The sequence below is a fragment of the Portibacter lacus genome (genome assembly GCF_021533215.1).
Taxonomy (GTDB): Bacteria; Bacteroidota; Bacteroidia; order Chitinophagales; family Saprospiraceae; genus Portibacter; species Portibacter lacus.
Genome location: NZ_JAJNKA010000005.1, coordinates 1 through 230,686, shown reverse-complemented (window position 1 = coordinate 230,686; position 230,686 = coordinate 1). Strand labels below are relative to the sequence as shown.

General features: G+C 36.6%; 173 protein-coding genes and 1 pseudogene (1 of these 174 cut by a window edge). 41 read left to right on the top strand and 133 right to left on the bottom strand.

The genetic code is table 11. The features are described from left to right. The 60 genes and pseudogenes from L2586_RS10385 to L2586_RS10090 all read right to left on the bottom strand — a co-directional run. Positions 1 to 190 carry the beginning of a D-hexose-6-phosphate mutarotase gene (locus tag L2586_RS10385; RefSeq protein ID WP_235292823.1) on the bottom strand. The gene continues 566 nt to the left of window position 1, outside the view, so the window shows 190 of its 756 coding nt (coding positions 1–190); the start codon lies at positions 188 to 190; its stop codon lies off the left edge, out of view. Beyond that, a complete protein-coding gene (locus L2586_RS10380) occupies positions 187 to 810 on the bottom strand; it encodes a class I SAM-dependent methyltransferase (RefSeq protein ID WP_235292822.1) in 624 nt (207 codons plus the stop codon). The genes L2586_RS10385 and L2586_RS10380 overlap by 4 nt, the downstream gene beginning before the upstream one ends. Before the next feature lie 75 nt (positions 811 to 885). After that, entirely contained in the window at positions 886 to 1,980 is a 1,095-nt protein-coding gene (gene wecB, locus L2586_RS10375) for a non-hydrolyzing UDP-N-acetylglucosamine 2-epimerase (RefSeq protein WP_235292821.1), read from the bottom strand. A 207-nt stretch (positions 1,981 to 2,187) separates the two neighbouring features. Beyond that, the gene (gene fcl, locus L2586_RS10370) at positions 2,188 to 3,120 is read right to left on the bottom strand and encodes a GDP-L-fucose synthase (protein WP_235292968.1); all 933 of its coding nucleotides are present in this window, start codon (positions 3,118 to 3,120) and stop codon (positions 2,188 to 2,190) included. Positions 3,121 to 3,357: 237 nt separating this feature from the next. Beyond that, a complete protein-coding gene (gene gmd / locus L2586_RS10365) occupies positions 3,358 to 4,470 on the bottom strand; it encodes a GDP-mannose 4,6-dehydratase (protein WP_235292820.1) in 1,113 nt (370 codons plus the stop codon). A 1-nt stretch (position 4,471) separates the two neighbouring features. Beyond that, complete coding sequence (locus L2586_RS10360) at positions 4,472 to 5,143, bottom strand: sugar transferase (RefSeq protein WP_235292819.1); 672 nt, start codon at positions 5,141 to 5,143, stop codon at positions 4,472 to 4,474. Then, on the bottom strand, positions 5,143 to 6,351 hold the full coding sequence (locus L2586_RS10355; RefSeq protein WP_235292818.1) for a polysaccharide biosynthesis protein: 1,209 nt from the start codon (positions 6,349 to 6,351) through the stop codon (positions 5,143 to 5,145). The genes L2586_RS10360 and L2586_RS10355 overlap by 1 nt, the downstream gene beginning before the upstream one ends. 57 nt (positions 6,352 to 6,408) lie before the next feature. After that, complete coding sequence (locus L2586_RS10350; protein ID WP_235292817.1) at positions 6,409 to 7,503, bottom strand: LegC family aminotransferase; 1,095 nt, start codon at positions 7,501 to 7,503, stop codon at positions 6,409 to 6,411. Beyond that, positions 7,500 to 8,120 (bottom strand): acetyltransferase, encoded by a 621-nt coding sequence (locus L2586_RS10345; RefSeq protein ID WP_235292816.1) that lies wholly within the window; start codon positions 8,118 to 8,120, stop codon positions 7,500 to 7,502. Before L2586_RS10345 ends, L2586_RS10350 begins: the two co-directional genes overlap by 4 nt. Then, entirely contained in the window at positions 8,113 to 9,354 is a 1,242-nt protein-coding gene (locus L2586_RS10340; RefSeq protein ID WP_235292815.1) for a glycosyltransferase family 4 protein, read from the bottom strand. The genes L2586_RS10345 and L2586_RS10340 overlap by 8 nt, the downstream gene beginning before the upstream one ends. Next, positions 9,351 to 11,168: an alginate lyase family protein gene (locus L2586_RS10335; RefSeq protein ID WP_235292814.1), complete on the bottom strand. Its 1,818-nt coding sequence runs from the start codon at positions 11,166 to 11,168 to the stop codon at positions 9,351 to 9,353. Before L2586_RS10335 ends, L2586_RS10340 begins: the two co-directional genes overlap by 4 nt. A 62-nt stretch (positions 11,169 to 11,230) precedes the next feature. Next, positions 11,231 to 13,336, bottom strand: a complete 2,106-nt coding sequence (locus L2586_RS10330; protein WP_235292813.1) for a bi-domain-containing oxidoreductase — start codon at positions 13,334 to 13,336, stop codon at positions 11,231 to 11,233. 174 nt (positions 13,337 to 13,510) lie between these two features. After that, on the bottom strand, positions 13,511 to 14,671 hold the full coding sequence (locus L2586_RS10325; protein ID WP_235292812.1) for a glycoside hydrolase family 55 protein: 1,161 nt from the start codon (positions 14,669 to 14,671) through the stop codon (positions 13,511 to 13,513). A 21-nt stretch (positions 14,672 to 14,692) separates the two neighbouring features. Continuing rightward, entirely contained in the window at positions 14,693 to 15,205 is a 513-nt protein-coding gene (locus L2586_RS24830; RefSeq protein ID WP_394804404.1) for an acyltransferase, read from the bottom strand. Positions 15,206 to 15,218: 13 nt separating this feature from the next. Next, on the bottom strand, positions 15,219 to 16,370 hold the full coding sequence (locus L2586_RS10315) for a glycosyltransferase (protein WP_235292811.1): 1,152 nt from the start codon (positions 16,368 to 16,370) through the stop codon (positions 15,219 to 15,221). Further along, entirely contained in the window at positions 16,367 to 17,071 is a 705-nt protein-coding gene (locus L2586_RS10310; protein WP_235292810.1) for a glycosyltransferase, read from the bottom strand. Before L2586_RS10310 ends, L2586_RS10315 begins: the two co-directional genes overlap by 4 nt. Further along, the gene (locus tag L2586_RS10305) at positions 17,064 to 18,284 is read right to left on the bottom strand and encodes a hypothetical protein (RefSeq protein ID WP_235292809.1); all 1,221 of its coding nucleotides are present in this window, start codon (positions 18,282 to 18,284) and stop codon (positions 17,064 to 17,066) included. Before L2586_RS10305 ends, L2586_RS10310 begins: the two co-directional genes overlap by 8 nt. 50 nt (positions 18,285 to 18,334) lie before the next feature. Then, positions 18,335 to 19,801, bottom strand: a complete 1,467-nt coding sequence (locus L2586_RS10300; RefSeq protein ID WP_235292808.1) for a capsular polysaccharide export protein, LipB/KpsS family — start codon at positions 19,799 to 19,801, stop codon at positions 18,335 to 18,337. 2 nt (positions 19,802 to 19,803) lie between these two features. Further along, positions 19,804 to 20,529 (bottom strand): sulfotransferase domain-containing protein, encoded by a 726-nt coding sequence (locus tag L2586_RS10295; protein WP_235292807.1) that lies wholly within the window; start codon positions 20,527 to 20,529, stop codon positions 19,804 to 19,806. Positions 20,530 to 20,544: 15 nt separating this feature from the next. Then, positions 20,545 to 21,837 (bottom strand): lipopolysaccharide biosynthesis protein, encoded by a 1,293-nt coding sequence (locus tag L2586_RS10290; RefSeq protein ID WP_235292806.1) that lies wholly within the window; start codon positions 21,835 to 21,837, stop codon positions 20,545 to 20,547. Beyond that, positions 21,821 to 22,876 carry a pseudaminic acid synthase gene (gene pseI / locus L2586_RS10285; protein ID WP_235292805.1) on the bottom strand — a complete coding sequence of 352 codons (1,056 nt, stop codon included), beginning with the start codon at positions 22,874 to 22,876 and terminating at the stop codon, positions 21,821 to 21,823. The genes L2586_RS10290 and pseI (L2586_RS10285) overlap by 17 nt, the downstream gene beginning before the upstream one ends. Next, entirely contained in the window at positions 22,873 to 24,408 is a 1,536-nt protein-coding gene (pseG, locus tag L2586_RS10280) for a UDP-2,4-diacetamido-2,4,6-trideoxy-beta-L-altropyranose hydrolase (protein ID WP_235292804.1), read from the bottom strand. The genes pseI (L2586_RS10285) and pseG (L2586_RS10280) overlap by 4 nt, the downstream gene beginning before the upstream one ends. Next, entirely contained in the window at positions 24,405 to 25,094 is a 690-nt protein-coding gene (gene pseF, locus L2586_RS10275; protein WP_235292803.1) for a pseudaminic acid cytidylyltransferase, read from the bottom strand. The genes pseG (L2586_RS10280) and pseF (L2586_RS10275) overlap by 4 nt, the downstream gene beginning before the upstream one ends. Next, positions 25,095 to 25,739, bottom strand: a complete 645-nt coding sequence (locus L2586_RS10270; protein WP_235292802.1) for a pseudaminic acid biosynthesis-associated methylase — start codon at positions 25,737 to 25,739, stop codon at positions 25,095 to 25,097. Positions 25,740 to 25,741: 2 nt separating this feature from the next. Next, entirely contained in the window at positions 25,742 to 26,899 is a 1,158-nt protein-coding gene (gene pseC / locus L2586_RS10265) for a UDP-4-amino-4,6-dideoxy-N-acetyl-beta-L-altrosamine transaminase (protein WP_235292801.1), read from the bottom strand. Between the two features lie 15 nt (positions 26,900 to 26,914). Next, positions 26,915 to 27,922 carry a UDP-N-acetylglucosamine 4,6-dehydratase (inverting) gene (gene pseB, locus L2586_RS10260; RefSeq protein WP_235292800.1) on the bottom strand — a complete coding sequence of 336 codons (1,008 nt, stop codon included), beginning with the start codon at positions 27,920 to 27,922 and terminating at the stop codon, positions 26,915 to 26,917. A gap of 7 nt (positions 27,923 to 27,929) precedes the next feature. Then, on the bottom strand, positions 27,930 to 28,895 hold the full coding sequence (locus L2586_RS10255) for a Gfo/Idh/MocA family protein (RefSeq protein ID WP_235292799.1): 966 nt from the start codon (positions 28,893 to 28,895) through the stop codon (positions 27,930 to 27,932). Continuing rightward, positions 28,892 to 30,163 (bottom strand): glycosyltransferase, encoded by a 1,272-nt coding sequence (locus tag L2586_RS10250; protein WP_235292798.1) that lies wholly within the window; start codon positions 30,161 to 30,163, stop codon positions 28,892 to 28,894. The genes L2586_RS10255 and L2586_RS10250 overlap by 4 nt, the downstream gene beginning before the upstream one ends. Positions 30,164 to 30,183: 20 nt before the next feature. Continuing rightward, a complete protein-coding gene (gene pseI / locus L2586_RS10245) occupies positions 30,184 to 31,233 on the bottom strand; it encodes a pseudaminic acid synthase (RefSeq protein WP_235292797.1) in 1,050 nt (349 codons plus the stop codon). Next, entirely contained in the window at positions 31,223 to 32,650 is a 1,428-nt protein-coding gene (pseG, locus tag L2586_RS24660) for a UDP-2,4-diacetamido-2,4,6-trideoxy-beta-L-altropyranose hydrolase (RefSeq protein WP_235292796.1), read from the bottom strand. Before pseG (L2586_RS24660) ends, pseI (L2586_RS10245) begins: the two co-directional genes overlap by 11 nt. After that, on the bottom strand, positions 32,640 to 33,332 hold the full coding sequence (gene pseF / locus L2586_RS10235) for a pseudaminic acid cytidylyltransferase (RefSeq protein ID WP_235292795.1): 693 nt from the start codon (positions 33,330 to 33,332) through the stop codon (positions 32,640 to 32,642). The genes pseG (L2586_RS24660) and pseF (L2586_RS10235) overlap by 11 nt, the downstream gene beginning before the upstream one ends. Next, the gene (locus tag L2586_RS10230; protein WP_235292794.1) at positions 33,332 to 33,976 is read right to left on the bottom strand and encodes a pseudaminic acid biosynthesis-associated methylase; all 645 of its coding nucleotides are present in this window, start codon (positions 33,974 to 33,976) and stop codon (positions 33,332 to 33,334) included. The genes pseF (L2586_RS10235) and L2586_RS10230 overlap by 1 nt, the downstream gene beginning before the upstream one ends. 11 nt (positions 33,977 to 33,987) lie before the next feature. Continuing rightward, a complete protein-coding gene (gene pseC / locus L2586_RS10225; RefSeq protein WP_235292793.1) occupies positions 33,988 to 35,139 on the bottom strand; it encodes a UDP-4-amino-4,6-dideoxy-N-acetyl-beta-L-altrosamine transaminase in 1,152 nt (383 codons plus the stop codon). A 9-nt stretch (positions 35,140 to 35,148) separates the two neighbouring features. After that, complete coding sequence (pseB, locus tag L2586_RS10220; RefSeq protein WP_235292792.1) at positions 35,149 to 36,159, bottom strand: UDP-N-acetylglucosamine 4,6-dehydratase (inverting); 1,011 nt, start codon at positions 36,157 to 36,159, stop codon at positions 35,149 to 35,151. A 32-nt stretch (positions 36,160 to 36,191) separates the two neighbouring features. Further along, positions 36,192 to 37,706 (bottom strand): lipopolysaccharide biosynthesis protein, encoded by a 1,515-nt coding sequence (locus L2586_RS10215; protein WP_235292791.1) that lies wholly within the window; start codon positions 37,704 to 37,706, stop codon positions 36,192 to 36,194. 6 nt (positions 37,707 to 37,712) lie between these two features. After that, complete coding sequence (locus tag L2586_RS10210; RefSeq protein WP_235292790.1) at positions 37,713 to 38,498, bottom strand: FkbM family methyltransferase; 786 nt, start codon at positions 38,496 to 38,498, stop codon at positions 37,713 to 37,715. Beyond that, positions 38,485 to 39,864, bottom strand: coding sequence for a BFO_1060 family glycosyltransferase (locus tag L2586_RS10205; protein WP_235292789.1), 1,380 nt, complete (start codon positions 39,862 to 39,864; stop codon positions 38,485 to 38,487). Before L2586_RS10205 ends, L2586_RS10210 begins: the two co-directional genes overlap by 14 nt. Beyond that, the gene (locus L2586_RS24825; RefSeq protein WP_235292967.1) at positions 39,857 to 40,432 is read right to left on the bottom strand and encodes an acyltransferase; all 576 of its coding nucleotides are present in this window, start codon (positions 40,430 to 40,432) and stop codon (positions 39,857 to 39,859) included. Before L2586_RS24825 ends, L2586_RS10205 begins: the two co-directional genes overlap by 8 nt. 135 nt (positions 40,433 to 40,567) lie before the next feature. After that, positions 40,568 to 40,915: pseudogene (locus L2586_RS24820) on the bottom strand (four helix bundle protein); the annotation flags it as partial. Between the two features lie 239 nt (positions 40,916 to 41,154). Then, on the bottom strand, positions 41,155 to 42,303 hold the full coding sequence (locus tag L2586_RS10190; RefSeq protein WP_235292788.1) for a type III PLP-dependent enzyme domain-containing protein: 1,149 nt from the start codon (positions 42,301 to 42,303) through the stop codon (positions 41,155 to 41,157). Positions 42,304 to 42,314: 11 nt separating this feature from the next. Then, positions 42,315 to 43,409 carry a hypothetical protein gene (locus L2586_RS10185; protein ID WP_235292787.1) on the bottom strand — a complete coding sequence of 365 codons (1,095 nt, stop codon included), beginning with the start codon at positions 43,407 to 43,409 and terminating at the stop codon, positions 42,315 to 42,317. A gap of 385 nt (positions 43,410 to 43,794) precedes the next feature. Beyond that, the gene (locus tag L2586_RS10180) at positions 43,795 to 44,886 is read right to left on the bottom strand and encodes a DegT/DnrJ/EryC1/StrS family aminotransferase (RefSeq protein WP_235292786.1); all 1,092 of its coding nucleotides are present in this window, start codon (positions 44,884 to 44,886) and stop codon (positions 43,795 to 43,797) included. Between the two features lie 41 nt (positions 44,887 to 44,927). Then, on the bottom strand, positions 44,928 to 45,188 hold the full coding sequence (locus L2586_RS10175) for a DUF2061 domain-containing protein (protein ID WP_235292785.1): 261 nt from the start codon (positions 45,186 to 45,188) through the stop codon (positions 44,928 to 44,930). Then, positions 45,185 to 46,498 carry a UDP-glucose dehydrogenase family protein gene (locus L2586_RS10170; protein WP_235292784.1) on the bottom strand — a complete coding sequence of 438 codons (1,314 nt, stop codon included), beginning with the start codon at positions 46,496 to 46,498 and terminating at the stop codon, positions 45,185 to 45,187. The genes L2586_RS10175 and L2586_RS10170 overlap by 4 nt, the downstream gene beginning before the upstream one ends. Positions 46,499 to 46,562: 64 nt before the next feature. Further along, entirely contained in the window at positions 46,563 to 46,919 is a 357-nt protein-coding gene (locus L2586_RS10165; RefSeq protein WP_235292783.1) for a four helix bundle protein, read from the bottom strand. Positions 46,920 to 47,033: 114 nt separating this feature from the next. Beyond that, positions 47,034 to 47,582 carry a UpxY family transcription antiterminator gene (locus L2586_RS10160; RefSeq protein WP_235292782.1) on the bottom strand — a complete coding sequence of 183 codons (549 nt, stop codon included), beginning with the start codon at positions 47,580 to 47,582 and terminating at the stop codon, positions 47,034 to 47,036. Continuing rightward, positions 47,579 to 48,115, bottom strand: a complete 537-nt coding sequence (locus L2586_RS10155) for a winged helix-turn-helix domain-containing protein (RefSeq protein ID WP_235292781.1) — start codon at positions 48,113 to 48,115, stop codon at positions 47,579 to 47,581. The genes L2586_RS10160 and L2586_RS10155 overlap by 4 nt, the downstream gene beginning before the upstream one ends. A gap of 56 nt (positions 48,116 to 48,171) precedes the next feature. After that, positions 48,172 to 49,266 (bottom strand): hypothetical protein, encoded by a 1,095-nt coding sequence (locus tag L2586_RS10150; RefSeq protein WP_235292780.1) that lies wholly within the window; start codon positions 49,264 to 49,266, stop codon positions 48,172 to 48,174. 5 nt (positions 49,267 to 49,271) lie between these two features. Next, complete coding sequence (gene metH, locus L2586_RS10145) at positions 49,272 to 52,916, bottom strand: methionine synthase (RefSeq protein ID WP_235292779.1); 3,645 nt, start codon at positions 52,914 to 52,916, stop codon at positions 49,272 to 49,274. A gap of 75 nt (positions 52,917 to 52,991) precedes the next feature. Then, a complete protein-coding gene (locus L2586_RS10140; protein WP_235292778.1) occupies positions 52,992 to 54,734 on the bottom strand; it encodes a hypothetical protein in 1,743 nt (580 codons plus the stop codon). A 47-nt stretch (positions 54,735 to 54,781) separates the two neighbouring features. Beyond that, complete coding sequence (locus tag L2586_RS10135; protein WP_235292777.1) at positions 54,782 to 55,360, bottom strand: D-sedoheptulose-7-phosphate isomerase; 579 nt, start codon at positions 55,358 to 55,360, stop codon at positions 54,782 to 54,784. Next, positions 55,354 to 56,214 (bottom strand): glucose-1-phosphate thymidylyltransferase RfbA, encoded by an 861-nt coding sequence (gene rfbA / locus L2586_RS10130; RefSeq protein ID WP_235292776.1) that lies wholly within the window; start codon positions 56,212 to 56,214, stop codon positions 55,354 to 55,356. The genes L2586_RS10135 and rfbA overlap by 7 nt, the downstream gene beginning before the upstream one ends. 80 nt (positions 56,215 to 56,294) lie before the next feature. Then, a complete protein-coding gene (rfbB, locus tag L2586_RS10125) occupies positions 56,295 to 57,347 on the bottom strand; it encodes a dTDP-glucose 4,6-dehydratase (protein ID WP_235292775.1) in 1,053 nt (350 codons plus the stop codon). A 3-nt stretch (positions 57,348 to 57,350) separates the two neighbouring features. Further along, the gene (locus L2586_RS10120; protein ID WP_235292774.1) at positions 57,351 to 58,610 is read right to left on the bottom strand and encodes a sulfate adenylyltransferase subunit 1; all 1,260 of its coding nucleotides are present in this window, start codon (positions 58,608 to 58,610) and stop codon (positions 57,351 to 57,353) included. 20 nt (positions 58,611 to 58,630) lie between these two features. Further along, positions 58,631 to 59,536, bottom strand: coding sequence for a sulfate adenylyltransferase subunit CysD (gene cysD, locus L2586_RS10115; protein WP_348535576.1), 906 nt, complete (start codon positions 59,534 to 59,536; stop codon positions 58,631 to 58,633). A 21-nt stretch (positions 59,537 to 59,557) separates the two neighbouring features. Continuing rightward, on the bottom strand, positions 59,558 to 60,853 hold the full coding sequence (locus L2586_RS10110) for a nucleotide sugar dehydrogenase (protein WP_348535575.1): 1,296 nt from the start codon (positions 60,851 to 60,853) through the stop codon (positions 59,558 to 59,560). A gap of 2 nt (positions 60,854 to 60,855) precedes the next feature. After that, complete coding sequence (gene cysC, locus L2586_RS10105; RefSeq protein WP_235292771.1) at positions 60,856 to 61,452, bottom strand: adenylyl-sulfate kinase; 597 nt, start codon at positions 61,450 to 61,452, stop codon at positions 60,856 to 60,858. A gap of 3 nt (positions 61,453 to 61,455) precedes the next feature. Continuing rightward, positions 61,456 to 62,523, bottom strand: a complete 1,068-nt coding sequence (gene lpxK / locus L2586_RS10100; protein ID WP_262914138.1) for a tetraacyldisaccharide 4'-kinase — start codon at positions 62,521 to 62,523, stop codon at positions 61,456 to 61,458. Positions 62,524 to 62,635: 112 nt separating this feature from the next. Beyond that, positions 62,636 to 63,277 carry an outer membrane beta-barrel protein gene (locus L2586_RS10095; protein ID WP_235292769.1) on the bottom strand — a complete coding sequence of 214 codons (642 nt, stop codon included), beginning with the start codon at positions 63,275 to 63,277 and terminating at the stop codon, positions 62,636 to 62,638. 16 nt (positions 63,278 to 63,293) lie between these two features. Next, complete coding sequence (locus L2586_RS10090; protein ID WP_235292768.1) at positions 63,294 to 64,742, bottom strand: right-handed parallel beta-helix repeat-containing protein; 1,449 nt, start codon at positions 64,740 to 64,742, stop codon at positions 63,294 to 63,296. Between the two features lie 176 nt (positions 64,743 to 64,918). On the opposite strand from L2586_RS10090, the gene pgi reads away from it, so the two are divergent. The 4 genes from pgi to L2586_RS10070 all read left to right on the top strand — a co-directional run bounded on the left by pgi (position 64,919) and on the right by L2586_RS10070 (position 79,487). Next, positions 64,919 to 66,571 (top strand): glucose-6-phosphate isomerase, encoded by a 1,653-nt coding sequence (gene pgi / locus L2586_RS10085; RefSeq protein WP_235292767.1) that lies wholly within the window; start codon positions 64,919 to 64,921, stop codon positions 66,569 to 66,571. Positions 66,572 to 67,100: 529 nt separating this feature from the next. Next, positions 67,101 to 78,035 carry a right-handed parallel beta-helix repeat-containing protein gene (locus L2586_RS10080; protein ID WP_235292766.1) on the top strand — a complete coding sequence of 3,645 codons (10,935 nt, stop codon included), beginning with the start codon at positions 67,101 to 67,103 and terminating at the stop codon, positions 78,033 to 78,035. Between the two features lie 63 nt (positions 78,036 to 78,098). Beyond that, positions 78,099 to 78,506 (top strand): LytR/AlgR family response regulator transcription factor, encoded by a 408-nt coding sequence (locus L2586_RS10075; RefSeq protein WP_235292765.1) that lies wholly within the window; start codon positions 78,099 to 78,101, stop codon positions 78,504 to 78,506. Positions 78,507 to 78,587: 81 nt separating this feature from the next. After that, a complete protein-coding gene (locus tag L2586_RS10070) occupies positions 78,588 to 79,487 on the top strand; it encodes a metallophosphoesterase (RefSeq protein ID WP_235292764.1) in 900 nt (299 codons plus the stop codon). Between the two features lie 9 nt (positions 79,488 to 79,496). Here the strand turns inward: L2586_RS10070 and L2586_RS10065 are convergent, their stop codons facing one another. The 3 genes from L2586_RS10065 to L2586_RS10055 form a co-directional block, all read right to left on the bottom strand. After that, positions 79,497 to 81,458, bottom strand: a complete 1,962-nt coding sequence (locus tag L2586_RS10065; RefSeq protein ID WP_235292763.1) for an ATP-binding protein — start codon at positions 81,456 to 81,458, stop codon at positions 79,497 to 79,499. Positions 81,459 to 81,735: 277 nt separating this feature from the next. After that, entirely contained in the window at positions 81,736 to 83,388 is a 1,653-nt protein-coding gene (locus tag L2586_RS10060) for a tail fiber domain-containing protein (protein ID WP_235292762.1), read from the bottom strand. Positions 83,389 to 83,452: 64 nt separating this feature from the next. Then, complete coding sequence (locus L2586_RS10055; RefSeq protein ID WP_235292761.1) at positions 83,453 to 86,161, bottom strand: autotransporter outer membrane beta-barrel domain-containing protein; 2,709 nt, start codon at positions 86,159 to 86,161, stop codon at positions 83,453 to 83,455. A gap of 383 nt (positions 86,162 to 86,544) precedes the next feature. On the opposite strand from L2586_RS10055, the gene L2586_RS10050 reads away from it, so the two are divergent. From L2586_RS10050 to L2586_RS10040, 3 genes are all read left to right on the top strand, one after another. After that, positions 86,545 to 87,042, top strand: coding sequence for a hypothetical protein (locus L2586_RS10050; RefSeq protein WP_235292760.1), 498 nt, complete (start codon positions 86,545 to 86,547; stop codon positions 87,040 to 87,042). A gap of 27 nt (positions 87,043 to 87,069) precedes the next feature. After that, positions 87,070 to 87,396 (top strand): DUF1566 domain-containing protein, encoded by a 327-nt coding sequence (locus L2586_RS10045; RefSeq protein WP_235292759.1) that lies wholly within the window; start codon positions 87,070 to 87,072, stop codon positions 87,394 to 87,396. Positions 87,397 to 87,947: 551 nt separating this feature from the next. Beyond that, positions 87,948 to 90,038, top strand: coding sequence for a T9SS type A sorting domain-containing protein (locus tag L2586_RS10040; protein ID WP_235292758.1), 2,091 nt, complete (start codon positions 87,948 to 87,950; stop codon positions 90,036 to 90,038). Between the two features lie 189 nt (positions 90,039 to 90,227). Here L2586_RS10040 and L2586_RS10035 read toward each other — a convergent pair whose 3' ends face one another. From L2586_RS10035 to L2586_RS10025, 3 genes are all read right to left on the bottom strand, one after another. After that, complete coding sequence (locus L2586_RS10035; RefSeq protein ID WP_235292757.1) at positions 90,228 to 92,099, bottom strand: FG-GAP repeat protein; 1,872 nt, start codon at positions 92,097 to 92,099, stop codon at positions 90,228 to 90,230. Between the two features lie 158 nt (positions 92,100 to 92,257). Further along, a complete protein-coding gene (locus L2586_RS10030; protein WP_235292756.1) occupies positions 92,258 to 93,028 on the bottom strand; it encodes a hypothetical protein in 771 nt (256 codons plus the stop codon). A 233-nt stretch (positions 93,029 to 93,261) separates the two neighbouring features. Beyond that, complete coding sequence (locus L2586_RS10025; RefSeq protein ID WP_235292755.1) at positions 93,262 to 95,238, bottom strand: tetratricopeptide repeat-containing sensor histidine kinase; 1,977 nt, start codon at positions 95,236 to 95,238, stop codon at positions 93,262 to 93,264. 370 nt (positions 95,239 to 95,608) lie between these two features. Between L2586_RS10025 and L2586_RS10020 the strand changes: the two genes are divergently transcribed. Beyond that, a complete protein-coding gene (locus L2586_RS10020; protein ID WP_235292754.1) occupies positions 95,609 to 97,435 on the top strand; it encodes a hypothetical protein in 1,827 nt (608 codons plus the stop codon). 230 nt (positions 97,436 to 97,665) lie between these two features. Here L2586_RS10020 and L2586_RS10015 read toward each other — a convergent pair whose 3' ends face one another. Then, complete coding sequence (locus L2586_RS10015; RefSeq protein ID WP_235292753.1) at positions 97,666 to 97,824, bottom strand: hypothetical protein; 159 nt, start codon at positions 97,822 to 97,824, stop codon at positions 97,666 to 97,668. Positions 97,825 to 98,204: 380 nt separating this feature from the next. Here L2586_RS10015 and L2586_RS10010 point away from each other — a divergent pair, with 380 nt between their 5' ends. Then, the gene (locus L2586_RS10010; protein ID WP_235292752.1) at positions 98,205 to 98,888 is read left to right on the top strand and encodes a glycoside hydrolase N-terminal domain-containing protein; all 684 of its coding nucleotides are present in this window, start codon (positions 98,205 to 98,207) and stop codon (positions 98,886 to 98,888) included. A 128-nt stretch (positions 98,889 to 99,016) separates the two neighbouring features. Here the strand turns inward: L2586_RS10010 and L2586_RS24815 are convergent, their stop codons facing one another. The 12 genes from L2586_RS24815 to rho form a co-directional block, all read right to left on the bottom strand. Then, positions 99,017 to 99,136 (bottom strand): IS66 family transposase, encoded by a 120-nt coding sequence (locus L2586_RS24815; RefSeq protein WP_394804403.1) that lies wholly within the window; start codon positions 99,134 to 99,136, stop codon positions 99,017 to 99,019. A gap of 185 nt (positions 99,137 to 99,321) precedes the next feature. Further along, positions 99,322 to 102,435: a M60 family metallopeptidase gene (locus L2586_RS10005; RefSeq protein WP_235292751.1), complete on the bottom strand. Its 3,114-nt coding sequence runs from the start codon at positions 102,433 to 102,435 to the stop codon at positions 99,322 to 99,324. A gap of 395 nt (positions 102,436 to 102,830) precedes the next feature. Next, positions 102,831 to 105,215 (bottom strand): hypothetical protein, encoded by a 2,385-nt coding sequence (locus L2586_RS10000; protein WP_235292750.1) that lies wholly within the window; start codon positions 105,213 to 105,215, stop codon positions 102,831 to 102,833. Positions 105,216 to 105,470: 255 nt separating this feature from the next. Next, positions 105,471 to 107,762, bottom strand: coding sequence for a hypothetical protein (locus L2586_RS09995; RefSeq protein WP_235292749.1), 2,292 nt, complete (start codon positions 107,760 to 107,762; stop codon positions 105,471 to 105,473). A gap of 212 nt (positions 107,763 to 107,974) precedes the next feature. Then, entirely contained in the window at positions 107,975 to 108,391 is a 417-nt protein-coding gene (locus L2586_RS09990) for a LytR/AlgR family response regulator transcription factor (protein WP_235292748.1), read from the bottom strand. Between the two features lie 127 nt (positions 108,392 to 108,518). Continuing rightward, a complete protein-coding gene (locus L2586_RS09985) occupies positions 108,519 to 109,844 on the bottom strand; it encodes a TolC family protein (protein WP_235292747.1) in 1,326 nt (441 codons plus the stop codon). Positions 109,845 to 109,854: 10 nt separating this feature from the next. Beyond that, complete coding sequence (locus L2586_RS09980) at positions 109,855 to 113,085, bottom strand: efflux RND transporter permease subunit (protein ID WP_235292746.1); 3,231 nt, start codon at positions 113,083 to 113,085, stop codon at positions 109,855 to 109,857. Further along, positions 113,082 to 114,203: an efflux RND transporter periplasmic adaptor subunit gene (locus L2586_RS09975; protein WP_235292745.1), complete on the bottom strand. Its 1,122-nt coding sequence runs from the start codon at positions 114,201 to 114,203 to the stop codon at positions 113,082 to 113,084. Before L2586_RS09975 ends, L2586_RS09980 begins: the two co-directional genes overlap by 4 nt. Before the next feature lie 2 nt (positions 114,204 to 114,205). Then, positions 114,206 to 114,664, bottom strand: a complete 459-nt coding sequence (locus L2586_RS09970) for a MarR family winged helix-turn-helix transcriptional regulator (protein WP_235292744.1) — start codon at positions 114,662 to 114,664, stop codon at positions 114,206 to 114,208. 71 nt (positions 114,665 to 114,735) lie between these two features. After that, the gene (gene rnpA / locus L2586_RS09965) at positions 114,736 to 115,125 is read right to left on the bottom strand and encodes a ribonuclease P protein component (RefSeq protein WP_235292743.1); all 390 of its coding nucleotides are present in this window, start codon (positions 115,123 to 115,125) and stop codon (positions 114,736 to 114,738) included. 68 nt (positions 115,126 to 115,193) lie between these two features. Further along, positions 115,194 to 115,349 carry a 50S ribosomal protein L34 gene (rpmH, locus tag L2586_RS09960; protein ID WP_235292742.1) on the bottom strand — a complete coding sequence of 52 codons (156 nt, stop codon included), beginning with the start codon at positions 115,347 to 115,349 and terminating at the stop codon, positions 115,194 to 115,196. Positions 115,350 to 115,474: 125 nt separating this feature from the next. Beyond that, positions 115,475 to 117,184, bottom strand: a complete 1,710-nt coding sequence (gene rho, locus L2586_RS09955; protein ID WP_262914137.1) for a transcription termination factor Rho — start codon at positions 117,182 to 117,184, stop codon at positions 115,475 to 115,477. A gap of 255 nt (positions 117,185 to 117,439) precedes the next feature. Here rho and serS point away from each other — a divergent pair, with 255 nt between their 5' ends. Both serS and frr read left to right on the top strand, forming a co-directional pair. Beyond that, positions 117,440 to 118,717: a serine--tRNA ligase gene (gene serS / locus L2586_RS09950; protein ID WP_235292741.1), complete on the top strand. Its 1,278-nt coding sequence runs from the start codon at positions 117,440 to 117,442 to the stop codon at positions 118,715 to 118,717. Between the two features lie 37 nt (positions 118,718 to 118,754). Next, positions 118,755 to 119,324 carry a ribosome recycling factor gene (gene frr, locus L2586_RS09945; RefSeq protein ID WP_235292740.1) on the top strand — a complete coding sequence of 190 codons (570 nt, stop codon included), beginning with the start codon at positions 118,755 to 118,757 and terminating at the stop codon, positions 119,322 to 119,324. Here the strand turns inward: frr and L2586_RS09940 are convergent. Both L2586_RS09940 and L2586_RS09935 read right to left on the bottom strand, forming a co-directional pair. Continuing rightward, positions 119,321 to 120,118 (bottom strand): hypothetical protein, encoded by a 798-nt coding sequence (locus L2586_RS09940; RefSeq protein WP_235292739.1) that lies wholly within the window; start codon positions 120,116 to 120,118, stop codon positions 119,321 to 119,323. The two genes, frr and L2586_RS09940, sit on opposite strands and share 4 nt — an antisense overlap. Further along, positions 120,099 to 120,875, bottom strand: coding sequence for a UDP-2,3-diacylglucosamine diphosphatase (locus L2586_RS09935; protein WP_235292738.1), 777 nt, complete (start codon positions 120,873 to 120,875; stop codon positions 120,099 to 120,101). The genes L2586_RS09940 and L2586_RS09935 overlap by 20 nt, the downstream gene beginning before the upstream one ends. A gap of 38 nt (positions 120,876 to 120,913) precedes the next feature. Between L2586_RS09935 and L2586_RS09930 the strand changes: the two genes are divergently transcribed. Together L2586_RS09930 and L2586_RS09925 are read left to right on the top strand one after the other, a co-directional pair. Beyond that, positions 120,914 to 121,585: a GDSL-type esterase/lipase family protein gene (locus L2586_RS09930; RefSeq protein WP_235292737.1), complete on the top strand. Its 672-nt coding sequence runs from the start codon at positions 120,914 to 120,916 to the stop codon at positions 121,583 to 121,585. A 1-nt stretch (position 121,586) separates the two neighbouring features. Beyond that, positions 121,587 to 122,225, top strand: coding sequence for a cyclase family protein (locus L2586_RS09925; protein ID WP_235292736.1), 639 nt, complete (start codon positions 121,587 to 121,589; stop codon positions 122,223 to 122,225). A gap of 11 nt (positions 122,226 to 122,236) precedes the next feature. On the opposite strand, the gene L2586_RS09920 is transcribed toward L2586_RS09925, so the two are convergent. From L2586_RS09920 to L2586_RS09890, 7 genes are all read right to left on the bottom strand, one after another. Further along, on the bottom strand, positions 122,237 to 123,373 hold the full coding sequence (locus L2586_RS09920) for a DmpA family aminopeptidase (RefSeq protein WP_235292735.1): 1,137 nt from the start codon (positions 123,371 to 123,373) through the stop codon (positions 122,237 to 122,239). Then, positions 123,370 to 123,705, bottom strand: coding sequence for a hypothetical protein (locus L2586_RS09915; protein WP_235292734.1), 336 nt, complete (start codon positions 123,703 to 123,705; stop codon positions 123,370 to 123,372). Before L2586_RS09915 ends, L2586_RS09920 begins: the two co-directional genes overlap by 4 nt. Next, complete coding sequence (locus tag L2586_RS09910) at positions 123,702 to 123,971, bottom strand: hypothetical protein (protein WP_235292733.1); 270 nt, start codon at positions 123,969 to 123,971, stop codon at positions 123,702 to 123,704. The genes L2586_RS09915 and L2586_RS09910 overlap by 4 nt, the downstream gene beginning before the upstream one ends. Then, positions 123,952 to 124,710 carry an LPS export ABC transporter ATP-binding protein gene (gene lptB, locus L2586_RS09905; protein ID WP_235292732.1) on the bottom strand — a complete coding sequence of 253 codons (759 nt, stop codon included), beginning with the start codon at positions 124,708 to 124,710 and terminating at the stop codon, positions 123,952 to 123,954. The genes L2586_RS09910 and lptB overlap by 20 nt, the downstream gene beginning before the upstream one ends. A 13-nt stretch (positions 124,711 to 124,723) precedes the next feature. Then, positions 124,724 to 126,298 (bottom strand): Ig-like domain-containing protein, encoded by a 1,575-nt coding sequence (locus L2586_RS09900; RefSeq protein WP_235292731.1) that lies wholly within the window; start codon positions 126,296 to 126,298, stop codon positions 124,724 to 124,726. 81 nt (positions 126,299 to 126,379) lie between these two features. Further along, the gene (gene xerD, locus L2586_RS09895) at positions 126,380 to 127,291 is read right to left on the bottom strand and encodes a site-specific tyrosine recombinase XerD (RefSeq protein ID WP_235292730.1); all 912 of its coding nucleotides are present in this window, start codon (positions 127,289 to 127,291) and stop codon (positions 126,380 to 126,382) included. An 85-nt stretch (positions 127,292 to 127,376) separates the two neighbouring features. Next, positions 127,377 to 128,966 (bottom strand): M61 family metallopeptidase, encoded by a 1,590-nt coding sequence (locus L2586_RS09890; RefSeq protein WP_235292729.1) that lies wholly within the window; start codon positions 128,964 to 128,966, stop codon positions 127,377 to 127,379. Between the two features lie 178 nt (positions 128,967 to 129,144). Between L2586_RS09890 and L2586_RS09885 the strand changes: the two genes are divergently transcribed. Beyond that, positions 129,145 to 130,728, top strand: coding sequence for a peptide chain release factor 3 (locus L2586_RS09885; RefSeq protein ID WP_235292728.1), 1,584 nt, complete (start codon positions 129,145 to 129,147; stop codon positions 130,726 to 130,728). A 78-nt stretch (positions 130,729 to 130,806) separates the two neighbouring features. Beyond that, entirely contained in the window at positions 130,807 to 131,619 is an 813-nt protein-coding gene (gene proC, locus L2586_RS09880) for a pyrroline-5-carboxylate reductase (protein WP_235292727.1), read from the top strand. A gap of 13 nt (positions 131,620 to 131,632) precedes the next feature. Here the strand turns inward: proC and L2586_RS09875 are convergent, their stop codons facing one another. From L2586_RS09875 to L2586_RS09850, 6 genes are all read right to left on the bottom strand, one after another. Beyond that, positions 131,633 to 132,505: a hypothetical protein gene (locus L2586_RS09875; RefSeq protein ID WP_235292726.1), complete on the bottom strand. Its 873-nt coding sequence runs from the start codon at positions 132,503 to 132,505 to the stop codon at positions 131,633 to 131,635. A 9-nt stretch (positions 132,506 to 132,514) separates the two neighbouring features. Beyond that, positions 132,515 to 133,396 (bottom strand): DUF6175 family protein, encoded by an 882-nt coding sequence (locus L2586_RS09870; RefSeq protein ID WP_235292725.1) that lies wholly within the window; start codon positions 133,394 to 133,396, stop codon positions 132,515 to 132,517. After that, the gene (locus L2586_RS09865) at positions 133,393 to 133,845 is read right to left on the bottom strand and encodes a hypothetical protein (protein WP_235292724.1); all 453 of its coding nucleotides are present in this window, start codon (positions 133,843 to 133,845) and stop codon (positions 133,393 to 133,395) included. Before L2586_RS09865 ends, L2586_RS09870 begins: the two co-directional genes overlap by 4 nt. Before the next feature lie 5 nt (positions 133,846 to 133,850). Next, a complete protein-coding gene (locus tag L2586_RS09860; protein ID WP_235292723.1) occupies positions 133,851 to 135,413 on the bottom strand; it encodes a hypothetical protein in 1,563 nt (520 codons plus the stop codon). A gap of 6 nt (positions 135,414 to 135,419) precedes the next feature. Next, positions 135,420 to 136,199: a hypothetical protein gene (locus L2586_RS09855; RefSeq protein WP_235292722.1), complete on the bottom strand. Its 780-nt coding sequence runs from the start codon at positions 136,197 to 136,199 to the stop codon at positions 135,420 to 135,422. 111 nt (positions 136,200 to 136,310) lie between these two features. Continuing rightward, on the bottom strand, positions 136,311 to 137,894 hold the full coding sequence (locus tag L2586_RS09850; protein ID WP_235292721.1) for a hypothetical protein: 1,584 nt from the start codon (positions 137,892 to 137,894) through the stop codon (positions 136,311 to 136,313). Positions 137,895 to 138,224: 330 nt separating this feature from the next. Here L2586_RS09850 and L2586_RS09845 point away from each other — a divergent pair, with 330 nt between their 5' ends. Continuing rightward, complete coding sequence (locus L2586_RS09845) at positions 138,225 to 139,865, top strand: hypothetical protein (protein WP_235292720.1); 1,641 nt, start codon at positions 138,225 to 138,227, stop codon at positions 139,863 to 139,865. A 123-nt stretch (positions 139,866 to 139,988) separates the two neighbouring features. Here the strand turns inward: L2586_RS09845 and L2586_RS09840 are convergent, their stop codons facing one another. The 4 genes from L2586_RS09840 to L2586_RS09825 form a co-directional block, all read right to left on the bottom strand. Further along, positions 139,989 to 141,272, bottom strand: coding sequence for a glucose-1-phosphate adenylyltransferase (locus tag L2586_RS09840; protein WP_235292719.1), 1,284 nt, complete (start codon positions 141,270 to 141,272; stop codon positions 139,989 to 139,991). Beyond that, the gene (locus L2586_RS09835; protein WP_235292718.1) at positions 141,265 to 142,689 is read right to left on the bottom strand and encodes a glycogen synthase; all 1,425 of its coding nucleotides are present in this window, start codon (positions 142,687 to 142,689) and stop codon (positions 141,265 to 141,267) included. The genes L2586_RS09840 and L2586_RS09835 overlap by 8 nt, the downstream gene beginning before the upstream one ends. Beyond that, positions 142,686 to 144,593, bottom strand: coding sequence for a 1,4-alpha-glucan branching protein GlgB (glgB, locus tag L2586_RS09830; protein ID WP_235292717.1), 1,908 nt, complete (start codon positions 144,591 to 144,593; stop codon positions 142,686 to 142,688). The genes L2586_RS09835 and glgB overlap by 4 nt, the downstream gene beginning before the upstream one ends. A gap of 73 nt (positions 144,594 to 144,666) precedes the next feature. Next, positions 144,667 to 145,344, bottom strand: coding sequence for a rhomboid family intramembrane serine protease (locus L2586_RS09825; protein ID WP_235292716.1), 678 nt, complete (start codon positions 145,342 to 145,344; stop codon positions 144,667 to 144,669). Positions 145,345 to 145,365: 21 nt separating this feature from the next. On the opposite strand from L2586_RS09825, the gene L2586_RS09820 reads away from it, so the two are divergent. The 5 genes from L2586_RS09820 (at position 145,366) to L2586_RS09800 (ending at position 153,043) form a co-directional block, all read left to right on the top strand. Further along, the gene (locus tag L2586_RS09820) at positions 145,366 to 146,043 is read left to right on the top strand and encodes a hypothetical protein (protein ID WP_235292715.1); all 678 of its coding nucleotides are present in this window, start codon (positions 145,366 to 145,368) and stop codon (positions 146,041 to 146,043) included. A gap of 3 nt (positions 146,044 to 146,046) precedes the next feature. After that, entirely contained in the window at positions 146,047 to 146,622 is a 576-nt protein-coding gene (locus L2586_RS09815) for a hypothetical protein (RefSeq protein WP_235292714.1), read from the top strand. A 59-nt stretch (positions 146,623 to 146,681) separates the two neighbouring features. Beyond that, positions 146,682 to 147,860: a cytochrome-c peroxidase gene (locus L2586_RS09810; protein WP_235292713.1), complete on the top strand. Its 1,179-nt coding sequence runs from the start codon at positions 146,682 to 146,684 to the stop codon at positions 147,858 to 147,860. A 332-nt stretch (positions 147,861 to 148,192) separates the two neighbouring features. Beyond that, positions 148,193 to 151,219 (top strand): TonB-dependent receptor, encoded by a 3,027-nt coding sequence (locus tag L2586_RS09805; RefSeq protein WP_235292712.1) that lies wholly within the window; start codon positions 148,193 to 148,195, stop codon positions 151,217 to 151,219. 33 nt (positions 151,220 to 151,252) lie between these two features. Further along, the gene (locus L2586_RS09800; RefSeq protein WP_235292711.1) at positions 151,253 to 153,043 is read left to right on the top strand and encodes a T9SS type A sorting domain-containing protein; all 1,791 of its coding nucleotides are present in this window, start codon (positions 151,253 to 151,255) and stop codon (positions 153,041 to 153,043) included. A 399-nt stretch (positions 153,044 to 153,442) separates the two neighbouring features. On the opposite strand, the gene L2586_RS09795 is transcribed toward L2586_RS09800, so the two are convergent. Both L2586_RS09795 and L2586_RS24650 read right to left on the bottom strand, forming a co-directional pair. Beyond that, the gene (locus tag L2586_RS09795) at positions 153,443 to 154,843 is read right to left on the bottom strand and encodes a tetratricopeptide repeat protein (protein WP_235292710.1); all 1,401 of its coding nucleotides are present in this window, start codon (positions 154,841 to 154,843) and stop codon (positions 153,443 to 153,445) included. A 220-nt stretch (positions 154,844 to 155,063) separates the two neighbouring features. Beyond that, positions 155,064 to 155,984 (bottom strand): DMT family transporter, encoded by a 921-nt coding sequence (locus L2586_RS24650; protein ID WP_235292709.1) that lies wholly within the window; start codon positions 155,982 to 155,984, stop codon positions 155,064 to 155,066. A 43-nt stretch (positions 155,985 to 156,027) separates the two neighbouring features. Here L2586_RS24650 and L2586_RS09785 point away from each other — a divergent pair, with 43 nt between their 5' ends. Beyond that, positions 156,028 to 157,695 carry a glycerol-3-phosphate dehydrogenase/oxidase gene (locus L2586_RS09785; protein ID WP_235292708.1) on the top strand — a complete coding sequence of 556 codons (1,668 nt, stop codon included), beginning with the start codon at positions 156,028 to 156,030 and terminating at the stop codon, positions 157,693 to 157,695. Positions 157,696 to 158,190: 495 nt separating this feature from the next. On the opposite strand, the gene L2586_RS09780 is transcribed toward L2586_RS09785, so the two are convergent. Continuing rightward, the gene (locus tag L2586_RS09780) at positions 158,191 to 159,183 is read right to left on the bottom strand and encodes an NADP-dependent oxidoreductase (RefSeq protein ID WP_235292707.1); all 993 of its coding nucleotides are present in this window, start codon (positions 159,181 to 159,183) and stop codon (positions 158,191 to 158,193) included. 348 nt (positions 159,184 to 159,531) lie between these two features. Here L2586_RS09780 and L2586_RS09775 point away from each other — a divergent pair, with 348 nt between their 5' ends. Further along, positions 159,532 to 160,146 carry a MarC family protein gene (locus L2586_RS09775; protein ID WP_235292706.1) on the top strand — a complete coding sequence of 205 codons (615 nt, stop codon included), beginning with the start codon at positions 159,532 to 159,534 and terminating at the stop codon, positions 160,144 to 160,146. A 580-nt stretch (positions 160,147 to 160,726) separates the two neighbouring features. On the opposite strand, the gene L2586_RS09770 is transcribed toward L2586_RS09775, so the two are convergent. The 6 genes from L2586_RS09770 to L2586_RS09745 all read right to left on the bottom strand — a co-directional run bounded on the left by L2586_RS09770 (position 160,727) and on the right by L2586_RS09745 (position 167,438). Next, a complete protein-coding gene (locus tag L2586_RS09770) occupies positions 160,727 to 161,473 on the bottom strand; it encodes an SDR family NAD(P)-dependent oxidoreductase (protein ID WP_235292705.1) in 747 nt (248 codons plus the stop codon). A 9-nt stretch (positions 161,474 to 161,482) separates the two neighbouring features. Beyond that, complete coding sequence (locus tag L2586_RS09765) at positions 161,483 to 162,535, bottom strand: phosphotransferase family protein (RefSeq protein ID WP_235292704.1); 1,053 nt, start codon at positions 162,533 to 162,535, stop codon at positions 161,483 to 161,485. Continuing rightward, complete coding sequence (locus L2586_RS09760; protein WP_235292703.1) at positions 162,523 to 163,737, bottom strand: acyl-CoA dehydrogenase family protein; 1,215 nt, start codon at positions 163,735 to 163,737, stop codon at positions 162,523 to 162,525. Before L2586_RS09760 ends, L2586_RS09765 begins: the two co-directional genes overlap by 13 nt. A gap of 72 nt (positions 163,738 to 163,809) precedes the next feature. Beyond that, positions 163,810 to 164,565, bottom strand: coding sequence for an SDR family NAD(P)-dependent oxidoreductase (locus L2586_RS09755; RefSeq protein ID WP_235292702.1), 756 nt, complete (start codon positions 164,563 to 164,565; stop codon positions 163,810 to 163,812). After that, positions 164,562 to 166,355: an acyl-CoA dehydrogenase gene (locus tag L2586_RS09750; protein ID WP_235292701.1), complete on the bottom strand. Its 1,794-nt coding sequence runs from the start codon at positions 166,353 to 166,355 to the stop codon at positions 164,562 to 164,564. The genes L2586_RS09755 and L2586_RS09750 overlap by 4 nt, the downstream gene beginning before the upstream one ends. 105 nt (positions 166,356 to 166,460) lie before the next feature. Further along, positions 166,461 to 167,438 carry an NADPH:quinone oxidoreductase family protein gene (locus L2586_RS09745; RefSeq protein ID WP_235292700.1) on the bottom strand — a complete coding sequence of 326 codons (978 nt, stop codon included), beginning with the start codon at positions 167,436 to 167,438 and terminating at the stop codon, positions 166,461 to 166,463. Positions 167,439 to 167,758: 320 nt separating this feature from the next. Between L2586_RS09745 and L2586_RS09740 the strand changes: the two genes are divergently transcribed. Then, positions 167,759 to 170,158 (top strand): outer membrane beta-barrel family protein, encoded by a 2,400-nt coding sequence (locus L2586_RS09740; RefSeq protein ID WP_235292699.1) that lies wholly within the window; start codon positions 167,759 to 167,761, stop codon positions 170,156 to 170,158. Positions 170,159 to 170,222: 64 nt separating this feature from the next. Here the strand turns inward: L2586_RS09740 and L2586_RS09735 are convergent, their stop codons facing one another. Together L2586_RS09735 and L2586_RS09730 are read right to left on the bottom strand one after the other, a co-directional pair. After that, complete coding sequence (locus L2586_RS09735) at positions 170,223 to 171,314, bottom strand: T9SS type B sorting domain-containing protein (RefSeq protein WP_235292698.1); 1,092 nt, start codon at positions 171,312 to 171,314, stop codon at positions 170,223 to 170,225. 22 nt (positions 171,315 to 171,336) lie between these two features. Then, positions 171,337 to 172,257 carry an endonuclease/exonuclease/phosphatase family protein gene (locus tag L2586_RS09730; RefSeq protein WP_235292697.1) on the bottom strand — a complete coding sequence of 307 codons (921 nt, stop codon included), beginning with the start codon at positions 172,255 to 172,257 and terminating at the stop codon, positions 171,337 to 171,339. Between the two features lie 126 nt (positions 172,258 to 172,383). Here L2586_RS09730 and L2586_RS09725 point away from each other — a divergent pair, with 126 nt between their 5' ends. After that, complete coding sequence (locus tag L2586_RS09725; protein WP_235292696.1) at positions 172,384 to 173,574, top strand: hypothetical protein; 1,191 nt, start codon at positions 172,384 to 172,386, stop codon at positions 173,572 to 173,574. Between the two features lie 36 nt (positions 173,575 to 173,610). Beyond that, entirely contained in the window at positions 173,611 to 173,988 is a 378-nt protein-coding gene (locus L2586_RS09720; protein WP_235292695.1) for a DoxX family protein, read from the top strand. A 109-nt stretch (positions 173,989 to 174,097) separates the two neighbouring features. On the opposite strand, the gene L2586_RS09715 is transcribed toward L2586_RS09720, so the two are convergent. Further along, on the bottom strand, positions 174,098 to 175,276 hold the full coding sequence (locus tag L2586_RS09715) for a hypothetical protein (RefSeq protein WP_235292694.1): 1,179 nt from the start codon (positions 175,274 to 175,276) through the stop codon (positions 174,098 to 174,100). A gap of 348 nt (positions 175,277 to 175,624) precedes the next feature. Here L2586_RS09715 and L2586_RS09710 point away from each other — a divergent pair, with 348 nt between their 5' ends. Beyond that, complete coding sequence (locus L2586_RS09710; protein ID WP_235292693.1) at positions 175,625 to 176,080, top strand: hypothetical protein; 456 nt, start codon at positions 175,625 to 175,627, stop codon at positions 176,078 to 176,080. A gap of 111 nt (positions 176,081 to 176,191) precedes the next feature. Here the strand turns inward: L2586_RS09710 and L2586_RS09705 are convergent, their stop codons facing one another. From L2586_RS09705 to L2586_RS09650, 12 genes are all read right to left on the bottom strand, one after another. After that, positions 176,192 to 176,761, bottom strand: a complete 570-nt coding sequence (locus L2586_RS09705) for a hypothetical protein (protein WP_235292692.1) — start codon at positions 176,759 to 176,761, stop codon at positions 176,192 to 176,194. A 293-nt stretch (positions 176,762 to 177,054) separates the two neighbouring features. Next, positions 177,055 to 177,864, bottom strand: a complete 810-nt coding sequence (locus L2586_RS09700; RefSeq protein ID WP_235292691.1) for a lipocalin family protein — start codon at positions 177,862 to 177,864, stop codon at positions 177,055 to 177,057. Positions 177,865 to 177,911: 47 nt separating this feature from the next. Continuing rightward, the gene (locus L2586_RS09695) at positions 177,912 to 180,269 is read right to left on the bottom strand and encodes a GH92 family glycosyl hydrolase (RefSeq protein ID WP_235292690.1); all 2,358 of its coding nucleotides are present in this window, start codon (positions 180,267 to 180,269) and stop codon (positions 177,912 to 177,914) included. Further along, a complete protein-coding gene (locus tag L2586_RS09690) occupies positions 180,263 to 181,609 on the bottom strand; it encodes a sugar porter family MFS transporter (protein WP_235292689.1) in 1,347 nt (448 codons plus the stop codon). The genes L2586_RS09695 and L2586_RS09690 overlap by 7 nt, the downstream gene beginning before the upstream one ends. After that, positions 181,606 to 183,354 carry a class I mannose-6-phosphate isomerase gene (locus tag L2586_RS09685; RefSeq protein ID WP_348535574.1) on the bottom strand — a complete coding sequence of 583 codons (1,749 nt, stop codon included), beginning with the start codon at positions 183,352 to 183,354 and terminating at the stop codon, positions 181,606 to 181,608. Before L2586_RS09685 ends, L2586_RS09690 begins: the two co-directional genes overlap by 4 nt. Before the next feature lie 4 nt (positions 183,355 to 183,358). Next, positions 183,359 to 184,300, bottom strand: coding sequence for an ROK family protein (locus tag L2586_RS09680; RefSeq protein ID WP_235292687.1), 942 nt, complete (start codon positions 184,298 to 184,300; stop codon positions 183,359 to 183,361). A 1-nt stretch (position 184,301) separates the two neighbouring features. Further along, on the bottom strand, positions 184,302 to 185,795 hold the full coding sequence (locus tag L2586_RS09675) for a RagB/SusD family nutrient uptake outer membrane protein (RefSeq protein WP_235292686.1): 1,494 nt from the start codon (positions 185,793 to 185,795) through the stop codon (positions 184,302 to 184,304). 5 nt (positions 185,796 to 185,800) lie between these two features. After that, positions 185,801 to 188,971, bottom strand: a complete 3,171-nt coding sequence (locus L2586_RS09670; protein WP_235292685.1) for a SusC/RagA family TonB-linked outer membrane protein — start codon at positions 188,969 to 188,971, stop codon at positions 185,801 to 185,803. Beyond that, entirely contained in the window at positions 188,968 to 189,717 is a 750-nt protein-coding gene (locus L2586_RS09665; RefSeq protein WP_235292684.1) for a GntR family transcriptional regulator, read from the bottom strand. Before L2586_RS09665 ends, L2586_RS09670 begins: the two co-directional genes overlap by 4 nt. Before the next feature lie 314 nt (positions 189,718 to 190,031). After that, positions 190,032 to 190,970 (bottom strand): hypothetical protein, encoded by a 939-nt coding sequence (locus L2586_RS09660; protein ID WP_235292683.1) that lies wholly within the window; start codon positions 190,968 to 190,970, stop codon positions 190,032 to 190,034. Further along, a complete protein-coding gene (locus L2586_RS09655) occupies positions 190,970 to 194,305 on the bottom strand; it encodes a glycoside hydrolase family 38 N-terminal domain-containing protein (protein ID WP_235292682.1) in 3,336 nt (1,111 codons plus the stop codon). The genes L2586_RS09660 and L2586_RS09655 overlap by 1 nt, the downstream gene beginning before the upstream one ends. A 33-nt stretch (positions 194,306 to 194,338) precedes the next feature. Next, positions 194,339 to 195,532: a DUF4185 domain-containing protein gene (locus L2586_RS09650; RefSeq protein ID WP_235292681.1), complete on the bottom strand. Its 1,194-nt coding sequence runs from the start codon at positions 195,530 to 195,532 to the stop codon at positions 194,339 to 194,341. A gap of 197 nt (positions 195,533 to 195,729) precedes the next feature. Between L2586_RS09650 and L2586_RS09645 the strand changes: the two genes are divergently transcribed. Both L2586_RS09645 and L2586_RS09640 read left to right on the top strand, forming a co-directional pair. Then, the gene (locus L2586_RS09645; RefSeq protein WP_235292680.1) at positions 195,730 to 197,715 is read left to right on the top strand and encodes a sialate O-acetylesterase; all 1,986 of its coding nucleotides are present in this window, start codon (positions 195,730 to 195,732) and stop codon (positions 197,713 to 197,715) included. Positions 197,716 to 198,679: 964 nt separating this feature from the next. Next, entirely contained in the window at positions 198,680 to 200,278 is a 1,599-nt protein-coding gene (locus L2586_RS09640) for a tail fiber domain-containing protein (RefSeq protein WP_235292679.1), read from the top strand. Positions 200,279 to 200,292: 14 nt separating this feature from the next. Here the strand turns inward: L2586_RS09640 and L2586_RS09635 are convergent, their stop codons facing one another. The 4 genes from L2586_RS09635 to L2586_RS09620 are packed head-to-tail and all read right to left on the bottom strand — an operon-like array spanning position 200,293 to position 204,003. Next, entirely contained in the window at positions 200,293 to 201,042 is a 750-nt protein-coding gene (locus L2586_RS09635) for an SDR family oxidoreductase (RefSeq protein WP_235292678.1), read from the bottom strand. Between the two features lie 6 nt (positions 201,043 to 201,048). Further along, positions 201,049 to 201,918: an SMP-30/gluconolactonase/LRE family protein gene (locus L2586_RS09630; protein ID WP_235292677.1), complete on the bottom strand. Its 870-nt coding sequence runs from the start codon at positions 201,916 to 201,918 to the stop codon at positions 201,049 to 201,051. Between the two features lie 7 nt (positions 201,919 to 201,925). Next, the gene (locus L2586_RS09625; RefSeq protein ID WP_235292676.1) at positions 201,926 to 202,936 is read right to left on the bottom strand and encodes a DUF4432 family protein; all 1,011 of its coding nucleotides are present in this window, start codon (positions 202,934 to 202,936) and stop codon (positions 201,926 to 201,928) included. Further along, positions 202,936 to 204,003 carry a mannonate dehydratase gene (locus L2586_RS09620; protein WP_235292675.1) on the bottom strand — a complete coding sequence of 356 codons (1,068 nt, stop codon included), beginning with the start codon at positions 204,001 to 204,003 and terminating at the stop codon, positions 202,936 to 202,938. The genes L2586_RS09625 and L2586_RS09620 overlap by 1 nt, the downstream gene beginning before the upstream one ends. A 55-nt stretch (positions 204,004 to 204,058) precedes the next feature. Here L2586_RS09620 and L2586_RS09615 point away from each other — a divergent pair, with 55 nt between their 5' ends. From L2586_RS09615 to L2586_RS09605, 3 genes are all read left to right on the top strand, one after another. Beyond that, positions 204,059 to 205,201: a DUF5005 domain-containing protein gene (locus L2586_RS09615; protein WP_235292674.1), complete on the top strand. Its 1,143-nt coding sequence runs from the start codon at positions 204,059 to 204,061 to the stop codon at positions 205,199 to 205,201. Next, positions 205,192 to 206,403, top strand: a complete 1,212-nt coding sequence (locus L2586_RS09610) for a DUF4185 domain-containing protein (RefSeq protein ID WP_235292673.1) — start codon at positions 205,192 to 205,194, stop codon at positions 206,401 to 206,403. Before L2586_RS09615 ends, L2586_RS09610 begins: the two co-directional genes overlap by 10 nt. Before the next feature lie 256 nt (positions 206,404 to 206,659). After that, positions 206,660 to 207,268, top strand: coding sequence for a CAP domain-containing protein (locus L2586_RS09605; RefSeq protein ID WP_235292672.1), 609 nt, complete (start codon positions 206,660 to 206,662; stop codon positions 207,266 to 207,268). 166 nt (positions 207,269 to 207,434) lie between these two features. Here L2586_RS09605 and L2586_RS09600 read toward each other — a convergent pair whose 3' ends face one another. Next, the gene (locus L2586_RS09600; protein WP_235292671.1) at positions 207,435 to 207,860 is read right to left on the bottom strand and encodes a (4Fe-4S)-binding protein; all 426 of its coding nucleotides are present in this window, start codon (positions 207,858 to 207,860) and stop codon (positions 207,435 to 207,437) included. A 258-nt stretch (positions 207,861 to 208,118) separates the two neighbouring features. Here L2586_RS09600 and L2586_RS09595 point away from each other — a divergent pair, with 258 nt between their 5' ends. Continuing rightward, complete coding sequence (locus tag L2586_RS09595; RefSeq protein ID WP_235292670.1) at positions 208,119 to 209,411, top strand: Nramp family divalent metal transporter; 1,293 nt, start codon at positions 208,119 to 208,121, stop codon at positions 209,409 to 209,411. A 7-nt stretch (positions 209,412 to 209,418) separates the two neighbouring features. Here the strand turns inward: L2586_RS09595 and L2586_RS09590 are convergent, their stop codons facing one another. Next, positions 209,419 to 211,053: a tail fiber domain-containing protein gene (locus L2586_RS09590; protein ID WP_235292669.1), complete on the bottom strand. Its 1,635-nt coding sequence runs from the start codon at positions 211,051 to 211,053 to the stop codon at positions 209,419 to 209,421. Between the two features lie 148 nt (positions 211,054 to 211,201). Here L2586_RS09590 and L2586_RS09585 point away from each other — a divergent pair, with 148 nt between their 5' ends. Together L2586_RS09585 and L2586_RS09580 are read left to right on the top strand one after the other, a co-directional pair. Continuing rightward, the gene (locus L2586_RS09585) at positions 211,202 to 212,077 is read left to right on the top strand and encodes an ABC transporter ATP-binding protein (RefSeq protein ID WP_235292668.1); all 876 of its coding nucleotides are present in this window, start codon (positions 211,202 to 211,204) and stop codon (positions 212,075 to 212,077) included. Between the two features lie 3 nt (positions 212,078 to 212,080). Beyond that, the gene (locus L2586_RS09580; protein WP_235292667.1) at positions 212,081 to 212,887 is read left to right on the top strand and encodes an ABC transporter permease subunit; all 807 of its coding nucleotides are present in this window, start codon (positions 212,081 to 212,083) and stop codon (positions 212,885 to 212,887) included. 303 nt (positions 212,888 to 213,190) lie between these two features. Here the strand turns inward: L2586_RS09580 and L2586_RS09575 are convergent, their stop codons facing one another. Next, on the bottom strand, positions 213,191 to 213,853 hold the full coding sequence (locus L2586_RS09575) for a hypothetical protein (protein WP_235292666.1): 663 nt from the start codon (positions 213,851 to 213,853) through the stop codon (positions 213,191 to 213,193). A gap of 287 nt (positions 213,854 to 214,140) precedes the next feature. Here L2586_RS09575 and L2586_RS09570 point away from each other — a divergent pair, with 287 nt between their 5' ends. The 3 genes from L2586_RS09570 (at position 214,141) to L2586_RS09560 (ending at position 221,123) form a co-directional block, all read left to right on the top strand. After that, positions 214,141 to 216,918: an ATP-dependent Clp protease ATP-binding subunit gene (locus L2586_RS09570; protein WP_235292665.1), complete on the top strand. Its 2,778-nt coding sequence runs from the start codon at positions 214,141 to 214,143 to the stop codon at positions 216,916 to 216,918. A gap of 259 nt (positions 216,919 to 217,177) precedes the next feature. Continuing rightward, the gene (locus tag L2586_RS09565) at positions 217,178 to 217,954 is read left to right on the top strand and encodes a T9SS type A sorting domain-containing protein (RefSeq protein ID WP_235292664.1); all 777 of its coding nucleotides are present in this window, start codon (positions 217,178 to 217,180) and stop codon (positions 217,952 to 217,954) included. Positions 217,955 to 218,048: 94 nt separating this feature from the next. Continuing rightward, on the top strand, positions 218,049 to 221,123 hold the full coding sequence (locus L2586_RS09560) for a PQQ-dependent sugar dehydrogenase (protein WP_235292663.1): 3,075 nt from the start codon (positions 218,049 to 218,051) through the stop codon (positions 221,121 to 221,123). Positions 221,124 to 221,288: 165 nt separating this feature from the next. On the opposite strand, the gene L2586_RS09555 is transcribed toward L2586_RS09560, so the two are convergent. The 4 genes from L2586_RS09555 to L2586_RS09540 form a co-directional block, all read right to left on the bottom strand. Continuing rightward, positions 221,289 to 222,881, bottom strand: a complete 1,593-nt coding sequence (locus L2586_RS09555; protein WP_235292662.1) for a sulfatase-like hydrolase/transferase — start codon at positions 222,879 to 222,881, stop codon at positions 221,289 to 221,291. Between the two features lie 210 nt (positions 222,882 to 223,091). Further along, positions 223,092 to 223,847: an LVIVD repeat-containing protein gene (locus L2586_RS09550; protein ID WP_235292661.1), complete on the bottom strand. Its 756-nt coding sequence runs from the start codon at positions 223,845 to 223,847 to the stop codon at positions 223,092 to 223,094. 3 nt (positions 223,848 to 223,850) lie between these two features. Continuing rightward, positions 223,851 to 224,345 (bottom strand): LVIVD repeat-containing protein, encoded by a 495-nt coding sequence (locus tag L2586_RS09545; protein ID WP_235292660.1) that lies wholly within the window; start codon positions 224,343 to 224,345, stop codon positions 223,851 to 223,853. Positions 224,346 to 224,365: 20 nt separating this feature from the next. Beyond that, a complete protein-coding gene (locus L2586_RS09540; RefSeq protein WP_235292659.1) occupies positions 224,366 to 224,995 on the bottom strand; it encodes a hypothetical protein in 630 nt (209 codons plus the stop codon). A gap of 203 nt (positions 224,996 to 225,198) precedes the next feature. Between L2586_RS09540 and L2586_RS09535 the strand changes: the two genes are divergently transcribed. From L2586_RS09535 to L2586_RS09525, 3 genes are all read left to right on the top strand, one after another. Next, on the top strand, positions 225,199 to 228,237 hold the full coding sequence (locus tag L2586_RS09535; protein WP_235292658.1) for a glycosyltransferase family 117 protein: 3,039 nt from the start codon (positions 225,199 to 225,201) through the stop codon (positions 228,235 to 228,237). Between the two features lie 216 nt (positions 228,238 to 228,453). Then, complete coding sequence (rpiB, locus tag L2586_RS09530) at positions 228,454 to 228,885, top strand: ribose 5-phosphate isomerase B (RefSeq protein ID WP_235292657.1); 432 nt, start codon at positions 228,454 to 228,456, stop codon at positions 228,883 to 228,885. Between the two features lie 18 nt (positions 228,886 to 228,903). Further along, positions 228,904 to 230,517 carry a M28 family peptidase gene (locus L2586_RS09525; RefSeq protein WP_235292656.1) on the top strand — a complete coding sequence of 538 codons (1,614 nt, stop codon included), beginning with the start codon at positions 228,904 to 228,906 and terminating at the stop codon, positions 230,515 to 230,517. Positions 230,518 to 230,686: the final 169 nt, after the last annotated feature.

Here is a 230,686-nt window from a genome sequence, read left to right as displayed (position 1 = left end):
AATTAATTCTAGCAAATCCATGAGCAGGCTTATTCTCAAGAGACCCAAACCAAGGCCAACAGATAGGAACTCCGCCTCTAATAGGCTTTCCAGCTTCCATAAATGCTTGAGTGCTAAGATACATGACCTCATCATGTCCTTCAGGAATCCAAGAAATAAGGTGTGCGGTGTGTTTTGCGAATGATATCATTGTTTCTTTTTAAGAACTAAAATTGCGTTTGAAGTAAGATATGGAGAATTTAGCTTAAGAAGTAACCTAGAAAAGCTTCTTTCTAAAGCTCCTAAAACTTTGATTCTACCCAGATACCCGTGTCCTATATATCCATTATAATCTAGAACCTCGTATCCTAACTTTTCAAACCAAGTTTTCGTTTTTTTTATTGGTCCAGTACATTTTATATAGTATGCTTTAAACTTGCCTGCAGATTCTGGATCTCTTTTTTGCAAATTATATACAATGTAATCGGTTAGATTGCTAGGTAGAATTCTATTAAGAAAACTTGGAAGACCATATTTTGTAGCAAAAAAATGGCAAATTGTTGCTTCATTAGTTGCCATTTCTAATACATTTTTATGAAATTCAAGTGGATGTTCCAAGTGTTCTAAAACCATCTGCGAAAATATTAGATCATATTTTTCATGATACTTTGTAAACGTTAAGTCCAAGCAAATTTTTTTTACTTGCTGACTGATAATTTTATCTAATTCTTTTTGACTGATATCTATAATTGTATAATCAATGTTATGTTTTGATATGAGTTCGTCGTTAAAAAAAGGCTGAGCACCACCACCTATTTCTAAAACCTTCACTACCCCATTTTGCACTACCCGATTGGTAATTTTAACTTTGAAATCATCCCACGAAGAGTGAATTAGGTGTAACATTTAATCTAATCCGGAAATAATTTTAACAATACGATCAGCTGTTTTGCCATCCCAAAGTTCGGGAATACTACCTTTTTTCCATTGACCTAAAAGAAGCTTTTCTAGGAAAGGAAGAATATTATCTGGATTGGTTCCTACAATTTCATTGGTGCCTTGAGTTACGGTTTCTGGTCTTTCTGTACTATTTCTCAATGTCATACATGGAACCCCTAAAACAGTTGTTTCTTCAGTGATACCTCCGGAGTCTGTAATGACGCCCAAAGCATTTTTGATCATATAGATGAATTCAAGATAGGACATAGGTCCGGTTATGAGCAAATTCTCAAAGTTCATCCCCAATTGATCGTACATTTTCTTAGTACGTGGGTGCATTGGGAAAACCACCTTTTTACCATCAACGTTATTATTGATCAGTGATAAAAGATGTTCAAGGCTTTGCATGGCATCTACATTAGAAGGACGATGCAAGGTCATCACTAGGTAATCTTTATTTTTTAATTGATTTTCATCAAATAGAGATGGTTTGATAAGTCTTTCAAGATTGGCGTAAAGAGAATCTATCATTGTATTGCCAGCAAAGAAGACTTTATCATTATGATGACCAAGGTTTTTTAAATTTTCATTAGCGACTGACGAAGTAGTAAAAAAGTAATCAGTGATGCTATCTGTAACCATCCTATTAATTTCTTCGGGCATACTTTCGTCCCCAGAACGAATTCCTCCTTCTACATGTGCTACTTTTACACCTTCTTTTTTGGCGGTAATAGAGCAAGCCATTGTAGAAGTTACATCACCAACCACAATGCATAATTGTGGCTTCCATGCTTTGATTGCTTCCTCATATCGAAGCATAATTTTTCCTGTTTGTTCCGCTTGGGTTCCAGAACCTACACCAAGGTTTAGGTTAGGTTTTGGGATATTCAATTGATCGAAAAAGTCTTCAGACATTTTCTTATCGTAGTGTTGGCCAGTATGGATAAGACGGTACTCTATTTTCTCGTTGGCGCTTTCGTTGTGCTTATGGATGGCGTGGGTTATGGGGCCTATTTTCATAAAGTTAGGTCTTGCACCAGCTATAATGTCTAATTTTTTCATATTAAAATTGTTGATGTATTAGTTGAGGTATCCCGCGATTCTCGGAATATATAATCTCTGCGTCCTTTGCGCCTATACGTGACAGTTTTTCTTTCCTTGCGACCCACTTTTTATTATCTCGCAGAATCGCAAAGAATAAATCAAGAAACAATTGATATTTTTTTCTCGTAAAGGCGCAGAGATCGTAGAGTATAACCGAGAGATCTTTTAAAACCAATCCTTTGTCTCCAGATTTATATAAACACTTTCTATGCCTTCTTTTAAGGATATTTTATGCTTCCAACCTAAATTATGAAGTTTACTAGCGTCCATCAATTTCCTTGGTGTTCCATCAGGTTTTGTGAGATCTTTAGTAATATTTCCTTGGTAACCAACAACTTGCTTAATTGTGGTAGCAAGATCAAAAATAGAAACTTCTTCTCCTGTTCCAATATTTACAAAACCGGAATCGCTATATTCTTCCATGAGAAACACACAAGCATCAGCCAAATCATCAGCATGCATAAATTCTCTTAACGGAGAACCAGTGCCCCACATAATAACTTCTGGATCATTTTGTTTTTTAGCCGTATGGAATTTTCGAATTAATGCTGGAAGAACGTGTGAATTATTTAAATTATAATTGTCGTTGGGCCCATAGAGGTTTGTAGGCATAACAGATATAAAGTCGCTACCATATTGAGACCGATATGCATCACACATTTTGATTCCTGCTATTTTTGCAATCGCGTATGGTTCATTGGTTGGCTCTAATTTTCCAGTGAGAAGAGCATCCTCATTCATAGGTTGAGGAGCCATCTTAGGATAGATGCAAGATGAACCTAAGAACATCAGTTTTTTCACCCCAGTTACATGACTTTGGTGAATCACATTGTTTTGAATCATGAGGTTGTCATAGAGAAATTCTGCTCTATAAGTATTATTAGCTTGAATTCCTCCAACTTTTGCAGCAGCCAAAAACACAAAATCGGGTTTTTCATTAGCAAAAAATTCTTTAACATTAGCTTGATTTCTGAGATCTAGTTCGTTAGAAGTTCTTTCTACGAAGTTCGAAAAGCCTTTTGCTTCGAGGTTTCGCTTGATTGCGGATCCTACCATTCCACGGTGACCAGCTATGTATATTTTATCAGACTTCCGCATACCGTTATCCGTTTTCCGATGTTCAATGATCGTTTTTCCTGATCTTGTTTTTGATTCCATCTAATCGTTTTTAGTGCATGTATTATTTTGTTATCCGTTATCCGCTGTCCGTATTCAGCGATCCGCATTCAGTTTTAAAAATGTTACTTTCTGTTAAAGCGGAAAACGGCAAACGGAAAGCTGCCAGCTGCCCGCGGCTCACGGAATACGGCCCACGGAAAGCGGCCATAGGCCTCCCTACTCAAACTCATTCTTTATCTCAAACCCCGCATCCTTCAAAATCTGATCCTTAGCAAAAAGTTCTAAATCTGCCTGGACCATCTCTGCACATAACGATTCCACATTATAGACAGGTTGCCAGTCTAACAGATTTCTAGCTTTTGAAGCATCTCCTATTAAAAGATCTACTTCAGTTGGTCTGAAATATTTTGGATCTACAGAAACTATTTCTGTTCCTTCTGCAATTTGATATTTAGGGTTTGTACATTGACCTACATGTCCCTTCTCATTTACCCCTTCTCCAGTGAAAATAATTTCAATGCCTACCTCTTTGAACGAGAGCCTAACAAAATCTCTAACGCTTGTTGTTACACCCGTAGCGATGACCCAGTCTTCGGCTTTATCATATTGAAGGATTTTCCACATGAGCTCGACATAATCTTTAGCATGACCCCAATCTCTCTTAGCATTAAGATTACCGAGGTATAACTTATCTTGTAAGCCTAATGCAATTTTAGCAGTAGCTCTAGTAATTTTTCTAGTAACAAAAGTTTCCCCTCTTAGAGGACTTTCATGGTTAAATAAAATACCGTTGCATGCGAATATATCATAGGCTTCTCTATAATTAACCGTTATCCAAAAAGCATACATCTTTGCGACAGCATATGGAGAACGAGGATAAAATGGAGTGGTTTCAGACTGTGGCACCTCTTGTACTTTACCATAAAGTTCAGAAGTGGAAGCTTGATAAACTTTAGTTTTCTTTTCTAACCCTAAAATTCTTATTGCTTCCAAAATTCTTAAAGTTCCTACACCATCTACATCTGCAGAGTATTCTGGCACTTCGAAACTAACAGCTACATGAGACATAGCTCCTAAATTATAGATCTCATCTGGCTGAACTTGTTGAATAATCCTAATAATATTTGTGGAATCACTGAGATCACCATAATGAAGAATAAAATTTCTATTGTCTACATGCGGATCTTGATAGAGGTGATCTATTCTTGCAGTGTTAAAAAGAGATGTTCTTCTTTTTATTCCATGAACTTCATATCCTTTTTTTAAAAGGAGTTCTGAAAGATAGGCTCCATCCTGCCCCGTTATACCTGTGATTAATGCTTTTTTCATATTAAAAATTACGTTTAGGAAGTTTAGGAAACCATCTATATACCAAGTCACTTTTAGGAAACAGTATGACCCAAGCCGTTAGAATGATAATCTTCAAATCAGTAAAGAATGAGATATTATCTTGATACCATTTCTCTAATTGTCCTTTATGTGGATAGATTTGGTTTTTATAAAAATCCCATGTATCTCCACCTTTTTCTTTTACTTCAGTTATTAAGGTTTCTTCATCTCGAAATACTATCGAGCCTATTCCTGTTAGGCCTGGCTTCACATTATAAATAACTTTCTGAACATCATCAGGATAAGCATCGAAGCTCTTCTGCATGACAGGTCTCGGTCCGACAACACTCATATGCCCAAAGAGAATATTTAGTAATTGTGGCAGCTCGTTAATCTTGGTAGTTCTTAAGAAGCCTCCCATCGGCGTAAGTCTAGGATCTCGCTTAGTTGTGATAAGGCCACCCTTCATGTTAGGACTATCTTTTAACATCGTGGCAAATTTAAAAATCTTAAAGATTCGGTTCTTAAAGCCGACACGTTCTTGCAAGTAAAAAACATGGCCTTCTCCCGTCAACTTTAACCCGATAACGATCGGAATTAGAAGTGGAGACAACACAATTAGTGCAAGCAATGAGCTGAATATATCGAAGTATCTTTTTATAAATAAATACATTACATTTTTTGATCTAAAGATTTTCCTGTTTCAATATGTTTAAAATCAGGCAAATAAGTTGAAAGTAAATTTACGACCTTAGCCTTATTCACTTCATCATTATTAAATAATTCTTGGAAAGCTTTTAATGTCAGGTCAATATCAGATTTATTAGGAACGTTACTTCCTTTAATAACTCCTAAGGCTTCAAAGGTAGTCATATCAACATCATCCTTCTCCGTATAAAATTCCTCGAATGATTTTTCTCCAGAGGTGTCCGTTGAAAAGAAATACACAGGATAGGTAGTATCTCCTATTTTCCAATTTGCTGCTTTCAACTTAGCCTCTTCTTCCGAAGAACATTGATCTGCTTCTAAGTTCATCGATTTTAGAAAATCGATAGCGATGGTGGAAAAGGTCAACATTTGATCTTCTTCTAGTTTTGGAAAGAAAATATCACTCGTTTCTCCTAATAGGCAAGCAAGCATACACAATTGACCACTTTCTTCTGGGCTTACAAAGTACCTTTTCACATCGTTAGGAGCTGATAGCGGTTGACGCTTCATTATTCGATCTATGAAACCTGCCAATAGACTTCCATTACTGAATGCAACATTGGCAAAACGAGCTGTCGATATTTTCAATTCATCGGTGTAAGACATCAGCACATTTTCCATTAATTTTTTGCTTGCCCCCATTACATTTACAGGATTTGCAGCTTTGTCGGTGGATACAGAGAAAAAATGGCTGGGTTTAGATTTTAGCGCAAGGTCTATTAATTTTTTAGTATTAAAAACATTGTTGTTAATCATCGCTTCGATAGCCAAATGATCTTTTTCACTTCTTACATGCTTATGCGCTGCAAAACAGGCTATAATATCAAATTTTTTAGCGGAGACCATTTTTTCGAATACCGCACTACCAAAATCAAATGGATAGGTTATGTATTCTTTTGGAATAAAGATGTTTTGAGAACGAAGATCACGGGTCAGTTCTGTTAGGCCATTCTCACTATAATCAACGACTACGAGACTAGCCGGCTCGAAAGGAAGAATAGCTTTGATGAACGAAGACCCAATTGTTCCAGCTCCACCAAGTACAAGTACTTTTTTACCCTTAATTTCAGAGGACAATTTTTCTTTATTGGCTTCAATGTCTGAGCTAAAAAAAGAGGTTGGCCTATTCGTTATGCTTTCCTTTATAAATGAAGGTATGTCAATGTTTAACATTTTAAATAATTTGTAAGTCTTGTCAAAAAGATAGGAACGAGTTGTGCAATGATGAGTTTAGAAACAGTTTTTAATAACCTCAACCACCTTAGTTAATTCACTTTCTCCAAGGTTCACACTACTTGGAATACTTAAGCAATTAGCATGTATCCTTCTCGAGTAGTCTGAATGATGATGGTAAATGTTTTCTTTAAACATAGGAAGTTGATTCATCGGATACCAGAAAGGTCTTGCGATAATTTCATTTTCCTTTAATGCTTTTAGAATTTCAACTTGTTGAGAAGATTGAAAAGTAAATAACCAACAATTAGGATCTACATTGTCTTCAACTTTTTGAAATCGGATATCGCCTACGTCTTTGAGATTTGTGCGATAGAAAGCATCTATCTCTTTTTTCTTCAGGATAAATGATGGAAGTTGTTCCATTTGCGCTACTCCTATTGCTGCTAGAACATTGACCAATCTATAGTTAAAGCCAATTTCGTCATGGAAATAAGTTTCAGGATCCACCTTGCTTTGAGTAGATAAATGTTTCGCTCTTTTAGCATGTGCTTCATCGTTGGTTACAATCACTCCTCCACCACCAGTTGTAATAATTTTATTTCCGTTAAAGGAGAATACATTCATTTCACCAAAGGAACCAGCAGACTTGCCTTTATAGTAGGATCCTAAAGCTTCGGTACTATCTTCTATCACGCGTAGTCCATGTCGGTAAGCAATGTCAAGTAACTTCTCCATATCACACATGTTTCCAAGTACATGAACGGGCATCACTGCTTTTACAGAAGGACTATTATTTTCATCAAGCCATTCCTCTAGTAAGTCCAAGTCCATCTGCCAAGTTTCAGGATCGATATCAATGAAAACAGGCGTTGCATTTGTATAAGCTACGGCATTGGCAGAAGCAATGAAGGTAATGTTAGGAACAAGAACGATGTCACCATGTTCTATTCCTAGCATGTGCATCGCTAGATGTAGACCAGAGGTACCACTACTGGCTGCTATTCCGTACTTACAGCCAGCCCATTTAGCGACCATTTCTTCAAATTTGGTAACATAAGAACCTGCTGAGGAAACCCAACCGGTTTCAATACATTCGGTAACATACTTGAGTTCATTACCTGAAAGATGTGGGATAGAGAGAGGAATCATTTTGTTTGTTTTATTATTTTTCCAGGATTGCCAACAACGGTACATTTGTCGGGAATATCATTAATAATTACAGCACCAGCACCAACAACCACATCATTTCCAATATTGATACCTTGGATAACTGTGGCATTTGCACCGATAAAAGATCGTTTGCCAATACTAACATTTCCAGCAAGTACAGCTCCAGGAGCAATATGAGCAAAATCACCAATGTGGCATTCGTGTTCTATAATTGTTCCAGTGTTAATTATACAGCCTAATCCTATATTTGCTAGAGCGTTTATTGTCGAATTACCTGATACAAAACTGCCTTTTCCTATCATTGCTTTATCGGAAACAATAGAGGTTTTGTGTATTATAGTAAGCAGATTTTGATGGTCGAATTTTGATATTATTTTTTCTCTAATTAGGTTATTTCCAATTCCAACAAACCAATTATATTTTCCAATAATCTCCTTGGATTCTTCCCCGAGATAATTTAATTGATATGGGTTGTGAATTTTTTCTTCAGCATCACAATAACTTGTGAAGATATTCTTTCCATCAGACGAATAAAGTGCGTCAATTATAACATAAGCATGTCCTGAATAACCGATGATGACTGAACTTTTATTCATCTATGGCTCTTTCAATATCTTCAATATATTTGTCAGCAAGTTTTTCACGATCAAAATGTTTCTTAGCATATAGAAAACCATTTAAGCCCAGTTGTATATTATCCAATTTTTGAATTTCTGCTATTTTTATTGCCCAATCTTGTGGGTTTTCAGGTTCAACATACACACCACACTCTGCTGATTCTATTAATTCTTTTGATACACCATCTATGGCTAAAAAAACTGGTTTTTTACAAGACATGTAGTCAAAAGTTTTATTACTATAAATGGTCTTAAATGTATCAACTTTTTTCAAAATGGATGCCCCATAATCAGAAGCTAGTATATATTTAAAAACTTCAGATTTTTGTACGGAGTCTAAAAATAGAATGTTGGAACAGTTCTCTTCTTTAGCTCTACTTATTAATTCTTTTTTTTGCATTCCATCGCCTATTAGCACAAATAGAACATTGGGTTGGGTATCCTTAATTATTTTAGCAGTATCAATAACTTGACTTAAGTGATTCGCAACACCGTGAGCTCCTACATAGGTTATGACAAATTTATCCTGCCAGCCTAGTTCTTTTCTAAAATTCTCCGGATCAAAATCACTTTCACTAATTTTTTCTGCAAGTGAGAAATCAGCTGCGTTTGGAACAAAAATAATCTTTTCAGGAGGCACCTTTTTTTTATCTTTTAAAGTTTCTCTAAATGCTGGAGTTAGAACATTAATCAATCGTGATTTTTTATATATGAACTTTTCAAACCACAGTGAAAACTTGATTAGGAACTTATTTGTTAATACACCGGTATCTATGGCTGATTCAGGCCAAAGGTCTCTAACTTCAAAAATAAATGGCAGTCTTTTAAAAAGTGAAATGATATAAGCAGTTATTCCAACAAAAAGAGGTGGAGAAGTAACCAATATTACATCATATTTACCTTTGGCTTTAAACAAGCCTGCCCAAATACTAGAAAAAACAAAAGAAAAATATCCCCAGAGTCTTCCCACAAAACCTTTATTATAGGATTCAGATACATGACATCTTATTACAGAGACTTTTTCATGTTGCTTATTAAAGAATAATTTTCCTTTATATTCTGGACGTTTTTCACTTCCATTAGCATGCATCATTCCGGCTAATACCGTAACATGGTGCCCATTTTTTGACCATTGTTTTGTCATTTCATTAAAGCGAGAACCACCACCATCGTTTTCTTCTAGAAAGTATTGATGAATTAAAAGAATGTTCATAATTGAATAATAATTGTAGTTTGAATCTTTCTAGTCTTTGTTTCGAAAAACCATAATGGAACTTCTTCTTTCGTCCCATAGTAAGAAGACCATTGTCCTTTATCTTGAATTAATTTTAGTGAAATGCCATATTCATCAACTGCAGTGATTTTAATTTCATCTAATAATTCTGGATTAGGATGCCAGTACTGTTTAATACTATGATCCCCCATAAGATTTAAAACATCATCAGTCACCTCCCATTTAAATGCTGACTTTTGCTTTCTGACTTTTCTTGTATGTGTAATTCCTTTTGATATTTCTTGAAACATTACTGCTTTAGAATTGATCATTACAGAATTATCTAATTCTGTAATTTCGGCTTCAGCGTTTTTCGTCCAGTTGTACCAGATAAAACGGTCTCCTTTTTGCATCTGGCTTAATCCATCAACCGTAATGGTATTATGACCTATACTTCCTGTAAAATAATCAATCCACTTACTTTCTGTATTGTACTTGTAAGTACCACTGTCTCGAAAGTAGTTTTTACCTTTTACCCAGATATCGAGATGCATATTATCTGCATGAGCAGGCCGATCCCTATATTTAGCGCATTTAAAAAAAGTAAAACTTAGCTCATCTTTTATAGTGTAAATACCACCTTGATTAAATGAATTTGTTTCTTTAGAAGAACTTTTATTTTCTAATGGAAGGCTTGCACACCCGAACCAAGATGCATCTTCTTGTAATTCACTTTCCCGATAAATATGTTTTTTATTTAAGACAGCGTTCAAAGCATTAATTTGAGGTCTGAAATCAGTATAAGCTCGATCATTCAAATTAAAGAACAGAGCACCATCATTTGAGCCATAATTTGGAAGTTCACCTTCTGCACCAATACAACAAGTATGAAGATAATCCAATGTTTTTTGGGCACGCTTAACTGTGGTATCTGACAATGTGACATTATGCAATTTAGACAGCGTTATGATCCAAGTGAGTAATTGAATCAATACCCGATGATAATTGTGAGAAAATTGCAGGAAGGTTCCATCCTCATAGATCTGGTATGCAACTTCTTGTTCAAGCCATTTCAGACCATGGTTTCTCCATTTTCTTTCTGGATCTAGAAATGGAAAAAGAAGACTGATCATGTATAAAGTAGAAGTTTCGCTTATAGCATGATTGTTACGAACGCAGATCCTGGAGAAATTTATATTTTCATAGACATGCCGCATTTGATAGTCAATCGAATGCATAATTTCTTGCCACAACTCTTCAGTAAGTACTGCACTGTTTTTGTAAAAATGCAGTACAAACGCCCAATTGAGGCATCTCAGAGAAATTTCTTGACTACACTTGTAGTTTGGTCCTTGGTTAATAGGATTGTTTTGTATCCAATCTTTAATTTTTGAAAAAACAAAATCTGATGAATCGTGATCAAAATGATAGTCATAACGGATAATGGTATTTAGGAATGAAAACCTAGATTTTTCCCAGACGTATTTAATATCTCCAGCTTCTGATGAAATATCTTCTACTTCTGTCCAATGTTTTGTGGTGTCATAAACGAAGCCAGTATCAGGGTTTGTGTTCCATGCCTTTACTTCATTCCAGGCATTATTAAAAAATGCTATCTTTCCTGAAAGGAGATTATTATATGCACGTTCTAATTTTCCATTCAGATTTTTTGGGAAAGTCAGTGTATCTCTAGATTGAAAGAAGAAAGGAATATTTAGTCTCTTCCATTCATTTAAGGAGAGGTAAGATTCGACCTTAGGAATAACTGGAAACTTTGTTTTAAGTAGACCAGATTTTCTCTTTAGCTCATACATTGACCTATAAATAAAGTATTTAGGTCCTTGATTTTTAAAAACTTGAATAAGATTCTTTACGTTCAAACGGAAACCCAGGCGTTATTTTTCAGGCTTTCGATTGCTGCAAAGCTAGCCTTGGTTGTGTTAACAATATCTTCAAATGGAATAAGCAGCTCACCTTCCAAGTTTGGATTTTTACTTAGTAATTCAAATTGTTTCTTGTGCCCTTTATCCAGTTTACTTTTGAACTTAGAAAAACCTTTAATGCCATAAGCTCTAGTAACTCTATAGTTATCCATTATGATTGTTTTCTCGTCAAAATATACTTCTAGACGCTCTTTTGAATAGGCCTTGCTTCCATTCGAAAAGTAATTTATTACACCAGTGTCTCCATTTTTAAATTTCAGTAGAATACTTGCATTATCGGTTGTTGTTTCTGGATTTGTTCCTAGAGCATTCATACAAATAGAGGATACTTCTGAACCAGAAATAAAAGCCAATAAATCAATGAAATGACATGCTTCTCCTATAATCCTTCCGCCTCCAACCTTTAGGTCATGAATCCATACATTTTCTGGAATAAAACCAGCATTCATGGTCGCAATCATGTTTTTACGAGCAGAGGTTGGCGTAAATTGCTTAATTTTTTCAACGTGAGGAGAAAATCTTCGGTTAAACCCAACAGTTACATTCACTCCAAATTTTTCTTTGGCCTCGATAATCTGATTTAATTCATTTTGATTTAATGCAAGGGGTTTTTCAACAAAAACGTTTTTACCTGATTCTATAGCTTTAATAGCCATGTCTGCATGCAGGTTATGTCTTGTGGTTATAATGATAGTAGACACTTCTTTATCTAATAGAAGATCATTGTAATCAGAAGAGCTAAATTCTATTTTATACTTATCTGCAAGTGATTTAGCTGAAAGCCCTCCTTTACTAACAATATATTTTATATCCGCATTTTTAAGCACAGGCAGCATAGTCATCTTTGTGAAATTGCCAGCACCGACGATAGCTAGAGCCTTTTCTTTTCTTTCCTTTTCTTTTTTTGTAACCTGCACTTTAGAAGTAGGAGTACTAGATTCGCTAAAGATTAAAAGGCTAGCAACACTATTAGATTTGCCTATTTGACCATATATTTCTAAGTAATTATCAAGCGGAATTTTTTCTGTTATTAAGGCGTCTACAATAATATTTTTTGAAGCAATTGCATTCAGTAGCGCTTCAAAATTTCTTTTTTCTGTCCACCTTACGAATGGAAGGGGATAGTCTTTGCCCTTTTGTTCGTAGTCGTCATCATATCGTCCTGGACCATATGAACACGAAACTTGAAAGGTTAACTCTTTTTCATAGAACTCTGCACGACTTAAGTTAAGACCGATTACACCGACAAGGATAATTCGACCTCTTTTTCTAGACATTTGAGCAGCTTGTGAAATAATGTCATCGGATTTTGAAGAAGCGGATATAATAACACCATCTGCTCCGATGCCATTTGTAAGCGACATGACTGCTTTAATGGGGTCTGCTTTAAGTGGATTAAAAGTTTTGATACCGAATGACTCTGCAAGTTTTAGTTTTGAGTCATCCACATCAAGTCCTATAACATTGCAACCATTTGCTTTTAGTAGTTGAGCAGTTATTAAACCAATAAGTCCAAGACCAGTAACGACAATAGTTTCACCGAAGGTAGGTTTAAGAAGTCGGATGCCTTGTAGGCCAATTGAACCAATTACAGTAAATGCAGCTTCGTCATCAGTCACTTGGTCGGGAATTATAGCACATAAATTTTGCGGGATAGATACAAATTCTGCATGTGGTCCATTACTCGCAACTCGATCTCCAATAGAAAATCCAGTCACTTCCTCTCCGATTCCGATGACTGTACCAACATTACAATATCCAAGAGGTAGAGGTTGTCCTAATTTATTAAATACAGTTTCAAGGGTTGGCATTAAGCCATCCGCCTTGATTTTATCCAGCACCATTTTTACCTTATCAGGTTGCTTTCTCGCTTTTTGAATAAGGTTAGCTTTACCAAATTCCACCAGCATTCTTTCGGTTCCAAGCGAAACAAGGGAACGTGTTGTTTTTATGAGAAGCTGTCCAGGAGATACTTGTGGTGCAGGAACTTCCTCGAGGATGGTATCTCCGGATTTAAAGGATTGGATTATTTGTTTCATTAATTAATTCTTTTTGCTAAGAATAGACCAATACCAGTCCACATCTTGTATAAGATTAGAAATTAAAAGTCAGATATATATTTCAAAATATAACCGCTCTTTGTTAGATAAAGTTGATATGTAGGCACTATTTTGTACTTTCCCTATTAGAGTAGGAGTTTTTTTAATCTATTTTTAATTAAACTTATTTATCACAGATTGGATTTCAATATTACTGTTGCCTCGATGACTTAGATTTACGGTTCCATCCATCGAATTAAGAACATTATTTAGCACAACTTTAGCATTTCCATTAACTTCAAAACGATCCTTCGTGTTTAAGCCATGCAGTCTTATACCATCAATATTTAAGCTAAGAGCATCTGCATTAATTTGAAATTTTCTAGCTTGGATATCTTTTATTTCTATGAAGGAAACACCTTCATTTATTTCAAAAGAAAAGGCTGGTTTATTTTTGGATGAAAATTCTTCCCAGTAGCCTAGAATGATAACATTACCCAATCCTATGTAGTTAGACCCTTTGGAAGTATAACCTCCGCCCAATCTAACACTCGCCTTAATATTTGCACCGGGTTTTATAGATCCTTCGATTAGAAGATTTGTGATATTGACCATACGCCAACCTCGCATATCAAAAATGTATTGTTGAGGAGACTGTAAGTTAATACTATGACCACTGTAAGCATCTAGATGGATGTTTTCGAATATGACAAGATTAGTCCACCAGTTATTTATTCCTCGGTCATTGTTTTGTCCGATCATTCCACCCATTCTATAAAAGCTTAAATCTCGGAACGCTAAATTTTGTCCATAGGTGTCTTTTCCCGTTAGATACAAACCGTACCCAGTAAAACCAAAAAATTCGAGATTTGAAAATGTCCAACGAGCAATTCGTGAGTTTTTAACAATGAAACAGTGAATATCATTTTTCCCTACTCCAAACCCTCTTAAACCAAATTTTATATTAGATATATTTAGGCCTTCGCTTTCTCTATTAGCATCTATAATCCACAACGACTCTTTACCCGCTGGATCATACCAAATATAAGATCCATCCCTAGACTCTCCCTCCAGAACAAGTTTTCCAGAAATTATCAATGATTTGGTTGTTCGATACGTGCCTGTGGGGATGTAGAGTTTCTTTTTATTAACAATACAAAAATCAACTGCTTTTTGTAAAGCTCCTCCATCATCATTCTTACCATCCCCTATTGCCCCAAACTGCTGAGGAGTTACTAGATAACTTTTAAAAGTATCTGAAGAGACTTGATACACCTTTGGATGACAAGCAGAAACAAGAAATATATAACTCAAGTACATTACCAGATTCCTCATATGGCTTTTTTGATAGAAATTCTAAATTCGTTCTTTTATAAGTTTAGCAGGATTTCCACCTACAATTGTAAAGGGAGCAACATTTTTTGTTACAACGCTTCCCCCAGCAATAACAGCTCCTTCTCCGATAGTAACACCTGGTAGAATTATTGAACCTGCTCCGATCCAGACATCCTGGCCAATATCTACAGGTTTTAATATATGTCCTGAGCCAAATATTCTTCCTCTTTTTGAAGGGATGATATGATTTGCAGAGAATATTTGAGTGTTATAACCCACTAATGTTCTATTTCCAATTTTAACCTTTCCTCCTGTCGTGATCAATACACCCCACGCTAAATCTACATGATCACCTATTTCTATGTTGAAAGCAGGATTAATCTTTATTCCAGGATAAAACACTACAGCCTTACCAACAGTTGCTCCTTGTAGTCGTAAATAATTCGACTTTATAAAGCCAAAGAGTCGATGTCTTGGTAAAGCAAAAATAAACCCCGAGATAAATTCATAGGTGGAAACTAAAGAGTATTTAATATACGCCTTCAACTTATTTTTTATTTTTTAAAACCTTTTTTAGGTAATCGAGTTGAAGCCATACTTTATCTTCAGGGGATGGATACTTCTGTAATTCAACACAACCAGCTTCAATTAATTTCTTTTGTTGAAATTTAGATTTAGATAAATTTAAAATTTTTAAAGCAATATCATTTTCATTTTCGCGATCCACATACAAGGCAGCATCGTTACAAATACTTCTAGACCAATCAGCATCTGTAATTAGTAGAGGTCGTTCGTAACTCCAAGCCTCTATTATATTATTGCTAAAACTTTCTAAAAGACTTATAAGAAGATAGGCATCAATATTCTTTGACAATGTACTTACATCTTCTGGGTTTACAGCACCCAGAAATTTAATGTTATTTTCAAGGTTATAATTCTTTGCTTGTTCCATTAATTTAATTGCAAACGAATGACTAGGTGAAATACTTATTGCAAAATCAATCCCTTGCTCATTCAAGTCTTTCAAATGTTTCAAAATTGGAATGACGGCCTCTATTTTTTTATTTGGGTGAACTCCTGTAAGCATTATGACTGTATATTTTTTTTTGTCTAAGTGCTTTATCTGATCAATAACCACGGCGGAAGGCGTTTTTTTTTGAATTGATATAGAAGGATGAATGAAGATGGATTCACTCATCCCGTGAAGCTCTTTCCCTCTAATCCTCATATCATTATTCTCAAAAATTAAAGCATTTGCTTTTTTGAATGTTGCCAATCTATATTTATCGATGATTAACTTTCTTAACAAGTAGAAAATATTTCCATGCCAAAATTTTATTTCTGGATAAAAAATATTGGAAACTGCAACGCCTGAAACAGAAATTGTGTCTTGGGCAAAAATAGGAGGGCCGAAAAGGGAATAGATTAAATCGATCTTATATGTTTTAACTATTTTTCTGATTAAATAAAGATCGAATATTGCTCGTTTGAAAACATGGTTCTCAATAAGAATATACTTATAAGTATTTTGTGTGATAAGTTTTTTTGCGAGTATTGTACCTTTGGTTGCAATAATGAAAAAACTTAAATCTATTATTTTATTTTCTAGAATTACATTAAGAAAACTTACAGCAACTTGTTGACCACCACCTTTTTTTATAGCAACTAAATTTAGCAATATTATTGTCTTTTTATTCATCTTGTTAATTTGAAAAGAGCTTTCACCCAAAGTTTATCTCCTTTATAATACTTTAGAAACTGTAGTTCTTTTTTTCCGGCATCTCTGAATTTATGTGCTAATGAATCTTCTCTCATCATGAAGACAGCAGATTTTTGCGGTACATATGAAACTTTTTTAGAATGCTGAGTTATTCGCTGAAACAAATCTAAGTCACCAAAAAGTTTGAATTTGTCAAATCTTAATCCTCCTACCTTATTGTATATATTTTTACTATAAATAGATGAAGGTTGGACAAAAGGCATAATTCCTTTTCGTAAGAAGAAAATGGCAAACCGATGTCCTTTTATGTATTTGTATTTGTTTGTTTCGATGAAATGAAATTCCGCATCCGAGTAAACTAGATCATTGCCTAAGGATGTAATTTCCTTGTACATGGCTTGAAAACCATTTTTTTCAATTGTGTCATCTGCATTAACATAGCTTAAGAAATCACCTTTTGTTTCTAAGATACCTTCGTGAATTGCACCGTACATACCACTTTTTTCTTTTTGCTTTAAAAGAATTAGATGTGGAAATTTATCTACTATGTCCAGAGTACCGTCATCCGATCCACCATCAACAATAATATGCTCGTGTGGAATATCAAGAGATTGTATGCTCGATATATTTTTTTCAATAAATTTTGCACCGTTTAAAACAGGTGTAATAATGCTAAGCATGTGATGTCTTAAATTTAAATGATTTGTGAATGTCGTAGAAAAATAATGAAATAGGTAGGTAAATTATATTAGGGAACCATCCCCACAATGCGAGATAAGTACAAAGAGATAGAAGACAGAAAGACTGAATCCATAAGCCTATTTTAATACCTTTTAAGAAGAACATTCTAATTGAATAGAGAATATTTAATACTAGTAGCCCGAGAACTGATAAAACCATGGGGACACCACCCTTTAATAATAAATTTCCAACACCAAGATGTAAATTGTTACCCCCTTCAGCACCAGGTACGAAAGAGGTAAGTCCTCTGCCAATGAGGTAATAGTAACTTTGATACTGATCTAAATAGAATTGTGTTTCTGCAAACCTCTCATAACTGCTATAATTTCCTTGTCTTTGGTAATTGCCGCTATTTGAAAATCGATCTAGCACTAAATTTACCCCACTTCTAAAAATATCTTGATTCAAGTAGAGGGCAACCAAAGAAGCAAAGACAAGAATGCCAATAATTTTAAAATTTCGTCCGGATTTAGTAAATTTCAAACTTGGTAATATGATCAAGAAAAAACTAAATATAGCTACCTCAATGAAGACATTTCTTTTCTGGTAAAACAACCCTAGAAAAACCAATGCAACTACGCTTAAAGATGAAAAGATGATCCATTTTTTCTCCTTAATATATTCTAAAGTCAAAGCAAACATAAGCAATGCTAAAGAACTAAGTATCACGTGCAATTGATAAGCCTTATGAGCATGACCTAGAGCGCCAGATATTTGTCGAAATGCATCTCTTCGATCAGTTGCGGTGAAAGCTATAGTCGGGTCTAAATATCTACCAGTAATTATAAGATCAATGATAAAAAAAACAACATAAAAGCCAACGAGAAACTTTAAATCTTTTTTTTGTAATCCAATAAAAGAAAGACAACCTATACCGAGGAAGAAAAAGCCAGAATCCCATAATAAATTGGGAAAATACTTCTCATGTATGCCATCTGCAAATAAATTAATAAATAAGCAATAGAAGTAAAAGGTAATATAAAATAGTACTGCAGCCTTGCCTAAGAAGGTTATTTGTTTTACTTTCTGTTCGTAAAAGATAGCCCATAATCCAGCAAATAAGTAAAGAAAAAGCCCTATTGTGATTAAACCTAATCTGATAGTATTTAGGTTCCAAACCCATAAAAGCATTCCAAAGAATGTACAAAACATACCTAGTATAAAGATCTTTAAAGAGAAGTTATCTGACCTTCTTATGCCCACTAACTAATGTATTTTTTCATTTCCTCCATAAAACCATCTTTTAACAATTGAATATTTTTTGGATCTCTATGTAATTCTGGATTAAAGCCATTATACATTTGTCCTGGATACGTTGCGTCGTGAAAGGACTGCAACACCCTTTTACCAAATAATTCTTGAGTTTCTTTATTTGAAAATCCATCAAACCCGTTTTCTAGGATGTTTTTTATATTAATTAGTATATCATCAATCTTAGAAGCGAAGATAATTCGATCAAAAAATCTATAAAATATATTTCCTACAACAATGACGGGCTTACCTAATAGCAACGCTTCTAAACCCACGGTACCTGTTAATGTTAATACCAGAGCTGATTTTTCTATTAATTCGTGTGCATCTATAGAGTGGTGCAGAAAAACAATATTGGGGTGTCTTAATAATTCAGTATAATATTCAGGATTTCGATTTTTTGCACCTATCATTCTTGGGTTTTCTTTCACAACTATCGAAACATCAGCAGGTAACTTTTTGGCAATACTTGCAATAAACTCCACTTGATTATAGAAATCATAAGCTATACCATCGACTGTATATTCTGGCTGCATATGGAATAAAAAGAGAATAAATTTGCCTTCAGGAATTGTTGATGAAGTGACTTGATTATAATATTTTATATTTCTTTTTTTTGTAATTCTATTTACAACCTTGCTTTTAATTCCCGTCTTAAAATCTCCAAATAGATATTCTGAATATATATTATCAAAAATTCTTTTTTTACTTCGAGCAATTAATTTAGAAAAATAGGTAGTTTTTCTGATCTTTGAAGCTCTATTGTCAGAGAATATTTTCTTGTACTTTTCCTTCACAATTTTGTTATAAACTGATGTTACCTCATCGTTAAAGGACTTTTGTTCAGAACTAAAGATAATCTCATATTTCTCTCTTATTTTAATCCAATGCCAATCGTTAAGACCATCTTCAAAATAGAATCTCTTAAAAAAACGATCACCAATAGGAAGGATATGTTTCTTTCCTTTTTTTGCTAGTATATAATGAGTAACTCTTTGTGGGAGAAATAATTTTTCACTCATTGCACCAACAACATTATCTTTTTGTATAATTTCTCGGATACTATCTATGACCTGATGCGTAAACACTATAGATTCTGATAATCCTCTATGAATATTTTGAAAAGCCCGGTCTATTGACCAATCGATTGCGATCAGACATTCAGTATGTTCTTGTTCAAATTTTTTGACTTGTTTTGTAGATTCCGGAAGACTCGTATATAACAACTTGCTTATATGACCTTGTAAACTAATTACTTTTTTAAAGGAGTGATTTATAGGCATTCTGTCGTATAAATCATCTGTTATTAGGAGCACACATGTTAGAAGGTTAGTTTTTTCATTGAGCATTTCTGCCCAGTGATTAAAAACTTCGAATTGCAGTGGGCTATGTGGTATAAATAAGTAAGAGGATGTCAAGGTTATTCGTATTTAAAGAAATTCATCCATTCTGAATAGGTATTCTTTACAATTTCAGACTGTTCTTTCGTAAATATATTTTTCCATTCTTCAATACTTCCAGATTGAATATGATTGAAGTGTAGTAAAGAGTTTTCGTCTTTGGGTAAAGGAGCTAACCTTAATTTGTGAAGTAAAATCCGAAGTATAAACTTCGGTGATCGTTTATAAGATTTGATGCGTTTTTTCTGCCTTTCTATAGAGAATTTCTCTGTGATAAGCTTTGTGTTTATGTTTTTTATTTGCAAAAAGGATGCAATCTGTTTTACCGCTTTTTCACTTTCTCCTTTTATATCTTTGTAATCAATATAGGTAATATGATCATATGACTGCCAGTTGCTTAAGGACAACACAGCTTCTTCAAAGAATGACATTTTATAAACTTTATCAAAAGGCTTGCCCGTTTTCTTTGTCAAGGACAAAATACAGGCTCGTAAATCACGATGTGAGTAAACCAATTTTACTTGATGTCCTGATAATAATGATTTCAAACCATTAGGGTGATTGTGCATTTTTGCAAGAATTATTTCACCATTTTCCTTTATGGCTTCTTTTAGCAATACAAAATCACTATCAACAAAACCTAAATCTATTATTTTTTCGTCAAGATAGAGTTCTTGCATCACTTGATAAACCCAAGTGGAACCAGACCGATTGATGCCACAGCAAATTATAATTTCTTTGGACATTAAATTTTTATTCTATTAAATTCTAAAATCATGTAGAGTTGTTAGATAGTAACTAAACCCAAGGGTAAAAATTGCTAAGGTCAGTGAGAACCAAAAACGTAGATACGCAATATCTTCTATTGAGCTATCTCCTTGTGTAATATATAGGCCTACTAACCAAAATAGTCCTAAAATTATTCCTGTAAAAATGACATATGGTGTATTTCGGCGTACAACACCTATAATTATACTTGGGCCATAGCAAACAAATGTCATACAGGTTAACAGATTAATCCTTGCAGCTTCTATTCCTGCCTCATACTTAGGTAAAAAAGTATGCACTATAACTGGTGTTAGAAAATAAAGCACAATGCATAGGGGTATGACTACAATAACATTAAAAAGCAAAGCCTTATAGAAGAAAGGTCTTAGTCCTTTGTTATTTTTTGTTTTCCCATATTGTGCAGCAGCCCGAGGGTAGAGCAAAACACCCAAAGTTGTTGGTATTACAGGAACCGCCAATAGAATTAGCTTGGAAATAGTATAAAAACCAAGGTCTTCCGTCCCTAATCTCAATGCGATGATTGATTGATCAGCAACTTTGAAAAGACTTAGAAAATAACCTCCCAATAGTAGGGGAAACCCAACGTGGGCTAATTCTACTATATCTTGTTTGCTACCTGCGGCATTTGGTTTGATAGGTTGTGATCGGTACCTTAGAATAAATCCGCTGATAGAATTAACCACATCAGCAAGAATTTTACCAATGTATCCTAAGAAATAACTCAACCCACTAACAGATGCAAAGAGAGTACTTTGCTTAATTAGTATTTGACCCAATTTTTGAAAATCTTGACCACTACGATATGTTGTATCATAGTGCAAATTACGAGGTGTAAAAAATAAAACAATTGTTAGTGATAATGCTGATAATATATAAATTAAATCTCGGCCTGACCATAAAAAATAGAATGTTACGCTAATGCCTGTTACTAAGCCAAGATAGGAAACCCATTTGGATACTTGAAAAGATGCATTGACCATATGCTGTACTTTCTCATTTTGACCTTGGGCTTTGTAAAAAGCCAAATTTCGATTTAACCCATTAAAAACTCCAAAATGTAAAAATGCAATATAGGATCCAATAAGCGCCACAGCCTGAATAATTCCAAACATCTCAGGAAGTACAAAAGCGGCAACTATGAAACTAGAAACTAATCTTACTACTGGTTGATAAAAGCCAGCAGAAGTATAAATTAATTCACCTTTGTATTTTTTAAAGGAACTTTGTAATTTATTAAGCAAAAATGCTTTATATAAGAGTTTCAAGAGTTAAAGGTGTCCCAAATTTCACATCTATTTTAACTTTCTTACCCAAAATTTCATCATAATATTTCGGCTCCAAACCATCTCCAGGACGGACCACTCGAATATTATCCACTGTAAGTGTTTCTCCTGCTTTAATATCTTTAGAAACATAAATAGATCGCTTAAATTGACGACTTTTCTCTTCTGATTTTTGAGTATCTAATTGCACACGACCCAAAGCTAAAAATGCCGTTTCCGTTTCATTTACGAGAGCCTTCAATTCTTCAGGTTCTAGCGAAAATGCACTGTCAACACCTCCGTCAGAACGACGTAATGTAAAATGTTTTTCAATTACTCGAGCACCCAAGGCAACTGCAGCAACTGATGCTCCAATACCCATTGTGTGGTCTGAAAGACCAATAACACAGTCCTCAAAAATAGATTGAAACACAGGTATTGTATTCAGATTAGTGTTTTCTGGAGTTGCTGGATATGTGCTAGTGCATTTAAAGATGACGATTTCTCTCGCGCCATTGTCCTTTAAGTATTTTACAGACTCATAGAGTTCATTCAATTTACTTGTTCCAGATGAAATCAAAATCGGTTTACCTGTTTGAGCAACTTTTTTCAACAAAGGAAAGTGATTGCTTTCAAAAGAAGCAATTTTGAAGGCCGGGACATCTAGATTCATTAAGAAATCAACAGCAGATTCATCAAAAGGTGACGAAAATGCGATCATTCCTAAGGAATTTGCATAGTCAAATATTTCCTTGTGCCAATCCCAAGGTGTGTGTGCTTCTTGATATAACTGATGTAAATTTTTCCTGTACCAAAGTGAATGAATGTCAGTAATATCAAATAAACCTCCTGTATGATTAAGTGTAATTGTATCTGCAGTATAAGTCTGTAATTTTAGGGCATGAGCACCTGCATCTGAAGCCGCTTTTACTAATTCTAATGCTCTTCTAATATCACCATTGTGATTGCCTGACATCTCAGCTATTATGAATGGGACATGATTATCTCCTATCATTCGTTCGCCAATTCTAATCTCCCTCATACAGTTTTTGTTGATTCAAAATTATCTAAGAAGTAAGAATAGTATTTTTCTCCTCCTATTTCTTGATCTGCGGATCTTTTAAATCCACAGTTATCAAAAATTTTAGAAGAAGAGATGTTATTGTTTTTAACTAGTCCTACTATCTGTTCAAGTTCTATATTTTCTATTAACAAGGTGTTCACAGCAATTTGTAAAATTTTCTGACCAAATCCTTTACCTCGGCTGTCAGAATCTACAGAGAAATTAATAGTGGCCTTTTTTTTATCAATTTCAAATCGTAATTGTCCAACAGGCTTTTTTTCTGATTCAAAAATATACAATATACTATCAGGAGACTTTAATCTATCTTCAAACCATACCCGATGGACGTTTAGAGATATTTTTTCACTATTAATTGAATTGGTTCTAACGTTAATGTCATTTGCCCATTCAGAATAAGTCATTAAGTCTTCTTTAGTAGCCTTTCTAATAGTCAAATTCTTGCTATCCATATTTTCAAAGTCAGATTGTAATTCTAGATTATTGAAAGCTTTTAGCAAGTTAGTTTTTGATTGAGAAATTCCTAACTCTTGCTGTAACTGCAAAATCGCACTTATTTTCTCTTGATTGAATTCTTCTAAAATCATCTCATACTTATCATAAGTATTGAAATTTCCAATTCCTCGTATAATATCAGTGTCGTTAAGACCATGATAGATATTTATCTGATTCTCCACAAAATACCCTCCTATAACAGGCATTTTAACTGCCAGTACTTCGTACATTATACTACTTGCAGGTACAATAGCACAATCACTTTGCTGCATTATTTCTACCATTTTCTCTGCACTTAAATTTTCGTAGAGGTCTACCTTGAATTCTGTAATAGTTTTTGCAAATGCCTTGACTTGCTCTTTAAAGTGATTAGCGCCGCCAAGAACCATTTTGATATTGTACTTTCTTCTTTTGAAAGCAGAAAACAATCTCAAAATTTTCAGAGAAAGATTATTAAAGTCAGCACCTCCAAAACAGACAAATACGGTATCTATCACTTCAATTGATCGTTTCTGTGTTGCTGCTTTTAAAAAGGGCGGTCTCAATAAGGCATATTCTGAACCAAGTAGTAAAATTGTGTGTGGAGAAGTTGAGAAGTCCTTTCTGTTAAGTCCTGGAGCGTGATTAATCACTACATCGGCAATAAATTCAGTATGCTGAATATCATCAATAAAAGCTATTTTACAGCCTACCGATTGGATTGCTTTTTGATATTGTAAACCAAAGTGGTAACCATCTAGAACGACGATGTCAGACGGCAGAAGAAACTTTTCAGCTATTAACTCGGCTTCTTCATTGCTATCATTTGTTTCTGGCAAGGAATGAATGCTTTGACAAACGTGTAAAATTTGATCTTTTAATGTTTGAAGAGGTGAGCGAATGATAAAATAACAGTCAAAATCTTCTTTAAGCATATCTGCCAATGCTAAAGATCTAATGACGTGTCCTAAACCTATCTTGTTATTACCATCTGCACGAAATAAAACTCTTTTTCTCAAGACTCTTTTCTAAACTCAAATTTTAATTCTGCCATTTTCCAATCAGAAGGGGTGTCAATGTCATGCGCATCAAAGTGAGATAGGATGATTGCTCCTGCATTCTTCATCCAAAGTGTATTTTGAGCTAAGAAATTTGCAACCTTAAAAAAGTAGAACTGACCGCTATCATGATAACGTTGTGGTAAATCCTGTGAACGGATAGTTGCATTTTCTGGATTTACCATTTCTAATTTACCATTTACTATAGATAAGGCTCGTTGTATGGGGTGTTCATATGATAAAACAGGAATAACAACATCTTTCTCTTGTTCTTTCAATATTTTAAATGCCTCTCTGAGGTTTGCGCCTGTAACAAAAGGTGCTGTTGGGTAAATACAGCAAGCATATTCAAAGTGTTGATCAATATTTTGATACTGATTAAGCACTTCTAATAAAACATCAGCAGTGGTAGAAAAATCATCAGCATTCTCAATACTCCTCTTAAAGGGAACTTTTGCACCAGACTTAATTGCGACGGAAGTAATTTCAGTGTCTTCTGATGAGACCATAATTTCTGAAAAAACTTCACTCTCAATTGCTGCAGATATTGCGTAAGATATAATAGGTTTACCAAGAAAGGGTTTTATGTTTTTTCGAGGAATTCGTTTACTTCCACCTCGAGCAGGAATGACACACAGAATATTCATTTAAGATTTCTCCAAAAGGTACATACAATCAACATTTCCCTTCTCAGCTTCGGATACATATGGGTACATTTTTTTCTTAACTAATTTCAAATCAGGAAATTGCTCCATAAAAATCTTAGCATAATCTGCTTTCCACAAATATCCAGTATTGCCTCGGTAATTTATATCAGTTATTTGTTCTTCGAAATATTCAAAACCCCAGATGTATTTTTTAGATGTGCGATACATTTCGCCCATTATTTTCGGCAAATCTTTGGGTGCAATATGTATCAAAACCCCATTTGTGCAAGTGACGTCAAAAAACTCATCTTTAAATGGAAGATCGAAACCGCTACCTTGAATCAAATTAATATTTTTTGTAAAATCTTTGGAGCGCTCTACGGCATACCGCTGTAACTCGACTCCATACAATTCGGTAAATCCATTTCTTTGTAAGCCGTTTAATTGCATTCCTGTATTACTTCCAACCTCCAATATTTTAATATCTTTGGAAAGATGACCTAAAAACTCTTCATTCATTAGAGGCTTTGTAGTGCCCCAGTTTTTTCGATAGAATTCATCCCAGCCTTTGTCATCATATGAATTTCTTTCAGTATATTTTTCCCCAAATTCTCCTGCCCAAAAATCTATTTGTTCTGTCTTCATGTTTAAATATTTTTTTCATTAAAGGTAAGTACTTTATCGATTACATAGTTTTGCTCTTCATCTGTTAAAGTTGGATACATTGGAAGACTTATACATTTACTGTAGTAGCCTTCTGAATTGGCTAAATCTGCTTCCCCATAGCCTATATCCTGGTAATAGGGTAAAGTATGAACTGGTATGTAGTGAATTTGAGCAAATATTTCGGAAGCTCTTAAAAAATCATAGAGCCCCTTCCTGTTATCAATTTCTATGACAAATAGATGGTGTGCATTGTATGTTTTTTCTGGAAGAGATTGAAACCTAATCTTTCCCTCAAATGCATTTTCATAACGTTTTGCAATTAGGTTTCTTCGTTCAAGACCTTTGTCGTTTTTAGCCAGTTGGGAAATTCCAAGAGCACATTGTATATCTGTCAATCTATAGTTAAAACCTAGTGCCTGCATCTCATAAAACCATCCACCATGATTTTCAGACATATTGTTTTTAGTAATTCCGTGTGAACGCAAAAGCATCAGTGTATCATAAATCTCTTTAGAATTTGTGGTTAACATCCCTCCTTCCCCGCATGCGATATGCTTTACAGGATGAAACGAAAAAACACAAATATCACTATAGTTAGCACTACCGCACTTTTGTTGCTCTCCATTAGAATCAACAAAATATCCACCAGGTGCATGACATGCATCTTCTATTATCCAAAGACCATGTTCGTTTGCAAGAGCACGAAATTCTTCTGTGTTTACTGGCAGACCTGCAAAATCAACAGGAATAATCCCTGCAAAGAAACCTTTAGGTTTACTTTCTATCAATGCTCTTGTACTTTCTAGGGATAGTAAATAACTTTCTCTGTCTATATCAGCGAACCAAACTTCACCACCACAATATCGAATGCAATTTGCTGAAGCTACAAATGTGATGGGAGTTGTTATGACTCGCTGTCCTTTTTTGAAATTTAGTGCGAGTACAGAAAGGTGTAGACCTGCTGTTGCATTATTTACAGCAACTGCATATTGTGCACCAACATATTTGGCGAAAAGCTCCTCAAACTCTTTAATTTTAGGCCCTTGAGTCAGAAAATCGGTTTTTAGTGTTTCAACAACGGCATCAATATCAGTTTGATCTATACTTTGTCTTCCATAAGGAATGGGATCGTGTATCATGTTATTCTTAAATTCTTATTCAAAAGTTGTATCGACATGTTCTTTTATAAATCTTCGCAGCTCAGAAGCCTTTATCCATTGATTATTATCACCAGAATTGTAACTAAACCCCTGTTTAACTTTTTTTGCGTTAAAATGAGAAATGTATTGGTCTAAGTCCCATTTAACGACCGATGGAAGAATAGTATAATATTTACCTAAATCATAAGTATTGAAAGAGTCTGAAGAAGTAATCATTTCCTCATGAATTTTTTCTCCAGGACGTATACCTATTTCCCTGTGCTCTATATTAGGAGCGATAGCCATTGCGACTTCTGTGATCTTGTAAGATGGGATCTTTGGAATAAAAATCTCTCCACCCCATGAATGTTCTAAAGCATGAAATACCATGTCTACACCACCGTCTAAGGATATGTTAAATCTCGTCATATTTTTATCCGTAATTGGTAGGAACCCTTCACTTCTTTTTTTAATAAAGAAAGGAATCACAGAGCCATTTGAGCCCATTACATTTCCATAACGGACCACAGAGAACTTTATTGGATTTGGGCCGCTTATATTATTTGCAGCTACAAAGAGTTTGTCACTTGTTAATTTTGTAGCACCATAAAGATTGATAGGTGCACATGCCTTATCAGTTGATAGGGCTACAACTCTTTGAACACAAGTTTCCAAAGCTGCATAAATAACGTTTTCAGCACCTCCCACATTAGTTTTAATGCATTCAGATGGATTATATTCTGCTAAGTGAACATGCTTCATTGCAGCTGCATGGATAACATAGTCAATACCTTGCATTGCCCTTATTAACCTTTCTTTGTCTCTTACGTCACCAATAAAAAATCTGATTGCGGGATAATCTTTTACAGGATATTCTTGCGCCATCACAAACTGCTTTTGTTCATCCCTTGAGAATATCACAAGTCTTTTTATATTAGGATTTTCTTTAAATATTCTTTTGGTTAAAGCCTTACCTAGTGATCCTGTTCCACCAGTAATTAGAATTGATTTATTGTTAAACATTTTTCTATTATCTATTAAAAGGATGTTTACTTAATTTTTTTTCGCAATATAGGTGATAGTCACCTTTTAAACCTACTGGTTCTTCTTGTCTTATATTATATACTGCCTCAATGGCATCTTTACTAGCAGCCAATCCATAACCTCCTCCACCTATAATATCCTCATAACTCCGAGTATGCAATTCCGTAAATCCATCACTGAATTCTATTTCCTCTCCATCAATTTTAATGGATCGATAGGTTCGCATTCCTTTAGCTTTAATATTATCTGGTAAAGTGCCAAAATTAATACTTAAAAACCAGCGAACCCTTGCTTTTTCAAATATTAACAAACCAGCTGCTCTATCATGGGTATGCAAATGAACAATATTTTCTTCTAAATTGCCAAAAACCCAGCCCAGCATATCGAAAAAATGAACTCCGATATTTGTGGCGATACCTCCTGACTTCTCTATATCGCCTTTCCATGAAGTATAATACCATAGTCCACGAGAAGTAATGTAAGTTAGATCTAGATCAAAGATTGCTCCCTTGGGTGCTTGATCTACTTTGGTTTTTAAAGCAATAATATTCTTGTGCAACCTTAGCTGTAGAATTGTGAATATTTGTTTTCCTGTTTCCTTCTGAATTTCCTCAAGTGCGTCCAGATTCCAAGGATTTAGTACTACAGGCTTTTCGCAAATTACATCTGCACCGTATCTTAAACCAAAACGTATATGTGCATCATGCAAGTAATTCGGAGAGCAAACAACTACATAATCCACTTTCTTTCCTAATCTCTTTAGCTTTTCCAAGTGCCGATCAAATCGTTCAAACTCTGTAAAGAAAGCAGCATTGGGAAAATAGGAATCGATAATACCTACCGAATCATTCGGATCATAGGCAGCAACAAGCTCGCCGCCAGTTTCCTTTATAGCCTTCATATGCCTAGGAGCTATATATCCTGCAGCACCGATAATTACATAATTTTTCAAACGAGCTCGTGTATGATTTTAGAAAGATTGCTAGCTTGGTTCTCTCTGCTGTATGTTTTCACTTGATCTAAATCTGTGAACGAGTCTTTATTGTTTACTAATGATTGCACGGCTTCTAAAATCTGTTCGTAATTATTATAATTTACACTTCTTGTATTTGTAAATTTTTGAGTGATCTTTGAGGCATCTCCTTCTTGATTTTCTAGTATTAATATTTTAGAACCGCTTCTTAGATATTCAAATATTTTAGCAGGAATTCTACCCTTCGAGTTTTTTTCATCTTGATTAACCAATAAGAGTAATAAATCACTTGAAACCATAGCTTTCAATGCTTCCTGATGTGAAACTTGACCTTTATAAGTGGTAAAGTTCGTTAAGTTGTTGTTCTCTATACTCGATCGGACATCTTGTGAAACTTCTCCATAAAGATTCAATTCAAAAGCAATGGAGTCTTTTAAACTATGCAATGCCTTCCACAAGTTTTCTGGATTTCTATCAGCTCTTAATGTCCCTAAATGAGCAATTTGGATTTTTTCATTTTTACTAAGTGCCTTAATATCAAAAACAGACTCTTCGTATCCATTATAAACAACGTCTACCTTTTCAGCGCCTAAGTTTTGAAATTCTTCAGCCCAACTTGGACTAACGGTTATGACTCGATCAGCTACTTTCATAACTTTGCCCTCTAATTGCTGATGTTTGTTTCTAGCAAAAGCAGTCATGGGCATCTTATCATGGTATTCGATCGTCGTCCAAGGATCTCTAAAATCAGCAATCCACTTCACGTCAGTTTTTTTCTTAGCATATAGACCATTCAAGTGGATGGAATGAGGTGGACCGGTGGTTATGAGCACATCGATTTCATGCTTTTTTATATAATTTTTCACAAATCCTCTGATCTGAAAATACCAAGGAACCCTCGCATCTGGAATAAATATATTGCCACGAACCCAAAGACTAAATTTTTCTTTTAGACTCAAGTTCTTTTTATCCTTGAAAAATATCCCATCTGTTTCTGCTTCTTTGGTTTTGGTAGATTTATTGAAGATTCTTCGAACTTCCCAAATGTTCTCTCTCAATAATGTTACATTTTCCACTTCTTCTTGCACATTCGGGTTAGTGCTTGGATAATCGGCGTTTTTGGGAGCAAGAACATGTACATCAAGTCCAGACTGAGCTAGATATTTAGACATAAAATACCAACGATGCATTGCTACAGATGCTGATGGTGGCCAATAATAAGTGATCAATAGCACTTTAATGGGCAACTGTTCTTTTTTTCATTTGATTATAGATCACTAATCCTAATGGGATCACCTTTTTTTAGGTTTCTTTTTGATTTGGTCCCTATGATGTTATCATAAAACCTCGGATGAAGCCCATCTCCTGGCCTAATTACCTTAATATTCTCAGCTGAAAAGATGTCACCCTCTTTAATTTCATCTTGTGCGTATATAGATCGTTTGAATTGTAAACTCTTTTCTTCAGATTTTTGGGTATTAAGCTGTATTTTTCCTAATGAAAGAAAAGCTTGCTCTGACTCATGTGTTAGTAATTTTAATTCTTGAGGTTCAAGAGAAAAAGCGCTATCAACTCCGCCTTCAGATCTTAATATTGTAAAGTGTTTTTCAATTACTCTCGCTCCCATAGCAATAGCAGCAATGGATGCACCTATTCCCATAGTATGATCTGATAAACCAATTACACAATCTGGAAATATCTTTTGTAGTACAGGAATAGTGTTTACATTAGTGTCTGCAGCGCTCGCTGGATATGTAGAAGTACATTTAAAAATTATAATATCACTTGCACCATTGTCCTTTAAATACTGAACGGATTCGTACAGCTCATTAATTTTGCTTGTTCCAGAAGATATTAAAATTAGCTTACCTGTCTGGGCTACTTTCTTTAGAAGTGGAAAATGATTACTCTCAAATGAAGCAATTTTATATGCGGGCACATTTAGTTCTTCGAGAAAATCAACTGCAGTTTCATCAAAAGGTGATGAAAAAGCTTGCATACCTAGTGAATTAGCTAAATCAAAAATTTCTTTATGCCATTCCCAAGGAGTGTGTGCTTCTTTGTATAAGTCATATAAGTTATAACCCTTCCACAGAGAATTAGAATCATTTATATCAAATAATCCGCCTCTAACATTCATTGTAATTGTGTCGGCAGTATAAGTCTGTAATTTTATAGCATGGGCGCCAGAAGCAGCAGCTAATCGTACTAATTCAAGTGCTCTTTCTAAAGATTGATTATGATTTCCCGATAGTTCAGCGATAATAAAGGGTTTTTCATTATTCCCAATGATTGTACTTCCTATCTTAAATGACATTTTTTGTAAATTTTAATGATTTGGGGTATAGATCAGTTTGTTGTTCTTTAAAATTAAGTCTTTTGAATACTTTACACGAAGCGATGTTAGAAATTTTAACAAAGCCATAGACTTCTTTAATATCTTTTTTTACTTCTTTAATTTTATTGATTCCTAATTGCAGGACAAATTTTGAATATCCTTTCCCTCTGTATTGTGCAGCGATAGAATAACTTATTAAAGCGTTGTTATCTATAATTTCGAGCCGTATCTGACCTATCGGCTCTAGATTTTGATGAACTACGAATAAATAGGTATCTGCAGAAGTCAATTTATTATCAAACCAAGTTTGATGATCTTTAAGCTTAATTTCTTCACTACTAAAAGAATGTATCCTAACACTAGGGTCATTAGCCCAGTTAAAATACAGCAGGGAGTCCATTTTCTGAGCAGGTCTTAAATTTAGAGATAACCCTTCAAATAATTGTTGATATTTTTCTTTCTGTTGCCCATCAAAAATGGTAGACTTCTCATAACATTGAACTGTTATATCTTCTTTTCTAGGCAGTTTTTCTAAAGGTTTAGCTAAAGAATTTTCAAGCATATACTTGTAAATTCTTTTTTGATTATCAGCAATCACCTTAAGAAATAAACGAGCATTGACTGATAAAAACTCATAAGATACAGTAGATGGTGAAGTAATGCCTATTTCACATTTCTTCATGATTATTACCATTTCTTCAGCACTCACATTAACATACAATGAAGCGTTTATACCTTTTTGCTTTATTTTATCTAAAAGCTGAGCCTTATGGTTATAAGCAGCTCCGATTACAATGTGCAATTCTTCATACCCTTGCTCAATACAGAACTCTAATGTTCTTAGGGTTTCGTTATTGGGATCTGCTCCCCCAAAACAGATAAAAATGCTATCGGTCATGTTCAATGAGGATTTCTTTTCCTTAGCAGCACTTATAAAAGCAGGCCTCAGTAATGCATATTTCGGACCTAAAAAGTAAATAGAATTTCCAAGATCTTGATAATCTGATGCTGAAAATCCTCCACCATGATTTATGATCACCTGAGTATTAAATGTGGTATTACTAATATCATCAATAGAAGCAATTTTGAATCCATGATTGAAGAGACTCGTTTGGTATTCATAATTAAATTGATAGCCATCTAAAACAATAATATCTCCTTCTTTGTAGGATTTTTTAATTTTGGAGATCTCTTCATCTTCTGAATCTAAAGTTATTAATTCATCGCATACACGAGTGACATTCTCGGCTATGGAAGTGTTTAAATTTCGTGAGAGAAAGATCTTATAATAATCATCACCCAGCATTTCTGCAAGGGCCAAGCTTCTAATAACATGACCAAGTCCAATTTTTCCACTAGCATCCGCTCTAAAAAAGATTCTTTGTTTATTGCCCACTTTGGATTAGTGTATATTTCATTTCTGCAATTTTCCAGTCTTCAGGTGAATCAATATCGTGGGCTAATAAATGAGATAATGTAATAGCTCCAGTATCTTTCATCCAAAGTGTTTTTTGAGCCAAGAAAGATGACACTTTAAAAAAGTAAAATTGACCACTATCATGGTAACGTCTTGGTAAATCCTGTGAACGGATTGATGTATTTTCCGGATGAAGCATTGATAGTCGACCTTTTTCAATAAATAGTGCACGTTGAATTGGGTGCTCATACGGTAATACTGGAATAACTACATCTTTGCATTGACTTTTTAAAACAGAAAATGCCTCTTTTAATTTTTCACTAGTTACAAAAGGTGCAGTGGGATAAATGCAACATGCGAATTCAAATTCTTGACCTAAATCTTGATATTTTTTTAGTACTTCAAGCAACACATCTGCTGTTGTGGCAAAGTCATCCGCATTTTTTATACTTCTGAGAAATGGTACTTCTGCACCAGATATATTTGCAATTTCAGCGATTTCATCATCATCAGTGGAAACCATTATTTCTGAGAAAATACCGCTTTTTTTTGCTGCTGAAATAGGATAAGATAAAATAGGTTTTCCTAAAAAAGGTTTTATATTTTTTCTAGGAATTCGTTTACTCCCACCACGAGCAGGGATAATACATAGTATTTTCATCAAGACTTTTCTAGAAGATACATGCAATCAATATTTCCTTTCTCCGTAGCTGACACATAAGGAAACATCTTTTTTTTGACTAATATTAAATCAGGAAACTGCTCCATAAAGATTTTTGCATAATCTGCTTTCCATAAATAACCTATATTACCACGATAGTTTATTTCAGTTATTTCTTTATCAAAATATTCAAAACCCCAAATGTGCTTTTTGGACGTTCTATACATCTCTCCCATTATTTTTGGTAAATCTTTGGGTGCAATATGTATCAAAACACCATTCGTACAAGTGACATCAAAAAACTCATCTTTAAAAGGTAAATCAAAACCACTTCCTTGAATAAGATTTACATTTTTAGTAAAGTCTTTGGAACGTTCGACAGCATATCGTTGCAATTCTACTCCATATAATTGTTTAAATCCATTACGCTGTAATCCATTTAATTGCATTCCTGTATTACTTCCAACTTCTAAAATTTTAGAGCTTTTAGGTAAATGACCTAAAAACTCATCATTCATTTCAGGTTTGGTCGATCCCCAATTGTTACGATAGAATTCATCCCAGCCCTCGGAATCATATGAATTTCTTTCAGTGTATTTCTCCCCAAACTCTCCTGTCCAAAAGCTAATTTGTTCTGTATTCATATTGATTTTTTTTATATGAAGGCGAGCACTTTATTAATTACATAATCCTGTTCTTCATCCGTTAATGAAGGAAACATAGGAATACTAATGCATTTTTTATAATAGTCTTCAGCGTTTTTTAGTGCTGCACCATCGTAGCCTATTTGTTTGTAATAAGGTAATGTGTGAACAGGGATGTAATGTATCTGTGCAAAAATATTATGTGTTCTTAAGAAGTCGTATAATTCTTTTCTTTTTTCGACTTCAATAACAAATAAATGATGCGCATTATAATGACCTTCTGGAAGATCTTGGAAACTCAATTTTCCACGAAATGCTTCTTTATATTTTGATGCTATTTCGTTTCTTCTCTTTACTCCTTCATCGTTCTTTAAAAGTTGAGTAATTCCGAGGGCGGACTGTATATCGGTTAATCGATAATTAAATCCTAATTCTTGCATTTCATAAAACCAACCACCATGATTAACTGTCATATTTTCTTTGGTGATGCCATGTGATCTCAGTAATCGAAGTTTTTTAGCATGTTGATCGGAATTAGTAGTGATCATTCCTCCTTCGCCACAAGCAATATGTTTTACTGGATGAAAAGAAAATATAGACATATCAGAATAAGCACAGTTACCGCATTTTTGAATAACTCCTTTAGAATCTTGGAAGGATCCTCCAGGTGCATGACAAGCATCTTCTATTATCCATAAGTTGTGTTCATTAGCTAGATTTCGAAACTCTTCGGTGTTAACTGGTAGACCTGCAAAATCAACCGGAATAATCCCAGTAAAGAAACCCTTAGGTTTAGATTCAATAAGCTTTTTTGTTGCTACTAATGATAAGTTATATGTCTTTTTATCTATATCTGCGAACCAAACCTCTCCTCCTGCATATCTTACACAATTAGCAGATGCAGCAAAAGTTATGGGTGTTGTAATAACTTTTTGTCCTTTTTGTAATCCTAGGGCGAGAACGGCTAAGTGAAGCCCAGCAGTAGCATTATTAACCGCTACAGCATGTTTGGCTCCTACATAGGAAGCAAATTTCTGCTCGAACTCACTAATTTTAGGACCTTGAGTAAGAAAATCAGAATTAAGTGTTTCAATAACAGCACGGACATCTTTTTCATCAATGTGCTGTCTTCCGTATGGGATTATATTTTCTTCTTGTTTCATAAAGTTCGACTAAATCGAAAAAGTAGGATCAACTTTTTCTTGTATAAGTTTTCTTATCTCTTCAGCATTCACCCATTCAGTATTGGTTCCTGAATTATAACTAAAGCCCTTAGGGACAAGTTTTGCATCATGTTTTGCAATATATTCTTCTAGGTTCCAGTTAGGAATCGTAGGAAGAATGGTGTAATAATCACCTAGATCATAAGTGTTAAATGCATCTGAAGACGTAATCATTTCTTCGTGAATCTTTTCACCAGGTCTAATTCCAATAACTCTATGTTCTATATTAGGTGCAATGGCTTTCGCAACCTCGGTGATTTTATAAGAGGGAATTTTAGGAATGAAAATTTCACCACCCCAAGCATTATCAAGGGCATGGAAAACCATATCGACTCCTTCATCTAATGATATATTAAACCTAGTCATACTGGTGTCAGTTATAGGCAGGAAGCCTTGGTCCCTTTTTTTAATAAAAAACGGTATTACTGATCCATTAGAACCCATTACGTTTCCGTATCTGACTACAGAAAACTTAATAGGATTTGTGCCTCTAATATTATTTGCGGCAATGAAAAGTTTATCACTAGTAAGTTTCGTGGCTCCATATAAATTTATAGGAGCACAAGCTTTATCTGTGGAAAGAGCTACAACGTTAGTAACAGCAGACATAAGTGCAGCATTAATTACATTTTCTGCTCCACCAATATTAGTCTTTATACATTCTCCAGGATTGTATTCCGCTAAGTGAACATGTTTCATTGCTGCTGCATGAATAACATAATCAATACCATTAAAAGCCCTTAGAAGTCTTTCTTTATCTCTTACATCACCTATAAAAAATCTTATTTGTGGATATTTATGATTTGGGTATTCTTGAGCCATAACAAATTGTTTTTGTTCATCTCTTGAATAAATCACAAGTCTTTTTACATCAGGGAACTCAGAAAAAATTCTTTTGGTGAGTGCTTTTCCTAGGGATCCTGTTCCTCCTGTTATTAGGATAGATTTATTATTTAGCATGATGTATATTTTCCATTATTAAAACGCAATATTTAGCCTAAATTTATATTGATATTTAGCATTTTCAGATACTTCGTAGCTATTTCATTGATATCTTTTGAAACCTTTAAGAACACACCTGGTAAGAAAAATAGCACTGCCACTAGCCCATTTATTATAAATAAGTTAATCCATGGATAAACTGTGAAGTTTAAGAAGTTTATTAGGAAATAGGCGATAATGCCCAAACCTATCGTAATTACCATTTTCTTTTGGAAAGGATGTGTTTTATAGTGTTTATAAACGAAGACTGTCTTAGCTAGATTGACCAAAATGATCGAAAATGATGTACTTATTGCTGCACCGACAGCTTGATAAGGTGGGGCGAATACATAAACGATAAAATAGTAAGTGAGAATAAGGTTCATGATTCCTAAGAATACGGTGAACACAAGATTCCAGCGGTACTTATCAGATTGAACTATAATATGGGTATTAACAGAAGTAATACTGTCTATGATTATGCTAGCACTAATAGATAGTATAATGTAATTAGCAAGAAGCGTAAATTCTGACTTACCCATTATTAAAAGTATATCGTCTAAAGAGAGAATAATCATTAAGAAAATTCCAGTTGTAAGTAAGAATAACCCATTTCCTGTTCTCTTATAATAATCACTAATTTTATCGAAATCTTTATCTTTCCAAAATGATCCAATAATAGGAAGCAGCATTGTAGATATAGAGTCTAATGGAATTCTTATCGTATTAGCCAAGAATAAAAAAACTGCATACAAACCCGCAGCTTCTTCACTGATGAGTATTCCTACTAAAAGTATATCAATACTAAATGCTAATAAGGAAGTAAAGCTATTGAATATTCCGAACGTTCCATAGTTTAATAGCTCTGTTCTATTCAATTTTGGAATGTCAATAAGTGGTTTTAACTTTTCAGTAATTTTAACTTTTGAACCTATCAAAATGGTTAAGATAAAAGTGATAAAACAGGATAGAATAAATCCAATAAGGTATTCTTCTTTTGACCAATTAAATATGGCGCCAATTATCAACAAACCAGGAATAGCAATTTTTGGTAAAAGGGTTTTATAGTAAAAAGTAGATAAAGCAACATACTTCTTAATGATCTGATAGACGTACGCTAATCTAAGTAAGCTAAAGCAAAAAACGAATAGCCATATCAGTTTAAAATTTGAGGTGATTAAACTCAAGTTCTTTATTTCTCCAATGTTGAAGTTCTCAATTATAAAAATGGTGATAAAATAAAGAACTGAAAATATAGAGAATGCGATAGCAAACCAATTTATGATAAGCGAGTGAAATCTTTTAGATTCTGAATCCTTAAAATAAGCGTGGTATTTATTCATTACAGAATCAAGGCCCCAAATAGATATAGGTGATATCAATCTAACAAAGCTTAATATGGTTTGTAAAAACCCATATATGATGATATATTTAGGATATACAAATAGGTTATTAATAATGCCTAAAATAATAGAGAACCCATATACAAAAACATTTCTAGATGCTTGTCGTTGAATTACACCCATTAGAAATTAATTAGCATGTAGTTTGTGCATGTTTGTATTTAAGAACGACATATCTATGGTCCTAACAATCCCATTTTTATTTACACCTTCAATATCAAAATTTATTGGGTGGAAATTTAGCTCTTTCATATATTCAATTGTGTCATAGAATGTCCATTCAACATTTTCATACATTGCTTTAACTGGAATTTCAATTTTTATGATGGAAGCTTTCTTAATGTAGTTTTTACAACCTTCCAATACTTGTTTTTCGTAACCTTGAGTATCAATTTTGAGCAAGAAGTTATCTGATTCAGATGTAAGTATAGAAGGTAGTAAATCATCAAGCCTTGCAACCTTAACTTTTCTTACAACAACGTCTTTTAAATAATCCTTATCTTTGCGAAAATCTTCTTTTACTTTTAAAAAAGAATTAAAAACGCTATCAGTATATTCGTGAAACTCTAATTCGGAATCCTTTTCGCCTATTGCTAGAGGTTCATGGACAGTCCAGTTTGCATATTTTTCTGCTCGTTTAGAAAGTGCATCATGAGCATTTTGAGATGGTTCGAAAGAAACGATTTTTCCTTTATATCCTAGAATAAGTTGCTGTTCAGAAAATTGTCCTTTATTGGCTCCTATATCAATAATTACTTTGATATTATAGAAATCTGAAATTAGTTTTGTTCGTAAGGATTCAGATGTGGAAGGAAGAAATCTTTTTAATTTGAAAAAGATATTAGAATTCTTAAAAAACTTAAGTTTTAATCGATTAAAATTATCAGATGAACTAATCGTTCTAAATAGTTTCATAACTCATTAAATTTTCAATTTCCTGTTTTTCTTGGTTATAAAAACTATCAATTAATTCGTAGTACTTTGTTAAGTTCTTATTTAATCGATCTATATCAAAAGTATGAAAAAGGAAATAGTGTTTTTTTACAATTGCAAATTTTAAAAAGAACTTGCTTTTTGTAAGTGTTTTCATTGATGTCATCAAGAATTTGTGGTAAAAATTCATTTTTGAAAGACTGTATTTTGGATGACGTTTCTTTTCGAAACTTTTCATTAACTCCTTCACTATCCGTAAATGATTAAGCCCATCACTAAACCCAATAGAATCTTTAATGATTTTTTCTCGATAATTCAATAATGCGTCCTCTTTAAATAATTCTTCCAATTCAGAATTACTAAGTTTGTTAATTAATTCGTTAAAGGATAAGGCATCAATTGCTTTAAGTGAGCCATTTGCAATAGTAGTTTCATATTTGTTTTCGTTATTGGGTTTTATATTTATTGTTGGTATACCCATTAACCACGCCTCGAGGATTGTAGTTGATTCGAAACAAGTCCAAACATCACAGCTTCCTATTATTTCATAAAGTGCATAAGTTTCATCTTTCAAATAAATTACATTAGGGTAAGATTCAAGACTACTCATTTCATTTTGTAGATCTGTAAGATCGTTCACAGAGTTTTCTTTAGGGTGTTTTTTTAAGATAAAAAGATATTCCGGATTTTGCTCTATTGCACTTCTAAGAATGCTTTCCATCTCTTTTTCTTTCTTTTTTCTCCAAGCTAATTCTTTTTCAAAATCGTCTTTAAATTGTGCTTTTATTATTTTGATGTTATGCTGAGAATTAGTTTTGCCAAATGCCCACCCTGCATATCCTATAGTCTTTTTATAACTTCCAACATTAAATAAATTTTTATTGGTTTTAGACTGTGATGCAATTTTGTAAATATCAAAGCCAGAACCACCAGCGACCGCAATTCTTTTAAAGTCTGATTTTGGCCAATATTTTTTATACATTTCTAGGCTTTTATTGGACCACAAACAAAGTGTATCTTGAAATATTATTTGATCTTTATTCCAGCCCCAATTTATTCCTGACTTATAAAATTCTTCTTTAATATTTCCTTCAGCAGTTAATCCAAAGGCAGGAATATCCCTTTTACTGCAATCTTTAAGGATTTGATTGTACTCTCTGGCACCTACGCAATTTGGCAAGAAGACCATATCAGGTTTGATCCTAGCAATAAGATAAGTTTCAAAGAAGTATTTGATTACTATATTAAATTCTTGAATTTTTTCAAGGTAGAAGAGTATAGGTGCCATGGCTTGAACATCCCTTCCAGAATCTGTATCAAAAAAACATAAAATTGTTTTATTATTCACCTACCTTATGTACGTTTTTATCCTTTAAAATATAGGCATCTCCACTCTTTATACATGTTGCTTCACCTTTATCATCAAATTTTAAGCGATGACCATATTCACTCATCCAACCCATTTGTTTCGCTGGATTTCCGACGGCTAATGCATAATCAGGAATATGCTTTGTTACTACTGCCCCAGCACCGATGAAGGCAAACTTGCCAATATCATGACCACAGACGATGGTTGCATTAGCCCCGATACTTGCTCCTTGCCCAACATGTGTCTTTGAATATTGTCCTCGTCGATTTACTGCACTTCTTGGATTAACTACATTTGTGAATACACAAGATGGCCCTAAGAAAACATCATCATCGCAGGTAACACCCGTATATATAGAGACGTTATTCTGAACTTTTACATTATTTCCAAGAATGACTTCTGGAGAAACGACTACATTTTGTCCGATGTTACAGTTCTTTCCTATTTTACAATGAGGCATAATATGTGAGAAATGCCAGATTTTAGTACCCTCTCCAATTTCACTATCGTTGTCGATTAAAGCTGTGTAGTGGAAAGTGTAGCCAATGGTCTGGATAAGTTCCGGGTTTTCTTTTGCTAGGTTTATAGGGCTTATAGGGTTTATAGGGTTGAGGGAGGTTGATTTTGGTTTATATTCTTCGCTTGGTTCTGAAACGGTTAGTTTTGAATCAAGTGATGACTTGAGTTTGTTTAAACTATAGGTTATTCTAGATATATTTTCTCTAAATGTTAATAAAGCATGGTTTTCTATGTAGCCTAAATCATTAGAGATAATTAGTTGATTGAGACATTCCGTTGCGTTGCTAAAAGCTATTTCGTAGTACCTTTTTTGCTCTTTCACACTAATTCTGGAGGAACCTTCAGCGATATTTGATGCTACTGAAATTGCTGATCTACGAATTTGTGCAGTGATTTCATAAATTTCTTCTTGTGGAAATGCTTTGGTTACATTGTAGATTAATGACACAAATGCTCTTGCATCCTGCCATACTTTTAATTTTTCAAATGAAAAAGTATATTCCTTTTTGATATCTAATTATTTATCAACCTAATTAACCTGCAAACCCCATTGATAGCCTCAGCTTGAAGTGAGACCATCAGTGGTTTCCCATAAACCTTTTTCCTAAACTCCAACTTTTCTCGGGCTAAAGCCCAAGCTTCTTTAGACATTCTGAAAATCGAGGTTCGTAATTTTAAGTGACCTCCTACTTTATTAACCCAATCAACTATTTATATCAACCCGATCAACTCTCTATCAACCTCATTTTATCAACAAACCCTCACCTCCACCACCTCCCTACTACAATGTCTACTCCACATACTTAAACTATTCGCTCCAGTATCTGTAATACAAACAAAATCGCCTGCTTCTATATGTGGCAAATCGGTTCCTTTAGTAAGGAAGTCTCCTGAAAAACACAAGGGTCCACCGATGTCGTAACGCTCTTTGATTCCCTTTTTCTGATTTCCTGCTGAGTTAAGTATTATAAAATCATGATGTGGTGGCGATGAACTATATATTTCCCGTGGAAACAAGTCAGCACCAACATGGATTAGAGCAATTTTAGGTTCACAATGATCCAATATGTATTCGACTTTACTCAAGACAAATGCACAATGAGACTGAACAAAACGGCCGTATTCTGTAATGATTTGATAGTCTTGTATTTCAGGACATTCTTGAATTAAACCAGTATAAAAACCGTCTAAGCTTTCTTCACTCGGTGGTATTCCTCCGCCAATGTCTATAAAGTCAAGTTTCTTTCCTTTGCTTCGTATTTCTTCTGCTACATTGACAATTAGACCAATGGCCTTAAGGTGATTTTCTCGACTTCCTATCTCTGAACCCGCATGAATATGTAGTCCTCGAACATTTTCCATCTTCAAAGCATATTCAACAATCTTCGCTCTATCTGTAACTGGAATTCCAAATTTAGAATTTACACCACTAACATTAAATATTCCAGGAGAACCGATGTCCACTAGCGGATTGATTCGTATGCCAATTTTTAATTGATCTACTTCCTTAAGCCTCTCTAGTTCCGCAAAACAATTTGCATTTAAGATCATTCCAGGAAATCTATCGGTACAATTCTTAATTTCATTCACTGTTTTCACTGGAGAATCGAAAACTATTTTTTCAGCAGGGCAACCTGCATGATGTGCTAATAAAACTTCTTCAAAAGAAGCAGCTTCAAGACCACAACCTTGCTTTACGATTTCACCTAAGACTTCAGGATGAGAATTGGCTTTTATAGCAACAGCATGATTCGTTGTAGAAGGAAAAATTGACTTTATATGATCTAGTCTGATTTTCAATATTTCACGAGCATAGACATACAATGACTTCTCAATAGGTCCTTTCAGAAGGATCTCCTTTGCAATCTGACTAATTTCTTTATCTGTATATTTTCGCAATGGTTGCGCTACTAGATATTTTTTTCACTCATAAACTCTACCACCTTTCGATCTAATAAATCGACCAGGATTTTATCATTATCAAAGCGAGTTTCTGGACTTCGCTTGAGTAAATTGAATATATTATTACTACCTACAGCAAGTCTAATGAATGCTCCGTGTCCATACCTTACTGGTTGGCCGAAAAACACCCTATCAAAGCGGTCGAAACAATCATGTTTCTGATCAACGACATATTTGAAATAACTTCTCAATTCGTCATATTCTAGAAAGCCACCTTTAGGATTTTTCACTTTAAATGAAATGATGGTGAAATTTGTTTTGTCTTGATGCGGCATCAATTCAAAATGCTTGCTTTCTTCGATGCATTTATTGACCAGTGTATTCCATTTATTTAGCAATGAATTCACCGTGACAGTTGAAATACTGCTGAACCTTTCCATTTCATCTAGGGCGATTTCCCAACGAAGAGTTAATCCTTTATTTACTTTCTTAGGAAGGAATTTACGAAGGTTCTCATAAGAACTTGGAAAATCATAATATGAAAAGATTCGGTCATAGCCCTTAATATATGCAGGTTCAACTTTAGATTTTTTGATTTTATCTCCGACTTTCTTTGGTATCAGCATGATTCCGCAAAACGGAGGAGCCATATAGAACTTAGAACCGGTAATCATAACCATACAATTCATCGAAAGTAGTTGATTTACTAACTTTTTAGAATTCCTAAATTGACATAAATCCACGACCCACATCACATTTTCATCAATCTTAGGAATTAAGCTAATATCATCTTCGATTCCGGATTTACTACCAATTACTAACGCTCCTATTTTAGAAACATCGGGATGGTTGTTGATTTCTTCTTTGATATTAGAAGCATGGTCAATAATCAGCCCTTTATTATTTCTGGCAGAAAACCTGCTTAGGCTTATATCATATGTTGGGTTGATGTCTTCTCCCTTTTCTACATTATCACCAAATTGGTTTCTATCACCAAAATACTTTCCTAAAAATGCCATTTGAGACCCAGAGCCTAATTCTTCTGGGCAAGTTAACAAGACAAGTTTCTTTTTCCCCGGATTCAATATTTCTGAGAAGATCATTGGCAAGTATGCAAGATCACTTCCAGAAGGAGCAAAGATGACATCAAAAGCATCTTTTCCTTTATAGTTAAAAAGATCTTTAAGTCTTTTAGATTGTCGACCTCTTACTTTCGAAAAATCTTCTGAATCTATATAAGTTCCAAAACCGTTTAGCTTAGAACCAGATTGTGGATTAAGGCACGAGCAAGTGCATGATCCCCTGGTAAATAGTCCATTATAATCATTTGGAGCTAGGTGATATTTATGTTTACCAGTTTCTAGCAGATCTATTCTTTCATCTCCTCCAGAACTAAGAAGTTCTTCGTAATGAAGGTTTTTTAATTCTTCTTTCAGGTTTATATTTATTTGATGACTAATGGCTTATGTAATTTATTGTGGCGCAAATTTAAGATAAAAGTTGATTAACTATAAATTCTTGTTGATCGTTAGTTAATTCGGTATGCATTGGTAACGAGAAAACTGTTTTGCAAAGTTGCTCTGTATTTGGCAAATAAAGGTCTTCGTTTCCTCTTTTAAAAGCTTCTTGTCTATACAAAGGAATCGGGTAGTAAATATTGTTAGGTATATTTTTCTCCTTCAATTTTTTAATATATGCTTCGCGTTGATCACTCTGTAAAGTATATTGGTGAAATACGTGATCGCTATTTTTATTTCTTTTAGGTGTTTTAATGTTTTCTGATGTTGTAATTAAGTGGTCATATCGATCAGCTGCAGTTCTTCGAGCAGTAGCATAATCATCTAGATATTTTAGTTTGACATCAAGAATCGCTGCTTGAAGGGCGTCTAGTCTTGAGTTAACACCAATAACAGAATGGTGATACTTTTTGATTTGACCATGACTGGCAATCATTCTAATTTTAGCAGCTAAATCATCATTGTTGGTAAAGAGTGCGCCACCATCGCCCATGCATCCTAGGTTCTTTGTTGGGAAAAAGGAAGTACAGCCTATGTCACCGATTGTTCCAGATTTCTTGTTTTGGTATGTTGAACCTAAGGATTGTGCTGCATCTTCTATAACGTAAAGATTGTGCTTTTCTGCTAATCTTAATATAGATTCCATATCAGCATTTTGTCCGAAAAGATGGACAGGAACAATTGCTTTGGTTTTGTTTGTAATTTTTTCTTCAATTTCATCAATTTTGATGTTGAAATCATCTAAGTTAACATCAACCATAATGGGAACTAGGCCTAAAAGTGCAATAACCTCTGCTGTAGCAACATATGTAAAAGCAGGTACAATAACTTCGTCACCAGGCTTGAGTTCGAGAGCCATCATTGCTATTTGGAGAGCGTCGGTGCCATTTCCACATCCGATAACATGTTTTACTCCTAGGTATGCTGCTAGTTTCTCTTCGAAACTTTTCACAACAGGACCTTTTATAAATTGCGTGGATTCGATGACACTTAATACAGCATCATCTATTTCTTTTTTAATTTTGTGGTATTGACCTTTTAGGTCAACCATTTGTAGGTTCACTTCCTAGTCATTTTCGGAATTCAATAACTGGCTTTAGTAATTTAAGCATCTTTCTCTTTTTTAATACCCAAAAGCTTTCTTAAAGTACCGCGAGGTAGCATAATCCATGCTCTTTCATGAAGATAATAAAGAAGTAATTTTACAAAGAATTCAATAGACGCAATCGTTATTGCAGTATCCATTTCACCAGTAGTCATATAAGTTATAATGAGTATTGTTGTGGAAGCAATTATTCTCCAAGTAATTCCTTTAACGATACTTCTCAAGTGAGATTCCTCCACGTATTCGTGCTTTCTTGTCATAGATTTATTATAGATCTACCGATGCTTTCATAATGAAACCCTTCTTCTTTCATGGCATCTAATTCATATAAATTCCTGCCATCAAAAATGACAGGTTTTCTCATTACTTTTTTCATGGTTTTAAAGCTAGGAGTTCGGAATACACTCCACTCGGTCATTATTGCCAATGCATCTACATCGAGAATAGCTTCATATTGATCTGATACTAGCTCTATTTTATCACCATATATCTTCGCAATATTTTCCATTGCTTCAGGATCAAAGGCTTTAAGCTTTGCTCCTTTTTCTAAAAGTTTATCAATGGTATAAAGTGCTGGTGCTTCACGGATATCATCCGTATTTGGCTTAAATGCTAATCCCCAAAGACCTATCGTCTTCCCTTTCAAATCAGGGAAATGATTGCAAATTTTGTCGGCTATTCTTTCACGTTGTATAGCATTTACATCAAGAACAGCATTCAATATCTTAAAATCATATTTGTGGTCTGAGGCTGTTTTACTAAGAGCAAGGACATCTTTCGGAAAGCAAGAACCACCAAACCCAACACCAGGAAATAAGAAACGCTTTCCTATTCTAGAATCACTACCCATTCCTCTTCTTACACTATTCACATCTGCGCCAACTTCTTCACATAAGTTAGCTATCTCATTCATAAAACTGATTCTCGTAGCGAGGTATGAATTTGCTGCATACTTAGTCATTTCGGCAGACCGTTCGTCCATAAAGTAGATTGGGTTTCCCGTTCTTAAAAAAGGAGCATATAATCTTTCCATGACCTTTTGTGCTTTCGCAGAAGAAGTTCCTATAACTACTCTATCAGGTTTAAGAAAATCATTTACAGCAACTCCTTCTCTTAAGAACTCTGGATTAGAAACAACGTCGAATAAGGACTCATCTAAGTTAGAGGCTAGTACCTCATGTACTTTTTCAGATGTTCCTACGGGTACAGTGCTCTTGTCTACAATTACTTTATAATCCGTGATCATTTTACTTAGATCCTCTGCAACTCCTAGAATATATTTTAAGTCTGCGCTACCATTCTCACCGGGAGGAGTAGGAAGTGCTAAAAATATAACTTCAGCATCTTTAATACCATCCTCTAAAGAGGTAGTAAAGGTTAGTCTCCCTTGTTTAGTATTTCGCTCGAAAAGTAGATCAAGGCCAGGTTCATATATAGGGATTTTACCATTTTTAAGACTTTCGATTTTGTTTTGATCTATATCCACACAGGTTACTTCATTACCTGTATCAGCGAAACAAGTCCCTGAAACAAGTCCCACATATCCAGTTCCGACAACGGTAATTTTCATAAAAGTTTAAAGTTTAAAGATCAATGTTTTAAGGAATAAACATGATTTAGGAAGATTATAATTATTAGTCATATGATTTTAGTAGACCACTTAGAATTTTTGATAATTCAACTGAAGAAGCTTTGAATTTTGACATGTTTTCTGAATTAACATATTGATAGATTTCATTAGAAATTAGAATCTGACTACTAAGTTCTATTAAGCTGCCATATGCAATATTAATATATCGTTTCTTTTCTTTAGAATGGGTTTTAGCACTACCTTCTGCAATATTTGATGAGATAGATTGCACAGATCTCCTTATTTGACTAGTAAAATTATAAGTTTCTTCTTTTGGCAATTCTTCTGTAAGTTGATATATATAAAGACATAAATCTTTTGATTTCTGCCAAGCTATTAGTTTTTCGAAGTTAAATGTCATTTTTATTCTTGTTCTTTAAACTTTAAACTCTTAACTCTTTAACTAAATGCAAAGCTTCGCCTTTGATAAGTCGCAACAACTCTCTCCAAAAAAACATATTTTATCTTTCTACCTCTAATTCAGTCCCCGTAAATGCTGAATATCAACTACCATTCTAAATTGATAACCAATACTTTCCAATTCAATTAAGAATTCATTTTTACCTTGTTTTTCGACTAATTTTCCCTTCAAACCAGTTAAGTTTCCGGAAATTATTTCGACTTTTTTACCTGCCTCAAAGCTAATTGCTTCTCCTATAACATCATCCTCTTCTCCGACTATTCTTTTCAATATTTCAATTTCCTCCTCCCTTACTTCATTCAAGTTTCCTCGATTTTTTAAGAAACCGGATACGTATTCGGTTTCTAAAACTTTCACGTATTCATCTTTAATAATTTTGACAAACACATAACAGTTAATTAATGGAACCTCATAATGCTTAATTTTTCTTGTATAGCGACGTGTATACTTTAGAAGGGGAACATAAGCAGTGATGCCTTTCTTCGTTAATTTGTCTACTACATATTTCTCGGTCTTGTACTTTGTATACACCACAAACCATCTAGATATATTTACATCTAGGCGATTTTCCTTTAGATTATATGTTTGCGAAACTTGACTCATGATTCATCCGCCCAAAGTAGAAGGGGTTGCGTTTTAAAACTCTCCCAATCTATATTTAAAGCTTCATCTCTTGAATAAGTAATGTATCTTATTTTCTTAGAAATAAATTCTTCTGCTTTTTCAATTAAGTCAATCAAATAGCTCTTGTTTATATTTCCAATGATTAAAAGATCGATAATATCACTATTAAGACCTCGCGATAGATCGCCGGTCACAAAAACTTGATCGACATCACCTAATCTATTTATAACTCTTTCAATAACTTGGTCAAAACCAATGTGCTTCATGAGAATATTGTGCACCTCACCAAATAAGGGGTGTTTGGTATTTGCAGTGAAATATTTTTTATTACCTTCTGAACTGGATTCAAGCATTCCTGCTTCTTCTAATCGATTCAATTCGACTCTGATGGCATTAGAAGATTCACCAAACTCAGTCGCAAGACCTCTTAGATAGGCCTTGGTATTGCTGTTCAAAAAAAACTTGAGCAACAACTTAATGCGGGTTTTAGAAGATATTAATGTTTCTATCATAGAAAACGAGCAATATTTTTACTCAATAACGATTCAAATGTAAGATTATTTTAGATTTATGCCATAGTATCTTTATAAATTTTTCGTGCTACTACAAACAATGCTCCTACAAAGACACCTAGGAAACCACCAACTATAAGAGATCTTAAGAGTGAAGTCGAATTGGGCTTAATTGGACTTATTGGCGCATCAATAAGTGTAACAAAAGGTGTTTTTGTTTTAAGAGTAAAATCTGCAATCTCAAGATTTTTTGCCGTTTCTGCATACATTAAGGAAAGCTTTTGAATTTCTCTATTAAGTCGCTGCTTTTTTAATTGTTCAGTTTCTAAATATATTCCTCTGCTGGTCTCTATCAGTTTAGCGAGTTGATACTCAGAGGTTGATAGTTCTGAAAAGATAGAATCGCTTTTGATTTTAATTAAGTCATAGGTTATTTTTTGACCACCAATTGTTTTGTCAGTATAAAATTTGGATAGTTTCTCAAAATAATTATTTGTCAAGACGATAGAAAGGTATTCATGTTGTGTTTCACATTTGATATTTAGAATGCCACTTTCTTCATTATACCCACTACTGAGAAACCCAGCATTATTCTCCGAACCTATGATTCGACCTTGTAGCCTTTTAACAGCTGCGTTTTCAAGATTTGAAAAAATTTCAATTGAATCATGGGTAAACCTAAAATCTTTTAATGGATCCGGTTTACCGCCTAGAATTCCTGGTTTAGAAGACCATTTATCTAGCGTATCTAGATTATTTATCACATGATTTGCTAAAAAGTCAGAATTACCTTCTATTGCTTCAGCAGTAAAAAGAACATGTTCTGTAATTCTTCTAGATTTAAGAAGTTGAAGCATCTTATCCAAGTTATACTCTCCTTTTCCTCCGCCACCCAAACCGAAAGTTCCTAATATGCCAGATAGACCTGAAAGCCCACCTCCTTCGTCTTTATTGACCATAAAAGTAAGTTGAGCTGGATATGTAACTTCTGCATTTACAGCTTTGTATACCATGTACCCGAGGAAAGGCAAAGTTATAATAGCAATAAGCCACCAGTATTTCCATAGCTCACGCCAAAACTCCTTTATTTTCAGGATTAGTTCCTTTAAGGTTATTTCGTCATCCTGTATATATTCCTGCTGATCTGCCATACATTCTATTTATAATTCAAATTCGGTGCCAGCCATCGCTCTATTTCTTTTTTTGACATCCTTTTTCTTTCGACATAATTATCGATCTGATCTTCGCTTATATCTCCTACACCAAAATAGGTTGACTCAGGGTGGCTAAATATCCATCCACTTACTGCTGCAGCTGGATACATTGCAAATGATTCGGTCAATTCTATTCCTGTATTCTTACTTGCATTGAGCAATTCAAAAAGCATTGTTTTTTCGGTATGGTCTGGACATGCGGGATAACCAGGAGCTGGTCTTATTCCTTGATACTTTTCAGAAATAAGATCATCATTGCCCAACTTTTCATCAGCTGCATATCCCCAAAGTTCTCTTCTCACTTTAGCATGCACATATTCAGCAAATGCTTCTGCTAATCTATCTGCTAATGCTTTTAAAATAATCGCATTATAGTCATCGTGGTTCTGTTCAAACTCCTTTACCTTTTCTTCAATCCGCCCCCCTGCGGTAACCGCAAAAGCTCCAATGTAATCTTCATTTGGAGATATAAAATCGGCCAAACTATAATTTGGTTTCCCTTTAGCTTTCTTTCTTTGTTGGCGAAGGTGATGAGCTATATAAGTTTTGTCCGCTTGAATTTCTATATCATCTCCTATAGATTTAGCAGGGAAAATACCTACTACACCACTAGCTGTCAACCACTTTTCAGAAACAATCTGATCTAACATTTCCTTCGCATCATGGTATACCTTAGTCGCTTCCACTCCTACAACTGGATCTTCTAAAATTGCTGGAAACTTCCCATGTAATTGCCAACTGATAAAGAATGGCGTCCAATCGATGAAAGGAAGCAATTCATTTAGATCAATATCTTTAAAGACTGTAATTCCTGGTTTACTGGGCTTGTGTGGAGTATAATTCTCCCAATCAATTTGAACTTTATTAATTAAAGCATCTTCATAGCTTATATACTTCTTTAAGTCCTTTTTTGCCAATCTCTTTTCTCTTAGAACTTCATATTCTTTTTTTGAATCGAGGATGAAATTACTTCTATCACTTTCATTTTCTGATAGTAATTTGCTTGCTACCCCTACACTTCTGGAAGCGTCTAATACATGTATTACTGGACCTGAATATTGTGGTTCAACCTTTACAGCAGTATGAATTTTAGAAGTTGTCGCACCACCAATTAATAGTGGTTTAGTGAATCCCCTTCTTTCCATTTCTGAAGCGACATACACCATTTCATCTAAAGAAGGTGTAATCAGACCACTTAATCCAATAATATCAACGTTATGCTTTTCAGCTTCTTCTAATATTTTATTCGCAGACACCATGACACCTAAGTCGATGATATCATAGTTATTACAACCCAGCACAACTCCAACGATGTTTTTTCCAATGTCATGAACATCGCCCTTCACAGTCGCCATAAGTATTTTTCCTTTAGAAGACTTGGCTGTAGATTGTTTAGCTGCTTCGATATAGGGTGTAAGAATGGCCACAGCTTTTTTCATCACTCGAGCACTTTTCACAACTTGAGGTAAGAACATTTTCCCAGCACCAAAAAGGTCTCCAACTCTATTCATTCCATCCATTAATGGGCCTTCAATTACACTTAACGGTTGCTCGTAAGCTTGTCTTGCTTCTTCTACATCTACATCTATAAAATCGGTAATTCCTTTAACAAGGGAATAGGACAACCTTTCTTGCACTGTATTTTCTCGCCACTCTAGATTTACCTCTCTAACTTTCCCTTTTCCTCGAACTTCTTCTGCATAAGTTGTTAATGCATCTGTCGCGTCAGGATTTCGATTAAATATTACATCTTCTACCTTTTCTAAAAGTATAGGTGGAACTGCGGAATAAACTTCCATCATTCCTGCATTAACGATTCCCATATCCATACCCGCTTGAATAGCATGATATAAAAAGGCTGAATGCATAGCTTCTCGTACTACGTTATTTCCTCTGTAAGAGAAGGAAATATTACTAACACCTCCAGAAATCAGTGCTCCCGGACATTGTTTTTTTATTTGCCGACACGCTTCGATGTAATAAATCGCATAATTATTATGCTCCTCGATTCCTGTTGCAATTGCAAAAATATTAGGGTCGAAAATAATATCTTCTGCAGGAAACCCAACTTCCTTAGTTAAGATATCGTACGCTCTTTTACAAATAGAGACTTTACGTTCTATGGTATCTGCTTGGCCTTCTTCATCAAAAGCCATTACAACTGCTGCGGCGCCATAGCGCTTAACAATTTTAGCTTGTTCGATAAACTGATCTATACCCTCTTTCATAGAAATCGAGTTAACGATGCATTTACCTTGAACACATTTTAATCCTTCTTCAATGACTGAAAACTTCGATGAGTCAATCATAATAGGAAGCTTTGCAATATCTGGTTCTGACATAACCAGTAAAAGAAATTTTTTCATTGCATCTATGGAATCCAGCATCCCCTCATCCATGTTGATATCTATAATCTGAGCTCCACCTTCTACCTGATGTCTTGCAACAGATAAAGCTTCTTCGTAGTCTTCACTTTTTATAAGTCTTGCAAATTTCTTAGATCCAGTTACGTTGGTCCTTTCACCTATATTGATAAAATTTAATTCTGGTCTTACAATGAGTGGCTCTAACCCAGAATACATTGGAAAGTGATCCACTTCTGGAATTTTTCTAGGTGGGACGCTTTTGACAGCCTCTGCCATAGCACCGATATGATCAGGAGTAGTTCCGCAACATCCACCTATAATATTGACAAATCCACTTGCAGCAAAATCTCTGATGTATTCTTGCATCTCTTCGGCAGTCTGGTCGTATTCACCAAACTCATTGGGCAATCCAGCATTAGGATAGGCAGAAACATAGCAGTCTGAAATCTTACTCAATGTCTCCACATATGGTCGTAATTCCTTGGCACCTAATGCACAATTAAGACCGATACTGAATAAATTAATATGTTTTATTGATATCCAGAACGCTTCTATTGTCTGTCCAGAAAGCGTTCTTCCACTTGAATCGGTAATGGTCCCAGAAACCATGATCGGAAGATCTATATTTCTTTCTTCTTGTAATTGATCAATTGCGAAAAGTGCAGCTTTGGCATTCAATGTATCGAATGCTGTTTCAACAAGAAATATATCGACTCCTCCATCTACTAATCCTCTAGCTTGTTCATAGTATGCTGAAACGAGTGTATCAAAATCTACACCTCTCATACCAGGATTGTTCACATCCGGTGAAATAGAGGCTGACCTTGTTGTTGGTCCTAATGCTCCAGCAACATATCTAGGTTTATCAGAATATTCGCTTGTAGCTGATTTCGCTATTTTAGCTGCTTCAAGATTTATTTCATAAACCAAGTCCTGCATATCATAGTCAGCCATCGAAATGGCATTCGCATTAAAGGTGTTGGTTTCGATGATATCTGAACCAACATCTAAGTATTCTTTATGAATATCTTTGATGATATGAGGTTGAGTCAGTACCAGAAGGTCATTGTTGCCTTTGATATCTTTGTGAAAGTTGCTAAACCTGTCTCCTCGAAAATCTTCCTCGGTCAATTTATAACGTTGGATCATTGTACCCATAGCTCCATCGAGTACGAGGATTCGGTCCTTTATTACGTCACGTATGGATTGCAATTTTTTCATAAGAATGCAAAGCTAATGAATAGGTCTGTTATAAAAGAAAAGTAGGTCTTTTTTAATACTTCCAGTCCTTATAAATTATATGTGAATTTTGGGTTCCCAAAAATTAATTCGGATACCACCAGAAAAGATTAGGTTAGTAAAATTTAGAGTTGCTACATCAGAAATTTGATTTCTGTATATTAAGTTCGCGTCTATAAAGTAATTTGGGAAAAACTCATAACTAATTTTATTTGTAGATAGGAAAGTTTTAGAATCAATCCCTTGATATAAAAAATTACCATATTCAGCGGGTTTATCTGCCGAATTTCTCAACACATCAGCCCCATAATAAATACTATCTGTATCTATGCCTTGATGTATAAAATAGTTGGTTGAACTAAGTTTTAGTTTAGGTGTTATATAGTAATTCGCAGAAAAATTGACCTCGGAAAAATTTGCTCCTAAAGGATGTGCTAAAGGCTGATTCGCGTGGGAATAACTAGCACCTCTCCGGTGACCATATGTAAATGGACGAACTCTATTATATTCTAAATGAAAATCTAAACCATCGATTCCGAAAGCATTAATATATTTACCACCAACCTGTATTCCATATTTATTTGCCCACCACCCCTGTTTTTCGGGATCGTTGGTAATTAATTCATTTAATTTAAATTCATCTAGAATAATCTGTCCATAGAGCTGAACCTTATTTGCAATATTCCATTTGGCATTGGCACCCACAAGGACGTTGTCTGAGCTGGCTAGATTGTATTCTACCAATCTATAGAGAATCACGGGATTTAAATATTGTAAATCAAATTTTCCATCACGCTGAAAAATGACAGATTCAAAGATTCCAAGTTCTATGTTTTTATGCTTATAACTTAGGTAATGCGTTGTCATGTATTTCCGAGGAATGACATTTCCAGAAGGAAAAGCCTTGGTGGAAATAGGAATTAACTCTGCATATATATTTTGATAATGGAGTTTCCATATTTTTGTGTTGAACTTAAGATAGAGATAGTTATTTGTGAAATCTGAAAGCAATAGAGATCGATTCCCATTACCCAGAATTTGCTTACTATTCCCAAATTCAACCCCGATGTTTTTAGTGATTCTAGCATTTACGTATGCTGTAGCATTCAAAAAATCATATCCATTAATCTGATCACTTAGAGAAGATCTATAAAGTTTATAGAATCCATATCCAGGAATGGCAACAAACTTATTAACAAAATTATCCACATAAGTTGGAAATGAAGCTTGAGATTCTACAATATCTGAATAAAAATACACACGATCATTAATGTGGCCACTAAGTGCTATTCCTCTTCGATTTTCGAAAACATAAGACTCATTAGAAAGGTCTCTACCAATACCAAAAAAGACAATTGGATTAATCTTTAGCAGAAAGCCTTTTGCTTTAATTTGTGAGAAATAATTTCGGTTTTGATAGAAATATTTTAAAAGCGGTTTTGAAGGCTCGATGATCTGAGCGAACTTAGATTCTTGCAAAGTTTCAGTGAAAAAAACTTTATTACTATCAATGTATTGCTTTTCTAATTGTTGATCTTCATCGATAAGGTCCCAATATTCAGGATAATTTCTAATGAGCTTTGAAGCAAGATATTGGTCAATTTTAGAAAGGGAGTTAAATGTGTCTATGGTCTCTATGAAAACACTTCTTGACGAGAACTCATTAATAGCTGTATGTAAATCCGACTTGCCAGCAATTTCTAACCTTTCAGCAAAATTGTGAAGATCAGAATGCAGTGGAATAGAGGTGTATTGACCAAATGCAAAAAAAGGAAACAGAAGAAAAATGACGTACTTCATAGGATGACAAATATACAGTTACCTACGATAATGAAATAAGAATTGGTTTAATTAACAAACATTTCTTTTTCAATAATTTCACAAATGATATGACCACAAAGAATATGCATCTCTTGGATTCTAGCCGTATCAACTGAAGGAATGGTAATATGTTGTTCACATTCAGAGGCAAGGATGGTACCCTTTAATCCAGTCATTAGTACTCGAGAAACTCCAATTTCTTTTGCTTTAGCACTTAACTTTACAATATTCGGAGAACTACCAGAGGTACTCAGAAGAAAGAGTAAGTCTCCCCTCTTCCCATGAGCTTGTAATGCTCTTTCGAATGCTACTTCGTAACTGTAATCATTAGAAACTGCAGTTAAAAACGAGATATTATCTGAAAGACAAATAGCATCCAAAGGATCTCGATCCAGTAAAAAACGACCGGAAAGTTCAGCTGCCAGATGTTGTGCTTGCGAAGTAGAACCTCCATTTCCAGCAAAAAATATTCTATTACCAGCCTTTAAAGTTTCTACAGCATGAAGTGCAATATCTAACAAGTTATTACAAAACCCTTCATCGCTTAATAAGCCTGAACTTAGTAAACTGTTTTCAAAAATTCTTTCTTTTATCTGATCTAACATACGCGCATTAAATATTCTCCATAACCACTTTTAATCAATGGTTCGGCTAAATTTTTCAGTTGTTCACATGTGATGTACTTCATTCTGTATGCCACTTCTTCTATACATCCAATTTTATAGTCTTGTCTCTGTTCAATAACGCGGACAAACTCTGAAGCATCAGCTAAGGACTGAAACGTCCCAGTATCTAACCAGGCAGTTCCTCTATTCATAATTCCAACGCTTAATTCGCCATCACTTAGATACTGTTGATTAACGGATGTAATCTCATATTCGCCACGAGCAGATGGGTTGAGATTTTTTGCAATTTCTACTACTCTATTATCATAGTAATAAAGCCCTGGAACCGCAAAGTGAGATTTTGGGTCTTTAGGTTTCTCTTCAATAGATATAGCTTTATTGTTTTTATCAAATTCTACGACACCGTATCTTTCAGGATCATGAACAGGAAATGCGAAAACTTTTGCTCCCTTGTTTAATTGAGCGGATTCTTGAAGTAAGTGTGATAAACCTGACCCGTAGAAAATGTTATCTCCGAGGATTAGTGCTACAGAATCATCACCAATGAATTCTTCACCAATGACAAAAGCTTGTGCCAAACCATTAGGTATTTCTTGGACTGCATATTCAAAACAACATCCTAGTTCACTTCCATCTCCTAGTAAACGCTGAAAAGATGGTTGATCTTCAGGAGTGGTTATGATTAATATTTCATTAATTCCTGATAACATTAACACAGATAGCGGATAGTAAATCATCGGCTTATCGTAAATAGGCATCAATTGCTTACTTATTGCCTTAGTTATAGGATACAATCGTGTTCCTGAACCACCAGCGAGAATAATTCCCTTCATTAATACACTTTTTTATACTTAAGTGCAAAAATGAAACCAAAAGTATATTAGTATGTTTCTAGCTAATTTTTAGATGTTGATTAACGATCTTGATACATTTCTTCATAATATTTCTGATAGGCACCAGAAGTAATGTGATCTAGCCAACCTTTATTATTGAGATACCAATCAATTGTAAGAGATAATCCTTCTTCAAATTGAAGCGAAGGCTCCCAACCGAGATCTTCCTTAACTTTAGTAGCATCGATAGCATAACGCATGTCATGGCCAGCCCGATCTGTCACATATGTGATCAATTGCTCAGAAGATCCTTTTTCGCGGTCTAATTTTTCGTCCATTAATTTGCAAAGTACCTTAATAAGATCGATGTTCTTCCATTCATTGTGTCCCCCAATGTTATAGGTTTCTCCAACTTTTCCTTTATGAAAAATAGTATCGATTGCTCTCGCGTGATCCACCACATATAACCAATCTCTAACATTGACCCCAGCACCATAAACAGGTAATGGTTTCTTCTCAAGAATGTTATTTATAAAGAGTGGGATAAGTTTTTCTGGAAATTGGTATGGTCCGTAGTTATTAGAACAGTTCGAGATCACTACAGGTATATTATAAGTATGATGAAATGCTCTTACAAAATGATCTGAACTTGCCTTCGAAGCTGAGTACGGACTTCTCGGATCGTAGGCGGTATCTTCATAAAAGAAACCATCTTCACCCAGAGAACCATAGACTTCATCTGTGGATACATGGTAAAACAAATGACCTTCGTCTTTTCCCCAAGACTGCTTTGCTGCTTGCAATAAATTAGCAGTTCCAAGGACATTGGTTTTTATGAAAATGAGAGGATCCGAAATGGATCGATCTACATGAGACTCTGCTGCTAAATGAATGACATCTGATATCTGTTTCTCGGCAAATAGATTGACCAAAAAATCTAAATCAGTTATATCTCCATGTACAAACTCATAATTTTGAGCCTTTTCAATAGATTGTATACTTTCTAAATTTCCTGCATAAGTTAATGCATCTAAATTGTATATCTTATAATCTGGATACTTTTCAACAAATAGCTTTACAAGGTGTGAGCCTATAAATCCTGCGCCTCCAGTAATAAGTATATTTTTTCCCATATTTTAAACGATCATTCCAGCTGCAACTGTATTGTTAGTAGCTTCATCAATAATGATAACGCTTCCTGTTATCCGATTCTTGCGGTAAGGGTCAACAAATAATGGTTTTGTAGTACGAATAGATATTCTAGCGATCTCGTTCATCTTAATTTCTTTATTTTCCATATCTCTATGTAAAGAATTAATATCTAAACGATACTTAATATCCTTAACAATACATCTGACTTCTTGAGAAGTATGAAGAATCGAATACTTTCCTCTGAGTTGAAGTTGCTTATCAGAGCTAAACCAACAGATCATAAGATCAATGTCTTGCGTTACGGTCGCGGAATTATTTGGTCTGACAATCATGTCTCCTCGTCCGATATCTATATCATCTTCTATTAATACAGTAACGGACTGTGGCGGAAAAGCTTCTTCTTGCTCACCATCTGGACCTTGGATCTTGGATATCTTAGAGGTGAATCCAGAAGGAAGAAGCATGATATCATCTCCTTTTTTTAAAACTCCACCAGCAACTCGTCCAGCGTAACCTCTATAATCATGAAAATCATCATTATAAGGCCTAATTACCGTTTGGACTGGAAAACGAACATCAATAAAATTGTGATCACTTGAAATATGAACATTTTCTAGGTAGTAAATTAGCGTAGAACCTTCATACCAATCCATGTTAGTAGACCGATTGACCACGTTGTCACCATCTAAAGCAGAAATTGGAATAAATGAAACATCCTTAATATCTAATTTTGCAGCAAAAGCTTCAAAATCGTCATGCACTTTATTATAGACCTCTTGGCTGTAATCAACTAAATCCATTTTGTTAATACAAACAACCAAGTGAGGAATCTGAAGTAAAGAAGCAATAATGGCATGTCTTTTAGTTTGTTCGACTACGCCGTGTCTTGCATCAACAATCACTAAGGCTACATTTGCTGTTGAAGCACCTGTTACCATATTTCTGGTATATTGGATATGACCAGGAGTGTCTGCGATGATAAATTTTCTTTTAGGAGTAGAAAAATACCGGTAAGCAACATCTATGGTAATTCCTTGTTCTCTTTCTGATTTTAATCCATCAGTAAGTAATGCAAGGTTGACATTTTCTTCTCCTCTTTTTTCGCTCGCAGTTTTAATTGCATCGTATTGATCTTGGTAGATAGATTTACTGTCATAAAGTAATCTTCCGATCAATGTTGATTTTCCATCATCAACGCTACCAGCAGTTGTAAATCTTAAAAGCTCTGAATTCTTAAATTCCATTTTATTTTTATGTCAATTTTCTAAAAATAACCATGTTTTTTACGGTCTTCCATACTTGTCTCACTTCTCTTATCATCTGTTCTTCCACCTCTCTCAGTCATCCTTGTGGTAGATATTTCTTTGATAATATCCTCTACAGTACTAGCATCAGATTCCCAAACTCCAGTACATGTCATATCTCCAATGGTTCTACACCTAACGGTTTCAACATATACTACTTCTTCTGGTCTTTTATTAATGTAGTCGCAATCGGCTAACAGTGTACCTTCTCTTTTGAATACTTCTCTTTGATGAGAAAAATAAAGAGAAGGGAGTTCAACTTCTTCTACTGCAAGGTATTGCCACACATCCAGTTCTGTCCAGTTACTGATAGGAAATACTCGAAAATGCTCACCTATTTGGTGTTTGTTGTTGAAAAGATTCCAAAGCTCTGGTCGTTGATTTTTAGGATCCCATTGACCAAATTCATCTCTGTGAGAAAAGAAACGTTCTTTTGCTCTAGCTTTTTCTTCATCTCTTCTCGCTCCACCTAGAGCAGCATCAAATTTTCCTTTTTCTAATTCGTCAAGTAAAACTGCAGTTTGAAGACCATTTCTAGACGCATCAAATCCTTTTTCTTCTGTTACTAGACCATTTTTAATGGCTTCATCAACAGAACCAACAATTAGTTTTAGCCCTAATTTTTCAACTAAACCATCTCTGTATTCTATGGTTTCAGGAAAGTTATGCCCCGTATCAACATGGAGTAATGTGAATGGAATCTTTGCTGGATAAAAAGCCTTATGGGCAAGGTGCACCATTAGAATTGAATCCTTTCCTCCTGAAAACATAAGGACAGGATTTTCAAACTTCGCTGCTACTTCTCTAAGTATAAAAATAGACTCAGATTCTAGCTCTTTTAAATGATTAATATGATAGCTCATGATATAAATTGAGCCCCAAAATTACTATAACCTCCAATAAGTCATAGCTTTTTCCCAAGTTTCTTTATCATAAATACCCTTAAGGTCGATTATGATTGGATTTTCGTTAGTTATTGATTTATAGTTAGATATGTTCATATGTTTATATTTATCATGACCTACAGCAACTATTACTAAGTCATAATCGGATGATATGGAATCAACCATTGAAACACCATATTCATGTGCAACTTCATTCGGAGAAGCATGTTCATCTGTTATATGAACATGTATGGAATAAGAGGTTAATTCTTTGTATAAATCGATTACCTTCGAGTTGCGTATATCAGCTACATCTTCTTTAAAAGTGACGCCCATAATAAGAGCCTTACAGTTTCCAGGATTCTTGCCATTTTCTATTAGCATTTGAGCAGCTTTTTTAGCTATAAATGATGGCATACCATCATTTATTCTCCTTCCTGCAGCAATAACTTGTGGATCTATACCTAATTGTTTTGACTTATGCAGAAGATAGTAAGGATCTACAGAAATACAGTGACCACCAACTAAACCAGGATAAAATTTTAAGAAATTCCATTTTGTACCTGCTGCTTCTAATACTTCTTTAGTATCAATATTTAAACGGTCAAAAATCATTGATAATTCATTCATCAATGATATGTTTAAATCTCTCTGAGTATTCTCGATAACCTTAGCGGCTTCTGCCACTTTAATAGATGATGCTTTATGGATACCTTCTTCCAATATATGATCATAAATTTTCGCGATTTCTTCTAAAGCTTCGGCGTCAGAACCAGAGACTATTTTTGTGATCTTAGTTAATGTACGAGTTTTATCGCCTGGGACGATTCTTTCCGGTGAATATCCTAGTTTGAAATCTTTCCCTAATTTTAATCCAGATAAACGTTCTAAAATGGGAAGACAATCTTCTTCTGTACATCCTGGATAAACAGTAGATTCAAAAACGACATAATCACCTTTCTTAAGTATATTTCCAACGGACTTAGATGCTCCAAGAATTGGTTTTAAGTTTGGTACCCTCGACTCATCAATATCGGTAGGTACGGCAACAACATAAAATGAAGCATTTATTATTTCATCAGGATTGGAAGTGAATTGGATGGATTTCTTTTCAAAAGCTGAACGGTCTAATTCTTTAGAAGGATCCTCACCTGCCTTCATTAATGCGACTCTATCTTCTTTAATATCAAAACCAATGACATCAAAATATTTTCCAAATTCAAGAGCAATTGGGAGGCCGACATAGCCTAAACCAACGACACATATTTTAGTTTTTCGATTAAGCAAATCTTGATAAATACTCATTTTTTTTCTATTTCTTCTACTATAAATTCAAAAAGCATCTGTGCAGATTCTTCCACTGATTTTGTTGCTGTTTCCACAACGAGTGCTGGATTTCTAGGGATCTCATATGGAGAGTCGATCCCTGTAAAGTTTTTAATTTCCCCGGCACGTGCCTTTGCATAAAGGCCTTTTACATCTCTGTTTTCACATTCTTCTAATGTTGTGCTAATAAAGATCTCATGGAAATCATCAGGACCAATAATACCTCGCGCCTTTTCTCTGATTTTCTCTGTAGGACTTACAAAACTATTAATACAAATGATACCACAATTCATCATCAATTTCGATACTTCTGCTATTCGCCTGATATTTTCTTCACGATCCTCAAGACTAAAACCTAAATTATTGCAAACACCAGATCGAATATTATCTCCATCAACGATTTGAACAAGATGACCTTTATTAAAAAGCATTCGCTCAACCTTTTCAGCTATGGTACTTTTGCCAGAACCTGACAATCCCGTTAACCAAAAAACACCTGACTTTTGGTTGAGAAACTGTTCCTTTTCTTTCCTACTAACTATACGATCAAAAATAGGGTGGATATTTTCCAAGTATTAAATTTTAAAATTTATTAGATGACTCTTTATCGCTTCGTCAAAAAGCTTACCCTCTTCAAATAAGAATTCAACTTTTATCGGGAGCGCAAAAATAGGAATTTGATTCGAAACTATGAATTTTTGATGAAGGTCAAGTCTCATCGCATCCTTTTCCGAGCTGAGAAGTATTTTATTGGGGTTTTCTATCTTTTCATAAGTTTCCTTGATAACCGAAACTTCATGCTCTGTAAAGTAATGGTGATCTTCAAATTGGATATGCTCTAATTCACAGCCTAAAGACTCCAAGTAGTGGCTTAAGTAATCAGTATTCGCAATTGCTGACACCATCAGAATAGTATTGTGCTCATCTAATTTCACCCTTTGCTGCGCATTGTATATATTATAGGGATCCCCATATACATAATGCGAGAAAAAAATCTTTTGATTGGGTTCTGGCTTAATTTTGTCAATAATACTTGCCTTCTGTTCTTCGTCGAAACCAGGTCTGCATTTGGTTACAATTATGATGTCAGCTCGCTTGTATGCTGATCGCCACTCTCTTAACCTTCCAGAAGGGAGCAAGTAGTCATCGGTAAACAAATTCGTTTGCTCTGTAAGTAAAATGTCTAAGCTTGCCTCCACTGCTAAATGCTGAAAAGCGTCATCAAGCAGAACAGTATGAATGGTTGGGTAGTTTTTAATCATTTCTGGTATTCCGAGTGCTCTACTTTCTGAAACAGCAACCACGAGATCCTTGTTTTTTCTTTTGTACTGAAGTGGTTCATCTCCAAAATCGTTCGCATTTCCTCCTGGCTCTACAAATAAAAATCCCTTACTTTTCCTACCATACCCCCTACTTAAAACGGAAGTGTTGATATATGGCTTTAAGAGTCTTATTAAGTATTCAACATGAGGTGTTTTGCCCGCTCCACCAATCGACAAATTTCCAATATTGATGACAGGAATATTAAATGAGGATCTCTTAATGAGACCAATATGAAAAAAGAAGTTTCTCATGCTTATAATCAAGCCATACAGCAATGAAAAAGGAGATAGCAGTAATTTTACAAGCACATTCTGAACCATAATACAAAGTATGAATTCGATTTTTGAATAACGATTTAAGATTAAGTATAATCAGAAATCAATCTCATTAAATACAAAAAAGAGTGTTTTGGTTTTAAAACACTCTTTTTTGTTAGTAACCAGAAGGCGAATAGATAAAATAATGATAAGAAACTTGTAATCCTGTGCTTACAGACCTTGAAAGTATCGAGCCCTCCTCTTGGACAGGGTTAAGTGATACCCCACTTCGCCATAGTAGATTAACATTACCTCCTCGTTCTATATTCATTTGCAATCCTAATCCTATAGCTCCCCCAGTATTAAATCGTCGATAGTCTCCTAATACAGGAACAGGATCTTCACTATCTTGGGTAAGTGTTGCGTCATTTAGGAAGCTAATACTTGGTCCCGCGATAAATATAAATGAGAACCTATTTTCTGTGCTTGAATTGAATTTTAAGTAGAAAGGAACTTGGATATAGCTTAAATTTAGTTCATATGCTTCCTCCGGATCTGTGCTTGTAATATTATATTTTTCACCTTCAGGAGTATAGATTGCTCCAGTTCTAAAACCAAACTTATCTGTGAAGTTATAACCTAGATCAAATCCAATCGCAAAAGAATATGGAATTTTTAAGGACCGATCATTCAGTTCTGTATCATACAATTGGCCATAGATTTGTGGCTGGACCAGTGCTCCAGCTTCTAAGCCTGGCTGCGCATTGACAGAAATAATAAATACAGCAAAAAATGTTACTAGAATATAATTTTTCATTACCCAAAACTAATACTTATTCACCTTCTTCGCAACCCATTTTTATAAAACTCAGTACAAACGGAGCACCAAGCTGAATTTGCCCTTTATTTTCAAATGCTTGAGCACTAAAAGTTGTATATGCATTTATGTCAATGTTTCCAGTCAGAATAATTGAATCACGTGCATAATATTGACCATTAAAAGGTGCGTCTAATGGTGAAAGTGTTCTTTTTTCAGGACAGTATATTCGCTCATATGCTCCGATATCAAAGTTTGTATTCTGAGGTCTAGACGTTCCAGCCAAGTCCAATAAAACAGGAGAAATCGTTCCATTATCAATGGCCTGAGATCCCGATTTTAATTCATAGTTAGGAGAAGGGGATAACGGATCTTTGAATAGGTTAACCTTACTTCCAGCTAACATACTATTTTGACCCAACCCTAGTGCTTGCCAGTCAGCAAAAGGAATCGTAGACCCGTCACCTGTTGCACTTAGCTTATCATTGACAATATTATAATCACTTTCGAATCCATCGCCTGCAGACTCAGCAGCTATCGAACCTCTAAAGGAATGATCATTAATAATAATGTTGTTATAGATCTTCGTCCCTACATGCGATCCAGATGCTAATAGAATTCCCCAACGACCATCCGTAGGGACAATGATTGTATTGTTAAACATTTCAGCCTCTCGAGTGGCAATAGCTCCGTCACCTTGGAACAAGGCAATACCCTGAGCGGAATGATTATTATAAATCAAATTGTTATAAACCTTCGGCCGTAAGCAGCCATCCATATTGATTCCTGCAGCTCTATTGTTATCGTGAATTATGTTGCCATAGATTTCAGCATCATGAATAATTCCATCTTCTCCAGTCGAAAGGTCACCATTCATGTGAATACCTATATTGTTGTTTCCATAACACTCATTATACCTTATAATCGGCCGATCCGAGCTATTCGAAACATAAATTCCATGTTCGTCTATAGAATTTGTACAAAGATTGTACTCTATGGTTATATCATCCGTAAATCCAGTAAATATCCCTCTCTCTCCATTGTTATCGCAAGAGTTGTTTCTTATCAAAATGTGATCTGCAAGTACTGCTCTAATTCCATTTCCACTGCCAGGCATATCATTTACTGTAAATCCATCTATTACAATATAATCTGCATTTTCAATGTTTATTCCATCATTTCTTATAGGCCCACGTTGGTTGATAAGCACCTCTCCGTCTGCTAAGAATACTATTGGATTTCCTGCTGTACCGGATGTTTCCCGATGATCGAATCCGGCATATGTTCCAGGGGAAACGAAAACGGTGTCCCCTGCAATAACAACATCAGAAGCTGTCTGTAATGTTAAAAAGGCAGTAGAGGGAGACAGACCGTTATTTGTATCTGACCCACTGGGTTTTACATAGTAATTATTAGCTATTAGGTGATGTGAGAATAGTATAAAAAGGAAAACGCTATATTTCATGTTTGTGTTTTGGGCCATAATTTATTCATTTAATAATGGAAGTGGGTTAAATACTTAGAAGAATAGTCATGAATAAGTGGAGGAGACAAAATTGGTTTGTGACCAATTCATATAAAAACAATGATTAGATGAACACATTACCACTTTTTGTGATTAAAATTGTGTAAAAATTAGATATGTTAGACAGAATAAATCCAAAAGGAACAAAAGCATGGAAAGCACTTGAAAACCATTATGACGAAATGGTATATGTGGAGATAAAAGCTTTATTTGCTGAGCAACCTGATAGATTTGCTAAGTTTTCTATGATTTTCGGTGACGTCCTCGTAGATTATTCTAAAAACATAATTACAGATAAAACATTGAGCTTGTTATTAAACTTGGCTCGAGAAACAGGAATATGGGATGGTATTAGGTCAATGTTTGACGGTGAAAAAATTAACGAGACCGAGGATAGGGCTGTATTACACGTAGCTTTAAGAAACCTTTCTAATGATCCCATATTTGTGGATGGGGAGAATGTTATGCCTGCTGTAAATAAAGTAATGAAACAGCTAGAAAAGTTTACAAATGCGCTACATTCAGGAGAGTGGAAAGGATATTCTGGTAAGAAAATTACAGACATTGTAAATATAGGGATTGGCGGATCTGACTTAGGGCCAGTCATGGTTACAGAAGCATTAAAACCGTATTGGGTAGATGGAATTAATATGCATTTTGTTTCTAATATAGATGGAACTCACATTGCAGAAACTTTTAAGCAGATAGATCCTGAAACCTCATTGTTTATCATTGCCTCTAAGTCATTTACAACACAAGAGACCATGACGAATGCCCTTTCTGCGAAAGAGTGGTTCTTAGCAAATGGAGGAAAGGAAGAACAGGTAGCGAAGCACTTTGTAGCTGTTTCTACGAATGAAAAAGATGTCAAAGCCTTTGGAATCGACACTGCAAACATGTTTGAATTTTGGGACTGGGTAGGAGGTCGATTTTCTTTATCGTCAGCTATTGGATTGCCGATTGCCTGTGCAATTGGTTATGATAATTTTAAATCTCTTCAGAAGGGAATGCACGAAATGGATGTTCATTTTAAGACCGTTCCGTTAGAGAAAAACATTCCTGTAATTCTTGCGGTGATAGGTATTTGGTACACGAACTTTATGGGAGCTGAAACGGAAGCGATTCTTCCGTATGACCAATACATGCATCGTTTCGCAGCTTATTTCCAACAAGGAAACATGGAGAGTAATGGAAAGTCGGTGGATCGAGCTGGAAATCCAATAGAATATCAGACTGGCCCAATTATATGGGGAGAGCCAGGGACGAATGGTCAACATGCTTTTTATCAATTAATACACCAAGGAACAAGACTAGTTCCATGTGATTTTATCGCTCCTGCGATTAGTCATAATCCGCTAGGTAAACATCACGAAATCTTGATGTCAAATTTTTTCGCACAGACAGAAGCTTTGATGGCAGGGATGACGGAAGAGGAAGTGAGAGAAGATTTAAAAAATTCTGGAAAGTCTGCTGAAGAAATCAATCGTTTGGTCCCATTTAAGGTTTTCGATGGAAATAGACCGACTAATTCAATCCTAGTAAAAAAATTGACCCCAGAAACTCTTGGTAATCTGATTGCAATGTATGAGCATAAGATTTTCACTCAAGGATATATCTGGAATATTTTTTCTTTTGATCAATGGGGTGTGCAATTGGGCAAGTTATTAGCGAACAAGATTCTTCCTGAATTAGAAAATTCAGATAAAGTTTCTAGTCATGATGGAAGTACGAATGGGCTGATAAATGCTTACAAAGCGATAAGGAAGTAGCTATTTGGATTTATTGAAAATTGTTCAATAGGTGATTTGGGTGAAAAATTATTTCATCTGAATATTGTAGGCCGGAATTTTATTTGTTTTGTGTAAACATGTTAAAATTTTATAGATGTTAAATTTTTTTATATTTTTACTGCAGATAACCCCATAACACTATTTTAAACCTACTAAAAACACCCTATTAACATGCTTATTTTTACCCACCAAAGCTTTATTTCTTCCATAGTATTTTCTAAATTATTCCGCTTTTGGATAAGGAGGTACCATTTTTCAAATTACATACCTGCTCGAATTAGTTAATCTCGAATTCGAAAATCACCAAATTATTTATTCTGGAAAATTTTTGAATCCCATGTCTTGATTTGCTCAAGACTGAGGCTAATATTCGTAGGTTAAAGTAGCTAATTCTACTTTACTAGCTAAGTTTGTTTACAACGTCGTTTTCCGGTTAATGATTAGTGTCATAATTTATATGCCATTTCAAACTATGAGATGGATTACCCACTACCTAATTATTTAGAACATGAAAATGAAACACCCTATCCTAAGAGGATACCTATGTATCACTAAGATTACTTTATTATTTCTTTTATCAATTACCGGAAGTATCAATCTAAAAGCTCAACCTAGTAACATCAGCACACTAGGACCAAATTTAGTAAGTTTTGCAACAGAAAGCATTCATGAAAACTATGAAAGTAGATTTTCGAAATGGGAAAATTGGCTGAATAAATGGATAGAAGAGAGAAAAGAAGCGGCTTATAATTTTGCTCCTGGAGATGTAGCTATGATTACTGCAGTTTATGATGGTCCACTATCTGGTGGAACACCGAAGGGAGTAGAGATATTTTTACTCGAAGATATTGCTGACCTATCTAAGTTAGGTATTGGCGCTGCGAATAATGGAGATGGAAGTGATGGAGAAGAATTTACTTTTCCTATGATTTCAGGAAATGCAGGAGATTATATTTATATAGCAAGTGAAGCCACTAATTTTACTAGTTTTTTTGACTTTGCTCCTGATTATGTCAGTGGATCGATGAGTATAAATGGAGATGATGCAATTGAGTTGTTTTACAATGGCTTAGTAATAGATGTCTTTGGAGATATTAACGTGGATGGTAATGGAGAACCTTGGGAGTATGAAGATGGTTGGGCATTTAGAAATCCAGGAAGTGCTCCTGCAGGTTCATTATTTGACATCAATGAGTGGAGCTTTAGTGGTCCGAATGCATTGGACGGAGAGACAACTAATGCTAGTGCAACAACACCTGTCCCGATTGTATCTTATGCACCAGTAAATAACACTACTAAGCATACAGGACATAACACAATTCAAGATGGGGTAGATGATGCAGTGGCAAATGATGTGCTAAATATTTCAGATGGTACTTTTAATGAAAATGTAGTGCTAAATAAGAGTATTATCTTGAAAGGATATGATCCTTCTAATACGATTATAGAAGGAACAACTGGGTACGGAATAACAATAGAGGTCGATGATGTAGAAATTAGTGACTTCAAAATTCAAGGATTCGTACAAGGAATCAGAATAACAAATGGGGATCATATTGTTATTGATCAAATCGAATGTGCTAATAATTCAACTTATGGAATAAATGTAAACTCTGGCAGTATCGATGATCTAACCATCAAAAATTCCGACTTCTCTGGGTCAAGCGTTGGGTTTAAAGTTGGAAGCTCAGCTAACATTACGAATTTATCAGTAACAGATTGTGCTTTTCATGATAATAACCAAGGATTTGCATGGCCTAATAGTTCTTCTTCACCGACTACCATCGATGGTGTACTTGTTAAAGACTGTACATTTACGAATAATCTACAGAAGGGTCTATATATCGAAAAGCTATCGAATGCAGTATTTGATAATATAACAGTAGATATGTGTGGAATAGACCCAGGGTATGGTTCTAATTCTGCCATTGACCTAAATCTAAAATTTAATACCTTCCAGAGCATATCATTAATCAATTCTAGTATAACGAATAGTGGAATAACGGGCACAAGCTCATATCCTGATGGAAGACCAGCCATATCTATTAGTGTAAGAGATGACGGTGCGTCCTATGGAGGAAATCCAGCAACATTGGACGGGTTAATAATCCAAGGAAATACCTTTGATGTTCCGAATCATATTATGAGTATTGGGTCTATACAAGGTCCGGCGAACACAGTAATTAGTTTGAATGACTTTTCCAATTTAGTTCCTGGAAAAAGTGCTGTGATTAATGAAAGTGCAGCTGATATATTATTCGAAGGAAATTGGCATGGCGTAACAAATATTTCAGATATCAAGTCTACCCTTTCCGAAGCAAGTACAGGGGAAAATTTACTAGCGTCATATAGTGAAGATGCTTCATTTGCTATGATTGTGGGTGTAGTAACGAATGTAAACAATGGACTCCATTATGCTACCATACAATCGGCCATTGATGATGTATTAACATTAGATGGACATACGATTACAGTAGCCGCCGGAACTTACAGTGAGCCTCTTATGATAGATAAAGAATTATCTATCCTTGGACCGAATTCAGCGATCAGTGCAGTTGATGGAAGCAGAGTTGCAGAAGCTATGCTAACGGAGAATATAAGAATAAGCGCAGGGAGTGATGTGATGATTAATGGCTTTGAATTTTTTGGAGTTTCGGCAATAAGTGAGTGGCCGATCTATATCCAAGGTAATACTAGTGGGATTACAATAAACAACAACAGGTTTATAGAATGTGTCTATACAGCAATAAAGTCTGGGCTTACGACGACCACTGCTAACCTAACGATAGAAGGAAATCTAATAGAAGGAACCTCAAATGATGAATTGCAATCAGGGATGGTTTTTGGTGGAGTAAGTGGAAGTATTTCGAATAATAAGATTAGCAATCCAGCCTATGGAGGATTATTAGTAGATGGAGCTAACGGACTAGCTATACATGGAAATATAATTGAAAATACTCCAGAGCAAGGATTACAATTATCAGGAATATGCAGTGACGTTACGGTTTTAGCAAATACAATTAACAATGCTAATTCAAAATTAAAAGTAGACAAAGGAGCTATCCGACTGTATGGTGGAGCTTTTTCAGGTCTTGTAACTATAAGCGAAAATATCCTTTCCTCTTCTTATAATGGAATAGCAATTAAGGATGGTGAAGACTTAACAGGAAAAGAAATTCTAATTGTTAACAACAGCCTTGAAGGCAATAATAATTATGCGATATATAATGGAGCTGCATTAGGAGCTGTTGAGGCTACTTGTAATTGGTGGGGAAGCATAGATCAGGCAATCATTCAATCTAAGATCAGTGGTGCTGTAACAGCAAGCCCATATTTAACAGATGGAACAGATGATTTGCCAGCGGATATTGGTTTCCAACCAACGGCACTTGCATGTGGAGGAATGTTTCCTATTCTAAATATTACATCTGAAGTATTCTATTCCACTATTCAGGAAGGGATAGATGCAGCTACGTCTGGTGATACCTTAGAAATTCAGCTTGCTGATTATACAGAACCTGGGCAGATCACAATTAATAAAAGCTTAGTCATTCAAGGAAAGGGAAAGACATTGACAATACTAAGATCAAATTACAACACAGCATCAAGTGGACATGGTAATGTTTCAAGTGCTTGGATTCTGACTGAACCAGGAACGAATGTAAGTATTGAAAAAATGACCATCGATGCGACAGGAAAAGACACCTACACTGCTTTAAGATTTCAAGATGGTGGAAAAGTTGAAAATGTTGCCTTTAATGAAATCAAACATTCAGCCTCTCCATATATAGGCATTGCCGTTCAAGTTCAAGATGGTAATGTGGATATCACAGGATGTATATTTACCCAGATCGGAAGAATAGGCGTACATTATAGAAATGGTGTAATTCCAGGTGCCGTTATATCTGGAACCTATGCTAATAATATGTACACTGGAAAGGGAGATGGCGATTGGTTAGATTATGCTTTAGATATTTCAGGTGGAACGACTATAACTGTTGAGAACAATACCATAAGTGGAAATACTGGAGAAGCATCAACGGATGGGTCTTCTTCAGCAGGAATATTAGTCACCTCTTACTTTCCGACACCAGCGAATTCTGCTCCAAATAGTGTTAACATTTTACATAACAACATTACGGATAACACAACAGGAATCGCTGTAGGATATGATGGAAGTGATGTCAGTGTAGTAAATGCGACAGAAAACAATATTATTGATAATGAGTATGGTATTTCATCCACTGGACCTTCGGTCAATGCTACAAGTAACTGGTGGGGCGATAATTTAGGACCTGCTGGAGCGGGATATGGAACAGGAGACACGGTTAGTCAGAATGTTTTGCTTTGTCCTTGGTTAGACGATGCATTTGATGCAACACCAGACCCAGGAATGGCAGTTGGACCAATTCATAATATCAGTTCTGGGGAATATTTCTGTACAATCCAAGAAGCAGTTACGGCTGCTAATGCAGGAAATACGATCAAAATAGAAGTAGCTGATTTTACGGAACCAAGTCAAATTATTATTGATAAAAATTTAAACTTAGTTGGTGTTGACAAAGCAAGTTCAACTTTAAGACCTGGCACAGATACTGGAAATGCAGGAGATGCAAGAGCATTTATTTTGGTGAATGCCAATGTTGACTTTAATCTATCCAACATGACGATAGATGGGACAGGAAAACTCGTTTACCAAGCGATTAGAAACAAAGGAGAAGGTGCTGTTGATAATGTTCAGTTTACTGAAATCAAGTACAAAGAATCGGGTCCAGATTATTCTGGAGTAGCTATTGCTGCCTTCGGAACAGGACCGGTAGATGTATCGAATTCAATGTTTAACGAAATAGGTAGAATAGGGATATTATACTTCGGTACTGGAGTATCTACTTCGACATTTTCAGGTAATACTTACACCGGTAAAGGTGTTGGAGATTGGTTAGATTATGGTTTAGATATCAGTGCAGGAGCAGTTGTCAATGTAACTAATAATACGGTGACAGGAAACAGGGGAATAGCAAGTACAGATGGCTCTACATCAGCTGGAATACTTGTTTCGACATTTTTCGCGCCAGGTACTATGGCCACAATAACAGGAAATCAAATTACCAATAATTCAACAGGTATTGCGGTAGGGTATGATGGAAGTGATGTGAGCGAAGTAACAGCGAATGACAATAATATTTATTTCAATGACTTTGGTGTTACTACAACGGCACCAATGGTAGATGCAATGAAAAATTTCTGGGGAGACCCTGATGGTCCTGGAGGAGAAGGCTATGGAGGAGGAAATCCGGTAAATGCAATGGTGGAAACTTGTCTGTATTATAATGTACCGATAGGGAGCGGAACTGAAGAACTAGAAGGACCTATAAAAAATACTAATACTGGAGAATTTTTCTGTTCGGTTCAAGATGCAATTGATGATGCTGAAACATTGGCAGGACATGAGATCACCCTACCAGCTGGTACATTTAGTGAGGATATCAATATAAATAAAGGTATTGTATTAAAGGGTGCGAATGCTACCATTGCAGGTTGTGATGTAAGAGGCGAAGAAACAATCATAGAGCCTGAAACTGGTGGAACAACTCCAATTACCGTATCAGCAGATGGTGTTACCATTTCTGGATTTACACTAACGAATTCAGGTGGACATTACGCGGTTTACAATTCAGAGCATGGAGGTTTTACATTCACCAATAATATCATTACTCAAGTCGGGAATAACACCGAATCTGGGAATACACATGCTTTATTTGTTAATGTGAATAACGCATCTATTGATGACATCAACATTGCTAATAACAAGTTTAGAGATATTCATGCAGGGATAAAAGATCCAGCCATTTCGAATGGAAGTGCCTCTGCTATATTTATTGGGGATTCACAAGCCGCTGGGAATATCACAGGTTTAGTAATAAGTGAGAATTGTATAGACTTAGTTAGAGCTGCAACAATACCTTTCGCTTCTGCAAGTAAAGGTGGAAAAGGCGCCTATGGAATTTTGTTAGGATATGGTGGTTCAGGCGGTGGAAATGTTGTGGATGCACAGATAACGAATAATGATATTAGTGACATAGAAGGACTTTGGGCGCATGCTATTGGTCTAGAAGGAAATACACCAAGTGCAGATGTATTAAACAATAACATTCATACGATTATTGATCACAAATCTCCTTCAGATGCAGTTGCTGTATTAATTGAGGACAATAATGATGTCGCAGACATTATGATTAATAATAACAGCTTTACAAATGTTGATTTAGGGGTCTGGAATAAAATGTCAGGTTCAGTAAATGCTTCATGTAACTATTGGGGTTCAGTAGATCAATCTGATATTCAAAACAAAATTAATGGAGGAGTAACATCAAGTCCTTACTTAACAGATGGAACAGATGATAATGTTGATATTGGGTTTCAGCCAACGCCTATAGCATGTGGTGGAATGTTCCCAATTTTGAATATTACCACTGAGGTATTCTATCCATCTATTCAAGATGGTATAGATGCAGCAGTAGCAGGTGATACCTTAGAAATTCAGCTTACGGATTACACAGAACCTGGGCAGATTGTTGTAACAAAAGACATCACATTGCAAGGTCTTGGGAAAACAAGTACGGTTCTACGACCGGGATTTAATACTGGGAATACAGGAAATGCACGAGGTTTTATTTTAGTGAATGCTGGTATAGAGTTCCACTTAGAAAAAATGACAATTAATGGTCTAGGAAAATTAGTATGGCAAGCAGTTCGATCTACAGGCTCAGGTTCTGTTGATAATGTTTATTTCACAAATATTAAATACCAATCGTCGGGAAGTCCATATGCAGGTACTGCTTATGCTGCTTTTGGAACAGGTAACGTTGATGTTAGCAATTGTATGTTTGACGAAATTGGTCGAATAGGAATGCAATACTTTGGAACTGGGATTTCGGGTTCCAATTTCACAAATAATATATATACAGGAAAGGGGGCTGGAGATTGGATAGATTATATGTTAGATATAAATGCAGGTGCCAAAGTTAATATTATGGGCAATATTGTAAGTGGTAATTTGGGTACTGCGCTAACCGATGGATCATCTTCCGCAGGAATATTAGTTTCAACCTATAGTGGTCTAGGAACTGAAGCTATCATTTCTAACAATACAATCAGTGGAAACACAATCGGTGTTGCTGTAGGTTTTGATGCAATTGACGAGAGTGTTGTTATCGCGAATAACAACAATATTTTCGGTAATATTTATGGCTTCACAGCCTCAGGTTCAGAAGTTGAAATTGATGCTTCATCAAACTGGTGGGGCGATGAGTTAGGACCTTCAGGTGAAGGTCCTGGAATAGGAGACAATGTGACCGAGAATGTCAATTTTTGTCCTTGGTTAGATAATGCCTTTGATGCAGTAACTCCTGGTGTTGCAATTGGCCCTGTTCATAATACTGACTCAGATGAATATTTCTGTACCATACAAGAAGCTATAGAAGCAGCAACAGCGACAAACACGATCGAAATAGCTGAGGGGACATATAATGAAAGAGTTGTGGTAAGTAAATCCTTAACCATCCAAGGGAAAACATCGGATAAGGAACTTTATATTATCGATGGTACTGGACTTGCAGGAACAGGAGATGGGATCTTCATCGATAATAATGTAACTCATGTAACCTTACAAAATCTTACCGTTCAGAATTTTGCTGGTTCATCTGGAACCGCCGATGCAGGAATCTATGCAATAGGAGGAAATGATAACTTAACTGTTGATAACGTAGCGATTCTAGACAATGTCGGAGGATCAGGTTTCTATGCCAATGGTCCTATAAATGATGTGACGATTAATGGTTCAATGATTTCTGGTCACACAGTTGGTGCTCGGGGAATTGTTATCTGGAATGGTTTCAAAGAAAATATCAACATTACAAATAATAGTTTAAGTAATAACAACTGCTGTGGAATCGAACTTCAGGATGGAACCGCTTCTAATGTTAATATCTCTTATAATACGATCGCAATCGGTACTGGAGATAACGCAATAGGTGTACTAGGTTTGAATGACAACACTGGTTCGAATACCATCAATAATAATATTATTACTGGAGGAGGACGATATGGAATCGAAATCAAAAATCCAGATGGTGGAATTACCCTCCATGCGAATAATATCAACTTGACCAATGCGAATAGTGATCTTAGAGATAGAGCAGGTATTGTGGTAATGAGAAGAGACTTCACCAATGGGAATCCTCAAGGATATGCTGATATACCCAATGGTGTTACGTTAACAAATAATACGGTGACGAATTATAAGCAATCTTCATCAGCCGAAGAAGGTTTTGGTATCGTTATAGAAGGTTCAGACCATGTTGTTTCAGGAAATGTATTAACAGGAAACGATGTCGGAATTCAACTTCAAGGAGGAGGTCACACTAACGCAAATTATGTAAGCAATAATTCTGGATCAGGTAGCCAAAACGTAGGTGATTCACCAGCATATTTTGGACGTGGAAATTCGCCGACGGTTTGTAATATCGATCTTGGATCTAATACGTTTAATCTCAATGGAATTGACAACAGATTATCAACGAATAATTACCAGAGTTCGACGCCATTTGTAGAAGTAGACGAGGCTATTATCCAAGAATACCTGACTAAAAAAATAAACTATACAATTAATAGTGTAACCATAGAAAACACCAATAATGATGTAGTAGATACAGACGAAGATGTAAGCCTAGAAGTTTGTGATACGGATGACAATGTAGTGTTATCAATGATATCACCTGATATAAACAACTTGGCAATGTGGATTGATTATGAGGGAACGAATCTTGTAACACCTCCTCTCGATGCTGATTTTAAAGTGAAAACATTTAACGCTAATCATGCAGCTTTAGAAAAAATGTCATTGAGATTAGCAGACCCAACAATACCAGGAATGTTAACTTCGGTAGCATATGTCTATAATGATGCAAATGATAATGGTATACTTGATGCTTTCGAATGTGTAAGTGATGTCATAGAAGTAGCGATAACAGTTAATCCTGTACCCGTCTTTACATTATCAGAAGGAGGTAATGCTTTAAGTGATGGTCAGACATTGACTGTATGTGAAGGAGATCCAGTAGCATTGAGTTTGACAGGAGAATCAACGGATGTATTTGATATGGTATTTAATGGTGCTTCCGTAGGTTCAGGAAGCATCGGTAGCGGATTTACATATGATTTCACAGCTGCAATTAGTGATGCAGGAACCTATGATTTTACAGTGACCAATTCTGAAGGTTGTGTTACAACGACTTCTTATACATTAAATGTTAAACCTACATCCTCAGCAGAAATTACTGCAGATTATGCAGTGTGGTTTAATTCTACGGGTAATATGGCAAGTGTACCTGGTTCAGGTGATACTTACGCTTGGACGCTTACTAACGGAACAATCATTGATGATGCAGTAAACCCAATAGAATTTTATCCAAGTGGGAATAGCGATATGGAGTTAACAGTTGTTGTTACGAATGCTAATAACTGTTCTGCAACAAGTACAACTACGATTAAAGTCGTAGAACCATGTGCACCATTTGATTTTTCTGAAGCGGCAGAGCTTAGAGCGAGCGGAGAAGAAGGCGTAGGTGTTTGGTCTATTGATCGATTTAAACCTGAACTTGGTAAGACGCCTGTAGAATTTGTTTCACAATCAACGGCGCCAGATGCAACTACGAATACACTAAAACATAGTATTACATCAAACAATGGATATCCTGCTGGTAATAATTTCTACAATACCCAAGGAAGAAGAATAGCAGTCCATCCTTCCAGTCTTGAAACAGAGATTGATTTATTTGTTCCTTCTGATTGGGCAACCACAGGAAGAAGAATGGCGGGTTTCTGGGGAGAAGCATTTAACGCATCGAACGCCTTAAGTGCATATCCGATTCTTGAATTTACTTCAGATAGTGGAACACCAAGGTTTAGAGTCTTTGATAATGGAACATGGGCTGATCTTGGACTTCCATCAGGTTTTGTATACGATCAGTGGGTTACCCTTAGAATGAAAGTATTGCCAGATGGTGAATTCAGATTTACAGTGTCTACTTTACAAGGTAACTTGACCTATACAAGTGTTAATTTAAGCAGTTTCGGATCTACCCACTTTGAAAATATCATACTTCAAGGTCACAATACAGAATTGGGTGTTGATTATGATATTTACTGGAATAATCTAGTCGCTATTCCTGTTACTTATGAATTAACAACGAATGGTAATAATATATACCACTTAGATACGGTGAAATTTTGTGAAGGAGAAAATGTTACACTTTTCCTAACTGGAAATGAAATGGACTTGTATTCACTGACACGTGATGGCAATCCAGTGATTAATGGTACAATAGGAATGGGTATAAATTACAACTTTGGTTCTGTTTCCTATTTTGCTGGCGAATACAAACTAGTCGTTACGAAAGTAGGTGGATGTACAACGGAGATGACCTTTATCTATGAGGTCGGGGTTTTCCCTGTGAATGAATTAACGGTTAATGCACTAGAGATTTTGGATGGTGGATCGCTTACCATATGTGAAGGTGAGACTGTAAATGTTAGCTTGACGGGTGCGGCAACAGATGAATTTAGGATGTTGCATGAAGGAGTAGAAGTAGGAACAGGTATAGTAGGAGCAGGAACGAATTACAGTTTCACAGCAGCAATTAGTGATGATGGAATGTATACATTAGAAGTCACAAGTAAAGATGGGTGTATATCTACGATGGATTATGAATTAGTGGTCACTCCATTAACCGCAATTACAATTGATCCGGTAGCTAGTTTTTGCTTCTTTGATGGTATTATGCCTTTAAATGCTACGCCTTCTGGTGGTACATTTAGTGGGCCTGGTATTTCAGGAAACGATTTCGATCCTGCTCTTGCTGGTCCGGGTATGCATGTCATTACCTATACCTTGATTTCGGGCGATTGTACGAGCACAGAAGAATTAACCATAGAAGTGGAACCTGCAGTGAACAGGGTGATGAATAATAATGACAGTGGTTATGGTTCATTCCGAAGTATCATAGATAGTCCTTGTATAGGTGATACCATTTACTTTGATAATGCTCTATTAAATCAAACAATTACGCTTACTTCAGGAGAGATCTTAATCGATTCTGACAAAGTATTGAAAGGAATGGGTGATGACAAATTAACCATTTCTGGTAATGATCTTTCTAGAATTTTCAATGTTGCTCCAGGGGTAACCTTTGAAATAAAAGGTGTTAAGTTAATGAATGGATATGCTGCAACTAATGGAGGAGCAATTCTGAATAACGGAAACTTAATTCTTGAAAACGTGGTATTGGAAGGCAATCATGAAGATACAACACCGAAAGCCTTCACGAATCTAGGTCTGAATAGCAAAGTAATAGTGAAAGGAGACGTAATTATCAATAAATAAATAGTCGAGGAAGTAACTTAATGTTGCTTCCTCTTTTTTTTGCCAATAAAACCAAACAATCAAATGAAACAGAACAATGTCATCAAACTCAACCATGTCAAGGTAGTTTCAATAAAGAAGGAAATCCTTAAGCCTAATAATCCTTTTCTAGACAAACTCTATGTGCCCTCGGCAGAAGGAATTCATCTTGTGAAAAAAATGGATATTCTTCGAATAGAAAGTTCAGGCAATTACACACACATTTTTACTAAATCGTTGAAGAAGTACACCGTATCGAAAACCATGAAGTCTGTGATTTCTAAACTGGAAGACGATGTATTCATCAGAATTCATCATTCGCACGTTATCAATGCTTCAGAAATTACTTTCATTGGAAATAGCAACATTGAATTGTCAGATGAATCGATTCTGCCAATGAGTAGGACGTATAAATCAAGAATAATTTCTTTAATAGAACCTATTAAGTATTAAAATAGAAAAAGGATAAATTGAGAATGATAATTAAAGGTATTTAATAGCAAAATAGTACCTTAACAACTAAATATCTAATTCATGTATAGACGCGAATTCATCAAGATTGTTATTCCTATTGTTGCTGTTGGACCGCACATACTCTTATCGTATGACCAACCTATTCTTAGTTATGGTGTAATTGCAGATCCTCAGTATGCAGATCAAGATACAAGAGGAACAAGATTTTATAGAGCTTCGCTGGGTAAACTACAGATGGCAGTCGATGATTTGAATAAGGAGAATTTAGACTTTGTAGTAACATTAGGAGATGTAATAGATAAAAATCTTGCAAGTTTTGCTGATATTCTTCCGATTTATAAAAAGCTAAAAGCGCCTCATCATTTGGTACTTGGAAATCACGATTTCGATGTTGCAGATGAAGATAAGGACAAGGTGATGGATAAGCTAGGAATGGCTAAGAACTATTACAGTGAAGTAAAATCTGGATGGCGTTTTATATACCTAGACGGGACAGAAGTAAGTCTATTTCGATATGCTGAAGGAAGTGAAAACAAGAAAAATGCCCAGATAAAGCTAGATGAATTAAAAGAGAAGAAAGCACCTCAGGCGCAAGCGTGGAATGGAGGAATAAGTGATGCACAAATGAAATGGTTCAAGCAAGAACTCAAGTCTGCAAAAGCTAAGAATGAGAAAGTTGTCATTTGTAATCATTGGCCGGTGTTACCAGAAGGAGATGTTCATAATTTATGGAATGCGAAAGAACTGGTCTCTATAATTGACCCATACGATAACGTTATTCTGTATATGAATGGACATAATCATAAAGGAAATTATACCACTCAGAATGGAACGCATTATGTCAATTTTAAAGGAATGGTAGAAACCGAGAAGGACACTGCTTATGCTACAGTTGATTGTTATGCAGATAGAGTAGAAATCAAGGGTTATGGATTAGAACCAGATCGGATTGCAAAATAGCTTGTAGCTTTATAAACTCAATGGTATGTTGATGGTCACTGAAGTTCCATTTCCTGAAGATGTTACTACATCCATATGACCATTTAATTGTTCTACACGTGAGAGAATTGATTTTAAGCCTAAACCACTAGAAGCCAATGCCTCATTGTAGTTAAAACCTTTTCCATCATCTTCTACTACGATTTGTATTTCCTTGTCAAACTTCGAGAGTTGGATAAATACATTCGAGGCATCAGCATATTTAAGTAAATTGTTAATGAGCTCTTGTGTGATTCGATAGACAGAAAGTTCTATTTTTTCATTAATTCTTGTGTTGTTAAAACCCACTAATTCGAAATCCGTTTCGGTTTCATGTATGCTTCTTAACTCATGAACCAATTGTCTTACCGCTATTGGAAGTCCTCCAGCTCTGAGGTCTGCAGGCATGAGATTATGCGAAATTCGTCGAACTTCATCATGTGCCTTGTCGATCATCAAGTTAGCGGTGTTGTAGATATCTAGGTTTTCTACCTTTTCAATTTCAGATTGAATTTTGCCAAAATGAGCTTTAACAGTAGTCAGTAATCCACCTAATCCATCATGCAGATCTTTGGCAATTCTGATGCGTTCATTTTCTTGACCTTCCAATATAGAGGACATAGAAAGGAGTTTCTTTTCTTGTTCCAATGTTTGAATTTTTTGTTCGTTTAAATCTTGTTCTTGCAGTGCAATTTTCTTGTCTCTCTTACTTCTACTAAATAGCCCCCAAATGAAGGACCCACCTAGAAGGACAGATAACCCTAATCCTCCAAAAAGGAGATTTCTTTGGTAAGTCCTGGCATTGATTTCAGCTTGCTTTTGATCAAGGGCAGCTTGTTTAGTAGCTGTTTCATATTTAACTTCGAGATCAGTAAGTAAGTCTCGATTCTCTAAACTGTAGGTGGAGTCGACGATTTCCGCCCTTTCATATAGGAGCTCGTAAGCTAATCGGTAGTTACCTTTATTCTTTTCTAGGGTTGACCAAACGAATAAGCACCTTTCAGCAATATAGTCATTGTTAGATTTCGATTGATGCTTCTGGTATAATTGAAAATAATTAGATCCTTTTTCCAGATTATCTCTGTACATTTCTATTTCACCAAGATTACAATAGCAAGCAGTGAGGTAGTAATCTTGTTGTAATTGTATTGCATATTCTAATGATTTTTGATAGGCTGTATGAGCCAATTCATATTCCTTGTTTTTAGCCAAGATTCCGCCTTTTCCCGAATACATTTCCAATAATATTTGAGGAGCATTGATTTGGTCTTCAAGTTCAAAAGCTTTTTCTAAATAGAAACTTGAACTATCCTGATTAATTTCTGAATAATACTCAGCCATTTGAATACATGCCATTACGTATACTATAGGAAATGACGTCTTACTATGTTTGATAGCTAGATTGTAATATTGATTCCTTTTGTCTTGTATTTTATTCTGATTGAACACATCAGCGATATTGTAATATACCCTGCTGATTTCATATTGATTTCCTAATCGTTTTGCATATTCACCTGCCTTTAGATAATAGTTTACCGCTACCTCATAGTCTGTACCATAATGCTTCAATGATCCGAGATTTGAATAACCCATTAATAAGGAAATTTCATCTTGTAGTTCTTCAGCAAGAGGGATAGCTTGTTTAAGAATTTTTTCTGCTTCTTCTGGCTGATTCCGTTCTATTTTGATTAGAGCGATATTTATTTTTGCTCTAGCCTCATGTAATTTATCTTCCATCAATGTTGCATTTTCCAGGGCCAATTTATTATAGTGCATGCTGCTATCTCTATCTAAATGATAGAATGCACGCGCCATATCTAATAAACAATGGCTTAGTGAATCTACATTAGTATCTGCTAAGTTCTTTCGAAGGCTATCGATTTCACGCTGATCTTGTCCTTTAGCAAAAGAAATGATAAAAATGCTTGCCAGAAATAGGTAAATAAACTTCATTACAACGTTGGTTTGGGTGTACTCTAAATTAGTAAAATCATTTTTAATTGGTTTTGAGGTCTTCTCGGATGGAATTCAACAAAAATTCCTTTTGGACTTGACTTCACATCTAAAATGACATTATGTGCGGCAATTCTACCATCTTCATTTAGTCCGACTGATTGGGAGAAACTTAAAATAGGCAAGAGTAGGCGGATGATTAGATACTTCAAACAGTTGAAACTTTTATAAAGTTATTGGGTGTCATTTTAATAAACCTATATGAATTCATTAATTCTTAATTTTCTTTAACAATTAATAACTCAACTTTTTTTGTCATTTCATTTAGCTTGTCATCTAAATTTTGATACCTCTGCTCTGATTCTTTATTCTCTTGTGTTAGTTCAGCAATAATTTTTTGTTGTTCTTTAATTGCATTAATCAGCAAATAGGTCAATGCTGTCGGATCAATACTTAAGAATCCAGACTTCTCTTTTTCTACCATATAAGGAGCAGACCTTTGAAGATCTTGGGCAATCATACCTATATATTCTACAGAAGGGTCGTAGCCTGATCGTTGATTATAATGATAACTCACAGGATTCATTTTCAGCAAGGTGGCTAAACCATCAGAAAATGGTTTTACATTTTGCTTTAACCTCATATCAGATGGGGCTTTCCAAGACCCACCTCCAGGCTTGTATGCTTCTCCAGTGGATAAGTCCAATTGATGATTAGGATACATGTTAATGCCAACGTTCCCATTCTCTAATGTGATTGTATTAAAACCACCTGATTCAAGAATAAAGGCGTCTAGATTCTGATCAATATCGCCAAGATGAATTTCATCGAATAATTCATTGTAGTATAGAATATTTGATTTAAGCCCTTCTGTGGAAGTAACATACATTAATTCATCTCCACCAACTGTATTGGATTCTAGGTTGAAGTCACCTTTGATATGAAAATTTTCACTTGGAGAAGAAGTTCCGACGCCTATGTTGCCATTGTCCTTTATATACATTCGATTGACGCCATTACTTTTTAGTATTAGATCGTCTGAATTGCTGTCAAGAGCTCCTAATAAAATATCTTTAGTATTGTTGTCCATCATCATCCACCTCGTCGAAGTACCGTCACTAGTTTTAGCAAAGACAGACGGGTTTGTTCTGTTCGATTCAATTTTTAAATCTCCTTTGATATGTAGCGTTTTATCGGGTAAATTAGTATTTACACCAACTAGCCCTGTAGCATCCAGTTTTATCACATCATTTCCGTCTGCTCTTATAAAAACATCTCCACCATTGGGATCTACATCACCTAAATAAACATCTTCCCCATTATCTTGTCTAACGATTACCCTACTTGCATTTACTCCGGAATCAGTCACACTTTTCATTGATAAAATGGCATCATTCGACTTAGCTCTTATTTCTGTTTCCCCTTTAAAAATTGCTGCGGATGATGCCCCTTCAGCATATAAGCCGACTCCATTCCCTGAAGTTGCTAATGAATATAAACCAAACCCATTCCCACCAAAGGATCTAAAATAACCTCCAAAATTTGTTACACTTCCTATGCCACTTGCCACGCCATAAACTCCTCTGCCATTTGCGCTGTAACTTTGAAAATAACCTCCATAGTTGACTCCAGAGCTATTAGAACCTAGTCCGTAAACTCCTCGTCCTGTATTACCCTTAGCTTCGAAATGACCTCCGTAATTAGAATTATTAAATCCATTGAAACTTGAAACGCCTTTTACCGCAATTGAGCCTGCTCCATCGGCTTGGGACAATATGGTGCTACCTGAAGTGGCACTTCCTTGAACACGCATATTGTCTTCTGAGAAATGAACAATTTCCTTAGAATTGATTTCAATCTTTATTTTCTCATCTTGACTGTATAGTCCAAATGAAACAAACAATAAAAATGCAATTATAAATGATCTCATCTTTTAAATTTTCCCTCAAATTCGGAATAAAACAAAAATGAAACCTCTATGAATTCATTGATATTTAATCTACATATTCAACAATCACTGTTGTGAAATCTATACTTAATGTAGGTGGACAAGAACTATAGACTTCCACCCAATAAGAGTGATTTAAGTTATCTACGACCTCAGAGATGTTAGACATATAAGCCTTGAGTACATTACCTGAACCTGAACTTGAAGCCGTTCCTATGATATTACTTGACAAGGTTGAATTATGTGAATTTTTTATCAAATTGAAATTTAGATTACCCAAAGACTGTCCATCTTTGCACCATATGCTTAAGCTTTTAATTTGGGCTCCATCAGGGATATTTATGGGAGCAAACATAACCGACTGTCCAAAAACAGATATATAATGCGGTGTTATCAAGTTTAAGGGAGCAGAAGGATTACTATCGAAATTTCGAGGTGAAAAAGAAATATATTTAGAACCTGCATCTTTGTATATATTTCCAGCTCCATCAGCCCTTAATTTTCCATCTACATTATCGTTTAAATTATAGACACGAAGCCCACTTGATGGGGGAGTTTGATTTGCTCCCACACTTACACCACCATTGTTGTGTACTCTGAAACGTGTTGTGGTTCCAACTTTCACTCTTAAAGGCGACTCATTTTCAGAACTATGGATTTCTAATTGGTCACCAGGATTAGCTGTACCTATCCCCACATTTCCTGTTTCTACAATTCTCATCCTCTCGATACTTTGGGTTCGGGAAATGATTGATCCACCTGTATTATCAATATCTCCAAAATATATATCCTGCGTCCCTGCCTCTCTGGTTAATACTCTACCTTCACTCCCAACACTGGTTTTCATGTACAAATTTGCATGTGTATGTTCATTATCTGCATTGATATGAAGGCTTTCAGAATATAAATTGTTTTTAATCTTAACGAGCCTATTTTCCATTTCTCCATAGATTAATGTACCATAGGATAAATTTCCAATAAATAACCTATCGTTTTCTGAGTTATCATATCCCATATAATTTCCTAAGTATATAGATCTTGTACCTGTTCCTTGAAACCCTGATTTCTTCCCGATAGAAATATTGCCAGCAGGTCCCCAACTATTTGCTTCATAACCTATAGAAATACTTTCATGCCCTGAGACTAATCCTGAACGGGTACCTATGGCGATTGCTCCAAATGAACCTCCTGTAAAGCCACCACTTTTGTAACCGATAAAAATATTTTCGTCGCCATTAACTTGATTAAAACCTGATGAGTCACCAAGATATATGTTCCGCTCTCCATTAAGGTTTCCTATTCCAGCCTTAGGACCGATGGCTACATTTCCATAACCAGCATCTTGTATCAATGTTGAATCACCGATTGCTACTGAGTGATCGGAAGTGGAAGATTTTCCTGATTCAAAGCCAATATGTGTATTTGAACTTCCCTGGCCACCAGCACTATTACCAAAAGCACTGTTTCGTTCTCCAATAGTATTCACCCTACCCGAAAGCTGCCCTACAAAAGTGTTAGATGAACCTCCAGCATTTGATAGTCCAGATTCGCTGCCGATAAATGTATTACCACTACCAATGTTATTATCTCCAGACTTTGAACCTACAAAAGTATTATTAGATGCTCTTTGATTAGATCTACCTGCTGAATAACCAACAGCAGTGTTATTGCTGCCATTATTGTTGGATAAACTTATTGCTCCTAAAGCTGTATTGTAGATTCCTGTTGAGTTTTTTGTTAATGAGGAACTTCCCACACTTGTGTTATTTGAGCCGCTACTGTTACTTTCGAGACTGTGATATCCTAATGCTGTATTACTCGTCCCAGTTTGGTTCATTTTTAAAGATTTTGATCCAACCGCTGTATTATTGATTCCTTGGAATGGAAATGTTGCATTTTGACCACTTTTGTGAAGCGAAGAATCTCCGATTGCCACTAAATTACTTGTTCCGTTTCCGACATTAAACAAGCTGTAATTTCCAATTCCAATATTATTATTTCCACTGCCCAGATATGCAGTGAAGAATCCAATTCCAATATTCTGAGAACCTGTATTCTGTCCACCAGCTATAGCACCAATATAAGTATTATCACTAGCTGATGAAGATATCTGACCAGCTTGTATGCCCAAAAAAGTATTGTTAGAGCCCGTATTTTCTCCACCACTAAGCACACCATAAAAACTGTTCGAATTTCCTTTGTTTCCCTCATTTCCTGAATACGCTCCAGTGAAGGTATTCGAAATTCCAGTGCTTGTATGCTCACCTGATCTGTGTCCTATAAATGTGTTCCAACTTTCAGAGCTTGGTATTGACTTCCCTGCATTTAGACCTAAAAAAGTTCCGTGGCTCTTAGATTCAAGATGAAAAGTTTGATCATCTAATTTTGCAATTGGGTATCCCCCAACCTTTATTCTGATGGTATCTTCATCTACATTTTGTTCCACATCCACTTTCGTATCACCATCAATATCAGAAATCAAGGATCCTCCAGATGTTGCTGAAGCAATTGGACCCCAATCTGCTCCATTGTAGAATTCGAATCGATTACTAATGGAATTATAGATGAGCAATCCGTTCGCGGGAGAAGGAATTAAGTCTCTTTCCGTAGTTGTTAGTCGAGGTATAAGTACGCCTCCACTTGTCGATTGCACTTCAAGTTTAGCAGAAGCATTAGGAGTATTGGTTCCAATTCCCACGTTTTGGCCATTCACCATAAAAGGTAGTAAGATAATGCTGATGATAATTAGTTTCATGTTTTTTGGATTTTGCCCTAATTTCGGAATAAAACAAAAATGAAACCTCTATGAATTCATTGATATTTGATGTAAAAACTGTAATTCCATTTTAATAATATCTTTATATCCAGAACTTTAAACACTCCAAAAAATTCTGAATGAAAATCTTTTTTCTATTCGAATTTCGTTTAGTAGTTCTAATGCTAGAATATGAGATTCTAATGGAGTTGCAAACTCCTTCCAGTGACATTCTAAAAGAATATAAAAGCCTTACTACAACAATATAACGGATAACAAATAACTTGTCCTATAACACCTTTGCCTAATTGTCAGATACCAATGCCTAATCGATAGATGCTTTAAAGCACAAAATTATTGAACTTGGAATATAATTTCAGCTTATGAAACTGACCAATACTTTAGTTTTACTTTTATTCTGTATTTCGCTTTCAGCTCAAAATGTTGGGGTGAACATTGCCATACCTGAGTCCACAATGGACATTCGATCGAAAAGTATTTCAGAGCCAAGCCAGCTGAATATTTCCAATCAAGATAGATCTAGGTATGTGCGATTTTTTAGTGGAAGTGAGACGTACCCTGATCCATCTATGAGCTGGAATCCTGGCCACAGTTTACTCTTTGCAACTTATGACGACGCAAATTTTATATTTACAGAATATATGCGAATTGATTCTTTAGGTAGAGTCGGTATAGGAGTCACCGATCCAGATGCCAAACTGGAAGTCGACGGACAAATAAAAATAATGGGAGGTAGTCCCGGCGCTGATAAAGTACTGATAAGCGATGCCGATGGACTGGCATCATGGGGGGCATCTCCTCCGCCACCAGCCACTACTTATTCCGTAGGAGACTTCGCACAGGGTGGTGTAGTATTCTGAGTAAGTCCGAATGGAGAACATGGCAAAGTGGTTAGCATATATGATATTGGCTTAACGTCTTGGAGCGATATTACGAATGTCGAGATCGGAGCTACGGCACAGAGTAATCTAAATGGAGCAGGAAATACAGTCGCTATTATTTTACAAGATGGACAAAAATCCTCGGCGGCGCAGCATTGCAATCTATTAACTTATGGAGGATTTGATGACTGGTACTTACCATCAAAGGAGGAATTGAAACAAGTGTTCCAGAAGAAAAGTGAGATTAATCCAGTTGCCACAGCCAATGGAGGTGAAATTTTGGGGAATTCGTGGTATTGGAACTCTACCGAATTCAATGACATTTATGCCTGAGTTCTGGATTTTAACATTGGCTTTGCTTTTAATGAACTTAAAAGCAGCAGCACTTGTAAAGTCCGAGCTATTAGGGCTTTTTAAACTGAATTGCAGGATTTTTGCTTCTATTAGCAGAACGATAAGAAAACAGTTATTAATTTCAAATACTTTCTAAAAAAAATGAATTTTAAATTTTGAATCCAAAGCCTCGTAACAGAATTTCGTAAATGGCAGTCAGATCAACGACGGTAAGAGCGGCTCTTTACGTGTATGATCAAGGCTATCCAGGAACCAAATGAAATTATAATTGCATTAAAGGAAGAGTTGAGAATCATAAATTAAAAATATCAAGAACTTCTTTCGAGAATTGAAAAGCTTGAAGAAGAGCATTCTAATTAATTTTTTGATTAGGAATGTTTTAAGCTTGTAAGATCATAAGTGGTAATACTCTCAAACCTTCAAGTAGGTGTAACTATAGGAGGAAGTGGAGCCGGAATTTGCAAGATTCATTCCTCTAATGAATTATAAATGGGTTTCTTACATTTACGAACCATCAAACAGCTAAAACAATGATACAAACTTCCAAAACAATTATATTGGTTCTTATATTCTTGTTGGGCTCAATTTTTTCCTCTTTTGCTCAATCTATAGACCCTTCTAGTATTCATGGAAAAGTGATATGCGGCTACCAAGCATGGTTTAATTGTCCCGGAGATGGTTCCCCAATAGATCGCTGGTTTGCCTGGGCTTACCCTTCACCTGCACCAGGCAATGTAGATATTGAGTTATACCCGGAAGTAAGTGAATATCGCCCTGAAGACCTATTTTATAACAACTTTGGCAATTTAGGAGATGGAACGCCCGCAACCTTCTTTTCTTCTTATTCTGAAAGCGTAACCCAATTACATTTTAGTTGGATGGAAGAAAACGGCATCGATGGAGTAGCCCTACAGCGCTTTATTACACAGTTTGATGAGCCTATTTTAACTGCTAACAGGGATTCAAACGCGGTTCGAGTAGCTAGGGCAGCAGAAGAATATGGGCGTGTGTTTTACATGATGTATGATATCACCGAATTAGGTGCCGATCTCTTCACAACTGTTACCGAGGACTGGGAAGAGCGGATGATTAAGGATTTACAAATTACTTCTTCTCCCCAATATCTACATCAAGATGGGAAACCAGTGATTTGTATTTGGGGTATTGGTTTTGACCATGTCTATGGGACATCCGAAGAGACAGCGCAGCTCATTGAGTGGTTCAAGAATCAAGGGATTTACGTCATCGGTGGTGTACCGATTGAATGGCGAACAGGTGAGATAGGCTCAAAACCTAATTTCGATACGGTCTATACCAAACTGGACATGGTATCTCCATGGACGGTGGGTGGCTTCTTCGATACCGTTGCAGCAGATTCTTACAATGATCATTATTTGGAAGGTGATTTCGCCTATTGTGAAGCAAACGGTTTAGATTATTTACCTGTAATGTTTGCTGGAATATCCAACCATAACTGGGAAGTCGGCGCTAGTCCTCAAAATCAAGTTCCTCGTTTGGGCGGGGACTTCTTTTGGCATCAGGTAAAAAATATCAGAAACCTGGGTATTTCTTCTGGATACATTGCCATGTTTGATGAGTACAATGAATCAACTGCGATCATGAATTCTGCGGATAGCTACTTCAGCATACCATCTAACCAGTATTTTCTGACGCTGTCTGCTGATGGTGTTTATCATTCCCCAGATTTTTATTTACGATTGGCTGGTGAGATTTCCCAGCATTTTCGGGATGGAACGATTCCCCCTCCCACTTTTACCACCTCCCCACATAGTGCGCCGTTTTTCTTTCGGACAAGCATGGAACCAAAGTATGATGCACAACCAGATTGGTTGAACACTTTTGATGAAGGAATACCGCCAGTGAATGTTGCCGGACCAAATGGAACTGGTTTTCCCAACTTGAGTTTAGTTAATGATCAGGGCCATCTAGGCACCACTAGCTTGCTGATTGAAGGTGTCGATCAATCTAACCAATTATCCCTCGTATATTTCCAGGTCTTCGATGTTGATGTTACTGTCGAAGCAGATACCGATCTTTCGTATCATATTATGCCCTTAAATGAAGGTGGTAGAAATGTAGCTATTGACTTGATCATGAGCGATGGGAGCAATCTAAGAGATACAGATGCAGTGGATCAATCAGGTAATGGAATGCATCCTGGAAACCCCAGAGGTACTATCGATGAATGGACCGAAATAAGAAGCCCAATCGGGCAATGGATCTCTGGGAAAACAATTGATCGAATTGTCATCACTTATGACTATGGTCCGGAAGAAAGACCCTTTGCAGCATATGTCGATGATGTAAGAATCGAGAATAACCTTGAAGTTGTTACAAGTGTTGAAGAACCAATTCAAAGTCAACAGGACTTTAAAATTTACCCCAATCCTACTAATACAGGGTTCCTGCATTTTGAACTGTCCCCAACATTTAAGCCCTCTACTTGTTTCATTTACAATCGTTTGGGGCAACTAGTTTCATCACAGAATATACAATCTTATAAAGGTTCCATTTCGATTAATCATCTAAAATCAGATTTGTATTTTATTCAATTGTCGGATGGTCAACATACTTTATCCCGTAAATTTATCCGCTTATAAGCAGCAAAATGGAATGATTAAGAGTTTGTTTCAGAATTAATAAGAATATGAAAAGGTAGTCGGTCGTATCTTGGGCATTAACAACATCGTCTTAAGATATTTTTTGGTTTCTAAAAGAATCGTTTACTGAAAATGGACAAACCCGCAAGTTAAAAGCTTTAAGAATCTTGTATTGATTTCATTTCATTTTCATTCGTCCTTGCTATAGAAATACACTTTACCTTGATCAATATTACCATTTACATCTTTATTAGTAGATCCTATGATTACATTATTACCATCAATAGCAACAGAAAAACCGAAAAAATCGCCTGCTTTTCCATCTGAAGAAACAACTCCAGCTTGCTCAGACCAAAGAGAACCAGATCTCTTATAAATGAATCCCTTACCTTGATTTGAGTTGTTCAGAACATTTTTCTGCGAAGCTCCTATGACCAAATGATCTCCAGACATGGAAAGGGAGGATCCAAATTGATCAATATCTGCTCCATTAGCATCGATGATACAAACTTGTTCATTCCATGAAGTTCCTGACCTTTTGTAAACACATACTTTACCTTGACCAAATTCACCTACACTATAATCAAAATAGGTGACACTTGCGTAATCCCCAGATATAGAAACAGCAGAACCGAAAAAACTATATGCTGTTTCATTCGAAGCCAATAATTCAGACTGCAGATTCCACGCACTACCACTTCTTTTGAAAATATATGCCTTGCCTTGGTTAGTATTTGAACCAACGTCTTTCCCTTCTACACCTATGATGACGTAATCACCTGAAATAGAGACTTCTGAACCAAACTGATCATATTCCATCCCATCTGGTGCGGTAAGGATTGCATGCTCAGACCATATCATCCCATCTCGTTTGAATATATATGCTTTTCCTTGAAACTCATTGCTCCCTACAGTTTTATATGGTGCACCTATGATGGCATAGTCTCCAGAAATTGAAAGGGAGGATCCGAAATTATCACTAATGGTCCCATCGGATGAAACCAATGAAGACTCCTCTGCCCATGAGCCATTATTTTTTTTAAAAATATAAGCTTTCCCTTGCTCGGCATTTCCACCCACATCTTTACCTGGGGCTCCTATGAGGGCGTAATCATTTGAAATGGACACCGCTGAACCAAAATAATCACCTGCAGATCCATCCGAAGATGTTTTAAATAAACCGTCCAACCAATGGTCACCGTTTTTAGTAAATAGGTAAACTTTTCCTTGGCCATTATTGTTTCCTACCGATGCATTTCTTGCTCCAGCAATTGCATAGTTTCCTGATATGGAGACGGCGTTCCCTATTTGATCAAATTCCTGACCATCATAGGCTGCAAAATTACCATTTTCAGTTATATCCTTGTTTCCCCAATTACCGCCTTCATTCTTTGTAAATGATAGCCATTCCGAACCGTTAAATCCTTCGAAGTCCTTTATGGAAGCATTCCACCTGATAGTTCCCTCCTCTGGCAAGGTATTGTCGTCACCAAGTTTTATTTTTCCAGCAACATCCATAGCTTGAGATGGCGATATATTATTTATTCCCACTTTTGGATTGCTTATTTCATCACTATAATGAACAGTAATTTTCCAAGTTGTTGCATCTACTCTATTGACCAAAGTATTGCACCCTTGGATACCTTCGACCGTTCGCCTCGCCATGATTTCAAATATTAGTTCTGATCCACCGGGATAATTTCCATTGGCAATATTAATAGTCCTGGAATACTTGTAGGTACCTGATTCGCTACCCTTCCCAGCGCTTTCCTGCAACTCATCTTTATTAGTATTTTGGAATTTAATTAATGAGCGCTGGTGAGACTTTTGTCCTGTTCCGATGGCGGTCATATCATATTCAACATCGACAGCTACCACATTATAATTGTCACCAGGTGGAAGTGTCACTGAGAGTGTAGCTGACGGACCATTACAGGAGTCATCATAAGAATCAAAACTTGTGGGAATATCTCCAGTATTATAAGTTGCTGTAATGGTGTTTTGCGCTAGGATTCCTACAAAGGGTGGTATCATAAATAAGATTAGGTATAGCGTTTTCATACTTTATTTATTTAATTAAATCCATAAAGTTGAGAAATATTATACCTCGAAAACATCTAGGAAAACAGGTAAAAAGAATGGTTTATAAAAATTTAAAACACTTTGTGAAGAAAATTAAATGAATAACAAGAGTTTTACTTCTTTAAAAAGATAAAATATTAAAAACTACCTTGTGCACCCAAGGTGAAGGATATTCCACGAAGTTGACTTGCACTGAGTCTCATTCCGACTCCAAAATTCACTCCCTTTTTTTGTTTAGCTAGATCTGCTGCCATTTTTGCAGCCTTAGATATATCATCTATGTTGCCTTTATTTGAATTATAATAATCCATAGGATCATTTAGAGGTGCTATTGGTCCTTGCATCATCATGTTAGTTGCTGCGTCTCCACCGGATTGCATTGCAGAGCTAAAAGCATTTGGCATAGGTAAAAGAGGTGAACCATATCCCAAGCTAAGAGAAGCAGATTGGCCTAAAGGATTTACTGAAAGTCCTGCATTAAATGGACCTTGTTTATACCCAGCGCCAAGAGTGAAGTCTGAACCTCCTGGAGAATAAGCGGCTTTTCCAGAAAATGGACCTTTTTTCACCCCTAGACTTAAAGCGGAACCATAACTATATCCTAATCCGGCACTAAAATCGTCTTTTTTATACCCTAACTTAGCCTCTCCAGTATCGGCAGAAAGCTTAAATCTCCAAAATGCCATTTGTACACTTGGAGGTAAGACTTTTACATCAACGTCAACCTCCTTATCATCTTTTGTATTTTCTGATTCTGGATCCTTTTTCTGAATTGGAGCTTTTCCGGAACTGACTGGATTTGATGGAGGAGTTAAAGACTTACCTTTTTCGTTTTCTGCGGTTTCGGGCTCAGCGAAGGCAATGGTTTCTTGTTTCCGCTTGTCTTCTTTGTCACTATAATCAGCCATGCTTTTGGTTTAGTTGGAGGGGTCATTACAGCAAAATTAAAATATAAAATGTTCAAATTCAATAGCTAAGCTCTAAACTTCATGTTTTTTAATTTAAACTTGTGTATACAAATTAGGAGGTAAATGAGATTATGTTTAATTAATAAATATGTACTTCAGCATGATTTTCAAGTCAAATTCTTTTGTCAATGATAAAGTCTACATTAAAATTTAAAATAACCCATATAAACTACCTAAAATGGAATATTGACTGTAACCGAAGTGCCATTCCCTGGGGAAGTAACGACGTCCATGCTTCCTTTCATCTGTTCTACGCGTGAAGCAATAGATTTCAAGCCTAATCCACTGGCTCTTAATGCTGATTCATAGTCAAAACCTTGACCATCGTCCTCTACGACGATTTGAATTTCCTTTTCAAATTTCGAAAGTTGGATGAAGACACTTTGGGCATTTGCATATTTGGTGATGTTATTGATGAGTTCTTGCATGATCCGATAAACGGACAATTCTATTTTTTCGTTGAATCGATCATCATTAAATCCGACCAATTCAAAATCTGTTTTCGTCTCGTGGATTGTCCTTAATTCATGGACTAATTGTCTTACCGCAATAGACAGTCCGCCAGCGCGTAAATCTGCAGGCATGAGATTATGCGAAATTCGTCGAACTTCATCATGTGCCTTGTCGATCATCAAGTTAGCGGTGTTATAGATATCTAGGTTTTCTACCTTTTCAATTTCAGATTGAATTTTGCCAAAATGAGCTTTAACAGTAGTCAGTAATCCACCTAATCCATCATGCAGATCTTTGGCAATTCTGATGCGTTCATTTTCTTGACCTTCCAATATAGAGGACATAGAAAGGAGTTTCTTTTCTTGTTCCAATGTTTGAATTTTTTGTTGGTTTAAATCTTGTTCTTGCAGTGCAATTTTCTTGTCTCTCTTACTTCTACTGAAAAGCCCCCAAATGAAAGACCCGCCAAGCAGAACAGAAAGACCTAATCCTCCAAAAAGGAGATTTCTTTGGTAAGTTTTTTGGTTTAAATCTTGTTTCTGCTCTTCTAATATTTTGTCTTTAATTGCAGTTTCATACTTAGTTTCTAGTTCCGCAATTTTGGTTTTGCTTTCATTGATACTCAATGAATCTTTGTACTTTTCATATTGTAACCTAGCAGTGTAGGCTTCTTTGAATTTACCTTGTTCAGAAAGGAGTTCAGCATAGTTTTTATAGCCATGTACTTGTAGATCTCTTAAGTTAATAGAGTCTGCAATGGCAATTGAATTCAAGTAATATTGCTCACTTAGCTGCTTATTACTCCCTTTTTTTAATATATCTGCTAAACCCATTTCATGAATAGCGATAAAACGTTTACTTCCAGATTTTCTTGAGTAATTGACAGCTAATTCAGCGTATTCTCTTGCTTTATCATGTAGGTTTTTATCAAGATAGGCGCCACTTAGTAAATTATATGCTGAAGCAATTCCTGTATTTCTTTCTAACTCTTGTTCTAAGTTTAGAGCAATATTAGCATATATTATAGTGCTATCTGGATCCATTTCTTGCTGATAGAATAGGTTTGCAATATTATTATTGATCATCGCTTGCATAGGAATATTGTTTTCCTTTTCGGCTAATTCGCCAGCATTGGAATAACTAGTAATTGCTTTATCAAATTCATTTAGATTTTTATAAATAATACCTAAGCTATTGTAGACATTGATGACACCATTGTTGTTCTCACTCTTCTCATAATAGGTCTTAGCTAAATAATACTTTTCTACAGCCTTTTCATAATTGCCCATGTAACTATTTACCACCCCGAGATTAAAAGCACAAACCCCCATTTTGCTATCATTTTTCATGTTTTTATAGAGGTCGAATCCTTGCTCAAAAAACACAATAGATGAATCATAAGTACTATTGATTCGATGGTAATATCCATGGAACATATTTTTATTGGCCTCACATTCTTCTGATCTGATTTCAGTACAAAGGGAATCAATAACAAACAAGAGTTCTTTAGCTTTTGATAGGTCGCGAACTAAGTGATGTAAAAAAAGATCACCAAAGATTTTCAACTTTGAGCTATCAGACGTTGCTGCTTCAAATTTTAAACTTAAACTGTCGGTCGAACCTTGAGATGAACAAGTAATCCAAGTTGAAACAAAGAAAATGGTTAGGTATAATTTGAGTGATAAATGTATTTTCATTTGAATCAAATTTGGACAATGAAAGCAGCTTTATTAAAGGCTATCGGATTTAATGAATTTTTTTCAACCGCTTTTACCTAAAAATAATAAAATCATTCTTCATTTTCATCTAGTGATGTTCGAATGGCTAAAGATGTTATAAATTAATATGTCCAGCCTCTATGAATTCATTGATTTTTACTAGCTAATGTCTCATTACATCTATTAGAAAACAATAGAATCTTATAACTTTCCTATTTCTCAGTTTTGCGCTTCCATCAATGATCTCTTCTAATTCCTATACACCATTAACTAATTACAAGGGACTGTTGGCTAAGTGATGCTTTGAGTAAAATGATAAGCAGTCTATATTAGGAGAAACACTTAGTTTATGAAACAGGTCATTATTTTAGTTTTCCTACTTTCTTTCATTGCACTATCAGCTCAAAATGTTGGAGTGAACATTACTGTACCGGAGTCTACAATGGACATTCGATCTAAAACTAATGCAGAGCCTAGTGAGCTGAATATTTCCAATCAAGATAGATCTAGATATGTGCGATTTTGGAGTGGAAGTGAGATGTACCCTGATCCATCGATGAGCTGGAATCCTGGCCACAGTTTACTTTTTGCTACTTATGATGATGCCACATTTACCTTTACAGAATACATGAGGATCGATTCGCAAGGTAAGATGGGAATTGGCATTGCCGAACCAATGGCACGACTAGATGTCAAAGGGGGAGATTGGAATTTAGATGCTGGAAAACCTGGTGATCTTCGTATAGGAAATGCCACATATAATTTTAGGATAGGAGTTGCTACCGGAGGTGGAGGTGCAGGGATTACGCGAATGTATAGCCAAGGAAACAGCCTCAATCTCGGGACCAACAATCGGCCTAGTCTTTCCATTGGCGCCAATGAGAATATTGGAATCGGGACAATGGATCCTCAAGCGCGTCTCGAGATTAATTCCTCGGGCTTAAGTGATACGCTTCTCTGGTTGAAAAACGGCACCACAAATGGATTTGTCGACTATGGCATTTTCTTCAATGATGAAAATGCTACGCCAACTGTAGGTGCATACATTAAGGCAGATGATACTGCTATTTTTGCAGAATCTGACCAAGAAAGTACATATGTAATTACGGGGAGAGCGAATTCGACAACTGGAGGTGGAACGGGAGTTTATGGGGAGAGCCATGCGCCAAATGGTGTAGGAGTGCGGGCTGGAAGTTGGCATCCTTCAGGAACAGCAGTAAGAGCATATGTCTATGCTGGACAAGGAAATGGTATTGCCGTCCACGCAGAATCAGATGGCAGTCATGGTATAGGAGTTCAAGCAGAAGGTAACTCAATAGGAGTATATGGTGAAGGAAAAACAGGAGTTCATGGAATAAGTGACGACCCAAATGGAATTGCAGTCGTTGCATATAATACTAGTAATACTGGTGCTGCAACTGGAATTTCGGCATCATCAATTAGTCCTAATGGTACCGCAATTGAAGCCATTGGTGGTGAAATAGGTGTTTATGGATTTGCCTCAGGCGCGAATATAAATGGACGAGGGGTAAAAGGACGAGCTAATGGACCAAGTGGTCAAGGAGTCAGAGGTGAAGCACCTGGATCATCTGCAAAAGCAATATATGGCGAAGCAACAGGAGAACAAGGAAAAGGTATCCATGTAAAAGTAACCAGTACACACAGCAGTGCCAATGCAATACTTGCTGAATCAGGAGGAGGATCTTCGTATGCTGGATATTTTTTAGGAAGAGTTCATGTTGCAGGTGTGCTTTCAAAGTCTTCAGGAAGTTTCAAGATAGACCATCCCCTTGACCCAGAGAACAAATACCTCTCCCACAGTTTTGTGGAGAGCCCAGATATGATGAATATTTATAATGGCAACATTGTTACTGACAAGGACGGAAACGCAATTGTAAATCTACCAGATTACTTTGAAGCCTTGAATATGGAATTCCGATATCAATTGACCGTAATTGGTGAGTTTGCACAAGCCATCATAAGCGAAAAAATTAGTGGAAACTCTTTTAAATTAAAAACAGATAAGCCAAACATAGAAGTTAGCTGGCAGGTAACGGGTGTTAGGAACGATGCATTTGCTAGAAAAAATAGAATTCAAGTGGAAGAGGTAAAAGAAGCAGAAAATCGCGGAAAATATCTAAACCCAGAGGCCTTTGATAAAGAAAAAGCCAATTGATCGTGACTCGAAAACTATGATTAAAGCAGCGTAGTCTAATAACGCACCATAATATTTTTACTTTTTTGCACTTACAAACAATTCAATTATTCATTAACCTCGGATTGGAATATTAATCGTAAACGAAGAAACATTCCAGTTTTTTTAGAGGCCACATTCATATGTCCTTTCAACTGTCCAACCAGGGAAGCTATTGATTTTAAACCCAAACCATTTAACTTTAAGGCTACCTAATAATCAAAATCTCTTCCATCGACCTCTACGACAATTTGAACTTCGCTATCGAATTTTGAAAATTGAAATAAGACATTATTAGCTTCAGCATATTTGATGAAATTATTTATAGTGAGATCTACATTATCCACCAACCACTCTTCAGTATATCTCACTCAATCAAACTTCATATTGTTTTCATGAACTTAACTTACTTCTTAAACCAATTGTCTAATCGCAATTGTAGGTCGAAACCTGTTAATGTCTTTGTGTTTCAAAATTTTCACGGTGACTATTTAAAAGAAATAAAAACATGAATCTAAAATTTGTAAGCACCATTAGGGCTATTGCCCTAATAATGATATCTTGAACTCAGAATTTAATGTTTTTTACATTAAGTATTCTTGATGATATGGAAATAAATTTAAGCAACATGTGAAGATAGATACTCTAACTAGAACCCATGAAAATTACAGATAATTGTTATTAAATTTCCCAAAAACATCGAATGAGCATAAACTTCATCAATTATTGAACATTACTCAAAAGGACATAAATGAACAATTTTAATAAAATAACATTGGCCCTAATCTTCTTCCTGTTCCTTCTAGAGATATCCGCACAAAGAGCGGAAATGATATTAGAAGAATCCCCACATGACCTCATCTTCTCTGCATTACCTGCTGTGTGGGACGAAGGGATACCGCTAGGAAATGGAATGGTAGGTGCTTTGGTATGGGAAAAAGAAGGCAAGTTGAGGTTATCCTTAGACCGAGTTGATCTCTGGGATTTGCGACCTATGGAGAATGCAGATACGCGGGTTAATAATTACAAGTGGGTTTATGATCAATGGAAGAAAGATGACTACAAACCTGTTCAAGATCGATATGATGCTCCTTATAACCGGAGCCCAGCACCATCGAAAATTCCTGGTGCTGCACTTGAGTTTGATGTGTCTAGTTTAGGAGAGGTAGAGTCCGTGCATCTTAATCTAGAAACGGCTATCTGTAAAGTGAGCTGGAAAAGTGGTGTTCGTTTTTATGCTTTCGTACATGCTGAAGATCCAGTGGGCTGGTACCGATTCGAAGGCTTGGAAGGGGAAATAAGCTCTGAGTTAATTCCTCCAGCCTATAACTTAGCAGGAATAAGTGGAGAAGAAAGCCCTGTAACGGGTCAAGACCTTCGAAGGTTAGAATATCCTGAAGGGGTAAGCATCCGAGCAAGTACACGCCGCAATTAAGGTATTAGAGATTTATAATCAACAAATTGCTTGTCAGCTAGGATATTAAGTGTTTGAGTTAACCATTCTCTAGGATTTACATTCTTGGCTTTACAAGTAGCGAACATGGTATACATTATCACTATTCTTTAAGCTGCATCATGTGAACCTGCAAATAAAAAATTCTTTCTGCCCAAAGCTAATGGACGTATTTTGTTTTCTATAAGATTGTTATCTAGTTTTAGCTTACCAGATTGGGTTACTGCAATTAGTTTAGGATATTTGCCTTATATAGTAACCTAATGCTTGACCTATCTTACTTTTAGGTGTTGTTTTTAATATTTTTTGTTTACTCCAATCTAGCAATTGTTCTAGTTGGGGTTTTATTTGCTCTTGCCTTTTTCTATAACGCTATTATTCAATTGAGAATGATTACCTTTAAACACTTCCGGAACTATTGCTTTAATATTTTATAGTGTTTTGACATCCCTTCCCATTCTACCTTCAATATGTAAATCCCAGGAGGTCCTTCAATTTCGATATTCAGAGAAGAATCCATAATGTGCAGATCTTGAAATTTAACCTTCCCAGCTAAGTCATACACGATCATCTGAGACGGAATTAGTTCGCCAAAAGAAATATGAAACCCATCCTTGAAAGGGTTAGGGGAAATCGTTGCAATTGATCCTTGGGCTTCGTCACTTGTGGAAGATGTTTCTTGATTAACGGTAACCGTCCAGTCAGCACTTGCAATTTGATCTTCGGCTAAAACGTTATACACAACAGGATTCGTAAAGTCAACCACAGATGTTCCACTTATTTGCTTTACGTCATTGATGCTTGCACTTGCACCTTGTGAGAGCATAAAAGTTGGCGTCAATTCAAGAAGATTTGCCTCTGAGCTGACGGTAATGCTTATCGTTCTTTCTGTAGAGTCGATGACTGCTAATTCGGTTTCCTCTGGTATATTAAATCCTAAAAATGCGGTCTCTGTATTCGGAGCAGGAAAATAAGTAGCAATTAAGAAGTCAAATTGAGCAAGTATATCTGCAGCAAATTCTTCATCGAATTCTTGAAGGTACTTTTCATATCGTGGATATTGATAATCTTCTTTCGGAAATAGATCGTGGTAGACCATGTAGTCTTCTAGTGTTTTCGGGGCAACATTTTCCCTGTACTCTAATATCCTTGCTTTGATTTCTGGACTCTGTGGATAAAATTGCAATTCTGCAGCTAATTCTGGGGAAGGATTAATACCCCAAAAATGGAACAATGGAGTCATATTAACACCCAGAGCGTCTGATGCTGCCTTGATGTACTCATCTCTTCCTACGACATATCCACGCCAGTCGCAAACCGTCGAGGATTGCTCTACTCCACTTTCATAGAATTGCCCATTGACTTTTGAAATAGCTTCCCAGCCAAATATCTCCGCGATATCCGCATACTTAGCCCAGCTTCGAGGTTGATATCTAAGCATTTCACTTTCTTCTAGAGGAGCTGAATCATCTAGGTACATCTTTTGATTGGTTCGGAAATTATTCGTTATGATCCAATCAAAAGCAGCTTGGTAAAACCCAAATTGCTGACCTACACCACTCTCTCTAAGTGCATCATTGACACTTAGATTATAGACATTGCTGTATACAGAAGTAGCCAACATATGATTTACGGATTCCGCTTCCAGAAAGTGACACGGATCGAGATCTCCACCATAAGCCATCGTAGGATCTAGGTGATTATGTCCCATTTCATGAAATAAAGTTTCATGTGGTTTTGTAGTGACCACGGTCAATGGATTCCAACTCGGTTCTTCTGGACGAAAGGCCTCTGATATAGGTATAATAAGCGGATAGCCAGCTCCGTATGCTGGAGTTACAAGACGGGTATCGAAGCTATAGTATTCAGCTCTTGGTCGCTCATTCGGTCTGCCGGCAACATAACGCGCCGCATCCATGATTTCATCCCACCGAGTCATGATTTCATCAGGATTAGTGATACTGTCAAGTTTACTTGTGGGAATAGTAAACATAAATTTATCGGATTCGAAATCTGCCCATGGAGCTCCTGTATTAGCAACTTGATTCAGCCATTCACTGACGTCGGTTTTCGAAGCTTCCCTCCACGAAAAGTAAGGCGATTTCACAGCGTTTTCGATCTTGATTTCTATGGCTCCGACGCTTGTTCCTTCTGGTACCTTTAGATAAATTCCTCCACCAAATGGGTTCGCTACTTTTATTTCCGAACTTGTAAGTGGGTACTCAGCAGAAATATCTGGAAATCTGTTGATAATGCTAATATAATCGTAGTCCATATTACGAAAATGAGCGCCTACAATAATAGAAAGCCCTTTATTGACCGCTTCGGAAGGAACGGTAATGGTTACGATATCTCCAGCAGCAACAAAATATCCAGTAGGTCTAACGACACGAGACTGATCTGTTAACTCAGCAGCTATATCGCGATGATAGGATCCATTCACAGTTACGGTAGCTTCAGGAATTCTAGGTGTATTTTCTGGAACTGTTCCAGGAGCCACTTTAGCGTGCTCAAATGCTACACCTTCCATATTTTCGATATTTCCAGGGATAAATTGGGTCTGGAAAACATAGTCCTGTGAATATTGAAGCACTTGATCATGAAGAGGTAATTCATTAAAGGCAAACGACTGACCATTTTCATATAAAGGCGGATTCAAATCCTCATAAGCAGCGGTATAGTGGAATAAATCATTTTTAAAGTCTTCATAATCGGAGAAATACAAATTTTGTATGATTGTTTCTTTGAGACTCTCTTTTTCCGATTCCTGTAAGGTTACTTCACCCGTTAAGTCATTGGAAAGTTGTTGAAAAGCTGATTTTAAGGCTTCATTGTCAGTGGCAGTTGGAGCGTCAATTCTAAAGTTATCTATGTCTATGAAGATATCTTCAGCTGCTCCATAAACGCCCTTTATTTGAATTTGATTGCTTGTCAATAATTCTTGAAAATTTTCAAAATCAAAATCCTGTGAAAAGGGACCATCAAACCGAGCATCCCCAAGGCTTGTCTGCCATCTGTTTTTACTAATATCAAATTTTAAAGACACTCTTCGCCATGACTCTATGTCTGGATCGTTATAAAAATAAGTACCATTAGCATAGCCATTAATCCCATCATTAAAATTAAATCCCCATTCTGCCTCAAAACCTGGATAATTAGTCATCTTTATATTAAGCACAGTGTTGTTTTCATTGGCGCTAAAAAAGTCAAAGCCTTGCCAACAACAATCAGCATCAATCGGATCTGAATCTAGTATTCTCATATCGAAACTGACTTCAAAGGAGTTTTTAGCAAAGGCAGCTTCACTTAAACTTACTGGAAATTCAATTAGACTTCCAGGACTTAATCGACAGAATTTGCGACCATCTTCATCCATAAAAGTTATTTCCCCAGAACTAGTCGGCGTGTAATTTCCTAGCGCATCTTCTATATTTTCGTCAAAATCCAAAACTACACTTTGGCCAATTAAACCTGTAGAAATGAAAAATAGCGGTAGGAGAAAAAGAATGAGCTTGTTAACTTGTTTCATAATTTTGGAGGATGAGATTTTTAAAGGTTAAAAAGGTCGGAGCAAGGGAGGATTGCCATACAAGGCCAACGGTGATAACTTTGTAGATCAGTTTGTACTCTTAATTTCACTTGCACTTTTCAGCTGTGGTTTTCATTAATAATTTGGTTTCTGGTCTAGCGGCTAAATTGATATCTCATATAGTTAAACAAATTAATTTTATTCGGCCTTCCAGATGTCGCAATTTGTCAATTTTAGAGTTAAGAAGCAAGTATAACAATTGGGTAATTATTGATCAGACCAGAACTGCGATTTTTTCGAAACGGGATCAAACTAAAAACTGAATTGATTAATCGGATGATCAGTCAATTCAGTTTCATTATAGTTGCAATCAATGATTTAGTAAGTTTTATAGCTTAGTTTTCAGCGGTTTCGTTAATGCCTAAAACGGTTTCTATTTGCGCCATTCTGTTTTCAAGGGCATCTACTTTAGCGCTGGTGCGTGAAAGAATCGTTGCCATTTCATTGGTTTTAAGTCCTATGATCATGTTGACAAGATTCACGGATTGGTCTCCATCAGACCATGCTCTGCCCACGATTGTAGATACATGTTCTAACTTTAATTCCTCTGGTGCAACGGCTAACCCATATCCATCATGACGACCTGAAGGGATAATATAATCACCAGATCTTACCTTTCCGACTACCCAGACTGGTGCCTGTCCAAGAAAAGCGACCTTTTCATATTGGTCTAGAGAAAGGGTGTCACTTGGCATGTTTCCAAGAACGATAGGCATCATTGAAATTACTAGTAATTGTTCCGCCCCTTCGGTTACTTTCGTGATCTTACCTCCTTTTACCCCTACGATCTGACCATCTTCGATGTGTTCATTAATATCTTCTCTTAGTAGATATTCAGCATAATCAGCACCTCCAGATCCGTAGGTTACCCCACCATTTTTGCAGTCCGCTAGATTATTCAGAAATGCTTGATCCTTTAATAAAGCAATATCCTGAGGATTCGTTGTAATTAAACTCCGTTCACCATTTTCTAGCGCCCAACACATAACCTCTTTTAAGTCGGTGAATGCACCAGCGATCGGTGTGGGGTCAAAAAAGATATCGAAATCAAGGTATGGAAGACGACCTCCTGATAAAGTCGGAAGTTGTCCTGGATTTAGAGTTGGAAAGGAACCACCAGAAAGAGATGGTAATTGACCACCACTTATATACGGTAAGTTTCCAGGATTAAGAGTTGGAAAACTAAATCCAGTCCATTCAAAAGTATAAAAATCTACCGGAGGAGTTGGACAAAAAGGACCACAAAGCAAATTTTGAATAAAAGCATCTCCATTAAAGTCTAGTGAAAATGATCCTACGCTACCATTATTTAAAGATGCAGGAGTTCCAGCATTAAATATTGGGAATTGTCCTGGATTAAAATTTGGGAAAGAACCTCCACTTAAATATGGAAGTTGCCCGCCTGAAAGGCTAGGAAGCGATCCCCTGTCAAAGACTAAATTCTGGATGGAAACGATATCAAAGTAATCCGTAAAATCTATTTCTGGAAATGAGGCCATAGAGATATCTTCTGTGATGCTAAATCCTTCGATTCTTCCAGCTACACCGTCTTGGTCATTAAAAGTGATAAAATTGTTACCAGCTCCATTGTTCGGTCGATTAAGTTTTATTTCCAGACCATCTCCTTCGATCCCAGGAGCAGTATTTTCAATTTTCATAATGTGGCCTATCGGATTGGAAGAAACGACATCAAATTTGGTTTGAGGAGTAAGTGTTCCAACACCTATCGAACCGAATTTATTCAACGAAAGTGCGGGAGAAAAATCACCTTCATTCGAAACTCCAAAGTGCATCCACTCTAAATTTATGGGGGGATTACTAGGTAAAGTAATTTTCTGACCAACTATTCCGAACAGTGCCTCTTCGCCAAATCCCAGTTTAAGACCTCGATAAGCAGAAGCATCTGCAATGGTAATTTCATTTTCAACATTCAGATCCCGTTTTACTTTGACATTTGCATCAAAATCTAAAGTATTGTTACTGAAGTTCCCGTAAATAAACGGAGATTCTCGATCTCGGTTATCTATAATCAACATTCCACTTTCTGTAGATGTATATCCAGCATTGGTCCCAATAAAAACATTTTTATTTCCAGAGGATTGCCCTCCTGCATTCGCTCCGATCAATGTATTATATTCTCCTGAATTATCTTGCCCCGTGCGAAACCCAATAAAGGTGTTTTGACCTCCTTGTCCATTTGCACCAGCACCAGATCCAATATAAGTATTATGAAATCCATTTATATTTGAAGTACCTGCATCGTGACCGATATATGTGTTTCGTGCGCCATTTGTGTTTTCAGCCCCAGCCTCATTCCCAATAAATAAGTTGGCATTTCCTCCATCATCATTTTTTCCCGTAGAGGAACCGATGAAAATAGAGTTGGTATTGTGAATTAAACGAAGTCTTCGTTCATCGATGATCATCACTTCTTTACCGTTAGAAGTTAGCCTAATTAGGTCTTCATCAGGAAATCGTTCAACCTGAATTTTAGTATCACTATCTGCATCAGCCAGTATCTGTAGGCAAGCTGAAGCAAGTGCAGACCCATCTGAGAAGAGGATGGTATCCATAATTTCTAATTGGCCAGTGACTTTTGCATTTCCTAAAATTTCGACTTGCTGGGCAGATAGACCAGAAAAAAAGACGGTTAAGCAGCAAAGTAAAGTGATTTTTCTAAGTAATAAACTTTTTGATTTGTGGTAAGTAATAGCTTTCATTTGATTAATATTTCTTACAAATCTATGCATAGCACAGCGGCCAAAACATCTATGAAAACCAGTATCTTTTGATTATATGAACCGAATAATTGTTGTGAAAAGAGTGTAAGGGGTTAGGTTTTAGGTCAATGTTTATGCTATTTTGAATTTTGAAGCATATTAAAAAGTAAGATATTTTGCTTTATAATAGATAAAAAGTAATTGCGAAACGACAGGTTTTATGCTATCGTTTCGCATAGAGTAAGGAGCTTTCAATTATTCCTTAAATGCTAATTCTTTAGCATTTAGCATCGTTTCAATGGAAGTTAATCTCTGATCCATAGTGTTCATTTCTTTAGACATACGTCCAAGGATATTCGCCATTTCATTGGTTTTGAGTCCAACTGCCATATTGACTAGGTTAACAATCTTATCCCCATCTTCCCAAGCACGACCGACCACTTTCGAGATCTGCTCAATGGTCAATTCTTCTTCTGCAACGGCTAATCCATAACCATCATTTTGACCAGAAGCGATAATGTAATCTCCGGATTCGACATCTCCAACTACCCAGACAGGGGTTTGACCAATAAAAGCAACCTTTTCGAAATCTTTAACCCTTGATGAATCAGGCATATTTCCCAGCACTACAGGCATTACTGATATGGCCATTATTTGATCTGCACCTTCTGTATTTAGGCTTATTTTTCCATTTTTAACACCAACTATTTGCCCGCCTTTAATAGCTTTCGAGGGATCTTCTCGTTCTAACCATTCCGCGTAATCCGCACCTTTGGACCCGTAAGTGACGCCGCCGTGTTTCTGAGTTGCAATATTTGCCCAATAATCTGGATCATTCATTAGTTTTATACTATATGGATCAGCAGATAAGGCTTCTATTCCATTTTCAAAAGCCCAACCCACAATTTTTTCCATATCAGCATATGCTGTAGTTTGTATGCTTGGATTAATTAGCCCATTAATATTAAATTGAGGAAGTGATCCCCCTGAAAGGTATGGCAAACTGCCACCATAGAGATAAGGTAATGCACCTGGATTTAATGTTGGAAAACTTGCTCCAGATATACCTCCAGAAATCCATTGCTTATAACTATTGCAAAATGGATTAGCTTGGCATGCTAAATTATCAGCAAGGTCATCAAAGTCAACATTAAAGCTCAAACTTCCGAAACTACCTCCAGAAAGAGATGGTAAGCTTCCTCTATTCAGTGACGGAAATGAGCCTGGATTTAATGTTGGAAAACTTCCAGGAGTAAAAACAGCATTGATTATAGCATTTACATCAAAGTATACACTAAAATCTATTCCAGGAAAATCTGTAAAGTTGGGCCCCTCTCCAAGCGCAAATCCTTCTATTCTCCCAGTAGTACTATTGGCATCTGTGAAGGTGATATAGTTGTTTAATGAACCAGTAATTGTTCGGTTAATCTTGATCTCTAAACCATCGGCACTTGCACTTGTGCTAGTATTTTCGATTTTCATGACATGACCACTTGTTCTACTCCCTCTTATATGCAACTTAGTTTGCGGATCTACCTCTCCTATGCCTATATTTCCATTTTCTCCATTTAATGTTAGCAAAGAAAAGCCACCTTGATCATAAAAGGTTTTGAAATGAAGCTTGTCTTTGTAGTTGCCATTATTCTCAAAGGTTATACCTATTAATCCAGCAGTAGTACTTCCGAATTTGATGCCTTTATTGGTGTCACCACTTCCCATATTGGTAAACTGAAGACTATTATCATCAATATCTAACCTCCTTAGTACTCTTGTCCACGCATCCATTTCTAATTTTCTCCCATCCATTTCACCATAAATAAATGGAGTCTGTAGATAGTTGTTATCAATCAATAATTTGTTATGCACTGTTCCGACGATGTCAGCATCTTTTCCTAAAAATATATTTCCTGAGCCCCTATTGTATTTTCCTGCACTATGTCCCAGATAGGTATTATCATTTCCTCCTGCTGCTTCTCTTCCAGCATCTCGACCGACAAACACATTGTTAGAACCTAATGATTGGTATCCTGACGAAACGCCAATTGTTGTATTCTCGGAACCATTAGAATTGTTCTGAAAAGCATTCGCACCTACAGCAGTGTTTGCAAAACCATTAGCTTGCTGCCCCGTTTCATAACCAATATAAACACTCTTATTGTTTGTTGCATCATCGGATGCTCCAGCTTTATATCCGATAAACACAGAACCTCCACCATCAGCTAGTTCCAGTCTATTGTTTTCGAATCGTGCTATTTCGACGTCTTTGATCGTAAATCTGATGATGTCCTCATCTGCATTTTTTTCAACTTCTATTTTTGTGTCAGCATCTGAATCTTGTAGGATCTGCAGGCATGCAGAAGCAAGTGTCGTTCCATCTGAAAAGAGGATGGTATCCATAACTTCTAATTGTCCTGAAATATTAGCATCTCCTTGTATTTCTACTTTTTGACCAAATAGGGAGGCGCCTACGAGAATAATGCTAACCAGCGTGAGAATAATTTTAGACTGTAGCGTTTTGTAATTTGAATGTAATTGTGTTGTTTTCATTGTCTTTGTCTTTTCTTCAAAATTAGGTTCAAAACAAAGGCTAAACATCTATGAATTCTGGTAGTAAACTAAAATGTATGAATTCATTGATAAGAATAGAACTAACAGCGCTCATTGATCTGACAGCGCTTACTGATCTGACACCGCTTACCGCGATGTAAGATCTATTTCCTAAGACCGATATCATCGCAGAAAGCGATAACATCAGGAAATTAATTCTGGAGAAGCGACAAGATATGTGACTGCCTGGATCTAGAAATGGGCATTTCACAGCCAGCGAGCATTTTAATAGTACACTGACCACCACCTAATTGTACTTGACTGACTTGCCTGATATTTACCAAAAAGGATTGGTGAACTCGGATAAAAAAAGGTGACGAAAGGATGTTTTGGAAGTATTTCAGTGTTTTAGAACTTAGTATCTTTTTACCACAGACGGTGAAGATTTCCGTATAATTCCCTTGAGCCTTAAGATGACTGATGTCTTGCCTATTCAAACAGTAGATGACATCTGATGTCCTGATGTAAAGAAAGTCTTTTTTGAAACCAAGATCTTTGATTTTTTCAGGACGCTTTTCAAATTTCATTTGGGAAAGATTCAATCTTTCATGGACCATTATTGTTTTCATCTTGAAGGATTTTTCCCCAGAAAACTAAGCGAAAACTTAGCTTCTCCAGAGTTATTTCTTCAAATGTATGACCTATTTGGACACAAAACCTCTATGAAATCTAGTATTTTCTGTCTAATTCAATTGATTATTCAGAAAAAGTGCCTACTAAAAAGTCAATTTCTGACTTGGTTAGGATTAAACTATAGATAGCATTCACTTTAGAAAAGGCTGCAGTCAAGTACTGATTTTGTACATTTCGGAAGTCAATAGAGCTTATCTGTCCACCCTTGAATCGTTCTTCTGTTATCTCAAGATTTCGCTCTGCAATTTTAATTTGCTCATCTGAAAGAGATAATATCTGAAGCTGATTTTCATGATTATCTACTAGAATATCTAGTTGATTCCCAAGTGTTGCTTGTGCTTCTACAATGTTTATTTGATCTATATCTTCCTGAATCTGTGCATTAGCGATATCTGCTTTTCGTACTCCACCATCGAATAATCTCCAACTCGCAGAGGCGCCTATACTCCCGTTGAGACGATTACTGAATAGTAAATCATATGGTTCGCCTGTCATCGGATTATCAGCAAAGATCTTGAATCCATTTTCAGCAGCCCCTACAGATGCATTAACGCTTATCGTCGGAAGCATATCAGTCTTTTCCAATTTCGTATTAAGTCTGTTCAGGCTAGCGATCATTTCTAAACTTTTCAATGTGTAATTCTCCTCAGAAAGTACTTTCTTAAGTGATGCGATGTCTATTTGCTCATTAATGATGGCTAGTCTTTCAGGGAATGTATAATTAGCATATCCTATGATATTCAATGTATTATAAAGGTTCCGCTTAGATATTTCAACCTGTTGAATCTGATTAACTAAATTGATGGAATCAGAAAGTACAGCATTTTCAAATTGTATCAAATTGAAACTATTAGATGCGCCAAAAGACCTTTTGGTTTCTTCATATGCTAATCTGTTTTTAGAGAGACTTAGACTTGATTCCAGAACAATTAACCGCTCTTGTTGGAATAAGACATCATAATAGTCCTGATAAATATTCCGCATCAATTCGTGGACTCCAGTCAGTTTGTTCAGTCTTTGTTGGTCAACAGAAATACCAAGTTGATCTTTTACAATCTGCACTCTTCCACCTGCGAAAACAACCCAATTTGCAGCGACATTACCATTAAGAGAGCCATTATAATATTCTCCTTTAAGGAAACTCGCTGGGTTATTGTCTTGTGTAACGGTATTGGAAAAATTGGCCGTTAAGTCGATGGTAGGAAGCTTTCCAGCTCTTGCCCATGTATCATTGTTTTCAGCAATTAGAATAAACTTATCGTCAACTTTTATTTGATAATTTTTTTCCAGACCCATTGATATTGCTTTCGGAAGCGTCATACTTTCTTGGGCATGGACACTTAAAGCCATTATGAACAATACTACTATATAATTAATCTTCATCTTCATTACTTTCATATTATGCGAATACTGAGCTAAATTGGAACAAACCATAAACCAATGCACCAAACAGGAATATTGCAATTAGGCCTGCAATTAGATAAACTAAGAAGTTAGATTCTTTTCCTGGATATGCTGGTTCCACAGACTCTCTACTTACTTTTTCACCGCCGTATGCTTGCATGGCAGTCCTCTTAATTCGGTTTGTAATCATTAACAACGCTGGGATTAATACCAGCAGGATAAAGGTTCCGAATAACAATCCATAGGCAACAGAAATCGCCATTGGAATCAAAAATTGGGCTTGAAAACTTTTTTCAAGGATTAATGGTGCCAGTCCTGCAATCGTTGTTATCGATGTTAATAGGATCGGTCTGAATCTAGACTTTCCTGTTTCTATAACAGCTTGAACATGCGGAACTCCAGCTTTGATCCGTTCATTAAATGCTGTAATGAATACCAAGGCATCATTGACAAAAATACCTACCAGTGCAATGACTCCTAATATAGAGAATAATGATATCGGAAGTCCATGAATATAGTGTCCGACACCTACGCCGATAAATCCAAATGGTAGTAGTGAGAATACAATCAGTGCCTGACTTACAGATTTAAAAGTTAAGACGATGACGAAAAACATCATCAAAAGAATAATCGGCATGACTAGTTTCATAGAATCCATTGTCTTAGCCTGTTCTCTTTCTTGTCCTTCGAATGACGCAACTACTCCAGGAAAATCCCGTAGTACTTGAGGTAAGATTACATTTTTCACATCAGAGGTAATATCACTAATACTAACTTCATCATTTGCAACATCACCCTCTATTCTTACTTCCCTTGAACCCTCTATCCGATTGATATTGACAATTCCACGTTCTGTTTTGAAATCTGCAAGGTCTCTTAATGGAATAGACTGTCCCGTGCTGGTTCTGATTCTCATGTCTGCAAGATCAGAGATGTCAGATCGGTCTTCTTCACCGTATCTTACCCATATTCTTACTTCATCTTCACCTCTCTGAATCCGCTGGGCTTCTGCACCGAAAAATCCTTGTCTTACTTGACCTATAATGTCATTTAGTGTAAATCCAAGATTATATGCTTTAGGTTTGAGTTCAAGTTCTATCTCTTTCAGACCTTCTTGATTATTATCCACAATATCTTTCAAGTCGGGAATCTTTTCTAAACTCGCTTTCACAGCTTTCACCGCTTCAGTTAATTGGTCTCCATCATCTCCTAATAGAGAAAGAGACAAAGGTTTCCCGAAAGGTGAGCCACTTCCGAATGTGAAAGTCTCAACCATCGGCAAAGGTCCGACCTTCTCTCTTATTTTCGCGATAATCATCCCTGCAGAAACATCGCCTCGAGTTTCACCTTCTAGTAAACTGACATTCAGATCCGCTTGGTAGGAAGTGGGTCCGATCGTTTTTTGGATATTTTCAATTGGGTTTATTTCACCATTGAAATACTCATCTTTTAATTCTTGGTTAACTTCTAAAATGGCGTTTTCAATGCTATTCATGATTTCAAGCGTGATATCCTCTCGAGTACCTGCTGCCATTTTCAATTGCACTTGGAAATTTTCCCTAGGTATTACAGGAAAGAAAGTAGACTTAATCATTCCTCCCATGAAAGCACCGCCAACAATAAACAATCCTGCAAAACAAATCGCTAAAGTCGGCCAGTTAAACTTTACTGCCCAATTCAATACTGGTCCATAAAGGTTATCCTTTAAGAAAACCATCATTTTGTCTAGGCTACGCATGACTAAATTTGGTTTCCTATCCTTGCTCAGTGCTTTTGAATGCGCGATGTGAGCAGGTAAAATAAGTGCGCCTTCTATTAAGGAAAAGACTAGGGAGAAAATCACCACAATAGCCATTTCTCGGAAAATATCCCCGAGTCGCCCATCGATAAAGAAGAAGGCCGAGAAGGCAATTACGGTTGTTAAAATGGCAGAAAATACTGCAGGTAGGACTTCCATTGTTCCGTTAAGGGCTGCCTTAAATGCGGGCTCGCCATCTTCGTAATGTTGATATATGTTTTCAGCGATGACAATACCATCATCCACGAGGATTCCAATTACGATAATCATTCCGAAAAGCGATATAACATTAATTGTTATGCCGATCATACTAGCGAAAAGGAACATACCAGCGAACGAAATTGGAATAGCTAAGGCCACCCAAAATGCTAGTCGGTAGTGCAGAAACATAGCCAATAGTAATAAAACAATAATAAATCCGGTGACTCCATTTGTAGTTAGGAGGTCTATTCTTTGTCTTAGTGTTACTGAACCATCTCGAAGCACTGTTGCTTTTACTTCAGGGAATTTAATTGCAAACTCTTCTAGGTAGACCTTTACTTTATCAGTAACGTCTAGCATATCCTCTTCTAAAGTGTTCTGGACATTGACAACAACTGCAGGGTTTCCATCTACATATGTTCTTTGTGGACTATCTGCCCAACGATCTTGTACATCTGCTATTTGGTATAATCTAATGACACCTCCATCTTGGTTAGTCTTAATAACGATATCTTGAAGAGCAGATGCTGTGTACTCTTTATTATTCGCTCTAATAAGAAGTTCTTCCGTATTGGTTTTAATCGTTCCTCCCGTTATTTCTAGATTCGTTTGTCTGATTCTAGTTGCTGCTTCTGCGAAAGTAATATTGTTTGCTCTTAGGTCTTCTTCTCGGAATGTAATTTCTATTTCTTCATCTGGAAAACCTGCGAGTGTCACTTTCGAAACATCGTCTAAAGCTCTAATATCATCCTCTGCTTGTCGGGCAATTTGTTTAAGCGTTTTCAGAGGAACATCACCAGAAATCGCAAAGTTAATAGCGAACCCTAAGTTTTCTTGTTTGTAGACAATGAGCGGTTCCATGTCTACGGGGAAGGAACTCACACGATCTATCGCGTTCTTTACGTCCTGAAGGATTGTCTCTGTGTCAAATCCCTTCAATACTTCCACTGTAATGTTTGCGCTATTTTCAGATGATACAGAAGTTACTCTTTCTATCCCAGTTAGACCTTTAAGGTTCTCCTCTATCTTAGAAACAATTCCTTCTTCTACTTCGTCGGGAGAAGAACCAGGATAGATGGCTTGGATAGAAATGATTCTACTGGCCACTTCTGGAAAGAAGGTTGTTTTCATCTGATTCAGACCGAAAAGCCCAACGATGAAAATTAAGATCATTAGGATATTTCCGGCGATCTCGTTCTTTATAAAATAATCAATTACTGATCTCATATTTTTACTTTTTGGCCTTCATAAAGACCGGCTAAGGAACCTGTGATTACAGCGTCATCAGGGTTAAGTCCACGAACTAATACATGGTTGTCAATTCTCTTAAGAGAAGTGATGTTCTTCGAAGTGACGAGTGAATCCTTAACCACATAGATGGTTTCAGGATTGAGAAATATTTCTTTTGGTAGTTTAATGATGTCCTTCAGCTCTGCGCCTTTTAACTCACCATTAAGGTACATTCCATCTTTAAGTCCTGAACCTGTAACTGTTATGTAAATAGGAATATTCTGAGTGGCGTTATCTATCTGATTTCCTATTCTATTTACTTTTCCCTTCCACTCTTTTCCTAATTCTACAGAAGTGAGGTTTACAGTTTGGCCTAATTTGATGTACTTAAGCTCATCTAAAGGAATAGGAGAAACCATTTCATAAACGCTCGTATTAATCATGGTAGCTAGCGCTGCACCGGGACTAATAATAGACCCTGGAAAAACATTTGACTGAGTAATGATTCCTGAGAAAGGAGCATATATTTTATAGTCTTTTAATCGAGTTTCTAAGCTTTTGATGCTATAGTACTGATTCAGGATATTTCTTCCAGCAATGAAATACTTTTCTTGATTCGTTGTGGCTTCAGGAATAGCGGTGATTGGCTGATCTATCTGGAACTCGCTGAGGTACTTTTCCCATTTTTGAAATTCGTCAGGGTAGTCAAATTTTATATCTGGCATCATCTGAGAAATCGTGGTGAAGAGCGCACTTTTTTGAGCTTGTAGATTAAAAATTGCTTCTTGATCATCTATAGAATAAAGAAGGGCGCCTTTTTTAAAGTACTTGCCTTCTCTAACGTCGGCTGAATTCTGTTGCATGATACCAGTTACTTTAGAGCTTATCGATACTCTTTCATAAGCTTGTAACCTTCCGTCAACCTCGATTTCATTCGTTGCAGATTCTGGTGTGAAGTAATCTACCTTTACGGTTCTAAGTTCCTTTTTGAGTGGAGCTTTCGATAGCGTAGATTCTTTTTGATTCGAGAATTTCTGGAAAATAAATAAGCTACCAAGAAGGATGAGCAGAGTAATTAGGGCAGAAATCAGATTTTTTCTTGTTCCTTTTTTCATTATTATAGATCGTTTGAAATTTTGTTCTTAAGATTTAAATAGAAGTTTTTAAGTACTTTTTTCGTAGTTGTTAATTCTTCCTCAGTGTATTCATTGATAAATTCTGAACGCAGGTCTTTAGAGCTTTCTTCGACTGAAGCCTGGAAGAGTTTTCCTTTTTCGGTTAAGTAGATCAATTTATTTCTCTTGTCTTGTGGATCTTCTCTTTTCTCAATTAATTCATAAGACACTAATGCTTCTAGCATTTTATTGATACTACTTTTGTTTTTATCTAAAGTGTAGCCAAGATGGGATTGGGTAACGCCATCTTCATACCATAGATTAGCTAGAACTCCAAGGCAAGAGCTTGGAAAATCGTATCCTAAATCTTTTAATCTTTGTTGCATTCTAATGTCCAAAAGCCTTGCAACTCGGTGGGTTAAGAAGCCAAAATGATTAAAAGGATCAAATGTATTGTTCAAAATAGTTTCATATTGAACCATTAAGACATATGCATTACCAAAAGGTTTAATAGTGAACGATATTTTTTTTGTTAAATATCTGAGAGGTGAGCATTAAGCTTTGTGAGTGCTTTAATCATTGCTTTTTCTATGGCGTGAAAATCTTGTTTTTCTCTATTAGTATAGATGATAATGCCATAAAAAGGAGGGAGTGTTTCTTCGAGTAGTTGTTTGTTTAATCTGAATGCTTCTTTCATCCGACGCTTTAGGTAATTGCGATCTACTGCTTTCTTAAAACTTCTTTTCGGAACTGTAAAAGCGAATTGGAATTTAGGTGACTCTGGCTCATTAAGAGTGTCCTCTTTTAAACGAAACATGATCTTTAGCGGAAATGCCTTGACGATTTGACTTTCTTCGAAGAGGAGTTCAAATTTCTTTTTATTGGTAAGGCGTACAGATTTAGGAAAGCTAAAGTTGGCCATAGTGCAAAATAAAAAATCTGAAAGCGGAACATGCCACTTTCAGATATATATTTTCTAAAAGTAATTTCTTACTTCAATTTGCTTTCGTCAGATACAGTAAGCTTAAGTCTACCTTTAGCTCTTCTAGATGCTAAAACTTTTCTTCCGTTTTTCGTGCTCATTCTTGATCTGAACCCGTGCTTGTTGGATCTTTTCCTTCTGGATGGTTGAAATGTTCTTTTCATTTTCTTATTCTTTTAAACCTTTTTTTCAAGGGAGTGCAAAGGTAATACAAAATATTTTAAATACCAAAGCTTCGGAAGCAAAAATGCATTTGCTATTTTGCTTCCCTATTTATTGGTCGAATTGTTTATGAATTCATTGAAATCAAAAACTCTTCATTATTTCTAGTTCCTAACATGTGTTTTCTTAAGAATTCCATTGCTTCATCTGGTTTCATATCAGCAAGGTGTTTTCTAAGAATAAACATTTTCTTAAGCACAGTTTCTCCTAACAACAACTCTTCTCTTCTTGTACTTGATTTTGTAAGATCGATCGCTGGATACAAACGTTTGTTTGCTAATGATCTATCTAACTGAAGCTCCATGTTACCAGTACCTTTGAATTCTTCAAAGATTACTTCATCCATTTTAGATCCAGTGTCTATAAGTGCAGTTGCTAGAATAGTAAGTGAACCTCCACCTTCTATATTTCTTGCTGCACCAAAGAATTTTTTCGGTTTGTGTAATGCATTTGCTTCCACACCACCTGATAAAACTTTACCACTTGATGGTGAAACGGTGTTATATGCTCTTGCAAGTCTAGTAATCGAATCTAAAAGAATTACAACATCATGACCACATTCTACTAATCTTTTCGCTTTTTCAAGCACCATATTAGCAACACGAACGTGATTTTCAGCTGGTTCATCAAAGTTAGAGGCAACAACTTCCGCTCTTACACTTCTTTTCATATCTGTAACCTCTTCCGGTCTTTCATCGATTAATGCTACGATTAAGTAACATTCAGGATGATTTTTCGAAATGGCATTAGCAACATCTTTTAATAAGAATGTTTTACCCGTTTTCGGTTGCGCTACGATAAGTCCTCTTTGTCCTTTTCCTATAGGTGAGAACAAGTCGATCATTCTGTTTCCGTAATCTTTCCCTTCTGGGTGAGATACTAAACTGAATTTTTCTTCTGGAAATAAAGGCGTCAAATAATCAAAAGGAACTCGTTCTCTAATCATTTTAGGCTCTAGACCATTAACTTTAGAAACACGAAGTAGTGCGAAATATTTTTCACCTTCTTTCGGAGGGCGTATTGCACCTACGATTGTGTCACCAGTTCTGATCCCGAATAATTTGATTTGAGATGGAGAAACATAAATGTCATCTGGAGATGTTAAGTAGTTATAATCTGCAGATCTTAGGAAGCCATAACCATCTGGCATCATTTCTAAAATTCCTTCACCTTCTATTAAACCATCTATTTCAACATTAAAGACATCTTCTTTCGGTTGACTCTTCTGCTGAGGTTTGTTATCTCTCTGTTCTCTGTTATCTCTCTGTTCTCTGTTATCTCTCTGCTCCTTATTATCTCTGCTATCCTTGTTGTCTCGAGAGTCTTTGTTGTCTCTTTGTTCTTTATTATCCTTCTGATCTCGCTCTTTATTGCTATTAGGGTTGTTGTTCTTATCGCGATTATTATTTCTTGGGTTCTTTCTTGGAGGTCTTGCTTCTTGAGTTTTAGAGGCATCTGAATCAGCTTTTTGCTCTTTTTTCTCTACAGGTGCAGCTTTTTCTTCTTTAGGTTTTTCTTCTTTTTTTGCTTCGGGTTTTGGAGTTGGCTTTGGGTTGGGTTTATTGGGATTTGTTCTTTTTCTTGGTTGAGGCGCTCTCTTCTTTTCTACATTTTCTTCTTCCGTTGCATTTTTGCCCTTCTCTATGGCTTGCTGGTCAAGAATTTTATAGATTAATTCTTGTTTGCTCAATCTTTTATATTTGGTAAGGCCAATGTTCTCCGCAAGATCCTTTAGTTCTGGAACAAGCATATCATTCAGCTGCAAAATATCGTACATAGTTTTCTATTAGAAATTGATAATTAAAATTTGATAAGGACTTATGATTATAGTTTAAAAAACCTTATGATTTATTATTCGAAAGTCAGTGGAATAGAAATTAAAAGGAAATTTTTAATACCTAACGGTATGGTTTGCGCAGCAAAAATACACTTATATTTTAAAATACAAATAGTAAACGATAATTTAATTTAGGAAATCCAGCAATTATTAGATTAATCCTTAATTTCGCATCTTCATTTATACAAGCAGAATATGTTACAAGTAAAAATTATAGAGGACCATTTAGATGAGATTAAGGAAAGTCTTAAGAAAAGAAATTGGGGAGATACCGATATTTCTGTTGTTGAGAAAATCATTGATCTTAATACTAAGAGAAAAGCCGTTCAGACGGAATTGGATCAAGAAAAAGCGAAACTTAATCAATTATCCAGCGAAATTGGAAACCTCTTTAAAAGTGGGAAGAAAGATGAAGCGGTAGCATTAAAAGATGAAGTTGCTAAGATAAAATTAAAGTCTGAAGAGCAAGATGCGCTTTTAACTCAGATCACTTCTGAATTAGAAAACAATCTACTTTCTGTGCCGAATAAGTTACACCCAAGTGTACCAGCAGGAAGTTCTGAGGAGGACAATGAGATATATAAACCACATCAAGGCGATCTACCTGTACTAAGCGAAAATGCCTTACCTCACTGGGAATTAGCTGAAAAGTACAATTTGATTGATTTTAAATTAGGAGCTTTTATTGCTGGATCTGGATTTCCTTTATTTAGAGGTAAAGGTTCTAGACTTCAGCGAGCGTTAATTTCTTATTTCTTAGATGAAGCGAGTAATGCTGGTTATGAAGAAATCGTGCCTCCATTGTTAGTGAATGAAGATTCTGCACGTGCCACGGGTCAGTTACCGGATAAGGAAGGTCAGATGTATTACGTAGAGAGAGATGATCTTTATCTTATTCCTACAGCGGAAGTTCCGATCACTAATATAATGAGAGATCAGATTATAGAAGAATCCGATTTTCCTATAAAATTCACTGGGTATACACCATGTTTTAGAAGAGAAGCAGGATCTTATGGAGCACATGTAAAGGGTTTGAATAGAGTTCATCAGTTTGACAAAGTAGAAATTGTACAAATAGAACATCCAGATAAATCTTACGATACATTACATGATATGGTTGCTCATGTGGAGCATCTATTAAACAGTCTTAAATTGCCATATAGAATTTTAAGATTATGTGGCGGCGACACTGGATTCACGTCTGCATTAACGTTTGATTTTGAAGTTTATTCAGCAGCTCAGAAAAGATGGTTAGAAGTGAGTTCTGTTTCTAATTTTGAAACTTTTCAGGCAAATAGACTAAAATTGAGATACAAAGACGGAGATGGAAAGAAGCATTTAGCACACACATTGAATGGTAGTGCACTAGCGCTAGCAAGGATCATTGCTTGTATTTTAGAAAATTATCAGACGGAAGATGGAATTAAAATGCCTGAAGTACTCGTTAAGTATTTAGGATTCGATAAGATCTAAAGAGATTATTTATATTTGGAATAAAAATTAAAAAAACATGAGTGAGGAAATGAATATTGATGAAAACATGATGCAAGGTGAAGAAAACCTAGATCATGCCATTGAGCACCTCAAAAATGAGTTATCAAAAATTAGAGCAGGAAAGGCTTCACCAGCCATGCTTTCCAGTATTATGGTTGATTATTATGGTGCACCCACTCCTCTACCTCAAGTAGCGAATGTAGGTACAGCAGATTCCCGTACGATTACGATTCAACCATGGGAGAAAAATATGCTTGCGCCTATAGAACGCGCTATTTTCGAAGCTAACCTAGGATTGACTCCGATGAATGATGGAGAGTTTGTGAGAATCAATATTCCACCGATGACGGAAGAAAGAAGGGTTCAGCTTGTAAAACAATCTAAGGCACACGGTGAAGACGGAAAAGTTTCTGTTCGAAGTGTGAGGCATAAAATGATTGACTTTATTAAAAAAGAAGTTAAGAATGGCTACCCTGAAGATGCAGGCAAACGAAAAGAGGAAGAAGTGGAACAGTTGGTTAAAAAATACTACGCTAAAATAGACAGCCTAATAGAAATGAAAGAGAAAGACATTATGACTGTTTAGTCAAGTGTTATCTTTTTCAAACATCGATTTTCTGTATAAAAGATACTTTTATTAAAAATTCGAACGATTTCAGCACCCGCTGGAATCGTTTTTATTTTACGGGTCTGTGCTAATGTATTCTCCGTTAATTGCTGATATAGAATTCCACCTTTGGTATATACAATACTCTTGTCTTTGACGATGATGGATCCCGAATCTTCTAGTGGTAAGTAACTCGAATAATTTCCGAAGTTGTCGAAAATGGCAATGCCTCTGCCTTCTTCTACCATGAAGACCATGTTGTTTTGCTCTACGATAAAGTCTGGATGTATGTCCAGCTGGATATAACTTTCTACTGGATTAGATTCGATAATAACCTTACTGTTCTTACTAATTTTCTTTAAGCGGTAATCCAAACCATCATAAATCCAGATGTTATTATCACTTGAATTTCCTGCTGCAATAATATTGAATTCACCTTGATATCTACCGATCTCAGATAAGGCGTCATCTACAAAAATGATCCGTTGGAAACCTGAAAAAAACAACATGATTTTCTTTGGGTTAGTAACATCGACGTAGGATATATTTCCAAGACTGTTGTTGTAATATTCGAAAAGAAAATTGAGATCTTTATCGTATACTTTTAATCGATTTTTTAGGTCAATGGTATAAAGATTTCCAAAAACATCAAATTTGAAATTTTGAATGGGATTATCAAGAAGTTCACACTCAAAGGGTGCTTTGATCGTTTTTGTGATATTACACCCAAGGAGTAAACCGATGATAAAAAGACTAAGGATATATTTTGCCATGCTCATTTTCGAAAAATAACAAGTCCAATTTACTATTTTTAAATTTTGCATAGCTAAAATGATTCAACCAGTCTCCTAAATTTATATATCTAGAATGATTATTGGACAATTTGTAGTCAATAGGAAGGTGGCGATGACCGAATACAAAGTAGTCAATTTCAGATTCTTCTATGTAAGATTCACAGAACTGAACCAACCATTCTCGGTCAGCTCCTAGAAATTTTAATTCTTCCAGATCACTGTTCTCTCTGCTCTTACTGCTAAATTTCCGCATTAAGCGTAAGCCTATGTTAGGGTGAATAGTGCTGTATAGTTTCTGTAGAAATGGATTCGTGAAGACCTTCTTGATCATTTTATAACTTCGATCACCTGGACCTAGTCCATCTCCATGAGCGAGAATAAACTTTTTCCCATCATGTTCTACGAATAATGGTTCTCGGTGAATAGGAATATCAAGCTCTTCTTCGAAATACTTAAACATCCAGATGTCATGATTTCCAGTAAAAAACTCAATGTTAACGCCAGCATCCTTAAGATTAGCAAGCTTACCCAATAATCTGACATAGCCTTTAGGAATGACGCGATTATATTCGAACCAATAATCGAAAATATCACCGAGCAGGTAAATGGTTTCCGCATCGTGTGTAATAGAGTCTAAAAACCTAACGAGCTTTCGCTCTCTTTCCTTACTAGTTAACTTTCCATCTGTACCCAGATGAAAGTCAGAAACAAAATATATGGCATCCTTTTTCTCCATTCAGCGCCAAAGGTAATTGATTTTATTATCTTCGAAGTATGAGAAATTTACTATTTATTATAATCACTTGTATTCTTAGTGTTAGCAGTTATGCACAAACTGAACAACTTGATATAAAGTGGAAAGGGGAGATTGATAGAATAAAAAAAGAAGAGCACGCATTTAGGGATGACGCACTGGGCACATTGGTCTTAACAGGTAGTTCTAGTGCTAGAATGTACAAGAATGTCGGAGAACATTTTCCAGATTATAATGTCATAAATTCGGGATTCGGAGGTTCTAAAATGTATGAATTACAATATTTTCTAGATGAATTAGTAGTTAAGTTCAAACCAGATATAGTTCTCATCTATGAAGGAGACAATGATGTTGCTGGAGAATTTACTACGGAACAAATAATGACAACAACTAAAGAGGTCGTTGCCAAGTTAAAGAAAGACTTACCAGGTGTAGAGTTATACTTTATCTCTCCTAAGCCAAGTCTTGCGAGGTGGAATCTAGCTGATAAATATGTTGCATTAAATTCGGAACTTGAAGAATATTGTAAGAAAACGGAAAGAGTAGGATATATCGATGTGTGGTACCCAATGCTTAATGACGAAGGCACTCCGATAAAAGATATCTTTATTCAAGATGGCTTACATATGAATGAAAAAGGCTATGCTATCTGGAAAGCAGCAATTGAGCCAAAGGTGATGAAAGAAAAATAAATTGAGCAATCCGCAGCGCATCATCGACCTGACGATCAACTTAAGTGACGATCTGAATGGAGTAGAAATTTCTAGCGTTAAAACGATAGAGAAAGATGGGTGGAATACATCGTATTATAAGATTTACTCCCATGTAGGAACACACATGGATGCTCCTAGGCATTTTGGAAATGCTGATCAGGCAATAGATGAGATAGCAGTAGGTCGATTTATTACGCCAGCGTGGATTATAGATGCTACAGATGTAGGCCCGAAGGGATTTATAACCTTGAGACACTTAGGCGTTTTGTTGTCTGAATTTAGTCCTGGAGAAAGTCTGATAATAAAAACGGGATGGTCGTCTAGATTAGGCACTCCAGAATATTTAGATGACTTGCCTCGGATCAGTAAAGAACTGGCGGAATGGTGCGTAGAAAATAGAGTTAATATCCTGGCGGTCGAGCAACCATCTGTTGCAGATGTTCATAACTTAGAAGAAGTAACGGAAATTCATAAAATACTGATGGATGGAGATGTCATTATTGTGGAAAGTTTAATCAATGTGGAGCAAATTACCGCTGCAAAAGTTACGATGATCGCCATGCCTCTAAAAGTTAAAGATGGAGATGGCGCACCAGCAAGAGTTGTGGCAATATTATAAAATCATTGTTTTTAATGACCGAGCATCCTATAATTCTCAATCAATTCAAGAATTTCTTCTTTAGGTAGCGCTTTTCTTTCATGATTATCCACTCCGATCATATCTTCTGCAGCAAATAAGGAATTCAAAATGGCCTCTTCAGTAGCTTCGATTGCTGCTAGAAAGAGTGGTGTTGTATTATTGTTACGGAGAAAGTTCTGATATAAAATGGGTGAATCACTTTCATAAGGAATCCTGTTTTCTTCTGCTGTGGAAATAGCAATAACATAATCTCCACTACCATTAGAAGCAATACCACCAGTTCTGCCTAATCCGAGCATGGCTCTTTTTGCTAATCGCTCTAGGTTTCTTGAATCCAGGGGTGCATCGGTAATGATTACGATCATACACGAACCATCCGATCCATACTTCAGCATTCTAGAGTAGTTGTCCAGTTCTTTTGCAACAGGGATTCCATTAAGCTTGAATATACCACCGAAATTAGTTTGTACAAGAACTCCCACTGTATAACCTCCCAGTTTTTCAGGAATTACTCTAGAAGATGTACCTATTCCGCCTTTATATCCAAAGCAACTCGTTCCTGTTCCTGCACCACAATTCCCTTCTTCCACTGGACCATCACTCGCTTGAGCAATTGCATTCAAAACGTCCTTTTCGGTTACGACTCGCTTCCTGATATCATTCAGATATCCGTCGTTCGTCTCACCGACAATAGGATTTACAGATCTTACATTTTCGTTTTCAGGTTGCATTAAAGTATAAGTAATCAATGCATCTGCAGCTCTAGGTACACTTAAGGTATTTGTCAATACAATAGGCGTTTCTATATTTCCAAGCTCCTTAACTTGCGTGTATCCAGCTAACTTCCCGAAACCATTCCCTATGTAAATTGCTGCAGGAACTTTCTCTTGGAAGAGGTTACCTGAGTGAGGAAGAATGGCGGTAACTCCTGTTCTGATATCATCGCCTTGGATGAGGGTTGTATGTCCAACTTTAACTCCCTGAACATCAGTAATTGCATTCATTGGTCCTGTCTGAAGAACGCCAATTTCAATTCCGTATCCTCTTAGTCGAATATTATTCTGAGCTATAGAAATCTGACAGGTGATGAATAAAATAATAAAGAGGAAGGAAATCCGCGTTATCATTCTTTTATTTTTTTAATAATCGGAACAATAGGAGTGGAGTCTAATCTCAATGTATCGAATGGTTTCGCCGGCTTCATGGGTTTTCCAGGAGCACGAAGGGTATCGCCTATGTTAAAGTTTACTTGTGTATATATGATAGAATCCACATAACTTTCAGCGTCTTTTATGGTATTTCTAATACATTTTTCCCACTCTTCTATTCGCGTTTCTTCTAACTTTTCCTGTATGTACTCCTCCATTAATTCCTCTTGGGTCTTCATCTCTTTTTTAGCAAATGCGCTAAGAGCAATCAAGACAGAAACAGAAAATAATATGGCTAGAACTCTTTTCATTTCGAAGGAATGTATTTTTCAATTTCTTTTAATCTGACTTTAGAAATAGAATCTATTGCTTGATCAAAATTTTCTTTGTACACCAGCGCACATAATGAGTCCACTTCTTTAATGACCAATTTAGCTTCCACTCTATATATACTATCCGCTAATATTCTGTTTGCTGAAGACAGTTCTGGAACTTCCTCAGTACAACCATTGACCATAAAAACGGTAGTAAGGGCACAGGCTATAAAAAGAAAATATTTAAAAATCGGGCTCGTCATCTACATTAATGTATTTTCTTTTCAGTTCAAAATTCTTTCCGAGATACACTTTACGTACCATTTCATCTGCAGCGAGGTCTTCAGCCGACCCAGCCTTAAGAATCTTTCCTTCAAACATTAAATAGGCACGATCGGTAATGGAAAGCGTTTCCTGAACATTGTGATCCGTAATTAATATCCCAATATTTCTCTTTTTCAACTTAGCAACGATATACTGAATATCTTCTACCGCAATCGGATCGATTCCTGCGAATGGTTCGTCCAGCAGAATAAACTTAGGATCTGAAGCAAGTGCTCTAGCAATCTCCGTTCTTCTTCTTTCTCCTCCAGACAGAGAGTCACCCATATTTTTTCGAACCTTATGCAAGCTGAATTCATCGATCAGACTTTCCATCTTCTCTTGCTGAATGGTCTTATCAGGTTCGGTTAATTCAAGTATGGCCGAAATATTATCTTCTACACTTAACTTCCGAAACACACTCGGTTCTTGCGGTAAGTAACCGATTCCTTTCTGCGCTCTTCGGTACATGGCGAAGTCAGTGATGTCTTCATCATCTAGATACACACGGCCAGAAAAAGGTTTTATGAAACCCACAGTCATATAAAACGTCGTTGTTTTGCCAGCACCATTAGGTCCAAGTAAACCTACAATTTCCCCTTGAGATACATCAATGGATACAGAGCTTACGACCTCTCTTCTTCCATAACGCTTTACTAGATTGTCTGTTCTAAGTTTCATTAATGCTAATTTACTATTTCCATTCTACTTTAGCTTCTAATTCCCAATTTTCTCTTAATGCTTCTAGTTCGACGATTTGCCATTTTTCACTTTGCGTCTTTCTCTCATAACTTCCAGGGTCCCACTTTCCATTGCGATTCTGATCTAAAGTAATCCTAACGGAATATTTCTTAGGAGGAAGGAGGGTGAAAATAAATTCAGCACTTTCCGACGCTGTAATTATTCGTTTAAGCACTTCTGTTTCTTTATCTAGAAGCTGAATCACATATTGATTTTCAGCATTCAAGCTATCTACACTTAGGAATATCTTTCCATACTTCTCAGTACTTTCTGGAATAATTAGCTCTGTTATCGTGTCATTCTGAACACCATTGACAAATGATAAACCACCTGGAAAAACACTAAGCGCCATCGTATCTCCAAACTTAAAATCATAATCAATGTAGATTTTTCGTGGATTCAATGAATCTTTCGTGATTGAAGAGATACTCCTGACCAAAGTATCAGATAATTCGAATTGGTTCGTATCAATATTAGAAATAGCAAATGCAAACTCTAATTCTATTCCTTTACTAGGTGGAATTCCGCCATTCCTGTTGATATTCGAACGCTTAATTTTCAAAGGCTCAAATTCCGTTCGGCTGACTCTTCTTTTATAGACAATCGTATCCTCCATAACGAAGAAGGTATCATTAGGAATCGTATTATCGTGCCACAGAATAACACTGTCTTTATTGATTTCTCGGTGCCACCAGATCGAATCTCTAGCAGTTGTAATTTCTTCATTTTCAGGAGGATTGCTAAATTCAAATTTCGCTCGAAAGGGCTGAAAGTCACTATCTACAAGTTCCTGTTCTATTTCTGGCTCAAAAATATTCAAGCTCAGGTTGATAGAAGAGGTATCATTGACATAAATAAAAGTATCCAAAAAGCCCATTGCCTCTCCGTAATCATATTTCAAATTTAGATTTCCGTCGTTGAGCACAAAGACTTTAAAAGTATCAGCTCGCAGATTCTGAATCCTAAACTTTCCGGCTTTATTTGTTTTAGCAAAGTAGTAAGGCTGTTCTTTATAGATAATAGAGTCTTCTAGATTATCGTAGAGCATAACCAGAACGTCTTCTGCTGGTTTTTGCGTAATATCATCGACGACCATTCCCGAAATTTCTAGTGAATCGATGATGTCTCCTGTGGAGAAAACGTATCTGAAATTGGGAATAGGATTACTCTCATTCAGATCGACGATCGCCTCTCCAAAATTTATAGTGTAAGTGGTATTCGGTTTTAAAGTATCTTCTTTTGCAAATTTCAACGTTAGCTTCTTACCACGCTGGACGATTTCAGGCTTATTAGCCATCGGCGGGGAATAAACGACTTGCTCGAAAGCATTTTTCAACTGAATAAACTCATCAAACTTAAGAATCACCTTTTTTAGGTCAAAATTGGTGATATAATTCGGAGTCGATTTTAGGCTGTCGAGCTGGGGCGGAATTTCATCCTTCTTACCACCTAATGGTGATTTCTGAACTGCACATGAAAAAAGAATGGCAGTTGTGATAAGTGTTAATATGAAGGTCGTAATTTTCAAAATGGATGCAAACCTAATGGATTTTCAGTAAAGATGATGCTATAACGATTGAAAACCATAAAATCTTGGGTAAATATGGATCTATTTCTTTTTATTTCGAGGATGGTGGGTCATCATGACGTCGCGAAGATATTGGTTATCTAAGTGAGTGTAGATCTCGGTAGTGGTAATACTTTCGTGGCCTAGCATATCCTGTACGGCCTTTAAGTCTGCTCCACCATCTACTAAATGCGTAGCGAAGGAGTGTCTGAAGGTATGCGGGCTTACTTTTTTGTCAATGCCTGCTTTTTCTTTCGCATTCTTGATGATGGTAAACAACATTACGCGGGTAAGCATCTTTCCTCTTCTATTGAGAAAAATGTGATCTTCGAATCCTTTCTGAATGGTTTTCAACTTAGATCTATAATGTTCCATATAAATCAAAATTTGATCTATTGCCGTTTCTCCAATAGGAACCAACCGTTCTTTATTACCTTTTCCGACGACCCTAATAAATCCGATGTCTGGGTAGAAATTGCTTATTCTCAAATTTATAAGTTCAGATGCTCTTAGACCACTTGCATAAAGGGTCTCCAGCATCGCCCTGTTTCGATGACCGTGATCTTCGCTTAAGTCAATGGTTTCTATGATTTTAGTAATTTCCTCATAGGAAAGCACTTCTGGAATTTTGCGACTTAAGCGAGGTCCATCTATTAACTCAGAAGGATCATCTAGAATTAAATCTTCTAACAACAAAAATCTGAAGAACGCTTTGACACCAGAGATGATTCGTGCTTGAGTTCTTGCTCCTAATCCTAATTCATTTAGATAGATTATGAAGTCAGATAAATCTGGATAGGTTAATGAAAGCGGTCCTTTGGCGTTGTATTCTGTGGAAAAGAAGGTCTGAAGCTTAATGATGTCCTGTTCGTAAGCATCTATCGTATTCTTAGAAAGTGATCTTTCTAAGAGCAAATATGACTTAAAACCATTGATCCCTGAATTCCAATCCATATTCAAAGATAGTTTCTTTTTTTACCTTTTATTAGGTCAATGTTTGAGTTGCTTTTAGCTGTGTAAGTACTAATTCATATAATACTTATTCGCCCATCCAGCTTTCCAAGATTTTTCTTTGTAGTGGATTCAAGTTTTCAAGGCGCTCTATAGAATATACCTTATTTGCCGGATCATCAGAATTCAGAACTAATCGCAGACCAGCATAGTTTAAGTATTTATCATAATCAATTTCTTTTACTGAATAGACATAATCGAAGACGTCGTTAAGTGGATTTCCTGCAATCTGCTGGCAGGCGTATTGAAACTCGGCATCTGTAAAACCTCTCTGCTTTTCTTGGTAGAAAGAAGTATAAAGTAACCTCATAACATCATCTAGAGACGCTTTATTTTCAGTTGCATTTCTGATGGCAAAATCAAGGATTAAACCTATTATAGGACCTTTCTGGTAATAAGAAATGGTTTTGTTTTTCTCTAAACCACTCTTACCAAATGGTCCATCTTTCCAAGTATTATAACTTGCATTTACCAAAGATTGATGCAGGCGTCCGGGATTGTTTTCATTCCCATTAATATCTCTTTCGAAATTGGCAAATAAAGTTTTTTCATCTGCAACACCAGACCGTTTCACAATGAGGAATTCATAGTAGACTGTGAAACCTTCGCTCATCCACAGCATGTTGGTTCTATTTTCTTTCTGATAATCGAAAGGCCCTAGTTCGAAAGGTCTAATTCTTTTGACGTTGTAATGGTGAAAGTATTCGTGTGTTAAAAAATTCAACATAGAGTTCATCCGCTCTGGATTTTCGAGACCATTTCCGCTGAAACTAAATACCGTATTGTTAAGATGTTCTATTCCTCCTCTTCCAGGGCCGATCGCAATGAAGGTGTATTCGTCGAAAGGTATATCACCTATAATATCTACGGAAGAAGCAATGACTTTCGAAAGCTTATCGATGAATGATTCGTGATCGAATTCCCCGATATCGTAGCCAACGAAATGATGTTTTACACCTTTGACATCGAAGGAAGGAAGACGCTCTAGATTTCCTACTAACAAAGGTGAATCATATAAGATATCAAAATCAGAAGCTAGGAAATGATGCTTTTCTATTTTCTTTAAACCTGTAGCGACATCTGTCCAGTTCTCACCAGGATTTACAGAAACAGTTACTGGAAGGTTCAAGTAATGGTCTACGTATAAAAAGGTATTAGAAGGAATGATGAAAGCATGGGCACTATCGACATAACTGTTCGCCACGAATTTTCGAAAGGTGACCACATCGTATGTTATGGATATGGTTTTACTTTTGCCTTTAGAAATACGATATGAATTATCGTCGATCTGTATAAATTCTAAAACTTCATCATGTTCGTTGTGTGCTGAAAAATTACGGAGCATTTTCCCGAAATTCATAATCTGGTAATAGCCAGGTGTCCAGTTCGGAAGGTGGAAAGTAATTGTATCTTCTGTCCATCCAGTTGTTTCTAATCTTACGTGGTACTGGTGGTCGGTAGATTCATCGAAGGATAATTCGTAATTAAATTCAGGAGTGCTAGACTGGGCAGATAGCGTAGAATAGCCATTGAAGGAAAATAAAAAAAGGATTACTAGATATCTGAAGAAGAATGCCATGGTAAAGTCCATAAGTTTTTCGATTAGTGGCGATTTCATGTGATTGCAAGTTATAAAGTAAGGTAGCAATAAAATCAGTTTTCAAGAAAGTTAGCCTTTAAATGATCGTATTGAATAGATCAGTCTAATAAATAGAATTTATAATATGCAATTGACCTAATTCACTAATACTACAAAACTTCGTACATTTGCAATCTTTTATAAAACAAAGGATTAAATGTCATTAATAGAGGAGATAGAAAAGAGAAAAACGTTCGGAATTGTTTCTCACCCAGATGCTGGTAAAACAACCTTAACCGAGAAGTTGCTATTATTTGGTGGAGCGATACAAATTGCGGGCGCGGTAAAATCTAATAAGATTAAGAAGCACGCGACTTCGGATTTCATGGAGATAGAGAGACAAAGAGGGATTTCTGTAGCTACTTCTGTTATGGCTTTCGAATACCGAGATAAGCAAATTAATATCCTAGATACACCAGGTCACAAGGATTTCGCAGAAGATACGTATAGAACATTAACCGCTGTGGATAGTGCAATTGTGGTAATAGATGTAGCGAAAGGTGTGGAGGATCAAACGGAGAAATTAGTGGAAGTGTGTCGAATGAGAAAGGCTCCGATGATTGTATTCGTGAACAAGATGGACCGAGAGGGAAAAGATGCATTTAGTCTATTAGATGAAATCGAATTAAGACTGAAACTGAGAGTTTGCCCGCTTTCTTGGCCTATCGGAATGGGACAAAGATTCAAAGGCGTATATAATATTTATGAGAAAAGTTTAGTGCTTTTTATGCCACATGGAAAGCAGAATGAAGATGATGGTACGATGTTATTCGAAGATCTTTCGGATCCAGAACTAGATAAAATCGTAGGCGAGCAATTAGCTGAAGAGTTAAGAGAAGAGGTGGATATGATCGAACAGGTATATCCTAAGTTTGACAAAGAAGCATATCTGAAAGGTGAGTTGTCACCCGTGTTTTTCGGGAGTGCGGTGAATAACTTTGGGGTAAAGGAAATGTTAGATTGTTTTGTAGATATTGCTCCGAATCCACTTCCCCGAGAGACAGAAGAAAGATCTGTAAAGCCAACCGAAAAGAAATTCACGGGTTTTGTTTTTAAAATCCATGCAAATATGGATCCCAAGCACAGGGATCGGATCGCATTCATGCGAATATGTTCTGGAACCTTCGAAAGAAATACCAATTACTTGCATGTTAGACAAGGCAAGAAAATGAAATTTGCGAATCCTACTGCATTTATGGCTTCTAAGAAGTCGATCCTTGAAGAAGCGTTTCCAGGAGACATCGTAGGATTGTATGATTCGGGAAATTTCAAAATTGGAGATACGATGACAGAAGGAGAGGAGCTACATTTCAAGGGGATTCCATCGTTTTCCCCTGAACAGTTTAGGTATGTGAACAATGCTGATCCGATGAAGTATAAACAGCTAGAAAAAGGACTTGACCAATTAATGGATGAAGGAGTTGCTCAGTTGTTTACAAAGAAAGAATCTAATCGAAAGATTATCGGAACAGTAGGAGCCTTACAGTTTGAAGTGATTCAATACCGATTAGAGCATGAGTATGGAGCTAAGTGTTCTTATGAGCCACTAAATATGTACAAAGCGTGCTGGATTAAATGGACTGATGCGAAAGCATTCAAGGATTTCCAAGACCGTAGAAGAAATGACTTAGCTACGGATAAAGATGGCAACCTTGTTTTTATGGCGGAAACGGCATGGGCATTAAAGATGGCACAAGATAATCATCCAGACATCGAGTTCTTCTTTCAGAATGAAAACTAAAAGAGGAAATATTTACTTTTGGAAGAGAAAGAAGCTGAGAAAAGAATCAAGTTATAGAATTTAGGAAAAAGATAAACAATGAACATTTTAATAATAGGAGGAGGAAACATGGGGCTAACATTTGCTAAAAGTTTTCTTCGATCTCATATCGTCACACACGATAAAATGTTGATCCTTGAGAAATCTCTTAAGAAAGCAGAAGAACTCAAGAAACTTAATATAGGAACGGTTTATGGTGAACCAGGTGAATATATTCGCGAGGCGGATTTAATCATTTTTGCTGTGAAGCCACAAGATACGGAGGCTCTATTCACGGGCATCAAGCCTTTTATGGATGATCAGCAAGTGGTTCTTTCTATCATGGCTGGTGTAAAAATGGAAACACTTTCTAAAGCACTCGGTATTACAAAAATTATCAGAGCAATGCCGAATCTTCCTGCGCAAGTCGGTGTGGGCATGACAGCTTTCACTTCTTCCGAAACAGTTACAAGAATCGAGCTTGTAATGGTTCAGAACTTATTAAATGCAACAGGAAAAACGCTCTATGTAGAAACTGAAAAATCAGTAGATGCGGCAACAGCCATTTCAGGATCTGGTCCAGCATATGTATTTTATATCATGCAAGCGATGATCGATGGCGCGAAGAAAATGGGTTTCTCTTTATCAGAATCGGAGTTGCTTACCTACCAGACTTTTCGAGGAGCGGTGGAGCTATATAGTAAGTTTGACTTTTCATGCGATGAATGGATTCAGAAAGTATCGTCGAGAGGCGGTACAACCGAAGCTGCTTTTAATACTTTTCATAATGATGCATTACACCTTAAGTTCCAAGACGGCTTAAAATCTGCATTGAAAAGAGCTGAAGAGTTAAGCAAAGAAACGATAAAGTAGGACTTCGTTGATTTTAACTTCGGAGATAACGATCTCTCCAGCCATCTCTATTTTGATTTTCGATAAATACATTGAATTCGCTTACTTCTTTAGGGAGTTTTTGATTTTCAACTTCGAATAATTTGCCGATCTCTTTAGAAAGATTGATTGCTTCCTCAGCGCAAGGTGCATCAGGTGGAATACGAAGAAGTTTGTATGTGTTTTTTCGAATTTGATATAAGTCTTTGGTATTTACAATGAGGGTGAGAGCGTGAATTTCCTTCTCACAGGACGCTTTAGCAATGTTTAAATGAATATCCTCAGTAAGTTGATTTATCTCAGTGCTACATTCCTCATTTTTTGGCGCTTTGTACATGAGAATTAAGGCTTCTCTATACCTTTGCTTTTGATTTAAAACTTTAGCTTCTTCTACGAAAGATTCACAATCATTGCTGAAAGAGGATTGATAAAAATCAGTTATAAAAGATTTAACATCACTTTTCGAGCTGGTTAATGCATTTAGATATGCCTTCCGTATCGCCCCGCATTCATTCTTATATTTACCGACACCTTTTAAATGAAGCTCTTTTTTAGTGCTGGTTTTCAGATTTTGCAGATTGAGCGTGATATTCATTTCTACATAGTGGTAGGTATCAATACCCTCTAAAAGGTTAGAGCTTTTTATTTCAGGAATAATATTTAATTGGTGCAGATCACTTTCCTGAGCTGCAAAGACTACATCCTTATATACAGAGGCAAATTTATTGTAAGCTTCCTGAACAAATCTTTTATTGCATTCTATTCCTTCTATTTCCAGATTTAAAACCAGAACAGGGCTTGAATCTTGAGCGCTTAGAAAAGGAAGGCTTAAGGCTAAAAGCAGAATAGTTAATATCCTATTGAACATATCTTGTTTCTATTTTAAGGTAATAACAACATTATTTCCTGTAATGACACGATCACTTTCATAACCGATTTCTTTTAATTTCTTTCTCAATGAAGATGCGAAACGAGAAACTCTATACGCTCGTCCGTCTTCAGTTTTTAAAGGAACTTTCACGATATCAAAAATGATTTTATTTTGAGTAACTCCTTGAACATGGTAGTAGTTGTTATAAGCTAGATCTTCGATAGCAAACTCTATATAATCACTTAATAAATCGCCATCAGGAGTATCTGCATCTAAATCATAATCAGCTTCATCACTTACGCCTACATTCACGACGATCGTTCTTCCATTTTTAATGATATCATTAAATTTCTCTTGTATAGTATTAAGTAGGTTATCGATTTCACTTTCTACCGCTTTTTCAGCCAATTTTTCGAAATTATCAGTATACATCGTAGGAGAATTCGCAGTCTTATTAGATAAAGATTCTCCTGAGAAAGCATCAAAAGCAGTCATAATAATATTCACACTATTTCCACTACTTCCTTTGTTAGCTGATGCTTCTACCTCAACATAGATATCTGCACCCGAAATACTTAGTACTTCATCTTTTAAACCACTAGCCTGATCTTCAGTAAGTGCTTCCGTATTGTTTAATTGCTTTAATTTTGCCCTTAGGTCAATGGTATTCACTCCTCTTTCATCGAACGCTTCTTTCACTTTAGTGATCGCAATTCTTACGATTTCACTTCTTTCATAAGCACTTCTGAGGTTGTCATTTTTCTTCGCAAATGGGATAACCATTATCGTAGGCTGTATATTTGCCATTTCTTCCTGACTTACTCCTTTAGAAGTAGCGAATAGAATGCATAATGTACTTAGCGCAATGCTGAATATATATTTTTTCATAAACCGAATTTTCTAGTTATACTGTTTTGTTCTAAATGTGATTTTAAAGCTTGTAAGTCTATTTTCAGAAATACATCATTGATAGCTGACCCTCTAGCACCTGCTGAGTTTTGGATATTTGATTCAATGATAAATCGTTGATACTCTCTTTTATTTAGTAGATCATCATAAAAACTACCATGTTTCTTAAGACTTTCTACTTCGTTAGGTACCAAGGGTTTTTCTTGGTTAGAATCAGGAATACCTTTGAATAATAAATTTTCGAATGCATTTCTTACTGCATACTCAGATGCAACATCAGTATTGTGAGCCCTACCGGTACTTACTAAGGAGATCGTTGTTCTTCCTTTCTCTACACAAGTGACTTCTCCCGTTCTATTAAAAGAAACCGGCTGTACGGTAACGCAGCTGACCATCAAAATCGTAATAAAAGCTAAGCTGTATTTCATATTCATTAGTTATAAGTAAAATGCAAAGTTTCATTATTTAATATAGCCTTGCTAATATCTTTTTCATTCTTCATAAGAACGATTTCACCTATTAATTCACTATGCGAATTAATAAACTGTGCAGTACCTAAATCGGTCTTACGTTCAAATTTTTTGCCTGAAATTTCTTCATATTTCACACTTTGAATATTTATAGGGTCTCTGGTTATGAAACCATATGGAGAATAAACGTAAATCCTTTTTACTCGATCTTTTTTCTGTTTAGCGATACCTAGGTATTTCATTTGTGGAGTAAACACCTCTAAGAATAGCTTGCGATAATCATTGTCAATATCTTTTTTATCTTTAGCAACTACCTGCCCTGTTTCGGTGCTTGTAACCTGAATTTGTTGTTCAGTTAAAGAAATGATGTGATCTATTCCTTCTTTAAGACCGAGCACATCTTCTACTTTATCATCTATAAACTTCTCACCTTTATATTTTTCAATAAAATGCTTGGAAATAAATTCATCACTTTTATCTATAAAATTGATGAAATAAAGGTCAGCTAATTGTGTTTGTATATCAAAATTGCAGAATACACATTCTTTTTCAAGAGATACTCTGAATTGCTTTTCTTTATTTTTTAGTTCTTTATTTAGAAGTGTTTCATTTCTTACTGCGTAAATAGTAGCTTTTTCATCGATCGCTTCTTTTAAGCCTTTCCCTCCCGAGATTAAAAACTTTGCAGTACTTTGATCTGGTCCGACCTCTTTTGTTAGTGCAGTACCTATTCTTTCGAAGCCTTCGAAATCTCCTATTTGTACTTTCTTGAAAACGTTAATAGCCTCTCTTTTTGCGATATCCTGATTGCTTCCGGCATTAAAAGAGAAAGTGCTTATTTTCTTCTTACCAGCATCTTCTGCTGTTACTTCGAAGGGCTTTGGGTCGGAATTTGCAAATATAGTACTTCGAATTTCGCTTATCACAGAGTAGTCACTTTTAACTCTGTCTGTATAATGTTTCGCAACCTGACTCTTATACGCATTATGAATTTTTTCTTCGAGTTCTTTGAATGCCTTTGTATCCTTTTTTGGCAACTTCCCTTTGATGTACTTCCCTATTTCAATATTAATCACCTCCGGTTTGGTGCTTAATTTCGAAGGATCCATTTTTGCTTCCTTAGCAATGTCAACGATTCCTGTTCCTAATTCTAAATATTTGTAATTACACGTAAAATCTAAATTGACATTCATTAAAGCACTTTTCACTTTTCCCGTAGTATCCGAGGTGTATTGAATTTCGGGAGTAAGGCTATTGTTGAATTCAGGATTCAAAAGTAAAGCATGTGTAGAAAACTCTTCCTTTGTTCCCAGAAACGTAACTTTTCCATTTGCTTCATTGAATTGGTATTCTTGAAATTTTGTTGTTTTTGACTCGTTTAGACTGGTCATGATTAACTTAACCAATTGAGTTTCATAAGGGCTATTAGCACTTTGATTCACGATAACAGAAACGACATTAGATTTCTGCGCATAGCCTAAAGTAGCACAAATACTTATTAGACTTATTAATAAAAATGATCTCATAATGTATTACTTTATTTTGCAGAATAATTTCTGGCCTTGATCTAATCTGTTTTTGATTTCTTCTCCACCATCTAGAACCTTAACAAGAGAAAAATTTTCATCCTGAACTTGACTGATTACGCCTTTTCCAACTGGCAAGTTTCGCTCTATTTTCCTACCGTTTATTTCCTCGGTTACTTTGGTGAAAATTTCAACAGTTGCTCTATTCGTCAAATTTTGAGAATTACCGCCTAGAATTAGAATAGATTTTGCCTTTCCTTTTTTCTCTTCTTCTACTCTGACTACGTCAATATATAATTCGAAGCACTTTGAGTTAAGGTCACTCACGAGTGATTCAACAGCATTTTTTACATTTCTAAATGGCGTTGATGATTCGCATAGTATTTGACTATTTTCTACATCATAGATTCGAATGGCAAGTTCTTTACCCTTATTGGTTACAAAAGATCTAAGAAGAAATTCTGCTCCTTCTAACTTTCCTTGTTGAACAATATAACCATCTATGAAGTCTTCGGACTTTTGTCTTTCCTTTTCATCTTTGATGAGTTGTTCGTTCTTTTTATCAATGACGATAAATCTGTCATCTTGTGAGTAACTAGAAATAAGATATTCAGGTATCTTTTGAATATCTTCTTCAGTACTACTTCCCTCGAAAATGGATAATGTAATTAATTGTTTCTGTTTTGCATCTATGATGTCTGTTTCATAAATGGCAATTCGACTCTGAGCATTGATATTGCTGCTATAACATAGTATAGTAACAAGTAAAAGAAGTTGTTTAATCATGGTCTGAAAATTGTCAATAAATCGCGAAAATACGATTATTAATTTATTTCATATTTGTATTAGAAAAAATAGGGATTTCTTAATAAAAACTTGATGTTTAAAAATAGGAACTTACTTTAACTTTGAATATGTAAACAAGAGCTCGGTGCCTGCATTAATCGCTTTACTTACTTGCTTCTCGTTTTTCTGAAGCGCAACATCTGCAATTAAATCCGAATAATTCGCTCGAACTTGCCCATTTCCTAACTCCTTAGTCCTTCTATATTTTTCTCCTAACACCTCTTCATAATACACTTGATAGATGTAGACATATTCCGTCTGTTGTAAGCCATATGGAGAATAGAGGTAAATGTTTTTTACCCTATCCTTTTTTTGTTTAGCGATTTCTAGGAATTTCATCTGTGGTGGGAACATTTCTAGAAAGAGGATTCGGTAGTCATTTTTAATATCAGCTAGAGCGAACGACTGGAGTGCTCCAGTTGCTATATTCGTTACTTTTACATTCTTTGTATCAGCATTGATACTGAAATCAACCCCTTCCTGATTACCAATAACTTTTTCTACTGCGCTGTCAATAAAGCCTTCTGACTTAAACTTTTCTATAAAATATTTAGACACGAAGTCATCAGATCGTTCCAGAAGCTTAATGAAGTACAGTTCAGATAATTGATTTTGTATTTCATAATTACAGAAGAAGCATTTATTATCTATTGCAACCCTGAATTCTTTCTCTCTTAGACTAACCATATCATTAAGTAATGCAGGATTCCTAACAGCGAAAACTTCCTCACCATTCTGATAAGCCTCAGACAGTTCCTTGCCACCTCGAAAAACAAAACGAGCTGTACTTTCAGTTTGATCTACATCGGTAACGATAGCTACTCCTATTTGTTCTACTGTCTCTTCACCTGCAATCGTTAATTTTTTATAAATACTGATGCCTTGATAAGCGGACAAGTCTACATTTTTTCCTGCCTTGATAATAAAGCTGCTCATTTTTTTCCCTTTCTTATCTGGGATTTCTTCAATGGTAAATGGAGAGGTATCTGTCTGTGCATTAATAGCACTTTCGATGTCTCCCAGCATGGAATAATCTTTATTAATCCTATTGATATAGTGCATCTCAATCTGAGATTTGTATTCAGCATGAATATTGTCTAAAATGGCCTTGTACTCTTTAGTACCTACTTTAGGGATATTACCTACAAAATATTTTTCGAAATTGATTTCTAAAACATCAGACTTCGTATTTAACGTAGAAGGCTCCATTGCCACTTTCTTGGCAAACTCTATCTGAGATGAAGCGAGATCTATTTGTTTGAAGTAACAAATAAAATCCAAATTGAGATTCATATATGCTCCCACTGTCTTGCCAGTGATAGAGTCTTTTTTCATCTCAATTTTTGGTGTTAGAATATTTTTAAAATCAGGTTCGATCAAGATTATTTTCTCAGAGAAATTTTCTTTCCCATCGGACTTAAATACGACTGACTTCTTTTTCAAATCATAATGGTATCGCTGATATGTAATTCTATCGGACTGATTTAAGTAATCAAATAATCGATCCACAAAAAGAGCTTCGAACTGATTTTTCAAGTTCGTTTCTTCTATAAGTACAGAAATGTTCCTTTTTTCTTCTGCTGAACTTTTAACGGATAACAGCAGGGCCAATAAAATAATAAGATAATATTTCATCTTGTTGGGGTTTATAATTTCCAATGATCGGTAGGATCTTTCTTCAAATTTTAAATAGACCATATCAATGATGGAAGAAGTTTTTCGTGTGCAATTCAATGATAGCGGAATGATTGTAAATAAATAAAGAGCCAAAAATATGCATTATTTTTAAGCTTCTCTTTTACATTAACTCTATTTAATGGTTCATTTACTATTTATTAACTTCATGAAAGCAAAAAATCGTATATATTATAAGTTTGTTATTAAAACCTTCCTTAATTTATGTTTCGAATTCAAATTCTGCTGGAAATTTGATTCCCAAAATTGACCAATAAAATCAAAACAACAATGTCTAGAATTAATGCAACTCTCCTATTTATTTTCATTTTCTGTGCAGCTATAAATGCTCAAAAGCTAAAAGACAAAGCTGTCGTTATCAAATATGTCAGCCTACCGTCGATTGCTGTCCCTTTAGATTACAAGACTTTTAGCGTAGAAGCTGGTGGTGAGGTTTTGCAGATTTCAGGAGTGAGTCCTAAAGGATTTGCGGATGATTTTTCCATGCAAGGGTTTAAGAAAGTTAATGGTTATGGTGGCAGTGCAGGCCACTTGCATTTGGTGGTAGATTTGGGATACCTTACGATCGGTAAAGAAGAAATGAAAACTAAAACCACAAAAACCAAAGACAAGAGTGGAAATGAAGTCATTGTAAAAGAATACTATTATGCAGTGCCATTTAGCGGAAGTAGCTCTGCTAAAATTATTGACCCAGATGGAAGAATATTATCTAGTAAGTCTGAAGTTTATGACAGAGAATTAGGAACTCAATTGTATAAAAACCAGGCTCAACTTAAGAAAAGCGCGAATAAGTTGATCAATGACATCACTAGAGATGCTGCCCAAGAAATTAGAAGAAATGCTTATTCATATTCTAATTCGATGTTGCAAAGTTTTGACTTCAGAAAAACTTCCACGCGAGAACAGATATATCTAATCACGAAGCACTCTTCGGAAGATCAATGGGAGAAGCATTATGAAACGATAAAGCTTCTTTTTTCAAGTGGAAGCCATTACCCGAACACAGAATTTCGTAAGGAGAAATTAGAACCTGCAATTCGATTTTATAAGCAAATGGCTTCTAAAGATCCTAGAGGCGATAAAAAGAAAAAAAGAATTTATAAAGCTGCTAACCTTAACCTGTCTACCATTTATTATTATTTAGAAGACATGGCCTCATCTATTGAGTACGCTGAATTATCCTTAAAAGCAATGGGAAAAGATAGCAGAAGTAGCAATAGAATTTCAAAGGCAGAAAGGACACTAGAAAGAATGAGAGACATAGGTGTGAGTACCATATATTATGAAAGGGATCTTTCGAATGCATTGCCACCGGGCGCGATCGCTAATCAAGAAGCGGAAAATGAAAGACTCTTAGAAGATGCTAATGCGAATAATGCAACCATCGTATATAGAAACGAGGAAGTTTATGGAAAAATGCTGCTGGATAAAGAAGCTGATGATCTAATTTTCGGAGAGGGAGGGAATGTTAAGTTCGTAGTGAATAAAGATGGCGTTTTGGATGAGATTAAATTGACAGATTATTGGGTTTCAAGTTTTGAAGTTGCAGATAGGAAGTTTACAAAAATGAAGTTTTCGCCTTCGGCAAAAGGAAAAACGGAAGCCAGTGTTGAAATTTTAGAAGAAGTGTATCAATCAGAAAGCTTGAAACTTTACAAATATTACCCTTCATCTGGTGCCTTGAGTGATGAAAAGCCTGAATTTGCTTTTCAGAAAAGTGGTCAAGAATTTCCAATATCCTTGGAAAGTACAAGTTTTTTATTGTGGGAAAAGGGATTGTCAGACTACTTTAGTGATTGTGAAGATCTGCGGAAAATCATTCAAGAAGGAGGAATAAAGAAGACAAAGGAAGACTTGATAAAAGCGGCTCGAGTCTACTCGGAAATTTGTAAAAAGGTGATTCGACCTTAGATCAATCCGTAAAATATATGTCCCTACTTATCTGAGGATCAGAGATCACTTATTGAGATGATATAAAACAAAAAAAGCACCACGGATATCGCGGTGCTTTTTTATTTTTTATCGCTAGAGCCATTATGCTCCATATCCTATCTTGGTATTATCTAGTATAACCGCGCCTTTCTTAACAACCACAATCCCGTCTCTTATACAATGTGTATCCGTTTCAGAATCTTCTAAAGACTCGTGTCCGATGATTTCCACGAAGTTTCCAATTTTAACATTCTTTTCTATAATGGCCTTATCGATCACACAATCTTTGCCAATTCCTAGAAGTTTTTGTTGCGATTCTTCTGAAATATCTTGAAGTTTTTGGTAATAGTCATTTCCAAAAACTATTGAATCTTTAACAAGCGTTCTTGGTCCGATTCTAGATCTAATTCCAATAACGGAATTGTCTATTTCCCTGGCATGTAGAATACAACCTTCAGAGATTAAACTACTATTTACAATCGTACCGAAAAATTTACTTGGTGCTAACATTCTAGCTCTTGAGTATAGTGGAGACTGATTACTATACATATTAAACTCTGGAAGAAAATCATTCAACATTAAGTTTGCTGAATAGTATGATTTAATGGTTCCAATGTCTGACCAATACCCACCAAATGGGAAACTAGCAACTTTGTATTTTGAATTGTTTACTGCATGAGGAATGTATTCTTTTCCGAAATCCGTAGCCCCTGGAATATCGCTAAAAAGATTAGCAAGCGCTTTTTTCGTAAAGACATATATACCCATAGAAGCGAGATAATTTTTTCCTTCGCTGGTGTATTTTTCATCTAGAGGTGAAACCCATTGATCTAAGATATCCGCGGAAGGTTTTTCGATAAAGTCATTTATATTGTCTTCACTATCCACCTTCATAATACCGAATCCAGGTGCATCTTCTGAATTTACAGGGATGGTTCCTATTGTTACGTCGGCACCTGTCTTAACATGGTGTTTAATAATAGATTTTAGGTCCATTTGATACAGTTGATCACCAGATAAAATGATAATATGTTCGTGATCATGATGGTTTATTCTTGGCATCACTTGGCGAACTGCATCAGCTGTACCTTGGAACCAATTTTCATTTTCTCGTGTCTGTTCAGCAGCTAGAATATCTACGAAACCTTTAGAGAACACATCGAAATGGTAGGCATTCGTTACGTGCTTATTCAATGATGCAGAGTTGAATTGTGTGAGAACGAAAATTCTTCTCAGATTCGAATTCAAACAGTTGCTAAGTGGAATATCGATTAATCGATACTTACCTCCAAGTGGTACAGCGGGCTTTGATCTATCTTTTGTTAAAGGGAATAACCGGGTACCTGCTCCACCACCCAGTATTACGGAAATTGTCTTATCAGTCATGCTTAAGTTTTTTATATTGATTCGCGTATTCCTCTGCGGATTTATCCCAAGAGAAATTTTTTCGAGTACATCTCGTCCTTAGTTTTTTAAAGTTATTGTGGTCTTCATAGGTGCTTTGAGCTCTTTTCATTGCCTCTGCTAATTCATAAGAATTGCTTCCCTGGTAGGTGAACCCAGTACCATCTTCTGCGGATTCCACGACCGTGTCTTTTAGACCTCCAGTAGACCTGACAACAGGTATGGTTCCATAGCGCATGGCGAACATTTGATTCAAACCACAAGGTTCAAATCTAGATGGCATCAAAATGAAATCACAGCTCGCATAGATCTGATGAGCAATAGCTTCATTATACATGATGAATGTTTTAACAATTCCAGGAGTCTCGATACTTGAAATCTGATGTTCGAGGCGCTTGTCACCACTTCCTAAAATTACAAAACAGGCATTGTTATTCTGTTCATAGACAGCTTGTATAGCTGGAGCTAAAGTATCGACTCCTTTCTGTTCGCTGAATCTGCCGATGAACGAAAACCAAGGCTTATTCGGATCTAATCCGTATTCTTCAGCAAATATTTCTTTATTCTTTTGTTTGAAATCGACCCATGAACTCTTCCGATTGTACTTGATGAGTTGATCTGTTTTGGTATCCCATTCATCATTGTCTATCCCGTTAAGAATACCGATACATTTATGTTTTTCTCCGCGGAATAGATATGCCAAACTGCTATTTACATTTATAATTTCCTCCATATAACTCGGGGAAACAGTGTTCACAACGGTTGCACATTTTACTGCGGTCGCTAATGAATGAATCGTATTATCCCAGTCTAACAAACCGGCATATTGATCTTCGAAAGCAGGTAATACATCCCTATTATTCCATGACATTTGCCCATAATAAGCGGCATTGTGTATGGTGAAAAAGCTAGGCATTTGTTGTAGACTCCTAAACTCATATCCATATTTCATAAAGAACGGAATCAAGCCTGTCATATGATCATGACAGTGCACAAGATCGTAGTTGGTACTTTCATCATTTAACCAACTTAGTGCAACTCTCTGGAAGGCAATATTTCGGTCGATTTCGTCGTGAAAACCATGACCATCCCAGCCTAAATAAATAGAATCGCGGTCAAACTTTCCCGGAATATCTGCACAGTATAGATCGAAATCTAAACCACTACTCCTAACTTTCTGAATAGCGTACTGTATATAGCTTCCTCTCTGGTAAAAAGAACCAGAAAAAACAGTTTCATAGGCTTTATCGTGAAACCACTTCGTAGCATATTTCGGTATAATGACATCGGCTTGAATACCATGCTTTTTCAAATACTTGGGTAAAGATCCTACCACATCTCCCATTCCTCCAGCTTTTGCTGCAGGATAACATTCCGTGCTTACGTGTAAGACTTTCATTTTGATTCTTTTTTTAAGATTAACGTACCTAATGGAGGCAATATAAGCTCGACACTATTGTCTTTCCCATGAGACGCTTTAGCTTTAGAATTATATACTCGTTTCTTAGATCCGCCGGCACCACCATATTTGATGTCATCGGTATTCATTAAGACTTTATATTTTCCTTTTTCAGGAACTCCGATTCGATATTCAGTATGAACAACTGGAGTAAAATTACATATGACAATTACAGACTCATCTTCACTCTTTCTTATGTAAGAAAGAATACTGTTCTTATAATCGTCATAAGAGATCCATTCGAATCCTTCTCCCGAAAAATTTAATTTATGTAATGCTTCTTCACCAGTAAATATCGCATTCAGGTTGCGAATGAGGGTCTGGATTCCTTTATGATGTAGGTTGCCTAATATCTGCCATTCTATGGATTCGTTAAAGTTCCATTCTGTTCGCTGACCGATTTCATTACCCATGAAGAGTAATTTGTCACCAGGATGAGTAAACATATAAGAATAAAGCAATCTTAGATTAGCGAATTGCTGCCAATCATCACCTGGCATCCTAGAAATGATAGAACCCTTTCCGTGTACGACCTCATCATGTGATATCGGAAGCAAAAAGTTTTCGGTAAATGCATAGGTCAATGAAAAGCTTATCTCATTATGATGGTATACTCTATGAATAGGATCTCTGGAGAAATAAGCCAAAGTATCATTCATCCAACCCATCATCCATTTTTTTCCAAATCCAAGACCACCGAGGTGAGCAGGTTTTGTTACTCCTGGAAAGGCAGTAGACTCTTCAGCAATCATCTGCACATTAGGAAATGTTCCATAAATGGCAATATTCAAGTCGCGAAGAAAATCTTTAGCTGCTAAGTATTCATTGCCTCCGAATATGTTCGGCGACCACTGACCTTCCTCTCTAGAATAATCTAGATAAAGCATGGAGGACACGGCATCTACTCGCAATCCATCTAGGTGAAAATGTTCTAACCAATAAAATGCACTTGATATTAAAAAGGAACGAACTTCATTCCTTTCAAAATTGAAAATTAAACTATTCCAGTCAGGATGAAAACCTTTCTGCCGATCGAAATGCTCATATACACAAGTTCCATCAAAATCAGCTAACGCGAAATCGTCATTCGGAAAATGAGCCGGGACCCAGTCTACGATTACTCCGATACCAGCCTTATGAAAAGCATCTATTAAGAATTTTAACTCATCTGGATCGCCAAAGCGACTCGTCGGAGCGAAATAAGATGTCGAAAGATAACCCCAAGAAGGGTAGTATGGATGCTCTGTAATCGGCATCATCTCCACATGGGTGAATCCCATATCTTTAACATAATCCACTAAATCGGTCGCCAACTCAGTATAAGAAAGAGAGTGACTATTATTTTTTTTCCAACTACCTAGGTGTACTTCATAGATTGAATTAGGTGCATCGTGAGCGTTTTTAATAGGACGTTCCTTTGTCATCCACTTTTTATCCTTCCACTTGTAGTCTGATGACCAGACGATGGAAGCAGAAAGTGGCATTAATTCAGTCTTGAAAGCGTATGGATCGGCTTTTTTACGAACTCGATCATCTTTGGTAGATAGAATTTCAAATTTATATAATTCTCCTTCCTTCACGCCAGGAATGAATCCTTCCCAAATTCCAGAACTGTCCCACCTTACATATAATTCATAACCCTCTCCATTCCAAGAATTGAAGTTTCCTATCACTTGAACTTTACTCGCCGCGGGTGCATACACAGAAAAGTAAACACCTTTTTCTTTATTAAGCGTTAGAGCATGTGCTCCAAATTTTTCATAAAGCTTAAAATGCTTACCAGATTTAAATAAATTAATATCAAAATCGGTGAATAAGCTATGCACTATTGTTTTTGTTCCCATTCGTTTTATTTCGAGAATAATTTATTAAAAATTAATTTAAAACTCACCTAATCTGGTATTATTAATTAATTAATCATGCTTTTGGATTATACTCCACCTTGTTCATGTATCCTCTTTTCTTGAAGAAAAATCCAGCTGCAACACCGAAAACGAATCCACCGATGTGTGCCCACCAAGCGACACCTGATGATTGTGCCGTTTCAGGACCCATATTTGAAAACCCAGAAATTACTTGTTGAATTATCCAAAATCCTAAAAAGAGAAATGCCGAGACATAAAAGATTTTAATAAAAAAAAGTACTTTGATTCGAGACTTTGGAAAAAGTACAATATATGCGCCCAATACTGCGGAAATCGCTCCACTTGCTCCTACGCTTGGTATATTAGAATCGATATTAAAAAGGATGTGCCCAGCACTTGCAAATAATCCACCTAAAAGATAAAAGAGTAAGAAATTCGCATTTCCAATAACAGCTTCTATATTATCTGCGAAAACCCAGAGAAAGATCATGTTACCTATGATGTGCATCAGACCACTGTGCAGAAACATACTAGAGAAAAGACTAAAATAATTATCACCGTTAAGGACAACCTTAGGAATGGATCCAAAAGTGAAAAAGAATTGTCTTAATTCATCACCGTCCATCGTTAACTGAAAGATGAATACAATTAAATTGACGACAATAAAGCCATAACTGAAAATAGGTGGGTGCCCACCTTTTACGTTTTCATCACCTATTGGAAAAATCATAGATGTAATTTATTAAATTTTATGATATTTACATTAATGTATAAAAAGTGGAAAATTTATAGTTTGGTGGTCTTGTGTTCTTTGCTAATGACTAGAACGTTATCAGCACAGGATAAATTTACGTTTCCTCAGACTTCAGACATTGGTCTAAACATTACAAATGTTCTTACCAGTTTTATCGGCAATTCTAATAGCAATGCAAGTATAGAAACCTTCCCATTTGTAGCAAAAGTTAATCGGAAAAAAGGTGCACTTCGTATCGGTGTTGGTTTTAACTTAAAGAATTCGGATGAAACATTGACAGATGTAGAACAAGTCATATTTAACAATTTTCAAGTTCGGGCAAGAGTTGGGTATGAAAGGAAGAAGTACCTGGGGAATCGATTTGGTTTTTTTTATGGGATTGACTTGGTTTCATCTATGAATAACGAAGAAAGTACTTTTAGTAATGATATAGATATAACCAATCTTTCTTCGAATACAATAGGTGTCGGAGGAGGTCCAGTCTATGGGTTCGAATATTATATTAACAAGTACATTTATTTAGGAACAGAAGGGAATTTTTATGGTATTTATAATATAAAGACAGAAAAGGAAACTTTTAAATTTAGCCCTGAAAACAATGCAACTCGACAGACCTCTGAATTTCAGGCGAATATTTCAGTTCCGATCCATTTATATATCATGGTTAGATTTTAAACAATGAAGAAACTAGTCATCTATATCGCAATGTTTATTTTTTCATCATCTGTGTTTTCCCAGAGTGATGATGACTCGTCTGAGTTAATAACTGAGTTTGGAATGAATATGACGGGACTTGTAAATCAATTGGTCCCATTTAAACAAATTACAAATAAAACGGGCCCTTATGCTGCGACCATGAAATTTATTAAGGATAAGAATGCTTTTCGAATGGGTATCGGAATGCACATACTGTCAGACGATGATTTTAATAATAGTGGGACCGATATTTTAAATGTTAATATCCGGCTGGGTTTCGAACGGAGAAATGAAGTAAATGAAAAGTTTATTTTTTATCAAACCTTTGATTTAATGCTAATGGCTGGAAATTTTAATTCTCCCATTAATGACTTCACGGATACAGAGAATGCAGGAGCGGGGATCGGTTTGGGTCTGGGAATAGAATATTTAATTTTTGAAAATTTGAGTTTGAGCACCGAAGGAATTGGCTTTGTGGGAGTTGTAGGAGGTACATCTAGCATATTTAATGCAACAATTATTCCCCCTATTTCTATTTTTTTAAATTATAAATTCTAATTTAGTTAAAATAAATCTCCAGTTACACGTTATAACTATAGATTTAAAAGATGATGACTATGGAAAAATTTAAGTTTACAAGCTTTGTGATCATAACTCTGGCATTGGTACTCACCAGTTGTCAGAAAGATATTCAGGTTTATAAAAAGGATATCCAGTTAAATCTTCCTACCGAAAACCTTGATTACATAAACGCTAATTATGCAAGTTCATTAAGTGAATCCTCTCGACAAGTTCCACAACTTTTAAGAAATAGCGGCGTAACCAATGAAGGTGCTAAGCTAGGGAGAGTCCTATTCTATGACACGCAACTTTCATTGAATAATAGAGTTTCATGTGCTTCTTGTCATGATCAAAAAAGTGCTTTCGCAGATAATAAGGCCTTAAGTGTAGGTTTCGAAAATAAAGTAACGCCAAGAAATAGTATGGCAATCGTTAATCCTGTGGTGAATAATAGCTTATTCTGGGATTCTCGTTCTAATAGTATAGAAAACCTTATTAGAGAACCAATCCAGAACCATATCGAAATGGGAATGGAGAGTATGGAACAACTCGTTAAAAAATTAAATTCAGTTGAATATTATAAACCTTTAGTGGAAGAAGCTTTTCAAGCAGAAGAGTTTACGGAACAACTTGTTGTAGAAGCATTGTCACAGTTTTTGAGGTCAATGGTTTCCATGGATTCAAAGTTTGATAAAGGATCTGAAAGTGGCTTTTCTAATTATTCTGAACTAGAATTGAGAGGAAAAGATATCTTTTTCAGCGACCATGCGAAATGTTCTACTTGTCACAAAGGAATAAACTTTAGTGCGCCAGACGGAAACGGTGGTGGATCTTCTATTAGTAATAGTTTTATCAATCAACAAGACAACTCATTTGGGAATAGTGAATATGCTGGACCTGAGATCATGGGTACTGCTAATATCGGATTAGATATCGTTTATGCTGATAACGGATTCAGTAATGGTCAATTCAAAATTCCAACGTTAAGAAATATAGGTCTAACTGGACCATACATGCACGATGGTAGATTCGAGACCTTAGAGGAGGTGGTCGATCACTACAGTGATAATATGAAGTTACATCAGAATCTAGATGACAAATTCGTACAGGGAGATCAAGTTAGATTGTTAAAGTTTGATCAGAATGATAAAGCTGCTTTGGTCGCATTTCTGAACACTTTAAGCGATGAAGACTTTGTACAAGCAGAGAGATTTTCGGATCCATTTGTTAGATAAAAATCTAACGCAACCCAAATCATTAAAATAGTAATTGCGACATAAATAAACTTTTAAAGAACCAAAAAATTATTGAAAAACTTTTGCCTTTTAACACCATGAAAGATGTATAGTTCACTTAAATTAATGCGGTAATATATTTGCTAAGACAGCTTATTTAAAGATTAAGTAGCATCAATGCTACGGGCTACTGTGTACGCGCACAAGTTTAAGAGGGGAGTGAATATCACAAGTTCTCAGATTAACATATTCTATGATGTTGTAAAGGATTGTAAAGCCATTGCGCTGGACAAAAGGGTATACTAATATCAAACACTTTGTAACACATATATATGGAAAAAATCTACACTACATTAAGGACGTCATTATTTATCCTGAGCCTATCCTTTATTTCAATAACATTAATAGGGGCGGACTCCTTTGCAAATGGAATTATCTCTGGAAAAATAACAGATGCAAGTACTGGTGAGTCTCTAGCATTTGCGAATGTTTCTCTTGATTCGACCTCTATTGGAACGACTACGGATCTAGAAGGAAACTATACTTTATTTGCACCTGAAGGTAATTATACATTAGTCGTTTCCTATCTGGGTTATACAGATGTCAGACAAGAAATCCAAATTCAAGATGGAGAAAAAATTACGATAGATGTTGAATTAACTTTCGGCACACTACTCGAGGCGGTAACGATTTCAGCTCAAGCAAGTGGGCAGATATCTGCGATCAATGAGCAGCTAGCTTCTAATAAGATTGTGAATGTTATCTCCGCAGAAAAAATGGAAGAACTACCGGATGCTAATGCTGCGGAATCTATCGGAAGACTTCCAGGGATATCGGTTTCCCGTTCTTCAGGAGAAGCTAACAAGGTAATTGTAAGAGGACTTTCACCGAAATATAGTAATGTTAGTATAGAAGGGATAAAAATGCCTTCGACGAATGATTATGATAGAAGTGTGGATTTGAATCTTATTCAAGGTGAAATGCTTTCAGGAGTAGAAGTATCTAAAAGTCTTAGAGCAGATATGGATGCAGATGCAATCGGTGGAACGATTAATCTTAAACTCAGAAGTGCATCCGAAGGTCTGAAATTTAATACCAATGTGGAAGGAGGCTATAATTTCCTAGGTTCTTCCTTTAATAATTACAAAGTGGTAGGAGCGGTAAGTAATCGTTTCTTCAAAAACAAAATAGGTGCAAGATTGCAATTGACCTCAGAGACGAAGCAGCTGCCATCTCACAGATTCGGTGGTAGTTATAGTGGAGCCATTCTTTCTCAAGTGCTAGATTCAGAAGGTAATCTTACAGGGGAAGAGTCATATAAATTCAGAACTCTCGGTGCAACATTAACTGATCAGAATACCCAAAGGTCTAGAAATGGAGCGACGCTAGTACTGGATTATGATTCTGACTTCTTCGAAGTGAAATATTTTTCATTGTACAATAGAAAAATTGATGAAAGCACGAATAGAACGAACAGCTTTACTTTCACAAGTCCTAATGAGCCTTATCGTCAGAATGTAGGAGAGTATAGAAATAATACAAACTTTACCATTAACTCACTTCAGACGAAGTATAAGTTTCTAGGTACGAATCTTAATCTTACACTATCAACTAGCATTGCGAATAGTACTTCTCCAAGCACAAGCTTTGATTTCTTGCAATTAGATGATGGTGCTGATCCAATCAATCAGGATTATTTAATCTTTAGACACCCAGCTGAAGTATTAAATAGTTTTCAGAATATTGATGTTAATTCTACCTATTTCCAAGGTGCTTCATTAAGCACCTCTACATTAAAAGACATTAATAGAGATATTCTTTTAAACTATGAAATCCCATTTGAATTAAATAAGAATTTTTCTGGAGTGATCACTGTCGGTGGAAAGTATCACTTACTAACAAGAGATAGTGGACAAGATGAAGACTTTGTAGATTATCAATATGGAATCGGAAGGTCTAGGAAAGAAGCATTAATAGCGCTTTATCCTTGGATTGAAACTAACCTTGGTGCTCAGCGTGGTTTAGAAGCTATAAACTTTCTAGATCCTAATTATGATCCAGGTGTTTTTCTTGATGGAAGATATAACTTAGGATGGTCAGCGGATATCAATATGTTGTCTGAAATGCATAAAGACTTCAAGGACAACAGTGAAAAATCCTTTCAGAAAGGTGGCTATAGTAATTTCTACAAGGATTATACAAATAGAGAAGAGTCCTATGCAGGTTTTGCAATGGTTGAATTTAATCTATGGAAGAAGCTTATGATTTTACCTGGATTGAGGTATGAAAGAGAAGCAACAAGTTATCAATCCTATCTGCTTTTCACCCAAAGTGGTAGTGTAAGTGGAATAAAAGGTGTTCCTAGGCCAACATCTGCAGATCGGATGAATGAGTTTCTATTCCCTTCATTGAATATGAAGTATAAAATTAACGATTGGAGTTTTCTACAGGCTGCAGCTTATAGAAGTACGTCCAGACCTGATTTCAGAAGGCTTTCTCCATTGGTTATTATTCCAGAGTACTCTACATCAGCGTTTACCTCAGGAAATCCATACCTGAAACCTTCGACAGCTTATAACTACGATCTTGGATTGGCAGTATATGGTAATAAAATTGGTCTTTTCACAGTGAATGCATTTTATAAAGAAGTAACAGGATTCATCTTTACAATGAACAACTACTTCCCATTAAGGAATGATAGAATCATTAACGCTCCAAGTACATTCTTAGATGGTTTACCGGGAGAGGAACTTTATCCATATGATGAACTAGAGCCGGTAGCAAGAACAAATATTGCTTTTAACAATTTAGAGAAGTCTTCTTATAAGGGAATAGAGGTTTCATGGCAAACGAATTTCTGGTACTTGTCTAATTTCCTTAAAGGTTTCGTCCTTGATGTGAATGCAACATTCTTAACGTCAAGTACTCATTATCCATACTTTGACGAAGCCGTAGTTGGTGTAGATTCGTCAGGTTTTTTCCCAAAGGACATTATTGGTTTCGAATACAAGACTAGAGAAGGAAGGTTCGCTGACCAACCGAACAAGATCGTCAATGTAATTCTAGGTTATGACATCAAAGGATTCAGCTCAAGGTTATCTTTTAGATACCAGGAAAGATCGATCACAGGAATCGATACTCGACTGGCCTTAAGTGAGTCATACTATGATGACTTCGTTTTAGTCGATTTAAGCTTGAAACAGAATATAACAGAAAGACTTTCCATTTATGCTAATGCTACAAATATTCTAAATCACATCGATGATTATTTCGTAGAATACATAGATCAAGATCCACTACCTACAAGTAGTGAACAATATGGTAGAAGAATCCAATTTGGGTTACGATATAATTATTAAAAGTTTACTTATTAACAACAAAATCTTTATAACATGAAACAAGTTTTTACATTACTTTTATTTATGCTTCTGAGCGGATTCGCCTGGTCGCAAGACACCCTAGATATCGCTTCTGGGCCAGAAAACGCTGGTCTGCTTGAAACGACTATCAACAATGATATAGACGCGGATACGCTTCGATTAAATCCTAATCGAGTATATAGATTAATGCCTGGTTTCCACTTTCAGAAATCTGCCATTAATGTGGATAACCCAGATGGTACCATCACAATTGTAGGAGCAAAAGGAGGCAAAAAACCTGTTATTATTCCGATTACTACAGCTGATATCGGACCATCTAATAGCATTATTAACAGTAATCTTACTATAGATAATGTGCACATCCAAAACATGAATGACCAAGGCGGTATTACACAATTTACGTTCGAATTGCAAGGTTTGAATAGAAAATTAAAAGTGTCTAATTCTCTTTTTGAATTTGCTGAATTTGGTTTTTTCTTCGCGAATGCGGTAACTGATGGTTTAGTTATAGAGATGAGAAACAACTACTTCAGAAACATGTTCTGGGAAAACCAATGGTGGGCTTACAGAGTAGTAGAAGCTAAAGTTCCTATCGATAGCTTAACATTCGAAAACAATACGGTTGTAGGTAGTGGAATGGCAATTCTACAGCAAGAAGCAATGTGTAAATATGCTTTGTTTAATCACAACTCATTTATCAACAATGTTGCTCACGTTATCTTGAATAACTACTACTTAGAAGCTTATTTTACGAACAACTTATTTTATAACAATCAATTGAAAGGTGAGGATACAAATCTTATTGCACTTGAGCCAGATAACATTCCTACTTGTATTGTTGGATTAGATACCATAGAGGCATCTATTTTGGTTCCAGCTTGGGCAAGAGTAGATGAAAACACATTGACGGATGAAGTTTCTGATATCAACAACTATAAAATCTACACTGCAGATAACATCTACTTTAATCAAGATGAATTAGGGGCGTATTACAATGGTGGATTTAATGATATAGGAGACTATCCTGTTTCTTACATCACGTGGAGTGGAGCAGACGGCCCACACAAAGTAAATGTTCCGACACCATGGATGAATGAAAGAGCAATTGCATTTTATGCTAATTATGATAACATCGTAGAAGAAAACAACATCCTTGGAACAGACCCTGAATTAGCTACCGAAGCAATGTCAGCTGATGATGTAGAGCAATTTGCAATATGGAATAGACTACAATATGCTGTAGCGGAAGAAACGAGAACTCCTGATATGAGCGGATTCTACTTCGGTGATACTGACCCTTTAACTGTTCCTGGTGAAAAGACAGAAGATGGAGATGGTATTGTGAACTTTTATGACTTGAATGAGAATTTCCAGATAGGATCTTCTTTTGTATCAAAAACGGATGGTCATACCATCGGAGCGTTACACTGGAGTGATGAAATAGATAATTTCGACCCTGCTGCTTCTAGAGCAGCAATCGAAAGTAGATATGCTGATGCAGTATTAGGAATCTCTTCTGTTGAAAACTCTAAATTGGGAGAAGCTCAGCCAGAATTAGCTCAGAATACTCCGAATCCATTTGATGTTGCAACGAATGTTGAGTTCAACCTTGTTAAAACTTCGAATGTGAAGCTTACACTTTCTGACCTTAATGGTAGATTGATCCATACTTTTGTGAATCAAAAATTAAGTGCAGGAACGCACGTATATTCTTTAGAGAATACGAACCTTGCTTCAGGTATATACTTATACACATTAGAAGCTGGAGATTTCAAGCAAACAAAGAAAATGGTAGTTAGATAAGAGCTGTTGGATAATTCCTTCAGTAGTTAAACAGGCCACCTCTTATGTAATGTAAGGGGTGGTTTTTTTTATGTCAATTTTTTCTATTGCATATTAATGTGAAGCATTTTAGGATGCTTGCACGATACAAGTATTATCTCGCAGAGCCGCTGAGGTCGCAGAGAATTTTTTGGATTTAGGTTAAGAAATGAAAATCACCTTGATATGGAAGTTGGTAGAAGCTAGAAAGGAGGTAAGTTCTTCACTTATAACTTTGCGTGCTTAGCGCCTCTGCGAGACACTTTTCTTTTATTGGTAAGTAAGTAAAGTCCATTACATAAAAATAGCCTTCTGTTTGCAGAAGGCTATCGAATTTTGGTAATAAAGATTGAGTTTTACCCCTAGTTAAAGAGGATTCTCTTACATCTTTGGTTCTCCCTCATAATAATGGATAATCGAGAGTATATCTTTGTCAAACTTTAACGATGGGTCAAGCTCGAATAATTTATTGTGCATTTCGAAGTTGTCGATTAAGGCTTCATCAAGTATAACTAAAGCTTCCTTTTTACGACCGATTAAACTAAGACAAACTGCTCTACAGTAAAGCAACTCTGGTCCTACAGCGTCTAGTTCTGCATTGTCCAAAACGTCTAATGCATCATCTATTCTATCTAACTTTACGAGTAAACTTGCATATTGGTACCACAAGTGTTCTTGCTCAGGTGCAATTTCTGTTGCCATCTCATAATAGATAACCGCGTTCGCATTGTCTCCTAATTGAACATAGGCTTGAGCTAAACTTTCATAGTATTCTTCTCTATCAGACTCTAAGTTGATCGCCTTGTTAAATGCACTTATAGCTGAATGCAATGATTTTTCCTTAAGATAACATTGACCTAAATAAAAATAAATTTCGTCATTGTATGTATCAAGTCTCAATGCTGAAAACAAATTCGCTTTTGCCGAGAGTAAATTTTCTAACTTCAAGTGGCATTGTGCGATCTGAAGTAAGATTTCACTGTCCGGTCCGAAGTAACTATTCGCCTCTTCGAAAATCGTAAGCGCCTTAGAATAATTGCATACCTGAACACAGATATCAGCACAATCTAAATAAGCTAATTCAAAATTTTTATTGATGATAAAGCTGTATTCCATTGCTGAAATAGCTTTTTCATATTCTCCTGTACAAGCAAATGCATGTCCTAAATTATACCACGCTAAGAAATTATAAGGATTGTTTTCTAATAAAGCTTGGTGATATTCTATACTTTCTTCGAAATTCTTAGCAAGATCTACGCAAATGAAAATTCGCTCTAATGCTACGGAATGATCTGGAGATAACTTGATGATCTCTTTCAAGGTCAAAAACATTTTCTTGTATTGTTTTGACTTCTCGTAGATATGCGATTCACAAATGTAAATTTCGATCAATTCAGCATTCCCAGCGTATAACTTAATGGGTTCAAGCATCTTTAATCCTTTCTCTCCGCCGATACATCTCGCTTTCAGAATAATGATTTCATTTTCAAAAGGAGAAATATTTTCTGCTTTCTCTATAATTTCTAGGGCTTTGGATATCTTTTGGTCTCTGATTAAAAGCTTAGCTTTCGTGATATAAAATTCAGCTCTGTACTGAAACTGGTCTAATGCCATGTTCACGACTTCTAATGCCTTATCGATAAGGCATTCATCTTCGTAGTAGTTGATCAGCTGATAATACGTCTTCTCGTCAAGGTAAGTCAGATTCCCAGTTTCTGACATGGCCTCAAACTCAGTGACAAGATGTATCAGTCTATGGTCTCGTTTCGTTCTATGTTCCATTGTTCTCTTCTGCTGGATTATAATTTAACAGGTGGTAAATATAAATAAAAATGCAACCAAGAAAATTTATTAACTACATTTTTTATCCACATTTACATATCTAGTCCGATTCTGATAAGCATCTGAAAATCAATCTATTAAACTTTAGTTAAATGTCTTTTTCGTAAAATATCCGACCTTAATTGTTTATAAGCCACATACCTATACATTACGATTTAACTTAAGTGTTTCGTGGAAAAGTTTTTCTAATTGCAAAAAAGAGACCTGTAAGAATGAAAATTCCTGCGATGACTTTTGTTGTTGTTAATTGGTCTTTCGAAAATGAGATAGAAAGAATGGTGGTTAGAAATGGTTGCAGATATAAATACAATCCTGCAATAACAGGACTTAAAATCTTAATCGCATATGCATTCAGTGCATAGGTGCAAAAGGTAGCAAATAGGATTACATAGCATAATCCGAACCAAGCATATCCTGAGAATCCTTGCCAATTGATTTCCTTCAGTTCAGGAAAGGATATTAATAAAATAGCAGGTGAAGCAAATGTAAATACCCATTTTATAACTGTTAATGGATGGTACTTTTTTAGCATTGGCTTTATAAGCACAAGGTAGAGACCATAGACGATTGCGTTCAAGAAAACTAGTGAATTTCCGAAAATGTAGTCTTTGTGCAATTCAAACTTTCCCTTAGCGGAGAGCAGTATGGCTGTTCCGATTCCAGCTAGAAGCAAACCGATGATTTTGCTTGTTGTTAATTTTTCTTTTAGGATGAAAACTGAAAAAATGGCGACGATGATTGGTGTTGTACTGATGATCAGAGATGCATTAATCGTAGGTGTTTTTTCTAGACCAATCAGAAAGGTATACATCGCGAGAACAATTCCGATTGCCGAACATAAAATAAAGTATGGAATGTCCTTTCGTTGAATCTTTTCTTTAATGAAAATACTGTGAAATATCCAGAAAAGAATGCCAGCACCGAATACTCTAAAGAAGACGAGTGCTACTGGAGGAATAAAATTCCCAACCATCACATCTTGAGCAACGATGAAGTTTCCACTATAGAAAATGGCGACACCGATTAGGGCAAGATGCGCTTTTAACGTTTTAATTGTAAATGTTTTTGGGCTAGTTGGCACTTAATTCAGCTTTCTACGTTAATTTAGTATCTAATAAATAATAATGATGGAAAAGGCTCCTTTCTCCGGTTTAAGTCGGCAAGATATTGTAGAATCATTAAATAATGAATCATTTGATCTTTTAATCATTGGTGGTGGTGTAACAGGTTGCGGGATTGCACTTGATGCTGCTAGTAGAGGATTAAAAGTAGGACTGGTGGAAAAGAAAGATTTTGCATCTGGAACAAGTTCGAAATCGACCAAGCTAATTCATGGAGGATTGCGCTACTTGAAGCAGTTCGATGTTGGTTTAGTTCGAGAAACAGGCCAAGAGCGAGCAGTATTGAACAAACTTGCTCCGCATTTGGCATTGCCAGAGAAGATGTTGTTGCCTATTGTAGAAGATGGGACTTTCGGAAAATATTCAGCATCCTTCGGACTTTGGGTATATGATTTTTTAGCTGGAGTTTCAGGGAAGGATAAGCGGGTGATGTTGACTAAGGAAGAAGCGCTAGAAAAAGAGCCATTATTAGATGAGAAAATTCTAAAGTCAGCAGGTTATTATGCAGAATACCGAACAGATGATGCAAGACTTACTATCGAGTTGATAAAGAAAGCGGTGAGTTTTGGAGCTGTAGCATTGAATTATTGTGAAGTTGTTGACTTTATAGAAGAAGATGTGATTCAAGGCGTTATTGCCAAGGATCGACTGAACGGAGAAACATATCATATTAAAGCAAGTAAAGTTGTTTCAGCGGCTGGCCCTTGGGTGGATACCTTGCGAAAAATGAATGAATCACTGAAAGGTAAGAGGTTGCACTTGACGAAGGGTGTTCACTTAGTTTTTCCACATGAGAAATTACCACTAAACCATTCTGTATACTTCGATGTGCCTGACGGACGCATGATATTTGCGATTCCTAGAGGCCGAGCAACTTATGTGGGAACTACGGATACGAATTATACTGGAGATCTGAATCGAATTGTTGCGACTAAGGCGGATCGTGAATATCTTATAAATGCTGTCAATGGAGCGTTTCCCGATGTTAATCTTACAGAGGATGATGTAGAATCTAACTGGTCAGGATTGAGACCACTTATTCATGAGGACGGAAAGTCACCTTCTGAACTTTCTCGAAAAGACGAAATTTTTCAGTCGGAAAATGGTCTGATTTCTATAGCCGGAGGAAAGTTGACTGGATATCGAAAAATGGCGGAGAAGGTGATAGATCTAATTGCTGATTTGCTGAAAGATGAAAAAGGTATTGAGTTTTCAGATGCTAAAACAAAAACGATCGGATTAACGAATGCTCCATTTAAGTCCAATAAAGAAGTTACTGATTATATTAAAAAGCTCTCTGATGAGTTCGTGTCGGAAGGAATCAATCCTTACTATGCCTGGTATATTGTCACCAATTATGGCAAGGATTGCCTTGATATAATCAATGAAGCCAAAGGAGAGAATGGAACCATTTCAGAGCAAGAACTGATTTTTGCGGAGGTGAATCATTGTATTACAAAAGAGCAGACCATGACCGTAGAGGACTTCTTCGTAAGGCGCACGGGAAGGTTATATTTTAATATTAAAAGTGTTATTGACTATAAAGAGGAGGTTGTGAAATTAATGGCAGAGAAATATGCGTGGTCGGAAGAGAGGGTTGCCCAAGAGACAGAGAATATCAACATGCTCATTCAGGACGCGACGACTTATTATGATGAAGAGTTTAGCTAAAAAAATCTTTCTTGCTTATTTTATTTTTACGGTCTTGTATTTTCTGTTTTCCTATGTCTTTTTTGAACCTAGCTCATCGAATGCGAAGAACATAATTGCGGCGATCTTAACTTCGTTGGGAGACTTGTTGTATTGGTTGACGGTAATAGCGATTTATATAATTTCAATGTTAGTATCTTCGATTATAGGCATGATTGTTTTTCGAAACAACCGATCAGGTTTCATTGCGTTCAGAGCAATTGCGATTGGTTCTGGTATTTTATCGATTATTTGGGTTGTAGCATCTTATTTTTAAGGTCAATGGAAAGGCCTGATTAAGATGGCTTAAATCTGCAAGAGATGAATTAAAATTTAAGATCCTATCAAGAGGGTTCTACTATAGGTTTTTGAGCGTCAAAAAAAATAGCATGAGAAAAGGAAAATTCTCATGCCATTTAATTCTAATTATTTCTATATTATCCAAAGATGAATTGTGAAAACCTAAAAGCTACTTTTCTATACTTTTAGCACCAATTTCCCTTTCTTATCTCCAGAAAACAACTTCAAGAATATTTCCCTGAAATTCTCAATTCCTTCGAAAACGGTTTCTTTTGGTTTGATTTTTCCTTCAGCAACCCATTGTCCCATCTGACTTAGGCCTTCTTGATATCTTTTAGCATAATCAATGATTATAAAGCCTTCCATTCGGGCACGATTAACCAATAAAGACAAGTAATTTGCTGGACCTTTTGGTTTTTCAGTAGCATTGTACTGACTAATTGCTCCACAGATTACTACTCTTGCGTTCTTATTTATCGCTGTTAATGCTGCATCTAGAATCTCTCCTCCCACATTATCAAAATAAACATCTACACCATCAGGACAGTATTCATGTATTTTATGAACGACTTTTTCGTTCTTGTAATCTATCGCGTGATCGAAACCTAGTTCATCCACTAAGTATGCACATTTCTCTGCTCCTCCAGCGATACCAACTACTTTACAATTCTTAATTTTCGCAATTTGACCAACAACACTTCCCACTGCTCCAGCTGCACCAGAAACCAATACTGTTTCTCCTTCTTTAAGTGCTCCTACTTCTAGTAAACCAAAATAAGCTGTTAGGCCGGGCATTCCTATGGTTCCAGTATATGTTTCAAGCGGCGCTAAATTAGGATCAACTTTATAGAAACCTCTTCCATCTGTTGCGGTATACTCTTGAACTCCACCAGTTCCACAAACGAAATCTCCTTTTTTGAATTTATCATTTTTGGATTCAACTACTTCTCCTACAGTCAATGCTCGCATTACATCATCTATCTGCACAGGGGGAAGATAAGACTTCGCATCATTCATCCATCCTCTCATCGCTGGATCAAGGGAAATATATTTATTTTTAACTAAAATTTCGTTTTCACCTATTGTCGGCGTTTCTGTTTCAATTAATTCCCAAGTATTTTCATCCGGCAATCCGTGAGGTCTATTTCTTAATATCTGTTGTTTATTCATTTGTTATTTCTGTTTTTAATTGAGATCATTAAAACACGGTTTTAACTTTATTGTTTTGCATATCGCTTCTTAATCTATTTGAAAATATTGATGTTGCACTTTTTGCGATAACACCAATTGATTTGATGGTCTGACATGCAGTCAGGCTATCAATATCATGGTTAGTAAAATGCAAGCTACAAAATCGGCAAATAGCCATTCACCAAAAAACTTCATAGCCTCGCTACATACAAGACCATGAAGATTTTTTCTTGCCTTCCCAATCTTAACAGTAAAATAACAACGACTTTGTTATTTTCCCCCGTTTAATAGTTCTATGTTTGCGGGCTTTTTAAAAATGAAGAAAATATGGAGACTGGATTTTCAATATTATCGACAGCATTAGTTTTAACATTTATTCTGGATCCGTTCGGAAATGTTCCATTATTGCTAACGATTCTTAAAGATATAGATCGTAAGAAACACAGACGCATTATCATACGAGAAATGCTCATAGGGCTTGTAATTTTGTTATTATTCCTTTTTGCAGGACGTGGATTTCTAAACTTATTTCATCTAGAAACATCATCTGTTTCTATAGCTGGTGGATTGATCTTTTTAATCATAGCGCTTAAGTTGATATTTCCAGCCGCAGACGGGAGCAGTATTTTTGCATCTACTGGCGAGCCATTTATTGTTCCGATTGCCATGCCTATGGTCGCCGGCCCATCTGCTTTAGCTACTTTAATGGTTATGGCGAATAATCATGAAGGACACTTGAGTGGGTTGTTTTTCGCTGTCCTAATTGCTTGGGCAATCACTGCAACAATTTTACTATCCTCTCCTTTGTTTTTTAGATTACTACGAAAGAAAGGGTTGGTCGCATTAGAGAAATTAATGGGAATGTTGCTTCTTATCATGGCTGTCCAGATGTTGCTAGATGGAATCAGTGAATACATTAATACTTTTATAAGTAGTTTATAAGCTTAAGGAACAGTGGTTCTACATTAACAATTTCATAGAATCACCTGAAGTAGTCTATCCGCTTACAAGCGGAAGCCTATGAATATTGTGGATTCGAAGCATAAGGTATGCAGAGAATTAGCAATGTTACATAACCTGCTTCGAATCAGGTGTCGCACCTACGGAGCTTATAGATTATCGTGTTTTATGAGCTACAAAGATGATGTACCTACGGCACATTATTACCATCAGGTTAAATAGTCTTTGTGATCAGAGTTTGATCTCACAGCCGAACCACATTGATAGGCTCAACTGAAAGTGAGACGATCAGTGGTTCTACACCATACAATTTCATAGAATCTCCTGAAGTAGTCTATCCGCTTACCAGCGGAAACCAATGAATATTGTGGATTCGAAGCATGATGCATGATACAAGGTACAGCGTACCGACATTGTTTGTAACTTGTCCTACAAAGTGAAATCAAGGTACAGCGTACCGGCATTGTTAAGTTTAAAGTATGATTTTTAATTCACACCACATTGATAGGCTCAACTGGAGGTGAGACGATCAGTGGTTCTACATGAACAATTTCATAGTAACTTATAGCGACAATCCTCCATCCAGCGTTAAACATTGACCTGTCATATAGGAAGACTTATCAGATGCCAACCATATCGCTGCATCCGCAATTTCGGAAGCTTCTCCATACCTGCGGAAAGGGATAAGGTTTTTTAATCCGTCCTCTAGTTCTGGTTTGAACTTGAACATTTTATCCAGCAAAGCCGAATGCGAATATCCTGGACAGATCGCATTGATTCTAATTTTCTTTCGACCATATTCCATCGCTGCCGACTTGGTCATGCCCACCACTGCAAACTTGGAAGCTGCATAACTAATATTATTAGGAGAAGCCTTGAGACCTGCTAATGATGCAACATTGATGATGTTTCCTTGACCTTGCTTGAGCATTTGAATAAGCGCAGCCTTCATGCCATAAAACACTCCTGTTTGGTTCACCGCAATCACATCATCCCAATCCTTAAAAGAATACTCCGCTACGGGTACTAAATTTCGTGGCCCAATTCCAGCATTATTTATCATCACATCCACACTACCAAATTGACCTACAGCTAAATTTATAAGACCTTCCACTTGCTCATAATTAGAAACATCTACTCTCGAGGTAATGACATTTTCACCAAGTGTATTTTTCACTTTCTCTAGACCAGTTTCATTGATGTCAGCGAGTACAAGTTGATAACCTTCTTCTGCAAATGCATTAGCCATAGCAAGGCCTAAGCCAGATGCCGCGCCAGTAATTACAGCTGTTTTCTTAGTATTCTCCATTCTAATCAGTTAAAATAAGTTTTCAATTTTCTTTTTCTCGATCGCTTGCAAAGCCATCATACACAACCCTTCAGATGCCGCTTCTAATCCTGCAAACTTCGGATCGGTGGTTAATCCTTTTTTATATCTGTAGTAGATTTGCTGTGCAATAACGGCAATCTTGAACAAGCCATATACGTAGTAAAAAATGATATGGTCAATTTCCCTGCCTGACCTGCGAGCGTATTCTGAGACCAATTCTGATCGAGATAAGTTACCAGGATACACCGTAGAAGATGGGAGCCCTTTCTGTAAAAATTCAGGATCCGATGCCATTGTCCAGTAACCTAAGGTCGTTCCAAGATCCATTAACGGATCGCCGATTGTGGCCATTTCCCAATCTAATACTGCTGCCACCTCACTCCAAGTATCATCCTTGAAAATGACGTTATCGAAACGGAAATCATTGTGAATCAAACAGTGTTCTTCAGATTCTACTTGATTTGCAGCCATCCAATCCATAACGACAGCTGCTGCTTTCACTTCTTTGGTTTTAGCAGCGATATATTGCTTGGACCAATTCCGTACTTGTCTTTCTACATATCCTATAGGACGAGCGAAATCTTCTAGTCCAACTTCTTTGTAATCGAGCGCATGAAGTTCTACAAACGTATCCAGCCATTTATCAGATATTTCACCATAACTTTCTGGAACTAACTTTTCGTTACGAACAATTACACCATTCACTTTCTCCATTATATAAAATGGAACACCTAGCAATTCAGATTCATCGAAGAAGTAAACTTTCGGGATTTTCTTAAAATGTCCTTGAAGTGCATTGAGGACTTTATACTCGCGTCCCATATCGTGGCCTCGCTTTACCGCTCCGAATGGTGGTCGTCTGAGAACATATTCTTTCTGATCAGTGGTAATGAGGTAGGTAAGATTAGAATAGCCACTTGAAAATTGTTGTAGGTCAATGTTAGAATTCACATCGTCGAGGAGATTCGCCTTCTGTAAGATTTCTCGAAGTTTCGACTCTGGTATTTCTTCACCTTTAAGTACTGTTCTTATTTCGCCCATTTCTTGATGATGCTTTTTCCTAATTGATACATATGCACTTCATCAGGACCGTCCGCTAGTCGGAGCATCCGTGCTGCTGCAAAATAATGTGCCATCGGGAAATCTTGACTTAGTCCCATTCCTCCATGAATCTGCATGGCTCGATCGATCACTTTTAGTGCCATTTTCGGAGCCACAATTTTAATCATTGCGATCTGATCTTTAGCGGCCTTATTTCCTTCACGATCCATCTTGTCCGCTGCCGATAAACATAGTAATCTTGCTTGGTCTATTTCACATTTAGAAAGAGCAATTTCTTGCCTGATACTACTATATTCTATGAATACTTTTCCGAAAGTACTTCTTTCCGTGGCACGTTTCGCCATTAATTCAAGGCTTCTTTGGGCCATTCCGATTAATCGCATACAATGGTGAATTCTCCCTGGTCCCAGTCTTCCCTGTGCAATCTCAAAACCCCGTCCTTCTCCTAGCAATAAGTTGGCAGCTGGAACTCGAACGTTTTCTAATATTATTTCTCCATGTCCTTCAGGAGAATCATTGTAGCCGAAGACAGTTAGTGGGCGCTTGATTTCTAGGCCTTTAGTATTCATAGGGACAATGATCATGGATTGCTGAACGTGACGTGCAGCACTAGGATCGGTTTTCCCCATGATAATGGCAACTTCGGAATTGGGGTGTAATGCCCCAGAAGACCATACTTTATGACCATTGATAACATAATGGTCTCCATCTTTCACGATGGATGTTTCTATATTCGTAGCATCTGAAGAAGCGACTTGTGGTTCCGTCATCAGAAATGATGATCGAATTTCTCCTTTCATCAATGGCTTTAACCATTTCTCTTGTTGTTCTTTAGTCCCATATTTAGCAAATACTTCCATGTTTCCAGTATCAGGTGCAGAGCAATTGAATACTTCTGAAGACCAGAGCACGCGTCCCATCATTTCCGCTAGTGGTGCATATTCTAGATTCGTAAGACCTGGACTCAATTCACCATAACTCGCTGGAAGAAATAAATTCCACAGCCCTTGCTTCCTAGCTTCTGCTTTTAAGGCATCTAATCCTGGCCATTGTTGCCAATCATTAGCATGTTCGTGATGAAACTGAGCGACCTGACTTTCGACAGGATAGATATGTTCATCCATGAAAGCTTGAAGCTTTGCCTGGTATTTTTTTACTTTTTCACTGTGTTCGAAATCCATGAATAGTTAAAAGTTTATAGATTAGAGGTTAAAGGGTTAAGCATAAATTTCACAAGTAGAAATCAAATGTGATCAACCTGCAATCAAATATCCGCCATCGGCTGTGTAGACTCCGCCCGTCATGTAAGAACCATCATCTGAGGCCAATAACAAGGCGATTCCTGTCATTTCTTCTGGTTGAGCCATTCTACCACTTGGAATAGATCGCTCTAATTTTCCAAGAAGCTTTTCATTTTCCCATAAGGCCTGACTGAATTTAGTTTTTACCAAGCCAGGGCAGATGACGTTACTTCTGACATTGTGTTTTCCCCATTCTTTCGCTTGATTCTTCGTCAACATGATTACTGCCGCCTTACTGGTAGAATATAACCCTAAGCCAAAGCCAGGGTGAATACCTTCCACCGAACTAATATTAATAATCGATCCACTTCCATTTTTAATCATATGAGGAAGTACAAGATTTGACAACGACCAAACCGCCTTTACATTGACATTCATAATCTTATCAAAGGCTGCTTCATCGCCATCTTCAATCGGTCCGAAAATCGGATTAATTGCTGCGTTATTCACCAAAATATCAATCTTGCCGTACTTCTCTATGGTCTGATCAACTAAGGATTTTCTTTGTTCCAGATCTCCTACATGACAAGCAATGCCCGCCGATTCATAACCTCTAGATGCTAATCCTGCTGCAACAACATCACATGCGTCTTGCTTTCTACTGCTAATTACTACTTTTGCTCCCTGCTCACAGAATTTTTCTGCAATGGCTAGACCAATTCCTTTACTAGAGCCAGTAATGATGGCAACTTTATCTTTTAAACTCATATGATTACTTCCTTTTCAGTTTTTAATGTCAACATTGCTGGATCCATAATGATATCCTTCAATCCCGCTGTAGCTTTAACCTCGTAGTGGAAGAAAAACTTCATCGTGTGAATTTTACTTTCTAGAAATTCATCAGAATAAACACCTGATCCTTTCATTTCAGTTGCCTTAATACCCATTTTTAGCCACTGCCATGCCACTACTACAGTAGAAAAATACTCCATAAATAGGGATGCGTCGGCTAAGTAGGTATTGAATTTACCCTTGCTCGAAAATTGACCTAAATACTCCATAATATCGACGATATCTTTAAGTCGTCTCCCGAGCTGATCCGCATAGGGTGCGAAATCATCTATTTTTCTAGCGACAGACAGTGTTTTACTGATTTCCTGTGCCAATAATTGAGGCGCTTTGCCTTCATTCATCGTCATTTTTCTACCGAGAAGATCTATGGATTGAATACCAGTTGTTCCTTCATAAAGCGTGAAAATTCTGATGTCTCTATAATATTGCTGAAGAATGTATTCAGAGCAGAATCCATAACCACCTAGGACCTGAAGGCCATCAGAAACGGCATCAATTCCTTTTTCTGACGGATAGGTTTTCGCCATCGGAGTCAACAATTCTAATAGTAGATGATATTTCTTTTTTTCTTCCGGATCATTACTTGCAGTGATGCGATCATGGTAGTATGCACTTTGCAATACGAGACTCATTGCACCTTCACTAATTGCTTTCTGGCGAAGCATCAATCGTCGAACATCGGGATGATTGATGATAAGCGTTTGCTCTTGTGATGGATCTTTTTTTCCTGTATCTGTAACTTTTCTACCTTGACTTCTTTCATTGGCATATTTAAGAGATGCTTCATATGCAGCCATAGCAATTGCAGCAGCACCTCGGCCTACTGCAATTCTCGCACCGTTCATCATCTTAAACATTTGCTTCAAACCTTGATTAGTTTCTCCCACTAATTCACCGACACAATGGTCTTTTTCTCCGAAAATCAGGTGTGTGGTACAGTAGCCTTTCTGACCCATTTTAAGGAATTCTCCTGCTGTTATGACATCATTCGAGGAACCATCTGGGCTAAACTTAGGAACAGTGAAAAGAGAAATACCTTTCGTTCCAGCTGGAGCTCCGTCTATTCTAGCTAATAACAAGTGAATTACATTTTCAGTATGTTCATGATCTCCACCTGAAATAAATATTTTCTGCCCTTTTATTAAATACGTACCATCTTCCTGAGGTGTCGCAGACGTCGTGATATCCGAAAGTGATGATCCAGCTTGAGGTTCTGTCAGGCACATGGTCCCAGCATATTGCCCAGTCATCATGTGCTCAGCGTACTTCTGAATCAGATCATCCGATCCGAATTCAAGAATTAACTCTAGAGATCCAAGCGTCAAACCTGCATAACCAGGCATGGAATTGTTGGCCGCATCCATGATGGCTGTTGCGACGGTATGAACTGACAAAGGAATTTGTAATCCGCCGTGATCATTAGATAAAGTTGCTGCAATAACACCCAAGTCTGCTGCTTCAGAAAACATCTTAGCAACTTGTGGATGCGTAATGATTTTTCCATTTTTAAAATGAGCAGGGTTTTCATCCATCTCTTGGAAGTAAGGGAATAGTTCTTTTTCCGAAAAATCTGTGATAGAATCTAGGAACATTCCTAGTCCTTCTTTATCGTGGTCACCGAAGTATTCGGATTCCAACAATTGCTCTGCATTAAGCACGTCGAATAATTGGAATTTTAGTGTATCTGTATTTATAAATGTTGCCATGTTCGTGTTTTTAAGTGAAATGTTGCGATTACATGCCGAAAATACGAATTAAGGGATAGAATTTGACTCTAAGTCAATATATAAATTGAGTTTACAGTGTTTTTTTTAAACAATACTCACAACCGCCTTCCCTTTTACTTTTCTTTCCATCATATCCACCAGCGCTTGAGGACCCTCTTCTAAGGAATAAATTTTATGAATGTGTGGTTTTAGAATTCCTTTTGTGAAGAGCTGAAGCAAATCCATCGTGTTCTGCATATTTTTCTTAGGATTCCTTTGTGCAAAACTACCCCAGAATACACCTACGATGGAACAACCTTTTAGCAAAGCAAGATTCAATGGAATTTTCGGAATACTTCCTGCTGCGAATCCCACCACCAGATGTCTTCCTTTCCATGCAATTGCCCTTAATGCCTGTTCTGAAAAATCACCGCCTACAGGATCATAAATCACATCGACTCCTTTTCCATTGGTCAATTCTTTCACCTTTTCTTTCAGATTAACTTCCGTGTAATTAATGAATTCATCTGCACCATGCTTCTCGCAAAGCGCTAATTTTTCAGCGGTAGATGCTGCTGCGATTACATGTGCACCCAGGTGTTTTCCGATTTCAACAGCACTAAGCCCTACACCTCCAGAAGCACCGAGAACAAGGAGTGTTTCTCCTTCTTTTAATTCTGCACGATCCACTAAAGCATGATAAGAAGTACCGTAAGCAATCATAAAAGAGGCAGCATTCACCATCGGCATTCCTGGGGGCTTCGGGAAAGTAACACTCGCTTTCGCAACTGCTTTCTCTGCCATGCCTCCGTAAGTAGTCATCGCAATGACTGTATCACCCACCTTTAAATGTTTCACAGCTGAACCTACAGCTTCTACCACTCCAGCTATGTCACCACTCGGCGAGAATGGGAATTCAGGCTTGAACTGATAAAGCCCCTGTATGATCAGCGTATCTGGAAAATTAATTCCGCAAGCGTGTACTTTGATGAGGATTTCATCGTCTGCTGGAATAGGATCTGGAACATCTTTGAATTCAAGATTAGAAGGAGGGCCGAAGGATGAACAAACAATTGCTTTCATAAAATTGGATTAAAATTCAATTTGCTCAAGATAAAATAAATAATATTAACCGTGATCTAGGTTTTACGTCAGAATTTGATAATTACCTCTGACTCAAGTTAACTTAAGATATGATATTTCCGATAGTAGGAAGAAATGAACTATTTCATGATGTTGTTTGAGGCTTTAGAATCGACATTGACCTACATAAACCACACACATTTCATGTTAATTCTTGTTGGTCGGCATGCTTAACATGTCGTTCACATATTATTTACGTTTCAAAGTATACTTTGTTCGTACTTTTGTGTTAGAATAGAAATAGAACTAAATAGTAAGTAATGAGAAAATTATCTGGTATCCTTTTTATAATCGGTTTTGCGTTCAGTGTATTTGCACAAGGACCAAGTCCAATAGCCGAGGAAAGTCTAAAAGTTATCATTAGAGGAACAATTGTAGAAGGACAGAGTAACCTACCTGTAGAATATGCAACTGTCGCAGTACTTTCTGCTGATACCAAAGATTTAATAGCTGGTACGACGACAGATGTGGATGGAAGATTTGAGGTAAGCGCATTAAATGATAATGTGATTATAGAAGCGAGTTTTATCGGTTTCGAAACGAAAACAATTACAGAAATAAATTTTAATAAAGGTATTGCGGATCTTGGGTTAATTACCATAAGTCCTAGTTCTCAGATGATGGATGAGGTTATCGTTCGTGCTGAGAAATCTCAGACGGAATTCAAGTTGGATAAGAGAGTGTTTAATGTCGGTCAAGACTTAAGTAGTACTGGCGCAAGTGCACTGGAAGTTTTAAACAATGTTCCATCCGTTACAGTAGGAATAGAGGGAGATATTAAGTTAAGAGGAAGTGGTGGTGTACAGATGTTGATTAATGGAAAACCTTCTGTAATCGCAGATGAGTCTGGAAATGCATTAGGGACTATTACTGCTGACATGATTGAAAAAGTAGAGGTGATCACTAATCCAGGTGCAAAATATGATGCAGAAGGGACGGCTGGAATCATCAATATCATCCTAAAGAAAGATGAGAAAAAAGGTCTTAATGGTTCTATTACCTTAAATACTGGAATACCTGCTAACCATAGTATCGGTGTAAGTGTGAATCGAAGAACGGATAAGTTTAACCTCTTTTCACAGTTCGGTGTAGGGACTAGAACATATCCTGGAACTTTTGAAACAATTAGCAGAAACTTGAGCACAGGAGAATCTATAATCAGTGAAGGTACTTCTGAAAAAAATGAAATCTACTATAACTTCATATTGGGTACAGACTATCATTTTGATGATTATACAGTGGTTACGCTTTCTGGAAGTTATGCTTTCGAAGATGAAAGTGAAAATTCTACTTCTCTGTTTTCGTTAACAGATCAAAACAATCAAGCGCTTTCCTCTTGGAGAAGAGATGAGTTAACGACGGCAGGAAATCCTAAGTGGCAATATGAACTTCAGTTTAAAAAAGATTTCAAGGAACATAAAGATCGTTCGTTATTGTTCAGCGCTATTGGTCGAGCATTCAGCAAAGACCAAATGTCGAACTTTGCTAATGCTTATTCTTTAGGATCTGTGGATAACAATTTCAACCAAAATACGGGAACTGATTTTGGAGATGTGAATTATACTTTCAAGTTAGATTACACACATCCTGTTTCTGAAAGAGTAAATGTAGAAGCGGGTGCTCAATACTTGCTTTCGAATGTAGGAAATGACTATTCTGTAGAAAACTTTATAGACGGTAACTGGGAATTGCAGAGTGACTTAACGAATGTTTTCAACTATAACCAAGGAGTTGCTGCTGCTTACGCAACGTCTTCTTACGAGGGAGATAAATGGGGTGTGAAAGGTGGTCTTCGACTAGAGCATACGAATCTGAATACGGTTTTAGAAAACACGAATGAAAATAACGAGCAAATCTATACCAATTTGTTCCCTAGTATTCACACCTCTTATAAAGTTACACCTGCTATATCTCTTCAAGCGGGATATTCGAAAAGGATATTTCGCCCAAGAATGTGGGATCTTAATCCTTTCTTCAATATTAGAAACAACTTTAGTGTGAGAACTGGAAATCCAGACTTGCTTCCGGAGTTTTCAGATTCTTATGAGGTCAATGCTATTTTTATTGCCGATAAAGGTTCTCTTAATGCTGGAGTATACCACAGATATACGACAAATGTTGTAGAGCGAATTACAACTTTAGACGGAAATGTTAGTACTTCTATTCCTTTAAACATTGGCACACAAAACACGACTGGTCTAGAAGTGAATGCGAAATACATCGTTAACAAGAAAATCACCTTGAATGGAGATGCGAATTATAACTACTTTTCTAGAGCTGGTGTATATGAGGCAAATAATTTTGACTTTAATGCGGATCAATGGTCGGCAAGAGCGACTGCGAAGTTTAAGCTTCCAGCATCGATTGACTTCGAAGTAACAGGAAATTATAGATCTAGAGTACAGACTCTTCAAACGCTAATTTCAGACTATACCTATCTAGATTTAGGGGTAAGAAAGAAGTTTATGAAGGGTAAGACGGTAGTTAGCTTAAGTGTAAGAGATCTATTCGCATCTAGTTTTAGAGAAAGTGAAACGAATTTCGGTGATTTGTACCAATACAACTTCTACCAAAGAGGTCGATTCGTAACACTAGGAGTAAGTTATGGATTCGGAAAAGGCGAGGCGATGGAATTTTCTGGAAGTAGAAGAAGACACTAATATCTAGGTAAGGGAGTCATCTTTTTTTAATGGTCAATGTGAGAGTTGAGAACAGGATATAGTGCTATCTTATCAACTGAACACTGCCCGTGAATTGGTGTATTTCTTTATCTGAAAATAGAATTTTAGCGGTATAAATGTATGTGCCATTTTGAGCTGGATTCCCATTGACATAACCATCCCAAAAGCAGGTTTCTTCATGGTAAACGCATAATTCACTTTTGAAAACTTGATTTCCCCAGACATCGAAAATTTTCATTTCTTTAATGAATTCGGTTCCTTTACCTAGGAAAACTTCGAAGCGATCATTCTCTCTATCATCATTCGGAGAGAAGGCAGTAGGGAAGTAAACTCGACGTTCTTTTGCGGCAATTAAGCCTTCTATGATAACAACAGTGGTATCGTAGATGATGTCTTCTAATTCGTAAAAAGCAAGGTCGTCAAGTGCAAAATCATTTCCCGTTGGATTCAAATTTTTATTGATAATGCAGATTTCTGCGGAGTCAGTTTCTCCTGAATTCCATATACCATAGAACTGGAGCCATTCACAAACTTGTGTCGTAGCTGTCAGGACGTTTCCTACTTGCTGCCCATTCACCTGGAAACTTAGTTGAGCTGGATTCGCTGGATTACTAGAAGCTAGCCAAGCGGAAAACGCGTAATTAGTGTTCGGTTCTACTGTAATATTCTGGCACCAAACGTTAGAATTACTAATAGGAGACCCATCCACCACCATCATTTTTCCAGCGCCATCTGTATGATCTGAACAACGTGCAAAGTAAATCCCATTTAAGTCAGCAGGGCTGTAGTCAACGCCATAAGTTCCTTGGGAAATGATGATCTTTTTAAAGTCGTAATCGCTTGTGAATCCGATATTCCCTTCTGAGAAGTCAGCATTAGAGATGAGGTTTTCATTCTTAATGCCTGTAAGAATCTCTGCGATGTATGTTGTTTCTACATAAGGTTTGGCGATGGGATTGTAAATGTGCGCGTTACTCAGACTTGTTGCAGAAGACCAAGTATATGCATAAGCGCCTTTCACAACTTCCAGTTGAATCGTATCGCCAGGATCGCATACGTACAGCGTATCTATCTGTGCATCCAGATAAATTATGGTTAATAAACAGGTTAGGAAGCATACAGTTTTGCGAAGCATGTTAAAATAGTCTAGCCAGAAATTATTGGGTGAGTATAAAATCTGTAATCACTATTCCATGGTCTGATGGATAGTTGATCTTCTTTCCATTTATAGACAATGGTTCTCCCAGAAATGCCTTATAGGATTTAGAATGAACCGCTTTAAGTTTAGGGCTTTTGTAATAGATGTAGTCTATTCGATGTTCATCTCTTTTGCCTTTCGAATCCCAAGTAATCCCAGGAGATGTTATCGGATCTGGATTTATTTCGCGGTATGAATCGATCATGTCTAGATCCTGGAAAATTTTCGTTGCATACCAAGGTACGATCAAGCCATTATGAATTTCCTTTGTGTTTTCTCCCCAGTCTAGGTGAGAAGGACTGTTCATATCTCCGGCATAGATTAAGGGAATACTATCTGTTTGTACTGCATATTTTTCGATGACGGGTAATACATTATTAACCATGTTAACCCTCGTTTCCGTTTTCTCCCATTCTAATAATTCGGCCACTGACTTGCCCATTTTCTCTGGTTCATTTTCCCAAGGCAAGTAATGGAACCAATTAGAGAAAAAGTGTACTTTTTGATCATTAATAAAAATCTCTCTGCCTCCTAAATAAAATGGATAGTCGGTATCAATCCTATCTCCGAATGGGAATTTTGAATAGATGGACAAGTTGACACTTCTGTCATCTAATGCCGTTCCTTCTTTAGCGATTAGGTGGAAGTTGTATCCACAGGCATCTGCAATTATTTTTCCTGATCCATAGGTTTCTACCATGAGGATCACATCTGGATTAAGTTCTTTAATAATTTCGATCGCATGTTGTGGACCATTTTCTATATCGCGCGCTCCATGCAGGATATTCCAAGCCATCACTCTGAAAGTAGTCGTTTCCTTTTGGGCATTGGTATTGATAAGGAAAGAGATAGAAAAAAGTAAAAGAAAGATGTGTTTCATAGGTGCCTATTAAGATTCATCAATTTAAATAACTATTCTTAGAATGTTGATATTCTCTTCATCTTTATCATTAATAGAATAGATTTAAAGATAATTCCGATATTGAATATTAATATAAAATCCAATTTGCGAAGTATAATCATCCATATTTCTAACGCAGGTATTGCGTTAAGCAAAGATCTGAAGCTTTCCTTGCGAGACACCAACTTGCCTGCAGCATATCTGCAGTTTAAAGATTCAGCAGCGATTTATTGGGAAGTAGAAATGATTTCATTTAACAAGAATGGACAGGTTCTTAAGGTGAGTGTTATCGATTATAAATCAAATTCAGTCATGAGATTTCATGAACAAGTTGCAAAATTTCCAATTAAGAAATTGCAATTTGAACCACTGCATTGGACAGAATTAGAAGGGTTACTAAGTAGCTATCAAAAGAAAAATCTTACAGATATCATTACAGAGAAAGCATTTCTGAAATCCAGCTTTAAAACCATCCTCGTTCCACTCAAAATTGGGCTGAAAAAGATCACATTTAACCTTGGATATGTAGAGTTCCCTCACACCTTCAAATGGAACACAAAGTCTAATATTCATCGCATTTCCATGCCTGATAGCATTCCAGAATATAACTACATCAAGCCCTACTTCAAATCAATATTGGGTAAGTCAAGTATTGATGTAGTTGTAGAAGTAGAAAGTTCTATAGAAATGATGCGAATTAGAGCAGTTAAGTCTACTGATTTAAGTAAAATTAATGAAGAATTTATTCGAATCCTTAAAATTAAAAAGCTAGATCAATGGTCATCCAAGAAACCAAAATTTGCTCCCCCAGATCAAGATCTTTTCACCTTCGAAGAAGCAATGGAAAGTTATGGAGATGAAGCATTAGGAAATATAGATTTCTTTGAAAAAGATTTGCTTTTTCATTTGCTAGAGAAAGAAAGTATTCGAAATAAGATGCAGTTAGCTTATCTAAGTGATCGGATCCAGCAAGGTAAATTATTAATGACATTGGTCCCGCAGTTCGGGTTCGTTTTTAGATATAAAGGCGAGGAGATGACCCATTACATCTGGGAATTGTTAAACTCCCATGCTACTTATGTTTGGTCTACAATAATTCTAGATAATGAAATGGCGATAAAGAGAATAGAACATGAAATTCGTACGATTAACGTACAAGGCCGAACGCAATATCGATCCAGCTTTGAAAATGGAGAAGATTTGTTCTTTAATGCATTAATTCATAAAACTGGAAATTATAGTTATGAAGAGTATTTCTCGAGATGGAAGCAGAAACTGGATCAAATTTTAATTTAGATAAAAGAAAAATAATATCGTTCTTTAGAAAAAAAAATGAAAGAAAATAAAACCATTAAGTGGGTCTCGATTATTCTCCAAGGGATAATCGCTATCATGTTTCTGATGAGTGCAGGAATGAATTTGTCAGGAAGTGAGACGGCAGTAGCAGGAGCCGCTGATATGGGTTATCCAGCTTCGTCCGTTTTGTATTTCGGAATTGTACAGCTCCTTATGATCTTATTATACATCTATCCGAAAACCTCTATTATAGGTGCAATTCTTATGACTGGTTGGTTAGGAGGTGCAGTTGCAACGCATATTATTCATGGTGACGCTGTAAGTATGACGATCGTTCCGATTATAGTAGGCGTAGTTGCATGGATTGCAATTGGTTTGCGCAATGAAAAGTTAAAGAGTCTATTTTCTTTCTAGAAAAGAATGCTAGCATAGAATCATAAAAAAAGGAGACTTACTTTTAAGCCTCCTTTTACTATACCGATGTGAAATTGAATTTACTTTTCTTAAGTGAAGTGAATCACTTTTAGATTGCGAATCGACGCATCTCTGTTTTCATTAACTCTTTTAATTCGTATGCAACATCCATGGTCATCAATAAATCTGATGGAAATGGTGAAGGATAGTTTTTGATTCTACCTCTCGTTCTGTCGCTTATGGCCCTTCGATCTCCAGTCATAGAGCTTGCGAAATCACTGAAGTGCGCATCTACTGAAAATGGTCTGGTCTCTATTAATTCTTTAGTTTCTGCATCAAATAATCCAAATCTTCCTGAAGCTGTTGCTGATTTCTGGCGGTTGATTTCTATCACTTGGGCAACAACTTTTACATATTTGTCCACTTTAATATCATTACCTAAAGAGTCTTTTTTCACATTTCCTTTCTCGTCTAAGGCATACTGCCATCCATCTTTGATTTCCTTTTCATCTATATATCTATTGATATATTCTCTTTCAGGGCTTATGTCAATGTTATCTACATCTAATCTAGCGACATAATCAAAGTCATAACCTAGAGAGCTCTTTGTATAATATTGAGTCCAGAATGTGTTTAGTTCTTTTACATTTACACTCATGATTTCTTCTTCAACTTCTCGAGGCATAAAGCCAAATGTATTGTTGTAAAGTTTCACCAAAACTCTATTCGTCCCTAAGAATTGTGCTTCCTCTTTTAATGATCTACTATCTTTATACTGATCAGTGTATTGTTCTAGTGTTTCTAGTCCATCATATGCTTGTCTTGCAGCACGCTTGTCTCCTTTCTTGCCTAAAGCTATTAATCTAATGGCTTCATTGTAGTGGTATGCGGTTGCATTATTAGCGGCTTCATTTTTAAGGCTATTAACATTGGCAAAATTGAATTTTGCTCTGTATCCATCTTTACTTACTAGTGGAAGGAAAGGCATAATTAGATCTTGACGATCATCTATTTTTTGGTAAATGTTAAAAATTTCATCCCAGTTGCTTGCTCTTCCAGTCGTTTTTAATCTTTCTGCATAAGCAAGATCTTCAGCAGTTACTTTTTGAAATGCTTCTTCAAGCATTTTAAGGTCTTTAGCTTTTTTGTTTTTCTTGCCACTTAATTTTCGAGCTAACTTTACGATGGCTTCATCGTAATTCCCGTTGTCAACCATTTTCTCTAATGAAGTACATGCACTAAAGAAAACCATGGTTGCGATTCCGATTATGATTGTGAAATTTTTCATAAGGCTTTCTTTTAAATAATTGATTAATTGTTGTTTGTTTGATAGAAAGACGGAGGCAAGTGCCTGATGTTGCAGACCTTAAGAGAGTTTAACTTAAGGAAATGTAATTGTTAAGGAAATTAAGGAATGTGTAGGAACACATTTTACGATTTAGATTAGTCCGATGCTTTTTATGTGATGATGAGTGGGAGGTAAGAATGCATTGATTTTTTGAATTTGATGGATTTTCTATGAATAAACCTTTCGCTTTTGCACAGAGTCAAGCCTAAAAAGTGACAGGTTGATGCTTAATTGAAAGTTTTAACCAAAGACAGAAAATATTTTAAATTCGAAATAAGTTTATAGACCATGAGTAGAATAATACTAGGATTTATTTTCATTTCATTGCTTGGATCATGTGCCTCGACGAGAATGATGACACAACAGGCAGAGTATTCCAGAATGCTGAAAAGTTTGGTGAATGCGCCGATCGATATCGAAGAAAAAATGGATGGCGTTGCTCAGGTTTTTGATATGGTACTCCAAGAATCAATGGACTATGGATCAGATAAGAACACTTTAAAGCATATTAATCAATTTCAGAAGCGGAATAAGTCGACGATGAATGACCTTTATCAGCAGATCGAAAGTGAAATGAAGAAAATGAATATGGCTCAACAGCTACAATTTTCTGTCTCTATTCTTCGTAAGCCTTACATTAAATCCTTCATGGATATTGTGCCCAAGGTGGAGAAAAAAATCAATCGAAAAATTCGACAGATCTCCATGTTTGGGAAATTTCTGAAGTTTCTGAATCCGTTTTAGGGAAGAAAAAACATTTTAATTAAAATTTAAAATCCAAATAGTTTTATTAGAACATTATATCAACTTTACATTTGTGAAATGATATAATGCTCCAATAAAACTTATAATAAATTAAAACGAGTAACCTATATTTCCTGCTATAAGTAAACCTTTTCCATAGAGTAAGTCTAAAGCAAATTTTGATTCATCAGTAATATCAGTTATCGTTGTATACGGTTTCGTTATCGGCAGCTGATAACCTAAATTTGCACTTATAGTAAAGCCACCTTTACTCATAAATTCTAACCCTCCAACCAGTTGCATATTTACAGTTCTATTAATATTCACAGTTTCTGTTTCAAATTCATCGTATAGATTTACACCATCAACTTGTAACGGAACCAAAACTAGACCAGCACCAACAAAAGGTGAAAAATTTCTTTTAGATAAAAAGTATCTACCTCTTACTCCCCATCTTAATATTTGGGTACCAAATCCAGCTCCAACATCTACTCCAAGCCTTTCATTTACTTGTCTAGTGTAATTAATTCCAACACCTGATAATGATTTGAAACCAGCTTCCGCAGTTATAACATTTTTCCTTTGCATTCTTATAGGTTCATCAATGTCGTTTTGAGCAATAAGTGAAAGGGAAAAAAAGATGAACAAAAATGGTATAGCTTTCTGAATATTATTTTTCATGTCTTTGTTTTTTTGATTTTCGAATTAATTTTATTCTATACTTTCATGTAAGACACTTGTAATCAACTAATTCCCTATTTTTTTGAGAAAAAGATCAATCGAAAGCTGCGACATATCTCTATGTTTGGCATGTTTCTAAATCCGTTTTAGTCTTTCATGACTACGAAACCCACATTGATAGCCTCAGCTGAATGTGAGACCATCAGTGGTTTTCTGGCAATCCGAACAACCCACAAAAAAAGGCTGTCTAAAAATAGACAGCCCATCAAATAAAAAATTATTTGGAATTAAGTTTATTTTGCTTGCGCTTTGAAAGCATAAGTCCAGTCATATTCTATTCCACCAAATGCACTTAAGTCAATTGGTGTGGTCGTTACTAGATCCGTTAAGCTATAATCTTTTATAGTATAAACCTCAGTGGTAATATCACCAGGGTCGAAAGCATTATAAAATGACATCGATAATGTCGATTCATCATTGCTAATTTCGTAGGTACTATAAACAGATAATCCATCAAAATCGCAAGTTCCTCCACCAGATCCAGTTAACTCACCAAAATCTAACGACATCGTTCCATCAGCATTGAAAGTAAAAACATTGTCTTTCTCACAATCTATAATTTGCTCAGATTCTGGTTCAGACTCAGCAAATAATTTCCCTAATTTCGAGTTTAATCTCCAGTCAAATTTTACCAAAACATAGGCTAAAGTAATATCCGTTGTAATAACAAAATTTGCATCTCCAGTCTGATCTTCTTGGTCTACAACTGTAAACTGGAAACGTACAGGTGTCTCTGCACCTTCTTCATTTAATACATACGTGAAGTCATACGGAAGTGCTGATGATACAGTCATTGTTCCATTCGTTCCATAAGAATCATCCACATCTGTCCCTAAATATTTTGTAATTCTAAGTTCTTTGTACTCTCCGTCAGTAACAGCCGATAGCGTTGTACTTGCTGTCTCACCAATCTTTCCAGTAAACGTCGTATCTGACAAGCTCACTGTTGGAGCTGCTTTCTCTTTGGTACATGAGGTTATTGTAAAAGTTCCTGCAAATAAGACTGCAAGAAGTGTCCACATTTTAAATTTTAATTTATACATACTAGTTTATTTAAATTTGTTTTTATAAAATTTTTAAGTCAATACTATTATTCTTCACTCGACATAGATGGTGGAGGACAGGTTTCACAAGACCCCCATTCTTTATTAGGATTAGGTCCCATTACAATGGTCAGTTTCCCACCTTTTACCAATTCATCATGATAAAACCAAGGCTTGTTTAACACTGCTCCATTTAACTTTGCCGATTGTATATATTTATTCTCTTTTGAATTATTAATGGTTTCTATGACAAAGGTTTTTCCAGTATAATAACGTTCATCTAGATGAATCGTCACCTTATCAAACACTGGACTTCCTATTTCATACACAGGACGTACTGCAGCTCCACCTCTCATTTGAAATAAACCCATAGAACTCATCACATACCAAGCGCCCATCTGCCCTTGATCTTCATCTCCAGGCCAGCCTTCTTTAGGACCTAAGCCATAGTAGACATCCATGATCTCTCTAGACCATTTTTGCGTTAACCAGGGTTTTCTTGCATAGTTGAAAAGATAGGCCGCTTGCATATTGGGTTGGTTTCCATGATTGATCGGAAGCACACCCATAGAAAACAAGCTATTATCATGCGTAGATTCTGAGTTAAAGCGCCAAGGTTTTGATTTTTCGAATCCTAGTTCTAACCTCTGTGTAAAAGTGTCCACACCCATTAAAGAGATCAGCCCTTTTAAATCGTGAGGAACAAACCAGGAATATTGCCATGCGTTTCCTTCACACCATCCTGAACCTAGAAATGTAGTACAGCAGAACGGACTAAAATCGGGTTTGAAGCTTCCGTCTTCCATTTTCAGATTCATATATAGTCTCGTTGAATCCCATAGATTTCGATAGTTATTGGCTCGACCTTTAAAATATTTGTAGTCCTCGATTTTCCCCATGGATTTGGCCATTTGACTGACTGTCCAATCGTCGAAAGCATACTCTAAAGTGTTAGATGATGGCCCAGCACCATACGGAACATAGCCATATTTCATGTATTCTTCGAGTTGCCGATTACCCACGAATCCACCTGCTTTATGCGCAATTCCTGGTGTCGTCTGAACATGCTTTATAGCTTCATAGGCTTTTTCGACATCATAATTTCTGATTCCTTTTTGATATGCGCTTACAATAAGCGGCACTTCATGAGAGGCAACCATGATACTAGAATATTCAATTCCTGTCGGTCCTTTCGGAAGCCAACCTCCTTTATCATATATCTCTAAGAGGGACTTAACCCATTTATTCGCAATATCTGGCGTTGCCAATGTCCAAAGTTGATTTAGATTCCAGAATGTATTCCAGAATGCATCACCTCCGTATATTGGAGAATCAGGATCTTCTAATTGTTGGACTTTTTCGTACATGTCCACATACTTACCATTGACATCATTCCATATCGTTCTACCTACATACGATCTGTACATGTTGGTATAGAATTTCTTTAGATTGACCTCTTCAGAAGATTCAACTTCGATCGTTTTCAATAAGTCATTCCAAGTAGTTCTTGCATTGCTTCTTACTGCGTCAAAATCCCAACCATAAGGTTCAATGATTTCTTTAGTAAGATTTAACCTTGCTTGTTCTTTGCTAACCAATGAAATCCCAGTCTGAACCAACACTTCATCTCCTTCTTCTAAATCAAAATTGACAAAGGCACCGATATCTGAATGATCCCATCCAGAAAAAATTTCTTCAATATTTCTAACCACACCGTCTCTGGTCCAGCCATTCATAGAAGTAAAAGGTTTGCTGAATTTCATTACCCAATGAAGAGTATACTCATTGTAACCCGCGCCTCTTAGACTTTGGTGCATTGAAAATCCTTCTATCTCTGTATCACTGACTTTAGTTATTACACCATTAAACAATTCATAACTGTATTCCGAGTCTATCTGTAGATCTATAAGGATTCGTGCTGAATCCACATTATTAAAGGTGTATCGTTGGAAGCCAGCTCTAGTTGTGGAAGTTAATTCTGCTTTAATATCATAGTCATCTAACTGAACGGAGTAATATCCTGGACTTGCAACTTCGTTATCATGAGAAAACCTAGATCGGTATCCAAGATCTGGATTATATTCTTCGCCAGGGATAACCTTAAGTGGCCCATTCGTAGGCATGGTTAATAATCCCGCCATCGTCCAAGAATGGATATGGCTAAATCCGCTAATATTTTCTACATCGTATTCATATCCTGCTTTCCATCCTCTCCTTTCATTATCAGGACTGAGTTTCACCATACCGAAAGGCATCGCAGCTCCTGGAAACATCATCCACCTAGAATCATGGGTTCCGGAAAGAGGATCTACATAATCTACAGGATCTTTTTGGCCATGGACGCTGGTGCTGATGATACCAACAACAACAATTAACAGTGATTTTATGATATTGAATTTTACCATGCTTTCTCGATCTCTTCTAGTGATTTACCTTTGGTTTCAGGAACTTTCGTATAGGTGAAAATCATTCCTAACAGCGCCATCGCTGCGAATATCCAGAATGTGAATGCTGGCCCCATTGATTCTAATAGAATAGGGAATAATTGTGTTACTACATACACCGCTACCCAAAGCGAAAAGGTTGCAATTGACATTGCTACTCCTCTCAGTTTGTTCGGGAAGATTTCTGAAATAACCACCCAAGTAACTGGTCCAAATGAGAATGCAAAACAAGCAATGTAACACAGGATAAAAAATAGCAAGCCCAGCCCTTTCCATTCAAGGAAAAAGGCTAGACCTACTGCAAATAGGCTAATAAACATACCTAAGCCGCCGTATAACAATAATGCTTTACGGCCAACTTTGTCTACCATTCTAATTGCTACAAAAGTGAAAAGGGTGTTAATCACTCCGATAATAAGCGTCTGGGTAAACGCGGAGTCCGAAGTGGCTCCAATTTCTTTAAATATTTCTGGTGCATAGTACATGATTGCATTAATGCCTTGAACTTGAGAAATGATGGCAAGTACGATTCCCACGATGATGGCAGGTCTGAATTTGCCAGAAAACAATTCTTTAATCGTTCCTTTCTCTTCGTTTAATGTTTCTTTGATTTCAGCCATGATCTCATCCGCTTTTGATGGATTATTCACCTTGGCTAAGATGGCAAGCGCTTCTGTTTCTTTTCCTTTTTTAGTAAGCCATCTTGGACTTTCAGGCACGAATATTAACGCAATAAAAAATAGTGCTGCAGGCAAGATTTCAGAACCAAACATATACCTCCACCCTTGCTCGACATTCCATACTTCATCTCCTAGGTTTTGTATTAATAAATTGACAAAGAAAATAATAAGAATACCTAGTACAATCGCTAGTTGGTAAAGGGAAACTAATTTGCCTCTAATCGAAGCTGGAGCAAGCTCTGTAATATATAATGGCGCTAGCATGGAAGCCGCTCCGACACCTATTCCTCCGATAATTCTCGCAACGACAAAAAAGCTAAGGTTTTGTGGAATGGCACTTCCTATCGCAGATATAAAAAATAAGGCCGCAGTTAGTAGTAATATTTTCTTTCGACCATACAGATCACTTAAAGTCCCTGCAAGCATCGCTCCGATGATACATCCCACGATCGCACTCGATGCAGCCCAACCTTTCATGGCAGAAGTGAGTTCGAACTTGGTCTGAAGAAAACCGATCGCTCCTGAAATTACTGCGGTATCATACCCGAAAAGCAAGCCACCTAAGGCGGCACTAGCGGTTAGTAAATAGACATACTTGATATTGTATTCTTCGCTTTTCATTTGCTTTCATTTTTAACATATGCCTTAATGGTAGCACATTCGCTACCTTCGGATGGTCCATGTGGTGTAATCGTGTATTCTCCTACAGCTGCCGGAACGACGAATGTCTCAGCAAAGTGGATGATGAAGGGTTGAAATTGATTCGTAGGACTTTCTACAATGGCTTCTTTTCCTTGGACGAGGTTCAAGACATTCAGATTTCCGTTTGTATGGTGAGTAACTTTCTTGGAAAACCAAGTTCTTACCGTTTCTATAAATTCACTTTCGTGCAGACCTGTTTTTTCTGATTTATAGCCATCACCAGATTCAAGCACTTCTACTTGGTCAATTAAATTTTCTTTTACCCATTTTTCATCTCTATCCCACTTTATGTTTTTGCTTCCACGCTCTATATTAATCGGTCGCGGTAGACCATCCAATCCTAGTCTGTCCCAGTCCCATAGTTTAAATGTGAAAATGTATGGCGTCGCACTGATCTCTAGGACCATAGTATTCTTTGCTGAGCAATGAACGGTTCCTGCAGGAATTAAGAAATGGTCATGTTTTTTCGCTGGCCAAGTTGCCGTATATTTATCTGCATCAAACGTATTTCCTGGTTGCTGCGCATCATTTAAAGCGGCTATCATCTCATCAGGATTTATACCTTCTTTTAAGCCCAAGTAAACAATTCCGTCGTCTTCAGCATCCAGGATATAATAACTTTCATCCTGGGTATAATCCATATTGAATTCCGCTTTAATGTATTCATCAGAAGGATGAACTTGCAAGCTTAAGTTTCCTCCATCCATGGTATCGAGGAAGTCAAATCGGATAGGAAACTCCGCTCCGAAACGCTTTTCTACCATCTCTCCAAGCAAGCTTGTGGTCTGAAAGAAAACGAGGTTCGATGCTGGAAATTCAAGTGTTTCGTCACCGATCTGAAACAGCACACTATTTTCTTCAGGAACACAATCGAAACCCCAGGCAAAATTAGGTTCGTCTTTGCTTAATCCGATAACTTCTCTCATCCACTGACCGCCCCACGGACCTGGATCGAAGAATGGGACAAGCCTAAATGGCTGACTGACCGTTTGACCTAAAGCCTTGTCTAGGGTTGCCTTCGGTATGATCTTCGGCTCTTCTTCCTTGTTGGCATCTATGACAAAATCCCAGTGCGCGAAGGTTTCTTTTTTAATTGCATCGCAGATCCGCCAGTCCACAAAAAATGCACGCTTATAACGACGAACGACATCTAAAATGTAATTATCTGTACCGATATTCGAAACTTCTCCTTTTCTCATTCGCATCTGGATTTCCCAGCGCGCCATATCTACATAGATAAATAGAAGTGGATCTTCCAGAATAACAGAAGCTCCTATCCCAAAAACGATGACCGGACCCGATGTTTTTTCAATTTTCAATCTGGCAATTTCCAACTTGAAATCGTCGAATAGGTCTTTGATTTTCAGATTCGTTATCCGTCCAAATATTCGATCATCAGTTACATCTGGAAAAGTAATAGCATCTATCTCTTCCTGCGTTTTGTAGACACTGCTGGAATTAATGATCAGAGCGTCTTGGAACTTAGTCTTAAGGATGTTTTCTAAAGGTTTTTCATTTACTCCATGATAGCATTCCACAACGATGTGTTTAGCACCGTCGTCAATTTTTGCTTCTATTAGATTGCTAATATTCTCCCATCCAACTTGAACGTTCTCATTGCCATCTATTTTAACCACCGGAAATTTATCGTAATTCGGTTCCATCACTCTATCCTCTTTTTATTTTTTGATTTATAATTTCTGATAAGCCGTACAATGCGGCGAAATCTGTGTTTTCTGCTGTTTTTAGAATTACATTTTCTGAGCTGATCCACCCATGCTGATCTATTGTTTTTCTAAAGCTGTTCAAGATGACTTCCCCTTGGTTCATAATGCCTCCTGCGCACACAATGCACTCTGGATTGTATGCAAGAATTAGGTTTATCATCATTTTTCCCCAAGCATCCAATGATTCATCTAGAATGTAGGCGAAGGCATGATTGCCCATCTTTTCTTCATCGAAGATGTACTTGTAATCGATCTTAGAAGGTTTATCTTTTAGGCCAATGTTAGCAGCACTATTTTCAACTTTTTCAGTTAGTGCCCACGAAGAAGCAACAGATTCCAAGCATCCTTCTCCTCCACAATTGCACTGATCGCCATTGAAGTCTATTATAGAATGACCGATTAGATTGCCTGCGAAATAGTCTTTGCCTTTTAGGAGTTGGCCATTAAGCATAACCGCGGAACCAATTCCAGTGCCGAAAGTGACCATGACTAAGTCCTGATATCCTTTGCCTGCACCATGAAATGCTTCACCCATTAAGGCTGCTTTCGCATCATTTTCGAGAAATATAGGAACGCCAAAATTTTGCAAACACCATTCGTTTAGGTCAATGTCTGATGCATCCGTGTATTTTACGTAATTAGATAAAATTTTGTTTTTATCAGAGTCTACGAAGCACGGTAAGGACATTCCGATAGCAATAAGCTGGTCATGCTCATACATTTTCTGTATGACTTGTACTTTTTCTTTGATTAACTCCAGAACAGTTTTCAAAGATGAATTATCATCTATAGCCACTAATTCGTGGTGCATTAGCTCAGCATTAGACATAACGCCCAACTTAATTCTTGTTCCTCCTATATCAAAGCAAATGCTGTACTTCATCTTAATAGCCTGTATTTTGTGGAAGTAAATTTTTATTCAAGTCTAACTCTTCTTGTGGAATCGGGAATAATTTGTGAAAGTCACTTACTTGAGCTTCAGGTTTTGCTGCTTTCACGGTTTCTTCTAACTTATTAAACCGGACGAGATCGAACCATCTCTTTCCCTCTCCAGTGAATTCCCAGCGTCTTTCATTTAAAAGCGCCGTTTTGAAAGAATCATAGGATAATCCTTCCAAGTCAGGAAGCACATCAAGGGTTATTTCTCCATTGAATCGTGCTCTTTTTCTAATGGTATTAATGGCATCATAAGCTTCCGCATTAGGTCCGTTATTTAACTCGTTAATGGCTTCAGCTTTCATGAGGTAAATGTCAGATAATCTCAAGTAAGGAAAATCGTTTTCGGTGTTTCCACCATTCGGCTCTGATTCTTGATCCCAATATTTTCTGATGTGTGGTTCGATGGATAAAACTCTTCCATCTAGGGCAAATACCTTATCCATTAAAGTAACTTCTCGTCTTCGATCATTCGGGTCGTATGAATCGAATAGATCTTGAGTTGCGACTTGCCATCCTTGGGCATTTACACCGGTAATTTGTTCTTTCAATTGAGCAGGGAGTAATCGGACATTGAATTGACCTACTTCCCAGAAAGAAATAGAACCATTTGCATCGCCGAAACCAATATTAAAAATAGATTCTTTGCCATTTTCATTTGCTATCCTGAATGCATCTGCAAAATCTTCCCAAAGTTCATATTGCCCCGAATCCAATACTTCATCGCATAAGGCAATACACGCTGCATATTCTCCGATGGTTAAGTGAACTTTGGCCAACAAGGATTTCGCAGCACCAGAAGTTGCACGACCTAATCCATCGCCTCTATCATGTTCCGCAAATGTATTTTCTGAAGCAAATGTCAAATCTGCTTTAATTTGTTCGTATACTTCGCTAACGCTGGCTTTCGATGGAAATAATGGAGGCTCTGTATCTATAAATAATGGCACTTCACCAAATAATCTTACTAACTCAAAGTACAACAGACCTCTCAGGAATCTAGCTTCTCCTAGCAAACTTGCTTTTCTAGCCTCGTTCATGGAAACATCAGGAATACCATTAATGGCAAAATTCGCATTGTTAATCCCCTTATAGCAATTCTGCCAGAGGTCATAAAGCGTTCCATTCACTGGATTATGTGTGAAATTTTCTAATTGATCATATTCTAGAACGCCCACGAATCTGTTTTCCATTTCATCACTTGCTAGACCACTTGCAACCCAATAACTACTATGATATACACCTCCGAAAGTAGGCGGTGTACTAGTAGAATTCAAGATGGCGTAAATGGAATTCACTGCCGAAATAGCATCGTTCTCTGTCTCGAAATAATTATCGACAAAAATCTGATCTTGTGGATCTTCTACTAGAATATCCGTACAAGAATTCATGCCGAATAAAAGGAAAAAGCTTGCGATAATATATATGTGTGTTCTTTTCATGATGTTCAAAATGTTACTTGTATTCCGCCTTGAAAAGTTCGTGATAATGGATATCCTCCATAATCTATTCCTTGCAGTAGACTACTTTGTCCGAATGCAAATACTTCTGGATCATAGCCTGAATATTTAGTGAAAGTCCACAGATTCGAAACATTAGCATATACTCTACATCGTTGTAGGTTTATTTTGCTTCCGATTGACTCCGGGATGGTATAACCTAGACCAACATTTTTAATTCTTATAAATGAAGCATCTTCTATTTGTGCGTCACTAAATACATTTCGTTCACTAGGAGCCACTTTAGGATAAAAGTTGTTCGGGTTTTCTGGAGTCCATCTATTTTCCCAGTAGGAAGTCAATACATTCGTTTCACCTTGCAGTGTTCCGATTTCAAATAAATAAGCGTTCACCATTTTATTTCCGTGAGAACCATTGACAAAAATCGAAAGGTCGAAATTTTTATACTCAAAGGTGTTCGTCATGCTCCAGATGAAGTTAGGAGCAGCCTTGCCTAAGACTTGGCGATCAGCTTCAGATATCTTTCCATCAGGAGTGTTCGTTAAGTTTCCTTCTGCATCTCTACCATTCCAATCCACATACTTTCGATCTCCAGCTTCCGCGTTCTGACCCGCTAAGACTGCGGCTTGTTGTGCCTCTTCATCACTTTGAAATAATCCATCAGATTTTAGACCAAAAAACGTTCCGAGTGGTTGTCCGACTCTTAGGAAACTCCATCCTGTAGGTACCTGAAGTACGCCAGGTACTGGGATATCATTATCATCAACTAAAGCTAGAATTTCATTTCTATTCACGGAAATATTAGCATTGGTGTCCCAAATAAAAGCACCTGTTGTATTGTGCGAGTTTATACCAAGCTCAACTCCTGTATTTCTTAATTTTCCGATGTTAGATAGATAACTGGAGAATCCCGATGTCGTTGGAATGGGTGTGTTTAATAGTAGATCGTTCGTGTTTTTCATGTAACCATCTAGAACTATTCCGATTCTACCTTCCATAAATTCCATGTCGATTCCGATATCTGCTTGGTTCGTTCTTTCCCATCTCAATCCTGGATTCGGAAATCTCAAGGGTTGAAAACCAAGATATGATTCACTATTAGTGAAGGTTCCTTGCCCTGCTGGGCCTACCGTCGCTAATGAAGTATAAGAAGCAATTTCTTGGTTCCCAATTGTTCCATAACTCATTCTGACTTTCAATGTTGAGAAGAGACCTAGATTCTGAATAAAGGGTTCTTTGTGTAATTTATAGGCTACCGATAAGGATGGAAAAAATCCATATTTACTTTCTTTACCAAATTTTGAAGAACCATCTAATCGTCCTGTTAATGTTAGTAGGTATTTATCATCAAGGATGTAATTCGCTCTTCCAAAGTAAGATAGAATTCCCCATTCAGATTCTCCTGTTGCCGGTGGCTGTGGATTCAATGCAGAGCTTAGACTATGATATCCAGTTCTGTTGTCTTGAAAATCTAAAGCAAAGGCAAACAATCGTTCGGAATTAAATCCTTGAATGGAATATCCAGCCAGTGCATCTATGTTATGTCTCTTGCCGATGTTTTTATTGTAGTTCAATGTTAGTTCAGTAAGCCAACTGACACCGTCTACTGTTCCGACGACCGCCTCTCCATTGTTAGGTTCTGTTCTTTTTAAGAAATTAGGAACGTATCGGTTTTCTTTTACAGAAAAGCCATCTACTCCTAGACTCGCCTTAAGGGATAGGTTATCTAGGATTTTGTAATTCGCAAACATGGAACCGATAACCCTTGAATTCAGACTGATATTATCCGTTTCAAGTGCATCGGCAACCGGGTTTCCGATGTTTCTTCCACGATCATCTTGGAAGGTATAACCACCAGGGCCGTTTTTATTCAGCACTGCTAAATTAGGTTGAAAAAGGACTGCGGAAACGGTCGCACCGGGTAAGAGCGTTCCGGTTCCTTGAGACCCTGTTAGCACACCATTCGAAGTGATGTGACTTAATCCAACATTAGCTCCAACTTTCAGTCTCTGGGTGAAATTATTTTCAAGGTTAACCCTGAAATTATATCTTTCGAAATTGGAATTTATGATAATTCCTTCTTGATTAAAGTATCCTCCAGAAATAGCATAACTGGTTGTTTTGCTACCACTTGTAAGGCCTAATTGATAACTTTGGATGGCTGCAGATCGAAGAATTGCTTCTTGCCAGTCTGTTCCTTCTCCTATTTCTTCTGGAATGATGTATCGAACATCTACAGGAAACCCTTCCTCTCTATTGTATTCATTTATATAATTGGCGAATTCTTCCCCGTTAAGAAGGTCTAATTTTTTAGAGATTTTCTGAACGCCAAAATAACTGTCGAAACTGATGTTGTTTCTTCCTTCACCACCTTTTTTAGTTGTAATAAGAACGACACCATTGGCACCTCTAGAACCATACAAAGCAGTTGCCGAAGCATCTTTTAATATTTCTATGGATTCGATGTCTGCAGGATTAATTGCTGAAAGACCGTTCAGAGAAGAACCTGCTGCTGCGCCCACATTCACTTGACCATTATCAGAATTCATTAGCATTCCGTCTATAACATATAAAGGCTCATTTCCAGCGTTGATAGAACTGGTTCCTCTAATTCTTATCGAAGTTTCTCCACCTGGTCTACCACTGACTTGAGTTACTTGAACTCCTGCGGCTCTGCCCTGTAAGGCTTGGTCGACTGACGTTGCATGAGCTTTCTGAATGTCATCTGCGGAGATGCTAGAAACAGAACCTGTAAGGTCACTTTTCTTGACAGTACCGTAAGCAACCACAACAACTTCATCAAGGACACTACTCTGCTCGCTCAGTTGGATGTTCAGAAAGTCGCTATTTAGGACAGGAACGTTATAGTTTGTGTAACCGATGTAGCTAAATTTTAGGGTGTCACCTGCTTTTAGGCTGATTTCAAAATTTCCGTTAAAGTCCGTTATGGTTCCAGAAGTCGTATTTGAAAATACATTAACACCTATAAGTTCTTCACCCGTATTAGCGGAAGTCACTTTCCCTTCTATATTTAAGACATCTTGTCCAGTGACGATTGTTGCTGAAAAAGCAAGCACTAGAAATAAAAATAATGATCTGAAGGAAGCATTCAGATACAAATTGTGAGTTAGAAAACTAAAGTTTTTATACAACATCATTCTCTCTTTAATTCTATGAAGTAAGTAAAACTATCAGCTCGGTAGTATGTCTTGTTGTATTCGACGACCCGTTTTCCTTGGTCTGAAACAATTCTAGATCTAGACAAAACAGGATCTCCAATTTCAATATTGAGTTTGTCTGCAAGAACAGCATTGGCTTTTTCGGCCTTTATTTTTTCTTGAGAGAAGTGGACTAAGGTATTGTACTTTTTGTCCAAGAGCTCGTAAAGAGGCAAGTTGAAATCGTCATCTTCTGAAAGATCAATTCTAGGATGAAACCAAGAAGTGGTAAGGACTGCAGGTTTTTGGGACGTGCCCCTCAGTCTTCTTAGTTTTAATACGTGTCTTCCTTGTGTAATCTTGAGCGCATTAGCGACTTCTTCATTTGATATAACGTCACCAACTTCTAATTCGTAGTTGATGACGTCTATCCCCTTGGCATTCATTTCTTTCGTAAAACTTAACCAGTTGCTAAGGTGTGAAATGGTTGGCTGTTTTGAAACTCTTGTTCCGACTCCCTTCTTACGTTCAAGTAGGTTTTCGTTCACAAGATTTTTAATAGCTTGTCTTGTTGTACTTCTAGAAATGCCGAGTCTTTTAGAAAGGTCCACTTCGTTCGGTAGCAGTTCTCCATTCTGATACTTTGGAAGTGTAATGAGCTTTCTAAGCAATGTTTCCACTTGATAGTAGAGCGGTATTTTACTATCGTGTTCAATTTTTAAATCCATGTCCGTATGTCCATACATACCAGCAAGGTAAGAATTTTTTCAAATAATTTTAGATTTTCTAATATTTATCCATTCAAATGTCAGATATGTTAGAATTAAATAAGTGGATAGGGCGTGAGGAGTTAATTTAATTTTGTGGAATAGGTCAGTATTATTCGATGAAGCAAAGAAAACAATGCAGGGAATAATCCTTGATCTCGTCTCTTATCAGAATTTATTGGGTCAAATATTGTCAGTATATAGTTTGACAATGATTAATCATTTGTCAAATTTTAGTATGACAACCAACATCCAGTTGTAAGATTATAAGGTCTAATCTAAATGTGGGAAATTTACCATCTTAATATCCTGCTATACCTCGATAATGTAAATTCACTTTTGCTTTTATCAGTGAGAATTATTGTCGGAACACTCTTCAAAACTGTATTGAATTCTTTCCATTCAGCGATTAGTTCAACATTGCTATCAATCGGGACTTCAGCAGTGATCTCGATACCGTTATCAGCAGTTCTATTAAATTGAACATTAGAAAAAGGGATCACAAGTTCATTCGATTTAATGATCAGAAGTTCATTCAGAAGTCCAGGATTTTCCTTTAAAACACCGAACCCACCTAACGCTTCCTTTAAAATATCATCTGTTGTGTGAATCTTTATTAACGCCGAAACATCTCCCTTTTCCAAAAGGAGCCGAGTTGCATTTCGATTACTTTTCTTGTTAAATGAAACCGTATGTAGTTTATTAGTCGCAAGATTATCAAAGCTTTTCTTTACTTCCTTGCCCTCTACTTCTAAGATCAAAAGGGAAGAGATTAATGGATATTCTGCACCAATGCTATGCGTAACATCTAGGTGATCAATTGCTTGTTCTAATTTAATCTTGAAACTATAATGGATGAAGGTTTCCTTAAGTTCTGAAATAGAAATATGATCCGATAGGGACAATTCACCCAATCTAAAATCTTCAATTTTTAAGACACTTCCTTCTGAATGGATTAAGATAGATTCCGATAAAGACGACCTGTATACTTCGGAAGCTTCTAATATTTCATCTGCGGTGTAACGAATGTTTGAATCAAGATGTAGATAGTTGAAGAAAATTAGATTTTCAGCCGATACTTCTAGGTTGCCAGAAATATATTGATCTCCGATGTACAATTTGCAGATGGAATAGGTAAATGGATGCGCATTCATAGCTGTGGTGCTCCACCAAAATATTAGCATACAACTTACAAGTCTGCCTATTCGTCTAGTCGAAATCGCTCCGTTCATCAGTTTTGAACTTTTATGATTAGAAATTCCCAAGGCTTTAATGAAAGGTCACCACTTACCTTTTCTCCATTTGCTTCTTTGTTGTTTGATTTATAAACAGCATATTTTTCATCTATTCCTAGATTAATTATCGATTTTTTATCAGTGGCATTTAGCAATTTGATGACCCAGCCTTTTTGGTCTCTAGAAGGCTTAAACGAAGTAACAATTACATCATTAGATCCAGATATATTCACTAACGGCTTATTCGAAAATTGACCTAAATCCGCATAGGAAACGATTAACGGCTGGCTCTGTTCCATTCCAAATTTCTTGCGATCTGCATCGGACCACTTTTGATAAGGTTTTATGCTGTATCGGCTGGTGATCGGCCCTTCTTGATGACCTTTATAATTGACAAACCAAGTATTATTCATCACCCAGGAAAACAGTAAAGTGGACATTTCATGCTCCGTTCTCCACTTTCGTTTGTTCATGTCTTGCATCCATTCTTGACCGATCATTCCTCCGAACTCCACAAGTGGAACATCTAAATTGGCCAAAATCACACCATATTCATCATTGGAAAAATCTACAAATCGTTGAGGACAGTAGAAGTTTTTATTGGCTCCAGCCAGCTGATTTTCATCTGGTTCAAGGATAAAAAATGCTTGATCAATTTTAGTTTTAGCATTGGGCACTGAAAATGGAAAAGCGTAACGTACATTTTCATTCTCTACTATTTTCTTCTTGTCCACCGTGTTCTCTATGTCTATTTGTCCTAGCATATGAACGACTCGAATTCGCCGAGAAAGCGATTCTGCGCCAGGTGCTGTACTTGTGATCATGTACTCATCAAAGATCGGCCCTTTATGTAGCGTATCTATTGTGACATTTGATGATCTTTGAGGATTTTCGGCATTTAATCCGGTATACCAATATTCATTAAACCCAAATTGGCTTGTTGAATCAATAAAGTTATGATTTCTATTTCTCAGCCTCAGAGTGCTTAAGTTGCCATTTTTATCAAATTTTATATCTATATCTTTTCTGACAAAATATTTGGTCATTCTTTCATTGGACGGAGGACTATAGGAAACCTCGTAAAGCCTCGTTTCATAGGCAGGAACTCCACGAGCAATAAACACTAGCGACCCATCCGTTAAAAATTGACTCATAACCCTAATACCATTATGTGTCAATACATAATTTTCATCCCAATTAGGAAGGGTAATTAAGCCAGATCTTTTCCAAGAAGAGGTATTCGTAACGTAAAAATCCGAAATATTACCTTCTTCTACTTGGCTGGTTAGCAATTGAACAGCTAGGCTATCTGCAGTCAGCGCGAAACTTTGTTTGACCTTCCATTGATCTTTTGTGAAATCACTATCTGGATCAGACTTGCTAGAAATCGCACCCCAAGTATGCTCTGAAAAAAGCAGCACATTTCGCCATGCTTCATCTGAAACTTCAACTGGAAATTCAGATGCTTCTTCACTCATTGCCCACAATGCTTCTGCTTGAATCAATTTGTCAGCGGTATTTCGATTTAATCCTGTTTCTGTTGCTGAGGAAGCCGCTCCATCTTCCCAGTATGGTGTCAAATCGCCACTGTAGGTTGGCAGTTTATCTCCATATTTGGCTTCGAAATCCTTAAACATTTCTGAGGTAGTCGCTATTCTAAATTTAGGATACGCATACGTTTCGTTCCAATTTTTGATAAAATCTGGCATGCCTTGATCTGGTCCAGCATTGTCTCCCATGGTATATCTTAACTGAACAATATCGTAAGGATAACCTTCATCTTCTAGTTCGTTAAGAAACTTGAGAATAGGAGTTCCTCCTGATTTATCAAGGGTTCCTAGCAACCAATCATGAAACCAAGAGTACCCGTGTGTGGACATCCAAAATAGGATTTTGTCCTCTCCAGAAGGGGAAACCCAGTAAAAAGGTATGTCTCCCCATTCATTGATCGTATTCCCAACTTGATACCCACCATTTGCAAGATGGGGCATGTGATTCGGGCCTATGGAAAAATACTTGATATCATTTTCGAAAAGCGCGGTATGAATTCCCCAACTGTATCCAGGTACATCTGTGATCATTCCAGAAGTTAGTTTGATTCCATAGTTACTTTCTAGGCTATTGGCAGCATCTGCAATATGAAGCAATTCTTCATCTCTTTGCAATCCTGTCAATTCACTTCCGTAAAGGGCATCTAGACCGATCCAGCCTTTCTTTACAGCTTCTATAAATTTTTCTTTTTTCTCGGGCGTTGCTGTTTTTAAATAGGAATCAACGGCCCACATAATTTCAGAATTCCATTTATACCGTGATGCTTCCGGGTAATCTTTAGTTTTCTCAGCGAGTGCAATTCCTTCTTCGAAATTCCTCCATTGCATTTCTTCGACTTCATGCTGAAGATGCGTAAATCCAATGTCAATATGTGAATGTGGTAAAAAGTAAACCTCGAAATTACGAACGGGCTTTTGTCTCAAATGGAAATCGGAAGTCTCTCCATCAACGGCGAACGATAATTTGATGTTTCGTGCTTCCTCTACTGGCTCTAATTCTAAAGTAAATTCATTTCCACCTGCCTTGATGGGATAGGATTTTTCATCTTTACCATCGATGGAAATTAGGCAATTCGTTTTCTTGCCAAGATGGTTGTACTTTATTTCTAGCGGTTGCTTGAGACCATTCTTTGTATTTTTAATGGCCGGCAGAATTTCAGCGGTAAGTTCTTTTTTGACAACATTTTGGAAAGCCATATACCAATCTTGGCTTGCAGACTTGCTTCCCTGTATTTTAATACTTAACCTTTCTCCTACTGGATAATCACCGGATTTAATTGTCAAAAACATAAACCCAAAAAGATCTCCTTTTTTATCGTCTTTAAACGACCTGACAAATGCAAGTTCTGATCCATCGTCTAATTTGATGATCCAGTCACTTGGCTCTGGATCTGTAAAAACAGGAAAGGAATATTTCTTTTCACTATTCACATACAAATCAAAGAATGGAGTTTTCTTCGCATCGCCTGACCTTGCAGCTAATGCCATTTCCCAAACAAAGGTTAGGTATTCTTCCTCCGTTTCAACGACGGGTTCTCCAGAAAAGGAAAGGTATTTTTTGCCATCATTAGCCCTAACCAATAAAGCCACACTTTCATCCTGAAGATTTTGCAGAAAATCGAGCCGTTCACCTTCATTTGGCGTTAGGAATCCTTGATAATAAGTTTCAGATCGAACTGGCCACTCATTTTCTATTTCTATGGTTTGTTGACTGGAAACCGGCAGCGATAAAAGAAGAAAAAGAAGCACGGCAGAAGCAGTATAAATTTTCGTTTTATACATAATGGAAGGGTTTAAACGATTTCAAAATCCTTGCTAATCTAAGCTAATTTTTATAAACCTTGGTCGGTAAAGATTTGGCTTAGTCAGAACATCCACGAAAAAGTCAAAGGAATTTACGTTGTAACTAATGAGTAAAGAGTCAGGACTGGAGATGCTAGGATGCCCTTTCGCATTGTAGGCGAAAAAGTCTTTATCTTCCAATACTTCAGGGCAGTGATAGATTGTTTTCGGAGGATAAAATGGGCCTACTGGTGACTTAGAAAGTTGCATCACAACACTAGGTTCCATTCCTGCATGTTGATATACGAGTACAAATTGTCCGTTCTGCAATGGTGAAACACTCATTTCATTAGAGGTATTGCTGACAAGTTTCTTCACATTTTCCTTTTCAGACACCCAGCTTTTTCCATCCCAATATTTCCAAGCACTCATCTTATCGAAATCATTTGGAAGCACACGCGCTGCAAATAAATCCTTCTCGAAACCTATCGTCCCATAAATGTAGATGTATCCATCTGGATGAGGCGCCCCAGCTTCATTTGTGTTTACCAAAATGGCATTTCCGAAAGTTGCCTGCCCCATATAACCAGCTACAGGAAACATCAGATCTGTTTTGATGATCTCATAATTAGAAAATGGATAGCGCTCATGTTTGTCAATTTTCAGGATGTCTACAGATAATTGCTCAAAGCTGAAAAACCCTTCCGTTTCTACATCAATGATCTTATACGCAAAAATGTATAAAGCGGAATCTCCAGCGGTGTTAACAAATCCATCTCCTAACCAATAGTAATGTTCTTTATTTTCATCATTGGGTTCGAATACCGTTTTAGGCATTCCATTTTCGGACTTGTAATCGAACTTTAGCGAATTAATCAAATCCTCACCTGTAGCTATTCCTAAGGAATTATGAATCATTTTATATTCATCATTTCCTAACTTATTGTCCTTGATTTTTCCCTTTAGTTTAATGAGAGAATCACTGAAAACAAACAGTATAGAATCCTTTGCTGAGGGTTTAGAAAATTCTTTTCCATTTAATGGAATGGAAAAAATTCCATCAACTCCGAATACATTTTCGTCACGAAGAAAAGCATTTGTCCATTCAGCGTCTTGTTGAATAAAGGATTCTACTTGAGATGTAGAATTTGTTTTTTCTATGTCAATGTTGGGCTTACAACTTGCAAGCAATATCACGATGCAGAAGAGAATTAGTTTTTGAAACATAGCGATAAAGATTAAAAAAAAATGTGAAAAACTTCATGGTCTCACATGGAGTTACCTGTCCGCTTACCAGCGGAGGCTATGAATATTCTTTAAAATGAAAGATATCAATAAAAACCATGATCATTGAGAGGCTAACTGAAGGTCAGTATCTCAGATCATGAACCTAGAGATAAAAAAATTAATAATAACTTTGTCTCATGCTTACAATGTCAAAATATTTCAAAATTCTCGTGTTCCTAATTTTCTTAGGAAGCAGTCTAAATGCACAAATTTCCCTTCCTAAAATTTATGGGTCTAACATGGTCCTTCCGAGGAATAGTGAAATTCATATCCAAGGCAAAGTGAAGAAGGAAAAGTTTCTGACGTTGAATTTCCGCGATGCGAAAATAAAGACCGAAGTAAATAGAAAAACTGGCGAGTTTGAATTTATATTGAAGAACTTGGAGATTGGTGAAGCAGCTGATCTCACAATAACGGGAAAGAAGGAATCTCTAACTCTATCTAATGTGGTTGTTGGTGATTTGTGGTTGTGTGCTGGGCAATCCAATATGCAATATACCGCTAGAATGCTAGGCTTAACGGATGAAGAAATCGGATTTGATGCAGAATCGAATATTAGATTGCTAAATGTAAAGGTCGCTACAGATTATCTCCCACAAGAAGAAATTGCTGATGGTATGTGGGAAGAAGCTAACCGAGAAAACATTAAAAATTTTAGTGCGGTGGGGTATTTTTTCGGTCAATATTTGAGTAAATCTCAAGATGTTCCTATCGGTTTAATAAGTAGCAATCTAGGAGCGACTTCAATAGAAACATGGATGGGAGTGGATGTGTTGAAAACGTTTTCTCAGTTCGATGAAGTTACGGGTGAAATTGAATCGATTGGTAAAGATTTTAAAACACTTCAAGCAGAATTTGAAGCTGGTGAATCAAAGTGGAATAAGAAATATTACCACAAAGGACCAGGAATGGAAGGAGAATGGTGGAAGGAAGATTTAGATGAAAGCGATTGGCAAGAGACAGAGATTCCTATGTTCTGGGAATATTTGGGAGAAGAAGACCACGATGGAAGTTTTTGGTTTAGAAAACGATTTGATATAGAGAAGCAATCGCTAAACGAAGATTTAGTTCTTAAGTTAAATCAGATCGACGATTATGACATCACCTGGGTCAATGGACATGAGGTGGGAAGAAGTTTTGGAAGCGGAAACTTTAGGAGTTACATCGTTCCGAAGTCGTTTTTGAAGGAAAAGGATAATCAACTAACGGTGAGGGTTTTTGATATCGGTGGGCTAGGAGGAATGTATACGAATGCATTCTGGGGAAATAAAATCTTAAACGGAAAATGGAAATATAAGAAGGGAATAAAAATTGACAGTAAAAAATTCCCTAAACCTGTTCATCCGAATGGAAGTATTTTTTCCTATCCATCATTGCTTTATAATGGAAGTATTGCTCCGCTTCATCAGTTGCCTGTTACAGGAGTGATCTGGTATCAAGGAGAAGCCAATGAGCAGAGAGGAGAAGAATATGAAAAGCTGCTCAGCGCGATGATTGCAGACTGGAGAACAAAATGGAAGAATGAGAAACTCCCTTTTTTCATCGTCCAACTAGCGAATTATAGAGCAGAAACAGAAGAGCCTAAAGATGAATTGTGGCCAGAGCTTAGAGCTTCCCAATTTAAAGTTTCTGAAATGGAAAATGTGGATATTGTAACTGCGATTGATATCGGAGAAGGGGGAAATATTCATCCTAAGAATAAAGCGGAAGTTGGACGACGTCTTTCTTATTTAGCTTTGCATTATGTTTATGGTATGCCATTGAAAAAAGGTCCAACTTATATCAGCAACATCATTCAGGGCAACGAAATTTTAGTTGAGCTTAATACTTATGGAAGTCGTTTGCATAAAAGGTTCGAAAGTGAGAAAATTGGGGGATTCGCAATCGCTGGTGAAGATGGTAAGTTCTACTGGGCAGATGCTGAAATTATTTCAGATAACACCGTGAAGGTCTGGTCGGCAGATGTTCCGCAACCCAAATATGTAAGGTATGCTTGGTCTGATAATCCAGGATTTCTAAATTTAGTGAATGGATTTGGTTTGCCTGTGTTTCCTTTTAGGACGGATGATTTTGACTTGTTGACAAAGGGAAGGGTGTATCAGTTTGATCCGCATGGGTTTTAAGTTGATAGCATCACCGATAGTATCACCTCCAGTGAGCCTATCGATGTGAAGCGGTTGAGCAAAATAGAATCGTTTTGAACCTCACAATATTCATAGTCTTCATCTGGTGAGCTGACAAGTCTGCACGTTAGACCATGAAATTATTTCTGATGGAGGAGTGAGCCTTTCGATGTGCTTTGATTTAATATCATGTATTAGCTCTATAAGGTCCAGAGGACCGACCCTGTTTGTAACAATTGAAATCATAGAAGAAACTAGGTACAGCGTACCGGCATTGAATTTTTTATTATAGGTGATTAATGTTCAAAAGAAAACATACAAACGCGGTTCGCATGGATTTTAAGTTGATAGCATCACCGATAGTATCACCTCCAGTGAGCCTATCGATGTGAAGCGGTTGAGCAAAATAGAATCGTTTTGAACCTCACAATATTCATAGTCTTCATCTGGTGAGCTGACAAGTCTGTACGTTAGACCATGAAATTATTTCTGATGGAGGAGTGAGCCTTTCGATGTGCTTTGATTTAATATCATGTATTAGCTCTATAAGGTCCAGAGGACCGACCCTGTTTGTAACAATTGAAATCATAGAAGAAACTAGGTACAGCGTACCGGCATTGAATTTTTTATAATAGGTGATTAATGTTCAAAAGAAAACATACAAACGCGGTCCGCTGGACCTTTTTAAGTTGATAGCATCACCGATAGTATCACCTCCAGTGAGCCTATCGATGTGAAGCGGTTGAGCAAAATAGAATCGTTTTGAACCTCACAATATTCATAGTCTTCATCTGGTGAGCTGACAAGTCTGCACGTGAGACCATGAAATTGTTTCTGATGACAGCGCTTTTTCAGCGATGTTATCATTTTTCAACTTAATCGAGACATACAGTTTTGAGCAAGTAAAAATCAATGAATTCATATAGGAATTAGAAAAAAGGGAGACTTACTTTTGAAAGTAAAAATGAAATATATTTTACTGTTTACACTATTGCCATATTTTATTTGCGCTCAAAACTTATCGAAGAAAGTAATCATAGACAATGAACTTGAAATAAATAATATTGATTCAGCAGGTACAGCAATCATGGTTAATAGCTCAGGTGATGATGCAACTGGAATAGTATCTACAGTATCAGCACAAAATCTCACAAAAGGTTTATTAAAAGCTATTCAAGGAGAAGTTATTTCTTCATCTTCAAACAGCACAAATGTTTATGGAGGTTACTTTAAATCTTCAGGAAGAACAGCAACAGGAATATATGCAAGTGCTTTTAGTAGTAATTCAGGAAGTACAACAGGAGGTTATTTCGAATCTAATTCTACGAATTTCTCAACAGGAATTAAAGTTATAGCAACAAGTAATTCTTTAAATCATTTAATAATAGGCGGAGACTTTGAAGCGAATGGTCGTCAAGGCACAGGTGTCTTTAGCAATGCAACATATATAGGGTCTAATAACCCATCTAATATTGCTAGTAATAAGGGAGGTCATTTTATAAGTCAAGGAAATGCTGGATATGGTGTGTATGGAGTAGCTAACAATGACAAAGATGATAATACCGAAGTAAACTATGGCGGCTATTTTATTAGTAATGGCAAAAACGGAATAGGAATTTCTGGAATAGCTACAAATGCAAACACGTCATCATTTAATTATGGTGGCTATTTTGCTAGTAACTCTTTGTTTGGAACAGGACTTTTTGCAACTGGAATATATCGAGGAATATATTCTAAAGGACGAACCTTAATAGAGCAATTCTCTGTGTCAGATGATGCAAGTTTACTTTTCAGTAATGGAAATCCCGGAGAAGTTATTCGCTTGGATCATGGAGATAATAAACTATTGATTGGTGATATATCAAATATTGCTGACGAAGTGGTTATGTATTCAGGTGGAGCAGAAAGGATTAACATAAATAACAATGGACATGTTGGAATTTCTGAATCAAATCCTTCAGAAGATCAATTCCATATAAATAATCAAACAACCTTCGGCGCGTTCAGAATTCAAAACTCAAATAGTACAAAGTTTAGAGTGTATAATAATGGATCGATTACAGTAGGTTATAATAATGGGAACGCAGGTGTTTCTCGTGCGTTACAGCTACAAAATAGTTCCACACTGTTATTAGGGACTGCAAGAGCTTTCGCATGGCAGACTTATTCTGACAAAAGGATAAAATCTAATTCAAGTGCACTTCAAAAGGGCCTTGATTTGGTTATGAAATTAAAACCTTTGAGATATCATCACCATAGTTCAGAAATAGATGAAAATGGTGGAATAGTAAATCTGAGAGGACCTAATTATGTAGAAACGATTGGTTTTTTCGCGCAAGATGTATCGAAAATTGTTCCTGAGGCAGCAATGGAGCCGCGAAGTTCAAATGATCTTTGGTCTATGGACTACACAAAATTAATTCCAGTACTCACCAAAGCTATTCAAGAACAGCAGGTTGTTATTGAAAATCTACAAGAAGAAATTGATGAACTGAAACAGCAAAACAGTGCTATAAAAGAACTAAAGCTTATGGTCGAAGAATTACAGAAAAAGTTAAAATAGGTAACTTTCATGATTTAATTCCCAGGAATAGAAATCCCGATTCCGCCGTCTATTCTAAAGGATTGTCCTGTGATGGAACCAGCATCATCTCCTGAAAGGAATCCGATTAATGCTGCCACTTCAGAAGGTGGACAGATTCGTTTCATTAAATGCATGTCTACAACTTCATTATACGTTTTATCTCGATCTTCCGCTTGATCAAACGCTACTTGTAACATTGCCGTATCGACAGAACCTGGACAAATTGCAACGCACCTAATTTCTGGTGCATAATCAACAGCAATACTTCTAGTTAACCCAAGCATGGCAGTTTTAGAAGTAGAATAAGGTGCAACTCTGTGTTGAGTAATATAAGCTTGCACACTTGAAACATTGACGACTACTCCTTGACCTTTTTTCTGCATAGAAGGAATAGCATGTTTCGCACATAAGAAGGCACTTTTCAAATTGACATTCATCACTAAGTCCCATTCTTCCTCTGTCGTTTCAGTAACCGTAGAATATCGTTGAATGCCAGCACTATTGACCAAAATATCGAGATCGCCATATTTTTCAATCGTAGTTCCAATACATTTCTTGACTTCAGCTTCCTTTGAAACATCACATTTCATAAAGGTAAATTGGTCCTCAACATTTACTGCGTCTAATGCTGCCTCATTGACATCAAGTCCCACAACATAATGACCTTTTTCAATAAAATAAATGGCGCACGAACGGCCGATTCCCGATGATGCCCCTGTGATGACGATTACTTTTTTTTCCATGTTATATTATCCTTTATATCTTTTTTGAACTTGTCCTTTTATATCCGTTTCAACTGAGAAAACTCGTCCTGCCAGTGGATTTGCTGCTTTCTCTGCTTTTGATAAATTAAGATTAGAAGTTGTTATCAATAGCGTCTTCATATCCTTTCCTCCGAAGCAGCATGACGTTGTATGTAATACGGGTACTTTTACTTCTTCAATTTTCTTCCCTCCCGAATCATAATGTTCAATTTTACTACCCATCCACATTGCAACCCAAAAACCACCCTCTGAATCAATCGCCATTCCATCTGGATACTCTTCTTTTGACCACTGGATATGGATGGTTTTATTAGAGATTTTGCCGGATGTCATCTCATAGTCATAAGCAAACATGGCGTTCTCATGCGTATCGATGAGGAAAAACTTCTTATTGTCAGGACTCCAGCCCATACCATTCGGCAGAAGTAGGTTCTTTTCTAGGATAGTGTAATGGTCATCAGATTCCAAACCATACAGATTGCCTACGGGTTTCATCCCGTCATAGGTCATGGTCGCCGCAAGAAATCTACCAGCAGGATCTACTGCTCCATCATTCATTCTGGTTTCGTGGATTTCACGCTCTGGCGAGTTTTTTATAAGGGTCAATGTTTTACGCTCTTCATCAAAAGTACCAAAGCCATCTCGAACAGCAACAACACTTCCACCTTCTGCTCTTAATGCCATCACACCGAGTGCTTGTCCAACATCAAACCGTTCCGATTCCTGCGTCTGGTAATCTACTTTATAATAGTGTCCTTTGAGCAAATCTACACAATAAAATTTTCCTTCTATTGGGCACCATACAGGTCCTTCTCCGTGCTCGAGCTTTATGTCAAAAATTGGTTTTGCCTCCATTTCGTGTTTATTTTAATCGGCAATTAGTGGTTAATGTAGTAGAAATGCTTCCGTTTTCAGGAATGTTAAGCCAGTTATCCTTCATTTCTTGTGCTGACGGATCAGGCAACCACTTTGCTGACCAAGGCTCTAAAGCAATGGCAAAAGCATTACCCCACCAAGGAGAATCTTGACTTGCATATCGTTCTTGCCAGTACCATAAGGACTTGAAGATAACCTTATCCCAGTGGACGGAGAATTCCATTTCATCTGTATGAATACGATAAAATGCTCTTCCTTCAAATTCGCTTAAATACCCTAAATCACTAAAATGTTTACTGCTAGGAAGGATAGTATTTCCATCAACTAAGTTTTCGTTTATATCTAACACCTTCGGCCAATCTTGTTTTATACCCGGCTTGAAAAGGCGATGATCAGGCATTAATATTTCAGCTTCGAATTGTGTAGCACTCGTTTCTATTCTTCCACCATTTCCTAACAACTCTAGACCAAAAGCAATATGATGACCCCACATGAAGGCAAGTGAAGTATTAGATTCGTTGGTCAATTTTTCATCTATAATTAAATTGCTTTCTCCTTTTTTTATTGTTAGCGTTTTTTCAATGAGTAATGGCATTCTCAATGGTCTAGTCCAGACTTTGAGCGAGACTTCTTCAGGTGAATCTTGGACAATGGCGTACTTCCATGGAATCAATGACACTTCCCCATGTTGCCCCAGTTCTGCACCCCGCAAATTCATCGGTGCCGTGTTCGGAAGAATTTCCTGCCAGCCACCATAATAGTAATCTTCGAATTGGTTATTGGTATTTCTCATTTGCGAGAAAACGACGTTCGGATTATGAATATCCTTATCCAATTTCAGTAAAAGATTCTTCTGAAGAGGCTTGAATTCAAAATGAAATATATCGCTTCCTCGATCGACGAGAATTCCAATTTTCAAAAATTCATTTTCCATAAATACAACCTTCATCCCATTATAGGTCCAGTTGTCATTTATCGTACAGTCATTTCTCTTCATTATGAAACATTTTCAATCAAGGCTTTCATATATCCCATAGAATACGCCATACTCGCATGCCAAGGAGCATCACAACTCATAGCTGGGCTGTGATCTGGAATAAGGATGCCATCATAATTATTTCTTTTGAGAATTCGAATCACTTCTGGCATGTCGATGTCTCCTTCATCTACGAATACTTCTCTGTAGTTAGGAACCTTCCCTTTTACATTTCTGAAATGAACGTAGCCGATCTTATTATCACGGCTTTGTTTGTCTACAAAATCTAACACATTCGAGCCCTTCATTTCTTGAATGGTTCCTAAGCAACATTCAAATCCATTGCTCGGACTATCTGAAATCTCTAACAGTTTTTCATAATAATCTTGAGTATAAAACAGTCTGCCAGTATTTCTTAATTCAGGCATAGGAGGATCGTCAGGGTGTGCGAGCATTCTGATGTTATTCTCTTCTGCAACGGGCAGAATATTTTCGAGAAACCATGTTAGTCGATCCCACATTTCTTCTCTCGGCACATAGTCTATGACTCCAGGACTTGCATTTTCATTATAAGTCATGTTCCACACCATACCATTCGGAATGGGCGCATTAGAATCAATTGCACTCGCATCATATCCGACGGTCATCGGATTTCCTCTTCCATAATTTTTGCTAGTCCATCCCCATACTCCAGCGAGACTAAAATAGTAACCCATATTCCTAATTCCAGCTTTCCCCATGTTTTTCAACATGTACTTTAGGTTGTCCAGTTGTTTCTCTTTTTCAGGTCCATCTAGGAGAATATCATACCAATGTGCAGGATCAAAATTTTCTATCGTATCCCATTCTAAACCATGTGCATTGATTTCTTTTTTCAGCGCTAATAGATCTTCAAATTCCCAGAATTTTTCCTGATTATTTGTCTTACCCCAACCATTTAGGTGATTATTAGCTAAGTTGGGATTTGAGCCGCCGCTCATATAGTCAACTAATTGAACGACAAGATGTGATGCTCCAGTTTGCTTTGCAAATTGGAAATTTTGCGAATTAAGAAGGCTCTTGTAAAGCCCCAGACCTAGTTTTAACATAAAAGATTTGTCTATATTTAATTGTAATTTAGCTTTTTCAGCTTGAAATTAGAATATGGAAAAACATATATGTCTTTTTTTTCTCCTTTTCTTTTTAGTGGTGGGATGTGAAGATATAGAGAAAGACTTTACAAGGCACGATACGGAGTATGTAGAAAAAGATCCACCAGAGGAGGAAGGCGATACTACAGTAACGAATCCATATGATCCAAGAGATTGCTGGGACGAAAACACCGTTGCTGTGCATAATCAGGAGCTTAATGATCTTTTTACCAGATATGAGGATGGCTGGACAGGAGGTGATGCAACATATTCTATTCCGATCAATGAAAATACGAACTTGTGGATTTTTGGAGACACCTTTCTAGGAAGAGTCAATGAAGATCGAAGTAGACCTGGAGGACCGTTAATTAACAATACATTGGTTATAGAATCAGGGGATGAATTCACGACCTATTATCAAGGAACACCAGAGAATCCAAGAGCGTTTTTAACTCCGCCTGAAGAAGGTTGGTGGTATTGGCCAGGTCATGGTCAGATGCATGATGGTAATATTCAGTTGATCATGTTTGCGCTGAGAAAAGAAGGTGATGGAATCTTTGGTTTCGAATATGCAGCGATAGATTTAGCAACGATTTCTTATCCAGAAATGGAGGTTTTATCGGTAGAACGTAAAATGGAATTTACAGGTGCCAATTTTGGGGCTTGTCTATTGCAAGAAGATGGTTATACTTATATCTATGGGGCGTATAAGTCAGGTTTTAATAAATTCTTACATGTGGCAAGAGTAGAAGGGACGGATTTGTCAGGTGAATGGGAATATTTCTCTTCGCCTGGAAAATGGATCATTGGAGAGGAAAATAGTGCGCCCATATTTTCTAATGTTTCAGAACAGTTTAGTATAATTAAAAGAGAGGAATCGTATTATTTGATGAATCAAAATTATGCATTAGGAAGAGAGCTTTATCTATACAAGAGTAATTCACTAACAGGACCTTTTGAAGATAGAAAAACGATCTACTGTACACCGGAAACAATTGATCAAATTTTTACTTATAACGCTTTTGTACATGAACAATTTTCTACGGAGGACACCTTAGTCATATCCTATAATAATAACAGTAGAACTTTTGTGGACATATTTAGAAATGCTGATAATTATCGACCTCACTTTGTAAATGTTTCAGGATGGAAATAGCGGAAAAGTATACATCAGCATTCTACACATTAGTGGTTAGTATTAGCTTGTTCTTGATAATTGGGTGTGCTGAAACGAAAAAATTGACAAGCGAAACGATCCCTTCCTACACTTTCACAAGTGAGCCTGCCGATGAATGGACTTCATTAATGGAGAGGGAAAGTGGCTGGTTCGGAGCGGATGGAGTATTTACGATTCCCTTAGATGGAAGTGAACGGCAAGGTGATGCCGAGAAGAAGACGCTATTTATATTTAGCGACACTTACATCGGTGAAGTGGAAAATAGAGTTCCGAAAGACGGGAATGTGATGGTGAACAATACCATGGCTTGGCTAGATGGGATTAAGCCTCTCGAAGATAAGTTGGAATTTACTTGGAACGAGGATGACAAAGGAAATCCAAAGTCTTATTTTATACCCAACAATAAATTATCTGAAGAAGGCGAGTATTTTTGGTTAGGGGATGGGTTTGTCAATAAAGAGATGGATGATGCGATGTATATTTTCGCCTACCATGTTCATAAAACGGGACCAAATGTATTTGATTTTCAACAAACTAACATTTCGTTATTAAAAATTAATAAGCCATACAAAGAGAATTTTTTAAAACAAGAACAAATACCCACAAGTTTAGGATTCGTTCATCCGAAGTATGGCCGAGTCTATTTTGGTTCGGGAATCTTTAACAATACAAAGGCAGCTTCAGCATCGAATCCAGACGGCTACCTTTACATTTATGGGCTTATGGGAGAAGACAAGTCATTAATAGCTGCTAGAGTCAAACCCAAGAATATAGAGGATTTCGCTAAGTGGCGATATTGGGATGGGAAAGGTTGGAACAAAGATAAAATGGCGGTTGCACCGATAACGAATGGTATTTCTAATGAGCTCAGTGTTACACCTACTGAAGATGGACATTATCTACTGACTTTTCAAGTATTTGGCATTTCCGATAAGGTCGGTATTCAAGTGGGGACTAGCCCAATAGGGCCATTCGGTCCGATTAATGAGGTCTATACATGTCCAGAATATGCAGAAGGATTGCTGCCTTATAATGCGAAGGCACATTACCACTTGTCTTCGACAGGAGAGTTATTGATTAGTTACAATACGATTACCTTTGACTTTTGGGAAGATATTCAGAAAGATGCGACGATCTATCATCCAAGGTTTATAAGGGTGAAGTATAAAGTAGCGGAATAAAAATTTCATTCAACTAATTTTTCATAGGCTAAAGAAGCTTTAGATTGGAACTTTGAAAAAAAGCACACTCTAATTGTGGGTTATCTGATTTTATTGGGTCTTATATACTGTTATACTTAATATGGTTGTTAAGTAGAAAAAGAACAGAATTAGACTAAGTAAGATCATGAAGCGGAATTTCGTTAAAAATAAGCATGAAAAATTTTGTAACCCACAAAGAAGCTTCCTCAACATCATTTTTTTATTAATTGGTATCATGCTTTCTAGTTGTGCTCCAGATGCAAAACCATTGGAAGAAAAGGCAGTTCCCAGTAAAAAGGTGACGGCAGTTGCAAAGGCAGCAAAAAAGAAAACCGCGTCCTCGAAAAATACCGCATCTTCATCAGATATTATCAATCATCGAGATGTAGATATCTACTTACTTGCTGATTTAATACATAAGGAAATCAATAAAGTGAAGAAGGCAAATGGACTTCCCTTACTGAAAAAGGATAAGGTCTTAAAAAATGCAGCAACAGACCAGAATAATTATCAGATTAGGATCGGAGATATTTCTCATACTCAGAAAACATCCAAGAAGGAAAATGTAGGAGATCGAGTCAGTTACTATGGCGGTGGATTTCAAGCCATGTCTGAAAATGTGATGTATGAAGGTTTCATCATCAGATCAAGTGGGAATAAGAAAGAAATCATTGCTCCTAGCTATGCCGCCCAAGCTAAAAAAATGGTTAGATCTTGGATGAATTCACCTAGTCATAGAAAGAACATCATGAACCCAAAATATGATCGTGTAGGAACAGCTGCTGGTTATCATGGTGAGCTTCATGCGGTTTTTGCAACCCAAGTTTTCGGCAAAAAATTCTAAAGCAAGTAAGAACAAGGATCAAGTCTTAATTCTAAATTGGGCATCAGTTCTCTTTACGAGATTTCATAACACATAATTTGCTCGCAAATTCCACAGATTATCGCAGAAAAAATTAAAAATTTCTGTAATAAACCAATGACTTAGAGGGAGTTAATATTGCTTGATCCTAACCTACAAACTCAATTTTCTTATGAGTTCCGTCGCAAAAAGGCTTATTCGAAGAAGCGCCACATCTGCAAAAAGATGTTCTTGTTTCTCTAATTGTTTTCTCGCCGTCGATGCCTTCTATTTCTAGATCACATTTTACGATTAGAGGGCCATTTTTAACAACTACTGCTTGTGTGATATCTTCTTTCATATTTTGATTTGTTTCATTATTCATATAGTAAGTTAAAGCTCCCGATGGGCAAGTCTTAACTTGTTGTTGTAACGCTTCTGTTGTTGCATTCTCAATTTTAATCCACGGTCTTTCATTAGGATTATATACATCGGGAAGCTCATGGATGCAATTTTTAGCATGATAGCATCTTTCCGGTTTCCAAACTACGGTAATTTCTCCGTTAGTATATTCTTTTATCTTTTCTTTTGCCATTTCTTTGATTTTTTAAAGCAAAAATATTGAGGATACACTTGAATTTTAATTCTTGAGTAGCCACGACCATTAAAGTTAATAAAAGAAAGCCAACTCAGAAAAGGTAGTACATAAATCAAACCAATAGTTCTCGGATCACTAAATAAGCGTAAAAAGGCAAAGGTAAAATGATACGAAAAGCTATCAATGCTCGAAACAGGTGTAAAACTTTTTAACTACTTTAGATTCTTCTCACGAGAAAACCGAATATTTTTAACGATGAAGAATATCAGATCCATCCTTTTTTGGTCCATTATTTCCGCAGCCTTTATAGGGCCAGGAACGGTGACTACTGCGGCTAAAGCAGGATCTTCATTTGGTCTAGATTTATTATGGGCGCTGACTTTTTCTATATTAGGAACAGTTGTGCTTCAAGAAGCAGCAGCTCGATTAAGCATAGTTTCTGGAAAAAATATTGGCGAGATTTTATCGAGTGGAAAAGATCGGAAATGGGGACAGCTGATTTTGATTTTTCTGTCGGTCGCATTTGGGTGTGCAGCCTATCAAGCAGGAAATATGCTCGGTGCGGTCGCTGGTCTTAATTTATTTACGGATGTTTCCGTTCGGGTTGGGACTGTTGTAATTTTCGTTATTGGATTTTCACTTCTCTGGACTTCTAATTTTAAGTTGATTACAAGTTTGCTAGGAGCAATTGTAGCAATTATGGGTTTTGCTTTTATTTATACGGCTTTAAAATCTGATGTTTCAGCCCTGGAATTCACTTCGAAGGCGGTCATTCCGTCCTTTCCTGGAGATTCAGATTTGCTCTTAATTGGCCTTATCGGTACGACCATTGTTCCCTATAATATTTTTCTGGGTAATGGCATAAAGCATGGTCAGGAACTTCGGCAAATGAGGATCGGGTTAATCATCGCCATTATCATAGGAGGAATTATTTCGATGTCCATTATGGTGGTAGGGACTCAGGTTTCAGGGGAGTTTAGTTTTGTAAATTTAGCAGAAACACTACGTTCGAAAGGAGGCTCTTTTATTGGGTCAATGTTTGGGTTAGGACTTGCAGCTGCAGGTCTCAGCTCTTCGATTACCAGTCCACTTGCAGCAGCGATTACAGCAAAAAGTACTTTCAATGATTCCCGTAATTTATGGGATGAAAAGACGATTCGATTTAAGTCGGTATGGATCAGTGTAATGTTAATAGGGTTAGTGATGGGACTATCGGGACTTAAAGTAATTCCAGTTATTATTGCCGCACAAGCGATTAATGGTTTATTACTTCCTGTGATTGCTTGCTACTTGCTAATCATTGTGAATAGAACCGATCTCATGGGTGCTTTTAAAAATGGAATATGGCTTAATCTAATCAGCCTGTTTATTATTGGTATCTGCTTTTTCGTAGGGACGAATAACATTTTTGGTGCATTAAGTAAGATTGCAGGCGATCCGAGAATTAATAATCTAGTTCAACTGAAATTAGTCATTGCAGTCATAGGTGTCGCCATTATGGCTTGGGTCATTATCAAAAAGAATGGAGCTAAAACATTGACAAAATAAATAAGACCTAGTCTTTAACTTGTGCATCCTTTAAATATTTTATTTGTTCTTTAATTTCACTAAGCTCTTTTTCTAAAGCATTATTTCTATCAGATAATTCTTTGACGGCTTCTACGAGGACTGGTGTAAGTCTCGAATAATCTACTGACTTATATCCATCATCATCCGTCATGACCATTTCTGGAAAAATAGCTTCTATTTCTTGAGCGATCACACCAATCTGTCGATCATCATTGAAATTCTTTTGTGGAAAAGCATCTTGGTTCCAGTAATAATAATATCCATTCAACTGATTGACTTTAGAAAGCGCGGAAGATATGGGTTTAAAATCGAGCTTATATCTTCGATCTGAGCATGCACCTATGCTACCAGTGTAACAGATGTTTCCTTGAACATGTAATTTCTGAGAAGGATTGCTATTCCCAATTCCCACATTTCCATTATTCAAGATCGATATTCGTTCGCTACCGCCAGCTCTTAGAAAGACATCATTTCCTACATCGTCTACATCCCCCAGATAAATATCCTCGGTATTTCTTTGGTAAGTTATGACTCTTCCTTCTAGTCCCGACCCAGATTGCATATATAAATTGGCGTCTGAGCTGGTATTATATGCCTCAATTTTTGCTTGACCTTTAACGTGAAATTCCTTATCGGGACTCGAATCGCGAATACCAAGCCTTCCATTACTCCTGAGGGTCATAATGGGTGATAATCCAGATGAAATATCTGCTCCGCCCTCGAAATACATGTGACCTGTAGAACCCACTCTTATTTTAGCGTCGTAAGACCCAGGACTCGTTCTTTCAAATAGCAGTTCTGGATTTGCTGAATCAGTTATTCTGCTATTTCCATTTAGAGTTGTTTCTCCATTAATGGTAGTGTTTCCATTTTTTAAAACAACCATGGCATCAGAAGGGCTGTTGATACCATTTCCGATCACAAATAAACGATCAGAAGACACCCACCCGGTAGATGAATTGGGAGTGTAAGATGTATTGTTTAATCCGATCACAAATTCATTGTAAGAATATGCTCTGACACCACTTCCTATTGCGGTAGAATGATCTCCGAGTGTTTCTGAATTCGAACCAGCAGCGAAGGAATAATTTCCATTGGCATAATTGTTTTGACCAATCACAAAGGTAGCGTTACCGTTGGCTTCATTCAGAATGCCAGTTGCAAAAGAAGATTGACCATTAGCTTCCACAAAACCTAGTGCAAATGACTCATTCCCTGAAGCAATTGCTCGACTTCCCAAAGCAACAGCATATGTTCCTTTTGCATAGGATTGATCACCGAAGGCGAATGATAAATCACCCTCTGCTAAAGATTGATAACCCATTGAAACGGAATATATTCCGGATGCTGTCGTTCGATTACCAACAGCAAAAGACCCTTCTCCTTTACTTTTCACATTATATCCCCAAGCTAGAGAAAACAAACCTAATGAATCTGGGCTCCAGTTCGGGGAATTAGCTAATTGGCCGCCAGCGAACGCTCCTTTCGTCTTATTAAATAGTGAAAAATTTTCGGTAACGTTTTCACCATTTATGGGGGCTGCGTCGCGACCAAGAATTATATTTTGAGATAAGCTAATTATTGGAATTGTAAGAAGTAGTAGGCAAATTAGAAATCGCATGATCTATTATTTAGATAGCTAAGATCTCTCAAAAATAAATGGTAAACCTATATGAATTCATTGATTATTAAGAGTGATAAACTGGGAAATTGACCTACATTTAGAACTATATACACTTATAATTATTAGTATAGGCAAAGAATAGATTGTGCACGCAATAGAAATTAAGAATCTTACGAAGTACTACGGAAAATCGATGGGTATCGAAGATGTTTCTATCTCCATTGAAAAAGGAGAGGTTTATGGTTTTATCGGTCCGAACGGTGCTGGAAAATCTACTGCGATTAGAACATTAATTGGATTGCTACAGCCGACCTCAGGTTCAGCTACTATTAATGGAAAAGATGTTTTTCAACATGGTGCATCGCTAAGAAAGTCGATAGGTTACCTGCCTTCTGAGGTTCATTATTATGATCGAATGTCTTCTAGGGAGTTACTTGAATACCATTGCAGGTTTTATGGGATTAAGGATTATACCAAGATTGAAGAATTAGCTAGCGACTTTGAATTAGATCTGGATAAAGAAATTGAAGATCTTTCATTTGGAAACAAGAAGAAATGTGGAATCATCCAAGCAATGGTTCACGAGCCAGAAATTTTGATTTTGGATGAGCCGACTTCGGGATTGGATCCGCTTATGCAAAATGTGTTTTTCAACAAGTTAGAAGAGCTAAATCAGAAAGGTGTCACTATTTTTTTCAGCTCTCATGTACTTTCGGAAATTCAACGTATCTGCAAGCGGGCGGCGATTATTAGAAATGGAAGGATCGTAGCGATAGAAAATATAGATGGATTGCTTAAGAAGCAAATGAAACTGGTCAAAGTTATATTCAAGGAAGTTCCTTCGAATCTGGTATTGCCAGAAGGCGCTCAGAAGAAAACTTGGAGCAATAAAAAACTCTCCTTTGAATATATTGGTTCAACGACGGTTTTGATCAATTGGTTATCTAACCATGAAGTATTTGATCTGACCTTGACAGAACCAGATCTAGAATCCTTATTTATGAATTATTATGAAAGATAGTCGATGATCTGGAACCTATACAGCAAAGAGCTGAAGCGAGGAATTAAATACTTATTGATTTGGGCAACGGTTTTGGTGATTCTTACCATTACAACAATGTCTATGTTTCCGTATATCAAAGATGCTGGAGAATCTATGTCATCTATTATGAATATGATGCCACCAGCCATGTTGAAAGCTTTCGGAATCGACGCGAATATGTTTACCAGTATCATTGGTCTGTATAATACCTATTATGGATTTTACTTGGTGTTGTTAATGGGAATTTATTCTGGGACAAATGGTGCAACAATCATATCGAAAGAGCAACGAGTTAAGACGGCAGAATTTCTGATGACGAAGCCGATAACGAGAGGTCAGGTTTATTTTACGAAAATGATGGTGTTGTTTACTTTGCTAGCTTTGATTTTCACGATTCAAGTTTGCTTTGCTTACCTAGGGGTTAAGATTTTCGGTGAGGTCAATGTAAACTGGTCTGTGTTTCGAACCATGCACATTCATGGATTAGGTTTGCTTGTTTTCTTTACAGCGTTAGGTGTTTTTATTTCAATGTTAGTGAAGCGGAAGGTCAATTTTATGGGCGTTATCGTTGGAGTTGTTTTTGGATCTTACTTTATCGATGCGATTTCTAAGGCGGTGTCTCAGGTTAAATGGTTAGGCTATATCTCCCCAAATCACTATCTGGATTTCAATATTTTTGCTCCAGGATTTGAATTAAGGGTTGTAAATCTTGCCGTCTTTTTATTGATGTCGTTAGCATTGATTGTAGCTTCCTATTTTATTTTTAAGAAAAAGGATATTAATACTTAATAGCCTCTGACTATCCAGGTTTAGGGGTTGAATTCACAATTAAAGTGGACGATTAACAAATTCGGTGCGCTGCACCTTTTCGGAAACAATATTTTCGTATCAGAATTTTATCTAATTCGCATTCACAAGCTAGAGTCAAGAGGTAACAACATAATAATTCATATTCATGAAGGTATTTATAGGGATTGTCTCGGGCTAAAGCCCAAGGTCCAATGGGCAGTATGATTTTCAAGTAATGGTATGATAAACAGCAAGTTAGGGGTATACTTTCAAAGTATTTATAAGGTTTGTCTCCTCTGGGCATTACAAATCATTCACAAATGTAAATGGATGCTCTTCATATGATCTGACCAATCCCGCTTTAACTGGATTTGTTTTTATATGATTGATGATACTACTAAGCATCTTTTCATCTCTGATATAAGTATCGAAATTTTCATCTTCCCATACTTGTCTTTCATCGATTTTGCAATAATGGTTGATATATCTTGCTGATCCTTCTTTAATAAGACTAATGATTTTATCCAATTGCACGTAGTTCTTAGGAACGGTATTGGGATCATATATTTCTTTAATCTGAACACTGGTATCTATAAGCATATGGAAGTGATTAGGTAGGATGGACAAGGCCAGTAACTTATAATACCTCATGTGGTAAGACTCAATACGTGCAAGCAATACTCTTGCAATTTCAGGTGAAGCTAGGAAAGTAGGTCCCGTATTCGCATTTAATTTTTCATCGATATCAAGCAGGTATTTCCTACTAGCAATGTATTTTCTATCATTGCTCAATTCTTCCGTGTCAGCATGTCCGATGGTACTTATGCGATTATTGTATTCCTCTTTGATTTTCAACAACTCATTTTCTTCTATCGCCCCTTTAAGTGAGCAAGTAATAAAGAAGGTTGCGCCAATTGGATGAACAGGAGTTGTATTTCTTTTGTTTACTATCTTAGAATCCTTCATACTTGATTAATGATTTAGAAATGTAGAATATTAACACAAGGCATGATATTTTTTTAAAAAATATCGCTCTTTAAGTTAAGAAAGTTATTTTAATTAAAAGAAAGATATTTAGTGATCTAAGAAGTAAAATTGTCATGTTTTCTTGTCTCAAAACTGACATTCTTTCCGATAAGTGAGAAAATATAAACGTGGCTAAAAATTTGATTCAATAGATAATGAATGTAATTTTAGCTTCTACTCATGGCAGAAGCACAAATATTGACAATTATAAAAAGAAAATAATATAAATGACATACGATAATTTCACAATAAAAGCACAAGAAAGTATCCTCAGAGGACAGCAACTTGCTGGAGGCAAGGATCAACAAGTGGTGGATACCAGCCACTTAATAATGGGGATTATGGAAATCGATGAAAAGATTCCAGAGTTTCTATTCAATAAAATGGGAGTGCAAGTAAGTCAGTTGAAGGTGGAATTAAATGACGAGATTAATTCCCTTCCCAAAGTAGAAGGAGGAGGAAAACAATATCTATCTAATGATTCTAATAAGGCACTTGCTAAGGCAAAGAAATTTATGAAAGAATACAGTGATGAATTCATTTCTGTAGAGCTTATTCTTTTAGGAATTGTAGATGGATCTGACAAAACCTCTAAAATCATTAAAAGCCTGGGAGGAAGTGTTCAGGGAATGAAAGATGCGATCACTGAATTAAGAAAAGGAAGGAAAGTCACAGACCAGAGTGGTGATGGTCAATATAATACCTTGAAGAAATTCGCTATCAATCTTAACGAGCGTGCGGAATCAGGTGAACTCGATCCGATTATCGGGCGGGATGAAGAAATTAGAAGAATTCTACACATCCTTTCTAGAAGAAAGAAAAATAATCCAATACTAATCGGAGAAGCGGGAGTTGGGAAAACGGCGATTGTAGAAGGAATTGCGTGGAGGATTGTGAAAGGAGATGTTCCTGAGAATCTACTAAGCAAGCAAATATTTGTGCTTGATATTTCGACCTTAGTAGCAGGAGCAAAGTATAAAGGAGAATTCGAAGAAAGATTGAAATCAGTGATTAAGGAAGTGAAAGAGTCAGATGGCGAGTTTATCCTTTTCATTGATGAGATCCATACCTTGATCGGTGCTGGAGGAGGAAATGGAGCGATGGATGCTGCGAATATTTTGAAGCCAGCATTAGCGCGTGGAGAAATTAGAACCATCGGTGCAACGACTTTAGATGAGTATCAGAAATACTTTGAAAATGATAAGGCTCTTGTTAGAAGGTTCTTGACGGTATTTATAGATGAGCCATCTGTGGAAGATACGATTTCGATCTTGAGAGGAATTCAAGAGCGGTATGAAGTGTATCATAAAATGGATATTCTAGATGAAGCATTAGTTGCGGCGGCGGAATTATCGCATAGGTATATTACGGATCGCCAGCTTCCAGATAAGGCCATTGATTTAATAGATGAGGCCGCTGCGAAATTAAGATTAGAACTTGATTCTGTTCCAGAAGAAGTAGATGAGTGGGAAAGAAAGGTGAGACAGCTGGAAATTGAAAAAGAAGCGATCAAGCGAGAAGGAGATAAACGAAAGCTAAAAGTTATTTCAGAGCAAATCGCGAATGCGAAGGAAAAATTAGCTTCGATAACTGCTGCTTGGAAATCGGAAAAAGAAATCGTAGACGAAATACAAGCAATTAAGAAAGAAATAGAAGAATTCGAGCACTTAGCAGATGTTGCAGAAAGAGAAAGTGACTTCGAGAAAGTAGCTAGAATTCGATATGGTGATCTTAAAGATAAAGAAGCCCAGTTAAAAGAAGTAGAGAAGAAATTAGACCTGCTTCCTGAAGGATCGCGATTTACGAATGAGGAAGTAACGGCGAATGATATAGCAGAAGTAGTTTCCCGATGGACTGGAATTCCACTTCAGAAAATGATGAAGACAGAGCGGGAGCGTTTATTAAATCTAGAAGCAGAAATCGGTAAGCGATTAATCGGGCAGAAAGAAGCAGTTGTTGCGGTTTCAGATGCAATTAGACGTTCACGGGCAGGATTACAAGATCCGAACAGACCGATCGGTTCGTTTATATTCCTTGGACCAACAGGGGTAGGTAAAACGGAACTTGCGAAGACACTAGCTGATGTTTTATTCGATGACGAAAAGGCGATCGTTCGAATTGATATGAGTGAGTACCAAGAGAAGCATTCTGTTTCTAGACTGGTAGGAGCGCCTCCGGGATACGTAGGATATGATGAAGGTGGTCAATTAACGGAAGCTGTAAGAAGAAGACCTTACTCTATTGTATTGTTAGATGAGATCGAGAAAGCGCACCCGGATACTTTTAATGTGTTACTCCAAGTGCTAGATGATGGTCGATTAACAGATAATAAAGGTAGAGAGGCGAATTTCAAGAATGCGATTATCATCATGACTTCGAATATGGGTTCTGATGTAATTCTGGAAAATTTCGAAGATCTAGATGCAGTAGGAGAAGAGCACAGACAAGATATTATTGATACGACGAAGATTGAGGTTTTCGAAGCACTTAAGGAGAATTTGCGGCCTGAATTCCTGAATAGAATAGATGACAAGATTATGTTCTTGCCTTTATCAAAGGAAGAAATCAAGAAGATTGCAGGTTTATTACTTGGGAAATTGAAAAAGAATCTTGGACGTCAAGGATTAAAAATCGAGATGACGGATTCTGCTATGGACTTACTTGCTGATTTAGGATATGATCCTCAATTCGGTGCAAGACCACTAAAAAGAGTTATCCAGAATGAGATTATCAATGAGTTATCGAAGTTTGTGCTTGGAGGTTCATTGGTAGATGGTGAAACGATTTATGTGACAACAGATAATAAAGGATTTGTATTCTCTGAGACGTTAAAGGAAGATTCTGGAAAGCCGAAATCTAGTGCTAACGGGAATGTGAAAAGTCAGCGGGAAAAGGATCTTGAGAACTTAGAAAAGGCCACGAAGAAAGTGGAAGATGCGGTGAAGGATATCGAGAAAGATTCAGGTGAGAATGGCGCTCAACCTAAACGGAAGAAGGATAAATAATAGTCCACATCAGACTGATAAAGAAGTAAGCTCGATCCTAATTTAGGATCGGGCTTTTTTTATTCAAAGACTATTGATTTTCTCATTTGTATTTGGATCTCATGAATTACAATATTGGAATTCCACTTAGGTTTTATGTATTTTGTAAGAGCTTTAAAAATATACCCAGGAGAAATAGATGAAAAACATGAGGCAATACCTTACTTCTATTTTTCACCATGCTTTTGTTTATACCATTGCAAAAACTAAAAACTTTTTTATGGCTTCTCTTCTAAAGTTTTCTTCGATTCTCTTCTTCATTTTGCTTTCATTCGAAAGTATGGCCTGCTCTTGTGCTGCTATTCATAATTTTTGTGACTTATTCAGTGAAAGTGAATCATCCATTTTATTACTGGAAATAGAAAAAGATAGTTCTTATGGGAATATAAATAATTATAATTTACCCCAATATTACGATGCTAAGATTGTTGAGACTTTATTTGGTCCTGAATTAGAAATAGACTCTATTACTTTTATGTCCAGATTTCCTGACTGCGAATTCAGTATGTCATTAGACATTAGGGACACCATAATTATTAAGATTTCAACACTAGAACCAGACTCCAATGCTCATTATCCTACAACTTACATGTTAACTCCCTGTTTAAATAACTTTCTTCAGATTGAGCATAGTAAAGTATTTGGAAATTTCAACTACGTACGGTATTCAAGTCAACACCTAGACACCATGTCCTTTGAACAATTTCTGGACTGGTATCCTAACTGTTCAGCGATTATCAATACAAACGATATAGAAGAGTTCTCGGAAATTAAAATCTTCCCTAATCCAGTTGTGGATATTTTAAATGTAAAGAACAACTCTGACAAACAAATCACTTATTCGCTTTTTAATCTCAACGGAATACTTGTCGGAAATGGAACAACAAGTGCCCGATCTCAAACAGAGATAGTTAATATTGCACTCCCTAGTGGAGTTTATTATCTAAGGCTCGAAGATGGAATCAGGCAGAAAATTGAGAAAATTTTGAAGCTATAGTGGTTTAATTTCATCTCAGTGAGAAAAATGACCTTGAAATTTAGGACAGAATAGAAGCAATGTAGTATAATTGGAGCGACATATTTAACCAACCATGAAACGTTTCAAGTTTATACCTTTTCTTTTTTTCATTATATTTCTTTTTTCTTGTTCGAAAGAGGAAAAGAAAATCTTATTATTCAGCATCGAAAATAGCACTAATAAAGAAGACATCGCAAGTGCTAAAGCCACCATCAAGGCGTTAGCAGATTCTTCGGAAGTGTTTATTATTGAGTCAGATTCAAAGGAAGTATTTACAGAAGATGCACTGAAATCATTTCAGGCAATTGTATTGCTTTATACCTCAGGAGAAATACTAAATGATGTCCAGAGAGCGGATGTAGAGAGATTCGTAGAATCTGGAGGAAGTCTTTTTGGAATAGAAGCAAAGCCTAAATTGGCTATGGACTGGCCTTGGTATGGAAGTTATATGGACCAACCTTCTGCTAATCTTGATCTGAATTCATCCGACTTTCAGTCCATTATCCAAAATTCCATTGACAATAATCAACTAAATTACGCACTTGCGAAGACGCAACGAGTTCCCGAAGAAAATCGATTCCGTAAAGAAGTGGTAGATTTTAACCTTAATGAGCCGATGGAACTTGATGAAATAGAAGGCAAAGGTATTCTCTTTGTAGAAAGAAGAGGTCTGCTGAAATTATATGATTTCAATCTGAATCAAACTAGGGAGGTTGGATCGCTGGATGTAGCGTATGCAAATGAAGACGGGCTTCTTGGTTTGGCGGTAGATCCGAACTTTAGTGATAACAATTGGATCTATTTGTTTTATTCTGCTCCTGGTGAAGACCCGATTCAGCGCGTTTCGAGGTTTAATTTTACGGATGATTCATTAGATATAAATAGTGAAAAAGTTCTTTTAGAAATCCCTACGATACGTAAGTGTTGTCATAGTGGAGGTGCGCTAGAATTTGGACCTAATGGAAATCTGTTTATTACGCTCGGAGACAATACGAATCCATTCGAATCTTCTGGCTATGCACCGATAGATGAAAGACCAGGAAGAGCACTTTGGGATGCACAAAAATCAGCAGCGAACACAAATGATCTAAGAGGTAAAATTTTAAGAATCAAACCTGAAGACGATGGAACGTACTCGATTCCAGAAGGTAATCTATTTCCTCCTGGAACACCGAAAACGAGACCAGAAATTTATGTTATGGGACTTCGAAATCCATTCAGACATTCGATCGATAGTAAGACGGGCTACCTTTATTGGGGAGATATAGGTCCTGATGCAGGAAAGCCGGATCCTAAGCGGGGTCCTGATGGAATGGGGGAATTTAATCAGGCAAGGAAGGCTGGATTTTGGGGATGGCCATACACTAGAGGAAATAATCAGGCTTACTTTGATTACGATTTCGCCGCAGGTAAGTCTTTAGATCAATTTGACCCTAATAACTTGATCAATAATTCTCCGAACAATACAGGTTTAGAAAAATTACCTCCGGCGCAAGAATCGTTAATCTGGTTTGGATATGGACGATCAGAAGAATTCCCGTGGATAGGCAAAGGAGGTATTAACCCAATGGCAGGTCCGGTATTTCATGCGGAAGGACATGGTGATGAATTCCCTGAATACTTTGAGGATAAATTATTCGTATACGAGTGGATGCGTGACTGGATATATGTGGTTACTTTAGATAAAGATCAGAATTATGCAAAAGCGGATGCATTTATGCCTAATACAGAATTTTCGCATCCGATGGATATGATTTTTGGTAAAGATGGAATGCTCTATGTTCTTGAATATGGTCAGAAATGGAATTCTCGAAATTTTGATGCTAGATTGAGCAGAATTAAATACATCAAAGGTAATAGGGAGCCAATTGCAAAGATCGAAGCAGATAAGGAAGTGGGTTCTGCACCACTAACCGTTCAATTTTCTGGTGAGAAATCAATCGATTATGACCAGGACAAGTTGAAATTTGAGTGGTCATTCGATGAAGAAAAAGTGCAGTCGAAGGAAGAAAACCCAACATTTACCTTTGAAAAGGAAGGCATATATACGGTTTCACTTACTATTTCCGATGGGTCTAATGGGAAATCTACGACTACCCAAAAGATTATGGTTGGAAATGAAACGCCACAATTGACTATTAATACGGAAGCAAGTAATATTTACTGGGATGGAAAGAAAGTTGATTATACTGTAAGCGTAGAAGATAAGGAAGATGGAAAAACGACTGATGGAAGTATAAAAGCAGGCGATGTGAAGGTAACTTTTACTTATCTACCGGAAGGAAAAGATATTGTCTTAGCGACGGTAGGACATCAGCAAAGTGTAAAGCCAGAAGGACTTAGAATAATAGAAGCTTCAGACTGTAAAGCTTGTCATGCGATGGATGAGAAAGTGAATGGCCCAGCTTACAAGGACATTGCGAATAAATATACTTCGAAAGATAAAAACAAGTTAATCGGAAGCGTCATCAAAGGGAGTTCGGGTGTATGGGGAGAGACGATGATGTCAGCTCATCCTCAGTTGAGTTTAGAAGAAGTGGGAAAAATAATCGATTATATTCTAAGTTTACGAACGCCCGATAAAGAAGAGCAGACCTTACCATTATCAGGAACAGTAACTCTTGATGAGCATGTAAAAGATAAGTCTAAAGGCAGGTACATTCTGATGGCATCTTACTTGGATCGTGGCAACCCGAATGTTAATGAAAGCAGACTTTCTGTAAGTGATCAAATAGTTTTCAAAGCGCCTAAATTAGAAGCTGAAAATGCAGATGAATATAGCGAAGGATTAAGCGCATGGGGTAGCCAAGGAAGCACGGTTATGGGTTCTATTCTTAACAATACATTTTTAAAGTTTGAGGATGTGGACTTTAAGGGACTAAACAGTGTGAATATTGCCGGTGTCTATAATGCTGGGTATGACTATGGAGGGAAAGTGGAATTACGTATAGGTTCTGAAGATGGTAAGTTAATAGGACAAACGGATGTGGGATATTTTCATCCAAAGAAAAATGGTAAAGAGTCATATGAAATTCCATTCAAAACGCTAGAAGGTATTCAAGACTTATATGTTGTTTTTAAAAACGAAGAAGATAAGGACAAGTATATTTTAAATGCGGATTGGATCTATCTGAATTATAAAGGATAAAGGAGGGTTTCTCTCGAATCAGCTCCTGAGATCATCCATATTTATTAGATCTTAAGTAGCTGGTCTTTATTTAGGTCAATGTGATAAACTTCCTTGAAACATGAAGCGTTCAGTTCCACAAAAATCGTGAGCAGTTGGTTGTATGTTTTGAGATCTAAGCTGCAATTATCGGCGATAGGCTATCTGGTTTTTAGCATTGGTAAAGAAGCCATTGATGTAGTCACCTTCGCATTCTTCAAGGAGCAATGCCTTTAATTCGGAAACTATTTCAGGATTCTGGTCTGCTAGATTGTTTTCTTCTCGAAAATCGTCAGGTAGGTAGTATAATTCAAATATATTCTTCGGATAATACATCCTTAGTTTCCATCCACCTGAGTTAATTAAAGTTGGTCCTTGGAATGAGGAATAGACAAGATAGCCTCTATCGTTTTCTTCTTTTTTTCCGATCAATGTATTATAATAGGAAGTTCCATCAGTCTCGGAAAGCGACTTATTTTCTACCATATCCGAAAGTGTAGACATAAAATCATAACTAGCGACTAATCGATCAGACGTTGAATTGGCCTTCACCTTTCCAGGCCATTTGATGATTAGCGGGACCTCAATCCCTCCTTGCAAGTTGCTTCTTTTCATTCCTGCCCGACCATTGTTCCCATCGAAAACATCGCCAGCAATTTCGCTATAGTATTTATCTGTTAAGTCATCGAAGCGGATTCCAGTTTCCATATTGGTATAGGGTTTCACGACGCGTCCTTCTTGTGCATAGTAGATTTCATGGCCGTTATCGCCTGTGAAAATCACGATTGTGTTATCTGTGAGGTCTAATTCCCTTAGGGTTTGGATAATTTCTCCTACATTGTCATCTAGCAACTTTACCATAGATGCATATTCTTTTTCTATTTGTGTCAATGAATCATTATTGACGAAATCAGGATGTACTTCTGGGATCGAAACGGGTCCATGTGGAAGTTGAGTAGGGAAGTATAAGAAGAAAGGTCGTTCTTTATTGTCATGTAGGAATTTATGAACGCCATCCATGAATATATCTTGTGAGTAAGTTGCCTTGCCAGTCATATCCCACCGTTCTTGATATGCTTTATCTGTTTCTCGTTCGATAGACTTACCACAATTAGCGAGTGTATTACCTTCGAAATATCTGATTTTTCCATCCTCGAATAAAAATGGTGGGTAGAATCCATGCGCTCGCTGATGATCTAGATATCCTAAATAGTGATCCCAGCCGTGCCTTGTCATTTGATCCATTGTTGCTGAGAATCCCCATTCTAGTTTTCCAAATTGGCCTGTAGTATATCCCGCTTCTTTAGCGATGTTTCCTATGAATTTTTGGTGGTCTGGAATCGGAGTTGAAACACTTTTTATAGTGCTGTCTATTTCGGCAAGGGTTGCTTCGCCAGTGGATATACGCTTATAAATTCCAGCACCTGGAATCTCAAATGCATCAGCATGCAGATCGTGCAATCCAGTGATTAGAGTTGCTCTTGCTGGAGCACAAAACATGGCTGAATATGCGTTTGTGAATCGCATTCCATCTTTTGCGAGTTGGTCTATGTGAGGAGTTTTAATGATTTTCTGACCTTCTATGCTCAGTAATCCTTTTCCCAAATCATCTGCGTAGATCAGAACGATATTGGGTTTTTCTGGAGTAGAATTTGAGGGATTGTTAGGAGTACAAGATTGAAAAATAACCAGCGTGATTATAATGAAAAAGATAGATGCGAAAAGAAATGGATACTTCATGGAATAAAGGTAAGTAACTTTTCTTTGCTGTCCTGAAGCCATCACAATTCTCTTGATGACAGCACAATTCTTTTGATGACAGCACTTTTTTCTTGATGACAGCACTTTTTCAGTGATGTTATCAATCTACAAGAAGCATATCTGAAGCGTAAACCTAGCTCAACAGTCTTAGCACAATACCTTAGCTCTGCTTGGCTTACAGGATCTTTATTAAAAATCCAATTGCGATAAGTATTTCATATTATCGATGTCTGAATAGTCATATTCGTAGATCTTTTCAGGTCCGACCACTATTACTAAGCCATCATCAGCAATCACATCAAAAGCATCGAATCCATCGAAATGATGAATCAGTTCTAAGTTTAACGGATCTGAAACATCGAATACTTTTAAACCATTCTCCTTTTCACAAACAAATAACACATCGCCATCTAATGCTAATCCTTTCGGAGATTCCATCTGAATCGAATTGATTAATTCCGGTTGCGCTATATTCGATATGTCATACACTCTTAATTCATTTAACTGAAACCTAGCACATTCGCCAGAAATTCTAGCACTCAAGCTCGCATAAGCATACTCATCATTTACAGTAATTGGGTCTTGCCTACAAAAATCTTCCCCGAAGAATCCATAATTAGTTACCGACTTCTCTTGAGGTATTCCACTTTTAGCAATTTCATAGATAAACATTGAACTCTGAGATCCAATAAATAAGTTTCCCTTATGATATAGCAGAGATTCAATATTAAAACCGAGATCTAAATCGTCCAAGAGTATCGGATTTGCGCCATCTTTAACATCGAAAGTCTGAAGTTTTTCTTTATTGATGACGTACATGTAATCATTGATCACCAGAAGATTCGCATAAGAACCAGATTGGGTTGCGGTGCTACTTACATCGGCTCGGTCTAGATTGCTGCAAGCAGAAAGAAAAATAACTAAGAAAATGAATATATATTTCATGGGTTAAATTTTTAAGCAAGTTGGATTAACAATTTCTGCTCTTTTCCAATATTTCACCAAACCTTTCGAAGGATCAGGGCATTCAAAATATTCTGCAGGCTCATCTGGAAACTGCTCTAATAGATTTTCGTAAAATGTATTCTCTATGTATTTCACAAATTGAATATTTGCATAGTCTTCTATATTGATCACTAAAAGGTGCGGTCCGTTGTCTGCGTAAAGAAAACTTCCTTCTATGGTAAAGTTTTGATTGCCAGGAATCCGCCAGAAGTATACATATTCTGGTTGATTTGGATTCGTATTGTCTATCACATGAATCCCTATTTTTATATCATTGACAAATAAAAAATTACCCACCTTAACAAACTTCCCTTGCTTAATAATCGCTCGCGGTTCTTGACTATCTATCTCAGAGAAATCAAGTGCGTCGAAATAAACAGGAACTAATCCATTAACGATAAGGTCATCCTTTTTGCAAGAGGTGATCAGTAAGAGCATGATTAACCACACAAAGTGCTTCATGGTGAAATAACGTATGAAATATTAAAATGTAAGTAAAATATTGGTCCTATGTTGTAATTCCAGTCAATAAAAAAATCAACTTCTTCCTCGAAAAACTGATCGATCATGATTGGTTCTTGACTGCCATTGATGAAATATCGCGCTGCACCTAGTCCACCACCAAACTCCCATGTCCATCGCTTTCCAGAAGGTATGAAAATATTAATCGTACCTACACCGCCATAGTAGTTTCTAGTTCTTTCGTAGTTATGTAGAATGGTCTGGAACTCTCCATTCGAAGCGGTCTGAATCAAGGTCCGGTATTCTTTCGTCCATCGATAGTGTCCATGAATTCCCATTGTTAACCCGATACCTCTACCTCTTAGCACCAGACTTTCTATTCCTGGTCTTATTCTAAACCCTTGAGCTTGATAAGGAGAATCGAAAATGTATGCTATTTCGGTCGTTAAGTTAACTGTAGGTTTTATGGCTTTGTCAATGCTAAACTGGACGCCACTGTAGCCGTTCAGAAACGAAGACGGTGTAATTCCCGCACGAAAATCAGGAAAAATAACTTTTTCTTGTTGTGCTTGAATTAGCATGGCGGACGAACCCCAAAATAGAATGATTAAAATTCTCTTTAGCATCTGCATTTATTAAAAGATGACTTAAAATCGAAAAGTGTTGCTTCTTTTTCGACGATAGGGTTATTTTATCGGACGTTCATTGTATTTTATCCGAATATTCAACGTTAAATTTACGACGAAAAATCAAAGTGAAACATTACACATGATAAAAAATGTTAATCTCTTCATTTTTATTACTTTTGTAGATTAATTCAAGACTAATTATGGTATCAAATAAAAAACTAATAAACATTGTAGGCTGGAGTGTCTTTGCAATAGCTGCGATCGTTTTCTTTTTCTCGGCTGAGCGGACTGGAAGTTTGTGGGATGTTGGTGAATTTATTTTAGGTGCTTATAAGCTGCAAGTAGTTCACCCTCCAGGTGCACCGCTGTTCATGATTGTAGGTAGAGTATTCGCTTTTTTCGGTGAAATATTCTCCAGCAAACTTTCTGATATTGCATTTGCAGTGAACATGATGTCTGGAATTTGTACTGCCTTTGTTGGAATGTTCGTAGCATGGACAACCATGATCTTTGGTAAGTTAGCTTATGTAGGAAGAGATGGAGAATTAGAAGGTGGTGCACAAATTGCGAATGCTTTTTCAGGATTAGTCGCGGGATTATCTACCGTGTTTGCTACATCAGTTTGGTTTTCAGCAGTAGAAGGTGAAGTTTATGCTATGTCTACATTTTTCACAGCGCTTACATTTTGGTCTGCTGTTAAATGGTACGCATTACCGGATAACCATAAATCAGATAGATGGTTGCTATTCTCACTGTATGCGGTAGGATTATCAACAGGAGTTCACTTACTTTCTATATTGACACTTCCAGCAATTGCTTTATTATACTATTTCAAAAAGTATGAAAAGCACACTGTTTTTAAAGGAATGTTGGCAATAGGTGCAGGTTTAGTGGGGATTGGAATTATACAAAAACTTATCGTTGTAGGAATTCCTACCTTATGGAAAAACTTTGAAATTTTCGCGGTAAATGGTCTTGGATTGCCGTTCCATTCAGGACTTGTGATTACACTAGCACTTCTAGGAGCACTTGTTTTTATTGGTTTAAAATATGCTCATTCTAAAGGGAAATATCTGTTGCAAATGAGTCTGGTAGCATTGACCTTAATAACGATAGGCTTTTCTACGATCGGAGTAATTGTTATTCGTGCCAATGCTGACACACCTGTGAACATGAATGTTCCTAGTGACGCTGTTAGATTGCTTCCATACTTGAATAGAGAGCAATATGGTGAAAGAGCTTTATTATACGGACCTCACTTTGACGCACAACCTGTTTCGGTTAAAAGTGAAAAGAGATATGGAAGAGTAGGCGATAAGTATGAGATCGTAGATGAGAAGTACGATTATGAATACCGATCTCAAGATAAAATATTATTTCCAAGGATAGGTCATGGTGATCCAGGAAGACCACAATTACACAGAATGTGGTGGGGTAATGATAAGGATGTACCAGGCATGGCTTATAATATTAAGTTTTTGGTTCAGTACCAACTTGGATGGATGTATGGCCGATATTTTATGTGGAACTTTGCAGGGAGACAGAATGGAGCGCAAGGATATTATCCATGGGATAAGAGTTCTGGGCATTGGGTTTCGGGAATAGGTTTCGTAGATGATGCTAAGTTAGATTATGATACATCTGAGTTACCAGAAAGTATGCAAAGTCTTGCAAACAATAATTACTACATGTTGCCATTTATATTCGGGTTAATCGGATTATTTTTCCATATGCGAAAGAGACCGAAGGACTTCATGGCATTAATGATGTTGTTCTTAATCACTGGTATAGGGATTATTATTTATTCTAACCAGCCTCCGAATGAGCCAAGAGAAAGAGACTATGTACTTGTAGGTTCCATTTTTACCTATTGTATGTGGATCGGCATGGCGGTGAATGCGCTATATATGGGCTTCGAGAAATACAAGTTCAAAGGGATTCCTGCTGCAGGAGTCGCGGGAGCTTTGGTACTAATTGCTCCGATCTTAATGGGTACGCAGAACTTCGATGACATGGGTCGTAAAGATCATTATGCATCTAGAGATTATGCTGCGAATTTCTTGAATTCGGTGGATGAGAATGCGATCATTTTCACTTATGGTGATAACGATACATATCCATTATGGTATGCACAAGAAGTAGAAGAAATAAGGACTGATGTAAGAGTGGTTAATCTGAGTTTGATTGCTGTAGATTGGTATATAAATAAATTAAGATCTAAGGTCAATGATTCTCCACCTATAAAATTGACCATTTCAGAAGACGCTTATAGAGGTTCTCAAAGAAATCAGCTTTTCTTCTATCCTCCAGATAACAATAGTCCGACGAATATTATCTCTGCCTTAAAATTAATGGGAAGTGATGCGCGACCTCAAGGAGCTAATCCTAAAATGAAAGGATATATTCCTTCTAAGAACTTGATTATTCCTACGAATAGAGAAGCGGTAGATCGTTTAGATATGAATTATCCAAATGATCCAACAGCGATTGCTCCGTATATTCCATTTACATTTCCTCAGAGTAAAACTTACTTGAGGAAAGATGAAATGGCAGTATTGGATGTTATTGGTTCTAATATATGGGATCGACCGATATACTTCGCCGTGACGTGCAAGAATGATAAATTGATGGGTGTCAATGACTATACGCAGTTGGAAGGACTAGCGTTAAGAGTGGTTCCATTTAAGACGGCTTCCCAAACAGAATTAGGAATCTATGGAAGTGGACGAGTTGATGCTGAGAAGTTGTATGACAATGTGATGAACAAATGGCAATGGGGGAATTTCGATAAGAAAAAAATGTTCATTGACAATAGTTATGGAGCGGAAATCCAAGCAATGCAGATGGCAATTCTAAGAGGAGCACAAGAATTTATGTCTTATGACAGAAATAAAGCGGTAGCATTAGCAGATAAGTATTTCGAAGGTTTCCCTAATTTCAATTTCCCATATGATGACGGAGTCTATCCATTTATCCAAATGTATATTCAGTCTGGAGAGATGGAGAAAGCGAAAAAGCACATGAGAATATTGGCAGAAGTTTCAGCGGAACGATTGAATTTTTTTGATACAGGGATGGCTGAAGATGTTAGGGACAATAGTTTCAGGCGAGAATATGTGCTGGCGTTAAGAGGTGCGAATAATATACTTAATGATGTAGACAAATTGGGAGATCCTGAGTTTGCAGCAGAAATGAAGGCATTAGTGGGGAACTGGAGTTTGCAGGGGTTGAATAATTAGGATGAGTCGGGAGTCTTTAGTCTTTAGTCGAGAGTCTTGAGTCATAAAGGAGCTTGGACTTTAGTCCGAGGAGGAGAGAGAGTCAGGAAGTCTGAAGTCAGTAAGTCGGAAGTCTTGGTCCTAAGTCGAGAGTCTTGAGTCCTAAGTCGTAAAGTCCTAAGTTGAGTGTCTTGAGTTTTTAAATTATTAAAGAGATTTAAATTTTAAAATACAATTATGAAAATTGCTATTGGAGGTGATCACGCAGGTTTCCCATATAAAGCACCGATCATTAGAATGCTTGAAAAAGAAGGGCATGAAGTGACAGATTATGGGACTAATTCTGCGGAGTCAGTTGATTATCCTGATTACATTCATCCTTTAGCAGAAGCTTTAGGACACAAAAAGCATGATCTAGCTGTTATAATATGTGGTAGTGGGAATGGAGTAGCGATAACTGCTAATAAACACCAACATATTAGAGCCGCAATATGCTGGAAAGTAGAGTTAGCTGAGTTAGCCCGAAAACATAATAACGCCAATGCCATTTCAATTCCTGCTCGTTTTGTGAGCTTAAAAATGGCAAAGAATATGGTGAAAGCTTTTATCACTACAGATTTTGAGGGAGGTCGCCATGCTAGACGTGTGGATAAGATTCCAGTTTGTTAATTTATCAATGAATAAGAAATGAAAAATACTTTAATACTACTTTTTGTGTGTTGTGCTACCTTGATGAATGCACAGTTTATTTCAAGCGTAACCAAGCCTGATTCTTCAGCGATGTTAGAAGTGGATGAAAATGACCCTGCTTTCAAAGCTGCCATGACGATTACGAAAGAAGATTTAACAAAACACTTGACCATACTGGCTTCAGATGAATTCCAAGGTAGAGAAACAGGATATCCGGGAAATGATTTGGCCTCAGCATATATAGCAGGAGAAATCAAAAGAATAGGCATCGAACCAATCACGGGAGATAGTTACTTTCAGAAAGTTGACTTCAAGTGGATTAGCTGGGATGATATTTCGATTACAGTTGGCGAAAACAGATACAAGCATTTGTGGGACTTTCTTTCGTTTCCTGATAAAAACGTGGACTTAGGAGAAGTTGACCTAGACGAAGTAATTTTCTTAGGATATGGAATTGATGATCCGAAATACACAGATTATAAGCGTGCGAAAATTGAAGGAAAAGTCATCATGATTAATGAAGGCGAACCGATGGATGAAGATGGGAAATACATCATTTCTGGTGATACGCAAGAAACAGAATGGTCACAATACCCAGAAAAGAAATTGGAACTTGCTCATAAAATGGGCGCTAAGGCAGTCTTGATTATCACTAAAGATATCCAGAAAATGCTTGGTGAAAACAGGAGAAAACTTTTAGGACCGACAGTGGTTATTGGTCAGTCAGAAGATGAAGAAGCTCCTGTGGCAAATAGTATTTATATTTCAAGTAACATCGCAAAGGACATTATCGGGAGCAAGTCTAAGAAAATGATCAAGGCTAGAAAGAAGATGGCGAAAGGAAAGTCTAAGAGCTTGAAGCTTAAAACAGACATGAAGCTTATCCAAAAGAGAAAAGACTATTCACTTGCTGGTAATAACATCCTTGCTTATATGGAAGGAACAGATAAGAAAGATGAATTACTTGTTGTATCGGCGCACTACGATCATGTAGGAATGAAGGGAGATGATGTGTACAACGGCGCAGATGATAATGGATCAGGATCTACAACTGTTCTGGAATTAGCAGAAGCTTTCCAGAAAGCTAAAATGGCAGGAAATGGACCTAGAAGAAGTATTTTGTTTCTTTGGGTAACAGGTGAAGAGAAAGGATTATTAGGTTCAGAATATTATGCGACTTATCCAGTTTTTCCATTAGAAAATACAATTGCAGATATTAATATTGACATGGTCGGTAGAGTAGATGAAAAGTATAAAGACAATCCGAATTACATTTATGTAATTGGTTCTGATAGAATAAGTACAGACTTACATGATGCGAATGAGGAGGTGAACCGTAATTATTCTCAGATCACGCTCGACTATACATACAATTCAGAAGATGATCCGAATCGATTCTACTTCAGATCAGATCATTATAATTTTGCGAAAAACGGAATTCCTTCTATTTTCTTTTTCAATGGTGTCCATGAAGATTATCACAAGATTACTGATACTGTTGATAAGATCAATTTTGATAAAATGACGAATGTTGCAAGACACATTTTTTACCTTGCTTGGAAGCTGTCGAATCAAGAAGCAGATCTTAAGATTACGAACGGGAAAGCTTAATTTAGTTGATAGTTGACAGTTGAAAGTTGATAGTTCGAGATATGTATATGCCTGAATAACGTTGACCGGGTTTAAATAAAATCTTTAAAGTATAGTTACTTTTAAACTACTTTATATTACCTGTGTTTTAGGTTGTTTTTTCTTAAAGTTACATAATTTATTTTCAAAT

Excerpts from the sequence above, each read along its gene's own strand:
- wecB (WP_235292821.1), bottom strand. The coding sequence starts at position 1,980 with ATGAAAAAATTAGACATTATAGCTGGTGCAAGACCTAACTTTATGAAA.
- fcl (WP_235292968.1), bottom strand. The coding sequence starts at position 3,120 with ATGCGGAAGTCTGATAAAATATACATAGCTGGTCACCGTGGAATGGTA.
- gmd (WP_235292820.1), bottom strand. The coding sequence starts at position 4,470 with ATGAAAAAAGCATTAATCACAGGTATAACGGGGCAGGATGGAGCCTAT.
- L2586_RS10360 (WP_235292819.1), bottom strand. The coding sequence starts at position 5,143 with ATGTATTTATTTATAAAAAGATACTTCGATATATTCAGCTCATTGCTT.
- L2586_RS10355 (WP_235292818.1), bottom strand. The coding sequence starts at position 6,351 with ATGTTAAACATTGACATACCTTCATTTATAAAGGAAAGCATAACGAAT.
- L2586_RS10350 (WP_235292817.1), bottom strand. The coding sequence starts at position 7,503 with ATGATTCCTCTCTCTATCCCACATCTTTCAGGTAATGAACTCAAGTAT.
- L2586_RS10345 (WP_235292816.1), bottom strand. The coding sequence starts at position 8,120 with ATGAATAAAAGTTCAGTCATCATCGGTTATTCAGGACATGCTTATGTT.
- L2586_RS10340 (WP_235292815.1), bottom strand. The coding sequence starts at position 9,354 with ATGAACATTCTTTTAATTCATCAATACTTTCTAGAAGAAAACGATGGT.
- L2586_RS10335 (WP_235292814.1), bottom strand. The coding sequence starts at position 11,168 with ATGTATGAGCTAAAGAGAAAATCTGGTCTACTTAAAACAAAGTTTCCA.
- L2586_RS10330 (WP_235292813.1), bottom strand. The coding sequence starts at position 13,336 with ATGAAACAAATAATCCAATCCTTTAAATCCGGAGATACCATCCTCGAG.
- L2586_RS10325 (WP_235292812.1), bottom strand. The coding sequence starts at position 14,671 with ATGAGGAATCTGGTAATGTACTTGAGTTATATATTTCTTGTTTCTGCT.
- L2586_RS10315 (WP_235292811.1), bottom strand. The coding sequence starts at position 16,370 with ATGAATAAAAAGACAATAATATTGCTAAATTTAGTTGCTATAAAAAAA.
- L2586_RS10310 (WP_235292810.1), bottom strand. The coding sequence starts at position 17,071 with ATGCTTAGCATTATTACACCTGTTTTAAACGGTGCAAAATTTATTGAA.
- L2586_RS10305 (WP_235292809.1), bottom strand. The coding sequence starts at position 18,284 with ATGTTTTGTACATTCTTTGGAATGCTTTTATGGGTTTGGAACCTAAAT.
- L2586_RS10295 (WP_235292807.1), bottom strand. The coding sequence starts at position 20,529 with ATGTCCAAAGAAATTATAATTTGCTGTGGCATCAATCGGTCTGGTTCC.
- pseI (WP_235292805.1), bottom strand. The coding sequence starts at position 22,876 with ATGAGGGAGATTAGAATTGGCGAACGAATGATAGGAGATAATCATGTC.
- pseF (WP_235292803.1), bottom strand. The coding sequence starts at position 25,094 with ATGAATATTCTGTGTGTCATTCCTGCTCGAGGTGGAAGTAAACGAATT.
- L2586_RS10270 (WP_235292802.1), bottom strand. The coding sequence starts at position 25,739 with ATGAAGACAGAACAAATAGATTTTTGGGCAGGAGAATTTGGGGAAAAA.
- pseC (WP_235292801.1), bottom strand. The coding sequence starts at position 26,899 with ATGATACACGATCCCATTCCTTATGGAAGACAAAGTATAGATCAAACT.
- pseB (WP_235292800.1), bottom strand. The coding sequence starts at position 27,922 with ATGTTTAACAATAAATCAATTCTAATTACTGGTGGAACAGGATCACTA.
- pseI (WP_235292797.1), bottom strand. The coding sequence starts at position 31,233 with ATGTCATTTAAGATAGGAAGTACAATCATTGGGAATAATGAAAAACCC.
- pseF (WP_235292795.1), bottom strand. The coding sequence starts at position 33,332 with ATGAAAATACTATGTATTATCCCTGCTCGTGGTGGGAGTAAACGAATT.
- L2586_RS10230 (WP_235292794.1), bottom strand. The coding sequence starts at position 33,976 with ATGAATACAGAACAAATTAGCTTTTGGACAGGAGAGTTTGGGGAGAAA.
- pseC (WP_235292793.1), bottom strand. The coding sequence starts at position 35,139 with ATGAAACAAGAAGAAAATATAATCCCATACGGAAGACAGCACATTGAT.
- pseB (WP_235292792.1), bottom strand. The coding sequence starts at position 36,159 with ATGCTAAATAATAAATCTATCCTAATAACAGGAGGAACAGGATCCCTA.
- L2586_RS10215 (WP_235292791.1), bottom strand. The coding sequence starts at position 37,706 with ATGGGTGTAATTCAACGACAAGCATCTAGAAATGTTTTTGTATATGGG.
- L2586_RS10210 (WP_235292790.1), bottom strand. The coding sequence starts at position 38,498 with ATGAAACTATTTAGAACGATTAGTTCATCTGATAATTTTAATCGATTA.
- L2586_RS10185 (WP_235292787.1), bottom strand. The coding sequence starts at position 43,409 with ATGATCTTCTCAGAAATATTGAATCCGGGGAAAAAGAAACTTGTCTTG.
- L2586_RS10175 (WP_235292785.1), bottom strand. The coding sequence starts at position 45,188 with ATGACAAGAAAGCACGAATACGTGGAGGAATCTCACTTGAGAAGTATC.
- L2586_RS10170 (WP_235292784.1), bottom strand. The coding sequence starts at position 46,498 with ATGAAAATTACCGTTGTCGGAACTGGATATGTGGGACTTGTTTCAGGG.
- L2586_RS10165 (WP_235292783.1), bottom strand. The coding sequence starts at position 46,919 with ATGACATTTAACTTCGAAAAACTAATAGCTTGGCAGAAATCAAAAGAT.
- L2586_RS10160 (WP_235292782.1), bottom strand. The coding sequence starts at position 47,582 with ATGAGTCAAGTTTCGCAAACATATAATCTAAAGGAAAATCGCCTAGAT.
- L2586_RS10155 (WP_235292781.1), bottom strand. The coding sequence starts at position 48,115 with ATGATAGAAACATTAATATCTTCTAAAACCCGCATTAAGTTGTTGCTC.
- L2586_RS10150 (WP_235292780.1), bottom strand. The coding sequence starts at position 49,266 with ATGGCAGATCAGCAGGAATATATACAGGATGACGAAATAACCTTAAAG.
- metH (WP_235292779.1), bottom strand. The coding sequence starts at position 52,916 with ATGAAAAAATTGCAATCCATACGTGACGTAATAAAGGACCGAATCCTC.
- L2586_RS10140 (WP_235292778.1), bottom strand. The coding sequence starts at position 54,734 with ATGAAGTACGTCATTTTTCTTCTGTTTCCTTTTTTTGCATTTGGTCAA.
- L2586_RS10135 (WP_235292777.1), bottom strand. The coding sequence starts at position 55,360 with ATGTTAGATCAGATAAAAGAAAGAATTTTTGAAAACAGTTTACTAAGT.
- rfbA (WP_235292776.1), bottom strand. The coding sequence starts at position 56,214 with ATGAAGGGAATTATTCTCGCTGGTGGTTCAGGAACACGATTGTATCCT.
- rfbB (WP_235292775.1), bottom strand. The coding sequence starts at position 57,347 with ATGGGAAAAAATATACTTATTACTGGAGGCGCAGGATTTATAGGCTCA.
- L2586_RS10120 (WP_235292774.1), bottom strand. The coding sequence starts at position 58,610 with ATGGAATTTAAGAATTCAGAGCTTTTAAGATTTACAACTGCTGGTAGC.
- lpxK (WP_262914138.1), bottom strand. The coding sequence starts at position 62,523 with ATGGTTCAGAATGTGCTTGTAAAATTACTGCTATCTCCTTTTTCATTG.
- L2586_RS10095 (WP_235292769.1), bottom strand. The coding sequence starts at position 63,277 with ATGAAAAATTATATTCTAGTAACATTTTTTGCTGTATTTATTATTTCT.
- L2586_RS10090 (WP_235292768.1), bottom strand. The coding sequence starts at position 64,742 with ATGAAATATAGCGTTTTCCTTTTTATACTATTCTCACATCACCTAATA.
- pgi (WP_235292767.1), top strand. The coding sequence starts at position 64,919 with ATGTTAGACAGAATAAATCCAAAAGGAACAAAAGCATGGAAAGCACTT.
- L2586_RS10080 (WP_235292766.1), top strand. The coding sequence starts at position 67,101 with ATGAAAATGAAACACCCTATCCTAAGAGGATACCTATGTATCACTAAG.
- L2586_RS10075 (WP_235292765.1), top strand. The coding sequence starts at position 78,099 with ATGAAACAGAACAATGTCATCAAACTCAACCATGTCAAGGTAGTTTCA.
- L2586_RS10070 (WP_235292764.1), top strand. The coding sequence starts at position 78,588 with ATGTATAGACGCGAATTCATCAAGATTGTTATTCCTATTGTTGCTGTT.
- L2586_RS10065 (WP_235292763.1), bottom strand. The coding sequence starts at position 81,458 with ATGAAGTTTATTTACCTATTTCTGGCAAGCATTTTTATCATTTCTTTT.
- L2586_RS10060 (WP_235292762.1), bottom strand. The coding sequence starts at position 83,388 with ATGAGATCATTTATAATTGCATTTTTATTGTTTGTTTCATTTGGACTA.
- L2586_RS10055 (WP_235292761.1), bottom strand. The coding sequence starts at position 86,161 with ATGAAACTAATTATCATCAGCATTATCTTACTACCTTTTATGGTGAAT.
- L2586_RS10050 (WP_235292760.1), top strand. The coding sequence starts at position 86,545 with ATGAAACTGACCAATACTTTAGTTTTACTTTTATTCTGTATTTCGCTT.
- L2586_RS10040 (WP_235292758.1), top strand. The coding sequence starts at position 87,948 with ATGATACAAACTTCCAAAACAATTATATTGGTTCTTATATTCTTGTTG.
- L2586_RS10035 (WP_235292757.1), bottom strand. The coding sequence starts at position 92,099 with ATGAAAACGCTATACCTAATCTTATTTATGATACCACCCTTTGTAGGA.
- L2586_RS10030 (WP_235292756.1), bottom strand. The coding sequence starts at position 93,028 with ATGGCTGATTATAGTGACAAAGAAGACAAGCGGAAACAAGAAACCATT.
- L2586_RS10025 (WP_235292755.1), bottom strand. The coding sequence starts at position 95,238 with ATGAAAATACATTTATCACTCAAATTATACCTAACCATTTTCTTTGTT.
- L2586_RS10020 (WP_235292754.1), top strand. The coding sequence starts at position 95,609 with ATGAAACAGGTCATTATTTTAGTTTTCCTACTTTCTTTCATTGCACTA.
- L2586_RS10010 (WP_235292752.1), top strand. The coding sequence starts at position 98,205 with ATGAACAATTTTAATAAAATAACATTGGCCCTAATCTTCTTCCTGTTC.
- L2586_RS10005 (WP_235292751.1), bottom strand. The coding sequence starts at position 102,435 with ATGAAACAAGTTAACAAGCTCATTCTTTTTCTCCTACCGCTATTTTTC.
- L2586_RS10000 (WP_235292750.1), bottom strand. The coding sequence starts at position 105,215 with ATGAAAGCTATTACTTACCACAAATCAAAAAGTTTATTACTTAGAAAA.
- L2586_RS09995 (WP_235292749.1), bottom strand. The coding sequence starts at position 107,762 with ATGAAAACAACACAATTACATTCAAATTACAAAACGCTACAGTCTAAA.
- L2586_RS09990 (WP_235292748.1), bottom strand. The coding sequence starts at position 108,391 with ATGAAAACAATAATGGTCCATGAAAGATTGAATCTTTCCCAAATGAAA.
- L2586_RS09985 (WP_235292747.1), bottom strand. The coding sequence starts at position 109,844 with ATGAAGATGAAGATTAATTATATAGTAGTATTGTTCATAATGGCTTTA.
- L2586_RS09980 (WP_235292746.1), bottom strand. The coding sequence starts at position 113,085 with ATGAGATCAGTAATTGATTATTTTATAAAGAACGAGATCGCCGGAAAT.
- L2586_RS09975 (WP_235292745.1), bottom strand. The coding sequence starts at position 114,203 with ATGAAAAAAGGAACAAGAAAAAATCTGATTTCTGCCCTAATTACTCTG.
- rnpA (WP_235292743.1), bottom strand. The coding sequence starts at position 115,125 with ATGGCCAACTTTAGCTTTCCTAAATCTGTACGCCTTACCAATAAAAAG.
- rpmH (WP_235292742.1), bottom strand. The coding sequence starts at position 115,349 with ATGAAAAGAACATTTCAACCATCCAGAAGGAAAAGATCCAACAAGCAC.
- rho (WP_262914137.1), bottom strand. The coding sequence starts at position 117,184 with ATGTACGATATTTTGCAGCTGAATGATATGCTTGTTCCAGAACTAAAG.
- serS (WP_235292741.1), top strand. The coding sequence starts at position 117,440 with ATGTTACAAGTAAAAATTATAGAGGACCATTTAGATGAGATTAAGGAA.
- frr (WP_235292740.1), top strand. The coding sequence starts at position 118,755 with ATGAGTGAGGAAATGAATATTGATGAAAACATGATGCAAGGTGAAGAA.
- L2586_RS09940 (WP_235292739.1), bottom strand. The coding sequence starts at position 120,118 with ATGGCAAAATATATCCTTAGTCTTTTTATCATCGGTTTACTCCTTGGG.
- L2586_RS09935 (WP_235292738.1), bottom strand. The coding sequence starts at position 120,875 with ATGGAGAAAAAGGATGCCATATATTTTGTTTCTGACTTTCATCTGGGT.
- L2586_RS09930 (WP_235292737.1), top strand. The coding sequence starts at position 120,914 with ATGAGAAATTTACTATTTATTATAATCACTTGTATTCTTAGTGTTAGC.
- L2586_RS09920 (WP_235292735.1), bottom strand. The coding sequence starts at position 123,373 with ATGATAACGCGGATTTCCTTCCTCTTTATTATTTTATTCATCACCTGT.
- L2586_RS09915 (WP_235292734.1), bottom strand. The coding sequence starts at position 123,705 with ATGAAAAGAGTTCTAGCCATATTATTTTCTGTTTCTGTCTTGATTGCT.
- L2586_RS09910 (WP_235292733.1), bottom strand. The coding sequence starts at position 123,971 with ATGACGAGCCCGATTTTTAAATATTTTCTTTTTATAGCCTGTGCCCTT.
- lptB (WP_235292732.1), bottom strand. The coding sequence starts at position 124,710 with ATGAAACTTAGAACAGACAATCTAGTAAAGCGTTATGGAAGAAGAGAG.
- xerD (WP_235292730.1), bottom strand. The coding sequence starts at position 127,291 with ATGGATTGGAATTCAGGGATCAATGGTTTTAAGTCATATTTGCTCTTA.
- L2586_RS09890 (WP_235292729.1), bottom strand. The coding sequence starts at position 128,966 with ATGAAATCGCCACTAATCGAAAAACTTATGGACTTTACCATGGCATTC.
- L2586_RS09885 (WP_235292728.1), top strand. The coding sequence starts at position 129,145 with ATGTCATTAATAGAGGAGATAGAAAAGAGAAAAACGTTCGGAATTGTT.
- proC (WP_235292727.1), top strand. The coding sequence starts at position 130,807 with ATGAACATTTTAATAATAGGAGGAGGAAACATGGGGCTAACATTTGCT.
- L2586_RS09875 (WP_235292726.1), bottom strand. The coding sequence starts at position 132,505 with ATGTTCAATAGGATATTAACTATTCTGCTTTTAGCCTTAAGCCTTCCT.
- L2586_RS09870 (WP_235292725.1), bottom strand. The coding sequence starts at position 133,396 with ATGAAAAAATATATATTCAGCATTGCGCTAAGTACATTATGCATTCTA.
- L2586_RS09865 (WP_235292724.1), bottom strand. The coding sequence starts at position 133,845 with ATGAAATACAGCTTAGCTTTTATTACGATTTTGATGGTCAGCTGCGTT.
- L2586_RS09860 (WP_235292723.1), bottom strand. The coding sequence starts at position 135,413 with ATGAGATCATTTTTATTAATAAGTCTAATAAGTATTTGTGCTACTTTA.
- L2586_RS09855 (WP_235292722.1), bottom strand. The coding sequence starts at position 136,199 with ATGATTAAACAACTTCTTTTACTTGTTACTATACTATGTTATAGCAGC.
- L2586_RS09850 (WP_235292721.1), bottom strand. The coding sequence starts at position 137,894 with ATGAAATATTATCTTATTATTTTATTGGCCCTGCTGTTATCCGTTAAA.
- L2586_RS09845 (WP_235292720.1), top strand. The coding sequence starts at position 138,225 with ATGTCTAGAATTAATGCAACTCTCCTATTTATTTTCATTTTCTGTGCA.
- L2586_RS09840 (WP_235292719.1), bottom strand. The coding sequence starts at position 141,272 with ATGACTGATAAGACAATTTCCGTAATACTGGGTGGTGGAGCAGGTACC.
- L2586_RS09835 (WP_235292718.1), bottom strand. The coding sequence starts at position 142,689 with ATGAAAGTCTTACACGTAAGCACGGAATGTTATCCTGCAGCAAAAGCT.
- glgB (WP_235292717.1), bottom strand. The coding sequence starts at position 144,593 with ATGGGAACAAAAACAATAGTGCATAGCTTATTCACCGATTTTGATATT.
- L2586_RS09825 (WP_235292716.1), bottom strand. The coding sequence starts at position 145,344 with ATGATTTTTCCAATAGGTGATGAAAACGTAAAAGGTGGGCACCCACCT.
- L2586_RS09820 (WP_235292715.1), top strand. The coding sequence starts at position 145,366 with ATGATATTTACATTAATGTATAAAAAGTGGAAAATTTATAGTTTGGTG.
- L2586_RS09815 (WP_235292714.1), top strand. The coding sequence starts at position 146,047 with ATGAAGAAACTAGTCATCTATATCGCAATGTTTATTTTTTCATCATCT.
- L2586_RS09810 (WP_235292713.1), top strand. The coding sequence starts at position 146,682 with ATGGAAAAATTTAAGTTTACAAGCTTTGTGATCATAACTCTGGCATTG.
- L2586_RS09805 (WP_235292712.1), top strand. The coding sequence starts at position 148,193 with ATGGAAAAAATCTACACTACATTAAGGACGTCATTATTTATCCTGAGC.
- L2586_RS09800 (WP_235292711.1), top strand. The coding sequence starts at position 151,253 with ATGAAACAAGTTTTTACATTACTTTTATTTATGCTTCTGAGCGGATTC.
- L2586_RS09795 (WP_235292710.1), bottom strand. The coding sequence starts at position 154,843 with ATGGAACATAGAACGAAACGAGACCATAGACTGATACATCTTGTCACT.
- L2586_RS09785 (WP_235292708.1), top strand. The coding sequence starts at position 156,028 with ATGATGGAAAAGGCTCCTTTCTCCGGTTTAAGTCGGCAAGATATTGTA.
- L2586_RS09780 (WP_235292707.1), bottom strand. The coding sequence starts at position 159,183 with ATGAATAAACAACAGATATTAAGAAATAGACCTCACGGATTGCCGGAT.
- L2586_RS09775 (WP_235292706.1), top strand. The coding sequence starts at position 159,532 with ATGGAGACTGGATTTTCAATATTATCGACAGCATTAGTTTTAACATTT.
- L2586_RS09770 (WP_235292705.1), bottom strand. The coding sequence starts at position 161,473 with ATGGAGAATACTAAGAAAACAGCTGTAATTACTGGCGCGGCATCTGGC.
- L2586_RS09765 (WP_235292704.1), bottom strand. The coding sequence starts at position 162,535 with ATGGGCGAAATAAGAACAGTACTTAAAGGTGAAGAAATACCAGAGTCG.
- L2586_RS09760 (WP_235292703.1), bottom strand. The coding sequence starts at position 163,737 with ATGGATTTCGAACACAGTGAAAAAGTAAAAAAATACCAGGCAAAGCTT.
- L2586_RS09755 (WP_235292702.1), bottom strand. The coding sequence starts at position 164,565 with ATGAGTTTAAAAGATAAAGTTGCCATCATTACTGGCTCTAGTAAAGGA.
- L2586_RS09750 (WP_235292701.1), bottom strand. The coding sequence starts at position 166,355 with ATGGCAACATTTATAAATACAGATACACTAAAATTCCAATTATTCGAC.
- L2586_RS09745 (WP_235292700.1), bottom strand. The coding sequence starts at position 167,438 with ATGAAAGCAATTGTTTGTTCATCCTTCGGCCCTCCTTCTAATCTTGAA.
- L2586_RS09740 (WP_235292699.1), top strand. The coding sequence starts at position 167,759 with ATGAGAAAATTATCTGGTATCCTTTTTATAATCGGTTTTGCGTTCAGT.
- L2586_RS09735 (WP_235292698.1), bottom strand. The coding sequence starts at position 171,314 with ATGCTTCGCAAAACTGTATGCTTCCTAACCTGTTTATTAACCATAATT.
- L2586_RS09730 (WP_235292697.1), bottom strand. The coding sequence starts at position 172,257 with ATGAAACACATCTTTCTTTTACTTTTTTCTATCTCTTTCCTTATCAAT.
- L2586_RS09720 (WP_235292695.1), top strand. The coding sequence starts at position 173,611 with ATGAAAGAAAATAAAACCATTAAGTGGGTCTCGATTATTCTCCAAGGG.
- L2586_RS09715 (WP_235292694.1), bottom strand. The coding sequence starts at position 175,276 with ATGAAAAATTTCACAATCATAATCGGAATCGCAACCATGGTTTTCTTT.
- L2586_RS09710 (WP_235292693.1), top strand. The coding sequence starts at position 175,625 with ATGAGTAGAATAATACTAGGATTTATTTTCATTTCATTGCTTGGATCA.
- L2586_RS09705 (WP_235292692.1), bottom strand. The coding sequence starts at position 176,761 with ATGAAAAATAATATTCAGAAAGCTATACCATTTTTGTTCATCTTTTTT.
- L2586_RS09700 (WP_235292691.1), bottom strand. The coding sequence starts at position 177,864 with ATGTATAAATTAAAATTTAAAATGTGGACACTTCTTGCAGTCTTATTT.
- L2586_RS09695 (WP_235292690.1), bottom strand. The coding sequence starts at position 180,269 with ATGGTAAAATTCAATATCATAAAATCACTGTTAATTGTTGTTGTTGGT.
- L2586_RS09690 (WP_235292689.1), bottom strand. The coding sequence starts at position 181,609 with ATGAAAAGCGAAGAATACAATATCAAGTATGTCTATTTACTAACCGCT.
- L2586_RS09685 (WP_348535574.1), bottom strand. The coding sequence starts at position 183,354 with ATGGAACCGAATTACGATAAATTTCCGGTGGTTAAAATAGATGGCAAT.
- L2586_RS09680 (WP_235292687.1), bottom strand. The coding sequence starts at position 184,300 with ATGAAGTACAGCATTTGCTTTGATATAGGAGGAACAAGAATTAAGTTG.
- L2586_RS09675 (WP_235292686.1), bottom strand. The coding sequence starts at position 185,795 with ATGAAAAGAACACACATATATATTATCGCAAGCTTTTTCCTTTTATTC.
- L2586_RS09670 (WP_235292685.1), bottom strand. The coding sequence starts at position 188,971 with ATGATGTTGTATAAAAACTTTAGTTTTCTAACTCACAATTTGTATCTG.
- L2586_RS09665 (WP_235292684.1), bottom strand. The coding sequence starts at position 189,717 with ATGTATGGACATACGGACATGGATTTAAAAATTGAACACGATAGTAAA.
- L2586_RS09660 (WP_235292683.1), bottom strand. The coding sequence starts at position 190,970 with ATGAACGGAGCGATTTCGACTAGACGAATAGGCAGACTTGTAAGTTGT.
- L2586_RS09655 (WP_235292682.1), bottom strand. The coding sequence starts at position 194,305 with ATGTATAAAACGAAAATTTATACTGCTTCTGCCGTGCTTCTTTTTCTT.
- L2586_RS09650 (WP_235292681.1), bottom strand. The coding sequence starts at position 195,532 with ATGTTTCAAAAACTAATTCTCTTCTGCATCGTGATATTGCTTGCAAGT.
- L2586_RS09645 (WP_235292680.1), top strand. The coding sequence starts at position 195,730 with ATGCTTACAATGTCAAAATATTTCAAAATTCTCGTGTTCCTAATTTTC.
- L2586_RS09640 (WP_235292679.1), top strand. The coding sequence starts at position 198,680 with ATGAAATATATTTTACTGTTTACACTATTGCCATATTTTATTTGCGCT.
- L2586_RS09635 (WP_235292678.1), bottom strand. The coding sequence starts at position 201,042 with ATGGAAAAAAAAGTAATCGTCATCACAGGGGCATCATCGGGAATCGGC.
- L2586_RS09630 (WP_235292677.1), bottom strand. The coding sequence starts at position 201,918 with ATGGAGGCAAAACCAATTTTTGACATAAAGCTCGAGCACGGAGAAGGA.
- L2586_RS09625 (WP_235292676.1), bottom strand. The coding sequence starts at position 202,936 with ATGAAGAGAAATGACTGTACGATAAATGACAACTGGACCTATAATGGG.
- L2586_RS09620 (WP_235292675.1), bottom strand. The coding sequence starts at position 204,003 with ATGTTAAAACTAGGTCTGGGGCTTTACAAGAGCCTTCTTAATTCGCAA.
- L2586_RS09615 (WP_235292674.1), top strand. The coding sequence starts at position 204,059 with ATGGAAAAACATATATGTCTTTTTTTTCTCCTTTTCTTTTTAGTGGTG.
- L2586_RS09610 (WP_235292673.1), top strand. The coding sequence starts at position 205,192 with ATGGAAATAGCGGAAAAGTATACATCAGCATTCTACACATTAGTGGTT.
- L2586_RS09605 (WP_235292672.1), top strand. The coding sequence starts at position 206,660 with ATGCTTTCTAGTTGTGCTCCAGATGCAAAACCATTGGAAGAAAAGGCA.
- L2586_RS09600 (WP_235292671.1), bottom strand. The coding sequence starts at position 207,860 with ATGGCAAAAGAAAAGATAAAAGAATATACTAACGGAGAAATTACCGTA.
- L2586_RS09595 (WP_235292670.1), top strand. The coding sequence starts at position 208,119 with ATGAAGAATATCAGATCCATCCTTTTTTGGTCCATTATTTCCGCAGCC.
- L2586_RS09590 (WP_235292669.1), bottom strand. The coding sequence starts at position 211,053 with ATGCGATTTCTAATTTGCCTACTACTTCTTACAATTCCAATAATTAGC.
- L2586_RS09580 (WP_235292667.1), top strand. The coding sequence starts at position 212,081 with ATGATCTGGAACCTATACAGCAAAGAGCTGAAGCGAGGAATTAAATAC.
- L2586_RS09575 (WP_235292666.1), bottom strand. The coding sequence starts at position 213,853 with ATGAAGGATTCTAAGATAGTAAACAAAAGAAATACAACTCCTGTTCAT.
- L2586_RS09570 (WP_235292665.1), top strand. The coding sequence starts at position 214,141 with ATGACATACGATAATTTCACAATAAAAGCACAAGAAAGTATCCTCAGA.
- L2586_RS09565 (WP_235292664.1), top strand. The coding sequence starts at position 217,178 with ATGGCTTCTCTTCTAAAGTTTTCTTCGATTCTCTTCTTCATTTTGCTT.
- L2586_RS09560 (WP_235292663.1), top strand. The coding sequence starts at position 218,049 with ATGAAACGTTTCAAGTTTATACCTTTTCTTTTTTTCATTATATTTCTT.
- L2586_RS09555 (WP_235292662.1), bottom strand. The coding sequence starts at position 222,881 with ATGAAGTATCCATTTCTTTTCGCATCTATCTTTTTCATTATAATCACG.
- L2586_RS09550 (WP_235292661.1), bottom strand. The coding sequence starts at position 223,847 with ATGAAATATATATTCATTTTCTTAGTTATTTTTCTTTCTGCTTGCAGC.
- L2586_RS09545 (WP_235292660.1), bottom strand. The coding sequence starts at position 224,345 with ATGCTCTTACTGATCACCTCTTGCAAAAAGGATGACCTTATCGTTAAT.
- L2586_RS09540 (WP_235292659.1), bottom strand. The coding sequence starts at position 224,995 with ATGCTAAAGAGAATTTTAATCATTCTATTTTGGGGTTCGTCCGCCATG.
- L2586_RS09535 (WP_235292658.1), top strand. The coding sequence starts at position 225,199 with ATGGTATCAAATAAAAAACTAATAAACATTGTAGGCTGGAGTGTCTTT.
- rpiB (WP_235292657.1), top strand. The coding sequence starts at position 228,454 with ATGAAAATTGCTATTGGAGGTGATCACGCAGGTTTCCCATATAAAGCA.
- L2586_RS09525 (WP_235292656.1), top strand. The coding sequence starts at position 228,904 with ATGAAAAATACTTTAATACTACTTTTTGTGTGTTGTGCTACCTTGATG.